Source organism: Xenophilus arseniciresistens, from assembly GCF_028023875.1.
GTDB classification, from domain to species: domain Bacteria; phylum Pseudomonadota; class Gammaproteobacteria; order Burkholderiales; family Burkholderiaceae_C; genus Xenophilus; species Xenophilus arseniciresistens.
In genome coordinates this window covers 111,133-311,413 of record NZ_JAQIPB010000008.1, presented here as the reverse complement: position 1 = coordinate 311,413, position 200,281 = coordinate 111,133, and the positions used below count along the sequence as shown (strand labels likewise).

Below are 200,281 nucleotides of genomic sequence, written 5' to 3'. Positions count from 1 at the left end.
TGCGCGCCCAAACGCTTTATGCCAGTCAGACATTGGGGTGGGTGGCAGGAGCCATCGTCAACGGTCAAAATCCTTCCGCTGGTGCGAGCATTGGAGGGCAAGCCGGACTCAATGCGGCCGAGAACAATTGGTTGACTCACAGGCGCCCCAGCATGTTGGCGCTGTCGGAGCAAGAGCGATAGGACGCCGCTGCAAGTGCTTGCAACAACGGCGAGCGATCTGCGTGCGATACGCGAAATCAGTTGGCGCAAGTTTCTGCAAGTCGTGACACCGCATTGCGAACGGCGTGCGCAGATGGGAGCGGCTCTGCGGCGTGTCGAGCAGAGGTCCAACGGGCGCAAGCCGCTGGCAACCACGTTTTCGTCAACAGCCAGGGAATTGTTTCACTTAATGGCGTTTCTTTTGCAACGGCGGGACCTATAGTTTCGCCATTCGTGAATTCTACTTCTGGCTTAATGGCTCAAAGCACCGCGGATGGGATAGCGCTTGCTGCTCCATTTTCCGTTCCTGGCGGCGCCGCAGCCATTTGGCGATGGCAGACAGGAATTCAACCTGCAACGACTCTGGGAGTTGCTCAGTTGTTGGGAGGTGCCTCAGTGAGCTCGAGTCTGTCTAGCCTGATTTACCTTGGAATAAACAGAGAAGATTCGACGCCCGCTGGTCTCGTTGCCGCGGCTGGAACGGGATTCGTAGGCGCGGGGTTGATGCGAAGATACAGCAATTTTGCATTAGGGTTTCCTCACACAATTTTTCCTGTGAGCGCGAACACCATCGGAACGTCAGCGCTTGGGGCTGTTACAGGTTATGCTACGTTTGGATGGATAAACTCCACAGGAATTACCAATTCAGCTCAGTCGTGGTGGACGACACCAATTTGGGAAAAATGAAAAAATTGATGAAACACCTAATCGCACCCTTCTTAGGGCATGGGCTCGACTCGGAATTGGCAAAAGATTACTGGTGGGGGAAAAATAAACCTTGGGATCCGAGTATAAAAGTGCCACATCGATTGCTGAAGCTAGTTTGGATTTACGTTGCATCAGCGACTGTCCAAGTCGTATTTGTTGGAGTCATGATCTTGCTCTTGTTTGAAGTGAGGAACAAAATTAAAACCGGAGAGCTCGAGATTTTTTCTTCAATGTGGATTCTTGCAAGCTATATATTTCTTGGCATTTACGTAATCGCGATACTTATTGCTTTATTTGAGTACGTGAAAATAATCAAGAAAAAGAACTGATTGGCTGAGGCAGGTCGATTCTCGAACGGAGCAGCGAGCAGTGCGGTGATGGCCCGCCAGATCACCATCGATGCGGCAGCCCTGAGCAACCGCGGTGGCGAGATCATTCAGACGGGCACTCAAGCCACGCGCATCACCGTCGTCGGCGCAGCCGACAACACGGGCGGCAACATCGCCAGCAATGGCCCGATGAACGTGGCCGCAGGCAGCCTGACGAACCACGGCGGCAAGCTTCGCACCACCGGGACTTCGAGCCTTGTCATCAGCACCACCGATGCGCTGGACAACAGCAACCACGGCGAGATCGGGGCCGGTGGCAACACCACCGTCCAGGCCGGCAGCCTTCACAACGATGCCGGCGGCCGCATCACGGCCGTCGGCGACCTTGCGGCCACCGTCGCGGGCGCAGTCAGCAACCAGGGCGGGACCCTGGCGGCGAACAACAACACGACCATCCATGCCGCCAGCCTGAACAACGACGGCGGCACGACTGCGGCGGTCGGCGGCAAGCTCAGCGTCACCACCAGCGGCGCCACCACGAACAGAGGCGGCAGCCTGCAGGCCGGCGGTGCGACCACGCTGGTGTCTGGCGCAGGGCTGGACAACAGCGCAGGCAAGGTCTTTGGTGAGCGCATCGCCATCGACACCCGCGGCCAGCAACTGACCAACGCCCTGGGCACCCTTGCGGCCACCCAGGGCATCCACCTCAAAACGGGCGTGCTGCTCAACGACGCCGGCCTGATCCAGTCCGGCGGCGCGCTCACCCTCGACACGCAGGGTCAGGCGCTGAGCAACACCAACGCCGCGGGCTACGCCAACGGCCAGGGCGGCATCATCAGCGCCGATACCCTGGTGCTGAACGCTGGCGCCGTGACCAATACCGCCGGCTACATCGGCGCCAAGGGCGCCATCACGGCAAACACCCAGCAGTTCTCGAACACGGCCGGCGGGCAGGTCTTCAGCCAGGATGCCCTCAGCGTTGACACGAACGGCGCTGCTTACGACAACACCGGCGGTCAAACCCAGGCCATGGGCGACCTCACCCTGGCTGCCGGCAGCATCCACAACACAAGTGGCCTGATCCGCGCCCTGCAGACGACGACGCTCAGTGCCGCCGACATCCTCAACGCCAGCACCCAGGGCACCGACCAGGGCATCGAAGGCAAGAACGTCGCTCTCAACGTCAGCAGCCTGCACAACGGTGCAGGCGCCATCCGCTCGGACGTCAACACCACCATCACCAGCGGCGGCACGGTCAACAATGCCGATGGCCTGATATCGGCAGGCGACACCCTGGCCATCCTCGATCCCAACCGAGCGAACCCGGCTGCCAAGACCCTGGCGGTCATCAATACGGGCGGGACGCTGGAGGCAGGCAAGGGCGTGCTGCTCGATGCTGCCCGCTTCAGCGGCGATGGAACCCTGGTGTCCAACCAGGACCTGACGGTGGCGCTCTCGCAAGACGTCACCAACAACGCCGAAGTCATTGCCAATGGCAACCTGAGCTACGGCACCACGGGCAAGCTGACCAATAACGGCAAGCTGTTGGCGGGCCAGGCACTCAACGTGAGCGGCAATGAGGTGATCAATGCGGTCCATGCAGAGATGTCGGGAGCCCGCACGACCGTCAAGGCAGGCACGCTCAGCAATCGCGGGCTGATCGACAGCGCCGGTATGACGTTGATCCAGGCCGATGTGCTGGGCAACATCGGGACCGGACGCATTTATGGCGACCAGCTTTCCATCGGTGCCAGGCAGCTCAACAACGATGCAGAAACGGTGGCGGGTGCCACCTCGGCTGCCACCATTGCAGCCCGCGACTTCCTGGACATCGGTGCAACCGAGATCAACAACCGCAACCGGGCACTGATGTTCAGCAGTGGCGATCTGGTGATTGGCGGGGCACTGGACGGCGATCACTACGCAGTGGGTCAAGGCGCGGTGCTGAACAACGAAAGCGCCACCATCGAGTCGCTGGGGGCCATGTCCATCAGCATGAGTGCCATCAACAATGTCGACACGCAATTGCAGATCGGCAAGGTCAGCAGCCAGAGCAACACGTGGAGCTGGTGACGCTGGACGGTAGAAGATGGAGCTACTCGGACACCCTGGGCGATATGAAGACGCGGCTGGTCTATCACACTGACGCCAATGGCAACGTCAGCATCGTCGGCAAGGGGTGGTCGGACTGGTACACCTCCACCTCCAGTGAGAAGGACGTCGCCACCCGGAGCGATCCGGCCCGCATCGTGTCTGGCGGCGACATGACGCTCAACGGCCATGTGCGCAACCGCGACAGCCAGATCATTGCTGGCGGTGCGCTGAACGCGGCCGATGTGGCGAACGAAACCACCCAAGGTCAGAGCACCGTTACCACCAGCGGTGTCATCGTCACGTGGAACCCGAACCGGCCGGGCCACGGGCCGGAAATTCCGCCGCTGGTGCTGGCTCCGGTCACGACGCATACGACGGTGGATGTCGGATCGCTTGTCTATGCCCAGCACGTGAACGCAACGACCGGCTATGCCATGGGCTCGGCCGCAGTGGGCAGCAGCAACCGCGAGGTCGGAAACACCGGCAGCGTGGTTGGCGCAGGAGGCCCAGGCGCGATCATGGAGGTGGCGGCCAAGGTGGGAGCAGTCGTTCAGTCCAAGGCAACGACCATCGATCCGGCTGGCAACATCGTTTTCAACGAGAACGCAGGCGCCAGCACCACGACGCCCGTGGTCGTGCGCACCAGCGCGCAGCAGACAAGCGTTCCCACGGCAAGCCTTTTTGGGATCAACGCGGGCGCTGGCCGCTACCTCGTGGCGACCGATCCGCGCTTCGCCGACTACCGGACCTGGCTGTCCAGCGACTATTTGCTGAACACCCTGGGCCTGGATGCGGATAGCGTCCTCAAGCGGCTGGGCGACGGCTTCTACGAGCAGCGCCTGATCCGCGAGCAGATCGCCCAGCTCACCGGCTATCGATATCTGGCAGGCTTTGGCAGTGACGAAGCCCAGTACACCGCGCTCATGAACGCCGGCGCGACCTTTGCCAAGGCGTACGGCCTGGTGCCGGGCATCGCCTTGACGGCCGAGCAGATGGCCCAGTTGACCAGCGACATCGTCTGGCTGATCGAGCAAAGCGTCACCTTGCCGGACGGCAGCACCCAGCGCGTTCTGGTGCCCCAGGTCTATGTGCGCGTGCGCCCCGGCGACATCGATGGCTCAGGGGCGCTGCTTTCCGCAGAGCGGCTGAACATCGACGGCAAGACGAACACTCTCGTCAATACAGGGGTTCTCGCTGGACGGCAAGTTGTCGACATCAAAGCCAGCACCATCGACAACCTCGGCGGGCGGATCTCGGGCGGCCAAGTCGCACTGGCAGCAGACGTGGACATCAACAACCTCGGCGGGCGCATCGATGCGCGAGAGGGGCTCTCACTGCAAGCCGGGCGGGATATCAACGTGGTCACCACCGTGGCGCACGGCACCGCAGGCAACAGCGTCATTGACCGAGTTGCAGGGCTTTACGTCAGCAACCCAGGGGGTCTGCTCACTGTCAGTGCAGGCAGAGATGCGAATCTCTTCGGTGCCCATATGCGCAACGACGGCGCACACTCGCTCACCGCCATCACGGCCAAGAACGACATCAACATCGGCACCGTGCAGACCTCCTCGCAGATGAGTGCGGCGAGCACCAGCGCCCAGCTGTCGGCCAGCGCAACCCAGGAGCATGGCAGCACGCTCAGCACCCATGGCACCCTGGCCCTCAACGCCACACGCGACATCAATCTGCGTCAGGCCAATGTTGAGGCCACAGGGCTGCTGAGCGCGCAGGCCGGGCGAGACCTCAACATCGGCGACGGGCAATCCACCAGTTCGGGCAGCTATTCGGCCCAATGGACTGATCGCACGGCCTTGAGCCGCACGGCCAACAGCTTTTCCGGCGACTTCAGCAGCAGCACCAGCGTAGGCAGCCAGCTCAGCGGCGGCGTTGTGGCACTCGGGGCCAAGCAGGACATCAACATCGTGGGCTCCACGATCCGCGGCACCGACGGCGTGGCCATTGCCGCGGGGCGCAACCTCACCATCACCGAGGGGCGCAACACCTACGAAGGCAGCATCGGGCTCGAGCGCGACGAACGCGGCATCAGCCTGGGTGGCGTGGCCGCGGGCATGGCGACCGTGGGCGTGCCGCTGGTGCTGCCCTCGGGCCAACACAGCAGCACGCAGATCGCCGTCGGCTCCGACACCAGCGCGGTCAGCACCATCACCAGCAGCCAGGGCGGCGTGCTTCTGAGCGGCCAGAACAACGTCTTGCTGCAAGGCGTGGAGGTTGCCGCCGCCAAGGATGTGTCCATCACAGGCGGCAATGTGCTCATCCAGGGCGCCACCGACACGCAAACGGTCACCGGCTCCACCGGCACACGCAGCCCCTGGTATGACTTCGGCCAGATCGCCGTGCTCACGGACGTGGGTGAGGGCTTCAAGGCACGCGAGAGCACCCAGACGCAGGTCAGCGATTCGACGCTGGTGCGCTCCAGCATCACGGGCGCCAACGTGAGCATCACGGCCACCGACACCCTGGCCCTGGCGGGCGCCCGCATCAACGCCCCAGGCGCCGTGAAGCTGCAAGCCGACACGCTGGTCATGGGCACCCAGGGCACCGAGCACAGCACCCAGACGACCAGCCAGGGGCGGGACCTGGTCTATCAGGTCTCTCGCGATGGGGGTCAGAGCGACCAGCGCACGCACTACAACCAGATCCACGCCGGCAGCCTGAGCATCAACGCCAACCGGGTGCAGGCAGGAATAGGTGCGCGAGACAGCCTGACGCAGTTGGCGCAGCAGCCAGGCATGGGCTGGGTCGATCAACTGAACAAGGACCCGGCCTTGCAAGGCCGGGTGAACTGGCAGCAGGTCGAGGAAGTCCACCGGCAGTGGGACAACGACCGGCAGGGCCTCACGCCCGAGGGGGCTGCGATCCTGACGCTGGTGACGGTGTACTTTGTGGGGCCATGGGCTGAGGTTGGCGGTGCCGCGGCAGGTGAGGCCGTTGCCGTTGGCGCTGGCGAAGGTGTCTATCTATCGGGTGGCGGCACGTTCCTGAGCAGCACGGGCGCCAGCATCTCGGCGGTCGCGGGCGGTGCGGTAGAAGCGGGCATCGCGGCCCTCGCATCGCAGGCGGCGGTGGCGGCAGTGAACAACCAGTTCGACCTGGGGGCGACATTGGAGACACTGGGCTCCAGCGCGAACGTTCGGCAACTGCTCACGGCCGTGGTCACGGGGGGCGTGCTGGCGGGGTTGAACCTCAACCCGGTGGGCCTGCCCACGATCAGCGGCGGTGCGCAGCCATTCTTCACGCAACTGCAGCAGAACCTCACGGCCGCAGCCGCGCGGGCTGTGATCAGCACGGCGATCAATGGAGGCAGCCTGGGGCAGGCGCTGGGCGATGCGATCAAGGGTGCCATTCTGGACACAGCGGCGGCCCAGGCGGCGCATGGCATCGGCAATCTGGTGCAGGATGGCCAGCTCAATGCTTTTACGCAGGCGGTGGCGCACGCCATTGCAGGCTGCGCAGTGGGGGCGGCGCGCGCAGACAGCGCCGAGGGCTGTGCGGCCGGCGCGCTGGGTGCGGCGGTCGGCGAGCTGGCCGCCAGCGCCTATGGCAGGCAGCCCGACACGGTGGCATTCGCTTCCATGATCAGCGGCCTGGCGGTGGCCATCGCGGGCGGGGATGCCGGTCAGATCAACTTGGGCGCGCAGGCTGGGGCCAATGCGGCGGCGAATAACTACATCAGTCACTCTCCATACGCAAATGTTCGAGAGCTTCTGGCAAAAGAAAATGCTCGCCTAACTGCCCAATGTGGCAGCGAATGCACGGTGCAAGAATTTCAAGAAAATGACCTCAAGTTGCAGAAGCTTGAAGGAGCTGCAAATCTTCTTGAATCGCAGCGGCACTCCGCACTTGACGGTGAACAGGCGACTCGTCTAGGGGAAGTCATTTCTGAGTTGTTGCCCCTCTATGGAAATGTTGTAAGCTTGTATGAGGCACTCACAGGCAACACATTAATTACCCAAGCTGACCTTTCCGGGGCTGAGCGATTCTTTGCGGGAATTGGGGCAATAATACCTGGCGCGTCAGTTGGAGCGAAAGCAATTAGAGAGGCAGCAGCAGAGTCAAAAATCATCGCCCAAGAACTTGGCATCCTGCGGGAAGCATCACTTGGACGTGTTACGCGCGCAAGTAATTTTGGCCTTGGCAAAGCGACAGCTGAGCAGGCGGCGCGGCTTGGAGAAGCTTGGGTTGGAGCGGGTTACACCGTAGCGAGTGATGGAAAAACATTGGTTAGCATGGATGGGCTTCGACAGTATCGCCCTCCTGCAAATAAGGTAAGCTCCTTTGCCACAACCGGTATTCAAGCAAATTTTCAAGGGCGCATCCATCCATCTGGACCTTGGACCAGCAATGGTCATTTGAATATTATTCAACCATGATTGAAGTCGAAATAAAAAGCATAATTGCAAATGATTTTGACATCTCCTCTCAATTTCCCGGAAATCCAGAAAATTTTGGATTCTGGATTGAAATGGAGATTGGTCAAAAAAATGCGGCAAGCGCAGATTTGTTTCAGTTGTTTGTTTGCAGTCCAGCGTGGATTCAGGCCCAATTATCCGAAGATCGAGTTTGGTGGCCTCATGCTAGTTTGGTCATCCGCCATTTCAATTATTTTGATTTTCTTGAAACCATGAACAATAAGATTTCTCAAGTCCAAGGAGATAATTGGGAGCAAATTGTGTCTCAATTGCGCCTCTTGGCGAGATGGGAATTTGAAGGGTACATATCGCATCCCGGATGATTGGATAGCGTTCATGCGCCAAGCTTGCAATTGTCATCGGATTCAAGACTTTCGATTTCTTCGATCAAGCGCAGCAGCACGCAGATCGCCGCCCAATCCGACACCAGCGCGGTCAGCACCATCACCAGCAGCCAGGGCGGTGTGCTTCTGAGCGGCCAGAACAACGTCTTGCTGCAAGGCGTGGAGGTTGCCGCCGCCAAGGATGTGTCCATCACAGGCGGCAATGTGGTCATCCAGGGCGCCACCGACACGCAAACGGTCACTGGCTCCACCGGCACACGCAGCCCCTGGTACGACTTCGGCCAGATCGCAGTGCTCACGGACGTGGGTGAGGGCTTCAAGGCACGCGAGAGCACCCAGACGCAGGTCAGCGATTCGACACTGGTGCGCTCCAGCATCACGGGCGCCAACGTCAGCATCACGGCCGCCGACACCTTGGCACTGGCGGGAACGACCCTCAACAGCCCCGGCGCCGTGAGGCTGCAAGCCGACACGCTGGTCATGGGCACCCAGGGCACCGAGCACAGCACCCAGACGACCAGCCAGGGGCGCGACCTGGTCTATCAGGTCTCTCGCGATGGCGGCCAGAGCGACCAGCGCACGCACTACAACCAGATCAATGCGGGCAGCCTGAGCATCAACGCCAACCGGGTCGAAGCTGGGCTCGGTGCGCGAGACAGCCTGACGCAGTTGGCGCAGCAGCCAGGCATGGGCTGGGTCGATCAATTGAACAAGGACCCGGCCTTGCAAGGTCGGGTGAACTGGCAACGGGTCGAAGAAGTCCACCGGCAATGGGACAACGACCGCCAGGGCCTCACGCCCGAGGGGGCGGCGATCCTGACGCTGGTGACGGTGTACTTTGTGGGGCCGTTGGCTCAGGGGGCAGGCGCGGCCGCGGGCGAGGCCGTAGCCGTGGGTGTCGGCGAAGGGGTGTCCCTGGCAGGGGGCGGCGCGTTTCTGACCAGCACGGGCGCCGGCATTTCGGCGGTCGCGGGCGGCGCGGTTGCAGCGGGCATCTCCGCTCTGGCCTCCCAGGCGGCAGTGGCTGCTGTGAACAACCAGTTCGACCTGGGGGCCACGCTGGATCAACTGGGCTCCAGCGACAGCATCAAGAATCTGTTGAGCGCCATCGTGACCGGTGGCGTGCTGGGAGGACTGAACCTCAATCCCACGGGGCTTCCAACCGTTGGCGGCGGCGCCGAGCCTTTCATGTCCCAACTGGGCACCAATCTGCAAGCCGGCGCGGCGCGGGCGTTGATCAACTCAGCCATTCATGGCACCAGCTTGGAGGACAGCCTCAAAGATGGATTGAAGGCTGCGCTGCTCGATACGATGGCGGCACAGGGCGCATTTGCGATTGGCTCGAACTTCGAGCCAGGCAGTGCGATCAATCTGCTGGCTCACGCACTGGCGGGCTGCGCAGTGGGGGCCGCCAGAGCGGAAGGTGATGGGGGTTGCGCGGCGGGTGCTCTGGGTGCATCACTCGGTGAACTCGCCGGCCAATTGTTCGATCCAGATGCCACGGGCCAGAACGGCGCCACCGAGCAGTTCGCCAGCATGATTGGCGGCCTTGGGGCCGCCTTGGCTGGCATGGATGCTGGCCAGATCAACTTGGCGGCGCAAGCTGGGGCCAACGCGGCCGCCAACAACTGGTTGGCCACCCAGCAGCGAGCGCAGATGCGCAGGGAGATGGAGGCTGCGAACTCTGCCCTCGAGAAGCTCAAGATCATGGGCAAATGGGTGGCTGTCAGCGGGATGCAGGATGCATTGACTACCTCAGGCGTTGGCAAAGGCTTGCTGGAGGCGGGCATCAGCGATGTTCAGGGGCTGGCGCAGTTCCTGGCCAATCCGTTGGAAGGGCTCAACGGGCTCATGCGGATCATTGGCAGCCCGGAGGTGCGCCAGCAACTGGGCGATGCAGCATTTGGCGAGCTGGATGCCAAGCTGGAGCGGATGAGAACGGCGCTGGAACTGGGGGGAAGCCAGAACGCCGAGCAGCTAGGCAAGGACTTGGGGAGCTTGATCTGGCAGTTGGGCTCAGTGGCCAGCGGCGTTGGGGCAACAGCCAAGGGCGGGGTGGCCTTGGCCAGTGCCGCTGCCAGCCTGGGAACGCGCACATTGGAAACTGCCGCATTGCAGTTTATGAAGTTTGAGGCCGGCGCGATCAAGGGGTTTAAGAGTGCGGATGAAATCAATGCAATGATGAGCGCCACTGCAGATTGGAGCCCGGCATGGAAGCCGGGTACAACAGTGGCAGAGGCGACTATGAACCCGGGTACAAAAGTGCGAATGGTGGTGGATAAAACCAGTTTCGATGCTCTGAGCACTCCGGGAGCGAATACAAGTAGGGCCTTCGGTGGCTGGGCTACTTTCGATGAAGTACCAAATGCAGCCTACGCCAGAAATCAACTTGCGATCACGACCGACATGAAGCCTTCATCCATGCAGCTCTACGTTATAGAAGTTCAGGTCACTAAACCAATCAATGCTCAGGTCGGTGTTGTAGGAGCTCAAGGCGCGGCAGCGGGCGGAGGCAATCAGTTGCACTTCTTCCTGCCACCAGCTGACCGATCAAGTGTGTTTTCCTATGTCGCAGGAAGTGGGAGGGCATTGTGATGAGCAAACTAGAAGCCTTTACCCGTCACGGCGAGACTGGCGTTGAAGTTCTGGACAAGGACTATCTAAAGTGGCTGGAAACCCATAGCCCATCTGAACTCGGTTCAAAAATAGTAGCTTATAGCTGGATCGTTGATGGGAGAAAATTGATGGCTCAGATTGACATTGCCAATTGCATATGGCAAGAGCTTCCCGATGCAAGTGGTTTTATTTGCATAGAGAGCGAATGGAGGCCGGACAACTGTGTGCTACTGAATGCATATGGTGAGGAGCGCATGCGCCTGACAGTGCCTTGGCAGCTTACGAGAGAATTGAATCCAGAATCAGCCAAGCCCCCCACATCTTTCATGAGAGTGAGTGCGCCATTTATTAATCCAGAGACCAGCTTGAGAGGGGAATTTGGTGTCATTGCATGGGTCGAGCATGCGGGTACCTATTACTTCGAGCTGGACTATCACGCTGGCGAGTTTCTTTGGGGAAGAGAAATTCGAGACTAAAAGAATCGGTGAAACGGCCGAGTCGCTGGCTAGTAGCGCTGACGGTAGAGCCAACTCCGGTTGTTTAAACACGCTGGAGCCCAAGGCAAGTGGACGAGCGGGCAACCATCTCGGGCAGCTGTTTGTCCCGAGGCCCCGGCCTTGCGTGGGACCTCGGGCCGAAGTTGGCGGTGCCGCGGCAGGTGAGGCCGTTGCCGTTGGCGCTGGCGAAGGTGTCTATCTATCGGGTGGCGGCACGTTCCTGAGCAGCACGGGCGCCAGCATCTCGGCGGTCGCGGGCGGTGCGTTAGAGGCGGGCATCGCGGCCCTCGCATCGCAAGCGGCGGTGGCGGCAGTGAACAACCAGTTCGACCTGGGGGCGACATTGGAGACACTGGGCCCCAGCGCGAACGTTCGGCAACTGCTCACGGCCGTGGTCATCAGGCTCGAGCGCGACGAACGCGGCATCAGCCTGGGTGGCGTGGCCGCAGACCCGCCGCTCAGCGAATGATCCGCCCATCCGCCCCGATGGACACCAGCTCGATCGCGCTGGTGGCTTCGCGCGGGCCGGCGCGCAGGTTCAGGCGAAAGCCGCCCACGTCGTAATTGGGCATGCCGGACAGGGCGCGGGCCAGCATGGCGCCGTTGGCGCCGCGGCCGGCACGGCGCAGGCCTTCGCACAGGGCCTTGGCGGCGATGAAGCCTTCCAGGCTCTCATAACCAGCCGTCTGGTCGGACTGCTCGAGCGTGGCCAGGTATTCGCGCACCACGGGCACGGCGCGATTGCCGGGCGAGGGCACCACCTGCGAAACGACCACGCCGCGGATCTGCTTGTCCAGCGCGAAGAACAGCGGGGCGATGCCCACGCTGGAAAAGCTCATGAAGCTGCCCGCATAGCCGGCCTTGCGCATCTTCTGGATGAAGGCGGCCGTGTTCTGGAACAGCGCCGCCTGGATGATGGCCTGGGGCTGGGCGGCCTGCACGGCGGCGACGGCGGCGTCCACCTCGGAGGACTGGGCGGGGATCAGCGCGGTGGCCACCAGCGGCGGCAGCTTCAGCTCCTGCGCGGCGCGCTGCACGGCTTCCAGGCCGGCGCGGCCCAGCGCGTCGTCATCGCCCACCACGGCGATGCGCGCGAGCCCGATGGTGCTGGCGTGCTGCACCATCTTGAAGGCTTCGTCGGCCATGCCCGGGCGCACCATGAAGACGTTCGGGTGCGCGGGCCCGCGCAGCGAGTCCGGTGCGGCAAAGGGGGCGACGAGCACGGCGCCCTGTTGCTGCGCCACCGTGGCGGCGGCCAGCGCGCTGGCCGCACCCGCAAAACCGAAAAGGGCCACGGCGCCGTCTTGCAGCAGGCGCCGGGCGTTGGCGCCCGCGCGGGCGGCCACGTAGCCATCGTCCAGTTGGCGCAGTTCCACGCGCACCGGCGAGTCGGGGCGTTGGTTGAAGGCGTCCACGTAGAGCTTCGCGCCCGCAGCGTAGGCCAGGCCGATCTCGCTGGCCGGGCCGGTCAGCGGCACCGACTGGCCGACCAGCACCGTGGGCCTGTCGCCCGTTTGGGCCTGCGCCCGGAAGGCCGCCAGGGCGGGCAGGGCGGTGGCCACGCCGGCCCATCGGATCAGTCGCCTTCTTTGGACTCGCATGGGGTGATTGACGTTTGGTTACAGTGATGCAATCGTAGCAACACTGATGCCAGGGCGTCATGCTCCCTGCGCCATCACGGGATTGCAAAGGCGCAGCCATCCTTGCGTGCTCCTTTTTTCAAGAAGGAGCCTGCGGCGCAGGCCGGCGCCTTCAGCGCCTCTTCTTGGCGCCGAAGATCCCGCCGAGCACGCCGCGCAGGATTTCCTTGCCCACATTGGTGCCCACCGTGCGCACGGCCGACTTGGCCATGGTCTGCACCAGGCCGTCGCGGCGGCCGCCGCGCGGGCCGGTGCTGCCGAAGAGCAGGTCGTTGAGGAAGTTGTTGCCGCCCTCGGCCGCATCGGCCCCGTTGGCCGGCTTGCCGACGGCCGGAGTGCCCGCGGCGCCGGGCGCGTCGGGCGCAGAGGCCGTGCGGCCCTTGAGCACTTCGTAGGCCGACTCGCGGTCCACGGCCTTCTCGTACACGCCGGCCACCAGCGAGTCCGCGATGAGCTGCTGGCGCTGCTCGGGCGTGATGGGGCCGATCTGGCTGCCCGGCGGCAGCATGTACACGCGTTCGGTGATGCCGGGGCGGCCCTTTTCATCGAGCAGGCTGACCAGCGCCTCGCCCACGGCCAGTTCGGTGATGGCGGCTTCGAGGTCCAGGCCCGGTTTCTGGCGCATGGTCTGGGCCGTGGCCTTGACGGCCTTCTGGTCGCGCGGCGTGAAGGCACGCAGCGCATGCTGCACGCGGTTGCCCAGCTGGGCCAGCACCGAATCGGGAATGTCCAGCGGGTTCTGCGTCACGAAGTAGACGCCCACGCCCTTGGAGCGCACCAGCCGCACCACGAGCTCGATGCGCTCGACCAGCGCCTTGGGCGCCTCGTTGAAGAGCAGGTGGGCCTCGTCGAAGAAGAAGGCCAGCTTGGGCTTCTCGGGGTCGCCGATCTCGGGCAATTGCTCGAACAACTCCGACAGCATCCACAGCAGGAAGGTGGCGTACAGCCGCGGCGAATTCATGAGCTTGTCGGCCGCCAGGATGTTGACCACCCCGCGCCCGCCCTGGGTCTGCATGAAGTCGTTGATGTCGAGCATGGGCTCGCCGAAGAACTTGTCACCGCCCTGCGATTCGATGGCCAGCAGCCCGCGCTGGATGGCGCCCACGCTGGCGGCGCTGATGTTGCCGTACTCGGTGGTGAACTGCTTGGCGTTGTCGCCCACGTGCTGCAGCATGGTGCGCAGGTCTTTGAGGTCCAGCAGCAGCAGGCCGGCGTCGTCGGCGATCTTGAAGACGATGTTGAGCACACCGGCCTGGGTCTCGTTCAGGTCCAGCATGCGCCCCAGCAGCAGCGGGCCCATGTCCGAGACGGTGGCGCGCACCGGGTGACCCTGTTCGCCGAACACGTCCCAAAGCGTCACCGGGCAGGCCAGCGCTTCGGGCGGGGTGATGCCGCGTTCCTTGAGGGTGCTGGCCATCTTGCCGCCGATGCTGCCGGCCTGGCTGATGCCCGTGAGGTCGCCCTTGACGTCGGCCATGAACACGGGCACGCCGATGCCCGAAAGCTTCTCGGCCAGGGCCTGCAGGCTCACGGTCTTGCCGGTGCCGGTGGCGCCGGTGATGAGGCCGTGCCTGTTGGCCAGGCCGGGCATGAGAAAACACTCGATGGCGTCGTGACGGGCAAGCAGCAAAGGGTCGGCCATGGGGGCTCCGTGAAAGGCTGGGAAAGGCAGTCTATCCAAGGCGTAGGACGCCGCGCCGCCGCTGCGCTGCGCCACCTGTAGCCAGGGCCCTCACTTCTATAATCCGCGGCCTTTTCGTGACCTTGTTCAAATCTTCAATCCTCGGGGAGCTCCGCGTGACCACCAACGTGCCATCTGCATCCGCATCCGCCCAGACGCCCCTTGAAAGCGAACTGGCGCAGGTGCTGGTCGAGGCGTTGAATCTCGAAGTCGCGCCGGCCGACATCGACCCCCTGGCTTCGCTGTTCGGCGACGGCCTGGGCCTGGATTCCATCGACATCCTGGAGCTGGCGCTCGAGATCTCGCGCCGCTACGGTTTCCAGCTGCGCTCCGACGACGAGCGCAACAAGCAGATCTTCGAATCGCTGCGCAGCCTGGCCGCCCATGTGGAAGCCAATCGCGCCGCATGAATGACGCGGCCCGCTGAGCGTTTGGCGTTGGGCGTTGCGCGAGACATCGCAAAGCGCTCGACGCCCGGCGCAACACCTTTTCCCCACGCATGGCGGGTGGCGCGCCGCGCCGCCTGGCACTGAGATGAAACTACCCCCGCGCTCCCCCGCTTCGCGAGGTCCGCTGCCCCCCGAGGGGGTGCCTCAGTGCCTTCGGGCGGCCGGGCGCCACTGAGATGTCCGGTTGGCGACTGGCCCTGCTGCTGCTGGGCGGGGTGGCGTATTCGGCCGCCTCTTACTGGATGATGCTGGTGCACCCCGCGCAGCCCTGGGCCGTGCCGGTGCTGCTGGTGCCGCTGTGGCTCACCGGCATCGGGCTGGCGGCCTCGCGCTTCGGGCGCTGGGGCGCGGGTGCGGTGGTGGCGGCGGGCCTAGCCTTCTTCGCGCTGGTCTGGCGCGGCGAGGCGGGTGACCCCAACTGGCTCTACATGGTGCAGCACGTGGGCATCAACGCGCTGCTGGGTGCGTGGTTCGGCAGCACGCTGCGCGCGGGCCAGCTCTCGCTGATCGGCCAGTTCGCGCAGCGCCTGCATCCGCTGACGCCCGACCATCGGCGCTACACAGCCGCCGTCACGCGCGTGTGGACGGGCTACTTCGCCGTCGTGGCGCTGCTCTCGGCGCTGATCTACGGGCTGCGCCCTTTCGCCGAATGGAGCCTGTTCTCCAACCTCATCACGCCGCTGGGCTGCGCGGCGCTCTTCATCGGCGAGCACCTGATGCGCTACCGCCTGCATCCCGAGTTCGAGCGCACGCGCCTGATCGACGCCGTGCGTGCCTTCTATGCCCACCCGGCGCCGGGCAGCGCGGCTCCCGGCGACCAGTCCCCCCGCCCATGAGCACCGCGCCTTCACTGCCCTTGCTGGGCACCCGCGACCTGGACGCGCCCCTGGCCTGGCAGCAGGGCCAGCCCGTCAGCGCGCGCCAGTTCCTGGCCGACGTGCAGGCGCAGGCCGCACGGTTGCCCGAGGCGGGACCGGCCATCAACGTCTGCGCCGACCGCTATGCCTTTTGCGTGGGCCTGGCGGCAGCGCTGCTGCGCGGCCAGCCCAGCCTGCTGCCGCCCGATGCGCGGCCCGACACGCTGGCGCGCGTGGGCGCGGGCCTGCCACAGGCTTATGTGCTGGGCGACGCGCCCATCCCGGGCGTGCCGCTGGCGGTGCAGGTGCCGGCCCGGGCGGGGCAGGGCGATGCACCAGCCGCGGAAAGGATGACGGAAGGGGCCACTGAATCGGCGGTGCCGCTGGTGCCGGCCGAATGCCATGCCCTGAGCCTGCTGACTTCGGGCTCCACCGGCACGCCGCAGCCACATGCCAAGACCTGGCGCACGCTCACGGGCGACGTGGCGGCGGCGGTGCCGCGCCTGTGCGCGCTGCTGGGGCGCGATTCGCTGGCCGGCCTGACGCTGGTGGCCACGGTGCCGGTGCAGCACAGCTACGGCCTCGAATCCACCGCCCTGCTGGCCATGCTGGGCGGCGCCAGCTTCGACAGCGGCCGGCCCTTCTTTCCGGCCGATATCGTGCGCTCGCTCGAGTCGGTGCCGCGTCCGCGCGCGCTCGTGACCACGCCGTTTCACCTGAAGACGCTGCTGCAGTCGGGCCTGGCGCTGCCGCCGGTGGAACTGCTGCTTTCGGCCACGGCACCGCTGTCGCCGCAACTGGCCGCGCAGGCCGAGGCCGCGACGGGCGGGATGCTGCTGGAGATCTACGGCAGCACCGAGACCGGCCAGGTCGCCTGGCGCCAGCCCACGGCCAGCGAGGTGTGGCAGACCTTCGGCGCCATCACCGTGCGGCCGCAGCAGGCCCATGAATCGGAGGACGGCGGCGCCTCGGAGCGCTATGTCTTCGAGGGCGACTTCATACCCGCGCCCACGCCCATGGCCGACGTGCTGGAACTGCTCGACGCGCAGCGCTTCCGCCTCTTCGGCCGCGCCAACGACCTGATCCACGTGGCGGGCCGGCGCAGCTCGCTGGGGCACCTGAACTTCCACCTCAACAGCATCCCGGGCGTGCAGGACGGCGCCTTCTGGATCCCCGATGAAGTGGCCGACGGCGTGGTGCGCCCGGTGGTGTTCGTCGTGGCGCCGCAGCTCTCGGCGGCCGATGTGATCGAGGCCCTGCGCGGGCGCATGGAAGCGGTCTTCGTGCCGCGCCGCGTGCTGCACGTGGCCGCGTTGCCGCGCGAAGGCACGGGCAAGCTCACGGTGCGCGCGCTGCGTGAATTCGCGCTGGCCCAGCTGGGCGGCGCAGCGGCCCCCACGCCAGCGGCTGACGACGACGGCTCGGCCAGCCTGCAATGGACGGTGCCGCTGGACCATCCCAGCTTTGCCGGCCATTTCCCGGGCCAGCCGCTGCTGCCCGGCGCCTTGTTGCTGGCGCAGGTGCAGGAGGCCTGGGCCGGCGTGAGCGCGCTGCGCGCGCGGCTGGGCGACGCGCCCGTGCTGGCCGCGGCCAAGTTCCTGGCGCCGGTGCGCCCGGGGGCGCGCCTGCGCCTCCAGTTGCAGCCCGAGGCCGCACCGTCGCAGGGCCTGCGCTTCGAGCTGTGGGTGCAGCAGGCCGCCGATGGAAAGGGCGCACCCGAGGTGCTGGCGATCAGCGGCCGATGGCTGCCCGGCGCGGGATGAGCGCCGCACCGCCGCCCGAAGGCAGTCGCACCGAAGCGCGGCAGGCCGCCTGGGCCGACGCACCCGAGCGCAGCAACCTGCTGGCGCTGCGCTTCATCGTCGGCATGGCGCTGTGGCTGGGGCGGCCGCTCACCCGGCTGCTGCTGCATCCGATCACGCTGTACTTTTTGCTCTTCTCGCCCAAGCCCAGGCGCAACATCCGGCGCTACCTGCAGCGCGCCATCGGCCCGCAGGCAGGGTGGGGCGACGGCTACCGTCTGCTGCATGCCTTCGCCTCCACGGTGCTGGACCGCGTGTTCTTCCTGCGCGGGCGGCTGGCGCTGTTCGACGTCGGCGTGCGCGGCGAAGCCCACATCGTGGGCCAGCTGGCGCAGGGGCGCGGCGCCTTCCTGGTGGGGGCGCACATGGGCAGCTTCGAGGCACTGAGCGCCTGCCGCCAGCTGCATCGCGCCGACGCCGCGGGTGCGGCCCACGTCGACCAGCCCATGGACCTGCGCCTGGCCATGCTGATGTACCCCGACAACGCGCGGCGCATCAATGCCGTGCTCGACGCCATCAGCATGCCCGCGTGCAAGCCGCACCTGATCGCGCTGGGCCGGCCCGCGGCCATGCTGGAGCTGCGCGACTGGCTGGACGCGGGCCGCATGGCCGGCATGCTGGCCGACCGCAGTCTGGCGCCGGCCGAGGCGGGCGCCTCCGCGCGCGGCGGCACGGTGATGCTGCCCTTCCTGGGCCGCCCGGCGCCTTTCAGCGACGGCCCCTTCCGCCTGGCCGCCATGCTGCGCCGGCCGATGGTCTTCATGGCCGGCATCTACCATGGCGGTGCGCGCTATGAGCTGCTGTTCGAGCCGCTGGCCGATTTCTCTGCGCTGCCGCGCGACGCCGCTGCGCGCGAAGAGGCCATCCAGGAGGCTTTGCGGGCCTATGTGCAGCGGCTGGAAAGCCTGTGCCGGGCCCATCCACACAACTGGTTCAACTTCCATGATTTCTGGCTTGAAGATCCTGCGTCCTGAACGTCTGGCACGCTTGGCACGCCGGGCCCGCGCCGCCGTGCTGGCACTGGCGGCCGGCCCGCTGCTGGCCCTGCCGTCCTGGGCCTTCGGCATCGACGACCTGATGGGCCTGCTGGGCCGCTCCCTGCACGGCGAGGCCCGCTTCACCGAACAGCGTTTCGTCAAGGGCCTGGACGGCCCGCTGGACAGCAGCGGCATCCTGCACTTCACGCCGCCCGACAAGCTGGAGCGCCGCGTGCTCAGTCCGCGCCCCGAATCCATGCGCGTGGATGGCAACGTGATGGTGCTCTCGCGGGCGGGGCGCACCCGCACCGTCACACTCGACAGCATGCCCGAGGCGCTGGGCATGGTGGAGGCGCTGCGCGGCACGCTCAGCGGCAACGCGCCGCAGCTGCAGCGCTACTTCCGCACGCAGGTCAGCGGCGACGCGCAGGCCTGGACCTTGCAGCTGGAGCCGCTGGACCGCGCTCTCGCCGAACAGCTCACGCGCCTGCGCATCAGCGGCAGCCGCGGCGTGGTGCGCGGCGTGGAGATGGACTTCGTCGGGGGTGATCGCTCGGTCATGAAGATCGAGCCGGGGAAGGCCCCCTGAACAGCGGGAGCCGCGCCGCATGACGATGACGCCATCCCCGCGCCCGCCGCGCCGCGCGCTGGTGCTCGTGCTGTGGCTGCTGGCCTTGCTGGCCGGCATCGCCGTCATTGCGCGTTCGCACTTCAGCACCGACCTGTCGGCCTTCCTGCCGGCCAGCCCCGACGCGCGCCAGCAGGTGCTGATCGAGCAGTTGCAAAGCGGCGTGGCCTCGCGCACCTTGTTCATCGGCATCGACGGGGCCGACGGCGCCACGCGCAGCACGATCTCGCGCGAGATGGGCCGGCAGTTGCGCGCGGGCGGCCTGTTCGACCAGGTGCAGAACGGCGACCACAGCGACTGGAAGGACGCGGGCGAATGGGTGTTCGCGCACCGCTACCAGCTCTCGCCCGCGGTCAGGCCCGAGCACTTCACGCCCGAAGGGCTGCGCAACGGCATCCTGGACACGCTCTCGTTGCTGGGCACGCCGGCCGGCAATGCGCTGCGCCCGCTGCTCGAGCGTGACCCCACCGGCGAGGCCGCGCGCATCGCCGAAGGGCTGATTCCGGCCACCGCGCCGCGCACCGAAGGCGGCGTGTGGGTGGCGCGCGAGCGCGAACGCGCCGTGCTGCTGGCCAGCACGCGCGCCGAAGGCGGCGACCTCGACGCGCAGGAGCGCGCCATCGCGGCCATCCACAGCGCTTTTGCGCAGGCCCAGCGGCAGGCAGGCGACAAGGCCGGCACCGCCCGGCTGCTGCTCAGCGGCACGGCCGTGTTCTCGGTGCAAAGCCGCGCGAGCATCGAGAAAGAGGCCATCCATCTGGCCGTGGTCGGCGCCATCGTCATGAGCCTGATCCTGCTGGCGGCCTTCGCCTCGGGCCGCGCGCTGGTGGTGGCGCTGCTGCCCGTGGCCACGGGCGTGGTCGGCGGCACGGCGGCCGTGAGCCTGTGGTTCGGCAACGTCCATGGGCTCACGCTGGCTTTCGGCAGCACCTTGATCGGCGAGACGGTGGACTACGCCATCTACTACCTGATCCAGGCCCGGCAGGTGGGCGCGCAGGGCGAACCTGGCACGGGCTGGCGCCACTGGCTGCGCGTGCACTGGCCCACGGTTCGGCTGGGGCTGCTGACCTCGGTGGTGGGTTTTGCGGCGCTGGTGTTCTCGGGCTTTCCGGGGCTGGCTCAACTGGGCGTGTTTTCCATCGCCGGGCTGGTGGTGGCGGCGCTGGCCACGCGCTTCGTGCTGCCCTCGCTCGCGCCCGACGGCGCCACCGGCCAGGGCCTGCGCCGCCATCTGGCGCGCGCCACCGGCGTCATCGTGCGCACCTTGCCGCGCCTGGCCTGGCCCTTTGCGGCGCTGGGCGTGGCCGCGCTGGTGCTGGTGCTGTGGCAGGGCAACCACCTCTGGCGCGCAGGCCTGGCTTCGATGAGCCCGGTGCCCAAGGCCGCGCAGGAGCTGGACGCCCAGCTGCGCGCCGACATCGGCGCAAGCGAGGCGGCCACGCTGGTCGTGGCCTTCGGCGGCACGGTGGAGCAGGCGCTGCAGCATGCCGAGGCCGCAAGCCTGCGGCTGGATGCGCTGGTCAACGAAGGCAAGTTGCTGGGCTATGACAGCGTGACGCGCTTTTTGCCCAGCCAGCGCACGCAGGCGCAGCGCATGGCCGCGCTGCCCACGGCCGAGGAACTGCGCGCGCGCCTGCCCGAGGCGACGGCCGGCCTGCCGCTGGCGGCCGACCGCCTGGCGCCCTTCGTCGAAGCCGTGCAGGCCGCGCGCGGCCTGGCACCGATCACGCATGAAGAGGTGCGCGCCGGCACCTTGGGACCCATCGCGGGCGCGCTGCTGTTCGAACGCCCGGGCGGCGGCTGGGCCGCGATGCTCTCGCTGCATACGCCGCCCGACTTCCGCCACGCCACCGTCGCCGACGCGCTGGCGGGCCTGCCCGAGGTGGTGGTGGTCGAGGTGGGCGAGGCCCTGGCCGATGTGTACCAGCGCTACCTGCATGAGGCTTTCGTGCAGGTGGGCCTGGGTGCGCTGGCCGTGGTGCTGCTGCTGGCCGCCTGGCTGCGTTCGGCGCGGCGGCTGTTCGCCGTCTGCCTGCCGCTGGTGGTGGCGGTGCTGCTGACCCTGGGCGGCATGGCGCTGCTGGGCATGGCGCTGTCCATCCTGCACCTGGTGGGGCTGCTGCTGGTGGTGGCCGTGGGCTCGAACTACGCGTTGTTCTTCGACGAGCTGCAGCGCACCGGCCATGCCGATGAAGACACGCTGGCCTCGCTGCTGCTGGCGAACCTGACCACGGTGGTGTCCTTCACGCTGATCGCCATCTCCAAGATTCCCGCGCTCTCGGCCATCGGCCAGGTGGTGGCGCCGGGCGCCTTGCTGGCGCTGCTGCTGTCGGCGGCCTTTGCCGGCGGCTGGCGCGGCAGGCGCGGGCTTGCGGGTTGAAGGCTGGCCACGCAGTGGAAGAATGCGCGCCTCGATGACGACGACTTCACCTGTTCTTTCCGCCGCCGCCACGCCCTGGCGCGTGCCGCCCTTCCTGCAGGCCAGCGCGGCCCTTCACGCCGGCGCGCTGGTCGCAGCGGGCGCCGTGCCGGGCGCCTGGCCCTGGGCCCTGGGCGCCGTGGCACTCAACCACGCGGCCATCACGGCGATCGGCCTGACGCCGCGCAGCGACTGGCTGGGCGCCAACGTCACGCGCCTGCCGGCCGCGGCCATCGGGCGCGCGGAGGTGGCCCTGACCATCGACGACGGCCCCGAGCCCGGTGTGACGCCGCAGGTGCTGGACCTGCTGGACGCCGCCGGTCAGCGCGCCACCTTCTTCTGCATTGCGCAGCGCGCACGGGCGCATCCGGCGCTCGCGCGCGAGATCGTGGCGCGCGGCCACAGCATCCAGAACCACACGGCGGTGCACCGGCACAACTTCTCGGTGCTCGGTCCGCGCGGCTATGCGGCCGAAATCGAGCGCGCGCAGCAGATGCTGGCCGACATCACGGGCCAGCGGCCCACCTGCTTTCGCGCCCCGGCGGGCCTGCGCAACCCCTTTCTGGCGCCGGTGCTGCACCGGCTGGGCCTGCAACTCGTGAGCTGGACGCGGCGCGGTTTCGACACCCGCGAGCGCGAGGCTGCGAAGGTGCTGGCGCGGCTCACGCGCGGCCTGGCGGCCGGCGACATCCTGCTGCTGCACGATGGCAATGCCGCGCGCACCGCGCAGGGCGAGCCGGTGGTGCTGGCAGTGCTGCCGCAACTGCTGGCCTGCCTCCAGGCGCAAGAACTGCGCAGCGTCACGCTGCCCGACGGATTGAGATGAACCTACCCCCACGCTCCCCCGCTTCGCGAGGTCCGCTGCCCCCCGAGGGGGCGCCTCAGCGCCTTCGGGCGGCCGGGCGCCACTGAGATGAACCTACCCCCACGCTTCCCCGCTTCGCGAGGTCCGCTGTCCCCCCGAGGGAGCGCCTCAGTGCCTTCGGGCGGCCGGGCGCCACTGAGATGAACGCTCCCCTGAACACCCGCAGCCCCGACCTGGCGTGGCGCGAGCTGCACGAGCAGGCTACGGCGCCGTACAAGGCCTCGGGCAATTTCGGCTGGCACTTCGCGCGCGGCAAGCTGGGGCATGACCCGGCTTTTCGCGGCATCGTCTCGCGCGGGCTGATCGGCAGCGCGCGTGCGCGCATGCTGGACATCGGCTCGGGCCAGAGCCTGTTCGCCAACGTGCTGCACACGGCTGCGCACCTGCAGCGGCAGGGCCGCTGGCCGGCTGAGTGGCCGCCGCTGCCGGCGCCTGCGCAGTACACGGGCATCGAGCTGATGCCGCGCGATGTGGCGCGTGCCCAGGCGGCCGTGGGCCACATCCAGCCCGCGCCGCGGCTGGTCTGCGGCAACATGTGCACGGCCGATCTGCCGGCCTGCGACGTGGTGGTGATCCTCGACGTGCTGCACTACGTGGACCATGCGGCGCAGGAGGCCGTGCTGGCGCGCGTGCGCGAAGCGCTGCTGCGCGGTGCGGCCCAGCGCCCAGCCGATGTGCCGGGCCGGCTGCTGCTGCGCGTGGGCGATGCGGCCAGCCGGCGCGGCTTCGCCATCAGCCAATGGGTGGACCGCACCGTCACACGCATCCGCGGCCACAAGGTCTCGCCCACCTGGGGCCGCACGCTCGACCAGTGGCTGGCCCTGCTGCTGCGCATGGGCTTTGCCGTGCAGCCGATCCCCATGAGCGAAGGCACGCCCTTCGCCAATGTGCTGCTGGTGGCCGACGCGCAGGCGGAGGCCGGCGCATGAGCGCCGCCCGGCCGCCCGAAGGCGCTCGCATCGCAGCGCGTCAGCGCGAAGGTACCCCAGTGAGTGCCACGCTGGACCGCGAAGGCATCGCCGCGCGCATTCCGCACCAGGGCCGCATGTGCCTGCTGGAACGGCTGGAAGCCTGGGATGCGCAGACCATCCACTGCACGAGCAGCACGCACCAGCACGCCGACAACCCGCTGCGCACGGCCAGCGGCCTGCTGGCGCCCTGCGCCATCGAATACGCGGCCCAGGCCATGGCGCTGCACGGCGGGCTGACGGCCGCGCCCGATCAGCCGCCGTCGGCCGGCTACATCGCCAGCACGCGCAACGTGCGCCTGCATCGGCTGAGCCTGCATGACGCACCCACGCCCCTGCACCTGCATGCGCAGCGGCTGTCGGGCGATGCGCAGCAGGTGATGTATGCCTTTCGCGTGACCGACGGCGAAGGCGCCGCGGTGGCCGATGGCCGCGCCGTGGTGGTGCTCAACACGCCGCTTCCCGCGGGCTCCTGATTCTTTAGGTGGACACGACACACATGGCTTTTCTGCAAGGCAAACGCGCACTGGTCACTGGCGCCAGCGGCGCCCTGGGTTCGGCGATTGCCGAGCGGCTCGCGCGCGAGGGCGCCACGGTGCTGCTGCATGCCAGCAGCCGGCCGCAGGCCATCGAGGCGCTGGCCGCGCGCATCACGCAGGCCGGCGGCCAGGCCGAGTGCCATGTGTTCGACCTGGGCGATGACGCCGCCTGCGCGGCAGCGACGGCGCGCATCCTCGAGGGCGGCGCGGTGCAGGTGCTGGTCAACAACGCGGGCGTGCATGACGACGCCGTGCTGCCCGGCATGCGCGCCGAGCAATGGCACCGCGTGATCGACGTGTCGCTCAACGGCTTCTACCGCGTGACGCAGCCTCTGCTGCTGCCCATGCTGCGCACGCGCTGGGGGCGCATCCTCAACATCTCCTCGGTGGCGGCGCTCACCGGCAACCGGGGCCAGGTCAACTATGCGGCGGCCAAGGGCGCGCTCAACAGTGCGACCAAGGCGCTGTCGCTGGAAGTGGCCTCGCGCGGCGTGACGGTCAATGCGATCGCGCCGGGCATCATCGCCTCGCCCATGGCCGACGCGGCCTTCGACGCCGCCATGGTCAAGCAGATGGTGCCGGTGCAGCGTGCCGGCACGCCCGAGGAAGTGGCCGCGCTGGCGGCCTTTCTGGCCGGGCCCGAGGCGGCCTACATCACGGGCCAGGTGATCAGCGTCAATGGCGGGATGATCTGAGCGGCAGCTTTCTGCGCAGCCGCTGCCCGGAAAAGAAAAACGCCCGCGGCTTGCGGGCGTTCTTTTTTGCTGATGCGCAGTCCGGGCCTTCGCCGCAGCGAAGGCCGTTGGCTCAGCGGGCAGCCTGTTGCGTGTAGCCGGTGGCGCCGCCGAACTGGCTCGGAATGCGGCTGTCGGCGAAGGCTTCGGGGTGCAGGTTCTGGTTGGGGGCGTGGGCCGTGGCGATGGCTTCGGCCTGGACCACGGCGCGCGAGACGGCGCCGGTCTGCACGGGCTGCACGCCCATGCTCAGGGTCTCGCCGTAGACGTCGCCAACGCGGGCGGCCTGCACGGCCTGGGCCCGGACTTCTGCGCGGCTGAGCTGGCCCTGGAAGTCCAGGACACCCTGGTATTCCTCAGCCTGGGCGCCCACGGCGGCCATCAGGGACAGAGCGGCAACGGCGATGATCTTCGAGGTCTTCATTTCAAAACTCCTTGCAGTGCGGTTCATGGGAACACGACACGATTTCGACTTTTGGGAACGGACCCGCCTCTTTTGTGGGAGGTCTGGCGGCACCTGCCGCCGGGGTTCGCTTCGGGTCTGCATCAGTGCCGGCCCGTGAGATGAATTGTGGCTGCTGGAGCTAAGTAGAAACCCTTGGTTTTTGAACCTTGGTGTTTCTGAAATGCGAACAATCGACGTGTGATACGCGCCGTGGGCAGGAGGCGAGGGCGCCACGCCAGCACGAAGCCTGCGCCGTCAGGCGAGGGCGCTACGCCCGCAACACCGCAAGCCCATCAAGCCTGAAACGGCGGCAGCCCCCTGACTTTGCGCCACAGCAGCACCGGCAGCCGCAGCACGAATTCGATCATCAGCCGCGTGTGCATCCAGGTCAGCAGCACGTTGTCGCGGCCATAGCGGAAGTGCGAGACGCCGCCTTCCTCGGCCGTGAGGTACTTGACCGGCGCGTCGATGTTCAGCGGCTTCACGCCACGCCAGGCCAGGCGCACCACCGCCTCGGTGTCGAAGTCGAAGCGGCGCATCCACGGTTGCGCACGCATCACGGCGATCAGCGCGCCGATCGGGTACACGCGAAAGCCGTAGAGCGAATCGCCAATGCCCGCGAACAGCGTCTCCAACTGCGTCCAGCCGTTGGAAATGCGCCGGCCGCGCACGCGCAGCAGGGGCGCGCTGGCGTCGAAGACCGGACGGCCCAGCACCATGGTGTCGGGGCGCTGCAGCGACTGCTGCATGAAGGCGGGAATCAGCGAAGCCGGGTGCTGGCCGTCGCTGTCCATGGCCAGCACGTGGCTGAAGCCCTCGGCCTGGGCGGCCTGCAGGCCATGCAGCACGGCCGCGCCCTTGCCCTGGTTGTGCGGCAGCACGAACACGCGCAGGCCGTCATCCTGCGCGGCCTGGGCCGCCAGGCGCTCGCCCGTGCCATCGGTGCTGCCGTCGATCACCACCCACACGGGGTTCCACTGCGCGCGCGCAGCCGCCACGGTGGAGAACAGCCCCTCGCCCGTGTTGTAGCTGGGGATCAGAACGAGGTGGGTGCGTGAGGGTTCGGCGGACATGCAGGCGCGGCCTTGAGGGCGTCATCGCCCTGGCCCGTGGCTTCGATGTGTTGTCTGAAATACCGCTCCAGCATGGCGGTCATGGCGTGGCTGTCGGGCTGCGGCGCAAAACGCTCGCCCAGGCGCAGCGAGAAGACGATGGGCAGCGGCGGCACGCGCCAGATCGGCCAGCCCTTGCCCAGGTAGGGCGAGTCGGTGTCGATGAACACGGTCTGGATCGGCGCCTGCGCCAGCTTGGCGATCAGCGTCACGCCCGGCGTGAAGCTGTTGAGCGGCCATTCCGTGGTGCGCGTGGCCTCGGGGAAGATCACCAGCTGGCCGCCGGCTTTCAGGTCGGCCACGGCCTGCTTGACCATGGCATGGGCCGAGTCGTTGCGGATGTAGCGTGCCAGCCGCGCGCCCGCGCCCAGGAAGATGTTCTTCATGAGCGAGGCCTTCATGATGCAGGCGCTGCGCGGCAGGTGCGCCACCAGCAGCAGCGCATCCAGCATGGTGGGGTGGTTGGCCGCAATGATCAGGCCTTGCTCGGCCTTCAGCGGCGCCAGGCAGCGCGCGTCGATGCGCATCATGCCCACGGCGCTGGCCACCGTCCAGAACAGGCGATAGCCATGGGCGATGCCCGCGCGGCCCACGGCCCGGCCGCGCGCGGCGGGCAGCAGCGGGTGCAGCAGCAGCGCGATGAGGTTCCAGGCCAATGACATCAGGCCCAGGCCCAGCAGCAGCACATACAGCGGCGGCGCCAGCAGCAGCGCCCTGAGGAAGGTCCATGCGCGGCTCATGCGGTGCCCCGGGAAGAGGGGGTGAGCTGGCCGGTTGCGCAGGCCTGGGTCTCGATCTCCACATCGAGTTCGGGCCGGCAGACATCGGCCGCCAGGAACACCGCCGACTGCATGAAGCGCGACTGCGGCCCCAGCGCCTGCGCCAGTTGCTCGCGCACGGCTTGCGCCTGCTGCGCATGGCGCAGGTAGACCACCGGCTCGCTGTCTTCGAGCGCGAAGGGCGCGCTGCACTGCGCGCGCGCGGCCTCGAACACGGCCTGCAGGTTGCGCAGCGTTTCGTTCACCTGGGCCGGCGTGTCGCCCGCGTGCTGCGAGGCATGGCCCACGATGCTGGCCGTGCCCGACACCAGCAGCGCGAGCTGGCCATCGCCCAGCGCCGCCAGCGCGGCGCGCGAGAAGGTGGGCGCGCGCGGCCCGTAGTCGGCCGGGTAGCGCCAGGCCGGCACCTGGCGCGGGTTCTCGATGGCGCGCACCTCGGTGTGGCCGGCCACGAAGCGCAGCGTGAGTCCGTCGCCGCTGCGCAGCCCCAGCGCACAGGCGGCCGGCGCACCTTCGAAGGCACGCTGGCCGGCGTCCAGAAAGGCGCGCTGGCGACCGATGTTGAAGCGGCGATAGCGCTCCATGCCCGCGCCGTCGTCGCCGGTGATGTGCGGCAGGTAGTTCCACAGCCGCAGCAGCGCCGGCTGGCCGTGGCCTTGCAAGGTGGCGAACAGGTCGGCATAGGCGCGCTGCGCCAGGGCTTCGATGCCGGCGTGTGCATCGGCCGCGCCCAGGTCGGCCGCGCCGAAGAGCCATGGGCCGCTGCTGCGCCAGCGCACGCAGCCGGTCTGGCCGGCGCGCGCGGGGGCGCCCGTGGTCCAGAGGTCGGCGCAGTGGCCCGAGTCCAGCAGCGCCGGCGCCGAGAGCGCATGCAGGACGCCGTCGGCCGGCGTGGAGGCGCCGGGCCCGCCATAGTGCAGGCCTCCAAGCAGCTCGGCGCCGGTGCCGGAGCCGCCGAGGAGGCCGGCCGGTTGCCGCTGCACGCGCAGCGGCGTCCATGCCGTCGTTGTGGGAGCTGGATGCAGCGCCGCGTTCACCTTGAAGCGACCCCAAACTGAGTAGCGGCCGCGACAGGCATGCGGATGGCCGGGCGGGCAGGCAAGGGCAGGGCGCGGGCTTGGCGGGGCAGATTCATCGTCGATGGCGTGGGGTGCGCCGCCAGGGCGGAAACGGGGAAATGAGGCAAAGCGGCAGGGGGGCCGAGATGCGGCGAGATTATGGCAAAGGGGTTGTGGCCTCCCGTGTGGGAAAACGGGCTGTTGCACACAGGCGGCAGGCGCGGCTCGCCTAAAATCCGCACTTTCCCCGATAAGAGAGCACAAGCAGCACGCCATGGCCGGACACAGCAAATGGGCAAACATTCAGCATAGGAAAGGCCGGCAGGACGAAAAGCGCGGCAAGATCTGGACGCGCGTGATCCGCGAGATCATGGTCGCCGCGCGCCAGGGCGGCGGCGACCTCAGCGCCAATCCGCGGCTGCGTCTGGCCGTGGACAAGGCCAAGGCGGCCAACATGCCCGCCGACACCATCAAGCGCAACATCGACAAGGCCACGGGCAACCTCGAGGGCGTGACCTACGAGGAAATCCGCTACGAAGGCTATGGCATCGGCGGCGCCGCGATCATCGTGGACACCATGACCGACAACCGCGTGCGCACCGTGGCCGAGGTGCGCCATGCCTTCTCCAAGTACGGCGGCAACATGGGCACCGAAGGCTCGGTGGCCTTCCAGTTCAAGCATTGCGGCCAGATCATCCTGGCCCCGGGCACCAGCGAGGACAAGGTGATGGAAGTCGCCCTCGAAGCGGGCGCCGAAGACGTCGTGACGCACGAGGATGGCGCCATCGAGGTGCTGACCGGGCCGGCCGATTTCGAAGCCGTGAAGAACGCGCTGGAAGCCGCGGGCCTCAAGCCCGAGCTGGCCGAAGTGACCATGCGTGCCGAGAACACCATCGAGCTCAGCGGCGAAGACGCCGCGCGCATGCAGAAGCTGCTGGACGTGATCGAAGACCTGGACGATGTGCAGGATGTGTTCCACAACGCCGAGTTGACGGAGTCTGCATGAAGGTTCTGGTCATTGGCGGCGGTGGCCGCGAGCATGCCCTGGCCTGGCGCCTGTCGCATTCCGAGCGCGTGACGCGCGTGTACGTGGCGCCGGGCAACGGCGGCACGGCGCTGGACAAGCGTTTCGTGCAGGTCGACATCACCGAGCCCGCCGCGCTGCGCGCCTGGGCCCAGCAGGAAAAGATCGCACTGGCCGTGGTCGGCCCCGAGGCGCCACTGGCCGCCGGCGTGGTGGACGAATTCCGCGCGCATGGCCTGCGCATCTTCGGCCCCACCAAGGCGGCCGCGCAGCTCGAAAGCTCCAAGGCCTTCTCCAAGGCCTTCATGAAGCGCCACAAGATCCCGACGGCCGAGTACGAGGCCTTCACCGACCCGGTGGCCGCGCATGCCTACGTGGACGCCAAGGGCGCGCCCATCGTGATCAAGGCCGATGGCCTGGCGGCCGGCAAGGGCGTGGTCGTGGCCACGACGCTGCAGGAGGCGCATGAGGCCATCGACTTCATGCTGGTGGACAACAAGTTCGGCGTTTCCCACAACGAAGGTGGCGCGCGCGTGGTGATCGAGGAATTCCTCGCGGGCGAGGAAGCCTCCTTCATCGTGCTGTGCGACGGCAAGAACGTGACGGCCCTGGCCACCAGCCAGGACCACAAGCGCCTGCTGGACGGCGACGAAGGCCCCAACACGGGTGGCATGGGCGCCTATTCGCCCGCGCCCGTGGTCACGGCCGAAATCCATGGCCGCGTGATGCGCGAGATCATCCTGCCGACCATCCGCGGCATGGAAAAGGACGGCATCCCGTACACCGGCTTCCTGTACGCCGGGCTCATGATCGACACGGACGGCCACGCCAAGACGCTGGAGTTCAACTGCCGCATGGGCGACCCCGAGACCCAGCCGATCATGATGCGACTGAAGTCCGACCTGTTCGAGGTGCTGGGCCATGCCGTGGACGGCACGCTGGACCAGGTCGAGCTGCAATGGGACCGCCGCGTGGCGCTGGGCGTGGTGCTGGCCGCACATGGCTACCCGCTGAACCCGCGCAAGGGCGACGCGATCACGGCCGTGCCGGCCGAAGCGCCCGATGCCATGGTCTTTCACGCCGGCACCACCTTGAAGGACGGCCAGCTGCAGACCAGCGGCGGGCGCGTGCTGTGCGTGACGGCGCTGGCCGACAACGTCAAGCTGGCCCAGCAGCGCGCCTACGAGGTGGCCGCGCAGGTGCGCTTTGACGGCGTGCAGTACCGCAAGGACATCGGCCATCGCGCCGTCGCCGCGCGCGCAGGGCAGGGCGGCTGAATGGCCTTGTCGCCGCCGCAGGTCGCGGCCTGGTTGCGCGGTCTGCAGCAGCAGATCATGGATGCCGTGGAAGCCGCCGACGGGGGCCGCGCCGTGCGCGACGCCTGGGCCAAGGCGCCCGGCGAGCCGCTGCAGGGCGAAGGCCTGACCTGCATCCTCGAAGACGGCGCGCTGTTCGAGCGTGCGGGCTGCGGCTTCTCGCAGGTGCGCGGCAGCCGCCTGCCGCCCTCGGCCACGCAGCACCGGCCCGAGCTGGCCGGCGCGCCCTTCGAGGCCATGGGCGTGTCGCTGGTCTTCCATCCGCGCAACCCTTACGTGCCCACCGTGCACATGAACGTGCGCATGATTGCTGCCTTGCCCGAGGGCCAGGAGCCGGTGTGCTGGTTCGGTGGCGGCATGGACCTGACGCCTTACTACGGCTTCGAGGAAGACGCGGTGCATTTCCACCGCAGCTGCCGCGATGCGCTGGCGCCTTTCGGCGATGCGCTGTATCCGCGCTTCAAGCACTGGTGCGACGAGTACTTCTTCCTCAAGCACCGCAACGAGCAGCGCGGCGTGGGCGGCATCTTCTTCGATGACTTCTCCGAGCTGGGCCTGCAGCGCAGTTTTGCCATGCTGCAGTCGGTGGGCAATGCCTTTTTGCCGGCATACATGCCCATCGTGGAACGCCGCCGCGCCATGCCCTGGGGCGAGCGCGAACGCGCCTTCCAGCTGTACCGGCGCGGCCGCTACGTGGAGTTCAACCTCGTGTGGGATCGCGGCACGCACTTCGGCCTGCAATCGGGCGGACGCACCGAGTCGATCCTGCTGTCGATGCCGCCGCAGGCCAGCTGGGCCTACCAGCGCCAACCCGAGCCCGGCACGCCCGAGGCCCGGCTGTACACCGACTTCCTGCCGCGACGGGACTGGCTTTGAGCCTGGCTGCATCCCCCCCCGCCGACGCCCCCGGGCCCGGCATGCCGCGCGTCGGCATGTTCGGCGGCAGCTTCGATCCGCCACATCTGACCCATGTGGCGCTCGCGCGCGCGGCGCTGGCGCAGGCCGGCCTGCAGTCGCTGCACGTGATGCCGACGGGGCAGGCCTGGCACAAGGCGCGGCAGCCCAGCGCCGCCGCCCATCGCCTGGCCATGGCCAGGCTGGCCTTTGCCGACGTGCCCGGCGTGCAGGTGGACGACCGTGAAACGCGCCGCGAGGGCCCGACCTACACGCTGGACACGCTGCGCGAGCTGCAACGCGAACACCCGGGCGCCCGGCTGGTGCTGCTGATCGGCACCGACCAGGCCGCCGCGCTGCCGAGCTGGCATGGCTGGCAGCAGATCGTGAGCATGGCCACCGTGCTGGTGGCCACGCGTGCGGGCCTGCCATCTTTAGACCCGCGAACGCTGCCCGGCCTGCCGGCTGGCGCTTCGTTCGAGACCCTGGCGCTGTCCCCTGCGGACACCAGCGCCACCGACATCCGTGCCCGTGCGGCCCGTGGGGAGGACATCTCCGCGCTGGTTCCGCCTGCGGTTGCACGCTATATTGACCAACACCAGCTTTACCGCACCGCCTGAATGAGCACTGAAGCCGCCATCAAGAAAGACATCCAGAAACTCCAGCGGGCCATCGTCGATGGCCTGGAGGACGTGAAGGCGCAGGACATCCAGGTCTTCAACACGGAACATCTGTCGCCGCTGTTCGAGCGCGTGATCGTGGCCTCCGGCACCTCCAACCGGCAGACCAAGGCGCTGGCCTCCAGCGTGCGCGAGTCGGTCAAGAACGCTGGTTTCGCCAAGCCCCGCATCGAAGGCGAGGACAACGGCGAATGGATCATCGTGGACTGCGGCGCGGCCGTGGCCCACATCATGCAGCCCAACATCCGCCAGTACTACCACCTGGAAGAGATCTGGGGCGACAAGCCCATCAAGCTCAAGCTGGGTGCGCCGGCGCCCGTGGCGCGCAAGACCTCCAGGCATGTGGCGAGCTCGGCCGACGCCAGCGAACCCAAGGCCGCGCCGCGCAGGAAGCCGGCGGCCAAGAGCGCCGCAGGGGGCGCCGCTGCCCCCGCACGCAAGAAGCCCGCGGCCAAGTCGGCTGCTGCCGGATCGGCCTCGGCGCCGGCCAAGAAGCGCAAGCCGGCGGTGCCCGTGGCAGCCAAGACCGTGAAGGTGGGCAAGCCTGCGACCAAACCCGCCGCCAAGGCGGCAGCCAAGCCAGCGGCCCGCAAGACGGCCGCACGCAAGCCCGCAGCCAAGAAGGCATGAGGCTGCGCGTCGTCGCAGTGGGCCAGCGGGTTCCGGACTGGGCCCAGACGGCCTGGGACGACTACGCCAAGCGCTTTCCGCCCGAGCTCAAGCTGGAGCTGCGCGCGGTCAAGACCGAACCGCGCGGCTCCAAGAGTCTGGAGACGCTTTATGCGGCCGAGCGTGAGCGCATCGAGGCTGCCATCGACCGCAACGGCATGCGCGTGGTCGTGCTCGACGAGCGTGGCACCAACCTGACCACCAAGGCCCTGGCCGCGCGACTGCAGTACTGGCAGGGCGAGGGCGATGACGTGGCGCTGGTCATCGGCGGCCCGGACGGGCTCGATCCTGGCTTCAAGGCCGCCGCGCACGAGCGCATCCGCCTGTCGGACCTGACCCTGCCGCATGCGATGGTGCGCGTGCTGCTGGTCGAGCAGCTCTACCGCGCCTGGTCGCTCAACGCGGGGCATCCTTACCATCGGGAATGAGGTCCGGCGTCGGGCGTTTTTTGCGTCCTGTGTCGAACCCGGTCCTTACGCCCAACGCTCAACGCCCGCCGCTCAACGTGTCTTTCCTCTACCTCGCCTCCCAAAGCCCGCGACGTGCGCAGCTGCTGGACCAGCTGGGCATCGCCCACCAGCCGCTGCTGGCCGATGACAGCGAAGACGCCGAGGCGCTTGAAGCGGTGCTGCCGCGCGAGTCGGCCACGGCCTATGTGCAGCGCGTGACCGCGCTCAAGCTCGATGCCGCCGTGCAGCGGCTCAAGCGCCGCGGCCTGCCCGCGGCGCCCGTGCTGTGCGCCGACACGACAGTGACCCACGGCGGCCGCATCCTCGGCAAGCCGGCCGATGCGGCCGACGCGCGCGCCATGCTGGCGCAGCTTTCGGGCCGCACGCATCGCGTGCTCACGGCCGTGGCCGTGCAGGCGGGGCGGCGCCGGTTTGCGGCGCTGAGCGTGTCGCAGGTGCGCTTTGCCACGCTCACGCGCACGCAGATCGCCGACTACGTGGCCAGCGGCGAGCCCATGGGCAAGGCCGGCGCCTATGCGATCCAGGGACGCGCGGGGGCCTTCGTGGCACACATCGCGGGCAGCCACTCGGGCATCATGGGGCTGCCGACCTTCGAGACCGCGCAACTGCTGCAGCAGGCCGGCTTCAGGCTCTGAGCCTCCCTCCCAAAAAAGAAAGAGCCCGCCCATCATGCAGGACATCCTCATCAACTGGTCGCCCCAGGAAACGCGCGTGGCCGTGGTCGAGCACGGCGCCGTGCAGGAGCTGCACGTGGAACGCACCCTGGAGCGCGGCCTGGTGGGCAATGTCTACCTGGGCAAGGTTTCGCGCGTGCTGCCGGGCATGCAGTCGGCCTTCATCGACATCGGCCTGGAGCGCACGGCCTTTTTGCATGTGGCCGACATCGTGGCGCCGTTCACGCCGGGCTCGCGCGGTGCGGCGCCGGCGGAGCGCGAGGGCCGCAACGGGCCGCAGGTGCCCATCGAGAAGCAGGTCTTCGAGGGCCAGTCGCTGCTGGTGCAGGTGATCAAGGACCCGATCGGGACCAAGGGCGCGCGGCTGTCCACGCAGATCAGCATCGCAGGCCGCATGCTGGTCTTCCTGCCACAGGACCAGCACATCGGCGTGTCGCAGAAGATCCCGCCCGAGCAGCGCGATGCGCTGCGCCGCCGCCTGCTGGCGCTGGCCGAAGCCGCCGCCGCGCAGGAGAGCAGCAACGGCGCCGCCGCACACCATGGCGGCTTCATCCTGCGCACCAACGCCGAAGACGCCAGCGATGCGGAGCTGGGCGAGGACATCGCCTACCTGCGCAAGACCTGGACGCGCATCCGCGAGCAGGCCTCGCGCCTGCCGGCACGCTCGCTGCTGCACCAGGACCTGAGCCTGCTGCAGCGCGTGCTGCGCGACCTGACCACCGAAGAGACCACCGCCATCCGCATCGATTCGCGCGAGCAGCACGAGGCGCTGCGCCGCTTCGGGCAGGAGTTCATGCCGCAGGCCGTGGGCCGGCTGCAGCTCTACACGGGCGAGCGGCCCATCTTCGACCTGTACAACATCGACGAGGACATCACGCGCGCGCTGGGGCGGCGCGTGGACCTGAAGTCCGGCGGCTACCTGGTGATCGACCAGACCGAGGCGCTGACCACGGTGGACGTGAATACGGGCGCCTATGTGGGCGCGCGCAACTTCGACGACACGGTGTTCAAGACCAACCTGGAGGCCGCGCAGGCCATCGCGCGCCAGCTGCGGCTGCGCAACCTGGGCGGCATCGTCATCGTCGACTTCATCGACATGGTGCGCGACGAGCATCGCGAGCAGGTGCTGGCCGAATTCCGCAAGCAGCTCGGGCGCGACCGCGTCAAGACCACGGCCGGCGGCTTCTCGTCGCTCGGGCTGGTGGAGATGACGCGCAAGCGCACGCGCGAATCGCTGGCCCACATGCTGTGCGAGCCCTGCGAGACCTGCGGCGGGCAGGGCATCGTCAAGACGGCCCGCACCGTGGCCTATGACGCGCTGCGCGAGATCCTGCGCGAGGCGCGCCAGTTCACACCCAAGGAATTCCGCATCGTCGCGCCGCCGCAGGTGATCGAGCTGTTCCTCGACGAGGAAAGCCAGCACCTGGCGGGCCTGTCCGATTTCATCGGCAAGCCCATCTCGCTGCAGGCCGAGCCGGCCATGGGGCAGGGGCAGTACGACATCGTGCTGATGTAGGCCGGCCTGTCATCCCTGTCCGACCTGGCGCGCAGCGGGCCCGCGACATACTGCGCGAGTCCTCCACTTTCGCGCGCCTGCGCGCGCCCAGCCATGGAAACGAACCAACTGCATCGCGGCCGGCTCATCGACCACCTTCAGCTCGTGGTGCGAGACCTCAAGGCCAGCCGGGCCTTCTACACGGCGGTGCTCGAAGTGCTGGAGGTGCCCATCGGCGGCACCGCCGACAGCTACTTCTGGGCCGACGAACTCTTTGTCTCTTCCGCCAGCAGCGAGGCGGCACTGGGCGAACTCACGGGGCGCCACCACCTGGCCTTCCAGGCCAAGGACCGCGCGACGGTCGACGCCTTCCATCGCGCCGCGCTGGCGCATGGCGGCCGCGACAACGGCGCCCCGGGCGAGCGGCCCTACCACCCGGGCTACTACGCTGCCTTCGTGCTGGACCCGGACGGGAACAACATCGAAGCCGTCTACCACGGCGAGGCCAAACGCAGCGCGCCCTCGGTGGTGGTGGATTTCTGAGCGCCGCTGCCGCGTTCAGCCCGAGGCTGCTTCCGCGGTCGCGTCGTCATTGACGCGGCCGCCACCCCCGGCATGGCGCTGCAGGCGCGCATACAGGCCGTCCTGCGCCATCAGCTGCGCATGGCTGCCTTGCTCGACGATGTGGCCGTGCTCCATCACCATGATGCGGTCGGCATGCTGGATGGTGGACAGGCGGTGCGCCACGATGAGCGTGGTGCGCCCCTGCATGAGGCGCTGCAGGGCTTCCTGCACCTGACGCTCGGATTCGGCATCGAGCGCCGAGGTGGCCTCATCCAGCAGCAGCACGGGCGCGTCGCGGTACAGCGCGCGCGCAATGGCCAGGCGCTGGCGCTGGCCGCCCGACAGCTGCGTGGCGTTGTGGCCCAGCAGCGTGTCGATGCCCTGCGGCAGGCGTGCCACGTGATCGGCAAGGTTGGCGGCCTGCACGCATTGCGCCACCCGCTCGCGGTCGATGTCCTGGCCCAGCGCCACGTTCGCCGCCAGCGTGTCGTTGAGCATCACCACGTCCTGGCTCACCAGCGCGAATTGCGAACGCAGCGATGAAAGCTGCCACTGGGCCACATCGGTGCCGTCCACCAGCACCTGCCCGGCCGAAGGCAGCACGAAGCGCGGCAGCAGGTTGACCAGCGTGCTCTTGCCCGAGCCCGAGGGGCCGACGAAGGCCACCACCTCCCCGGGCTGGATGGTCAGCGTCACGCCATCGAGTGCGCGCGACTCGCTGTCGCCGCGGTAGTTCACGCGCACGTTGCGCAACTCGATGTGGCCGTTGGCGCGCGGCTGGCTGAAGCCGCCTCCGCTTTCGGTGGGCGTGCGGTCGATCAGGTCCACCCCGCGTTCCAGCGCAGCCAGGCCGCGCGTGATCGGGTTGGCCATGTCGGCCAGCCGGCGAATGGGCGCGATCAGCATCAGCATGGCCGTGATGTAGGCGACGAATCCGCCCACCGTGAGGCCCTGTTCGCCCGACTGCCACAGCGCGATCATCACCACCACCGACAGCGCCACGGCCGCAAAGAGCTGCGTCAGCGGCGTCATCGCTGCCGAGGCGATGGTGGACTTCACGGCCAGGCGGTTGAGGCTGTGGCTCAGCGCCTCGAAGCGCTCGGCCTGGCTGGCCTGGGCGCCATGCAGGCGCACCATGCGATGGGCGAGCACATTCTCTTCCACCACGTAGGCCAGCTCGTCCGTCGCAGCCTGACCCTGCTTCGTCAGGTGGTACAGCCGCTTGGAGAGCAGCTTCATGATCCACGACACGCCGGGCACCAGCACGGCCACCACCAGCGTGAGCTTCCAGTTCAGGTACAGCAGGTAAAAGAGCAGGGCGATCACGGTGAAGCCATCGCGCGAGAGGCTCAGCAGCGCCTGCACCAGCAGCACGCCGCCGGTCTGCACTTCATAGACCACCGTGTTGGAAAGGGCGCTGGCCGACTGCCTGGAGAACAGCGCCAGCTCTGCCGACAGCAGCCGCTCGAAGAGCACGCGGCGCATGCGCTGCATGCCCTCGTTGGCGATGCGCGCCAGCGCGTACTGCGACACGAACTGGGCCACGCCCCGCACCGCGAACAGCAGGATGATGGCGGCCGGCACCATCCAGAGTGCGAGCTGGCCCTTGGTGAAGCCGCGGTCCAGCAGCGGCTTCATCAGCGCGGGCATCAGGGGTTCGGTGAGGGCGGCCAGCATGGCCGTGAACACGCCCAGAACCCACCATTTGCGAGATCCGCCAAACCAGACCATGAGCCGGCCCAGCCGGCGCTTCAGGGGGAGTGGCGCCGACGTTTCAGGGGCGGAAGACTGCATGGCGGCGGATTCTACGAGGCGGTCCCCGGGTGCCTTTGCGGCCCTGGCGCAACGGCTTGTGGTGCGGTCCCCTACAAGCCGTGTCGGCCGAGGCCGCGCTTGTCTTGCATGGTTACCAGGGGTGTGCAAGCAGTGTGTACCATTAGCTTCTTTCCGCGATCCGGAAACTTTTATTCAGGGAAATCCTCCGTACTGCATGAACAAGAAGCCTTCGCTGCCCGCGTTTACTGCGTCCGTCACGATTCCCAGCCGCAGAAGCCTTCTGGCGGCCATGATCGCCTCTCCTGCATTGCCCGTCCTGGCGCAGTTTCGCGTCGAGGTTTCGGGCGTGGGGCTGACGCAGTTGCCCATTGCCCTGGTGCCCTTCAAGGGCGAAGAGGCCTCACCCCAGAAGATCTCGGCCATCGTGCAGGCCGACCTCGAGCGCAGTGGCCAGTTCCGCGGCGTCGATGCTTCCGGCCAGACCCTGGACGAGACCAGCCGGCCCGACCTGAGCCTGTGGCGCCAGCGCACCGCCGATTCCTTGGTGGCCGGCAGCGTCACGCGCCAGGCCGACGGCCGTTACGACGTGCGCTTCCGCCTCTGGGACGTGGTGCGCGGCACCGACCTCGGTGGCCAGAGCTACACGGTGCCGCAGGCCGACCTGCGACTGGCGGCGCACCGCATCGCCGACTACGTGTACGAGAAGCTCACCGGCGAGAAGGGCGTGTTCTCCACACGCGTGGCCTACGTCACGCGCGCCGGTGGCCGCCACACGCTGTGGGTGGCCGATGCCGATGGCGAGAACGCGCAGGCCGCGCTGGCCAGCCCCGAGCCGATCATCTCGCCGGTCTGGTCGCCCAACGGCGGGCAACTGGCCTACGTGTCCTTCGAGGCGCGCAAGCCCATCGTCTATGTGCACACCGTGGCCAGCGGCCAGCGCCGCCTGCTGGCCAACTTCCGCGGCTCCAACAGCGCGCCTGCGTGGGCGCCGGACGGCAATTCGCTGGCCGTCACACTCAGCCGCGATGGCGGCTCGCAGCTGTATTCGATTCCGGCCGGTGGTGGCGAGCCGCGCCGACTGACGCAAAGCGCCAGCATCGACACCGAACCCGTGTTCGCGGCTGATGGCAGCGGCATCTACTTCGTCAGCGACCGCGGGGGCGCGCCCCAGATCTACCGCATGCCGGCCGGCGGCGGCTCTCCTACGCGCGTCACCTTCACCGGCTCCTACAACATTTCGCCCGCGATCAGCCCGGACGGACGGTGGTTGGCCTACATCTCCCGGGTGGGCGGCGCCTTCAAACTCCACGTGATGGAGTTGGCCAGCGGCACCGTGACGGCATTGACGGACACCTCGGCGGACGAAAACCCCAGCTTCGCGCCCAACAGCAAGCTGATCCTCTACGCCACCCAGCTGCAGGGCCGGGAGGCCCTGATGACCACCACGCTCGACGGCAAGATCAAGGCAAGGCTGGCTGGCCGCGCCGGCGATATCCGCGAGCCGGACTGGGGTCCGTTCCAAAAGCAGTAAGTTAGAAATCAGTTCAGTTCGTCAAGATCAACCAACAATCGATTGAGGAGTTCCCAGCATGCTTAAGCGTTCCCTTTGTTCCCTGGCCATCGTGGCACTCATCGCCGGTTGCTCGTCGGGCACCAAGCTCAACGAAGCACCGGTCAGCACCGCTGGCAGTGGCGCGGGCGGCGTGGGCTCCGGCGGCTCGGCCAGCGGCGTGGCCCCGGTCACGATCGACCCGAACGCACAGACCCGCCAAGGCCCGGTCGGTGTGGCGCGTGTTGTGTACTTCGACTTCGACAGCTACACCATCAAGCCCGATTACCAGCAACTGATCGACGGCCATGCGCGCTTCCTGAAGGCCAATCCTTCGCGCAGCATTTCCATCGAAGGCCATACCGACGAGCGCGGCGGCCGCGAATACAACCTGGCACTGGGCCAGAAGCGTTCGGAAGCCGTGCGCCGCGCGCTCACCCTGCTGGGCGTGAGCGACTCGCAGATCGAAGCCGTGAGCTTCGGCAAGGAAAAGCCTGCTGCGCAGGGCGCCGGCGAAGAAGCCTGGGCGCAGAACCGCCGCGCTGAAATCGTCTACCGTTGATGACGACCTTCCAGCAATTTCGTTGGCAAGCGGCGGCTGCGGCCGCCTTTGCGCTGTGCAGCGTGTCGGCACAGGCCGCGCTGTTCGAGGACGGCGAGGCGCGCAAGGCGATCCTGGACCTGCGCCAGCGCGTGGAAACCATCCGCACGCAGGCCGAGGCCAACAACCAGCGCCTGGCCGACGAGAACGGCCAGCTGCGCCGAAGCCTGGTCGAGCTGCAGCAGCAGATCGACGGCTTCCGGGGCGAGCTGGCGCGCATGACCGGCCGCAACGAAGAGCTGACGCGCACGCTGTCGGAGATGCAGCAGCGCCAGACCGACCTCACGACCCGGATGCAGGAAAACGCGCCCACGCAGGTGGAAGTGGATGGCCGCGAGTTCACGGCCGACCCGCGCGAGAAGAGTGACTTCGATGCGGCGCTGGGCGTGTTCCGTGCCGGCCAGTTCGCCCAGGCGCAGACGGCCTTCGCCGACTTCGTCAAGCGCTACCCGAGCAGCGGCTACAGCCCCTCGGCGCTGTTCTGGTTGGGCAACGCGCAGTACGCCACGCGCAACTACAGCGAGGCCATCGCCAACTTCCGCTCCATGCTGTCGGTGGCGCCCAGCCATGCCAAGGCGCCGGAAGCGGTGCTGTCCATCGCCAACTGCCAGATCGAGCTCAAGGACACGCGCGCGGCGCGCCGCACGCTGGAAGACCTGATCAAGGCCTATCCGCAGTCCGAGGCTGCGCAGGCCGGGCGCGAGCGCCTGTCGCGCCTGCGCTGAGGGCACGGCCTTTTTCGTGGCGTTGCCGTCCTCCCTGCCGCCGGATGGGTCCGGCGGCCTTTTGTCTCCAGCCGATCCAGCCCGCCGCTTTGGCGGGCTGGATCGCTTGTATGGTGTGCGGGGTGCCGCGGCCATCCGTGCGGCCCATGTGCTGGTGGTGGGCATCGGCGGCGTCGGCTCGTGGACGGCCGAGGCCTTGGCGCGCAGCGGCGTGCGGGCGCTGACGCTGGTCGATCTGGACCACATCGCCGAATCCAACATCAACCGCCAGATCCACGCGCTGGACCACACAGTCGGCCAGGCCAAGGTGCTGGCCATGCAGGAGCGCATCGCGCACATCCACCCCGATTGCGTGGTGCAGGCCATCGACGATTTCGTCGAGCCCGACAACTGGGCGGCGATCCTGGCGCAGGCCGAAGCGGGCGCAGGGCCGGTGGACGCCGTGATCGACGCCTGCGACCAGATGCGCGCCAAGCTCGCCCTGGCCGCCTGGGCCCGCGGCCAGCGGCGCGCCCAGTTCATCACCGTGGGCGCGGCCGGCGGCAAGCGCCTGGCACACAAGGTCGAGATCGACGACCTGAGCGCCGCCACGCATGATCCGCTGATGGCCCAGCTGCGCCAGCGCCTGCGCAAGCACCATGGTGCGGCACGCGAGGGCAGGAAGATCGGCATCTCCTGCGTCTTCAGCCGCGAAGCCGTGGCGCCGCCCGACCCTTCGTGCCTGATCGGCGAGGGCGGTGACGGCAGTCTCAACTGCCATGGCTATGGCTCGGTGGTCAGTGTCACGGCCACCTTCGGGCAATGCGCGGCGGGATGGGTGCTGGACCGGCTCGCCAATTCTGGAAACATGAAAGGGGCGGCCGGAATCGGTCTCTGAGCTTGCTATACTCGCGGGCTTTGCAGCGCACGGCGCGGCAGAAAAAAGAAAACAAATGGGGGTTCTTCCCCCGCCGGCCTTATCGCTGAGGTAGAGCCGAGGGACGTTAGCTCAGTTGGTAGAGCAGCGGACTTTTAATCCGTTGGTCGCGTGTTCGAGTCACGCACGTCCTACCAGTCATCCAAGGGTCAATGCCATGCGGCATTGGCCCTTTTTGTTGCGCGCTGGCCGGGGGCCGTGGCGGCACAGGCGAAGGCGGGGTGCCCACACGCCCAGCGTTGCGTGCAGCCCATGGTTAACCGTAAGAAATCATTGTTGCTCACTACAATTCGCGCGCATTCCGGATGCGGTTGGCGCGTGGGGCGCCTGCCGCGGCGGATGTGACCGCGCATGCCTTGCGCAGAGCTTTGCAAGGCGGCCCTCAAGGATTTGTTGCCATGTCCCAGAAATTTGCTGTGCCCTTCCGTTTGAAGGCGCTGTCCCGCGCAGGGCTTCTTGCGATGGCCGCGCTTCTGGGGGCTGGCGCCGCAATCGCCAATGACCATGATGCCGTGGACGCGCTGATCCAGGCGCGCAAGTACGACGAGGCGCTGTCGCGTGCCGACAAGTTCCTCTCGGACAAGCCGCGTGATGTGCAGATGCGCTTTCTCAAGGGCGTGGCACAGCTGGAGTCCAACCGCCGCGCCGAGGCGATCGCCACCTTCACGCAGCTGACGCAGGACGCGCCCGAACTGCCCGAGCCCTACAACAACCTGGCCGTGCTGCATGCCTCGCAGGGCCAGTACGACCGCGCGCGCCAGGCGCTGGAATCTGCGCTGCGCACCAACCCCAGTTACGCGACGGCCCAGGAGAACCTGGGTGACGTGTACGCGCGCATGGCGGGCGATGCCTACAGCCAGGCCTTGCAGATGGGCCAGAACAGCCAGGCCGTGGCGCCCAAGCTGGCCGTGATCCGGACCATGTTCCCGAACGCTGGCTCGAACGCCGATGCCTCCAGACTGTCGGCCGCCCCGGCCAAGGGCACGAAGGTCGCGAGTGCGCCGGTCGCAGCACCAGCACCCGCCCCGGCGCCCGCACCTGCCGCCGCACCGGCACGCGCCCCCGCGGCTCCCGTGCCGGCCCCTGCACCGGTTGCTGTGCCTGCGCCCGCTGCAGCCAAGGCTCCCGTGGCCGCACCTGCGCCCGCCAAGGCGCCCGCACCGGCGCCGGCCGCTGCGCCGGCCAAGCCCGCCGCTGCGCCGGCCAAGCCCGCCGCCGAGCCCGCTGCCGCGCCGGCGCCCGCATCGGCTGCAGCGTCTGCGGCACAGACGGCTGAAGTTGAAAAGGCCGTGCGTGCCTGGGCTGCCGCCTGGGCTGCACAGGACATGAAGCGCTACCTGGCCGCGTACGCGAGCGATTTCGATGCTGCCGGCGGCAAGAGCCGCGCGGAATGGGAAGAGGAGCGCCGCCAGCGCATCGTGGGCAAGTCGGACATCAGCGTGGATGTCGAGAACCTCGAGGTCAGCGTGGACGGCAAGACCGCCGTGGCGCGCTTCCTGCAGCGCTACAAGGCCGACAGGCTCAACGTGCGCAGCCGCAAGACGCTGAACCTGCAGCAGCAAGGCGGCGAATGGCTCATCACGCGGGAATCGGTGGGTGGTCGTTAAGCCTTGCTCCTGAATCCATCGTTCCAGGGATTGCCGGCGCTGCGTTCACGCAAGGTGGCGCTGGGGCGCCTGCTGGCCGCCAGCGCGCTCTTTGCCGCCTTGGTGGCCGTGCAGGCGCCGGACGCGGCGGCGTCGGGCGCACAGCCCTCGTCCAAGTCGCGTGCGTCCACCAGCAGCAACGCCGAGGCCCGCACGAAGGTGGGCCAAAAAAAGGCCGCCGTCCGGCCGTCCGCGCGCCAGGCCTCCAGGGCCGGCACCGAAGGAAGAAAGGCGCCTGCCGCCATCGCGCAGCGCACCGCATTCCAGCGTTCCTCTTCCTCCGAACGCAACCCGGGCCGCGTGGCCGCTGCTGCTGCCGCCGTGGGGGCAGGGGGCACGGCATCGGCCGCGGCCCACTCCCCGGGCGCCATGCCCATGCGCGGCGCCGACCGTGCGGAAGCCCGATTGATCGAGGTCTATGGCCTGTGGGGCCGTGGCCAGAGCACGCAGGCGCTGGCCAAGGCGCGCGAGCTGGTGCGGGACCATCCGAATTTCCAGGCCGCGCAGCTCATGTATGCCGATCTGCTGTCGGTGCGTCTGGCGCCGGCGGAGCGCCGCCGCGCGCAGCAGGAGCTTTTTTCGGCCCCTGATGCACGCGCCACGCTGGGCGAACTGCGCAGCGAGCAGCAGCTGCGCCTGCAGGCGCTGCAGCACCGCCCGCCGGCCGGCACGATTCCCTCGCAGTTGCTGGCCGTGCCCAAGGCCAGCCGCTACGCGCTGGCCATCGACGTCTCGCGCTCGCGGCTCTATGTGCTGCGCAACACCGAGCAGGGGCTGGTGCAGGAGCAGGACTTCTACGTCTCCATCGGCAAGTCGGGTGCGGGCAAGGAAGTCGAGGGCGATGCGCGCACGCCGCTGGGCGTCTACCACATCACCAGCAACCTCTCGCCGCGTGGTCTGCGCGACTTCTACGGCGCAGGTGCGCTGCCCATCAACTACCCCAACCCCTTCGACCAGCGCCTGGGCCGCACGGGCAGCGGCATCTGGCTGCATGGCGTGCCGCCCGACCAGTACGCGCGCGCGCCGCTGGCCACTGACGGCTGCGTGGTGCTGGCCGACAACGACCTGCGCCAGCTGATCCGCATCACCGACATCGGCGCCACCGTGGTGGTGATCGCCAGGCAGCTCGACTGGGTGCCGAGCGCGAAGGCGCAGGCCCAGGTGCAGCCGCTGCGCGAGCAGGTGCTGGCCTGGCGCGACGCCCGCGCCCGGGGCGATCTGGCGCGCTGGGAATCCTTCTACATGCCCGATGCCGTGCGCAGCGGCCGACTGGCGCGCCAGCGCCCCAGCCTGCGCGATGAAATGGCCCAGGTGCAGGGCAAGGCGCCCGTGGAGCTGAAGGATCTGTCGGTGCTGCGCTGGAAGGACCAGCAGGAGCTAATGGTGGTGAGCTTCGGCGAAGTGGCGCAGGGCGCGCGCACGGGGGCCACGCGCCGCCAGTACTGGCTGCTGGCGGGCAAGGCCTGGAAGATCTTCCACGAAGAATGGCTGTGACCGCCTGACCCGCAAAACGCGGGTATCAGGGTGTTCTGGTACGCCTATCCGAGAAACATTCTTGGCACATGAAGTAACAACAATTTGTTGTTGATGGCCCACTCATGTATCAGATCGATTCATCAAATTTACAACTTTGTGAATTTTTGCCGTTTTACTGTAGGACCTAAGTATTCATTTAAGAAGTAATAGTGCTTTTGTTCTGATTGCTACCGTGTAGCTCCACTCCTACGATGGCTACGTCAAGACACATTTGTGCGGTGTCTCTGACAAATCTCAACGAAGGAGCGAATCATGGAAAAGCTGGTGGCGTTTTGGCGTGATGAAGAAGGTGCAACGGCGATTGAGTACGGGCTGATCGCGGGATTGATTGCGGTGGGATTGATTGCGGCCTTGACGAGCCTGGAAGGCGGCCTCACTGCATTGTTTGGTCGTATCGTGACTGCTCTCAACGGATTGACAGCTTAATCCGCGCGCAAGCATTGCTGGCACTTTCACTGTGGTTGCTGTGCGTCGCCTGCCTGGATTGGCGCTGGCGGCGGGTTCCCAACACGGTGGTGGTCGCAGGCGCAATGCTTGTGGTTCTGTGCTTGCTATTTGGCGTTCATCCTCTAAGGGTTAGCGCTATTGATGCAGCAATTGCCTTCATTGCTGGTTTCGCGCTGTTGTTGCCGTTCTATGCCCTGAAGCTCATGGGCGCGGCGGATGTGAAATTCGCTGCGGCCCTGGGTCTTTGGCTCGGACCCTGGCCTTTGCTGTCGGTGTGGATTGGCGCCAGCATTCTGGCGGGCCTGCACGGATTGGCATTGTTGGCCTGGCGCCGTTACACGGGCGTGTCGCAAAGCCGAAAAAGAGAAATTCCGTACGCCGCTCATATGGCGGTCGTAGCACTTGGGGGCCTGTTGTGGCAACACAAACTGTTCTGAGCGCAGGGCGGAGGCGCGCGGGCTGCCGCGCCGGGCGACTACGGAGTCTTCGCCCTACTGCTGCCGCCGCGGATACACCGCAACGTTCCCCCGCCTGGCTGCGTGCGTTGTATCCAGATGCAATCGATGTACAGCCGCCTGGTGTCGCAGAGTGCGCAGGCGCGGCCGGCATGACCTGCTTCACCGTGAGCGTGGAATACAACCACGCCGCCTTCCCGCTGCTGCCCCCTCTGCTGGGTCTGCCCGTGCCTGAACGGCTGCGCAGCGAAGCGGTGGTCCAGCTCAGTCCCCTGCAGTTGCTTTGAGGCGAACAGGCCCATGACACGCTTCACCCGCATTGCAGCCATCGTGCTGCTCCTGTTGGCCCTGATCCTCGGTGCCTACGCATGGCTGCTTGGCCGCAAGCCGGCCACACCCGCGCCCACGCCGCAGGCCAGCCAGGCGCCGGCCGCCGCGCCGCAGGCCCAGCACGCCGTGCTGGTCGCCGCCAAGCCGCTGGTGGCTGGCCAGCCCATCGCGCAGGACGACGTGCGCGTGGTGCAGCTGCCGATCCAGCTTTCCGATGGCCTGCGCGATGCCTCGGCCGCCGTGGGCCGCGTGCCCGTGGTGGACTTGGCCGCCAACACGCCGATCACCGAAGCCCAGCTCGTCTCGGGCCTGGCGCTGCGGCTGGAGCCCGGCGAACGCGCGGTGGCCGTCAAGGCCGACGAAGTGATGGGCGTGGGCAACCGCATCCGTCCTGGCGATTTCGTGGACGTGTTCTTCGTGCTCAAGAGCGACAACCGCGAGATCGCGGAAGGCCAGGCCCGCCTGCTGCTGCCGCGCCTGCGCGTGCTGGCCTTCGGCAGCGCGTCGGTGGATGGCGGGCCGGCGGCAGCGCGCAGCGGTGGCGGCGGCTCGCGCGCCAGCAACGACAGCGGCCCGGCGCCGCAGTCACAGCAACGCCAGGAGCAGGCCCGCACCACCGTGCTGGCCGTGCCGGTGGACGAGGTCAACCGCCTGACGCTGGGCGATGCCAATGCACGGCTGGTGCTGGCCCTGCGCCGGCCCGATGACCTGCAACTGCCCGACCCGAATCTGTTCGCGGCCCTGCCCACGGCGCTGCAGCCGCTGCCGCGCAAGGCCGGCGAGCCGCCCCGCGCGCCGCTTGAAGGCCTGGACCGCGCGCAGGCCGGGCTGGCCACCGCCGATCTGGCGCGCGGCGGCACGCCCACGGCCACGCGCACGGCCACCGCCGTTGCGAACACCGTGCGCACCTCGGCGCCGCGTGCCGCTGCCGCCCCCAGCGGCCAGGCGGTGGAAGTGATCCGCGGCGGCCAGCGAGACACCCTGCACTACTGATATGAAACAGCCCCCACGCTTCCCCGCTTCGCGCGGTCCGCTGCCCCCCGAGGGGGCGCGTCAGTGCCTTCGGGCGGCCGGGCGCCACTGACATGAGCCTCGTCCTCGCCATGAACAACATCCATTCCACGCCAGACAGCGGCCGCGCGCCGGGCCTGCATCTGCACCTTGGCGCGATGGGCACGGGCGCGCTGCTGCTGGCCGCACCGGGCGCGCTGCTGGCGCAGGCTGCAGCACCAGCCACGCGCGCCACCACCACCGCGGCAACAGCGGCGCCGGCTGCCAGCGTGCCCTCCGAGATGCAGCGCCGCACGCTGCAGGTGGGTTCCCAGGAAGAGATGGTCTTTGCGGCCGGCGTGGAGCGCATCGCCATTGCCGACGAAGCCGTGGCGGCCGTGGCCATCACGCGCCAGCGCCCGGGCTCGCCCGCCGCGCGGCTGATCCTCACGGGCCGCGCGCCCGGCACCACCACGCTGATGGTGTGGGAGAAGGGGCAGGGCGCCGCCCACCGCTATGAGCTGCAGGTGCAGCGCCGCGCCGCCACGCTGACGGGCCGCTTCGCCGACGCGCAGGCCCATGCGCAGGCGCGCGAGGAGAAGCTGGCGGGCTACGGCGACAAGGCCGTGCTGGCCGATCGCTCGGTGGTCGATGTGCGCAGCCACACGGTGCAGGTCGACGTGAAGGTGGTGGAGTTCAACCGCAGCACGCTCAAGCAGGTGGGGCTGAACATCTTCAGCACGCGGGCCAACTCGCATGGCTTCAGCTTCGGCTCTTTCGGGCCGTCCTCGCTGCGCGAAGCCACCTTCAACGCGAACGGCTCGATCGCGACCGACGCGAACAACCCGCTCGCGCAGGCCTTCGGCCTCTTGTTCAACTTCGGCCGCGCCGGGATCGGCGTGAACCTGGGCTTGCTGGAAGGCAACGGCATGGCCCGCGTGCTGGCGGAACCCACGCTGGTGGCGCTGTCCGGCCAGAGCGCCAACTTCCTGGCCGGTGGCGAACTGCCCATCCCCGTGCCGCAGGGCCTGGGCACGACCTCCATCGAATACAAGCAGTTTGGCATCGGGCTGACCGTCACGCCGACGGTGATGTCCGACGACCGTATCGCGCTCAAGGTCGCGCCGGAGGCCAGCGACCTGGACTACTCCAATGCGCTGAGCATCAACGGCACGGCGGTGCCTGCCATCACCACGCGGCGTGCCGACACGACGGTGGAGCTGGGCGACGGCGAGAGCTTCATCATCGGCGGGCTGGTCAGCCGCACCACCTCCTCGAACGCCGACAAGGTCCCCTTGCTGGGAGACATCCCCGTGCTGGGCAGCTTCTTTAGACACAACAACTTCCAGTCCACGGAAAAGGAACTGGTGATCATCGTCACGCCCCATCTGGTGAAGCCGCTGGCGCGCAACACCGATCTGCAGCCGCACCTGCCGGGCGAGCGCAACGAGCGCCGCAATCCCCAGGTGTGGGGGCAGATCCTCTCGGGCAGCGCGATCTTCCCCGTGCCAGGCTTTTCACCATGAGCACCCGCCCCCTCCTGCGTCCGGTGGAAGACATGCGCGAGCCGGTGGAGCCGCGCCTTGAGGGTGAGGGCGACGACAGCGCGGCGCTGCAGCCCGGCCCGCAGCGCTACCTGCTGCTGTCGCAGGCCGAGCCGCACGTGCAGTGGCTCGAGCGCACGCTGTGGGAGCAGGGCAGGGTGCTGCCGCTGCGCAGCGAAGCGGCCGTCGAGGCGCTGGATGCGCAGATCGCACGCCAGCGGCCGCAGGCCCTGTTCCTGGACTTCTGCACCAGCGGCCCGGCCATGCAGGCCATGCCCAAGGCGCTGGAGCGCCAGTGGCCTGCGCTGCCGGTGATCGGGCTGGGCCGGGCGGGCGATCCCTCTTCCATGCTGGCCGCGCTGCGTGCCGGCGTGCACGACTTCGTGGACATGGATGCCAGCGCCGATGAGGCGCAGGCCGTGCTGGCCGCCGTGCTGGCGCGCCGGCCCGCCCACCGCGCCCATGCGCGCGGGCAGACGGTCGCGCTGCTGGGCGCGCGCAGCGGGCTGGGCGTGAGCACGCTGGCCGCAAGCCTGTCGCTGGTGCTGCAGGGCGCTGCAGGCGGCAAGGCCGCTGCGGCCGAAGCACAGGAAGACGATGAGGTGCCCCAGGGCGTGGCGCTGCTCGACCTGGGCCTGCCGGTGCGCGACAGCCTGCTGTACCTCGACAGCGAAAGCAGCTTCAGCTTCGTCGACGGCGTGCGCAACCTGCGCCGGCTCGACCGCACGCTGGTGCACAGCGCGCTGGCGCGCCATGCCAGCGGCGTCTCGGTGCTGCCGCTGCCGGCCGCCCTCACGCAGATGCGCGAGGTCTCGCATGCCGAATCGGTGTCGCTGATCCAGCGGCTCGACGACTTCTTCAGCTACCGGGTCGTGGACCTGGGCGGCTTTGCGCCGCTGGAATTCATGGCCCAGGTGGCGCGCGCCGCCGACCATGTGTGGGTGGTGTGCGACCAGAGCCTGGGCGGCGTGGTCTCGACGGCCGCCATGCTGCGCGAGCTGGGCACGCGCGCCCTGCCGCCCGAGCGCATGAAGCTGGTCATCAACCAGTTCGACCGGCAGGCCGGCCTGGGTGCGCAGGACATCGCGCAGCGCCTGGGCCTGACGCTGGCCCATGTGGTGCCGGCGCGGCGCGCTGCGCTGCTGGCGGCGGCCAGCCGGGGCGAGATGCTGGTGACCAGCGCCCGCAACGATGTCTACACGCAGGCTGTGCAGGCGATGGCGCGCAGCCTCATGCAGGGGGAGGCGGCCGGCGGCGGCAGCCCAGAAGGCGCGCCGGTTCGCTCGGCCTGGCAGGCCTTGCGCGCGCGGCTGCCTGGCCTGGGCGCCGGGGGGCGCCAGGGCCATGCGGGCTGAACGGAGGACACAGGTGTGAGCACAGAAATCGAGTTCTCCGACGACAGCGAGGTCTTCGTCCATTCGCAGCAGTTCCAGGACATCAAGAACTGGACGCACGAGCACCTGCTCACGCGCATTGAGGAGCTGGGCGCGGAGTTCGGCCGCTGGTCGCGCGCTTCGATCCAGCAGTTCGTCGAGCTGGAGCTGGAAAGCTTCGTGCGGCTGCAGCGCGTGCCCGTCAACGAGCGCGAGACGCAGCTCATCGCCGACGCGCTGACCAAGGAACTGGCCGGCCTGGGCCCGCTGGAAGACCTGCTGGCCGACCCGGCGGTGGAAGACATCCTCATCAACGGCCACCGCAACGTGTACGTGTCGCGGCGCGGCGTGCTGCAGCGCGAATCGCTGCGCTTTGCCGATGACGACCATGTGATCCGCATCGTGCGCCGCATCCTTGCGCCGCTGGGGCGCCGGCTCGACGAGGCCAACCCCATGGTCGATGCGCGGCTGCCGGACGGCGGCCGGCTCAACGTCGTGATCGAGCCGTTGGCCATCGACGGCGTGTCGGTGTCCATCCGCAAGTTCCGCAAGGACCCGCTGACGCCGGCCGAGCTGGTGAAGCTGGGCACCTTCGATCCCGCCATCGCCCAGGTGCTGGAGATGGCGGTGCGCGCGCGCTGCAACGTGCTCGTGAGCGGCGGCACCAGCTCGGGCAAGACCTCCCTGCTCAACGCGCTGGCCACCTTCATCCCCGACACCGAGCGCGTGGTCACCATCGAGGACACGGCCGAGCTGTCGCTGGGCCATTCGCACGTGGTGCGGCTGGAAAGCCGGCCCGGCGGCTTTGATGGAGCGGGCCTGGTGTCGATCCGCGACCTGCTGCGCAACAGCCTGCGCATGCGGCCCGACCGCATCATCGTGGGCGAAGTGCGCGGCGCCGAAGTGATTGAGATGCTGCAGGCCATGAGCACGGGCCACGACGGCTCCATGGGCACCATCCACGCCAGCTCGCCGCGCGAGTGCCTGTACCGGCTCGAGATGCTGGCCGGCTTCGCGGGCTTCCAGGGCAGCGAGGTGAGCCTGCGGCGCCAGATCGCCAACGCCATCGACTTCATCGTGCAGATCGGCCGCCTGCCCAGCGGGCACCGCCGCATCCTGTCGATCTCGGAGGTCACCGGCGTGAACGACAACGTGGTGGCCATGCAGGAGCTGTACCGCCACGAGACCGTGCACGGCCCCGATGGCGAGGACCGCGACCGCTGGGTCTCGCTGGGCATCCAGCCGCACTCGCCAAAAATCGCGCGCCTGCGCCAGAGCCTGCGCGCGGCCGGAGAGCGCCGTGTCTGAGCGCCTGCTGGTGGTGCTGGCGCTGGCGCTGCTGCTGGCGGCGGCCGGGCTCTGGCTTTGGCACCTGTCGGCGCGCGGGCGCGAGCGCGCGGCCGTGGGCGCCCACCTGGAGCGCCAGCTGCGCATGCCGGCCGGCGGCGCGGCCGAAGCCCCGGCGCCGTGGATGCGCGAGCCCGCGCAGTTCCTCGACGAGGCTGCGGGCGCGATGCCGCAGGACGGGCAGGGCGGCGCGCGCGGCCAGGGCCTGGCGGGCATCTCGCTGGCGCTGCCGGGCTGGCTGGCCGGTGCCGTGAAGCCTGCCACCTTGCTGCTGGGCGTGGTGGCGGCGGCCCTGGTCACCATGGGCGCCTCGTTCGCGCTGGGGCCGGTGGCGGCCGTGGCCGCCGCGGTGCTGTGCGCCGTGTTCGGCCTGTTCCTCATCTGGCTGGCCGTGCAGCGCTTCAGGCGCACCCTGGTGCGGCAGCTGCCCACTTTCATCGATGCCATGGTCCGGCTGATCACCATCGGCAACTCCACGCATGCGGCCTTCCAGCTTTCCATCCCCAGCGCGGGCGAACCGCTGCGCGGCTATCTCGAAAAAGCCAGCAGCCTGGTGCGCGGCGGCGTGGAGCTGGACCAGGCGCTGCACCAGATGGCGCGCACCGTGCGCATCGAAGAGATGTACCTGCTGGCCGCCATCCTGGGCCTGGGCGTGCGCTACGGCGGCCGGGCCGACCTGCTGCTCGAGCGCGTGGCCAACTTCATGCGCGACCGTGAACAGGCCGAGCAGGAGCTGACGGCGCTTTCCGCCGAGACCCGGCTCTCGGCCTGGATCCTGGGGCTGCTGCCCGTGGCCGTGGGCCTGGCCATCGTGATGCTCAATGCGGCCTACTTCATGCGCATGTGGCAGGACGACAGCGGCCGCATGATGATCTACGGCGCAGCCGGCCTGCAGGTGGCTGGCGCGCTGATGCTGTACCGGCTGGCGAGGCTGTCATGAGTGCGCAGATGCTCTACGTGGCGAGCGCGGCGCTGGTGGCGGTGGCGCTGCTGCTGGTGGCGGTGTCGCTGATCCTGCGCGAGCTGCAGCGGCACCGCGAACGGGTGGTGGTAGGCCGCGCCATCGCGCGCGGCATCGTGCTGCCTGACGCAGCGCTGCCCGAGCTGCGCGAACCCGGCGATGCGCTGGCGGCCCAGCAGGCCCTGCGCGCCGACAGCGAACTGCCCGCGCACTGGCTGCAAAGCCGCCTGGGACGCGCGCTGGTGGCCGACGAGGACCGGCGCCTGATCGACCAGTGCGGCTGGCCTTCGACGCGCGCGCAACTGATCTTCCTGAGCCTGCGCGCCGGCCTGGCCGTGCTGCTGCCGGTGCTGGTGCTGCTGGCCCGGGAATTCGGCCACTGGCGCGGCTCGCTCATGGTGCCGATGGCCGTGGCCTTCGTGCTGGGCTTTCTGCTGCCCAAGTGGCTGCTGGCGTTCAAGGCCGCGGGCCGGCGCGAGCAGGTGGCGCACGAGCTGCCACTGTTCGTCGATCTGCTGCGCCTGCTGCAGGGCGTCGGCCTGGGGCTGGACCAGTGCCTGCAGATCATGGCCAACGACTTCAGCCATGTGCTGCATGTGCTGGGCCACGAGCTGGAACTGGCCAATCACCAGTACGCGCGGGGCCGCACGCGCGAGCATTCGCTGCACCGCCTGGCCACCACCTTCAACAACGACAACCTTGCGGGCCTGGTGGATCTGCTGGTGCAGATCGACCGCCATGGCGGCGCCGTGCAGGAGCCGCTGCGCCAGTACAGCGAACGCCTGCGCGAGCATCGCCGCGCCGAACTCAAGACGCGCATCGGCAAGACCACCGTGAAGATGACCGCCGTGATGGTCACCACGCTCTTGCCGGCGCTGATCATCGTCACCGCCGGGCCGGGCTTCCTGGCCGTCATCCGTTCACTGGGAGCCCTGGCCCGATGACTGCCATTGCATCCACCGCCATTCCTGCGCTGCGCGCAGCCCTTGCCGTGGCCGGCCTGGCCCTGCTGGCTGCCTGCGGCGCACCCAAGACGCACTACCCGCCTGCGGCCCAGGCCCAGGAACAGCAGCGGGCGGCCGAAGCGGCGCCTGCTGCCGAAGCCGATCCCTCGGCCACCCACCAGCGCCTGATCGAGCAGATGCAGCGCGAGGGGCTGTGGTACGCCTCGCTCGCGCACATCGACGCGCTGGAGCAGCGCGTGGGCGCTTCGTCCGCGGTGCTGCGCCTGCGCGGCGACGCGCTGCGCCAGACCGGCCAGGCCGCCGCCAGCCGGAAGGCCTACGAGGCGCTGATCAAGGCGCCCGATGCCACCGACGCGGCGGCCGGCCTGCATGGCCTGGGTCTGCTGGCGGGCGCCGAAGGCGACTTTGCGCGCGCGGCGCAGTGGATGGAGCAGGCACGCCAGCGCACCCCCACCGACCCCCGCCTGCTGGGTGACCTGGGCTACGCGCATCTGCGCGCGGGGCAGATCGAGGGCGCGCGCGTGCCGTTGATGCAGGCCGCGCAGTTGCGGCCCGCCGACGCGCGCCTGCAGATGAACCTGGCCGCCTGGATGCTGGTTAAGGGGGATGAAGCCCAGGCCAGCCGCATCCTCGATGCGGCCGGTGCCAACGCGGCCACGCGCGAAGCCGTTGCGCAGACCGCACGCCTGGCGCAGCAGGCCCGCGCCGGGGCCACCGCACCGGCGCCCACTGCTGCCGTTGCGGCTGCCGCTGCTGCTGGTGCTGGTGATGCTTCACTGGCCTTGCGCAGCTCGGCCTGGCAGGAAGCGCGCCGCGTGCACATCGGCGTGCGTCGTTCCGACGACGCCACGCCCTGATCCGGATGTTGTTGAAAAAGAAAAGCGAGGAGCTTCCCATGACCCATCGGCCTCTCATGCTCGCGCTGGCGCTGCTGGCCGGCGCGCACGCGCAGGCGCAGCAAGGCGGCGTCGCCCCCGTCACCGTGGATCGCGCCGAGCCCGCATCGCAACAGCGGATGCAGCCCTTGCCCCCGCTGCCGTCGGAAGCTGCTGCGCCCGCCGCGCCGGAACCCGCGGCCGCCCAGCCCACCGAAATGGGCAGCGCGACGCGCCACCTGCTGGCGCTGCAGCGCAGCGGCGCAGCGGCATCTGCCGTGCCGCGCCCGCTGCCCGGCGACGTGGCCCAGCGTAGCCGCGAGCGCTACCTCAAGAGCTTTGAGCACCCCATTCCCGAGCACTTCCAGTCGTCGGTGGGCGGGAAGTCCGGCCAGGGCGCGGGCGGGCGCTGAAGGCTCTTCGCACGAGGAGAAAGTTCATGACCACCAGGCCCATTCGCATGCCCGCCCGCCGCCATCGCCAGCGGGGGGTGTATGCGGTGGAGTACGCGTTGGTCTTTCTGCTCTTCTTCGGCTTGATTTACGCGCTGATCTGCTATTCCCTGCTGTTCACCTACAGGCTTGCTCTTCAGCATGCTGCGGAGGATGGCGCTCGTGCCGCCTTGCGGGTGCGCGTGCCAGATGTCGGTGATCAGATGAACTACCGAAAGAGGGCGGCAGAGTCGATGGTCCTTCGCCGGGTAGGCACATGGCTTCCGGTTGCCCCGGGAATTCGCACCTGTGTGCAGCGCGTCGCGGATCCGGATGACTGTTCATCAGTCGAACCGAGCATCGCAGAGTGTCAGCCTCAAGGCGGATGGCCGGGCACATGCCGCATCCTGGTGCGAGTGCAGGCTGCGGGCTTGTCGCAGGTACTTCCCCCTTTCCCTGGATTCGCCTTGCCGCAAGCCGTGACCGGGCAAGCGAGTGTCCTGCTGGACGGGAGGACCTTGCTATGACGGCTGTGATCGCGACGGGTTCCAGGGGGCATGGGTCTTCGGGGCGAGGAGTGCAGCGGCAGCGCGGCATTGCCGCCATAGAGCTGGCCTTGACCCTGCTCGTTCTGATACCACTGCTGTACGGGTTGGTCACTTTTGGATTCGCGTTGTACGCCCAGCAGGCCCTGTCACGTGCCGTGGAGGATGGGGTGCGTGCCCTTTCGCTTGGCGCGAGCAATGCGGAAGCGAAGCTGGTGGTTCGCGAATCCCTGGCGCGCTCCATGATCGCGCCAGCGGCATACAACGCTAACGCCCAGAGCCGGCGCAGCTGGGTGGATAGCTCATTCACGTTTGAACCCTCGGCCCCCGATGCACTGGACGTCACCTACCGTTTTCGGTCCGACTACATGCAGCTTTTTCCTGCCGTGCTTCCGTACTCTTGGATTCCCAATACCCTGAGCAGCCAGGCTGCTGTCGGGCTCGCGCCGTGAAGGGTCTTGCTTGAGGAGCGTGCCATGACCTATCTGACTCGCATGAACAAGGGGCGTCGAGTGGCAGGCCGTCGCGTGACGCAGCGCGGCTCCGTCGTGGTGAATTTTGCGATCGCGGCATTCGTGATCATCGTTGCCGTGCTGGGAACGGAGATCGGCGTTTACTCCTTCCAGAAAAGGGAACTGCAGAAAGCTGCAGATTTGGCTGCCTTGTCAGGCGCCGTGCGTCTTCAACCGGACAGCTGCGTGGCTGGCGAAGCGATGGCTCGCAGCAATGCTGCTGAGAATCTGGCGCATCTGGCGCATTTGGCACCAGTGACAACGGACGTTGCCTGTGGCCGTTGGGTGCGGCCTGCAGAGGGTGCTCCGGAGACGGAGGATGGGCTTGTCTCGGTGGGGCCGGACGACAACTACGATGCCCTGAGGGTGACACTGACTGCGCTTTACGACTCGATCCTTCCCGCGTTTTCCAATCTCTCTCTTGAAGCAAAGGCGGTCGCCCAGATGGATGGGCCACAGGCTTCGTTTACTGTGGGATCAGGGGTGGCACGGCTCAATGCTGGCGCCTTGAACCAACTGCTGAGTCTTCTGTTGGGAACCAATGTGACGCTGTCGTTGGCCGACTACGAAGGTTTGGCGAATACCAATGTGAACCTGCTTGGATTGGCGAAGGCCCTCGGTTTGGCGGTGGGCACCTACGATGAATTGGCAGCAGCTGATCTCGACGTCGGCGAGCTGCTCTCGGGAACCGTGGGGCTGCTGCCACGCGATAGCGTTGATCCAGCAGTGGGTGTTGCACTCAACGCCTTGAACGTGCTGCTTGACCTTGGCGTGCCGCTCGAGCAACTCTCCTTGGCCGTTCTGAAAACGGCATCCCAGAACGGGTTATTGTCCCTGGACCTTGATACGCGGGACCCTTCGACAGCATTGGACACGGACGTCAGCGTTCTCAACCTGCTGCTGGTTGGGTTGCAGGTAGCCAACGCGTCGGACGATCCCTCGTTTGTATCCGGCGCGATCAATGTTCCGTTGCAGCCTCTTGCCAATGTGGGCGTTCGAGCCAAGGTGATCGAGCCCCCCAGCATTGGCGTAGGTCCACCCGGCTATACCGCCAGCGGGCGTGCACGTACTGCGGCTCATACGGCGGTTGTGCGGGTATATCTCAACACGCAGGTTCTGACGCCAGCGGGAGGGGATAGTCTTCTTGATGTGAATCTTCTTGGACTGGCGCGTGTCAAGCTCGCGGCCCCTGCGGGGCAAGTTGTGAATCTTCCCATCTACGCCGAAGTTGCGCCTGGCGAAGCGGTCCTGGAGTCCGTGTCTTGCCGCGCCAGCCAAAACGGCCACGAGGTGACGCTGGGCGTGACGCCGGGGCTGGCGCATGTGTACTTGGGGCACATTCCGGACGCCTTCGAGAACAGGAGCACGCGCTGGGCGAATCTGCAAAAAGATCGCTTCAAGTTGCTCAATCTCAACCTGGATGCCTCCTTGTTGGGCGTGCCTCTTCTGAACGTACCTGTGAATTTGACTGCAAGGCTGGATTTTTCTGTGCCGCGCAACGGCGCCGTGACCCGTCAGGAAGTTACTTTCGACTATGACCCCGAAGAGCCTCGGTCAACCCAGAACTTGACAGCGTCTGTAGGCTCGCAACGTCATTTGGGTGCGTCCATCGCCGATGCAATCGCTGCGGGTCTGCTCGATGTGGAGCTCGATACCAGCGGGCTTTCGTTGGGAGGGGCGGATCTTGCGCTCCTGTCCAACATCATCGATGGTCTCGGCAATTCACTAGGCGATCTGCTGAATGGCGTCTTGGCCTTGCTCAATCCCGTACTCGCGCCTGTGCTGACACTTCTTGATGGCGTCCTACTGGGACCCTTGCTCGAGGCCCTCGGCTTGCAACTGGGCTACGCAGACGTGCAACTCATGTCTGCAAGCTGCGATGCCAGCGCCAAGCTCGTCCATTGATCTTGGAATGGAAAAGGAGCATGCGCCAAAGGGTCGGATGCGACGTGGCTGAATAAATGAATCCGACAGTGAACTTCGAAGAACTCAACCTCTACGTCTGGGAAGGCTCCGCCGACATTGCCGAGCGCGTGGCGCGATGCATGGCGAGCTTCGAGGCGGAGGTGATCCGCGTCGACGGGCCGCTGCCGGACGGGGCGGCGAGTTCGCGCGCGGCGGTGGCGATCATCAGCGTGTCGGCCATGCAAAGCCCGGCCTTCGCCGTGGCCAGCGAGTCGATGCAAGGCATTCCGGTGATCTGGGTGGCCGGCGCGTCACGCGACCATGGCGCGGCAACCTACCCGCCCGAATACCACCACATCCTGCCCTATGACTTCACGGGCGCGGAACTGCGTGCCATGGTGGCCAAGATGGCCCGGCACCTGCGCACGCGGGAGGCGCGCGTGCAGGCGCCCGACACATTGGTGGCGCAGTCCGAGGCCATGCAGGGCCTGCTGGCCGAAGTGAAGACATTTGCCGACTGCGATCACGCCGTGCTGCTGCGCGGCGATACGGGCGTGGGCAAGGAGCGCGTGGCGCAACTGCTGCATCAGGGCCATGCAGGCTATGGGCAAGGGCCGTTCGTGCCGGTCAACTGCGGCGCGATCCCCGACGGGCTTTTCGAATCGCTGTTCTTCGGCCATGCGAAGGGTTCATTCACGGGCGCGGTGGCGGCGCACCGCGGCTACTTCGAGCAGGCCACGGGCGGCACGCTGTTTCTGGACGAAATTGGCGACCTGCCGCGCTACCAGCAGGTCAAGCTGCTGCGCGTGCTCGAAGATGGCACGGTGACGCGCCTGGGTTCCAGCACGCCGGTGAAGGTGGATTTCCGGCTGGTGGCGGCCAGCAACCGCAACCTGCGCGACATGGTGGCCGCTGGCGACTTCCGCGCCGACTTGTTCTACCGCCTGGCGGTGATCGAGCTGTATGTCCCCAATCTGGAAGAGCGCGGCGATCTGGACAAGGTGGCGCTGTTCAAGTCGATCCTGGGCGAGGTGCTGAACAGCGCGGCCCAAGCGCTGATGTCGGTACCGCACTGGGTGAGTGACGCGGTGGCGTCCATGAACTTCCCGGGCAATGTGCGGCAGTTGCGCAACCTGGCCGAGCGCATTGGCGTGATCGCACGGCAGACCGGCGGCTGGGACCAGGGGCTCATTGAGCGCGCGCTTTCTCAGGCGCGCCAGCAGTCCCCGCTGCGGGCCGATGCAGCGGCGGCGGAGGGGGGCAGCGAACGCCGCAGCTGGAGCGCCAGCGAGCGCAATCGCATCATCGAGGCCCTGGAGGCCAACGACTGGCGCCGCCAGGACGCCGCGCAGGCCCTGGGCATCAGCCGCAAGGTGCTGTGGGAGAAGATGCGCAAGTATCAGATCAGCGACGGTGAACCCAGTATTCCGGCTGAAGGCTGAAACACCGGGCGCGGGCATCGCAGAAGGCTTTCTCAGCGCATCGTCAACCTGGGCGCCACGCTCAAGGCCAGCGGGGAGCCGAACTCACCCGTGCCGCTGCGCGAGCCGCCGCTGCCCTGGGCCAGCGCGCGCGCGGGCTTGCAGCTGCTGCGGCTGGCCGCCATGCACTCCAGGCCCAGCACGCCGTCTTCGTCCAGCAGCGGGCCCGGCGTGCCGCCGAAGATGCGGTCCACCCAGGGGTTGGGCGCATCGGGAAGCACGCGCAGCTCGCCCGTCGCGCGGGCCAGCCGGAACTCGGTGATGCGCTGGTCGAACACGGCGTCGATGTAGTCCTGCAGCAGCGTGTAGTAGTCCAGCTGCGCGTCCAGCACGTTGGGCAGCGTCTCGCGGCCGAACTCCAGCAGGCGCCTGCGGCCGCGGAAGGCTTCGCCCGATTCGCGCACCGCTTCCTTGAGCTGGCGCTCGCGCTCGCGGCCTGATTGCGAACGGCCCCAGGCCGAGTTCGTGGCTTCGAAGAGGTTGCGGCGTGCGCCCTCGAGCTTGGCACGCTGGTTCTCCACTTCCGCCAGGGCCGACTTCACGCGCAGCTGCCGGTCGAAGCCACTGCCGAAGTTCCAGTTCAGCTCCAGCGCCGCGCGCGTGGGCTCCGAAGGCGAGACGCCGCGCGGGTCCTTGGTCTTGACGACCACGGCTTCGACCGTGGGCCAGACGCTGGCTTCCTGCTGGTCCACCAGGGCCTGCGCCTTTTCGACGCGACCGCGCCCTTCGGCCAGTTCGGTGCTGCGGCTTTCGGCGCGGCGCAGCGCCTCGGCCTGGCTCTCGATGGCCCAGTTGGCCGGCGTGGCCAGCACGGGCAGCCGGCGCGGTTCGGGCTCGAAACCGAAGTAGCTCTGGAACTTGGCCAGCGCCTCGTCGCGCTGGGCCGCGAAGTCGGCCTCGCGCGCGGCGATGCTGGCCTGGCGCGCAGCCGCCATGCGCAAATCGTTCTGGCCCGTGGCGCCAAGCTGCACGCGGCGCTGCTCGGCGCGCGAAAGCTCGGCCACCACGCGCGTGGCGCTGCCGGCCAGCTCGCGTTGCAGCTCGAAGCGCTGTAGCTGCAGGTAGGCGGTGATGGCATCAAGCACCACCTTCTGCGAGGTGCTGACGGCCGCTTCCTGCTGCGCCAGGCTGCCGGCTTCGGCCGCGCGCACGCGCGCGCTGATGGCGCCGCCGTCGATCAGGGCCATGCGCGCTTCGGCCGAGATGAGCTGGTAGCTTTGCGAGGAGGCGCCGTCGGCCCCGCTGTTGTAGCTGCCGGTGGCGCTGCCGACCTTGAAGCGCGGGTAGCGGGCCTGGCGCGCGGACTCCACCTCGAAGCCGCTGGTCAGCGCCGCGGCCTGCGCCGACAGCACTTCCGGGTGCTCCTGGGCCAGCAGCTGCAGGGCCTGCTTGATGCGCACCACCTCGCCCGAGATCGTGACCGAAGGCGTGGCCAGCCGATGCGCGGGCGTGAGCGCAGCGGCAGACCCTTGAACGGGTGCGGCGGCCTCGGGCGCCATGGCGGGCTGGGCCTGCGCGCCGGGCGCGAGCTGCAGCGCGGCCAGCAGCAGCGCCGGCACCGCGGTGCTTCGCAAGGCCGTCATCGCCGGGGCAAGGGTGGGGGCAGGTCGGCGCTTGTGGGTCATGGCTCGCGGAAGGCTTCGCGCTGGGTCTTCAGAACCGGGCGCAGCAAATACCAGATGAAGGGGTCGGTGCCCACGATCAGGTCCACCTCGGCTTCCATGCCGGCGGTGATGCGGTTTTCGGGACGGCCCACGTGCGCCTGGGCGGTGTTGACCAGCAGCCGGTAGTAGGGCGGCGCGGTGGGCAGCGTGGTGTCGCGGTCTGCGTCCGCCGCCACCAGCATCACCTTGCCGTCCACGGTGCCGTAGCGCAGGAAGTCGTAGGCCGTGACCTTCACGCGCGCCTTCTGGCCCACGTGCACGAAGCCGCGGTCGTTGGGGCTCAGGCGGGCCTCGACCAGGATCTCGTCTTCCACCGGCACCACTTCCATGATGGCTTCGCCGGGCTTGACCACCCAGCCCGGGCTGGCGCTGCGCAGGCCCTTGACGATGCCGTCCGAAGGCGCGGTGACCACGGTGCGCGAGCGCTGCGTGCGCGCGCGCGCCAGGTCCTCGTTCAGGCTGGCGAGCTGGCGCTCCAGCGCCGCCAGTTCGTCCGAGGCACGGCGGCGAAAGCGCCCCTCGGCCTCGGCCATCTTGGCCTGGGCCTCGCCGATGGCCGCGGTGGCCGAGACCAGGCCCTGGCGCGCCACGGCCAGCTCGGCCCGCACGCCTTCGGCCTGGCGGCGCTTTTCCAGCACTTCCATCTGGCCGATCAGCTTTTCGCTCAGCAATTGCTCGGAGATCTTCAGTTCCGTCTGCATCAGGGCCAGGCGCTCGGTCAGGCCGCTGATCTTGGCGTGCTGCTCCATCTGGCGGCCGCGCGCCTGCTCCAGGCCCGCGACGGTGCCGGCCATCACGCCGCGCTGCTCCAGCGCGCGCGCCTCGTAGGCGCCCATTTCGCCGCGCACCACCGCTTCGTCGGTGCCGGTCTCGAACTGGCCGGACGAGAGCGGCTGGCCCAGGCTTTCGGCCCGCAGGCGCACGCGGGTGGCCTGCTGGGCCGCATGGCGTGCCGTGAGTTCTTCCAGGTTCAGGCTGCTGCCGCCCAGGTCGATCTCGACCAGCGGCGCGCCCTGGCGCACGGGCTGGCCTTCGCGCACCATCACCGATCGCACGATGCCGCCTTCCAGATGCTGGATGGACTTGACGCGGTCGGACGGGATGACGCGGCCCGTGGCCACCACCACGCTTTCCATCGGAAAGCCCAGTGCCACCAGTGCCAGCGCACCCACCACGGCGCCCAGCAGCCAGCGCCTGCGGCGCGGCGAGGGTGCGCCGGAGCCCCCGGGAGCGGGAGGCGGCGGCTGCCCCTGCTGGTCTTGCAGCTGCTGCAGGATCTGTGGGAGATCGTTCTTCATGATGACTCGCTTCGCCTCAGGCGGCACGGGCCGCCACCACGCGCTCGGCCTGTTCGACGTCGGCATGGATCGCGGCTTCTTCGTCTGCGGCGGTGTTCAGGGTGGCGGCGCTGCGCACGCCGAACAGGCGCGGCACCATCAGCGTCGCGCTGCCTTGCTCCACGTCGCCCTTGCCGTTGACGTGATAGACCTGCGTGGCGGCCGAGACGATGCGCAGCGAATGGGTGACCACGATCACGGTGCGCTTGCGGGCCACGGCCAGCAAGGTGCTGAGCAACTGGCGCTCGCTCTGGAAGTCCAGGTCGTTGCTGGGCTCGTCCAGGATCAGCACCGAGGGGTTGCGCAGGAAGGCCAGCGCCAGCGCGAGCTTGCGCCGCTCGCCCACCGAGAGGCCGGTGCCGCCTTCGCCCACCTGCGTGGCATAGCCGCCGGGCAGGCGCGAGATGAACTCATGCGCACCCGACAGGCGGCAGGCGCCGATGATCTGCTCGTCGCTGTGGCCCGGCGCATTGCGGCGCAGGCTGTCCATCAGCTCGCCCGCGAACCAGTAGGCCTCCTGCGGCAGGTAGCTGATCCAGCCGGCCAGGTCGCTGCGGCCGAACTGCGCGAGGTCGTACTCGCCGATCTGCACGCTGCCGCGCGTGGGCGTGTACAGGCCCGCCAGCAGCTTGACCAGCGTGGACTTGCCGGCGCCGTTGCGCCCGACGATGGCATGCAGCCCGCCCACGCCGATGCGCAGGTTCACGTTCTGCAGCACCGGCGGCAGCGCTTCGTGGAAGGAGAAGCTCAGCTCCTCCAGCGTGACCAGGCCCGGCGGCTGGGGCAGGGCGATGTCCTGCTTGGGCTTTTCCACCGGCTCGGCCAGCACGTTCTCCAGCCGCTTGGCGGCCTCGGCGGCAATGGCCAGCGCGCGCCAGTTCGACACCAGGCCGGCCACCGGCTGCAGCGCCTTGATGGCCAGCATGTTGGAAGCGATCAGGCCGCCCACGGTCATCCACTGCTGCATCACGGCCACCGCGCCCACGGTGATGACCACGGTGGAGAAGATGGTCAGCAGCACGGTGGTGCCGTCGCGCGCGCGCTCGATCTCGCCGTTCTTGCGGAAGCTCTCGGCCAGCCAGTGCGTGTAGCTTTCGCGCCAGCGCTCGATGCTGGGGCCGTCGTTGGCCTGCGTCTTGAGCGTCTCGCGCGCATTGCAGATCTCGGCGGTCATGCGCTCCAGGCTGCGGCTGCGCTGCGCTTCTTCCACGCGGCCGGCGCGCACCTCGTCGGCCCACCACCAGGCCAGGAAGGACATCACGCCCAGGAAGGCCACCACCACCGGCAGCACGGGCCAGGCCACGATCGCGATCACGCCCAGCGCGAACAGGGCCATGGGCAGATCGAACAGCGACTGCGCCAGGCCGCCCGTGAGCGTGCCGCGCACCGCGCCCACGTCGCGAAACAGCAGGAACCAGGCCGAGGCGGCCCGCTGCTCCAGCGCGCGCAGCGGGCGCTCCAGCATCGAATGCAGCAGCGCGTTGGAGACCTCGTGGTCGATGGTGGCGCCGGCGTCGCGCAGCAGGCGCGAGCGGCGCGAGCGCAGCCAGAACTCGATGGCCAGGAAGCACAGGATGCCGCTGACCAGCGCCCACAGGGTGGAGGTGGCGTTGCGGTAGATGACGCGGTCGTAGACCTGCAGCAGGAAGATGGACGGCAGCAGGCCCGACAGGCTGATGGGGATGGACCACCAGGCTGCGCGCCGGATCAGCGGATAGGCCGCGCCGAAGGCGCGCTCCAGCGTGCGGCCGTGGGGACTGACATCCGCCGCCGAGTCCGCGGGCGTCACGAGTTGGGTGGGTAACAGGTACTTGAGCATGACGAGACCTCGCGAACGCAGGCGGCAAGGTCCAAATGTTATCTAGCGGTAACAGTTATGTCTCGTCCTGTTTTCCCGCTTAAGTCGTTGTGCTTAATGCACGGTGCCCAGATGGCCCCAGTTGGTGTGCGCAGGCAACACCGGCGCGCTCCAGGGCTCTGGCAAAGGTTCGTCGCGGGGCACCAGGGCTGCCCGCGAAGGGCGCACCACCTGGCTGGCGGCGTCGCGCACGCGGGTCTTGCCCGTGGCTGCCGGTGCGGCTTCGCGCGCCAGCAGCACGGCGTGATAGCCGATCAGGCCCGACAGGTAGTGCTCCACGTCGTCGATGCGCACCCGGAAGGAGTGGTGGCGGATGTAGAAGGCGCCGAGCACGCTGCGCGGCCTGCGGAAGTACATCGCCACCTCGGGGAAGAAGTGGCCATTGAGCAGGTAGTTCGCGCGATGGTCCATGGCCCGTTGGAACTTGGCCATGTCCAGCCCGTCGAGCAGATGGCGCAGCTCGGGCATCGTCGCCAGCCGCTGCAGCATGTGGTGCGCGGCCACCATCAGCTCCAGCAGCGTGGGGAAGGTGGTCTTGCGCTCGAGCACGAAGTCCAGGTAGTCGGCCACGTTCTGCACGCCGAAGCGGAAGTACTTCTCCAGCGGGCGCCAGCGCGTGAGTTCGTTGACGCAGTAGCTCAGCCAGTGGTCATGGGCCTGCCAGTGGTCGTTGGCGATGAAGTGCTCGAAGGCCAACTCGACCATGGCCAGCCAGCGCGCATCGCGCGTCAGCCCATACAGGCGCATCAGGCCGAAGGCGGCCTCGCCGTCGTAGTAGACGGTGCGCACGGCCTGCTTGAGCGACAGGTCGCGCGCGTCCAGCACATGGCTGAAGCGGCCGGTGCGCGTGTCCTGCATGAAGGCCATGCCCAGTGCCAGCTTCTCCAGCAGCGGCAGCCAGCCGCGATGTTGCGTGAGCTCGGTGTACTTCACCAGCGCCAGCAGGCACACGGCGTTGCCGCCGAGCTTGATCTCGTCGGCCACATCGACCAGGAAGGCCACCTGCGTGCCGTCGGGCAGCGTGTAGTCGCGGATCAGCTTGTGGCACAGGTGGGTGATGCCGCGCTCGATGGCGGCCATCAGCGTGGCGTCCGGGTTGAATTCCCAGGCTTCCAGCATCGCGTACAGCGTGCTGGCATGGCGCAGCGTGTTGTAGCTGCCCACGCGGCGGTCGAAGCAGGGGAAGTGCCCGTACACGAACTGGCCGCTCTTTTGCACCTGCCCCGCCAGGTAGGCGGCGGCGCCGTTGACCAGGGTGGCGGTGCTTTCGGGCGTCAGGGCCGGCAGGATGCGGCGCCCTGCGTCGGGACCGGGCCCGCCCAGCAGGTGCACCACGCCGTCGTTCTGGCAGAACACGCCGCGCATGCCCAGCAGATGGACCACGCGCGAGGCATCGAAGTCGGCCGTGGGTTCATGCGCGAAGCGGCGCCAGAGGTAGATCTCGAAGTTGTTGCGGTTGAAGCTGGCCTGCGTCTGCTGCGGCCCGCCATACAGCATGGCGTTGGCATTGAGCTCCTGCTCGGTCAGCACGCGGCCGAACTCCGCGTCCAGTGCCAGGCCGAGCCGGAAGTAGTTGCGCTTGACGCCATCGAGCTGTGCTTCGAAGTCGCTCCAGCGCATGGGCACGGCCTCTTCGACCCAGTCCACGCGCAGCCAGGGCGCCTGCAGCTTGTGCTTCTTGACCAGCGCCAGCGTCTGCTCTGCACCGCTGCGCCAGGCGCTGTCGAAGCTGCCGGCGCACACATGCAACACGTGCGCGCGCTGCGTGCCGTCGCTGACCGAGAACACCAGGGTGAAGGCCGGGTAGGGCGCGCCCAGGGCCCGGCACTGGCTCGCCACCTGCGCGCGGCAGGCCAGCAGCTGGTCAGTCAGGCTGACCGGGGCTGCAGGCTGCGCGGGCGCCCGCGGCGCGGCCGGCTGCGGGGTGGGGAAAAAGGTGAAGACTTCGGCCATCGGGGGACTCCTGGGCGAGGCGGTGGCGCGGGTCAGCGGTAGACGAATTCGACGCGTCGATTGAGCTGGTGCCCGGCTTCGGTCTGCTCCATGGACGCCGGCTTTTCCTTGCCCCAGCTCATGGGTTCGGTCTGCCCGGCGCGCGCGCCGCCGGTGCTGATGAGCCGGTTCACGGCCTCGGCCCGGCGCTGGCCCAGCGCGACGTTGTATTCAGCGCCGCCGCGGTTGTCGGTGTGGCCTTCCAGCCGCACCTGCGCCTGCGGGCGCGTGCGCAGGTAGTCGGCATGGGCCTGCACCACGCTGAGGTACTGGGGCTTGACGTCGTACTTGTCGAAATCGAAATAGACGATGCGCGCCACGCCGGCCGGGCCACGGTCGGCCGGTGCCGGTGCAGGCTGTGCCACCACGGGCGCCACGGCCGAGGGCGACTGGCGCGATTGGTAGTAGTAGGTGGTGTCGTCGCGGCCGTCCTTGGGGGCGGCGCAGCCGACCAGCACGGCCAGCGCAGCCAGGCTGGCAGCGAGGCTGCCGCGGCGCAGCGATGTGATGTTCTTCATGGTTTGAATCCCTTGAGTGGAAGAGGGGCGGAAGTGGCCCGCGGCAGCGGGCCACCTTCACCTCATCAGCCCAGCAGGCCGCCCAGCAGGTTCTTGACCGGGGCCAGCGCACTGCCCACGCCGGCAGCGCCGCCGTCGGTGCTGCTGATGGGGGCCAGCAGGCCGCCGACCAGGCCGTCGTCGCCCAGCAGGCCGCCGACCAGGCCTTCTTCGCCCAGCACGCCGCCCAGCAGGTCGCCGCCGCCGAGCAGGTCGCCGCCCAGCAAGCCGCCGACCAGGCCGTCTTCGCCGACCACCGTGTCGAGCACATTGCCGACCAGGCCGTCCTCGCCCAGCAGGCTGCCCACCAGGTCGTCCTGCACCGGCGTCGAGCCCAGCAGCTCGCCGACCAGACCGTCCTCGCCAAGCACCGTGTCGAGCACGTTGCTCACGAGGCCGTCTTCGCCGACGACGCCACCCAGGAGGTCGCCACCCAGCAGGTCGCCGCCGAGCAGGCCGTCTTCGCCAGCCACCGTGTCGAGCACGTTGCTCACGAGGCCGTCTTCGCCGACGACGCCACCCAGGAGGTCGCCGCCGAGCAGGTCGCCACCCAGCAGATCGCCGCCGAGCAGGCCGCCAACCAGACCGTCTTCGCCAACCACGGTGTCGAGCACGTTACTGACCAAGCCGTCTTCGCCGACAACGCCGCCCAGGAGGTCGCCACCCAGGAGGTCACCGCCCAGCAGGCCACCAACCAGACCGTCTTCGCCCAGCACGCCACCCAGCAGGTCGCCGCCGAGCAGGTCGCCACCCAGCAGGCCGCCGACCAGACCGTCTTCGCCAACCACGGTGTCGAGCACATTGCTGACCAGGCCGTCTTCGCCGACAACGCCGCCCAGCAGGTCGCCACCCAGGAGGTCACCGCCGAGCAGGCCACCAACCAGGCCGTCCTCGCCCAGCACGCCACCCAGCAGGTCGCCACCCAGGAGGTCACCGCCGAGCAGGCCACCAACCAGGCCGTCCTCGCCCAGCACACCGCCCAAGAGGTCGCCACCCAGGAGGTCACCGCCGAGCAGGCCGCCAACCAGGCCGTCCTCGCCGAGCACACCGCCCAACAGGTCGCCACCCAGGAGGTCACCGCCGAGCAGGCCGCCAACCAGGCCGTCTTCGCCAAGCACGCCACCCAGGAGGTCGCCACCCAGGAGGTCACCGCCGAGCAGGCCGCCAACCAGGCCGTCTTCGCCCAGCACGCCGCCCAGCAGGTCGCCACCCAGGAGGTCACCGCCGAGCAAGCCGCCGACCAGACCGTCCTCGCCCAGCACACCGCCCAGGAGGTCGCCGCCGAGCAGGTCGCCACCCAGCAGGCCGCCGACCAGACCGTCCTCGCCGAGCACGCCGCCCAGGAGGTCGCCACCCAGGAGGTCACCGCCGAGCAGGCCGCCGACCAGACCGTCTTCGCCCAGCACACCGCCCAGCAGGTCGCCGCCGAGCAGATCGCCGCCGAGCAGGCCGCCGACCAGACCGTCTTCACCCAGCACGCCGCCCAGCAGGTCACCGCCGAGCAGATCGCCGCCCAGCAGGCCGCCGATCACGCCGTCTTCGCCAAGCAGGCCGCCCAGCAGGCCGTCTTCACCCAGCAGGCCGTCCAGCGTCTCGGCGCCCACCAGGCTGCCCACCAGGTGGGAGACGCCATCGGTCAGGTAGTCGACCTGGGTGTCCACGAGGCCCAGCACGCCGTCCAGCACGCCTTCGCCCAGCAGGGAGTCCGTGACCGGCGACAGCAGACCGCCCACCGTGTCGGTGACGGAGCCCACCAGTTCGTCCGCGCCGTCGAGTGCGTTCGGGTTGTTGGCCTGGAACTCGCCGCCCAGCACTGGTGCCAGCACGTTGCTGACGGTGTCGGTCAGTCCATCCACAAGCTGGCCCACCGGGGCCAGCGTGTCGCCCAGGCCGAGTTCGCCCACCAGCGGGAGCTGGTCCACCACGTCGGGCAGGCCGTTGACCAGTTCGCTGGTCGGCGCCAGCAGGTTGTCGCCTTCGCCGGGAGAGGCGCCGCCGCCGAGCAGATCGCCCAGCAGGCCGCTGACCGCGCCGTTTTCACCCAGCAGCGAGCCGACCACGCCACCCACGGCGCCGTCTTCTGCCAGCAGGCCGCCCAAGGGGCCGTCTTCGCCCAGCAGTTGGCCCACCGCGCCTTCGGGCGCCAGCAGGCTGCCCACTGCGCCGTCAGGCGTCACCAGGCCGCCGACCAGGCCTTCTTCACCCAGCAGGCCTTCCAGCAGTTCGGCCACCGGACTTTCGTTGCCCAGCAGTTGCTCGCCCAGGCCGCCCAGGCCCAGCCCGTCGAGGGCCTGGCCCAGCGGGTTGGAGCTGTCGGTGAGGTTGTCGAGCAGGTTGACCACGGCATCGGTGGCGTAGTCCACCTGCCGGCCCACGCCGCCCAGCACGGCGTCGGTGGCGCCTTCACCCAGCAGGCCGTCCAGCGTGGGGCCCAGGCTGCTGCCCAGACCGGTGCCGATGTTGCCCACGAAGTTGTCGACGGAATCCAGGCTGTTGGGGTCGTTGGGGGTGAACTCGCCACCCACCAGCGGTGCGAGAACGTTGTTGAGCGTGTCGGTCAGTCCGTCGACCACGCCATCCACGGGCGTCAGCGTATCGCCCAGACCCAGCAGATCAGAGAGCGAGTCGGTCGCCGTGTCGGTCACACCATCGGTGGGGTCGAGCAGGCCGTCGGCATCGGCGTCTGCATCGGCGTCTGCATCGGCATCGGCATCGGCGTCAGCGTCAGCATCGGCATCGGCATCGGCATCGGCATCGGCATCGGCATCGGCATCGGCATCGGCATCGGCATCGGCATCGGCATCGGCGTCAGCATCGGCATCGGCATCGGCGTCAGCATCGGCATCGGCATCGGCATCGGCATCGGCATCGGCATCGGCATCGGCATCGGCATCGGCATCGGCATCGGCATCGGCATCGGCATCGGCATCGGCATCAGCGTCAGCGTCAGCATCGGCATCGGCATCGGCATCGGCATCGGCATCAGCGTCAGCATCGGCATCAGCGTCTGCATCGGCATCGGCATCGGCATCGGCATCGGCATCGGCATCGGCATCGGCATCGGCATCGGCATCGGCATCAGCGTCAGCATCGGCATCAGCGTCTGCATCGGCATCGGCATCGGCATCGGCATCGGCATCGGCGTCTGCATCAGCATCAGCGTCTGCATCGGCGTCAGCATCGGCATCCGAGTCATCCGTCGGCACCGGAATGAACAGCGGTGCGCTGCTGTCATCACCGCCGCCGGCAGCGGCGCCCAGCACGGCGCCGCCCAATGCGCCCAGGGCAAAGTCGGCCAGGCCCATGCCGGCGCCTGCCGCCAGGGTCTTCTTCACGGCCAGGGCCGCGGCATCGGCGGCGGCGCCCTCGGGGGTGACCACCAGGTCGCCGGCGGCCAGGTCCACGTCGACCTGCTCCAGGCCGCCGGGCAGCCGGGTGGTGGAAATGGTGGCGTCGGTGCCGCCGGTCAGCACGCCGTTGAGCGGCGCCTTGTTGGCTTCGCCGCCGGCGAAGCTCACGGCGGCCTGGCCGCCATCGGGGACCAGCACGCGGTCACCCGGCATCAGGTTCTGCATGCCCTCGGCCGCAATGCGCGTGCCGCCGCGCACGATCACGACGCCAGGCGTGGCCTGGGACAAGGTGCCCACTGCCGCCGGTGCGGCGCCGAGCGGCGTGACGGCAGCTTGCGCCACCGGAATCACAGAAGCAGAGGAGAGGCTGGCCGGTGCGGCAGCGACCACGGAGCTGGAGGCAATGGTGGAGTCGGTCATGGCGTTGTGTGTGAGTGAACTGAGAACGCCTGACAAATGGCAACATGCGTGCCGCCTCTGGCCCACACAGCGCCACAGACTGTTAAATCGCGCTAAGTAATTGTCAATGCAGTGTTTCTTGGCATTTCCTGCGGTGCAGCACCGTTGTTGGAAATGAAACCTTTAGGCCTCAGTGCCTGAGGACGTTACGCGGGGGCGTAACGTGACGCCGTAACGACAGTCGGCATGGGCCGGCACGCGGGCGAGGCGGCGTGGGGCCTTGGCTTCGCGGTGTCGCGCCTGTCCATCACTGCCCGGGCCATCAGCACCCATGCGATACGGCCGCGCCAAAGGCTGCCGGCCCCGCCTGATCAGGCGCCCGGCGTCTGAGGGGATGAACGCAGGGGCGCGTAGGCCGTTTCGCCGCCCATGCCGGGGTTGGCGAAGCGATAGGCAGGGCCGCCGTCCTGCTGCTTGCTGCGGTACATGGCAGCGTCGGCCGTGCGCAGCAGCGTGCCCAGGTCCGCGCCGTCCATCGGGTAGCGGGCGATGCCCATGCTCAGGCCCACCTTGAGGGCGCGGCCCTCGTAGTCGATGGGTTCGCGCGCCGCGTTGATCAGCTGCGTGGCCAGCGAAGCCAGCGCGTGGTCGGGCCGCTCGCCGCTGATCATCACGGCGAATTCGTCGCCGCCCAGGCGCGCCACCAGATCCTCGGGCCCCAGTTGTGCCTTCACGCGGCTGACCAGCGTCATCAGCACGGCATCGCCTGCCGCATGGCCGTGCCGGTCATTGACGGCCTTGAAGCCGTCCAGATCGAGTGCCAGCAAGGCGAAGGGCCGTTGCTGCTCCAGCCAGCGCTGGGCCGTGCTCTGCAGGCCTGAACGGCTGGCCGCCCCGGTCAGCGCGTCGGTGCCCAGCGCCTCGACCAGTTGCTGCGTGCGCTGGATGAGCGCCTGCTCCGAGCGCAGCACCAGCTTGAGCCGCGAGGCCATGGCCACGGCGAACACCACCAGCTCGCCCACCAGCGCGGCCTGGGTGACGTTCATCTGGCTGGGCGTCCAGGCCAGCCAGCCCCAGCTGGCCACGATGATGGCCGAGATGCCTGCCAGCAGCAGGGCCACGCCCACGCAGTACAGCACGGCCGGCCAGTAGCGCCGGCGCAGGGCAAAGAGGGCGCCGACCAGCAGCACGAGGGTGGAGGCCACCACCGACAGTTGCACCAGCCTGAACATCAGCAGCGGATGCCGGCCCCACAGCGCATACAAGGTGGCCAGCGCCAGCGCCACCAGGATGCCGCGCACCACCAGGTCGAGCCAGGGCGAGTAATGGCGCAGTTGCAGCAGGTGGCGGCCGAACTGCAGCTTGCAAATCACCCACAGCGCCGGCGCGATGGTGTAGGCCACGCCGGCAGCCGCCGGCAGGTCGGCGAAGGGGTAGCGCAGCACATGCCCGTTGAAGCCCGCGATGGCCACCAGCGCCCACACGCACGACAGCAGGTAGTACAGGTACAGCCGCTCGCCAAAGACCAGCAGCAGGATCAGCCCGAACACCATCAGGCCCATCAGCAGCCCGTAGCTCACGCCGTCGAACATGCGCTTGTCCTGCGTGTGCTGCAGATAGTCCACCGGGTCCCACAGGCGCACGTCGTAGATGCGCGCGAAGGTGGATTCGACGCGGAAGTAGACCGTGTGCGGCTGCATGTCGGTCAGCCTGAAGCGCCAGGCCATCTGTTCCGAAGAGAGCGGGCGCGTGCGCCAGGCATGGCGCATGCCGGTGGTGACGGGCTCGGCGGTGGCACGCTGCTGACTGTCGAAGGGGCCGTAGAACTGCAGGTCGTGGGTGGACACGGTGGGCACCACCAGCACCCATTCCCGGCCCACGTCCTCGGGCCGGCTCAGCTGCAGCGTCAGCTTGAACCACAGCACCCGGTCCGCCTCCTGGCCCACCAGCGAGGCATCCACGAAGCGCAGGCGCGACTGCTGCTCGGGGCCGAGGATGTCGGCCAGGCTCAGGCTGCGCGAGTCGTCCTCGAGGTACTGCATCGACGGCGCCAGCCGCAGGCCCTCGGCCGCGGCCTGCTGCAGCAGCACCGGTCGCGCCTGCGGCGCCTGGCTCAGGGCGGCCTGGCCCAGCAGGGCCAGCACAAAGGCGAGCAGCCACCGCAGCGCCCGTTGCGGCCCGAGCTGGCGCGCCAATCGCTTCACCGGATGCTGGCCAGGCGCCGTTCGAATTGGGCCTCGAAGTGAGGCAGCGTCATGGGCTTGCCGAACAGGTAGCCCTGGCACAGGTTGCAGCCGTGGGTCTGCAGGAAGGCCAGCTGGGCGCCGGTTTCCACGCCTTCGGCCACGACTTCCAGATCGAGGTTGCGGGCCATGCCGATGATGGTCTGGATGATCAGCTCGACCTTGGCGTTGATGCCGATGCAGTGCACGAAGAACTTGTCGATCTTCAACTGGTTCAGCGGCAACTGCGCCATGTACGACAGCGACGAGAAGCCGGTGCCGAAGTCGTCCATCGAGAACTGGATGCCGATGGCCGCGAGCGACTTCATCTTGCTGATGGTCTCGTTGACCTTGTCGTGCAGCAGGCTTTCGGTCAGTTCGAGCTTCAGCCGCGTGGGATTTGCGCCCGTACGGATCAGCACGTTGCGCACTTCCTCGGCGAAGTCGTGGCGGCGGAACTGGCGCGCACTCACGTTGACCGACAGGATCAGGTCGGCGTAGCGCGCGTCGCGGCTCCAGCGGTCCAACTGCCTACAGGCTTCCTCGAGTGCCCACAGGCCGATGGGCACGATCAGGCCGGTCTGCTCGGCCACTTCGATGAAGCCCGCGGGCGGCAGCAGCCCGCGCACCGGGTGTTGCCAGCGGATCAGGGCCTCGGCACCCACCACCTGGCCCTGGCCGTTGACCTGGGGCTGGTAATGGAGCACGAACTGGTTGTGCTTGAGCGCTTCGTGCAGCTCGCTGTCCAGCGTCGCGCGGGCCGTGACCGTGGTCTTCATGGCCGGCTCGAAGAAGCGCACCTCGTTGCCGCCCGCATCCTTGGCGTAGTACATCGCAATGTCAGCCTGCTTGAGCAGGTCTTCCAGCGAGCGCTGCTCGCCGCCGAACAGGCAGGCGCCGATGCTGCAGGTGCTGTGGTGGGTGGCGCGCGTGAGCGTGAAGGGCTCGGCGATGCGGCTGAGCACGTGGTCGGCCACGGCGCGGGTCTGCACCAGCGCCAGCGCGTGGTCATGGCTGAGGTTCTCCAGCATGATCACGAACTCGTCGCCGGCCAGCCGGGCCAGCGTGCCCTTTTCGCCCACCACCTGCTGCAGGCGCAGCGCCACCTGGCGCAGCATCTCGTCGCCCACGGTCTGGCCGTAGGCGTCGTTCACGCGCTTGAAGTCGTCCAGGTCCAGGAACAGCAGGGCGCCCTGGCGCGAATGGCGCGCGTTGTTGTCGATGCACACCTGCAGCCGGTGCAGCAGCAGGCGCCGGTTGGGCAGGGTGGTGAGGGTGTCGTAGAAGGCCAGATGCTCGATCTCGCGCGTGGCCGACTTGGCTTCGCTGATGTTGCGCAGGATCACGATGAAGCGCGCATCCGCGCCTTCGCCCACGGGCTTGCGCGACACCGAGATCTCGAACCAGCTGGTGCCTTGCGCCGCACGGCGCTCGAACTGGCGGCCCCGGGAATGCCCCGAGATGTAGGCATCGCGCACGGCCGCCATCACCTCGTTGGCCGCTTCGGCGGGCAGCAGTTCGGTCAGCGTGCGCCCCAGCGGCTGCGCCAGCTGCAGGGCCGAGATGGCGTGGCGCGGAATGTGGGACAGGAAGCAATGGCCGTCCAGCCCCACTTCGAGCATCTGGTCGGGCAGGGCGTCGAGCGTGGCCTGCAGCTGCGCTTTGCCGTGCACGATGTCGGCCAGGTTCTGGCGCTTTTCCGTGATGTCCTGGAAGACGCAGACGGTGCCGCCGTCCGGCGTGGGGCTGCGCACCAGGTGAATGCTCTGGCCGCCCGGCAGGGTCAGGTCGTGTTCGGCCCGCGACTGCGCCAGGTCGGCGGGCGACATGGCCAGCCAGTCGTCTTCCTGCGCGACGGCCACACCGCCTTCCTTGAGTTCCTTGAAGGTCAGGTCGAGCAGCTCGCGGAAAGGCACGCCCACGCCGATGACGGCGCGCGTCCAGGGGAACAGATCCACGAAGCGGTTGTTCCAGGCCAGCACCTTGTTCTGCGCGTCCAGCAGCACGAAGCCGTCGACCATGGATTCAAGCGCCTGGTCCAGTTGCGACTTGGCCCGCAGCAGTTCCGTCCGGTCGCGCTGCTGGCGCCGCAGTTGCAGGTGCACGAAGGCCGCGGCGGCCAGGATCATGACCACGAAGGCCCCGGCCACGGCCATCACCAGATTGCGCTCGCGGCGCCACTCCTGGAGCATGGAGGTGCGCGGGATGCTGGCCGCGATGATGAGGTTGCGTTGCAGGGTGGGGCGGGCCATCACCAGGCCGGTGGCGCCGCTCAGGCGGGCAGGCAGCTCGCGCGCGACGCCGTCGCTGCCGGCCTCGGAAAGCCGCGGTTCGATCACCTTGCCCACGAGGTCGTCGCGCGGCGGCAGGCTGGTCAGCAGCGGGCCCTTGTCGGCTTCGAGCGTGACCTCCAGGCCGCGGATGTCCGCGCCCTGATTGAGGATGGTGCTGAACGAATCCATGCCCACCTCGACCACCACCAGCGCATGGCTCTGGTCGGCCAAGCCCTGCTTGCGGCCGAAGAACAGCACGCGTTGCGTGGTCAGCGCGCTGGTCGCGGGCCCGCTGACCACCAGCGTCGAGTTCGGCGATTGCGACAGCCGGCGGGCAAAGTCCTCGGGCAGCTTGAGGTCGAGTTCGGCGCCCCGGCGGTGCGAGGAGTTGAGCACGCGCAACTGAGGGTCCAGATAGGCCAGGTAGCGCACGCCCACGTTCTGACTGGCGGCGCGCTGGATCAGCAATGTCAGCTGCGGATCCTGCGCCTGCTGCGCCAGTTGGGCCGAGGTCGAGCCCTGCAGCAGCGTTCCCATGCCGGCCACCAGCATGTCGATGCTCAGCAGGCTGCGGTTCAGCGCGGCCTCGGCGCCGGCCAAGTAGCGCTCGGCCTGGCTCTGGTTGTCAGCCAGTGCCGCGCGGCGGCTCTCCAGGCCCATCAACGTGGCCGTGACCAGCACGGCGGCGATGAAGGCCAGGGCCACCACATACACCGTGACCACCGAATGCCGGGCTGCGCGCTTGGCAGTCATGGCCGTCCTCCGGGCCGTGCGCCCAGGGCCGTGCCGATGGTCTGCTCCCACAGCGCCGTGCAATTGGCGCCGCAGCGCTGGATCCAGCGCGGCAGGATCTTCTGGCGGAAGATGTCTTCCAGCTGGCGCCGGTCTGCGGGAGAGGGGTTGACCACGGTCATGCGGCCTGCTGCGCCACCGGGGCATTCGCCCACGCCGGAGTTGCAGGCCACGCCGGCCCAGGTTTCGCGCTCGGCCTCTTTCCAGACCGCGTCTTCCAGCTTGGGGATCTCGTTGTGCACCAGCGTGCGCAGGTCGGCCGGCATGGCCTTCCAGGCGTCGCGGTTGACGCCGAAAACACCCAGTCCCCAATTGATGGGCAAGGCATAGAGATAACTGGTGTAGCGGTGCAGGCCGATCACATGCCCTGACATGCTGCCGGTGATGGCGCAGTCCGTGCTCGCAGAACTGATGTTGGAGATGATATCGGCGAACTCGGTGGTCACCGGCGTGGCTTCGAGCGCATGCACGAAGTCGGCCTGGCTCTGGCCCGACACGCGGATGCGCCGGCCGCGCAGGTCCGACAGCTGCTGCAGGGCATTGCGGCAGAAGATCATCTGCGCCGGGTAGACATAGACGGCCAGAAGCTGGATGTTGAACCGGCGCTCCAGCTCATCGCTCAATGTCGGGCGATAGGCGCTGACCACCCGTCGGAGCGTTGCCATGTCGGGGTTGAGCCCCGCGAGATCAGGGGCCGCGAAGTCCGGCTCGTCCGTGGACACCTGGCTCAGCAGGGCCGTCCCCATCGGGATCACGCCCAGCTTCATGAGGTTGAGCATCTCGGTGCCCGGAACGCCGGCCTTGTTGAAGGGCACGATGCTCGCGCTGTAGCGCCCCTGGCTCAGCCGTGCCAGATCGCTGGCCCAGAAGCGCTCCTCGAGCTTGTACTGGTTGACGCCGGCAAGCCCCCCCACCACCCGCAGCCGCAGCGATGAGGGCTCCTGCGACCATGCGGGCGACAACACGGCGGGCAGGAGCATCGCCAACAGGGCGAGCCGGCACAGGCGCTGGTGCCAGTGCCGCCAACCCTTCGCAACGGGAGTCGTCAAGGATGTCAAGTCAATTGAGCCCGCGGCTCAAGAAGAATATGGATTAAGCAGACCAAAGCTCGCACTCTGTCACGGCTGGGCGCGCAGAGCAATGCAACGGATTGTGTCAGTTGATTCGTCGTCCGGAAGGGGTGTGAAGCCGCGGGCAAAGATTTTTTTGCATTTGAGCCCCGGTCCGGCCCTTTGTCCCGAGGGCAGCACCCAACTGAAGCGCGTTTGCTGTAGTCCAAAGCATTCTTGTTGCGGGCGCGACTTGGTCTGCAAGCAGCAGCGGCCATGGCTTCTGTCGCCACCGGGCAACAGCCGGGCGAGTGGGGCGGCAGTCACTGTCGGCTCATGCGATGGCGCATGGCGCTCGGGGCCGCCTTGCGTGGCCCCAACGAAAAAGGCGCATTGTCGATGTCGACAATGCGCCTTGGATTTTTTGGTGAATCAGCGAGGTTGGCCTCGGCTTGATTTCAGTGTCCTGGCGGAGCAGGCGGGATTCGAACCCGCGGTGGGCTATTAACCCACACACGCTTTCCAGGCGTGCGACTTAAACCACTCATCCACCGCTCCAGGTGAGCCCGCTAGTGTAACCCGGGAATCATGCGTTCTTGCGCGCGACTGAAGAAAGTGTCCAAGAATCGTCACCTGCAGTCCTTACACTTCGCGCCTTTGTCTGCACCCTCGCGAACCGGAGTCCCTGCCCATGAAGTTCCGCTTTCCCATCGTCATCATCGACGAGGATTTCCGCTCCGAGAACACCTCGGGTCTGGGCATCCGTGCCCTGGCGCAGGCCATCGAGACGGAAGGTTTCGAGGTGCTGGGCGTGACCAGCTACGGCGATCTGTCGCAGTTCGCGCAGCAGCAAAGCCGGGCCAGCGCCTTCATCCTGTCCATCGATGACGAGGAGTTCAGCGTCGAGACCGACCCTGGCGAAGTGGAGCCGGCCGTGCACAACCTGCGCAGCTTCATCGGCGAGGTGCGGCGCAAGAACCCCGATGTGCCGATCTACATCTACGGCGAGACCAAGACCAGCCGGCACCTGCCCAACGACATCCTGCGCGAGCTGCACGGCTTCATCCACATGTTCGAGGACACGCCCGAGTTCGTGGCGCGCCACATCATCCGCGAGGCCAAGAGCTACCTCGAGGGCGTGCAGCCGCCGTTCTTCAAGGCGCTGATCGACTACGCGGAAGACGGCTCCTATTCGTGGCACTGCCCGGGGCACTCGGGCGGCGTGGCCTTCCTCAAGAGCCCCATCGGCCAGATGTTCCACCAGTTCTTCGGCGAGAACATGCTGCGCGCCGACGTCTGCAACGCGGTGGAAGAACTGGGCCAGCTGCTGGACCACACGGGCCCGGTGGCCGCCAGCGAGCGCAATGCGGCGCGCATCTTCAATGCCGACCATTGCTTCTTCGTCACCAACGGCACCAGCACCAGCAACAAGATGGTGTGGCACCACACGGTGGCGCCGGGCGACGTGGTGGTGGTGGACCGCAACTGCCACAAGTCCAATCTGCACGCGATCATCATGACCGGCGCGATCCCCGTGTTCATGAAGCCCACGCGCAACCACTTCGGCATCATCGGCCCGATCCCCAAGAGCGAGTTCGAGCCCGAGGCCATCAAGGCCAAGATCCGCGCCAACCCGCTGCTCAAGCACATCGATGCCGACACCGTGAAGCCGCGCATCCTGACGCTGACGCAGTCCACCTACGACGGCGTGGTCTACAACACCGAGACCATCAAGACGATGCTCGACGGCTACGTCGACACGCTGCACTTCGACGAGGCCTGGCTGCCGCATGCGGCCTTCCACCCCTTCTACGGCCCCTACCACGCCATGGGTCGCAAGCGTGCGCGGCCGAAGGAGTCGCTGGTGTTCTCGACCCAGTCCACGCACAAGCTGCTGGCCGGCATCAGCCAGGCCAGCCATGTGCTGGTTCAGGATTCGCAGAACCGCCAGCTGGACCGCGAGCTGTTCAACGAGGCCTACCTGATGCACACCTCGACCAGCCCGCAGTACGCCATCATCGCCAGCTGCGACGTGGCCGCGGCCATGATGGAGCCGCCCGGCGGCACCGCGCTGGTGGAGGAGAGCATCCTCGAGGCGCTGGACTTCCGCCGCGCCATGCGCAAGGTGGAGGAGGAGTTCGGCGCCGACGAATGGTGGTTCAAGGTCTGGGGCCCCGACGAGCTGGTCGATGAAGGCATCGGCCGCGCCGACGACTGGATCATCAAGGCCGACGCCAACGGCAAGGACGGCCATGGCGCGGGCAGCTGGCACGGCTTCGGCAACCTGGCTGACGGCTTCAACATGCTGGACCCGATCAAGTCCACCGTGGTCACGCCTGGCCTGGACCTGGACGGCAAGTTCGCTGAAGTGGGCATCCCGGCCAGCATCGTCACCAAGTTCCTGGCCGAGCATGGCGTGATCGTCGAGAAGACGGGCCTGTACAGCTTCTTCATCATGTTCACCATCGGCATCACCAAGGGCCGCTGGAACTCGCTGCTGACGGCGCTGCAGCAGTTCAAGGACGACTACGCGCGCAACCAGCCGCTGTGGCGCGTGCTGCCCGAGTTCTGCCAGAAGCATCCGGTGTACGAACGCATGGGCCTGCGCGACCTGTGCCAGCGCGTGCACGAGCTGTATGCCAAGTACGACGTGGCCCGCCTGACCACCGAGATGTACCTGTCGGACCTGGAGCCGGCGATGACGCCCAGCGATGCCTTCGCGCACATCGCGCACCGCAAGACCGAGCGCGTGGAAATCGACCAGCTGGAAGGCCGCATCACCACCAGCCTGATCACGCCGTACCCGCCGGGCATTCCGCTGCTGATCCCGGGCGAGGTCTTCAACAAGAAGATCGTGGACTACCTGAAGTTCGCGCGCCAGTTCAACCTGGAGTGCCCGGGCTTCGAGACCGACATCCACGGCCTGGTGGGACGGGTCGATGACGCAGGCGTCAAGCGCTATTACGCAGACTGCGTGAAGGCCTGAGCCCGTGCGGCGGCGCAGGGGCCCGGGGCGTCAGCGCCCCGGCTCGGGCCGCAGCCAGAGCCACACGCCCACGAGCGCCATCGTGGCGCTGCCCAGCCAGGCGCCCCAGCGTGGGCTGAGCCACCACATGATCGCTGCGCAGGCCAGCATGGCCAGCGTGGCGCTCCATTTGGCGCGGCGGCTCACGCGTCCACCGGCCTGCCAGTCGCGGATCATCGGGCCGAAGAGCTGGTGCCGCTCCAGCCAGGCCGCCAGCCGTGGCGAACTGCGGGCCGCGGCCCAGGCCGCCAGCAGCACGAAGGGTGTGGTCGGCAGGCCCGGCAGCACAACGCCCAGCCCCGCCAGCACCAGGGCGAGCACGGCCAGCACCTGCAGCAGCACGCGCTGCAGCCCGCGCGCCACCGTGGGCCGGGGCGGCGGCGGTTCGGCGGGCGCAGGAGCGGGCGGCTGGCTCACAGATCCCGACGCTCGCGCACGAAGCGCGCAAAGCGCGGCAGCCCCGAAGCGTTGAAGCCGTCGTGCCGGTAGGTCACGGTGGCGCCCACGGGCGGCGGATGGCGGCGCTGCGCGTCGCTGAAGCCGCTGCCCAGGCGAAAGCGTTTGCCGTCGGGCATGCGCACATCCAGCGCGCCCAGGCGTCCGGTGTGCTTGCCGCGCCCCGGCACATGCGCGACCACCACGGCCTCTGCGTCCTCGTGCGGCTTGAGCTTGAGCAGATCCTCGTTGCGTTCGGCGCGGTAGAGCGAGGCGCCGCGATGCAGCATCAGGCCTTCACCCCCCAGCTTGACGGTCTTGTCCAGCAGGCCCATCAGCTGATCGTGCGTGCTGGCGCGCTGCTGCGCCACGGGCAGCAACCACGGTGCGGCGGGCAGTGGCAGCAGCCGCCTGAGCGCGGCCAGGCGTTCGTCGAAGGTGCCGGGCTGATCGGGCAGGTCGAAGACCATGAAACGGATGTCGCGCCAGTCCTTGTCGTGCGGCTGCTGGCGGCGCACGGTGGACACCGTGAATTCGAAGCGGCCGCGCCCGGCCCACAGCTCGCCATCCATCGGCTGCGTGGGCCAGCCTGAGGTGAACCAGGCCGGCGCGGCAATGCGCTGCCCGCCGCGCGACCACAGCTGCTGCCCGTCCCAGCGCGCGCGCATGCCGTCGTACTTCTCGCTGACCCACCAGCCGGCCAGTGGCATGCCGGGCCGGTAGACCTGGGCCAGCTGCAGCGCGGGAGCTTCGGCCCTGGCGCACAGGACTGCAAAGCCGGCTGCGCCACCCAGCGCCGCAAGAAGAAGCGCGCGCCGCGACGGAGCCATCGGGTGCCTGCGGGTCAAGGTCAAGGCATGGCCCGCCCTGTCGCGCGCAGCGATGTCAGCCCACCATGTCGGCGGACAGCCCTGCGGTCTGGCTGAAGCCGCCGTCCACATAGGTGATCTCGGCCGTCACGCCGGCAGCCAGATCGCTGAGCATGAAGGCGGCGACATTGCCCACGTCCTCGATGGTGACGTTGCGGCGCAGCGGCGAAGCGCTGGCCACGTAGCCCAGCAGCTTGCCGAAGTCCTTGATGCCGCTGGCGGCCAGCGTCTTGATCGGGCCGGCGCTGATGCCGTTGACGCGGATGCCCTTGCTGCCGAGCGCTTCGGCCATGTAGCGCACGCTGGCTTCCAGGCTGGCCTTGGCCAGGCCCATGGTGTTGTAGTTGGGGATACTGCGCAGCGCGCCCAGGTAGCTCAGCGTCAGCAGCGAGGCCTTGTCGCTCAGGAAGGGCAGGGCCGCCTTGGCCATGCCCGGGAAGCTGTAGGCGCTGATGTCGTGCGCGATGCGGAAGTTCTCGCGCGAGAGGCCGTCGAAGAAATTGCCGGCGATGGCTTCGCGCGGGGCGAAACCGATGGCATGCACGAAGCCGTCGAACTGCGGCCAGGTCTGCGACAGGTCGGCAAACAGGCGCTCGATCTGCGCGTCATCGCCCACGTCGCAGTCGAAGACCAGCTTGGAGTCGAACTCGGCCGCGAACTCGGTGATGCGGTCCTTGAAGCGCTCACCGACGTAGGTGAACGCCAGTTCGGCACCCTGCTGCCGGCAGGCCTTGGCGATGCCGTAGGCGATGGAACGGTTGCTCAGCACCCCGGTGATCAGCAGCTTCTTGCCGGCGAGAAAACCCATGGGAATATCCTTCAATGTATGGCGTGGAAAGTCTGGGGCAGAATTCTCGCATGCGACTTTGCACCGTGGCCCTGGCCGCACTCGTCACCGTTGTGGGTGGAGCCGGCATCCAGGCCCAGGCTGCACATGGCTATGCGCTGTGGGACGACCTGAAGTATCCCGAGGGGTTCACGGCCTTCGACTACGTCAATCCCGCCGCGCCCAAAGGCGGTGAGCTGCGACTGGTCAGCAACCTGCGCTACTCCACCTTCGACAAGTACAACCCGTTCACGCTCAAGGGCTCGCCGCCGGCCTATCTGGCTGACCTGATGTTCGAGACCCTGCTGGTCACGCCGATGGATGAGACGGCCTCGGGCTATGGCCTGCTGGCCGAGGATGTGGAGGTGGCGCCCGACCGCAAGAGCGTGATCTTCAAGCTGCGGCCCCAGGCGCGCTTCCATGACGGCAGCCCGGTGGAAGCCACAGACGTAAAGCACAGTTTCGACACGCTGCGCGGCCCCCTGGCGATGCCCCAGTACGCCACCCTGCTGCATGAGGTGGAGGACGCGCAGGTGCTGGACCGGCGCACGGTGCGCTTTCGATTCAAGCAGCCTAACCGCGAGCTGCCGCTGACCGTGGGCTCGCTGCCCGTCTTCAGCCGCCACTGGGGCGCCAAGGATGGCAAGCCCAAGCCCTTCGACCAGATCGTCACGGACACGCCCATCGTGAGCGGCCCCTACCGCATCGGGCCGGTGCGCTTCGGGCGTGACATCACCTATGTGCGCGACCCCAACTACTGGGGGCGCGAGCTCAATGTCCGCAAGGGTGCCGCCAACTTCGAGCGCATCACCGTGAAGATCTACAAGGACAGCACGGCGCGGCTGGAGGCGCTGAAGGCCGGCGAATTCGACTTCATGAGCTTCTATTCGGCCGGCGATTGGGCGCGGCGCGTGAACGGCCGGCGCTTCGACAGCGGCGAGCTGGTCAAGAAGGAGTTCGCGCACAAGCACCCGGCCGGCTACCAGAGCTACGTGCTCAACACGCGGCGGCCGCAGTTGCAGGATGCGCGCGTGCGCGAGGCGCTGGGTCTGGCGCTGGACTACGAGTGGATGAACCGCCAGCTCTTCTACCGCGGCTATCCGCGTGTGAAAGACCTCTTTGGCAACACCCAGTGCGAGGCCACGGGCCTGCCTTCCGAGGCCGAACAGGCTTTGCTGGCGCCCTGGAGCGGCAAGGTGCCGGATGCGGTGTTCGGACCCATGTACCAGCCGCCCACCACCGAAGGCGAAGGCCGTTCTTTGCGCGACAACCTGCGCCAGGCGCGCGAGCTGCTGAGCCAGGCCGGCTGGACCTACCGCGACGGTGCGCTGCGCAACGCGCAGGGTCAGCCCATGGAACTGACCTATCTGGACAGCCGGGAAGGCGGCATCCGCACCGTCTCGCCCTGGATGCGCAATCTGCAGAAGCTGGGCGTGCGATTGAACTTCCAGTCGGTGGACTTCGCGCTGTACCAGCAGCGCATGGACCAGTTCGACTTCGACGTCATCACCATCAACTTCCAGGGCACGCACAACCCGGGGCAGGAGATGCTGGAATATTTCGGCAGCAAGGCCGCAGGCACCGAAGGCTCGAGCAACTTCCCCGGCGTCAAGAGCCCGGCGGTCGACGACCTGCTGGCACGCATCCTGCGGGCCACGAGCAAGGACGAGCTGCTGCCCGCCTGCCACGCGCTGGACCGCGTGATCATGCATAGCCACTACCTGATCCCCCAATGGACGCTGAGCGGCCATCGCCTGGTCTACAACGCCTGGCGTACCGAGCACAAGAGCCCCATGCCGCCCTATGCGCTGGCCGAGCAGTGGGCCATGTTCACGTGGTGGGCCGGCCGCGGCAAGCCGGGTGGATCGCCTTGATGCCGAAGCGAGACTACTGAACCATGGGCGCGTACATCCTGCGTCGGCTGCTGTTGATGATCCCCACGTTGCTGGGGGTGGTGGTCATCACCTTCGGCATCATCCAGTTCGTGCCTGGCGGGCCAGTGGAGCAGTACCTGATCGAGGCGCGCACGGCCATCGGCGCGGGCGCCGATTCGGGCGGGGGCGTGTACCGGGGCGGGCAGGGCGTGGATCCGCGCCGGCTTGAAGAAATCAAGGCCCTCTACGGCTTCGACAAGCCGCCGATGGAGCGCCTGGTGCAGATGCTGGGGCAGTTTGCGCGCTTCGATCTCGGCCAGAGCTTCTTCCAGAACAAGAGCGTGTGGGCCCTGATCGTCGAAAAGCTCCCCGTCTCGCTGAGCCTGGGTCTGTGGACCTTCTTCATCAGCTACGCGATTGCCGTGCCGCTGGGCGTGGCCAAGGCGGTGCGCGCGGGCACGCGCTTCGACGTCTGGACTTCGGTGCTGGTGCTGGTGGGCTATGCCATCCCCGGCTTCGTGCTGGGGGTGGCGCTGCTGGTGATCTTCGGCGGGCAACTGCAGTGGTTCCCGCTGCGCGGGCTCACCTCCGCCAACTGGGACGAACTGGGTTGGGGCGCGCGCATCGCCGACTACCTCTGGCACATCACCCTGCCGGTCACGGCCATGGTGCTGGGCAGCTTTGCCGTCACGGCCATGCTGACCAAGAACGCCTTTCTCGAAGAGATCCGCAAGCAGTATGTGCTGGTGGCGCGGGCCAAGGGGCTCAAGGAAAAACAGGTGCTGTGGAAGCATGTGTTCCGCAACGCGCTGATCCCCATCGTCACGGGCTTTCCGGCGGCCTTCATCGGCGCCTTCTTCACAGGCTCGCTGCTCATCGAGACCCTGTTCTCGCTCGATGGCCTGGGGCTTCTGAGCTACGAGAGCGTGATCCGCCGCGACTACCCCGTGGTGTTGGGCACGCTTTACTTCTTCACGCTGATCGGGCTTGTGACCAAGCTCGTCAGCGATCTCTGTTACGTCTGGGTCGATCCCCGTGTCAAGTTCGACTGAGTCCCCCGCATTGCCCGCGGCGCGTGCGCAATCACCGGGCCGGCGCGCCTGGCAGCGCTTCAGGCGCAACCGCCTGGGCTACTGGAGCCTGCTGATCTTCAGCGCGCTGGTGCTGCTGAGCCTGTGTGCCGAGCTGCTGTCCAACGACCGGCCATTGATCGTGCGCTATGAAGGGCAGACCTATTTCCCCATCGTGCGCGACTACCCGGAGACGGTCTTCGGCGGCGACTTCGACACGCCCACCGACTACCTGGACCCTTTCATCCAGCAGCGCCTGGCGCAGGAGGGCAACTGGGCCATCTACGCGCCCAACCGCTATGGCGCGCACACCATCAACTATTTCGCGAAGGATCCGGCGCCTGGCCCGCCGTCGCGCCAGAACTGGCTGGGCACCGACGACCGCGGGCGCGATCTGCTCGCACAACTGATTTATGGCTTTCGCGTGAGCGTGCTCTTCGGCCTGGCGCTCGCGGCCATCGGCACCGGGCTGGGCATCGTGGCGGGCGCCATCCAGGGCTACTTCGCCGGCAAGACCGACCTGCTGATGCAGCGCGCCATCGAGATCTGGGGCGCCATGCCCGAGCTTTATTTGCTGATCATCTTCAGCGCCATCTTCGCGCCCAGCGTGGCGCTGCTGCTGATCATCCTGAGCCTGTTCGGCTGGATCGGGCTGGCCGACTACGTGCGGGCCGAGTTCCTGCGCAATCGCCAGATGGACTACGTCCGTGCGGCGCGCGCGCTGGGCGTGGGCAACGTGGCGATCATGTGGCGCCACATCCTGCCCAACAGCATGGTGCCCGTGGTCACCTTTCTGCCCTTTCGCATCAGCGCGGCCATCCTCGCGCTGGCCTCGCTGGACTTCCTGGGCCTGGGCGTGCCGCCGGGCACGCCCTCGCTGGGCGAACTGCTGAACCAGGGCAAGTCCAGCATCGACGCCTGGTGGATCTCGCTGTCCACCTTCGGCGTGCTGGTGCTGACGCTGACCCTGCTCACCTTCATGGGCGACGCGCTGCGCGATGCGCTCGATCCGCGGAAGGTGCAGGCATGAGCGCCGCCTGGCCGCCCGAGGGCACCCCAGTGAGCGCGCTGCTGTCGGTGCGCGACCTGCGCGTGGCCTTCGGCGGCAAGCCCGTGGTGCATGGCATCGACCTGGACATCGCCCCAGGCGAGAAGCTGGCGCTGGTGGGCGAATCGGGCTCGGGCAAGACCATCACCGCGCTGAGCCTGCTGCGGCTGGTGCCTGATGCGCAATTGAGCGGCCAGGCGCGACTGGCCGCTGCGCAGCCCGGTGCGCCCGCGCGTGATCTGCTGCAGTTGCCCGAGCGCGAGATGCGCGGCGTCCGCGGGCGCGAAGTGGCCATGATCTTCCAGGAGCCGATGACGGCGCTGAACCCGCTGTATCCGGTGGGCGAGCAGATCGCCGAAGTGCTGCAGCTGCACGAAGGCCTGCCGGCCCGCGAGGCCCACGCCAAGGCCGTGCAGCTGCTGGCCGACACCGGCGTGCCCGAGCCCGCGCGGCGCGCGCGCGCCTATGCGCATCAACTCTCGGGCGGCCAGCGTCAGCGCGCGATGATCGCGATGGCCCTGGCCTGCCAGCCGCGCCTGCTGTTGGCCGACGAGCCCACCACCGCGCTGGACGTGACCTTGCGCGTGCAGATTCTGGAGCTGCTGGAGCGGCTGCAGCGCAGCCATGGCATGGCGGTGCTGCTGATCACCCACGACCTGAACCTGGTGCGCCGCTTTGCCGACCGCGTAGCCGTGATGGAACAGGGCCAACTGGTGGAGCAGGGGGCGGTGGCCGAAGTCTTCGGCAATCCGCAGCACCCTTACACGCGCAAGCTCATCGACAGCCGGCCGGCGCGCGATGTGCCGCCAGTGCCGCAAGCCAGCAGTGCCGATGGGCCGCTGCTGCAAGGCCAGGCCGTGCGCGTGAGCTACCCGGTGCCGCGGCCGGGCCTGCGCGGCTGGTTCGGCCGCGACGCCTTCGTGGCGGTGCAGGGGGCTGATTTGCAGATCGCCCGCGGCGAAACGCTGGGCGTGGTGGGCGAATCGGGCTCGGGCAAGTCCACCCTGGCCATGGCGGTGCTGGGCCTGCTGCGCTTCGAAGGCGATCTGCGCATCGCCGGCCAGGCCTGGGGCGGCTCGGGCCGGCAGGATCGCGCGCTGCGCCGTGTGGTGCAGGTGGTGTTCCAGGACCCGTTCTCGTCGCTGTCGCCGCGCCGCACGGTGGCAGAGATCGTGGGCGAGGGCCTGCGCGTGCATGCGCCGCAGCAGGGCGCCGCCGCGCACCGTGCGCGCGTGCAGCAGGTGCTGGCCGAGGTGGGGCTGACCGAGGAGCGCTTTCCGGCCCTGCTGCAGCGCTACCCGCATGAGTTCTCCGGCGGGCAGCGCCAGCGCCTGGCCATTGCGCGCGCGCTGGCGGTGCAGCCGCAGTTGCTGGTGCTCGACGAGCCCACCAGCGCGCTCGACGTGACGATCCAGAAGCAGGTGCTGGGCCTGCTGCAGCGCCTGCAGCGCGAACATGGCCTGAGCTACCTGCTGATCACGCACGACATCGAGGTGATCCACGCCATGGCGCATCGTGTGCTGGTGATGAAAGACGGCCAGGTGGTGGAGCAGGGCGATGTGGCGCAGGTGCTGAACGCGCCGGTGCAGCCCTACACCCGGCAGCTCATCGCGGCCGCGATGTCTGGAACTGAATAGAAAACGCTTGTATGTCGACTATCGGAACGGGGTCGGGGCCTGACCCGCGCGGCGCCTGGCGGGCGGCACTGGCCTGCATGGTGGCGCTGGCGGTGGCCATGGGCCTGGGGCGCTTCGCCTTCACGCCCATGCTGCCCGTGATGCTGCACGAGGGCCACATCGACCTCCAGGGCGGCGGCCTGCTGGCCTCGCTCAATTACCTGGGCTACTTCGTGGGCGCGCTGTCGTGCGCGGCCATCCGTCTGCCGGGCGCGGTGATGGTGCGGGCGGGCCTGCTCGCCACTGCGGCGCTGCTGCTGGGCATGGGGCTGCTGCATGGCTTCTCGGCCTGGGGCGTGATCCGCACGGCGGCCGGCGTGGTCAGTGCCTGGACCTTCGTCTTCGCCTCGGGCTGGGGGCTGCGCCGCCTGGCGGAAACCGGCGCGCCGGCGCTGGGCGGCGTGATCTACACCGGCCCCGGCATCGGCATCGTGGCCACGGGCCTGCTGGGAGGGCTGGCCACGCGCTGGGGCGCAGACGCCGCCTGGATCGGTTTCGGCGTGATCGCGCTGGTGCTGATAGCCGTGATCTGGCGCGTCTTCGGCGACGCGGCCGTGCCCTTGGCGGCGGGCGGCCCGCAGCCCGCGCCGACGCCCGTCGCCAGCGCCGAAGCGGCGCGCGATGCCCGCTGGCTGGTCGGCCTCTATGGCCTGGCGGGCTTCGGCTACATCATCACGGCCACCTTCCTGCCCGTGATCGCGCGGCAGGCGCTGCCGGGTTCGCCGTGGCCCGATCTGTTCTGGCCGCTGTTCGGCCTGGCCGTGATCCCCGGGGCGCTGATCGGTGCCCGCGCGCCCTCGCACTGGGACAACCGCCTGCTGCTGGCCCTGGCCTACGGCATGCAGGCCCTGGGCGTGCTGCTGTCGGTGGCCTGGCCCAGCATTGCCGGTTTTGCGCTGGGCAGTCTGCTGCTGGGCCTGCCTTTCACGGCGCTCACGCTGTTCGCGATGCGGGACGCGCGGCGCCTGCGCGGCAACGCGGCGGCCGGGCTGATCGGCTATGCCACGGCTTCCTACGGCATCGGTCAGATCCTGGGCCCGCTTTTTGCCGCACCGCTGGCGCAGCGCACGGGCTCCTTCACGGTGCCGCTGCTGGCGGCGGCCGCCGCGCTGGCGGCCGGCGGGCTGCTTTTCGCATGGGTCTGGCACCGGGCGCGGCGGCAGGCCGCGCCCGTGCAAGCCGCCTGAGAGAAGCAGCACGCAAGCGGCTGCAATCCAGTCACACTTGCCCTATAATCGAGGGCTCACGACCAAGTCGGGCGGGTACCAACCGCCCGTTTTTTTTGGTCGTCTCCCATTTTTCAAGCCCCCTGGTTCAGTGCAACACGACCGGGCGCCTCGCGGGTCAGCTGCGATGGTGCCGGCAGCGCACAGGCCGGGACGGCCCTACGTTCGCAAGGAAGAGCGCCTTCAGGTGGCATTGCAGCAGACTGTCGAAACTACCGTAGCCGGGCTTGGCTACGACCTGGTCGAGATCGAGCGCTCGGCAGGTGGACTGCTGCGCGTCACCATCGACCTGCCCTGGAGCGGGCCGACCCCTGAAGGCCAGCCCGAGGCTTTCGTGACGGTCGAGGATTGCGAAACCGTCACACGCCAGCTGCAGTATGCGCTGGAGGTGGAGAACGTCGACTACAAGCGGCTGGAGGTTTCCTCGCCGGGCATCGATCGCCCGCTGCGCCACGAGCAGGATTTCATCCGCTTCGAGGGCGAGGTGATCGACCTCACGCTCAAGGCCCCGATGGGCGAGGCCGCGGCCGGCCAGGTCAGCGCGAACCGCAAGAAATTCCGCGGCACGCTCGAGCGCGTGACCGATGCCCAGGGCGCCACGGGCTGGCAGATCGTCTGGAGTGACGAGCCTGCGCCCAAGCCGGGCCAGAAGGTGAGCAAGAAACGTGTGGCAGCACCGTTGCAGGCGCTGGGTTTCACGTTGGACGAGCTGCGCGAAGCGCGGCTTGCGCCCATTGTCGATTTCAAGGGGCGCAAGTCCCGAACCGGCACGGCGATGCCGGAGTAATGGAAGGAGCCAGGTGGCATGAATCGCGAAATGTTGATGTTGGTGGACGCGATCTCGCGCGAGAAGAACGTGGAGCGCGACGTGGTTTTCGGGGCCGTGGAGTCGGCGTTGGCCCAGGCCACGAAGAAGCTCTATCAGGGCGAGGTGGACATCCGTGTCGCCATCGACCGCGACAGCGGCGCCTATGAGACCTTCCGTCGCTGGCACGTGGTGCCTGACGAGGCCGGTCTGCAGCTGCCCGACCAGGAAATCCTGCTGTTCGAAGCCAAGGAAGAGGTGCCGGACATCGAGGTCGACGAGTACATCGAAGAGCCTGTGGAGTCGCTGCCCATCGGCCGCATCGGCGCCATGGCGGCCAAGCAGGTCATCCTGCAGAAGATCCGCGATGCCGAGCGCGAGATGCTGCTCAACGACTTCATGTCGCGCGGCGAGAAGATCTTCACCGGCACCGTCAAGCGGCTGGACAAGGGCGACATCATCGTGGAAGCCGGGCGCGTCGAAGGCCGCCTGCGCCGCTCGGAGATGATCCCCAAGGAGAACCTGCGCAACGGCGACCGTGTCCGCGCCATGATCATGGAAGTGGACCTGACCTTGCGCGGCGCGCCGATCATCCTCTCGCGCTCGGCGCCGGAGTTCATGATCGAGCTGTTCCGCAACGAAGTGCCCGAGATCGAACAGGGCCTGCTCGAGATCAAGAGCTGCGCCCGCGACCCGGGCTCGCGTGCCAAGATCGCGGTGCTCTCGCATGACAAGCGCGTGGACCCGATCGGCACCTGCGTGGGCGTGCGTGGCACGCGCGTGAACGCCGTGACCAACGAGTTGGCCGGCGAGCGCGTGGACATCGTGCTGTGGTCCGACGATCCGGCGCAGTTCGTGATCGGCGCGCTGGCTCCGGCCAACGTCAGTTCCATCGTGGTGGACGAGGAAAAGCACGCCATGGACGTGGTCGTGGACGAGGAGAACCTCGCCATCGCCATCGGCCGCGGCGGCCAGAACGTGCGCCTGGCTTCCGACCTCACGGGCTGGAAGATCAACATCATGGATGCGAACGAATCGGCCCAGAAGCAGGCCGAGGAGACCAGCACCATGCGTGCGCTGTTCATGGAGAAGCTGGATGTGGACGAGGAGATCGCCGACATCCTGATCGCCGAGGGCTTCACCAGCCTCGAAGAAGTGGCCTACGTGCCGCTGTCCGAGATGCTGGAGATCGAATCCTTCGACGAAGAGACCGTCAACGAGCTGCGCGCCCGTGCCAAGGACGTGCTGCTGACGCAGGAGATTGCGCGTGAAGAGAGCGTGGAAAGCGTCTCTCAGGACCTGCGCGACCTCGAGGGCCTGACGCCCGAAATCATCGCCAAGCTGGCCGACGCGGGTGTGCATACCCGCGACGACGTGGCCGACCTGGCTGTCGATGAGCTGACCGAGATCACCGGCCAAAACGCCGAAGACGCCAAGGCTCTGATCCTGAAGGCGCGCGAACACTGGTTCACTGGCGCGCAAGAGTGATGTGATGGGAGCCCGAAACAGATATGTCCAGCACCACCGTTGCAGAGTTCGCCCAGGAACTCAAGAAGACACCCGAAACCCTGCTTGAGCAATTGCGCAGCGCAGGGGTTGCCAAATCCGCGCCCAACGACGCTCTCTCCGATGGAGACAAGCAGCAATTGCTGAATCACCTCAAGGCCAGTCATGGCAGCGCCACGCCTGAGCGCAAGAAAATCACGCTGACCAAGAAGTCCACCAGCGAAATCAAGCAGGCGGACGCCATGGGCCGCGCCCGCACGATCCAGGTGGAGGTGCGCAAGAAGCGCACCTTCATCCAGCGCGACGAAGGCCCGGCCGAAGCGCCCGCCGCCGCACCGGCCGCGGCCCCCGCGCCTGCGCCGGCTCCGGCCGTGCCGCAGATCGACCCCGCCGAGCTGGCCCGCCGCGAGGAAGAGGCCCGCCGCGCCGCCGAACTGCTGCGCCGCCAGGAAGAAGACCTGGCCGAGAAGCGCCGCCAGCGCGAAGCCGCCGAAGCTGCGGCCCGTGCCGAGGAAGAGCGCGAAGAGCAGGCCGAGAAGTCCCGCGAAGAGCAGGCCGAGCGCGCCCGCGCAGAAGCGGCAGCGATCAACGCCGCTGCGGCCAAGGCCCGTCAGGCGCCTGCTGCCGAGGCTGCTGCAGCCGCAGCCGCCGAAGCCGAGCAGAAGGCCGCTGCCGAAAAGGCCGCCGCCGACAAGGCTGCTGCCGACAAGGCCCGCGAGGAAGCCAAGGCCAAGGCCGCAGCCGAATCCAAGGCCCGCGCCGACGAGGAAGCCGCCCGCGCCCGCGATCTGGAAGAGCGCCGCCGCAAGGCGCTGGCTGAAGCCGAAGCCATCCGCGAGATGATGAACGCGCCGAAGCGCGTGCTGGTGGCCAAGAAGGAAGAACCGGCTCCGGTCGCCAAGCCGGCCGTCAAGGGCACGCTGCACAAGCCTGCCACGGGCGCATCCGGCACCACGGGCGCCGCACGCCCGGCGGCAGGTGCGCCTGCAGCCGGTGCCGGCAAGGAGATCAAGTCTGCGAAGACTTCGTCCGCCTGGGCCGGTGACCAGGGCAAGAAGAAGGAAATCAAGACGCGCGGCGACGCCTCCGGCGGCGTGGGGCGCGGCAATTGGCGCAGCGGCCCGCGTGGCCGTCGCGGCAACGACCGCCACCAGGACGACCATCAGCAGGCGCAGCCTGTGGAAGCACGCGTCATCGAAGTGCACGTGCCCGAGACCATCACGGTCGCGGAACTCGCGCACAAGATGGCCGTGAAGGCCTCCGAGGTGATCAAGCAGCTCATGAAGCTGGGCCAGATGGCCACGATCAACCAGCCGCTGGATCAGGACACGGCCATGATCCTCGTCGAGGAAATGGGCCACACGGCGGTGGTAGCGGCGCTGGACGATCCGGAAGCCTTCACCGAAGAGGAAGTGCAGGCCGCGTCGGCCGAGGCACTGCCGCGCGCGCCCGTGGTCACCGTCATGGGCCACGTCGACCACGGCAAGACCTCGCTGCTGGACCGCATCCGCACCACCAAGGTGGCCGCGGGCGAAGCCGGTGGCATCACGCAGCACATCGGCGCCTACCACGTCGACACGCCGCGCGGCATGGTGACCTTCCTGGACACCCCTGGTCACGAGGCCTTCACGGCCATGCGTGCCCGTGGCGCCCAGGCCACCGACATCGTGATCCTGGTGGTGGCGGCTGACGACGGCGTCATGCCCCAGACCAAGGAAGCCATCAAGCACGCCAAGGCGGCCAAGGTGCCGATCGTGGTGGCCGTGAACAAGATCGACAAGCCCGAAGCGAACCCCGAGCGCGTGAAGAGCGAGCTGGTGAGCGAAGAGGTGGTGCCGGAAGAGTTCGGCGGCGATTCGCCTTTCGTCGAGGTTTCGGCCAAGACGGGCAAGGGCATCGACGAGCTGCTCGAGCAGGTGCTGCTGCAGGCCGAAGTGCTGGAGCTGAAGGCGCCGGTGGAAGCCTCCGCCAAGGGCCTGGTCATCGAAGCGCAGCTGGACAAGGGCCGCGGCCCGGTCGCCACCGTGCTGGTGCAGTCCGGCACGCTGAAGGTGGGCGACGTGGTGCTGGCCGGTTCGACCTCGGGCCGCGTGCGCGCCATGCTCGACGAAGACGGCAAGCCGACCAAGTCCGCGGGTCCGTCGATCCCGGTCGAAATCCAGGGTCTGACCGAAGTGCCGCAGGCTGGCGACGAGTTCATGGTGATGGCCGACGAGCGCCGTGCCCGCGAAATCGCGACCTACCGCGCCGGCCGCTTCCGCAACACCAAGCTGGCCAAGCAGCAGGCCGCCAAGCTGGAGAACATGTTCGCCGACATGACGGCGGGCGAGGTCAAGACCCTGCCCATCATCATCAAGGCCGACGTGCAGGGTTCGCAGGAAGCGCTGTCGCAGTCGCTGCTCAAGCTGAGCAACGCCGAAGTGAAGGTGCAGATCGTGTACGCCGGCGTGGGCGGCATCAGCGAATCCGACGTGAACCTGGCCATCGCCGCCAAGGGCATCGTGATCGGCTTCAACGTGCGTGCCGACGTGGGAGCGCGCAAGCTGGCCGAAGGCAACGACGTCGATCTCAAGTACTACAGCATCATCTACGACGCCGTGGACGAGCTGAAGACCGCAATGGCCGGCATGCTGGCGCCCGAGAAGCGCGAAGAGATCATCGGCCATGCCGAGATCCGGACCGTGTTCGTGGCCTCCAAGATCGGTACCGTGGCGGGTTCCTACGTGCTCGACGGCGTGGTCACGCGCAACGCGCACTTCCGCCTGCTGCGCGACAACGTGGTCATCTACACGGGCGAGATCGAGTCGGTCAAGCGCATGAAGGACGACGTCAAGGAAGTCCGCGAAGGTTTCGAGTGCGGTATCAAGCTGCGCAACTACAACGACATCCGCGAGGGCGACCAGCTCGAGGTGTTCGAGATCAAGGAAATCGCCAGAACGTTGTGAGTTGGGCGTTGAGCGTTTTGCGTGGGGCCGGTCTTCACGCAAGGCGCCAGACGCTCATCGCGCAACCGCTCCGAGCCTATGGCCAAGAAAAGCACCAAGCCCAACCGCAGCTACCAGGTCGCCGATCAGATCCAGCGTGATCTGACCGAGCTGATCGCGCGCGAGCTCAAGGACCCGCGCGTGGGCATGGTCACCCTGCAGGCCGTGGAAGTGACGCCTGACTACGCGCATGCGAAGGTGTTCTTCAGCCTGCTGGTGGGTGACCCGCAGGAAACGCAGGACGCGCTGAACCAGGCGGCCGGCTTCCTGCGCAACCACCTGTTCAAGCGCCTGCACATCCATACCGTGCCCACGCTGCATTTCCAGTTCGACCGCACCACCGAGCGTGCGGCCGACATGAACGCCTTGATCGCCAAGGCCGTTTCCTCGCGCTCAAAGGACGACGACACGCCATGAGCCCGCCATCCCGTGTCAGGGTGCAGCGGCATCCTGTGCATGGGGTGTTGCTGCTCGACAAGCCGCTGGGCCTGTCCAGCAACCAGGCCTTGCAGAAGGCCAAGTGGCTGCTGCGCGCCGAAAAGGCCGGCCACACCGGCACGCTCGACCCGCTGGCCACCGGCGTGCTGCCGCTGTGCTTCGGCTCGGCCACCAAATTCAGCCAGCTCCACCTTCAGGCTGACAAGTGCTACGAAACAGTGGTGCGGCTCGGTCGCGTCACCTCCACGGGCGACGCCGAAGGCGAGGTGCTGCGCGAGCAGGCCGTGAACTGCACGGCCGGCCAGGTGGTGGAAGTGCTGGACCGCTTCATGGGCCCGATCACGCAGGTGCCGCCCATGCACAGCGCGCTCAAGAAGGACGGCAAGGCGCTGTACGAATACGCCCGTGAAGGCGTGGAGGTCGAACGCGCGCCGCGCGCCGTCGTCATCCATGACCTGGACCTGCTGGACATGGATCTGACCGGCGAGGCGCCGTTCCTGCGCCTGGCCGTGCGCTGCTCCAAGGGCACCTACATCCGCACGCTGGGCGAGGACATCGGCGCCGCGCTGGGCTGCGGGGGCCACCTTGCGGCGCTGCGGCGCACCGAGACCGGGCCCTTCGGCCTGGCGCAATGCCTGACGCTGCAGGCGCTGGAGGCCATGACCGAGGCGCAGCGCCTGGCATGCCTGATGCCGGCCGAGGTGCTGGTGGCCGGCCATGCGCCTGTCACGCTGGGCGCCGACGATGCGGCGCGTTTCCTCTCCGGGCTGCGCCGGCGCGGCGACTGGGCCGATGCGCCGGCCGTGGCCGTCTTCGGCGAACAGCCGCGTGCCTTCCTGGGCACGGCCCATGCCAAGGCCGGCGAACTGATTCCAGGGCGTTTGCTGAGCCCGATCGAAATCCAGCAAACCCTTTTGCAGAACAACCCATCTTCGTCTTTGGAGACCTCCCAGGAGGCACTGACATCATGACCGCCAGACAGATCCGCAACATCGCCATCATTGCCCACGTCGACCATGGCAAGACCACCATGGTGGACCAGCTCCTGCGCCAGTCCGGCACCTTCGCCGACCACGAGAAGGTCGTCGACACGGTGATGGACAACAACGCCATCGAAAAGGAACGGGGCATCACCATCCTGGCCAAGAACTGTGCCGTGAGCTGGAAGGACACCCACATCAACATCGTCGACACCCCCGGCCACGCGGACTTTGGCGGCGAGGTGGAGCGTGCGCTGTCGATGGTCGACGGCGTGGTGCTGCTGATCGATGCGCAGGAAGGCCCGATGCCGCAGACGCGCTTCGTGACCAAGAAGGCGCTGGCCCTGGGCCTGCGTCCGATCCTGGTCGTAAACAAGGTGGACAAGCCCGGCGCCAACCCCGACAAGGTGGTGAACGCCGCCTTCGACCTGTTCGACAAGCTCGGCGCCACCGATGAGCAGCTGGACTTCCCCGTGGTCTACGCCTCGGGCATCAACGGCTGGTCTTCGCTGGAAGAGGGCGCACCGGGCGAGCAGTGGGGCCCCGACATGTCGGCCCTGTTCGACACCATCCTCAAGCACGTGCCCTCGCAAAAGGGTGATCCGAACGCGCCGCTGCAGCTGCAGATCTCCGCGCTGGACTTCTCCACCTTCGTGGGCCGCATCGGCGTGGGCCGCATCAGCCAGGGCACGCTCAAGCCGATGCAGGACGTTCTGGTGGCCGAAGGCCCGGACGGCAAGACCTACAAGGGCCGCATCAACCAGGTGCTGACCTTCCAGGGCCTGGACCGCATGCAGACCACCGAAGCCGGCCCCGGCGACATCGTGCTGATCAACGGCATCGCCGACATCGGCATCGGCGTGACCGTGACCGACCCGGCCAACCCCGCGCCGCTGCCCATGCTCAAGGTGGACGAGCCCACGCTGACCATGAACTTCTGCGTGAACACCAGCCCGCTGGCCGGCCGCGAAGGCAAGTTCGTGACCAGCCGCCAGATCTGGGACCGCCTGCAAAAGGAACTGCAGCACAACGTGGCGCTGCGCGTGAACGAGACCGATGAGGAAGGCGTGTTCGAAGTGATGGGCCGCGGTGAACTGCACCTCACAATCCTGCTGGAGAACATGCGCCGCGAAGGCTATGAAATGGCTGTGTCCAAGCCGCGCGTGGTGTTCAAGACCATCAACGGTGAAAAGCACGAGCCCATCGAAATGGTGACGGCCGACATCGAGGAAGGTCATCAGGGCGGCGTGATGCAGGCCCTGGGCGAGCGCAAGGGCGAGCTGGTCAACATGGAATCGGACGGCCGTGGCCGCGTGCGCCTGGAATACCGCATTCCGGCGCGCGGCCTGATCGGCTTCACCAACGAGTTCCTGAACCTGACGCGCGGCTCCGGCCTCATCAGCAACATTTTTGACTCGTACGAGCCGCACAAGGGCGACATCGGCGGGCGCAAGAACGGCGTGCTGATCTCGATGGACGACGGCGAAATCTTCACCTACGCGCTGGGCAAGCTGGACGACCGCGGCCGCATGTTCGTGAAGGCCAACGACCCCGTGTACGAAGGCATGATCGTGGGCATCCACAGCCGCGACAACGACCTGGTGGTCAACGCCACGCGCACCAAGCAGCTGACCAACTTCCGTGTCTCGGGCAAGGAAGACGCGATCAAGATCACGCCGCCGATCGACCTCACGCTGGAATACGGCGTCGAGTTCATCGAGGACGACGAACTGGTCGAGATCACGCCCAAGAGCATCCGCCTGCGCAAGCGCTACCTCAAGGAGCACGAGCGCAAGCGCGCCAGCCGCGAGGCTTGAAGTGACGCAACACCCCCCAGGCCGCTTCGCGGCTCCCCCTTCTGCTGCGCGAAGGGGACACTCCCACAGGTCTGGAAAAGCCAGGCCCTCGGGTGCCCTGGGGTGGATGAGGGGCCTGCTGGCAGTCTGCGCCAGCGCGGCAGTGAGCCTTGGCGCGCAGGCTCAGGATTTGAATGCCCACGCGGCGGCCGGCGCGCGCTTCGAGGCCTTGCGCAGTGCCGACCCTGCCGCCATGCCGCGCCTGAGCGATCCACAGGCCGCCGAGCTGCTGCACACGCTCGGTGACGTGCAGCGCTTCCTGCCGGCGCGCATGTCGGCGCAGTTGCCTGCGGTGGCCGACACCTGCGGCCGCGTGCGCGACATCGTGATCGCCTACCAGAGCTTCGAGGCGATGCAGGGCGGCCAGCTTTCGCCGCAGCGCCTGCTGGACAACGGCGCCACCTACCAGGACGAACTGGCGCTGCTGCAGCCCTTTGTGGCGCACTGCATCGCGCGCCAGGTGCCGCTGGCCGAAGCCACGCTGCGCCAGATCGATGCGCGCATGCGTGCGCGGCTGCGCCTGGGCGGCCTGCGGCGCGGGCAGGCCACGGTGATGCAGCTCTACGCCAGCCTGGCCACCGCACAGGGCGACGCGCGCATCGCGCCCGCGCAGACCCAGGCTCTGCTTGAGGCACTGGCCGAGACGGCGCCTGTGCACGTGCGCGCCCTGACGCTGGCGGACCGGCGCCACCTGCGCGAAACCGCCGCCGCCCAACTGCGCAGCTCCCCGGGCTCGGCGCCCTGGCTGCGCATCCAGCAGGCCATGGGCGAGACCGAATGCGCCGCGCTGTGCGAACTGGCGTCCACACCTGGGTCTTGAAGAAGCACTGACTTCAGCCGCGCAGGGCGGCCACGGCCTTGCCATCGGGTTAAGATGCGCGCCGCTCCGGGGTGCACATGCGTGCTGAGATTCAAACCCGTGAACTTGACCCGGGTCATGCCGGCGGAAGAAGAGCATTCACCTCCCCGTGAGGCGCCAGGCGCCCTCACATGTGCCCATGGCACACCCGGAGGCGGCCTGCGGAGCATCCTGTCAAAGCCCCAGAAGGACGCTCATGCACAAGCTCGCTGCGCCGGTCGCGGAACTGCTCGATTTCATCGCCATGGACGGCTGCACCGATGCGCAGTTCGATGCGCTCGCGCTGCGGCTGTTCGCCTACCAGTACGCCAACAACATCCCGTTTCGCAGCTTCTGCCAGCGCCGCGGCACCACGCCGCGCAATGTGCAGTCCTGGCGCGACATTCCTGCCGTGCCCATCGATGCCTTCAAGGTGATGGAACTGCGCAGCGCAAGCCCCTCACTGGAGGAGCGCGTGTTCATGACCAGCGGCACCACGCGCGGCGGCACACGGGGCAGACACTTCCATCCGCAATTGCAGGTGTACGACCTGTCGATGCGGCGCCACTTTGCACAACGCTTCATGCGCGGCGCCTCGCGCATGCCCATGGGCATCCTCTTTCCGGACGAGGATGTGATGCCCAATTCCTCGCTGGCCCACTACCTGGCGCTGGCCCTGCGCGAGTTCGGCAGCGAAGGCAGCCGCAACTTCATGACGGCGCAGGGCGTGGACCTTGCCGCGCTCTGGCACACGCTGGAGGCCGCGCAGCGTAGCGGCCAGCCCTACGCGCTGCTGGGTGCCAGCTACAGCTTCGTGCACGTGATGGACGCGATGCAGGCGCAGGGCCTGCGCTTTGCGCTGCCGCCCGGCAGCCGGCTGCTGGACACCGGCGGCTACAAGGGCCAGTCGCGCGAGATGGCGCCCGATGCTTTCTACGACGCGCTCAGCGCCTCCTTTGGCGTGCCGCGCAGCGACTGCATCAACATGTACGGCATGACCGAGCTGAGCACGCAGTTCTACGACGACGGCAACGCGCGCGTGCCCTCGGTCAAGTCGGGCCCGCACTGGATCCGCTCGCGCCTGGTCGATCCGGTGAGCGGTTGCGACGTGCCGGCAGGCGAGCGCGGCATCCTCGCGCATTGCGACCTGGCCAACTACAACGCCGTCACCACCATCCTGACCGAGGACGTGGGCCTGCCGGCCGAAGATGGCCGCGGCTTCCTGCTGCTGGGTCGCGCCGAGGGTGTGGAGGCCAAGGGCTGCTCGATGGCCGTGGAAGCCTTCGTGCGGGCCACGGCGGCCGCATGACGCCGCCGCACTGCCTGCGCGCCGGCTACCTGCCGGGCCTGCCGCCTGAAACCGTGCACTGGCAAGTGCTGCCATTCGAGCGGGCCGGCGAGCGGCTGGAGGTGTCGGTGCCCGTGCTCACGGCGGCGCAGATGAGCGAGCTGGCCGCGCGTGTGCGGCGCGCCAGCGCGCGGCATCTGCGCCCCATGCCCGTGGCAGACATCATTGGCGTGATCGACCGCGCCGTCGCGCGCCTGCTGGATCGCAACGACCCCTGGCGCCGGCAGGCCGAACGCTTCCTGCCCTGGGTCAGCGGCTACGACGCCGAGATGGTTCGGCTGGGCCTGACCGGTTTTCTCAAGACCTTCCGCGCGCCGCAGCTGCGCCGCTTCGTGGCCGAGGATTTCGCCAACCCGCTGCTGCTCGATGGCTTCCAGCCCACGCCAAAGGGCGGTGCCGTGCGCGCCTTTGGCCCGCAACTGCTGCTGCACAGCTGGGCCGGCAATGTGCCGGCGCTGGCCATGTGGAGCTTCGTGGCCGGCCTGCTCGTGAAGGCCGGCAACATCGGCAAGCTGCCCACGGCCGAGCCGCTCTTCGCGGGCTGGCTGGCCCAACTGCTGGCCGAGGAACATCCGCCCTGGGCCGACTGCTTTGCCGTCGTGTGGTGGCGCGGCGCCGGCGAGGACGAGGGCGCCGCCACGCTCTTCGCCGAGGCCGACACCGTGCTGGCCTACGGCGGCAACGCGGCGCTGCAGGCCATCCGCCAGCGCCTGCCCGTGACCACGCGCTTCCTGCCGCATGGTCACAAGCTGGGCTTCGGCCTGGTGGCGGCCGAAGCGCTCGATGCGCTGAAGGCGCCGCCGCTGGCGCGCCTGGCGGCCTGGGACGTGATGCGCTACGACCAGCAGGGCTGCTATTCGCCGCATGTGTTCTACGTGGAGCGCGGCGGGGCCGTGCCGCCGCGCGTCTTTGCCGAGCACCTGGCGGCCGAGCTGGCCAACCTGCAGCGGCGCTTTCCGCGCCGCGCGCTGGACCTGGAGGAGGGCGCGGCCGTCGCGCGCTGGCAGCAGGGCCTGGAATGGCAGGCGCTGGCAACGCCCGCCGGCCTGCCCGCGCCCGCGCTGCTGGGCCTCGAGGCCGCGGCCTGGCGCGTGGCCTATGACGAGGCGCTGCAGCCGCTGGCGCCCACCGCGGCGCAACGCACGGTGCAGGTCGTGGCCGTCGATGCGCTGGCCGATGTGCTGCCGGCCATCGCCGCACAGGCGCCCCACCTGCAGACGGCCGGCGTGGCGGCCCCGCCCGAGCGGCTTTTTGTGCTGGCCGAACAGCTGGGCGCGGCGGGCGTCACGCGCGTCAGCGCCATCGGCGCCATGAGCACGCCCGAGGCCGGCTGGCACCACGACGGACGCTTCAGCCTGCTGGACCTGGTGCGCATGACCGAGATCGAATCATCCGCCGAAGCCGCGGCCGAGCCCTTTGCGCCCTATGCCGACTGAACCCATGCATGGCTTCCTGAACATCGACGGCGTGCGCTACGGCTACCCGGGCCGCGCGCCGGTGGTCGATGGGGTGGATTGGCACATCGAGGAAGGGCAGTTCCATTGCCTGCTAGGTCGCAGCGGCTGCGGCAAGACCACCTTGCTCAAGCTTGCGGCCGGCCTGCTGCAGCCGCAGACGGGCCGGGTCAGCCTGCGCGGCCAGGCGCTGCGCGCGCCCGGGCCGCAGCTGGGCTTCATGTTCCAGGCGCCCACCCTGCTGGAATGGCTCAGCGTGATCGACAACGTGCTGCTGCCGGTGTCGCTGCAGCGCAAACCTGATGCGCAGGACCGCGCGCGGGCGCTGGCCTTGCTCGCGCAGCTGGGGCTGCAGGCGCATGCGCAGCGCCATCCGCGGCAACTCTCGGGCGGCCAGCAAAGCCGCGTGGCCCTGGCGCGCGCGCTGATCCTTTCGCCCGCGCTGCTGCTGCTGGACGAGCCCTTCGCGGCGCTGGACGCGATCACGCGCGCGGAACTGCAGGACGACCTGTTGCAAAGCTGCCGCCAGCGCGGCACCACGGTGCTCTTCGTCACGCATGACATCCAGGAAGCCGTGTACCTGGGCGAGCGCATCGCCGTGATGCGCGCCGGCCGCATCGTGGCCGACATCGCGGTCACGCTGGCGGGGCCCCGCACGCAGGCCATGCGGCATGAGCCGCCGTTCAACCAGGCCTGTGCGCGCGTGCATGCGGCGATGGAGGAGGTGAGGGCATGAGCGCACGCCGGGTCGGCTGGCTGGGCTCCTTGGCCCTGCTGGCGTTGCTGTTGGCCGCATGGGAGGCGGCCGCGCGCCACTCCGGCCTGTCGGCGCTGGTGCTGCCTGCGCCTTCGCTGGTGTGGGCTGCGCTGGCCAACGGCCTGCTCAGCGGCTACTTCTGGCCGCACGTCCGCGCCACCTTGAGCGCGCTGGCGCTGGGGCTGGCCGGCGGCAGCGTGGCGGGCCTGCTGATGGGCATGGCGCTGGCCGAACTGCCCTGGCTGGACCGTGTGCTCAAGCCCTATGTGGTGCTGAGCCAGGTGCTGCCCAAGCTTGCGCTGGCGCCGCTGTTCGTGCTGTGGTTCGGCTTCGGGCTCACATCGACCGCGGTGATCACGGGCCTGATCTGTTTCTTCCCGCTGATGGAGAACACGCTCACGGGCCTGAAGCAGGCCGACGCGCAGCGGCTGCAGCTCTTTCGCATGCTGGGCGCCACGCGCCTGCAGACGCTCTTGCGCCTCAAGCTGCCTGCGGGCCTGCCGGGCATCCTGGCCGGGCTGCGCGTGGCCGTGGTGCTGGCGCTGGTGGGCGCCGTGGTGGGCGAATTCATCGGCGCCAGCCAGGGCCTGGGCGCCGTGATCATCGCCGCGCAGGGAATGATGGACACGGCCTTGATGTTCGCGGCGCTCGCCATCATCGCCGTGATCGGCCTGGCGCTGTACCAGGCCACGCTGTGGCTGGAAGCACGCCTGCTGCGCGCCTATTCGGACCCGCCCTGAGTTCCGCTGTTCCTTCCCTTCTTCATCCTTCACTTCCGGAGACCTGCCTTGCCGCTCTACCGCCTTCCTTCGCGCCGCGCGCTGCTGCGCACGGCCTCTGCTGCGCTGGCCGCCTGCGCGCTGCCATTCGCACCGGCCCATGCCCAGGGCGCGCGCACGCGCTTCACGGTGGCCGGCTGGAGCAAGCCGATCAGCGAGATCACGAACCTGCTGGCGGAGCCCGAGAAGGGCTTCTTCAAGGCCCAGGGCCTGGACCTGGCCTACCTGCCCGGCGCCGGTGGCGGCGACGCGATCCGCAACCTGCTCAGCGGCCAGGCCGACGTGGCCTTCACCGACCCCGGCTCCTTCTTCATGGCGCTGGACAAGGGCGAAAAACTGGTCGCGATCTACGACATCTACCCGCAGAACGTATTCAACGTGGTCTCGCTGAAGTCCGCCAACATCCGCAAGCCGGCAGACCTCAAGGGCAAGCGCATCGGCGTCTACAGCCTGGCCAGCGGCACGCGGCAGAACCTGTTGGTGATGTTGCATCAGGCGGGGCTGAAGGAATCGGACGTCAGCATCGTCGTCACGGGGCTGCTGAACTTCGCGCCGCTGCTGCAGGGGCAGGTCGATGCAACGGCCGCGACCGACACGGGGCTGGCCGTGGGCCGGCGCAAGGGGGTGGGCGAGGTCAACGTGATGCAGGTGGCCGACCATCTGAACGTCTCCAGCGACCTGTTCGTGGTGCGCGCCGAAGCGCTGCAGCAAAAGCGCGAGCTGCTCAAGGCCTTCCTGCGCGGCTATCGCGACAGCGCGGCCTGGATGATCGCCAACCCCGAGGCTGCGGCCGACCTGGCCGTGAAGTACGCCATCGACGGCACGCAGCGCGACATCAACCTCGAGGTGATCCGGCTGCGCAACGCGTCCTCGCTGCCCGCGCGTGCGGGGCAGGGCGCTGTGGCTTCTGCACTGGGCGCCTTCGACCTCGACTCCTTGCAGAAGGCCGCCGACGCCTACCGCGCGCTGGGCCTGGTGCAGCGACCGATCCACATCCGCGACGCGGTGGACACGGGTCTGCTGCCATGAAGTTCAGCAAGCAGATGGTGCTGGTGACCGGCGCCAGCCGCGGCATCGGCGCCGCGATTGCAAAAGCCTTCGCCGCCGAAGGCGCCACGGTGGTCATCAACCACCTGAGCAACGATGCGGCCGCCGCGGAAGTGGTGGCCGCCTGCCGCGCGCTGGGCGGCGATGCCTGGGCCCTCAAGGCCGATGTGGGCGACCCGGGCGCCGTCGCCGCCATGGTCGAATCCATCGTGCAGGAAGCCGGGCGCATCGACGTGGTGGTCAACAACGCGTTCAGGCCCTATGCCTTCGACCCGCAACGCCGCAGCCGCTTCGAGCAGCTGCAGTGGGCGCACTACCAGTCGCAGTTCGAAGGCGCGGTGGGCGGCGCCTTCCACGTCTGCCAGGCCGTGCTGCCGCACTTTCGCCAGCGGGCGCAGGGCGCCATCGTCAATGTGGTCAGCAACCTTGTGGAACACCCCGTGGTGCCCTACCACGACTACACCACGGCCAAGGCTTCGCTGGTGGCCTTCAGCCGCAATCTGGCGGCCGAGCTGGGCCCGCTGGGCATCCGCGTGAACTGCGTGGCGCCGGGCCTGGTCTACCCCACGCAGGCCAGCCAGGGCACGCAGGAGTCCTTCCGCGAAGCGCTGATGGCGGCCACGCCGCTGCGGCGCATCGCCAGGCCCGAAGACGTGGCCGGGCCGGTGCTGTTCCTGGCGTCAGACTGGAGCGGCTTCATCACCGGCCAGACGCTGTTCGTCGACGGCGGGCTGGTGATGCGCTGACCCTGCGGCAACAAGAAAAAAGCCGGCCACGTGGGCCGGCTTGGTCGTCAGCGGAAGGTGCCGATCAGGGGCGTGCGAGCTTCCACACGCCGCCCACGCCGTCACCCGTGCGGTCGCCGGGCTTGGTGTCCTTGGCCCAGTAGTACAGCGGCCAGCCGTTGTAGGCCCACTGTTTGGCGCCGTCGTCGCGTGTGATCACCGTGTAGCCGCCCTTGGGACTGGCGTTGGCCGGCGCCATCAGCGGCGGCCAGTTGGTGGCGCAGTTGCCGTTGCACGCCGACTTGCCGCTGTTGGCTGCGTCTCGGCCGAAGGTGTAGAGCGTGTGGCCCGAGGGGCCGATGAGCACGCCGTCCACGGTGCGGGTGGGGGTGTCGGGGACGGTCTGGGTGGCGCAGCCTGCCACGAGGGTCAGGGCCAGCGCGCAGGACGAGAGCAGCAGCTTCATGAACGGTTCTCCTGTGTGAAGTGTGACGAAGCGGCGGCGAGTTTAGGACGGCGGCCTGGGCCGGCGTGCCAGCGAAGACGCCGTCCTTCGCGGCCTCGCGCAACTTCTTCTCAGCGATGGCGGCTCTTCATGGCGCGCTCGACCTCGCGCTTGCCCTCGCGGTCCTTGATCACGTCGCGCTTGTCGTGCTCGGCCTTGCCCTTGGCCAGCGCGATGTCGCACTTGACCTTGCCGGACTTCCAGTGGAGGTTGATGGGCACCAGCGTGTAGCCCTTCTGCTCCACCTTGCCGGTCAGGCGCCGGATCTCGTCCTTCTTCATCAGCAGCTTCTTGGTGCGGATGGCGTCGGGGTTGACGTGCGTGGAGGCGCTCTTGAGCGGGTTGATCTGGCAGCCGATGAGGAACATTTCGCCGTTGCGCAGCACCACATAGCCGTCGGTCAGCTGCACCTTGCCTTCGCGCAGCGCCTTGACTTCCCAGCCTTCCAGCACGAGCCCGGCCTCGAAGCGTTCCTCGAAGAAATAGTTGAAGGCCGCCTTCTTGTTGTCGGCAATGCGGGCGTTGGTGTTGTCGGGTTTCTTGCTGGCCATACGAGACAAATGGGGACGCATGCCGTCCCTACAATGAGGGCGCACACATCGTGCTGATTCTATGAAGAGTGTCCACAAGTCCGTTCTCATCTGGTACAGCGCCCAGCAGATGTATGCCCTGGTGACCGATGTGGCGAAGTATCCCGAGTTCCTGCCCTGGTGCGACCAGGCCCGCGTGATCGAGGAAGACACCACCGGCATGACGGCCGAAGTCGGCCTGGCCTTTGGCGCCGTGCGCCAGAGCTTCACCACCCGCAACACCCACGTGCCCGGCCGCGAGGTGCACATGAAGCTGGTGAAAGGGCCGTTCTCGCATCTGGATGGTGTGTGGACCTTCACCCCCGTGGGCGAGGAGGGGGCCGAGATCACGGCCTGCCGCATCGAGCTCAAGCTCAACTACGGTTTTGACAACTTCGCCCTGCAGGCCCTGGTCGGGCCGGTGTTCGACAAGGTCGCCTCGACGCTGGTCGAAGCCTTCGTCAAGCGATCCGAGCAGGTCTACGGCGAGCCGTGATCGCCGTCACCCTCAGTTGCGCCGTGGGCGCGCGCGAGGTGTACGAGGAGCAGCTGCAGCTGCCGCCGCGCACCACGCTGGAGGCGGCCGTGCGGCGCAGCGGCCTGGAGACCGCCTGGCCGGGCCTGGACTGGCGCTCGCTCACGCCGGGCATCTGGGGCAGGGTGGCGGACTGGTCGCAGGAGTTGCGCGATGGCGACCGGCTGGAGCTGTGCCGCCCGCTGCTGGTGGACCCCAAGGTGGCGCGCCGCGAGCGCTTTGAGCAGCAGGGCCGCGGGCGTGCCGGCCTTTTTGCGCGCCGGCGCCCGGGCGGCAAGGCCGGTTACTGATTCTTCGCCGGGCCGCAGTCGCTGTTGATGATGGCCTGCAGGCGGCTCTGCTCGGCTGCGCGGGCCTGGTCGTCCATCACTTCGCGCTCGCCGCGCTCGTTCAGTCGCGCCACGCGCATGCCGCTGTCGAAGGTGGCCTTGCCCTGGCGCGCGCGTGAGCAGCTTTCGGCCCGCGCCTTGGCCACGCGCTGCTCCTCGGCCGCGCGCTTGGCCTTTTCCTCCTCCTCGGCCTTGCGGGTCTTTTCCTCGAGCGCCTTGTCGACGCCGGCAGGTTTGACGGGAGGCGGGGCAGCACCGTCAGAAGGTGCTGCGGCGGGTGCTGCCGGCGCCGCCGTGGAGGGCTGGCCTCCGGGTCGGCGCAGGATGTTGCGCTCGGGCACATCGATCGGCGGCGGCTGGTCGCTGAACACCTTCTTGCCCTGGGCATCGACCCATTGCCATTGGGCGTTTGCCACCAGGGGCAGCGCGCAGAAGCCGAGCAGGCAGACAAGGCGTTTGAGGTTCATCGCGCGAGTGTAATGGGCGCTCCGGGGGGGCGAAACAGGGCTTTTTCGGGCCCGGCCGGCGGTGGCCCCACGGGCGGCGGGGCAAGGCCGCGGCGGCAGGCGAATCGCTTGAACCCGTCGCTACAATCCGGCTTTTGGAGCTTTCCCCATGCGCCTTCTCGGCAAAGCGCTCACCTTCGACGATGTGTTGCTGGTGCCCGCCTTCTCCCAGGTCCTGCCCAAGGACACCTCCCTGGCCACCCGGTTCACCCGCAACATCGAACTGAATCTGCCCCTGGTCTCCGCGGCCATGGACACGGTCACCGAGGCTCGGCTGGCCATCACGATCGCCCAGGAGGGCGGCATCGGGATCGTGCACAAGAACCTCACGGCCCAGCAGCAGGCGGCCGAGGTCGCGAAGGTCAAGCGCTACGAATCCGGCGTGCTGCGCGATCCGGTGGTCATCACGCCCGAACACACGGTACTGCAGGTGCTGCAGCTGTCCGAAGAGCTGGGCATTTCGGGCTTCCCTGTGCTCGATGGCGGCAAGGTGGTGGGCATCGTCACCGGCCGCGACCTGCGCTTCGAGACCCGCTACGACGCGCCCGTGACCGAGATCATGACGCCGCGCGCCAAGCTGATCACCGTGCCCGAGGGCACCACGCCCGCGGAAGCCAAGGCGCTGCTGAACAAGCACAAGCTCGAGCGGCTGCTGGTCGTGAACGAGGCCTACGAGCTCAAGGGCCTGATCACGGTCAAGGACATCACCAAGCAGCTCACCTTCCCCAATGCGGCCCGTGATGCGGCCGGCCGCCTGCGCGTGGGCGCTGCCGTGGGTGTGGGCGAGGGCACCGAGGAGCGCGTCGAGGCGCTGGTCAAGGCCGGCGTGGACGCCATCGTGGTCGATACCGCCCACGGCCACAGCAAGGGCGTGATCGACCGCGTGCGCTGGGTCAAGCAGAACTATCCGCAGATCGAGGTGATCGGCGGCAACATCGCCACCGGCGCAGCCGCGCTGGCACTGGTCGAGGCTGGCGCAGACGCGGTCAAGGTCGGCATCGGCCCGGGCTCCATCTGCACCACGCGCATCGTGGCCGGCGTGGGCGTGCCGCAGATCATGGCCGTGGACAACGTGGCCACCGCGCTGCAGGGCACAGGCGTGCCGCTGATCGCCGATGGCGGCATCCGCTACTCGGGCGACATCGCCAAGGCCATCGCGGCCGGCGCCAGCACCGTGATGATGGGCGGCATGTTCGCCGGCACCGAAGAGGCGCCGGGCGAGATCGTGCTGTTCCAGGGCCGCAGCTACAAGAGCTACCGCGGCATGGGCTCCATCGGCGCCATGCAGCAGGGCAGTGCCGACCGCTACTTCCAGGAATCGAGCACGGGCAACCCCAACGCCGACAAGCTGGTGCCCGAAGGCATCGAAGGCCGCGTGCCGTACAAGGGCTCGATGGTCTCCATCGTCTATCAGATGGCGGGCGGCCTGCGCGCGGCCATGGGCTACTGCGGCTGCGCCTCCATCGAAGAGATGAAGAACAAGGCCGAGTTCGTCGAGATCACGGCCGCCGGCATCCGTGAATCGCACGTCCACGACGTGCAGATCACCAAGGAAGCACCGAACTACCGCGCCGAGTAAGCGCCCCATCCAGTCATGCGGGAAGGCCGGTGCTTGCACCGGCCTTGTCGTTCCAGCGAAGCGTTCAGCCAGACACCATGCAACACGACAAGATCCTCATCCTCGACTTCGGCTCGCAGGTCACGCAGCTCATCGCGCGCCGTGTGCGCGAGGCCCATGTGTACAGCGAGGTGCATCCCTGCGACGTGACGAGCGAATGGGTGCGCGAGTACGCCAAGGACGGTTGCCTCAAGGGCGTGATCCTCTCGGGCAGCCATGCCAGCGTGTACGAAGTGGATGACCGTGCCCCTGATGCCGTGTTCGAGCTTGGCGTGCCCGTGCTGGGCATTTGCTACGGCATGCAGACCATGGCGCAGCAGCTGGGCGGCAAGGTGGAAGGATCGCACCAGCGCGAATTCGGCTATGCCGAAGTGCGCGCGCGCGGCCATGTGGACCTGCTCAAGGATATCGCCGACTTCACCACGGCCGAAGGCCACGGCATGCTCAAGGTCTGGATGAGCCATGGCGACAAGGTCACCGAGCTGCCCCCGGGCTTCAAGCTGATGGCCAGCACACCCAGCTGCCCCATTGCCGGCATGGCCGACGAGGCGCGCCATTTCTACGGCGTGCAGTTCCACCCCGAGGTCACGCACACCGTGCAGGGCCAGGCCATGCTCAACCGCTTCGTGCTCGAGATCTGCAAGGCCAGACCCGACTGGGTCATGCGTGACCACATCGAAGAGGCGGTGCAGAAGATCCGCGAGCAGGTGGGCGACGAGGAAGTCATCCTGGGCCTGTCGGGCGGCGTTGATTCTTCCGTGGCTGCGGCGCTGATCCACCGCGCCATCGGCGACCAGCTGACCTGCGTGTTCGTGGACCACGGCCTGCTGCGCCTGAACGAAGGCGACATGGTCATGGAGATGTTCGAAGGCAAGCTGCATGCGAAGGTCATCCGCGTGGACGCCAGCGAACTCTTCCTGGGCAAGCTGGCCGGCGTGAACGACCCCGAAGCCAAGCGCAAGATCATCGGCGGCGAGTTCGTCACTGTGTTCAAACAGGAAGCGGCCAAGCTCAAGGCCGGCGGCCAGGGCCACAAGGGCGCCACCTTCCTGGCCCAGGGCACCATCTACCCCGACGTGATCGAAAGCGGCGGCGCCAAGAGCAAGAAGGCCGTCACCATCAAGAGCCACCACAACGTCGGCGGCCTGCCCGAACAACTGGGTCTCAAGTTGCTGGAGCCACTGCGCGACCTGTTCAAGGACGAGGTGCGCGAACTGGGCGTGGCCCTGGGCCTGCCGCCCGAAATGGTCTACCGCCACCCCTTCCCGGGCCCGGGCCTGGGCGTGCGCATCCTCGGCGAAGTGAAGAAGGAATACGCCGACCTGCTGCGCCGCGCCGACGCCATCTTCATCGAAGAGCTGCGCAACTTCCGCGACGAGGCGTCCGGCAAGACCTGGTACGACCTGACCAGCCAGGCCTTCACGGTCTTCCTGCCGGTCAAGAGCGTGGGCGTGATGGGCGACGGCCGCACCTACGACTACGTGGTGGCCCTGCGCGCCGTGCAGACCAGTGACTTCATGACCGCCGACTGGGCCGAGCTGCCTTACGCGCTGCTCAAGAAGGTGTCGGGGCGGATCATCAACGAGGTGCGCGGCATCAACCGCGTGACCTACGACGTGAGCAGCAAGCCGCCGGCGACCATCGAGTGGGAGTGAAATCAGGTCCTTCGGGGACTATCGCCAGTTATCGAAAATCCGCCGTAACGTATTGATTTACAAGGAAATACGTCGCGGCAGCTATCGGCAGCTATCGCCGGGCAGCGAAACGGATTGACGGTAGAGGTGACGGTAGAAACCGGAGGCCGGATTAAGACCTCCTTGTTTACTATCGAGACCAAATCGGTCTTTGACGGTAAATCACTCCTCTGGAAAGCTTGTTTCATGCGGCTTTCCAGGCATCAGCAGGTCTCCTGACCCCTGACGGTAAAAGCCGTCACGAACAGGAGGAAAAACCTCGATGCTTACCGACACCGCACTGCGCAATTTGAAGCCTAAGTCCTTGACTTATAAGGCTTCTGACCGGGATGGAATGTACGTGACGGTATCGCCCACCGGTACCGTCACCTTCCGCTACGATTACCGTCTCAACGGCCGCCGCGAGACCCTGACCATTGGCCGCTACGGGCCGGCGGGTATTTCGCTGGCGATGGCCCGCGAAAAGCTCCTGGATGCCAAGAAGGCCGTCGCCCAAGGCAAGTCTCCGGCGCATGAAAAACAGCGCGAGAAGCGCCGCCTGACCGCCGCCAAGAACTTTGGCGACATGACCGCCCAATGGCTGGCCGGCGCCAGGATGGCCGACAGCACGCGGGCGATGCGCAAGAGCATCGTCGATCGGGACATCCTGCCGGCCTTCCAGAATCGCCTGCTCAATGAAATCACCGCCGATGACTTGCGCGCCTTGTGCGGCAAGGTGAAGGGGCGCGGGGCCCCAGCCACTGCGGTGCATGTCCGCGACATCGTGAAACAGGTCTATGCCTTCGCCACCCTGCATGGGGAGAAGGTGGACAACCCCGCGGCCGACGTGGGCGCGGCCTCGATCGCGACCTTCGTACCCAAGGACCGTGCCTTGTCGCCGCTGGAGATTCGCCTGATGTCGCGGCAGATGGAGTCGGTGGCCACGTATCCCACCATCCGTCTGGCGCTGCGCATGATCTTGCTGACCCTGGTGCGCAAGAGCGAACTGATCGAGGCCACCTGGGACGAGGTCGATTTCGAGAACGCGACCTGGACCATTCCGAAGCAGCGGATGAAGGGGCGCAACCCGCATGTGGTCTACCTGTCGCGCCAGGCGCTGGACATCCTGGTGGCGCTGCACACCTGCGCGGCCGGATCGAAGTTCGTGCTGCCGTCGCGCTACGACTCAGACCGCTGTATGTCCCACGCGACCCTCAACCGGGTCACGCAGATCGTGGCGCAGCGGGCCAAGGCAGCGGGCCTGCCGCTGGAACCGTTCACTGTCCACGATCTGCGCCGCACGGGCTCGACGCTGCTCAACGAGATCGGGTTCAACCGCGACTGGATCGAGAAGTGCCTTGCGCATGAGGAGGGGCGATCCTCGCGTTCGATCTACAACAAGGCCGAGTATGCCGAGCAGCGGCGCCACATGCTGCAGGAGTGGGCCAGCATGGTCGATGCCTGGATCGACGGGCAGACCTACGTGCCGAAGCTGATGCCAGACAACGTAGTCGTGCCGGTGTTGAGTGCAATGGCCTGAAGTAGTGGCCAGGTTGTCACTTGACAACCTGGCCGATCATTCCCATACTGGAGACTGTTGATGGCCCGTTCCTCTCATCCGAAGAAGGAGGTCGAGGAAGCACTCAAGCATGCCGAAGGGCAGGGTTGGCGCGTGGAAGTCGGCGGCAGCCACGCCTGGGGGCGGATTTACTGTCCGTACAACGACGCGGAGTGTCGTTGCGGCGAGTTCTGTATCACCAGCGTGTGGAGCACGCCCAAGAACCCAGGGAACCACGCGCGCGCCTTGCGGCGCGTCGTGGACAACTGCACGACGCACCGCAAGCAGCAGGAAGAGGCCGCCGACGCCTAGGAATAGCGCGATGGAATACACCTTTACTCTGAAATACCAGCTTGCCGACGATGACCGTGACGCGGATGCGCTGGTCGAGCGCCTGGGCGAAGCCGGCTGCGACGATGCCCTGGTCGGCATCGGGCAGCCAGGGCGGCTTGCGCTGGAGTTCACCCGCGAGGCGGACAGTGCGGACGCGGCGGTGCGCAGCGCGTTGGCCGACGTGCTGCGCGCCGTACCGTTGGCCAGGCTGATCGAGGTCGCGCCGGATTTGGTCGGGCTGACCGATGTGGCCGACATCGTGGGCGTGTCGCGGCAGAACATGCGTAAGCTGATGCTGGCCCATCCGGGCAGCTTCCCGGCGCCGGTGCATGAAGGCAGTGCGTCGATCTGGCATTTGGCGGATGTGTTGGCCTGGCTGCAGGCCAAGGGTAGCTATACGCTGCCCGGCGATGTTCTGGAGGTGGCCTGCGTTGCCTTGCAGGTCAATGTGGCCAAGGAAGGGCGGCGGCTATCGCGTTCGGCTTCCAAGGAGTTGGAAGCTCTTGTTGGATGAGGCTGGCGCCAGCCTCATCCCTGGCCGGAACCCACCCTAACAGGGCGGGATTTTCGTAGGTGGACATCCGGCTTGGTGGCGCCGGCGCGAGGGGCTTGCTTGCGTTCGTCAATCCAGGCCTCGACCTCGGCCAGGTCCCACACCACGCAGCGTGGTGTCAGATTGAAGCGCCGTGGAAACTCACCGCGGCGCTCCATTTCGTAGATCGTCGTTTCGGCCAAGGGGACGACCTGCCGCAGTTCGTGGCGGCGGATGGTGCGGCGGAAGGGCAGAACGCCGTGCTTCGGGAACTGTGGGAGATCGCCGTAGGCGTTCGAGGCTGGCAAGGGGAGGGCTGCGGGTTGCGGGCGCATCCCAGCACCGCTATCTCGGTCGAGTTTTCCTGACTGTTTGTTTTCCATGTCGAACTCCGTGATTGTTCGGCGATGCATGGATTGCCACCGCATGACGATATGGTGGCTTTCATTGGCTATCGCGGAAACTCACAGGAGCGTAGAGAGGCGTGCCAGATACAAATAGACAGACAGCGGGGAGAGCATGAGTCCATGCTGTGCTATTCGATCAGGGCTGAATTGCGCGCTGATTGACTGGCGATCGCGGCTTTCATCTCGGCGACGGAGTATGGTGGATCTCTTCTATGGACGACGTGATGGCATGTTGCGCAGAGCGGTATCAAGTCGTGTATAGGGTTCACCTGATATGCCTCTCCGATGGCTGACAGCGGAGTAACGTGATGGACGTGAATAAGGTCTGCACCTAGTGACCCGTATTTATCCTCATAGTTCAGGCCGCATGCTTGGCAAGTTGACCCATAGTGGGCAAGGCAAAGCTCGCGGGCTGTAGCGTTTCGCTCGTAGACCGTCAACTCGACCGTCTTCGAAGCTCCTTCAGAGAGCGCCGATTCGTATGTGCCGTCGCTGGTTGCTGATGCTTTCACGAGGGATGGGGGGAGCACTCCGTGCACAAACTCGCCCGCGACTCCGGTGACATTCGCTTCCCACACGCCCCATTCACCGATGGTGAGGCTCGACTTTGGCGGGTTCTTGTGAAGACGCGATAGCATCTGCCCAGTTATTGGGTCGCGCCACAACTCCTGCATGTCGGTATTCCGTTCGTGAAGATACCAGGCAGGCCACTCTCCCAATTGGCCTATCCATGACTGGCCTTTCACGTAGCTTCTTTGTGCGAGTTCCAGGCATTCATCCGGTGTGGGGATGGCAATGGATATACGAAAGGGAGGCGGCGGTTGATTTAGCGGAGGAGTGAGATAGACATAGTTTTTTGCCTTCTTCACGAGCGTCCAGCCCCTTCGTGGGAGGATGACGCTCAGTGTTAGGGCGGCGCCGAACCGATAGGTCGATGGTCCATATTTCTTTGGCGCCTTGCCATTCGGGACGACTTCTATTGTCTGGAGTGGCCAGCCCGGCGGCGTGTGGTTGTTCGCGGCGGGTTCATCGAGCTCGAAATTTTTTTCGTCACGCGGCTTCATCCGGCTGTCTCCCTTTGTGATGGCGTTCGATGGACCGTGCGGTTCGCTGGCGGGCACCGCGGTGCTCATTCCAGAGCGCGCAGCTGTCGAGTACGAATCTCATGTCGCAACAGCAAGTTCCTCGACGTTGTCTTCTCCAAAAAGATGTTTCACCGTAGCGAGAGCCGTGTCTGGCATAGTTTGCGTGGCAAGCACAGCGAGCCGCGTCATGGGTCGGGAGATGGACACGTAAAAGAGGTTGCGGGCACGATAGAAGCCCTTTGTATTCTTGCTGTTCAGCGCCTTTGTCTTAACAAGTTCTAGTAACTGTGGCCAGTTGTAGTGGTTCCATCCACCGCCAAGTACAACGAGAACGTTCTCGAACTCAGCGCCTTTGACGCTATGTTGCGTCGCGAAGGAGGTCTGCTTCTCAATGAACTTGACTACCTCGATGACCTCTCGATAGGGAATGTTCCGTAGCTTGCTATACCGTTGGAGTGCGGACGCATCTTCAGGTATTGGGTTGTCGTTAAGTGCTCTCAGTTCTTCGTCACGTCGCAACAGACGATCCGGTGGGGATGGGCGTTTGGTTGCTTTCAAGTGATCGATAACTTGTCCTATCGTACCTTCCGTGCGCAGCTTCTGTAGCGCATCCAGGTCGCGACGCCAGTCGGCTTTGTCTTCATGCTTGGTCATTGCAGGGCCGGAGCCGAACGCCCTGAACATATCGCCGTAGCGAGATGCACCGTAGGCCGCACACATGGGTTCAACGACTTCCGCAAAAAACTTGATCGCTGGATCTTCTTTTTTTGTGAAGAGGTCGGTGCGGCCCTTGAATACCTCAGCAATAGTCGGATATCCCTGTTCTGCAGCCAGAACGTTGTGAGTGAGCATAAGCACTTTCGTCTTGCTCATGTCCCATCCTTCGGCTTTCAGCCGCAGCATCAAGGCTTCTCGAGTGCTTCGTGCCAAATCAGGAAGAAGATCCTCTTTGGAGTGCGTGTCATTGGTACGCTCTCCCTTATAGGCGTTAGTGTGAAAAAACCTGGCTTCACCCTTTGCGTCTGGGTCATGGACTGCCTGATGCAGTTCAGGACGCAGCTTGTTAAGCACATCGACTACGGCGGGCACTGAACGAAAGTTCGAGCCTTTGGCAATCTCTTCAATCGGGTACTCTGCGAGCTCGTATTCACTTCGATAGATGGTTTGCCAATGGTCCCCAAAGAGGCCAACTAGGGGCCCTGTGGCGGGTCGCAAGAAGTTGTCTGTAACCGCCTCCATGAATTGGCGATGGGTATCTTGATACTCATCGACGAAAATCACTGGAAATTGCTGGCTCAAGATGCGTCGAAACTTCTCCTTGCACAGAAGTTTGGCCATCATCTCTGGAATGTCGTCGTGACTTAGCGTGATTCTGTCGGTATCGACGCCGAAGAAACCCAAGTCATAGTCCACCGGCTTTGTACCGACACCTCCGCCTTCTTCGACCTTCTCTTTTCGATCATCCATTTCTGCCACAAGGTCACGCAGAGCCTTCTGAAATTGGCGTAGAAACGCCCAGGAGAATCCGTGGATAGTATCGACAAGAATGGCGGGATGATCCTCAATTTCCTGGGCAATCTCGTTTCGAGCAACCTCAGTGTAGGTGATGCAGGCGACCTTCTGCCCAGCTTGAACCAACGCCGGGCCGCGCTCCGCGATCAGCCGCTTCAGCGCCGCGACCAACGAGTACGTTTTTCCAGCGCCTGCGCCGGCTTCAAGTCTGAAGCTGCGACCTGCATCAAGGGCCTCATTGATCTTTCTCTGGGCCTCCCGTGCCGCGACAAGTGCGGGATTCTCGATAGGCTCGGTCATGCCGGCTCCCCAATGCTTGGCGCTTCTGCGTTCAGTTCCGGCGGAGGAGGGGGCTTGGACAGCCATTCGAGGCCTTCCCGGATATACCGTGGTACGCCCCATTCTTTTTCGCGAATCGCGAACCGCAGAGCCGTATCCGCCTTTGCGAGCCCTTTCGCGATATCCCAGGCCTCAGTAGCCTCGTCCTGCTCCTTTGGCCATTCAAATCGATCGGGATTCGCGAGGACGAGTGCATCTTCATAGCTGCGCGCGCATGTGACTGTCTCAGGTTTTTCTGGAATCTGATAGGCAATGCGGCGGTAGCCGCTTAGCTTCTCCTCAGGAGTCTTGGCAAGAAGCTCGGCGGGTGTGATTTGCCAGCCTTCCTTTTCCTCGGTGTCTACGGGTCGGAACCATTCCTTGATGGCGGCATTCGAGGTCCGCTGTCCTTCAGCCACGGGACATTTCTCCCACGTAGTAATTGCAATTCCTTTCTTGTTTTGCTTCTCCACAGGTCTGGTGGAGTCCAAGTCTGTGACGACCAAGGTCTTCAGCTCAAGGAAATCAAGCAACGGGTAGAAAATGTGCGCGTAGGCTCCGCCGACCTCGACACAGGTCACGTACTGCCTGGCCAGTTTGTGTTTGTCGTCGAGCGACTTGTCGACGAGTTCGCACAGACGCGGCATCAGCAACCGTTCTGTAGTTCCCTCTACCATGATCGCCTTGTCGGCAAAATAGAGGTCACACTTGGTCAGTGTCATGTACTGATGCAAGAAGTCTTGATCGTCGGGGGAAATGGTAGTCATTCCCTTTTTAAAATCTTTGACCTTGGTCTGCCGCGTGCTCGCCTTGTCAGGTGACTCGTTCAGGAAGTAGCGTACTGCCTCGAACGATGCTGCGTTCGCGACATGCGGCGAATGCGTCGTAATGACAAATTGCACTTTCCACGCAGGCTCATCGGGGTAACTGGCAGACAGTTTGCCAATGGCGATGTTCAGTTGGTTGATGAAGACTTCCTGCATCTGGGGATGCAGATGCGCTTCTGGCTCTTCGATAAATAAAAGGTGTGTGACTGGACGGGTCGCTTTTGCGCGGTAGGTCTTGTGGTAACTCTCAAGCTGCAAAAGCATATAGATGAGATTGCGGGTACCCAGGCCGTTGTAGCCTTCGGGTAAATGCACGCCATCAGTGCCTGTGTAGACCACTTTTGTATGGTCCGAAAGAAGTGCCTCAACGTTTAGCGAAGTTTCTGGCCGAAGTTCGGTATCGTTGAGACTCGGGAAGCCCAGTACTTCCATCGTTGGCAGCAGCTTTTTTAGCATCTCGTCGAAATCCCCTTGAACATTCCGTTCAATATCTTCGACGGATGACTTCAGCTTGGCGGCCAGTTCTTGATCTGCCGCCGCAGCCGTTGGAGCCGTGGCCGTCTTGAAGAGAGTGCTGAGTAATTTGCCAATGACATCTGCATCGCCATGCTTTGCATGGTCAAGAGTACGCTGTGCGCGGACAAAGTTGCATTGCACCAGGGCGGCTAGTGCAGCCGTCCCTTCAAAGTCGCGCCGGTTGGTGTTGTCCGTCGGATCAATCGCGCAAACTCGAATGCTGTACGCCTTCGGTAGAGTTTCGCGCAGCGAGCGCAGGAAATGCGCATTTGGCTCGACTCCCTCTGCGGGGGAGGGGACATCGAGCAATGTATGGAGTGTTGCCAATGTGGGTCCATACTCGACGCGTGCAACGGCCCTGGTGGATGCAACATCCAAGTCGATGACGAATGGAGCGAGCGGTCCCAAAATCTGCGCCGCGCTGTCATAGGCAAAGGTTAGAGTAAGAGTAATGGTTGGCAGCGCGGCGAGAACTTCCTCCGGTTTCGCATTCTCTTCCCTTAATTTCCTGGCATTGAAAAACTTGCTGCGTGATACTGCAGAAAAGTCTTCCAATCGGAATCGGGCCCCGGTTTCACCGGTAAAGCGATCAAATATGTCGGTGAGGGAAGTCTTTCCGCTATTGTTTCGGCCCACGATCACCGTGGAATTGGGTTCCAACATGATCTCGACATCTTGAAGAAGTCGAAAACCTTCGACCCTGACTTTCTCAATCCGCATTCTTGCCTCCCCAAGTTGTGTCAATGAGTAAGTGAAGCATATCCGTGATTTGGGTCGCCCGGTCATCTGCCCCTCGTCCACTAACCGGGCAAGGGGCGTCACAAGATGCCCCGTTCACGGTCTCAGCAGATCCGGGAGGCAATCGGCGAAGGCTGGCTGGATCATGCTTACCGGCTTGGCCACGGCTTCGTCGCCGGTAAGGACTGCCATCGTCATGCCGGTCATGGTCACCAGACCGTTCGAACTGCGCAGCACCTGTAGCGCAAGATCAACCGGAAAGCCCTCTGCACTCCGCCTTAGTGGATGAATGCCGCCATGCACGAATGAGTTCATGGCGTGCCAGGTCACTTCCTTGAAGTGCGTCAGCATCTGATGCGCGGCTGCCGGCGCACCTTGTCCCACCCGGTTGCCAATCTGTTCGATCATCTCGCTGGCGCCGGGGAGATTCTTGGCGGCCTGTTCGCTCTCCGGGGTCAGGGGAGCCATGAGCTTATCGATCGCGGCATCGCTGGCGGCATAGAGCAGCCACATTCCCCGTGTCAGGGCCTCGAATTGCAGCCGCATGAGGCTGACGGCCGAGGTGGGTAGTCGCAGCGCCATCAACGCGCGTAGTGCAACCGCATGCTCCTCCGCGACCAGGCACATGCCCAGAGCCACTTCCCCGCGTGGCGAACCGTCGAATTCAGCGTCACCTAGCAGTGCATTCAGCCGTTCATGCAGGGCGTTCGAGCGTTGGAGCATGTGCTGCAAGGGATCGTCGGTGTGGATGGCGGTGTTCTCCTGCATGCCGACATCGTACGGTGACGCCGTCCGCGGGGCGTCCCCGGCCATGGCATGGCCGGTCGTGCTGTCGTGCTGAGCATCGAACCCCCTGCGGGGTTTCGCCCCATTCGGGATTCCATCGTTCCCTCGCTGCACTCGGCTGACGCCTTCGGCCCGGCTCGCTGATCCGGGCCTGCGCGCTGCGCTTGCCTCCAGGGGATCGGCTATGCAGCCCATCCCCGCCGCGCTGGGCTTGGCGCCCCTGGGATACCGCCGAACCGGCCGCGCCGGATGGGCCTTCGCGCCTGCGGCGCTGCGCGCTTCGCTTGCGCGGGGTCGGCGTGAAGAGCGGGCCGTTGCCTGTCCAGCCATCTTTCCTGAATCCGTCACCTTGCTCGCGACTGTAGCCCGCGGCCGGGTGCCGTCAAGGCGCGCCAGGCCGTGTCCTCGCTGCGCTGCGGGCCGCACCTACCTGGCGCTTGCTCCCTTGACGGCACCCGGCCGCGCGCTCCTGACCGTCGCGGGCGATGAACTCAGGAAAGACGGTGGCAACGAGGCCAACCGGGTTCTTCGTGCCGCCCCCACCGGAAGCCCGAAGAGGGCTCTGAATCTAGGAATCCGGTGAGGCTTTTTCAACAGCCAACTTTGTCAGGAGAAATGCCATGCAACTCGCATCCCGTTTCGCACCGCGTTCGCCGGTGCTGCGTTCGGAATCCCCCTTGTCGGATGACCAAATCCGAGCGGTGGTGCCGTCCATCTTCGCGGACGCCCCGCACGAAAGCCGCTCCGAGCGGTACAGCTACATCCCCACGGCGGCGGTGCTGACCGAGCTTCGCAAGGAGGGTTTCCAACCCTTCATGGTGTGTCAGACCCGCGTGCGCGATGAAGGCAAGCGCGAGCACACGAAACACATGCTGCGCCTGCGCCACGCCAACCAGATCAACGCGCGCGAGGCCAACGAAATCATCCTGCTGAACTCGCACGACGGGACGAGCAGCTATCAATTGCTGGCGGGCATGTTCCGCTTCGTTTGCCAAAACGGCCTTGTCTGCGGCGACACCGTGGCCGATGTGCGCGTGCCCCACAAGGGCGATGTGGCCGGGCATGTCATCGAAGGCGCTTATCAGGTGCTGGATGGTTTCGAGCGTGCGCAGGCATCGCGCGAATCCATGCAGGTCATCACCCTGGACGACGGCGAATCGAAAGTGTTCGCCCGCGCCGCGCTGGCCCTCAAGTACGACGACCCGGCCAAGCCCGCGCCCATCTCGGAATCGCAAATCCTGATGCCGCGCCGCTTCGACGACCGCCGCCCCGACCTGTGGAGCGTGTTCAACCGCACGCAGGAGAACCTGACCAAGGGCGGATTGTCTGGCCGCGCCGCCAATGGCCGCAGGCAGCAGACCCGCCCCGTGCAGGGCATCGATTCGGACATTCGCCTGAACCGTGCCCTGTGGCTGCTGGCCGATGGCATGCGTCAGCTCAAGGCCTGACCCCTCACACGAAGGGGCGCGGCCCCTCCATTCCTTGCCTGTATCTCTTTTGATTGGAGTCCCATCATGAACGCCATTACCAACACCGAAGTCCAAGCCGTCAACACCGCAGCGAACGTGCTGCAAGCCGCCGACCCGAGCAAGCACATGATTCTGGTTCCGCTATCGCGGCTGGTGCTGCGCTCCACGGGCCGCAATGTGCGCAAGACCCCGCGCATGTCCATTCCCGAACTGGCCGCATCCATCCAGCGTGTGGGCCTGCTGCAAAACTTGATTGTGATTCCCGCCGCCGATGGCGTGCACTACGAGGTGGTGGCCGGTGGCCGTCGCCTCGCGGCGCTCAAGCTGCTGGCGAAAAAGCACCGCATCGCCAAGGATTGGCAGGTGCCTTGCCTGCAAGTGGCCGATGGCACGGCCCGCACAGCCAGCCTCACCGAGAACGTGCAGCGCGAAGCCATGCACCCGGCTGACCAGTTTGAAGCCTTCGCGGCGCTGGTGGCTGAGGGCCGGCCCATCGAAGACATTGCGGCGGATTTCAGCGTCACGCCGCTGGTGGTGCAGCGTCGCTTAAAGCTGGCGAACGTCTCGCCCCGGCTGATGGACGATTACCGCGCCGATGCCGTCACGCTCGATCAGTTGATGGCTCTGGCCATCACCGACGATCACGCCGCGCAGGAGGCCGCGTTCTACGATGCGCCTCAGTGGCAGCGCAGTCCATCCACGCTGCGCGAGCGCCTGACCGAGCGCGAGATTGGGGCCTCGCATGCGCTGGTGCGCTTCGTCGGGCTGGACGCCTACGAAGCCGAAGGCGGTGGCATCCGCCGCGACCTGTTCGCAGAGGGCGATGCGGGCGTGTACGTGTCCGACACCGTGCTGCTGGACACGCTGGTGCGTGAGAAGCTGACCGGAATTGCCGACACCATCCGCACCGAGGGCTGGGCCTGGGTGGATGCCACCCCCGCCATGACCCATGCCGACCTGCAAGCCTTCCAGCGTGCTCCGAGGGAACGGCGCACGCCGAACAAGCGCGAGGCACAGCGCATCGAGAAGCTGCAAGCCAAGATGCAGGGCATCGGCGAAGCCGTGGATGCCGCGATGGACGCCGACGACGAGGACAAGGCCGAAGCCTTGGAGGAGGAGGGCGAACGCTTGGGCGAGCAGTTGCAGGCGCTGGAAGATGGTTTGCTGGGCTACGGCGCGAACGTCCGCGCCGCCGCCGGCGTCATCGTCACCATCGACCGCAATGGGGAGGCCGTGATTCATCGCGGGCTGCTGCGCGAGGCCGAGGCCAAGGCGTTGCGCACGCTGGAAAAGCTGCGCCAAGGTTGTGCCGATGGTGAAGGTGCGAACGTCGAGGACGGCGAGACAGCAGAAGAAGCCCAAGCTCCCGCCGTGTCCGACCGGCTGGCGCAGCGCCTGAGCGCGCACCGCACCGCCGCGCTGCAAATCGAGGTCGCCCGGCATCCGCAAGCGGCGCTGGCGGCGCTGGTGCATGGCATGGTGCAGAGCGTCTTGCAGGGTCGCTACTACGGGCACGACATGCCGATGGGGGTTCGCCTCACCGTGCAAGACCGGCTGGAAGGCATGGCCCCGGACTGGCCGGAATCACCCGCCGCCCTGGCGCTGCGCGAGATGCAGCAGGCATGGGGCGACAAGCTGCCCGAGGACAGCGCCGCACTGTTCGCCGCGCTGCTGGCGATGGAGCAAGGCGAGCTGGTCCAGTTACTGGCCGTGTGCGTGGCGGGGGCGGTGGACGTGGTAACTCCGCGCGCCACGCTGCACCAGCCCGGCGCGGAGCTGGCGCAGGCCGTGGGCCTCGACATGGCCGCATGGTGGAAGCCGAGCGCGGAAGGCTACTTCAAGCACGTTCCGAAGGCCGCGATCCTGCAAGCCGTGGGCGAGTTCGCGCCGGATCACGTCAACCGGCTGGGCAAGCTCAAGAAGGCTGACATTGCCAGCGAAGCCGAGCGGCTGGCCGGTGGCACGGGCTGGATGCCTGCCATCTTCAAGGCCGAGGGGCCTCAGGAGGCCGCATCGGAGGAAGGCCCGGAAGAAGCCCCCGCCGTGGTGGATGAAGCGGCCGAAGCGTTGGCCGCTTGACGCTCGATACAGACCAACGCCCCGGCCCCGGCCGGGGCGTTGGCTTGCAGGAGCCAGACCCATGCCTACTACCGACACTACGAGCCGCACGCGGATGGCGGCGATCTATGCACCGAGCACGGTGCGCGCCCGCCGCTGGCACGGCGCCGGCGACGTGCGAGGTTACCGTCCGCCCTCAGGCTGGACGGCCCGCGTTGACCTCACGGACGTTCACCCCATCACGGGCCGCGCCCAGGCGCGGGCCGTGTGGTGGATCATCGAGACGAAGGACTGACGCCAGCACCCGGCCCAGGCCGTTTCGGCCTGGGCCGGGTTGATTCAAAAATCCGGGCGCGGCGGTGGCCGCGCCCGGTGTCGAACCCCGAAGGCCAGCCAGAACGCCGCCGCCTTCGCTTTCGATTCGGTTGCGGCGTTGGTGCGTCGCTCGATGGCGACGGCCCGATCACACCTTGATCGGGCCAAACATCCCCGTGTAGATCAGCGTTTCCCAAACCTTCTTGATCCCCTGTCCGGTCTCCTGGCTCACAAACAGCGACGACCTGGCGCCGTGAGGGGCGCCCAGGAAATACGAACGCATTGACTCCCAGGTCTCCGCGACCTGTGACCAGGTCCAGCACGGAACTTCTTTCTCCAAGATCAGGGGCACAGCGATAGCCAGGGGGATCATCTTGTCCATCGGCAACGGCTCTTCCCAGTTGCACTTGACCAAGATTGGGGTGGCCTCCGCGTTGTAGAACTGAACATCCAGCTTCTCTGCCGTGATGTATGCGGCGTGATGGCGGGGAAGGGCGCGAACGGAGTCCAGGATCTCCTTGCCATCGCCGTAGGGGCAGGTAATGAAGCCGTGGGCGAAGTACCGCGTGTGATCGAGGCCCTTGTAGCCGCAGCGATCGCTGGGGGTGGTAACGGGATGGCGGTCATCGTGATTGCGTACCAGCGGGTGCCATGAGGGATATCGGTCAACTACCGGCCCGAGTTCAGTCACGATGTCTTCTAGCGCCCTTTTGCTCCGGAGGCGCTGCGATTCGTCCGCATCCCGAGGGCGGGGGACAAGGTACTTCTCCACCTCTTCGTATCCTGCTTGTGCTGCTTCATCTGCTCGGAACGCCATGATTCACCTCGCTTTGCTGTGTTGTGCGTGAATTTATTGTGTTACGCATGAAATGTCAATATTGTGCGTAAATTGATTGATTCATGGTGGTTGGCGGTTCGTAGTTCGACAACCATGAGCGTGCCGGCGCAACGCGCCGTCGGGCTCTCGGGCTGCGCCCCGTGCCGACTTCGCTGTCACGGCCATTCGGCTTCCATCCCTCACGCCTTCACGCCTGCGGCGCTGCGCGCTTCGCTTGCCTCCGGGGGACAGTCCCGCGGACTCTCCCCGCCGCGCATGGCTTGGCGCCCCTCGATACCGCCGAACCGGCATGCGCCGGATCGGCCGGGCCAGCGCCCCGCTGCGATGGACGGGGCGCTGGCGAACACGCCGGCGCTTGCTGCGGCAGGTTGTGCAAATGCGTGCTGTCCTCAACGCTGGCGGTTCCTGCCCATCACGTCGCGAAGGACGATTGACGCCAGTTCACGTCATCCCCGCCCGGCATCGCCATGGAGTTTCCACGCCACGCCTCAAGATCGGCGCCGCAAGGTGGGGCGGGGGCGTTCTCGCCTGTCGTCGGGGGGTGACCTGGCCCGCGTTAGTGGGCGAGCCGGCGCAGCCTTCGTGCGGGGATGCCGAGCCGGCCCCGTCTCCTTGCGGTGCGGTTCGGCCCAAGGCGTCCTTGTGTTGTTGTGAATCCTGGCGGTGGCGCGGCTGCGCCTCGGGCTTCATGGCTGCAACCGTCCGGCGAAAACAATTTCCCCTCTGCTGCGCAGATTCCTCGCGCGACAAATTCTTTTCGCCTCCCGGCTCTCCACTGCGTTGCGACCGCAAGCGGTGCAGCCCGCCCGCCCCCGCCGGCCGGATCACAACAAGGACGCGATGGGCGCGAACCTTGTTCCACCAAAAGGAGTTTCATTATGGCCAACATCGGCACCTTCACCGCAGACAAAGACGGCTTCACCGGCACACTTCGCACCCTGACGCTCAACGTAAAGGTCAAGCTGGTGCCCAACGACAAGGGCGACAACGAGAAGGCCCCCGACTTCCGCCTGCAGGCCGCCAGCCACGACATCGGCGCGGCGTGGAAGAAGACCAGCGAAGCCGGGCGGGAGTACATCTCCGTGACACTCGACGATCCGTCGTTCCCGGCCACGGTCTACGCCCGCCTGATCGAGGGCGAGAACGGCACGCACGACCTGATCTGGTCACGCAGCAAGCCCTAGGCGGCATGACCGCCGCCCGCAGCGCCCCGCCACACGGCGGGGCGCTGCGCTGTGGGTTCGCCCCCCAACGCGGCAGCAGGTCGTGGCCCATGGCGGGCCGTGTCTTCCTGTTCCTCCTGTCTAGAGGCAGCGTCTGCAGTGGTTGTCTGGGCCTGGCGTGTCGGCGCGGTGCGCCGCCGGGCTTTGCGGGCTGCGCCCCGTGCCGTCTTTGCCGTCACGGCCATTCGGCTCCAATCCCTCACGCCTTCGCGCCTGCGGCGCTGCGCGCTTCGCTTGCCTTCGGGGGAAAGCCCTCCGGGCTATCCCCGCCGCGCAGGCTTGGCGCCCCTGGAATACCGCCGAACCGGCTGAGCCGGATCGGCCTTGCCAGCGCATGCGCACACGCTATGGCGTGCCACCCTTCTTCGTCACCGTCTCCAGTTCCTGCCGCACCTGCGCCAGCAACTGGTCGGCCTGCCGCAGGTCGTCACCGGCATAGGCCAGCGTCAGCAGCGTGAGCGGGTGGACCTCCATGACCTCGCACAGTTCGGCCAGCTTGTTCAGCGTCGGGCTTTTCATGTCCCGCTCCAGGGTGCTCATGTAGGTGCGGCTGGACACGTCGGAGAACGCCTCCTGGCTCAATCCACGCGCTTTCCTGATGGTCTTTAGTGCCTCCGACAATGTATGTTTCGCTGCCAACCCTGGATCTCCCCAAAATCCAAGATGACAGTCGATTGCGCTCTATAGGGCTACAATCTATAGTGTTCATTCATGCCGGCTTGCCGCTTTTGTGCTTTAACGGAAATCCGCATCCACGGCTTCGCACAGAAGCGCAAAGCCGCTTGCGTGTTTTTCCTCCAATCCCCCGATTCGTTTCTGTGCTTTCACGCTTCGGCGGCTTTGTGCGAATGAGGGGGTAACCCGTGGACCGACTCATCACCGAGGACGAGCGCAGGCAACTGCTGGACCACGGCGCGGCACGTGTCGCTGGCCAGGCCATCGACCCGCAGCCGGTCGTGCGGCTCTTCACCCCGGACGCGCACGCCACCTGGCTGCTGGCTTCGCTCAGCCCAGCCGATGGCGACACGGCCTATGGCTTGATCGACCTGGGGATCGGCATGCCGGAGCTGGGCGAGATCAAGCTGTCCGACCTCGCGTCCATCGTCGGGCCGCGGCAGCAGCCCGTGATGCGGGATCGGTATTTCCGGGCGGCGCGCTCCCTGTCGGAGTACACCCGGCTGGCCCAGGAGAACGGTTCCATCTTCGATTGAGCCGTTCGCGCACGGCCAAGCCGTGCGCATTGAGGCTATTTCGGACTTGTTCCAGGCCTGTCAGGCCTTAGTCGGCACTGTTCACCAAATCAGTGACACTCTTGCGAAACCAGCCATGACACAGCGCGCGTCATGGGGCACGGTTGATGGCGCAGGAGGCGCATTTCCTCGCGCGCCACCGTCGCATTCAGACGATTCGCACAACGCACAGTATTGCTTTTCGTCTTGACACGCAAGTTACCAATCTGCCAGCTTATTCACGATTGGATGCTGGTTTGATGTGGTGACGTTTGCGTGTGCCTGTGGCGGCTTTCCTGCGGTTCCAGGGGAGCTTGCGTCATGGCCGAGCCGCACCATCTTGCGCAGTGGTATCCCACTGCGGCGTATCTCTATGTCCTGTGCCTGGACACCCTTGCCCTGGCCTGGGAGTACCTGCGCCGCCATCCCGACTACCAGCTCGACTGGCTACGCCACCATCGCCGGCGACCAATGCATCCGGTCGCACAAAACGCGGCGCATCGCTGGGGCCTGCGCCTGCTGGAAGACCCGGTCCTGGATGCGCGCGACGCGCATCCGGCCTGGCTGCCTGGCCACGATGCCGTGGTGCAGCTCCATCCCGACACCGATCCGCCGCCCGATGCGGCGGCCTTCGCGTTCTGGCACATCCCCGGCCACAAGCAACTGCTGCATGACGGCAAAGGGCTGGCGCTGATCGCCCATAGCCCCGGCCATTGCGCGCGCTTCGCGGTGGCGCCCGGCCTGGAGGACGGCATGGCGGTCGCCTATGCCCGTCGCGGAGGTCGCGGCAGTGCTGCGCCTGCGCGCGACTCGGCATCCATGCATGCAGCAAGGCCCCGGCCACCGCCCGCCGCCTTGCTGGAGTTGCACACCCTGCAGGCGCTCGACGCGACCCTGGCGGGCGCGTCCTTGCGCGAGATGGCCGAAGGTCTGTTCGGTGCCGATGCCGTGGCCACCGACTGGCATGCCGATGGCGACCTGCGCGCCCGCGTGCGCCGCCTGGCGCGCCGGGGCGATGCGCTGATGCGCGGCAGCTATCGCCGCCTAGCACAGCTCCCCCCACTTGAGAAGGGACGTTTTGAAGAGGACGCAAAACGTCCCTGAGCAGCGAAGCTTCGTTTTCTGAGACTGCCTCCATCTGGTTGCGCTGTGTGGCCGGAACTTTGAAAGCTATGGAGGTCCCCCCCATGCGTCCTGCTCCTTTGCGGCCTGCCGCCGCTCCCTCAATCGCTTCGACGGCTGCCGCGCAGCCGCAGCGCTATCTCACCAACGACGAAGCCGCCGACTATCTGCGCCTTTCGCCGCGCACGCTGGAGAAGCAGCGCGTGCTGGGTGGCGGCCCCAAGTTCCGCAAGTTCGGCCGCCGCGTCATGTACGCCGTGGCCGACCTTGACGCCTGGGCCGCCGAGCGCAGCTTCGACAGTACCTCCGATCCCGAGTACGCCGAGCACCATGCGGCGGACAGCCGTGCGCGCTGATCTCTGGCGCGCGGGTGGCCTTCGCCATGTCCAGCGCTCCAGGGGCAGTCAGGCAAGAACGCGAACAGCTCGACCTGTTCCGCGCCTTGCCGGGCGACATGGCGCCGCGCGACAGCCAGGACCTGATGGCCTTTCCGTTCTTCTCGCTGGCGAAGTCGCGGCGCACGGCGCCGATCGACTTCCAAGCCAGCGGCGTAACGATCCGCGTGGAGGGCACGCAAGAGCACGGCATCGCCTCGATCTGGGATGCGGATGTGCTGATCTGGGCGGCCAGCCAGATTGTGGAGGCACGCGACGCGGGCTTGCGCCCGTCGCGGCTGATGCAGGCCACGCCCTACGAGATCCTGCGCTTCATCGGGCGCGGTACGTCGCTGCGCGACTACCACCGCCTCAAGGCGGCCCTGGATCGCCTGCAGTCCACCACGGTGGCCACGTCCATCCGCGAGACCACGGGAAGGCGTCTGCACCGCTTCTCGTGGATCAACGAGTGGAAGGAGCTGGCCGACGTCCGCGGCACGCCGCTGGGCATCGAGCTGATCCTGCCGGACTGGTTCTATGGCGGCGTGCTGGATTCGGCACTGGTGCTGACCATCGATGCGGGGTATTTCCGGCTCACGGGTGGCATCGAGCGCTGGCTGTACCGCCTGGTGCGCAAGCACGGCGGGCGCCAGCCCGGCGGCTGGCAGTTCGACTTCCGTCACCTGCACCGCAAGTCGGGCAGCACGGCCAAGCCCTACGACTTCGCCTGCGACCTGCGCGCGCTGGTGGCGCGGCAGTCGCTGCCCGGCTACGTCCTGGGCATCGAGCGGACGGACGGGGCCGAGCTGCTGACGTTCCGCCCGGTGCGTTCCGTGCCGTAGGCGGCACGGGGATAAACGGTGCGAAGCCTGTGGACGGGCTCGTGCTATCAGGCGTGCCGGGTCTCGTGCTATCAGGCGTGGGACTATCGTGCTATCAGGCGTGTCCATCGCCCGCCAAGCCAATGCTGGCGCGGGTTTCGGCCTCCCTTAACTTCCCTAACTTAAATGCTCTAACTTTTAGTAGAAGCGCTGCGCCACGGTGGACAACCGCCGCGCGGGCAGAAACGCAGCAGCAACAGCCGGGCTTTCCAACGCGGGGACCCAGGCCATGATCGTCGCGCTGCTCAACCAGAAAGGCGGCGTGGGCAAGACCACGCTCGCCACCCACATTGCTGGCGAGCTCGCGATGCGCGGCCAGCACGTTGTGCTGCTGGACGCCGACCCGCAGGGCTCATCGCTGGACTGGACGCAGCGCAGAAGCCAGCAAGGCTTGCCACGGCTGTTCAGCGCCGTGGGCCTCGCTCGCGAAACCCTGCACCAGGAAGCGCCAGAACTCGCCAGGCGGGCAGATCACGTCATCATCGATGGGCCACCACGCATCGCCGCCTTGGCGCGCTCTGCGCTCTTGGCGGCCGAGCGGGTGCTGATCCCGGTGCAGCCCAGTCCCTACGACCTGTGGGCCAGCGCCGAGATGGTGGCGCTGATCCGCGAGGCGCAGGTGTTCCGGCCTGCGCTACGCGCGGCCTTCGTCATCAACCGGCGCGTCAGCACCACGGTGATTGGACGCGAAGCACGGCAATCGCTCGCCGACCAGCCGTTGCCCGCGCTGCGCTCGGAAGTGCACCAGCGTATCGTCTTCGCCGACAGTGTGGCCGCTGGCCGGCTTGCACGCGAGACGGCGCCGGACAGCGCCGCTGCACACGAAGTTACCGCGCTGGTGGACGAACTGCTGCGGTGGTCGACATGAGTAGCCCCGCCAGCAAACGCATGGGCAAGCGCGTCGGCATCGGTGCTCGTCCGCCTGCGAATCCGCACGCCGAGGCGTGGATTCGCCAGGGCGATGCCGATGCGCTCAACAAGGGCGACGTCTTCACCGCGCGCCTGACCCTCGACATCACGCCCGCCATGCGCTCGCGCATCAAGGTCTCGGCCTTCACACAGGGCGTGACGGTGGCCGATCTGCTGCGCGACCTACTGGAGCGGGAGTTTCCAGAACACCGCAGGGAGAACACACCATGACCGCATCCACTGCACCAGTCACCGCGCCTGCCGCTGTCGCGGCCACGGCTGCGCCACAGCCATCATTCATCGCGCCTTGCGGCCAGCCGGCCAGCGCGCCGCTGACGCGCGTGGCGCTGGCCTACATTGAGGCCCGCTTCAAGCTCTACCTGCGCTTCGGCGAACCCGCGCGCACGCACCAGCTCGACCGCTGGCGGCGCAGCGCGGCGTTCCTGCCGGGCGCGCTGTTCTGCCGCATCCGCTGGCAAGCCAACGACTACGGCACAGTGCGCTGGCAGCTCATGGTGATGCAGGCTTGCACACCGCTGGACGGCGCGCAGCGCATCCCCGGCGTGCAGCCAGGCGCGCGCCTGCTGCTGCACGCAGAGGGCGAGGGGCAAGTGCGCGCCGTGCTGGAGCGCATCGACGCCATCGAGGCGCTGGGCATCGCGCCTGTCGCCGTCTCGCCCGCGTACTGGCGCACGCTCGCCAACCGTCTCGCCGCGCGCCTGCCGCTGCCCGAATACACCGCCGAGCGGCACGCCGCCTGGCTGGCTGGGAGAGCGCTGCCATGACAGCCGTTTCCACCACTGGCACCGCGCCGCATCCTCGCTCGCACACTCGCTCACGTCGGGGCACTCGCATCGTGCTAGCTGGCCTCGCCGCTTGCGGCCTCGCTGCGCTGGCCTGGGCATCCTTCGTGCATCCGCTGCCGCGCCTGATCTACAACCCGTCCGACAGCGTGGCGGTCGGCTGGTATCGCGTCAATCCGCTCGAACCACGCACCGGCTCGCTGCCCCGTCCATTGTCCGTGGACACCATCGTCCTGACCCGCTTGCCCGCCAACGCCGCCGCGCTGGCTGCGCAACGCGGCTACCTGCCGACGCGCGTGCCGCTGCTCAAGCGCGTGGGCGCCATCGCGCCGCAGGAGGTGTGTATCGCGGGCGGCAGCGTTCGCATCGACGGCGTGCCTTCGGCCGCCGTGCTGCCCGCCGACCGGCTGGGCCGTCCGCTGCGGTCCTGGCCGCAGTGCAGGCAGCTTCAGCCGGGCGAGCTGTTCCTGCTCAGCGTGACCAATCCGGCGTCGTTCGACAGCCGGTATTTCGGGCCGATCAGCGCATCCGCCGTGATCGGCATCGCGCATCCGGTCTGGCTGGAGAAACGCCCGTGATGGCCACCGACTCGCTGCACGTCACCGTGCATCTTGTCGTGCCATCGGGCGTGTCGTTCCGTTGGCAGACATTGCGGTGCCGGCCATGTCGTCGCGTGTGCAGTGCGGGTGTCAATCCTGCGCATTGGGCACCGCACTTCGCGCTGCCTTCGGCGCAGCCGTCCAACGTGCAGGCGTCTTGCCTCGAACGCGCCGGGCCGATGGCCTTGACCGCGTTCGCCGGGGCGCTGGCTGCCAGCGGCACAACGCCACCGGGTCGCCGCTGCCGGGAGCGCGAGCGGGAGGCAAAGGCGGAAGGCAAGACAAAAGGATGCGGCACCCGGCCGCCCGCAAAGCCAGTCTGCACGTGGGGTTGGCGCGGCACGGAGCGGCTTCGCCGCCGTGCCGCGTGTGGCGCGAGGCACGCGCCGATGCAAGCATGTCCGCGTGCTTCGCACGACTGGACACGCCAGAGCTTGCAGGGAGAACTGGCATGAGCGACAGCCGCGACGCCGATTTCCACGTGCGCCCCAGCGCCCCGAAGAACCGGGGCAAGGGCCAGGGGCAGAGCTTCGTTTCCAAAGTGCTCAAGCAGGCAGGCAAGGCCAGCAGCGGCAAGTCTGCGATGCGTCGTCCTGGCGCGGTGAGTGGCACCGGCCAGCGCCCCGGCTCGCGCCTGGGGCGCGGCCATACGGCGGCACGCTTCGCGGGTGCGAAACTGACGCCCATGTCGCGGCGCGTGACCATCAAGACCTTGCTGGTCAATCACCAGCGGGCCAGCCCGCAGTCGCTCGCCAAGCACCTACGCTACATCGAGCGCGACGGCGTGGGTCGTGACGGCGAGCCGGGCCAAGCCTATGGGTCGCAGACAGACGTGGCCGACCTCGACGCCTTCAAGAAACGCTGCGCCGACGACCGGCACCATTTCCGCTTCATCCTCTCGCCCGAGGACGGCGCGGAGCTGGAAGACCTGCGCACCTACACGCTGCACCTGATGCAGCGCATGGAGGCCGACCTGGGCACGGGCCTCGATTGGGTGGCGGTCAACCACTGGAACACCGACAACCCGCACACACACATCGTTTTGCGCGGACGCGACGATACGGGCAAAGACCTCATCATCGCGGGCGACTACATCGCCGATGGCTTCCGTCACCGCGCCGCCGAGCTGGCGACCGAGTGGCTCGGGCCGCGCACTGAGCTGGAGATCCAGCAGACCTTGCAGCGCGAGGTGGATCAAGAGCGGTGGACGAGCTTGGATCGCACCTTGAAGCGCGAGGCCGGCGACGATGGCCTGGTGCATGTCGAACGGCTCAACGAACCCCGCTTGCAGCGCCAACGCCTACTGCTGATCGGCCGCCTGCAGCGCTTGCAGCGCCTGGGCCTGGCCGACGAGACGCAGCCCGGCACCTGGGCCGTCCATGCCGATGCGGAAAAGACCCTGCGCGCCCTGGGCGAGCGCGGCGACATCATCCGCACCATGCAGCGGGCCATGCGCGGCGAGCCGCGCGAGCTGGCAGTGTTCGAGCCGGGCCAGGATGCGGAGGGAAGTGGCCGAACCGTCCTCGGCCGCGTGGCCGCGAAGGGGCTGGCGGACGAGCTGCGCGACCGGGGCTATCTGGTCATCGACGGCGTGGACGGCAAGGCCCACTACGTCGCGCTCAACGCCCGCGATGAGCTGGCGAACTATCCCACGGGCGCCGTGGTGGAAGCGAAAAGACCGGCCGAGGTGCGCGCGGCCGATAGGAATATTGCTGCGCTGGCGAGCGATGGCCTGTATCGCACCGACCACCACTTGGCGATCGAACAAGGCCGGGCCAATGCTGGACGCGACCCGCAGGAGGTCGTGGCCATCCACGTCCGCAGGCTGGAAGCCCTGCGCCGTGCGGGCCTCGTGGACCGCGTGGCCGATGGGCTATGGAAGGTGCCGGACGACCTGCCCGAGCAGGGCCGCCGCTACGACGCGCAGCGCCTGGGCGGCGTGGCGGTGGAGCTGAAATCGCACCTGCCCATCGAGCGGCAGGCCCGCGTCATTGGGGTCACCTGGCTCGACCAGCAGTTAGTCGGCGTCGGCTCGGGCCTGAGCGACCTGGGCTTTGGTGGCGAGGCCAAGCAGGCGATGCAGCGGCGCGCCGACTTCCTGGCCGAACAGGGACTGGCCGAGCGGCGCGGACAGCGCGTAATCTTGGCGCGCAACCTGCTGGGCACGCTGCGCAACCGGGAACTGGCGCAGGCCGCTAAGGATATCGCCGCCGATACCGGTCTGGAGCATCGCCCGGTGGCTGACGACCGGCGCGTAGCCGGCATCTACCGCCGCAGCGTTGTGCTCGCCAGCGGTCGCTACGCCATGCTTGATGACGGAGTGGGCTTCAGCCTTGTGCCGTGGAAGCCAGTGATCGAACAACGCTTGGGTCAGCAGCTTGTCGCGACGGTGCACGGCGGCGGGGTGTCCTGGGAGATCGGGCGGCAGCGGGGAATGTCAATTAGCTAACAGAGATCACCGGTTCCTGGACGGGTTGATTTGACGTTTCAAGTTCAAGCAGAAACAGGCTGAGCGGACTGCAGGGGTACGGCGCAAAAGCCGCGCACCGAACGGGAGCTCCAGCTTTCCACTCTGAGTCTGACATCTCGCACCGTGCCCTGTGACAGGCGGGTGCAATTCCAGGTAGGAAGACCGATAGGCAATCAGAGCTCCGTTGATTGAACCGCACGCCTAAGCATCCTGACAATTTCCGACTCCTGCGGTTCGATGCGCTCCACAGGTCCGTGAACGCCGATGGCATGGTGTCGCCCATTCCGTGTGTCAGGAAGCAGAGTGGAAACCCCACCGGCGCCGTCGACAATCGAATTCTTCGCAAAGAAGAAGCCCTGCGCTCGGCAAATGGTGATCTTGCGCATGACCTCCGGCAGCGACTGGCGGAAGGGGTCTAGCTGGTGGAACTTGATCCGCCGATGAATTTTCTCGATCTCCCTGTTCGGCATTGTGGACAGGATCATCAATCCACTGGCGGAGCCCGTCAGCGGGCGGATGGTCCCGATCGGCACTTGGTACCAGATCGGAAGTTTGGATGGGATTAGGTAGAGATACTGAGCATACAAATCACTTTGCACGGTGAGTGTCACCGTCTCGCCGAAGCGCTCCGAAAGAGATGTAAGCGCGGTGAGCAAAGTGCCATTGCCAAAGATTGCCTGCTGCACCCAGCCGCCGACATCGGAGAGCTTCATGGTCGGCATGTAGGTTCGGTCCGCCTTGTTGTACTCCAGGTATCCCAGTAGCACCATGGACTTGAGCAGCGCGGATCCGCTTGACGCTGGATATGAGAAGGCTATGCAAACCTCATGGAGTGTGAGGGGTGTTCGCTTGATCTGGAACAGTTCCAGAACTTCGAATATTCGCTTGACGCTCTTGATGGGGGGAAGCATTGAAGACTCCTGGTCGGACATCTGACCGAAGAGTGCCGCGCCTGCAGTTCGGTAGTCGATCGAATGCACCCGGCAACGCCAGATGAACGTGTGAGCTGCGATGGCGTCGAGGCCTTTCTTGGGTTCTTTCCATCTATGTGACGAGCGGACGGCACTCGTTTGTACTGCGCATGATCGCATGCCGATTTGCGTCAGGCGCGGGAAGGTCCGCGAATCCTCTTTTTCACAGATGTGAATATGGCGGCTGAAACGCGCCAAATCATTGGCTGCGGGAGTTCGCGCTGATAAATTTTCTTCTGTGGCGCAGACGCGCCGCACGTTGACATCGCCACTGACTGGTTGGCCTCGCATCCATGCTCGGCCGGCTCAAAATTCAAACGGAGACACTTCATGAAACTCATCGCATACCTTTTCCGAAGTATTGCGTTGGCCGCAGTTGTGGCCGCGCCCACCTTCGCGTACTCAGAATCCGGCTACCCCTCCAAGCCCGTCAAACTCATCGTTCCCTATCCTGCGGGTGGCTCCACCGACGTCGTGGCGCGCAAGCTCGGTCAGGCTATCGCAGACGGATGGAAGCAGCCCGTGATCGTGGACAACCGGGGCGGCGCGTCCGGGATGATCGGCCTGGAGGCTGCCGCGCGCTCAGACAAGGACGGCTACACCATCGTGATGAGCGCGACCGGACCGCAGGCCATCAACGTTGGTTTGTTTCCCAAGATCAACTACGACCCGGTCAAGGACTTTGAGCCAATCCTGCAGACGGCCATCTTTCCGTTGCTGATGGTAGCCCCTGCCAATGCGCCCTATCGCAACGTCATGGAGTTCATCAGCTGGGCAGGTGTCAACAAAGGGACGGTGAATTTCTGTTCCATCGGAACTGGATCTCCGTCGCATCTCGCAGGAGAACTCTTTGCCTCAATGACCAAGCTGCAGATGACCCATGTGCCCTACCGGGGCAGTTCGCCGGCTCTTGTGGATCTTATGGGCGGAATCTGCAACGTGATGTTCGACAGTGCGCTTACGGCAGGCCCTCATGTGCGGTCCGGAAAGCTCAAGCTGCTGGCCGTAGGCACGGATTCCAGAATGACTGCGTTCCCGTCGGTGCCCACTGTCTCCGAATCCGGCGTTCCGGGGTTCACCGCCTACACGTGGACAGCGCTGTTCGCGCCGTCGGGCACGCCCGCCCCCATCGTGGAGAAGATCAGGGTCAATGCTGCCAAGGCCATTGCCTCTCCAGACTTCCGCGCACTTCTGGAAGCACAAGGTGCAATTCCCGGAACAGGTGGCGGCCCCGAACTGGCTGCCTTCCTGAAGTCAGAAATTGAGAAATCCTCAAAGCTCATTAAGGAGCGAGGCATCAAGCCCGAGTGAAGCGAAGCCATGCAGTACTTTCTCGAACCTGAAGAACAACTCGCCGTCGATGAGATCGAAGGCTTCGCGTCAACCCGCCTTGTTCCCCTGCTGGCGTCCCATCGCGATAACGCGATCCCCAAGGCGATGGCGCACGACATTCTTCGCCAACTAAGCGCTTTCGGTATAGGCAGCGGATGGATACCGGAGGAGCACGGCGGAGCGGGGCTGTCCTATTCCATCAGCGGACGCCTGTACGAGGCTCTAGCTCGACACTGTCCCGACGTCGCCGGCATGTGCTTTGTGCATGAAGGCGCTGCTGCGAAGATTCTGCGAGGTGCGACACCCGAAATCCGTGAGCGATACCTCGAGAAGCTGATCGGCGGTCAACTGATCGGATGCTCAGCCGTCACGGAGGCGTCCGGCGGCTCCAACGTTCGCGCGATGAGGACCCGAGCCGAGGATGTCGGAGACAGCTATGTCGTGACCGGCGAGAAGATGTGGATTTCAAATGCGTCGATCGCGGATGTGACCCTATTGACAGCAAAGACGGCGGACGAAGGCTTTGTCATGTTGGTGGTTGATCTCAACGAGGTAAAGGTCGAGCGGCGGGAGATCAAGAAGCTAGGTCTGAATGGATGGTCGCTTGGCGAGCTCAATTTTGTCGACGTCAGGGTACCCAAGCACCACCGCATAGGAGAGGCGCGCGCGGGCCTGCGTGAAACCATGCGGGGATTTGAGCGTGCCCGCTGCTTCGTTTCCACTATCGCGCTGGGCCTTGCCGGCTCCGCGTTGGACCACAGCATTCGCTATGCCCAGGATCGGGAGCAGTTTGGCAAGCCCCTCGGAGCGACTCAGCTTGTGCAGCAGATGCTTGCTGAAATGGCCATTGAGCTTGATGCGGCCAGGCTGCTCGTCTATCGGGCGCTGGCCCTCTTGGACTCGGGTGTCCAGTGCAACAAGGAGGCTGCGATGGCCAAGGTGTTCGCAACCGAAGCGGCCGTTCGAATTACATCCAAGGCCATACAGATCCACGGCGCATTCGGAATCAGCACTGAGTTTCCAGTGGAGCGGCTATTCCGCTGCGCTCGCATGCTCACCATCCCGGACGGCACGACGCAGATCAACCAATTGGTCATCGGGCGGGAACTGCTCGGACTCAACGCATTTTGACGGGGTAATCCGATGAATTTGAAAGCCTTGTTAGAACGACCCGCAATCGATGTTGAGAGTGCAACCCATCCGCTGCCGCTGGCAGCGAGTTTGAACTTCGATGTTTGCGTCGTCGGTGGGGGGCCGGCGGGTGTGAGCGCCGCCTGCGCGGCCGCGCGCATGAATAAGTCCGTGCTACTAGTGGAACGCAATGGATTTCTGGGCGGTGCACTGACGGCGGTGACCCTCGGCAGCATCTGCGGCCTTTATCGCAACGATGGGGATACCTACGTGCAATTGGTTGGGGGCTTTGCCGACCGGTTGATGCAATGCTTGAACAGTTTGGGAAGCCAATACGAGCCGCTGCGCTGGCTGCAGGCTGTCACCTTGCCGTATGACGCATTCGCCATGCGCGCCGCGCTTGATGCGCTTCTGGTGGAATCCGGAGCGCGCCCGATGTTGCATGCCAGTCTGCTGGATGTCGAGGTGCAGGCTGGTCGCCTGAACGGGGTGATCATCCAAACAAGCGCCGGTGCGCTCCGCATGCAAGCTGAGGTCTATGTAGATTGCACGGGCGATGCTGAGCTCGTCGCGCGTGCTGGAGGAGGCTTCGAGGTCGACTTCGAGAACTTGCAGTACCCCACTGCAATGTTCCGGCTAGGCGGGGTGGATCACGCGGCCGCAAAGGCGCTTTCGCGACCGGAACTGCATCGAATCCTGGAACAAGCCGTGGATACCGGGTTCGCGCTTCCGCGAACGGCCGGTGGGATCTTCTTGGACCATGAAGACCATGCACATCTCAACATCACCAAGGTGTCCACATCCACCGGGGCGCCGCCCAACCCTCTCGACTGGTCGGAACTGACTGAAGCGGAAATCGAGGGCAGACGGCAGATCCTCCAATATGCCAAGGCCTTCCGCAAGATGGTCCCGGGCTATTCGAACAGCTACGTATTGGACTGCGGCAGTTCCATCGGCGTACGTGAAAGCCGAAGGATAGAAGGACGTTACCAGTTGACGGCAGAAGATGTGCTCGCTTCGCAGAAATTTGACGATGGCATTGCCCTGTGCAGCTGGCCAATGGAAGAGCATGGTCGTGGCCGGTCCACTAAGTGGATTTGGCTGGATGAGGGTAAGCACTTTGAGATTCCATACCGATGCTTACTTCCTCAGGGGCTGTCCAACGTGCTTGCAGCCGGGCGCTGCATCTCAACAACGCATGAGGCCCAGGCTTCAATTCGCGTGACAGCTCAGTGCTTCGCCACCGGCGAGGCCGCCGGCACCGCAGCAGCGTTGGCCTTGCAGGACGATGTCGCCCCAGCAGAAATATCAATTCAACGCCTGAAGGACGAGCTGCATTTGAGCGGCTCTCTTCCCCATCTGTGACAGGAGTTTCCATGAAACCGCTCAACGGCATCAAAGTCCTCGACTTCACACGTATCTATGCCGGCCCCTTCTGCACCATGCAGCTAGGCGACCTCGGCGCCGATGTCGTGAAGATCGAACCTCCCGGCGGTGATCCGCTTCGGCATCAAGGGCCTCCGTTTTTGGATGAAATGAGCTTGAGCTTCCTGTGCGCCAACAGGAACAAGCGCTCGATCAGCGCGGATCTCAAGAAACCGGAAGATTTGGCTCTCGTGCGCAATCTTGCCGGCGCGGCTGACGTGATCGTGGAGAACTTTCGCCCTGGTGTCATGGAGCGTCTTGGTCTGGGGTATGAAGCGCTTAGCGCCACCAATCCCCGGCTCGTCTTCGCATCGCTATCTGGGCTGGGAGCCACCGGTCCGCAGGCACAGCGCGGCGCGTTCGACATCATCGTCCAGGCCGAGTTCGGCTACATGAGCATCACGGGAGAGAAGGGCGGCAAGGCGATCAAGCAGGGTACGAGCATCTTCGATCTGGCATGTGGCATCTATGGATTTAGCGGCATCATGACCGCGCTGTTTCAGCGAGAGCGCAGCGGAAAGGGCCAGAAGATCGAGACCAGCCTGATGGAAGCGGAAGTAAGCTTTCTGGTGGATGCCGCGATGGAGTATTTTCTTACTGGCAAAAGCCGTGATCGCTGGGGGTCCGAACACTCCAACATCGTTCCCTACAAGGTGTTTTCAACGCAAGATGGCGAGATCGTGATCGGGGCTGGGTATCAGAACCTCTTCGAGGCCTTTGCTCGCGCGATTGGATCGCCGCACTTGATCACCGACCCGCAGTTTGAAACGCACACCAAGCGCATCACGAATCGGGAACAGTTGTACTCCGTACTCGATGAAGTGGTGGCGGGGTGGAAAACGCAGGACCTGTATGAATTGTTGTCGAAGGCTGGCGTGCCTTGCGCGCCCGTCAATGACATGGAGCGCGTCTTCGAGCATCCACAAGTCCTTCATCGAAATATGCGAGTGAGTGTGCCTGACGCTGAGGGAACCCGATTCCCCGCGCTTGGCCCTGCCGTCAAGTACTCCGGCTTCGACATCATGTCAGGCTGGACGGCTCCGCCGCGACCCAATGCGCATGCCTCTGAAGTCGCTCGAGACTGGCTCGCACGAGAGGCTACGGCATGAAGGTCCTGGTCCCAGTCAAACGCGTGGTTGACTACAACGTGAAAGTCCGGGTGAAGTCGGACGGCAAGGGTGTGGACATCGCCAACGTCAAGATGAGCATGAACCCCTTTGACGAGATCGCCGTCGAGGAAGCAGTGCGCCTGAAGGAAAAGGGCATCGTCACCGAAGTCATCGCCGTCTCCTGCGGCGTCGCGCAGTGCCAGGAAACCCTGCGCACCGCCATGGCCATCGGCGCCGACCGCGGCATCCTCGTCGAGACCGCCGAAGAGCTGCAGCCCCTGGCCGTCGCCAAGCTCCTGAAGGCCCTGGTCGACAAGGAACAGCCCCAGCTCGTCATCCTGGGCAAGCAAGCCATCGACGACGACTCCAACCAGACCGGCCAGATGCTCGCCGCCCTCGCCGACCTGCCGCAGGCCACCTTCGCCTCCAAGGTCGAAGTCAATGTCGACAAAGTCAACGTCACCCGCGAAGTGGACGGCGGCTTGGAAACCCTGTCTTTGTCGCTACCCGCAGTCATCACCACCGACCTGCGACTCAATGAGCCGCGCTACGTGACGCTGCCCAACATCATGAAGGCAAAGAAGAAGCAGTTCGATACGGTCACGCCTGCGGATCTGGGCGTTGATGTGGCTCCGCGCCTGAAGACGCTGAAGGTGAGCGAGCCCCCAAAGCGCGGCGCCGGTATCAAGGTGCCCGACGTGGCCACGCTCATCGACAAGCTCAGGAACGAAGCCAAGGTCATCTGAGGACTGCTGGAATTAATACAGGAAACAAGCAACATGACCACACTCGTCATTGCAGAGCACGACAACCAAACCCTCAAGGCGGCGACCCTGAACGTCGTCGCTGCAGCCCGAGAGATCAGCATTTTTTCTGATGGCCAGGTTCATGTGCTGGTTGCAGCCGTCGGCGCGGCTTCTGTAGCGCGTGCAGCTGCAGAGGTTGAAGGAGTCGCGAAGGTCATCTATGTCGATGGTCCCAGCCTGGCTGAAGGTCTTGCGGAGAACCTTGCCGAGCAGGTCCTCGCTGTCGCCGGCGACTACAGCCACATCCTCTTCCCCGCCACTGCCAGCGGCAAGAACACCGCCCCGCGCGTGGCCGCCAAGTTGGATGTAGCGCAGGTCAGCGACATCACAAAGGTGGTGAGCGCTGATACCTTCGAACGTCCGATCTACGCGGGGAACGCCGTTGCCATGGTGCAGTCGAGCGACGCGAAGAAAGTAATCACGGTGCGCACCACGGGCTTCGGCGCGGCGCAGGCTACCGGCGGCAGCGCCTCCATCCAAACCCAGCCTGCGGTGGCGGACAGCGGGAAGAGCGTCTTCGTGAGCCGCGAGGTGAGCAAGAATGACCGCCCAGAGCTCACGGCCGCCAAGATCGTCGTTTCGGGTGGGCGAGCATTGGGCAGCGCAGAGAAGTTCCAGGAAGTGATGATGCCGCTAGCAGACAAGCTGGGCGCAGCCATCGGCGCAAGCCGCGCGGCAGTGGATGCTGGCTATGCTCCCAACGATCTGCAAGTGGGCCAAACCGGCAAGATCGTGGCGCCACAGCTGTACATCGCCGCGGGCATCTCCGGAGCAATCCAGCATCTAGCCGGCATGAAGGACTCCAAGGTGATCGTGGCGATCAACAAGGACTCCGAAGCGCCGATCTTCTCCGTGGCCGACTACGGGCTCGAAGTCGACCTGTTCGCTGCGATACCAGAATTGCTGATGGTGCTTTGACGGCGGCCATGCCCAACCCATTCGCCCAGCCCCAAGCTTCCTGGCCGTCACACCCGCGTAACCGCTTCGGGTTCACGAGAACTCTTCGCCAGAGCCTCTCTGACCGAGGCCGCGCAGTTGCTCTCGGCGCCCGCCCTCAACGGCGATCGAAAAGCGCCGCATGTCTGTGAGAATTTCCATACGGCCGACGCACAAGGATCTCCGCTGCGCCGAGCGCGCCGTTGGCCAGAAAGATCTGATTGAAGAGGCTGTTCTCCGAATGGATGAGCAGGCGATTGATCTGCCGATGGTCCTGCTGCCTCGCCGATCGGCGATGTCGGCGACATCGGCGACCACAGGTTGATGATGCTATGGAGTTACGTCATCTGCGCTGCTTCCTGGCCGTAGCTGAAGAGCTCCACTTTGCCCGTGCGGCCGAGCGTCTACACATCGATCAGTCGCCGCTGTCTCGCACCATCAAGGAGTTGGAGGAAGAGCTCGAGGCGCAACTTTTCACGCGAACCACGCGAAGCACCCGCCTGACCCTTGCCGGGAAGGCATTACTCGAGCGGGTGCCGCGAATCTTCGAAGCATTGGAGCAAGCGCGTGATGGCGTCAAATCCGCCGCCATCGGATTTCAAGGACAGCTGCGCATTGCCTTGTCCGATGGCATCACGCCTTCGCGGATGCCCACGCTTCTCGCGCGGTGCCGAGAGGATGATCCAGAAATAGACATTCGGTTGTTCGAGGTACCGCTGGATCAGCAGATCAAGGGCCTGCACGATGACCTGTATGACGTCGGCTTTTCGATGGCCGAAGATGTGGGTGACGGCATTGTGGCGCGTCGTGCATGGGAAGACGAACTGATGGTGGCCGTTCCGGCTCGCCATCCCGTGCTGGCCCACAAGCATGTTCCGTTGGAGGAAGTGCTGCGCTATCCGTTGGCGCTGTGCGATCCGGCGATCTGCGAAGGCCACGCGCGTCAAGTCGATCGCGTTTTGCACCGATATGAGCAAAGTCCTCTGATCGCGCAGCGCGTGGCCTCCTATGAAGTGATGATGACCCTGGTCTCCGCCGGACTGGCGCTGGGTTTGGCGGGTGCTGCGCACATTGCATCCGGCCGTGGGCCAGGCGTTGTGGCCCGGCGCTTGGCGGGCAAGCCACAGATGCTGACCACCTATCTGCTGCACCGTGACGTGGAGCCATCCGACATGCTGGCTCGGTTCGTCGAACGAGTGGCCTCCATTGATTCGGCGAATGGCTCCAGCGCCGCCGAAGACTCCTGATCCACCTGCTGAAAGGACCGGAACCGTGAACAAGCTGATGTTGCTGATGCTGGCCGCCGCTCTGGCCGCATGCAGCCCCTCCCAGCCTTCAGAAACCGTGGACTTCCTTGTGGCCCATCCCGATCGCCTCAAAGAAGTTCAGCGCTTGTGCAAGGACGACCGTGCGACGGCCGGCGAAGAACTCTGCCGCCGCGCGGCCGAAGCCGCCAACCGACGCTTCTTCGGTGATCGGCCGGAGCAAAAAACCAAGTAGCACCCCTCGCCGTCGCCTCGCCGCGACGAAGTTCTCGCTGTTACCTCATCACGCCGCAGCGCGCTCGCGCTTGCGGCTTTTTTATTGTCTTCGCCACAGCAAGAAGTCTGGCTCATTCGGCCTCAATCCTCGCGACAACGGTCTTTGACTGGAACCTCTCACGGCACTGATCCTGATGCTTGCGGCACATCTCGGTGCCGCGATGGGAGGTCAGTCAATGCAAGGGACGAACGTTCTGTTCGGCCAGATCGCTGTCGTGTTCGGCATCGTGATCATGGGCGTGTGGGGCGCCACACAGCGGACAGCAGCGGCCTTGGGCTACCAGCTACGCCTGGGCTCGCCTTGGTTCGATTTCCTGGGCACGCCGGTTTACCACCCATGGCGCCTGTTCGAGTGGTGGTTCTTCTTCGATGCCTATGCGCCGCGCGTCTTCGACATCGGCGGCGCCATCGCGGGCGGCAGCGGTCTGGGGGCCGTGGTGGTCGCCATCGGCATGTCGATCTGGCGCTCGCGCCAATCCAAGCTGGTCACGACCTACGGTTCTGCGCGCTGGGCCGACGCGGAGGACATTCGCAAGGTGGGACTGTCGAGCCCGGCGGGCGTCTTCCTCGGTCAGCATCATGGTCAGTACCTGAGGCACGAAGGGCCAGAACACGTCCTGACCTTCGCACCCACGCGCTCGGGCAAGGGCGTGGGCCTCGTGGTGCCGACGCTGCTGTCCTGGCCGGCCTCGGCCGTCATCCACGACATCAAGGGCGAGAACTGGCAGATCACCGCGGGGTGGCGTAGCCGCTTCAGCCACTGCCTGCTGTTCAACCCCACCGATAGCAAGTCAGCGGCCTACAACCCGCTGCTGGAGGTCCGGCGCGGTGCGCACGAGGTGCGCGATGTGCAGAACATCGCCGACATCCTGGTCGATCCCGAAGGCGCGCTGGAAAAGCGCAACCACTGGGAGAAGACTTCGCACGCGCTGCTGGTCGGCGCCATCCTGCATGTGCTCTACGCGAGCGAGGACAAGACGCTGCGCGGTGTCGCCAACTTTCTCAGCGACCCCGCGTGTCCCTTCGAGCTGACGCTGCAACGGATGATGACCACGCCGCACCTCGTGAACGAGGAAGGTGGTGGCCCGCATCCCGTGGTGGCATCGGCAGCGCGCGAAGTCCTGAACAAGAGCGACAACGAGCGCTCGGGCGTCCTGTCCACGGCCATGTCGTTCCTCGGTCTGTACCGTGACCCCACGGTGGCCGAGGTCACGTCACGCTGCGACTGGCGCATTGCCGACCTGATCGCGGCCGAGCATCCAGTGTCGCTGTACCTGGTGGTGCCACCCTCGGACATCAGTCGCACCAAGCCGCTGATTCGCCTGATCTTGAACCAGATTGGCCGCCGCCTCACTGAATCGCTCGACGGCTCCGACGGCATTGCCCGTCGCCACAAGCTGCTGCTGATGCTCGACGAGTTCCCGGCGCTCGGCCGGCTCGACTTCTTCGAGACAGCCCTGGCCTTCATGGCGGGTTACGGCATTCGCAGCTTCCTCATCGCGCAGTCGCTCAACCAGATCGACAAGGCGTATGGGCAGAACCATTCGATTCTGGACAACTGCCATGTGCGCGTGACCTTCGCCACCAACGACGAACGCACGGCCAAACGAATTTCCGAGACGCTTGGCACCGCGACCGAGCTGCGCGCGCAGCGCAACTACGCAGGCCATCGGCTTGCGCCGTGGCTTGGGCACCTCATGGTGTCGCGTCAGGAAACGGCTCGGCCGCTGCTCACGCCCGGTGAGGTCATGCAGCTACCGTCCGATGAGGCGGTGGTGATGGTCTCCAGCGTGGCGCCGATCAAGGCCAAGAAGCTGCGCTACTACGCGGACGCCAACCTCAAGCAGCGCGTGCTGGCGCCGCCGGTACTGTCCGCTGCCTCCATTTCTGGCCGCTATGCCGATGCGCCCCCGGCACGCGCGGATGACTGGAGCAGCCTTGCGATTCCCGACGTTCCGCCGACACCGGCCATGGAAGCCGTCGATGACATGGGCAACGCCGACGACGGCGGCCCGCGCCGGCAGCCCGAGCTCACGGAGGCCGTCGCCTACGACCCCGAAGGCATCGCGCCCGCGGCCGACCTCGCGCTGTTCGATGACGACGACCCGCTGCTTCCCCTTCCGCGCCAGCTCGACCCGGCCCTGCAGCGCACGGCCCGGCTGGCATCCCTCGACCCTGACGACGGAATCGATCTATGAGCCAGCACCGCTTGAACCTCTTCATCCAGCCCGAGCACGCCAAGCGCCTGGACGAACTGGCCGCCAAGAAGGGCGTGTCCAAGTCGTCCATCGTCGCGGCTGCCTTGGCATCCTGGCTGTCGCCCGATGCGGCCGACCAGCGCGAAGCTGCGATTGCCAAGCGGCTCGATCGCCTGTCGCGCCAAGCCGAGCGCATGGAGCGCGACCAGAACATCCAGATCGAGACGCTCGCCCTGTTCATCCGCTACTACCTCACGGTGAGCACGCCGGTGCCCGAGGCCCATCAGGAGGCCGCTCGCGCCCAGGGCAAGGCGCGCTTCGAGCAATTCGTCGAACAGCTCGGCCGCCATCTGCTGCGTGGGCGCAGCCTGGTGCGCGACGTGGTGGAGGAACTGAACCCCGTCCCCACGCGCGTGGATGACGCGCAGGAGCGCGCCTTATGAGCGCCGTTGCTTCCTCTTTCGCGGCCAAGTCGCTGGACCGCCGCATCCAGATGCTGCGTACGGCGATGGGGCCGCTGATCGCCGCCGCGCTGGAAGACCCGGACGTGGTGGAGGTCATGCTCAACCCCGACCGGACGCTCTGGATCGACCGGCTTTCAACAGGACGCGCGCCGATGGGCGTGGAGCTGTCCGAAGCCGATGGCGAGCGCATCATCCGGCTGGTTGCAGCACACGTCGGCGCGGAAGTCCACCGCGGCCAGCCGCTCCTGACGGCCGAGCTGCCCGAGACCGGCGAGCGCTTCGAGGGCATCCTGCCGCCCGCTGCACCGGGCCCAGCCTTCGCGTTGCGTAAGCGCGCGGTGGGCGTGATCCCGCTGTCGCGCTACATCGAGGACGCCATGATGACCGCCGAACAGGCGGGCCTGCTGGTGCGCGCCGTGCGCGAGCGCCAGAACATCCTGATCGCCGGCGGCACCAGCACAGGCAAGACCACGCTCGCCAACGCCTTACTCGCCGAGATTGCCGCCACCGGCGACCGCGTGCTGGTGCTCGAAGACACGGTGGAACTGCAATGCGCGGCCCGCGACCACGTACCGCTGCGCACGCGCCAGGGCGTGGTGTCCATGACCGAGCTGGTGCGTTCATCCATGCGCCTGCGGCCGGATCGCGTGGTGGTCGGCGAGGTGCGCGGCGCCGAAGCGCTGGATCTCATCAAGGTCTGGGGCACTGGCCATCCGGGCGGCATCGCCACGATCCATGCCGGCTCCGCCCTGGGCGCACTGCTGCGCCTGGAGCAATTGATTCTCGAAGTGGCGGTGAACCCGCCCCGTGCGCTGATCGCCGAGGCGGTCAACGTGGTGATCCACATCGCCGGGCGTGGGCGCAAGCGCCGCATCGAGAGCATTGCCCGCGTCGTCGGCTTCGACGGCGCGGGCTACCACCTGGCGGATGCGCTTGAGGCGCCGGAGACGCCGTTTCCTGAGCTGCCGCCGGTTTCCCCCGCAGCACCTGCCGCGGCGCCTTCCCCGTCCCTTGACCAACCTGGAGAACTGCCATGACGCAGATGATCGTTCCTGCTTTCCGTACGTCCGCAAATCCTCTAAGCCGGCCCGCGCGGCTGGACGGCCTAGCTCGCCCAGCCCTGCAGGGCCTGATGCTCGCGGCGCTGATGCTGCTGCTCGCGGGAACCGCGCAGGCCGCGGGCTCCTCGATGCCGTGGGAAGGCCCCTTGCAGTCCATCTTGGAGTCAATCCAAGGGCCGGTGGCACGCATCGTGGCCGTCATCATCATCATTGCTACGGGCCTCGCGCTTGCGTTCGGCGACACGTCGGGCGGCTTTCGCAAGCTGATCCAGATTGTGTTCGGCCTGTCCATCGCCTTCGCGGCTTCGAGCTTCTTCCTGTCGTTCTTCAGCTTCTCGGGCGGGGCCGTCGTATGAACGCAAACCACGATGGAGTGCAAGGCTTCGCGCCCGGTTTCGAGGTTCCGCTGCATCGCTCGCTGACGGAGCCGATCCTGCTAGGCGGCGCACCGCGCACCGTGGCGATCGCCAACGGCACCTTGGCCGCCGCCGTCGGGCTCGGCCTGCAACTGTGGATTCCTGGCGTGGTGCTCTGGATCGCCGGCCACTCGCTGGCGGTCTGGGGCGCGCGTGTCGATCCGCAGTTCATGCCGGTCTTCGCTCGCCACATCAAGCACCGGCCGCTGCTGCACGTGTAGGGGGACGCCGCCATGCTGAACCTTGCCGAATACCGCCAGCGGCCCGCGCTGCTGGCCGACTGGCTGCCCTGGGCCGGGCTGGTGGCGCCGGGCGTCGTCTTGAACAAGGACGGCAGCTTCCAGCGCACGGCACGGTTCCGTGGGCCCGATCTCGATAGCGCCACACAGGGCGAGCTGATCGCCACGTCGGCGCGCTTGAACAACGCATTGCGCCGGCTGGGCTCGGGCTGGGCCTTGTTCATCGAGGCCGAGCGCCGGCCGGCAGCGGACTACCCGCACTCGGAGTTTCCTGAGCCGCTGTCCTGGCTGGTGGACGAGGAGCGCCGGGCCGCCTTCGAGGAATCGGGCAATCATTTCGAGAGCGGTTACCACCTGACGTTGCAGTACCTGCCTGCGGAGGAGTCTCGCGCCCGCGCGGCGGGCCTGCTGTACGAGAACAAGCCGACCGAAGGCGTGGACTGGCACGAGCGCCTGACAGCCTTCCAGGCGGAGACGGATCGCATCTTCGACCTGCTCAATGGTGTTATGCCGGAGACCGGATGGCTCGATGACGCGCAGACGTTGACTTACCTGCACGCCACGGTTTCAACGCGGCGCTACCGAGTGGCCGTGCCGGAAGTGCCGTTCCATTTGGACGCACTGCTGGCCGATGCCCCGTTGATCGGTGGCCTAGCGCCGATGCTGGGCGCCCAGCACCTGCGCGTGGCCACAGTGCGGGGCTTCCCGACCTCGACGTGGCCGGGGATTCTGGACGATCTCAATCGCTTGGGCTTTGCATACCGCTGGAGTACGCGCTTTCTGTGCATGGACAAGGCCGAAGCAGAAAAAGAACTGGTGCGGCTGCGCCGCCAATGGTTCGCCAAGCGTAAAAACGTGGTGGCGTTGCTGCGCGAAACCATCTTCCAGCAGGAAAGCCCGTTGGTCGATACCGACGCCAGCAACAAGGCCACCGACGCCGATGCCGCCCTGCAGGAGTTGGGCAGCGACCAGGTGGCTTTCGGCTACGTCACAACCACGGTGACGGTGCTCGACGCCGACCCCGCGGTGGCTGACGAGAAGCTGCGCATGGTGGAGCGCGTGATCCAGGGGCGTGGCTTCGTCACGATCCCCGAAACCTTGAACGCGGTCGATGCGTGGCTCTCGTCTATTCCGGGCCATGCCTACGCCAACGTGCGCCAGCCCATCGTCTCGACGCTGAACCTGGCGCACCTGATGCCGGTGTCCGCCGTGTGGGCCGGGCCGGAGAAGAACGACCACCTCGACGGCCCGCCGCTGATCGTCACGCGCACCGAAGGCGCAACGCCGTTCCGGCTCGTGACGCACATCGGCGACGTGGGCCACACGCTGGTGGCCGGCCCCACGGGCATGGGCAAGTCGGTGCTGCTCGCCACCTTGGCCATGCAGTTCCGGCGCTATCGCGGTTCGCGCATCTTCGCCTTCGACATGGGGCGCTCGATGCGCGCCACGATCCTGGGCCTCGGCGGCGAGCACTACGACCTCGGGCTGGATGGCGAAATCGCTTTCCAGCCCTTGGCGCGGATCGACCGTGAGGGTTACCGCAGTTGGGCCGCCGAATGGGTCGAAGGCCGTTTGCGCCATGAAGGCGTGACCGTCGGACCCGAAGAGAAGGCGGCTGTCTGGTCCGCCCTGGGCAGCCTGGCCGGCGCCCCGCTGGAGCAACGGACGATGACCGGCCTGTCGGTGCTGCTGCAATCGAATGCACTGCGCCAGGCGCTGGCGCCCTATGTGCTGGGCGGCGCGCACGGCAAGCTGCTGGACGCCGACCACGACCGTCTGGGCATGGCCGACGTGCAGTGCTTCGAGATGGAAGAACTGATGCACAGCAAGGCCGCCGTGATGGCCGTGCTGGGCTATCTGTTCGCGCGCTTCGATGAACGCTTCGACGGCGCGCCCACGCTGCTGATCCTCGATGAAGCCTGGCTGTTCCTCGATGACCCGGTGTTTGCTGCGCGTATCCGGCAGTGGCTCAAGACGCTGCGCAAGAAGAACGTGAGCGTCATCTTCGCCACGCAGTCGCTGGCGGACATCAAGGATTCGAGCATCGCGCCGGCGATCATCGAGAGCTGCGCGAGCCGCATCTTCTTGCCCAATCCACAGGCAATCGAGCCGCAGATTCGCACGATCTACGAGGGGTTCGGGCTGAACGCTCGCCAGATCGAGATCGTCGCCTCCGCGCAGCCCAAGCGCGACTACTACTACCAATCCCGTCTCGGCAACCGCCTGTTCGACCTCGACCTGGGGCCGGCGACGCTGGCATTTGTGGGCGCCTCCACGCCGCAGGACCAGCGCGACATCGACGAGGTTCTCGACTGCGTGCTACCGAGCGCTGGCGCGTCAGGCTTCGCGGGGGCCTGGTTGCGCCATCGCGGTCTCGACTGGGCGGCCGACCTGCTGCCCTCGTTCCCTGGCCTTGGGCCGGGTTTTCACCGTACCACCACCCACCGACAGGAGAACCTGCCATGAAAAAGCGACTTCTCGCCGCTGCCTTCGCGACCATGCTTTGCGCCACCGCTGCCCATTCTCAATGGGTCGTGATCGACCCAACGAACCTTGTGCAGAACACGCTCACCGCCGTTCGCACGCTGGAGCAGATCAACAACCAGATCCGCCAGCTCCAGAACGAGGCGCAGATGCTCATCAACCAGGCGCGCAACCTGGCCAGCCTGCCGTCCAGCGTGGTGGGCCAGTTGCGCGCCAACCTGGCGACCACCCAGCGGCTAATAGCGCAGGCAAAGGGGATGGCCTACGACGTGGCGAACATCGACCGGGAGTTCGCTCGCCTATATCCCGAGCAGTATGCCGCCACCGTCAGCGGCAATCAGATGTACCAGGACGCTCAAGCGCGCTGGAAGAACACGCTCAATGGACTGCAGACCACCATGCAGATGCAGGCCCAGGCGTCGCAGAACCTGAGCGATGACGAAGGCGTGCTGGCCGACCTCGTGGGTAAGAGCCAGTCGGCCGTGGGCGCCCTGCAGGCGATGCAGGCCATGAACCAGCTGCTGGCCCTGCAAGCCAAGCAGTCCATCCAGACGCAGCGGCTGCAGATCACGCAGGACCGGGCGGCCTCGCTGGAGCTGGCGCGGCAGGCGGCCGCCGTCGAGCGTGGCCGCGAGGTGGCGCGCCGCTTCGCGGGAACCGGTACACCGTACACGCCGCAGTCCGTGGATTTCTACAGCCGCTGACGGGGTCGGCCATGAACGACGTTTCGGTCATTGACCGCTTCCTCGACACGTTCTCGCGCTACATCGATTCGGGCTTCGGCCTGCTGCAGGGCGAGGTGGCGTTCCTGACTGCGACGTTGATCGTCATCGACATGACGATCGCCGGGCTGTTCTGGGCCATGGGGCACGCCACCGGCCAGGGCGAGGACGTGATCGCCAAGCTGATCCGCAAGGTGCTCTACGTGGGCGCCTTCGCCTACATCATCGGCAACTTCAACATGCTGGCCGGCGTGGTGTTCCGGTCCTTCGCCGGGCTGGGCCTGACGGCCAGCGGCTCGACCCTGAGCATGGGCGACTTCCTGCAGCCCGGACGGCTGGCCAAGACCGGCATCGATGCGGCGGCGCCCATTCTGGACCAGATCCGGGAGATGGCGGGCTTTCCCGAGGTGTTCATCAACGTCGCGCCCATCGTCGTGCTGTTCCTGGCCTGGTTCGTCGTCATCCTGTGCTTCTTCGTACTGGCGGTGCAGCTCTTCGTGACGCTGATCGAGTTCAAGCTGACCACACTCGCGGGCTTTGTGCTGGTGCCGTTCGCGTTGTGGAACAAGACGGCGTTCCTTGCGGAGAAGGTGCTGGGCAATGTGGTGTCTTCGGGCATCAAGGTGCTGGTGCTGGCCGTCATCGTGGGGATCGGGACAGGGCTGTTTGCCCAGTTCCAGGTCCATCCCAGCGAACCGTCAATCGACCATGCATTGGTCATCATGCTGGCCTCACTCTCGTTGCTCGCCTTGGGCATCTTTGGGCCGGGCATTGCCACCGGGCTGGTGTCGGGGGGGCCGCAGCTCGGCGCGGGTGCGATGGCCGGCGCTGCCGTTGGCGCGGCCGGAGCCGCTGTCGCCGTCGGCGCCGCGGCCACGGGCGTGGGCAGCGCGGTGGCCGCCGGTGCCCGCATGGCGCCTGCCGCCCCCAAAGCCGTGGGGAGCGGCGCCCGCACCATGGCCTCGACCGCCAGCAGCGCCAGGTCGGCGTACCAGGCCGGTTCCGCATCGGCCGGTGGCGGGCTCAAGGGTGCTGCCGCCGGCGTGGGCAATGTCGCCAAGACGGGCGCGCAGGCGGCCGGGCAGAAAGTGGTCGATGGCGCGCGCTCGATGAAGGAGCGTGTCGCCGCCGCCTTCCGGCCCGATGACGCCGCATCGGCTTCAGGGGCAGGCGCCACAGCACAAGCCGCGAACGACGCTGACCCCGCGCCCCGATCCACCCAGCAACCCGCCTGGGCCAAGCGCCTGCATCGCCGGCAGCAACTCACCCATGCCGCCACGACCGCCGCCCACACGCTGCGGGGCGGCGATGGGGGCAGCTCCAGCCAAGGCCCGAGCCTGCGGGAACACGGGTGAACACGGATGGCTTTCGATTCCTGAACTTCAAGGAGAACCCTTATGCGATTCAAAAGACCCCAGGTGCGCTACGCCGACACGCCGCAGCCCGCCACGCCGTACCAAGCCGCTGGCCAGGTGTGGGACGAGCGCATCGGCTCGCCGCGCGTGCAAGCGAAGAACTGGCGCTGGATGGCCTTCGGCTGTCTCGCGCTTGCACTGCTGATGGCCGGTGGCCTGGCTTGGCGCTCGGCGCAGTCCATCGTCACGCCTTACGTCGTGGAGGTGGACAACGCGGGCCAGGTGCGCGCGGTCGGCGAAGCCGCCACGCCGTACCGGCCCAGCGACGCCCAGGTGGCCTACCACCTGGGCCGCTTCATCGGCCTGGTGCGCTCGCTGTCCATCGACCCCATCGTGGTGCGGCAGAACTGGCTCGATGCCTACAACTACACCACCGACAAGGGCGCCGTGGTGCTCAACGACTATGCCCGCGCGAACGATCCCTTTGCGCGCATTGGCAAGGAGTCGGTGACGGTGCAGATCGCCAGCGTGACCCGCGCCAGCGACCAGTCGTTCAACCTGCGCTGGACGGAGACGCGCTATGTCAACGGCGCATTGGATCGCACTGAACGCTGGAACGCGGTGCTTTCCATCGTGCAGCAGACCCCGCGCACCGAGCAACGCCTGCGCAAGAACCCCCTGGGCATCTACGTCAACGGACTGTCGTGGAGCCGCGAACTGGAAGGAAACGAAGGAGCAAAACCATGAATGCGCATTTCCGCAAATCCGCCTTGCCGGTGATCCTGCTGGCATCGACCATGCTGTTCTCGGGCTGCGCCACGCAAGGCAAGTCACCGCCGGTGATTTCGCTCGATGAGCCGGTGCAGGCCCAGCCGCTGCCCGAAGCACCGAAGCCGGTGGAGGTGGTCGCGGTACCGCAGCCGCTCGCGCTGCCGTCGCAGTTGAAGCCTCTACCCCAGGCTGACGAGGCCAAGCCCGTGGCGGAACCTGCCGACCAGACGGTGCGGGTCTCGCGCGCCAACGCAGAAGCCCGCGTTGCGCCCACGCGCGAGGGCTATGTCAATGCGATCCAGGTCTGGCCGTTCACCGATGGCGCGCTGTACCAGGTCTATGCGGCCGTGGGCCGCGTGACCGTGGTTGCGCTGCAGCCCGGCGAGGAATTGGTGACGGTCGCCGCCGGCGACACGGTGCGCTGGATCGTGGGCGACACATCAAGCGGCAGCGGCAATGCGCTTCGCGTGAGCGTGATGGTCAAGCCGATCCGCTCAGGGTTGAAGACCAATCTGGTCATCACCACCAGCCGGCGCACCTATCTGCTGGAGCTGACCTCGACCGAGAAGACATGGATGGCGTCGGTGTCCTGGGAGTACCCCAAGGACAAGATGTTGGCTTTGCAACGCCAGGCGCAGGCGGCCAGCGCTGCCGCGCCGGTCGATGCGGGCCTGTCGCTGGAGAAGATCCGTTTCCGCTACGCGGTCAGCGGCAGCAATCCGCCGTGGAAGCCGCTGCGCGCCTTCGATGACGGCGAGAAAGTCTACATCCAGTTTCCGCCGGGCATTGCCCAGGGCGAGCTGCCGCCGCTGTTCGTGATCGGCGCGCAGGGCGACGGGCAGTTGGTGAACTACCGATTCCGCTCGCCGTATTACATCGTGGATCGGCTGTTCGGCGCTGCAGAGCTGCGCCTGGGCGGAGACAAGGGCGACGTGGTGCGGATCGAGCGCACGGACGGGGTTTCGGGTGGCACGCGGAGGAACTGACCATGAGCCAGGACGACATTCCCGACCATGCCGCTTCTTCGGCGGGCAAGGTAGAACCCGAAGCGATGGCGCTGCGCGCCCAGCCGCGTCCGGTCACGCGCCTGAACCGGCGCACGCTGGCCATGCTCACCGGCGGCCTGTCGCTCGCTGTGCTCGGGGCCACGATCTGGTCGTTGCAGCCACATCGGCGCAATGCGGGCGAGCAGACCGAGCTGTACAACGTGGATCGCGTCTCGAAGTCCGAAGGGCTGGACGGCCTGCCGTCCGACTATTCCAAGCTGCCGGCGAAGGTGCCGGAGTTGGGGCCGCCGCTGCCCGGCGACCTCGGCCCGGCCATCGTGAAGTCGCAGCAGCCCGTGACGCCCGCTTATGCGCCGCCGGGCCATGACCCGGAGGATGCGCGACGCAAGGAGGCCGACGCCGCGGCGGCTTCGTCGGTGTTCTTCCGCTCGGGCAACCCAGGCAAGGCCGGCGCGCAGGCCGCAGTACAGGTCGCGGCGGCAGGCTCAGCATCGGCCTTGGCGGGCTTCGACCCGCTCGCCGCCGGGCCGGCCTCGACGGCGGCACAAACGCAACCATCCGCGTCCGACCCGACCGCCGTGCAGAACCGGCAAGACCACAAAGAGGCTTTCCTGAAAGGCGGTTCTACGGAAACACGTAATTCCGGGAATCTGCAAATTCCGGTGTCACCGTATCAGGTGATGGCCGGAACGGTGATCGCTGGCGCGCTGGTGACGGGCATCAAGTCGGACTTGCCGGGCGACGTGATCGCCACGATGACGGAGCCGGTCTACGACACAGCCACGGGCAGGTTCCTGCTGATCCCGCAGGGCTCGCGCATCCTGGGAAAGTACAACAGCCAGGTGAGCTACGGGCAGAGCCGCGTGCAGGTGGTGTGGAATCGCATCATCCTGCCCGACACGTCTTCGCTGAAGCTCGACAACCTGGCGGGCACCGACCCGGCCGGCTATGCCGGTCTGGAGGATGGTGTCGATTGGCATTGGGATCGTGTCTTTGCAGGCGCAGCGTTGACCACGCTGCTGGGTGTGGGCGCCGAGTTGGCCGCGCCGGAGAACCGGCAGGACGGCAATCGCATCGTGATCGCCGGGCGAGACAGCGCCCAGGACAGCATCAATCAGGTGGGGCAGGAGATGACCCGTCGCAACATGAACATCCAGCCGACTCTGACTGAGCGGCCGGGTCTGCCGGTGCGGATCATCGTCAATCGCGATCTCGTGCTGAGTCCCTATCAACCATTGTTCTTCAACCGTGGCACTGCAAAATGAACACCGCGAAGAAGCTGCGGCTGGGGCCGCTACCCAAGACCGAAAGCATCAAGCTGACCTTCGCATGCCCGGCCGGCTTGAAGGCCGACCTCGAGCGCTACGCGGTGCTGCACGCGCAGGCCTACGGCGAGGCAGTGGATGCCGTGTCGCTGATTCCGCACATGCTGGAGGCATTCATTGCGAGAGATCGCGGCTTCCATAGGAAGGCTCGCCCGGCCAGCACTCCTGCCAAGACGGTGGGTGAATTGAAGTAATAGGAATCGAAGTTTTGAACAGCGGCCCGATACCTATTCTCTCGCTCAGGGCATCGAGGCGGCATCCGCCTCTAGTGGATGGTCGGCAGGAGCAGTCAAGTCGAGCCGTTGCCGATTGAGTTCGCAATGCAGGGGCAAGGCGCTGGCGTAAGGGATGGCAGTCAGCGCCGAGGCCGGCGACAACATTTGCTGCGCAGCGAATATCGCACTTGCAGCGAATTTGCAGGCGGGCTGCCGAGCCTGCTCCGCGCTAGACGGGTTTGCCCAGCCAGGCTTTTGTTCGAGCTCGGCAGCGGTCGCGAACGTTGTGTGCCTGTGGCACGCGTCCGGCCCTATGAGTAAAATTGCAGCCAGGCGCCCGCCCAAGCTCTGGACAGCTTGAAAAAGGCCATTGGCAGTCCCCCCCTGAGTACCCTCGCCATCAACCATCCGGAGTACCGGCTGTTCGATAGCGACAAAACGTCCGGCGCTCGAACAGTATTGGAGTATTCCGATGAGCACCTATGTGCGTTCGGCCGCCTACGCGGCCTCTCAAGCGCTTGCTGCGCAAGGCTTGACCGTCAAGCGTTCCCACCTTTCCGAAGTCGTCGCCGCGCTGCTGGGCTATCGCACCTACGCGGCCCTGGTCGTCGAAGACGCAAATCCCAAGCTCGACTACCACCTGGACGATGCCGAGATCGTCGTGCTCAACCTCCCGATGGGGGCGGCGCGCGTCCTTGAACTGGGTCTCGAAGACGGTACGGCGCCGTCGATGGTGATGCCGGCGTGCGTCGTGGCGTTGAAGGCCAGCGCGGATCGGGTCAGTGTCTATGAAGGCGTCGCCGATTTCTACGATTCGCATGCCCGCGAGGCGTTGGCTGAAGCGATCTACAACTCCGACGAACTTGCCAATGTAATGGCTGAAAGCAATGCCGGCTATCCGGACGAGCCTGAAATGGACGTCGAGTGTCCGTCGACCGCGGACTTGTGGGCCGCGACAGACGATTGGACGATCGAGGCCGACGGGGACATGACCGGAGAGTACGACCCGGAAGGTGACCGCATGTTTAACGGGGACACGCTGAACTGCCGCGGGTGGCTGACCTACCGCAAGGCGGGGCGCGCGGGGTTGGTGTTCGTCAAGGCTGGCGGAACTGGCGGTGCCGATCACAGTTGGCGCGACATGGATCGCGAAGCCGAACTGGCGTATGAGCAAAGCCTGGAGGCCAAGCAGGCCGGCTAGCAAGGAAGCCTATACCGGCGGGGCGTTGATCGCGTCGCTGGTGCTTCAAGCACGCAGCGTCACTTGGACGCCAGATGGTTCTTGAGCAGGAACCAGCACATGTTGAGCGCGAAGGAGCGGCCAAGGCGGGTCATCTGATCCTCTGGAATGCCTACGGGGCGATGGGCGCCCGGGCTCAGAAATCCGAATACACCCGCTAGGCCCTTCTCCTCTTCGAGTGTGACCTCGCCGTTCGTGCGCAGGAACGCCAGCACTTCGCCCCATTTCGACGGGTTGTAGGTCACGGGAACCTGCGCACGCGAAGCTATGTCGGCGGCAACGTCCGCAGCCAGCGTCTCCAGCGCGACGCGGGCATTCACCAGCGCCGCGTTGTAGTCGGGCGGAGTCGCACGGAAAGCTTGGGCTGAATCACCGATCTTGGCGATGATCTCCTGCGCGCGGGGCGCTCCCGAGTTCTGCAGCGCCACGATCAGGTCGTCCTCCAGTGGGGCGGCGTCAGCAATCGACGGGTCGATCTGCACAAGCTTCGTGTCTTTGACGATATAGCCGTCCAGCAGCAGGCATTGCGTCAGGTCGTGCATGCGTTCGTTGAATCGGTACTTCGGATTCACCCGCGCTCGCAGGTCGCCCGCGGTGGCCGCGATTTCGGCCAGCACAAGCATTAGGGGGATATCGTCAAGCCCGCGCAGCGTGTTCAAGAGCCCGTACAGCAACTGGCCTGGCGACAACGACAGGTGTTGCACGCCGTACTTGCTGAGCAGCACGATGGAGACCATGGGCTCCTGAAGCTCCAGAAATTGAGCAAGGGAATAGCGAGTCCTCGTTCCGATCATGTCTGGTTCCTTTCATCGGACGTCTCGGCATGGGGCCAGGAGCCGATGTCGCCATGATAACGCTAATTTGCACGATAACAGTCGATGTGTTATCGTGCGGAAATTAAGTTATATGAGATGAGCCTTGCCGACTCTAGCGACCGCCGTTCTGCACTACCTTCAAGAGGTCCTGGGCATTGACGCGCCTGGCGTGAAGCCATGGGCGCGTGCAAACGAACTGCCGTACTTCCTGCGCGACGCCTTCCAATTCAGCGAGCTGGAACTGCTGGGGCACCCCGTCGTCCTCGCGATAGGGCGCAGTGAGGCCAAGCAGTCCCTCAGCGAAGTCCGGACTTGGCTGGACAAGGTCAAGGCCCTGGCCGGTCAGCCGGCGGTCTATGTCACTGATGCCCTGGCATCCTATGACCGTCGGCGCTTGATCGAGCAAAAAGTCCCGTTCATCGTGCCGGGAAACCAACTCTATCTGCCGGACCTGGGTCTGGACCTGCGTGAGTATTTTCGGCAGCGCGCTCCGGCTACAGAGGCGGCACTGAGCCCTTCCGCACAAGCCATGCTGATTACGGCCTTGCTCCGCCAGCCGTGGCAATCCGATTGGCAGCCATCCAAGGTCGCGGTCGCCTTGGGCTACACGCCAATGACACTGTCGCGCGCGGTCAAGGAACTGACTGCGGCCGGGCTGACTACGGCATACACGGTCGGCCGCTCGCGCTGGCTGCGAACGGAACTCCCACCGGAGCAGGTCTGGGATCGTGCGAAGCCCGCTCTGCGAACGCCGGTCAAGCGGACGGTCTGGGTGGCCACCCATGGGGTAGTCACACATCGGCCCAGCCGCATCGCGGGTCTGAGCGCGCTCGCGCGCTATTCCATGCTGACCGAGCCGAAATGGCCGGTGTATGCGTTGACCGCCGCCGACTGGAAGGCTGCGACGGATGCCGGCGTTCGAGAGTTGCTAGAGCCCGAAGCGGGCGCACAAGAATGGCAGGTGTGGAGCTATAGCCCGGCGTTGATGCCAGACGCCACCACGGTGGACCCGCTCTCGCTGACGCTCAGCTTGCAAGAGAACGCCGACGACCGAATCCAGCTCGCACTGGACGAACTGAAAGGGCAACTTCCATGGTGAGAGGTTTGGACATTTTCCAGGAGCGGTTTGCGGCATACGTCGACCAGTACGTCCTGATTGGCGGCACGGCCGCGACCTTGACGATGGAGGAGGCAGGGCTGGAGTTCCGAGCCACCAAAGACCTTGACATTGTCCTGCATGTGGAGGCGCTGACCCCGGCATTTGGCGAGGCCTTTTGGAAATTCGTCGAGGACGGCGGCTACGAAATTCGCCAGGCCAGCGACACCGGAAAACCAATCTTCTATCGGTTCCAGAAGCCTGCTGATGCTCGCTACCCAGCGATGGTCGAGCTGTTCGCGAGAGCCCCCGACGGATTGCAACCGGCCGAAGGCAGTCAGCTGACACCAATACCACTGGATGAAGCCGTCTCCAGCTTGTCCGCCATCTTGCTGGACGAGGTCTACTATGCATTCATCATGGCAGGGCGCCGCGAAGTCGATGGCCTGCCCTGGGTCGGCGAAGACCGCCTGATCCCGCTCAAGGCAATCGCGTGGTTGGAACTGACTGCGCGGAAAGAGCAGGGCGCCAAGGTGGACGCCAAGGACGTGCGCAAGCACCTCAACGACGTGCTGCGACTTTCGCAACTGCTGGCGCCCGCCACGCGCGTTCCGCTCGACAAGAAGATCGGCGGCGATATGACGCGGTTCCTTGTTGCCGTCGCTGCCGACACATCCATCGACCCGAAAGCGCTGCAGCTTGGCAATGTCGCCGTCGGCGAGCTAGTGGCCCGCATCGCCCAGGCATATGAAATTGAACTGCCTCCGCAACCGGCGGTATGACGGAGGAGGAAGTCAACCGGAGCGGGTCCATGGGCAGCCGTGCAACTCTCCGACCGGAACCCACCAAAAAATGAGCAGGAGGAGACATGGCGTTGTTTAAGGCTTGGTGCGCTGGCACCAAGGACAAAAGCAAGAAGAAGACGTTCCGAACGTACTCGGAAAAAGATGGCGGCCGTGCAGCTGTTCTTACGCAACTGGGCGAAGCCGTCAGGACGCACTACGACCAGGCTGACCGGATCGCTGACGATGTCTCTCGCCTCGGGTACGACGGCGCCTCCGAAATTCTGAGGGCACTGCTGCCTCAATCGAAGCGCGCGCGCTCCGGCGATCTCGGCGAAATCCTCGCCTCTGAACTGGTTGAGGAGGAGATGGGCTTTCGTGTTCCCGTTCGGCGGATGCGATTCAAAGATGGACGCGAGGTCGCAATGCGCGGCGACGATTTCATCGGTGTGGGCTATGACCCCGATGACCAGCTCTGGCTGCTAAAGGGCGAGTCGAAAAGCCGCGCGAACCTTGGCAACGTGACGATTGGCGAAGCGCGTGAAGCCCTGAACCGGTACGGCGGCCGCTGCACGCCGGATTCCTTGCTGTTCATCGCAAATCGGCTCCTTGAAAGCGCCGACAAAGATGATGTCGAACTCGGCCGGACAATCCGCGATGAGGTCGGGCTGAAAGCCCTGCGCGCCAATCGCATCGACCACATGCTGTTCACCATGTCCGGAAACGCGCCGGCTGCGAAGCTGCAGAAGGATCTGGAGGAGGCCGGTGACGACCGCAACCAGCACGTCGTCAGCCTTCACATTGAAGATCACCAAGCGTTCATTGCCGAAGTCTACGAGGAGGCAATGAATCTTGGAAACAAGTGATGAACTGCAGGTCTTCCTGACCAAGGCGACGCAAGACGGTGTTTGGGGAAGGCTGCTGGACCGCGGTGCGGCATGGTCGATCATGCGTCAAGCGGGGGTTCTGCCGGAGGATGCACCGCCACTCGGCGAGCAGATTGACATCGATCTGGCAGAACACGGCTTTTCGATCTTGCGTGCGGCGCTGTCACTGCGCGAGCTAGACGGCACATCGGCTCTTTGTCAGCGTGCGTTCGAGCGCGCCGGCAATGCCTTTGAATCGCTGGTTCGCAATGGCGCTCCAGATGCTGAGGAGCGTGGCTTCTACCGCACGATTGCGGGCGCTGCGTACCATCTGGCGGGGTATTCCGCGATCGCCTACTCGCTGTTCGGCGAGCAGCAAGTTTCCGATCTCAATGCCAACGCGGCCGAAGGCGCATTGATCCTGCTGATCCTGCGCGACCTGGATCGGCTCAGAACGTATGTCAAATCCCACCTGCTGGATGAAGACAACGGCGATGCCAGCGTGTCCGTCTTGCTGGAGGATGGGGAGATCGATTCCGACGAGGCGATTTCGATCGTCCTCAACACCGTGGTTTGCCGCGCCCTGGCGTTTTTCGACTTTGCCCTTCAAACAGGCGAGGTGTCGTTGTTGGACACCGCAAAGGAACTGCTAGACACCGCCCTCGACCTTGCAGACGCTGCTGCGTCAGTGTCGCTGTGGTGGATTGTTCGGCTGTGCCGGAACATGCTCGACGATCTGTGGGCGCACTCCTTGCACGAGACTCTTCCAAGCGATCCGCCTGAGGGCGGTGAGGGGCGGTACGTCGAGTTGCGGCGGCTTTTCATCGCGTCGCTGTACGCGCGCAGGAGCGCCGAGCTCGAGTTGTGGCCCTCGCAGCGCGAGGCTGCCAAGCGATCCACCGATGTGTCCGACGATCTGGTCGTTGCCTTGCCGACCAGCGCGGGGAAGACGCGCATCGCAGAGATCGCCGCTCTGATGTGCTTATCAGGTGGCAAGCGCGTGTTGATCGTCACCCCGCTGCGCGCACTTTCGGCGCAGACCGAGCGCACCTTTCGTCAGACATTTTCCCCGCTTGGATTCTCGGTTTCCTCGCTTTACGGTGCGAGTGGCTTATCGGCAGGTGATGAGGATGCGCTGCGCTCGATGGACATCATCATCGCCACTCCGGAAAAACTCGACTTCGCCTTGCGTAATGACGCGTCGCTGATCGATGACATCGGGCTGGTCGTGCTTGATGAAGGCCATCTCATCGGTCCAACCGAGCGAGAGATTCGCTACGAGATCCTGGTGCAGAAGCTGCTGCGCCGGGCGGATGCAGGTGCGCGGCGAATCGTGTGCCTATCGGCAATACTGCCCGACGGTCAGCAGCTTGAAGACCTGACAGCCTGGATTCGCAAAGACGTTGAAGGCGAACCGGTAAGGTCTTCCTGGCGGCCCACGCGGCAGCGGTTCGGTGCGTTGGTCTGGAAGGGCGACGCAGCCACGCTCAACTACGATCTGGAAGATCAGGGGCCTTTTTTGGCGCGATTCGTCGAGCAGATTCCGGCTCGAGCGCCGGAGAAGAAGCCATACCCGCGCAAGACGAAGGATCTGACGTTGTTCGCTGCGTGGAGGTTCGCTCAGCAGGGCAAACGGACACTGATCTTCTCGACGCAGGCCAACTGGGTCGAAGGCTACGGAGAGTCCGCCGTGGAACTACACCGTCGTGGTTATCTGCCGACCTTGCTCGACGACGAAGCCTTGGTCCAACGAGCCCTCGAAGTTGGACAGGAGTGGCTGGGTGACCAGCACCCGGCGGTCGCCTGCCTAAAGCTGGGCGTTGCGGTACACCACGGGCGCCTGCCAAGCCCCTTCCTTCGCGAACTGGAAGCGCTGCTTGCTAAGGGAGTGCTGAAGGTGATCGTGGCGTCGCCGACGCTTTCGCAAGGGTTGAACCTGAACGCAGCCGTGCTTCTGGTCCCGTATCTGGTGCGAGCCGGCAAGGTCATATCAGGCGAGGAGTTCGCCAATGTTGCTGGCCGAGCGGGCAGAGCCTTTGTCGATGTCGAGGGGCTGGTCGTCCATGTGATCCTGGACAAACCAACGTGGCGCCTGACGGAATGGCGAAAGCTCGTTAAATCAGCGAAGGCGCGCACGCTGCAAAGCGGGCTGTATCAGATCATTGCCGAGATCATCGGGCGCCTGGCTCAAGAAGGCGTATTGGAACGTGCCGACGCAATCGAGTACTTGTCGAGTTCGCGGGAGGCGTGGAAGTCTCAGGCGGAGGAGAACTTGCGGCTCGGGATTGCCGACCCGCCCGCAGATGCGGACGACGAGGAAGAGGAGAAGATCGAGGAAGAGCCCATGTCGCATCTGGTCGAGAAGCTCGACGCGACCGTGCTGGGGTTGGTCGAAGCGCTGGACGCGGATAGCGAAGATCTGCCTCGCCTTCTCGATGAGGCATTGCAAGGGTCGCTTTGGGCTCGTCAGATTGGTAGGGAAGATGAAGACGAGCAACAGGCGCACAAGGCCATCCTGGAGGCCCGCGCAAACGTGATCTGGAGTCACACCACGCCTGACGCTCGAAAAGGCCACTATGCGATGGGAGTGGGGCTCGAAGCCGGATTGGCCATTGACGGTATGGCCGATGTGTTGGGCGATTTGCTCGACCAAGCTGACGAGGCGGCATTGCGAGACGATGGTGCTGCGCTTTCCGCCGCCCTTGCGCAACTGGCGGCGCGGTTGCTCGTCATCCGTCCTTTCGTTCCAGACAAGAAGAACACGCTTCCGGCAAACTGGGCTGAGATCTTGGAGGAATGGGTGTCGGGCACGGGCGTGGATGTCATCGGCCCCGAGAACATGCGCATCATTGAAGATGCGTTTGCATACCGTCTGGTTTGGGCGCTCGAAGCACTGAGGACCCGCCGCGTCACGCTGGGCTGGTCGTCGGAAATCGTCTCTGGAGGCGGCGCCGCATCGGTGGAAACCGGCGTACCCCAACTCATGATGTCCATGCTCATACGAGCGGGGTTGCCGTCACGTCGGGCAGCCATGGCGGCGATCCGCACCACGGGCGCCGATTTCTTCACAATCGCCGGAATGCGCGAGTGGCTGGCGAGCGAGGAAATCGAAGACCTGACCAATGCCGAAGGGTTTCCGACACCCGAGACGGCCGTGCTCTGGCAGCGTTTCCGAGACGAAATGCTGAGCGGCGCACAGCAGAAATGGAGCGTTGGAAGCGGAACCCGCGCTTTGTCTCTCCGGGCCGCCGACAAGGCGCCGGCTGCAGGCATCTATCGGATTGAGATCGATGCACCCCACGGCGAGGCGTGGTTGACGTCGCCCGATTTTCGGCGGGTGGCCAAGTTCAAGACCCGCGTGCAAGGCACATGGCACGGTCTGCTGGCTGCGCGACTGAAGGATGGACAGCGCTCGGCCCAGATCGAGCGCTTTGGACCGGGCAAAGTGAAGTGGCCGACCTGATGGCATCCGTGTACCGAGCAGCGGGGTCGCTAAGGCGTCTGAGACCAACCCCTAGCCGATTGCCAATCCTTAAGAACTGGTTCGGGGCGGATGCCGTTACGTCGGCCCTGTAGGTCAACATGGGAAGCGCACCAATACTTATGTCGTTCAAATGCCAATCAGGCGATCAAGAATTGCTCTCCATCGATTTCGACGCCCAGGGATGGGAAGACCTGCGAGCCCGAAACCGCAAGGATCGTACGTTGAAGATGACATGTTGCGGCGCTGACGTGACTCTTCGGCAAACGAAGCTCGGCACACAGTACTTCGCGCATGCCAAAAAAGGAAGCTGTTTGGCGGGTCCGGACCCGGCAGAGGTTCTGCTGGCAAGGGAGATGATCGCCAAGGCTGTGCGGCGGGCGGGTTGGAGTATTTCGGTAGAAGCGGCTGGAACATCGACTGAAGAGGAAGAGTGGACGGTCGATGTGCTGGCAAGCCGAGAGGGCGGAAAGCCGGTGGCGTTCAAGGTTCAATGGGGGCGCTTGCCGTTGGATGAAGTGTCCCGTTACCAAGCCGTGTTCCACGCAGCGGGGATCCGTACGCTGTGGCTCATGCGGCAGCAGAGCATTCCCGTCGAGAAGGCTGCTCCGGCATTCAGGCTAAGCCATGATTTCGACGCCAACATCTGCGTTGTGTCACTGCCGGGGCCTCACTACCATCCAGCTTTCGCGACCGGCAAGAACAGCGATGGTCCGAACTACTGGCGGCAGCACATCGAGCTGGGCCGGTTTGTCGAGGGAGCGTTGGGCGGGAAACTTCGCTTTGCGCCACAGGTTGGCCGTACCTTGCCACTGGACGTCTGCGCCGCGTACACCGAGTGCTGGCGCTGTAAGAAGACGACGGGTCTCGTCATCGACCTGTGCTTCGCGGCCAGCCGGGTGCTTCAAGATGCGGCGGATGTGACGGCCAAGATCTACGATTTCGATGACGAGGGCAGGGGAGCCGCGCTGTTGATGTCTACGTTGCCGGCCGCGCTCCTGGCGCCCCATGGCATTGGTCCGATCAAGCCGCGATACAGCCGAACGGAAGGACAGCCCTATCTATCCAACGGCTGCATCCACTGCGACGCGCTGCAGGGCCGCTTCTTTGACCATGAAGTTGCCTATGACGCTCATCCGATCTTCAGCATCGATGTGCTGTTCGATGACCAGTGGGTCTCGCACCTGGAGGATCGTGAAGCCATCGACAAATGGTGGTTCGACGATCGACCAGGCAAGAGTGCCGCAGAGGACTCTCCGCAGGCTTAGATATTCTTGGCGTCACGCCAGGAAGAGGCTACCGGACTTTGCACTGGCCTGTAGCGGGCTTGACCGGCCGGCGTCTGCTTTTCCAGCTGGAACAGCAGGGAATCCTGCTCCTGCGTCGTCATCCTGTCGAACAGCGCTCGTTCCTCTGCGTTCAGCAGATGACCAAACTTCTCGTAACGGGTGCGCTTGTCGTCTGACGACAGCACGGTGAAACCCGGTGAGGTCGAGAGCACCACCTGGCCGCCTACCCGGATTTCGGAAACCTCGCCGATGTCGATGAAATTTCCGCCAAGCCAGATGTGGGTGGGCGGGAAGAACGACAGCTCGCTGGTCTGCTTGTAGGCCTCCTCAAGGGAGCCGGGGGCGGCCGCGCCCAAGTAGCGGAAGAGTCTGTAGTTCTGCAGGTCGTCCAGCGCCGTGCTGGCCAAATCCTCGGGCGACTGTGTCTCGAAGAGCGTGGTGCCCGTCTCGTCGTCACGGTAGTGGACCAGTCCCCGCCATAGATCTCTGGCCGCGAGGTACCACCCATCGTCGCATTCAGCGTACTCGGAGGTCAGGGAAAGCACTTCCGCGTCCTTGACGTCCATCGCGAAGACAAACCCTTGGGCGAAGGCCTTCTGTGATTCGACCGATGCGGGATGGCGCGCGGCGGCTCGATCCAGAAGATCCTTCAGTGATTCGGGAAGCGGTTTGCTGCGACTCGCGCTGGCTGTCTGTTCAAGGCAGACGGTCACATGCTTCCAGTGCTCGTAGCCATGTTGCTTGGCGACAGCATCCAGCGCGACGGCAAGCGATGTACCCGTTGTTTTACGAAGCGTCTTGGCCAGACGTTTGAGCTTTTCGGCGGCGGTCGCCGTGGTAGCGATGAATTCCATGGTGCGTTCCTTCATGTTGCCGCGGATGTACCCGGTGCTCACTGCCGCGCTCCGCGAAACATGGGAAGCTCAGACGAAGGACTTCACGTCGTCCCGGCGAGCTGGGTGGGCCATGGTGAGCAGCTGGCGTCGACGAACGCACGAGAAAATTCTATCGCATCGTCGATCATAAGGCGCCCCTTACGGGCGGTTACATTCGAGGAGTACGGAGACCCAGTATGTCGAGCTTGATCGTGTTTTTTCCGGATCGACTGCGACAGCGATCGCAGGAAGGTCACAGGCCGTGACGGAGATACCTGTAGCCAGTGACCGACAGAGCGCTGTCCGTTTGCTCGCGTGTATCGACGCGGGAAGCGTGCCAGTCACTGACGAATCATGGGGCGCGGACGTTGTAGCGGTCCTGCGAAGCCAGTCTCGGCTCCAAGCCCTCGATTTTTGGATGCGCAATCCAGACTACCTGGCGAACGAACTGCTCAATGAGTTTGAGAAAACCAGAGACAAGGCCCTGATCCAACTGGTCCAGCAGATATTCGACTCGCGCGAGCCAGATCTGCGCAGGCTGCCCATGATCCGCTACCACTTCGGAGCGTTTGAGCCTCTGGACAATCCACTGGCCATCCTGCGGGCATCCGACTTGATCCGGGTGCAGCGAGAAGGGGTGCCTGGCCAGGTTCGGGAGCATCTTTACTTGCTGACGCGTCGCGGCCGCGCTTCGATGCATGAACTAGCAAGTGCGGCCCCTGAGATCGCTTGGTACAAGGACCGTGCCGCCGTGGTCGCAACGCTCGCAGGCGAGGTCGGAGGCAAAGCGCTCAAAGATCGCCAGTACTTGCAGCAAGAGTATGCGTCTACGGAGCTGAAGCATTTGATCGCGCCAGTCACCGATCGCGTTCGCGATCGTCTGGAGCAGATCCAGAAAGGACTAGCGGCATGACGCAAGGGTGGATTGAGAAAGTTGCCGAGAGTGCAAAAGTCTCCGTTGCAGAGGCGGCGCAGATGCTATCCCATCGCGGCATCCGTCCCGATCGATCGCTACGTCCAGCACGCAGCCTCGTTGTCAGTCGCATTGCATTCACGGGCGAGAAGAAGGGCACTGCCACGGGCAAGATCGCGTTCGACTGGTCAGGGCTGTCGTCGGGCGTGTGGGCTGTGACAAGCCATGCAAATCTGGTCGGTAAGTCCAGCGTGCTCGAAGTCCTACTGTGGTGCTTTCGTGGCGAGCCGAAGAATCTTCAGGATGATGTACGCAGCTGGCTGGATTCGGTAGTCGTAGGCTTCGAGGTCGACGACCAGAGGTATCTCATCGAGTTTGATGTGGTGGACAAGGTGCCTAGCGGTACCCTCTCGCGCCTGCGCCCCGACGGCGTAGCCGATGCGCTCGACCGATTCTCATCCGACCCTGGATTTGCCGCAGCAATGTCGCGATTCATGATGGACACGCTTGACCTTGATCCTGTACCTGCTCGCCAAGGCGATGAAGAGGACAAGCAGACTGTCGTTCACGGATGGACCGCGCTGTCCGGTGCTCTCTATTTCGGTGGGGACCACAAACTTCTTCTGGGCGATGTCCAATGGGGCGGTCTCCCGGCTCGGATGCTTCAGATGTACGTCGGCTTGCCATGGGCAAGCACAGTAATGCAGGCATCAACGGCGAAGAAAGAAGTGGAGCAGGAACTGGCCCGCGCGACGCGTGCAACGTCCGAGATGGCAGCAAACACGGTGCAGGCGAGGGGCCGCATTGAGGGAGAGCTCCGGGCCGCGCGCGAGACACTGCTCAAGGCCGTGGCCGAGCAAGCGACTGCCGCAGAACTGGATCGACTGGCCAGCGAGATCGCCCAACTGTCTGCAACTGCACTCGAGATGGAGCAACGCGTGTCGACGGCAGAGGCCGAGTACAAGGTGCTTAAACAAACGGCGGATGACGATGAGCGAAGCGTGAGAAATCTGCGGGAGAACTTGATCGCAACTTCCTTCTTCAATGGGCTGCAGCCCACCTGCTGCCCGCGATGCGATGCGGCCGTAACCAAGGATCGCGTCAAACGCGAAAGCGCTCAATTCAACTGTTCGCTGTGTTCAGAGCCGATTGCCGAAGAGCAGCTCGATGGCGCAAGCGATGCCATTGGCGACGCTGAACAGCGACGCGACATATCCCAAGCGGCAGCCGAACGCAGCAAGGCTGAGCTACCGTCTTTGCGCGCTCAGTTGAAGCTCACACGTACTTCGCTCCAAACGACACGAGATGCACTTGTCGCGGCAGCACAGAGCGATGCCTTCGTAAAGCGCCGCGACGCGGAATTGGAGGTGGCGCGACTCGAAGGGGCGCTCAAGGAGAGGCAGTCCGAGCCAACCGGTTTCCTTCCGCCTGCTGATGCTGCTCTAGTCGAGGCTGCTTTCACCGAGGCCAGCTCGGCCTTCGAGTCTCAGCGAGGCGATCTTTTGGAGCGTCTGAACGAGGAGATTCTTCGGCTTGGAAAGTCGTTCGGCGTGCTGCGACTGGAAAAAGTAAAGCTGAACTGGGTCGCACAGATGAGACTAGAGAAAGGTGGCCAACCCACCGCATTCAGCAAGCTCACTGCGGGCGAACGACTTCGGCTTCGGATCGCCACCGCCATCGCACTGATTCGAGTGGGGCGCGAGCGTGGAGTTGGACGTCATCCAGGACTGCTCATCGTCGACTCGCCTGGGGCGGAAGAGACCAGCGACAGCGATCTCGCGACGTTGCTTGGCGAATTGACGCAAATCGCCAGCGAAACGCCGGGTCTGCAGATCTTGATCGCCAGCGCCGACGCGCCTGCGGTCGTGTCAGCCCTAGGTAAAGACAGATGTCGCGTTGCCGCTGCAGGAGCGTACCTGTGGTAGTGGACTCGTCAAGCGGAGCGATCCATGTCGGTCATCGCTGAGATTGAGGCGAGGCTCGCCTCAGGCGCCGCCCTCACCGTCGCGCATCTAGGGGGCGCTGCCGCGATTGCTGCAGAAGCCGATGCTTTGGTCAAAGCTCCTTACCTTGACGTGCTCGTCGCACTTGCCTCATCCGCCGAGACGAAAGACGAATCTATTCTGGATGCCTTAGTACTGAGGGGCTTTCGAGAAGGCCGTAACGCGCTTCCATTCCGAGACGCCGCAAATGCCGTTGTGGATAGCGATGCGCTCCGCATGCGGATCAGTAGGGAACTGCAGCCTGTTCTGGTGCAGCGCGTCAATCAACGCCAAGACGTTGCAGACGGACTCGTTGCGGCCTATGCGCTCGAAGCATTGTTTCGTCTCGCGCTGTCGGGTGCCATCAGCAAGTATCAGACGCTTGGATTGATGACGGAGTTGGGCCGAGAAGAAGGCGGTCTCTTTGCAGAGCATGCTGCGAAGCTCACGGGAACGGCATTTCACATCTGGGGCGAACAAGATCTGCTTCACGCGCTTGATCGGCTGCTCGTCAATGAAGATGCAGAAGGCGAGGCAGCGTTTGAGTTGGGCCTCGCCCATCTTGCCCGAGCGCTCGAAGGCGACTCCCTCCCGAAAATACTAGAAGGCCTGGAGACCGCAAAAGTATTCTTCTCGCACGCGCGCCAAGCGGATGAGGATCGTGCTGACGCTGTGGCATATTGCTCATCAATCGATCTGATACGGGGATTTGCAACAGGTGCCGCCGCAGTCGCATTGCGAGCACCCCTGGAATCCTTGATGGCAGCGGTGGCCGACAGGGATCGGCTCCTGCAAATGGGCGTCCTCCCCTCGTGGCTCAAGCCACGTCAGGATCGCGACATTCAGTGGGCAAAATTCCTTCGGACCGTCGAGTTCCTTGCGAATGATTTGGAGCGGCCAAGCTGGCTCAACGCCTGGGCGGTCATGGATCGACTGCTGGACGTTTACGACGCAGACCGGACCGTTTGTGCCGGTACAGGTCTTGATGAATTGCTCAGACCGCGCATCGAAGCCGCGTTTGCCCGTGAACGCGGGCTTCTTAGCCACCTTGACGATCTCCTGTGTGAGCCTGGCTGGTTGGAAACGCATGGCGAGGCCTCTAGGACGCTACGTGCGCGCATCGAGGAACTCGAAAAAGGCGCTGCAACGTCGGGAAAACCAACGGAGGGCGCGCCGTACCCCCAACTCCGGCGCATCCTCCAAGATGATCAACGAGTGGGGGAGATGCCAGCCGACTTCGCCGAACGCTTGGAAGGCTTGCTCGTCGATCGAGCTCGACGAAGCGAACACATCGTTCATCCTGTCGTGCAACGCATACTTTCTGATGTTCGCATCGCCTTTGCCCAATGCTCGGACTACAACGGCGTCATCCGAGATGATTTCGATGAGCTCGTGCTTCAAGTTGTCCTTTTCTGCAAGGATCGCCAAGACGCAGGTCTCAAGGAGCTAGGGGCGCGCGGCGCGTACCTGCGAGATTCAAACGCTACAGAATTTCAGTTCCAGTCCGATCTTCGGGAGTGGCTGTCCGGAAATTTTCTGCGCGGGGATGTGAGAACGGAAGTCGAAGGCGTCGCAACCGGACGCGCCGACGTCTATGTCGGGTTTGGTGCACATCGCTTCGTCATCGAACTCAAACGACATCACGGAATGGTCAACGCGGACGTAGCTCGCCGGTATCTCGGTCAAGCGGGCTCGTACCAGGGGACCAATGTGAAGCTTGGAGTGCTGGGCGTTCTGGAACTCGTGAAGCGTGAGGGGCCACCTGCAAGCCTCGAGGAGTGCATTTGGTATGACGCAATCGTCCCCAGTGGAACACAAGTGGCGCGCCACCATGTTGTGTTTCGCGTTCCCGGCGTACTTAGTTCGCCGTCGGCGTTTTCGGCGAAAGCAGGTAAGGTTGTCAGCGACAGCGTCTCGGACTAGAACCCTGTCACACGACGCGTCGATTGTTGCCGGAAGAGGCACGAGTCTTTCGGTATGCTTGTGCTTGATTGATGATGATGTCGAAAAACGTCGCTTCCCCGCAAATCGCTCCATCTCCCGCGCCAGCAAAAGATCTGCGCTTCTGACGGTAAAAGCGACGGTAGAGACCCATGTCGATCACAGCCAAACCCTTTCACCATGCGGGTTTGGAGGCCTCGTTGATGATGGAGTGGGGGCGCAGGGTGGCTCAGCGCTTGTGGGCGAAGCGCAGCGTAGTGCCATTGAAGGACGTTTAGCTTGCCTATAGCCCTTTCCAAATCTCACTGCCAAAGGCTGTCCAGGCATTCTGCAGTCCATAAGGGCAGCGCTTCCGGAGGGCAATATGCCCCGCACCATCCCGCTGCCGTCCAATAGTACATGGCCACAACGGCTAACCGACGTCAAGTGCCAGCCTGTGGCCGAGTCAAGGCCAAAGGTGCGTCAGGTGTTTTGCCCTTTGCCGCTGGGCAACGCGTCCGAAGGCGCGGCGAACCCGCAGCGCGTGTTCGACTATATGGGTCGGGCCGGCCCCGCAGGGACTGCTGTGCGTAGGTGATTGCTGATTAATTGCGCCGAGATCGGCGAAATACGGGTGTCCTTTGGCTTCGGCTTCCAAGCTGAATTGCGCAGGGCGAACGACAACTAACGCCTTTCCTCTACAATTGAGCGATGGTCAGCTTTCGCGCAATCCTGCTGTGGCTCATGATGCTCGCGGTGCCCTTTCAGGCGTACGCTGCGGCAGCCATGACGCTTTGCGGCCCGGACGCGAATCCGCATGCCGCGGTTAGTACGCTGACTACCGATGACCACCACGTCAGCCATGTAGCCGCCGAGAGCCATCATCATGATGGCCAGTCTGGCGCGCACCATGATGATGGTGGCCCGGACCAGAGCCACAGATGTGGTAACTGTGCCCCGTGCCATGGTGTGGGTCTTACGCCGACCCTTGCTGCAGTCAACAGTCACAGCCCACCACAGGCTGAGCTCGTAGAGCCTCTCTATCCGCCGGCGTCCGTTACGCCGAGCGTTCCCCACAAACCACCTCGCGCGTGATCGTGTCCAGCCCCGGCAGCTTTGCTGCTGGCGTGTGGACGCGCTTGTTTCGTTTTTGATGTTGCTCGCCTTGCGGGGCGATGCCACGCCATTTCGTTCATGAACATCGCGAGGATCACATGTTCACTTTATCGCCGGCCCCTTGGCTGGCTTGCCTGACCACGTTTGTGGCCTTGACCGCAGGAGCGCAGAACTCCCACGGTACAACCCCCGTGCCGAGCCAGACGCCGGCACTACCTTACAACTCCGCCATGGAAGGCTACAAAGCCCTCTCTGACGAAAAGCCGATCCCATGGCGCGCTGCCAATACCACCGTCGAACAACGGGGCGGCTGGCGAGCCTATGCGAAGGAAGCCGCTGGCGAGGATGCCGCTGGGACGCCCAGCGCCGGCCACGGACAGGGTCATGCAATGCCTGCTCCGACGGCCAAGGAGAAGCCATGATCCGGCCGCTTCGTTTGTCGCTCGCTGCCGCAGCCGCAGCCGTCCTGACAGGTTGTGCATCTCTCGGAATTGATGACGCGGTCAAGGAAACCAACGCGTCTGCTGCCGAGTTCACCGGCGGCAAACTGGAACTCAGCACGAGCCGGGATCAGCGCGTCGCCCGCGCATCGTTGTCCGAGGAACTGCTTGGCAAGCCGCTGTCTCAGGACGGTGCGGTTCAATTGGCCCTGGCCAACAGTCCCGCACTCCAGGCGCTCATCGCACAAAGCTGGGCTGACATCGCTGCAGCAAACCAGGCTGGCCGCATCCCGAACCCGGTCTTCAGCTTCGAGCGCGTGCGGCTGGGCGATGAGCTGGAAATCGGTCGACTTCTGTCCTTTGGCTTGGTCGACATCCTGCTGCTGCCCAAGCGCATATCGATTGCACGGAGCCAGGCGGCACAGGCGCAGGTCCAACTCACCAGCACCGTCGTCGACCAGATCACGCAAGTGCGCCAGACCTGGGTGAGGGCCGTTGCGGCTCAGCAGACGCTGCAGTACGCCGAGCAGGTCAAGCAGTCGGCCGAGGCGAGTGCCGAGCTTGCCCGGCGCATGCAGCTCGTGGGCAATTTCAGCAAGCTGCAGCGGGCGCGGCAGCAAGTGTTTTACGCCGACGCGACCACCGAACTGGCTTCTGCGCGGCACACGGCCGTCGCTGCCCGTGAGGAGTTGGTGCGGGCCCTTGGACTGGACAATGCGCAATCGGCCAAGCTCAAGCTGCCCGAACGCTTGCCTGATCTGCCGAAGGCTCCCCGCGAGGCCAAGGCGGTGGCCTCTGCAGCAACCGCGCAGCGCCTGGACGTGCAGCAAGCGCGTGCCCAGCTCGACTTGGCTGGAAAGTCGCAGGGTATCAACCTGCTGTTCACGTACATCGATATCGAGGCCGGGATTCGGCGCGATACCGTGTTCGACAACGCCGAAGGCACGCGGGGCACAGCCCGCGGTTTCGAACTGGACATCCGCTTGCCCTTGTTCGATTGGGGCTCCGCCCAGCGCGAGGCGCTCAACGCCCAGTCTCTCGCCGCGGCCAATCGCTACGACGCCGCTGTACGCGGTGCCACGTCCCAGCTTCGAGAAGGGTACTCCGCCTACCGCACCGCCTACGACATTGCGCGGCACTACCGCGACGAGATCGTCCCGCTGCGCCAGGCCATGGCCGATGAAAACGTGCTGCGCTACAACGGGATGTTGATTGGGGTCTTCGAGTTGCTGGCCGAGGCGCGCGACCAGGTCACCAGCGTAACCCGTGCCATCGAAGCGCAACAGCAATTCTGGCTTGCGGACGCGGCTCTGTCGGCATCCCTTCGAGGGCGCCCCATTGCGGCCGCCGCACCAGCCGCCAGTGGCGGCTCTCAGCCCGCCGCCGCAGCGGCCCATTGAGCCTCATTTCCAAGACACACATGAACAATAGACGCAATTTTCTGAGCGGCGCGGGAGCCATCACTGGCGCCATCGCAGCCGCTTCCGTGAGCAAGGTTGCCATGGCCGCGTTGCCGGAACCGGTCCTGCAAACCCGGCCTGACACCATGCCGCCCCTGACACCATCCACAGGCCGGCCCTACAACCCGGTGGTCACCTTGAACGGCTGGACGCTGCCATGGCGGATGAACAACGGCGTGAAGGAATTCCACCTGGTGGCCGAATCCGTCGTGCGGGAGATGGCCCCGGGCTTCAAGGCCCACCTGTGGGGCTACAACGGCCAGTCGCCAGGTCCGACCATCGAGGTGGTCGAAGGGGACCGGGTGCGAATTTTCGTCACCAACAAGCTGCCCGAACACACCTCCATCCACTGGCACGGGCAACGTCTGCCCAATGGCATGGACGGCGTGTCGGGCCTGACCCAGCCGCCGATCCAGCCGGGCAAGACCTTCGTCTACGAGTTTGTCGCGCGCCGCCCGGGGACCTTCATGTACCACCCGCACGCCGATGAAATGACGCAGATGGCGATGGGAATGATGGGCTTCTGGGTCACCCATCCCAAGGGGAAGCACCCGCTCATCGACGAGGTCGACCGCGATTTCGTGTTCCTGCTCAACGCCTACGACATCGAGCCGGGCAGCGCGACGCCGAAGATCATGACCATGCTGGACTTCAACCTCTGGTCGTGGAACAGCCGCGTTTTCCCGGGCATCGATTCGCTCAACGTGCGGCTCAACGACAAGGTGCGCATTCGCTTCGGCAACCTGACCATGACCAACCACCCGATGCACCTGCACGGGCACGAGTTCCTGGTGACGGGTACCGACGGTGGGCCCACGCCCAAGAGTACGCGCTGGCATGAAGTGACGACCGACGTGGCCGTGGGCCAGATGCGCCAGGTGGAGTTCCTGGCCGACGAAGAAGGCGATTGGGCCTTCCACTGCCACAAGAGCCATCACACGATGAACGCTATGGGGCACGACGTGCCCACGATGATCGGTGTCGATCACAAGGACGTGGTCAAGCAGATCACCAAGCTCGTGCCCGACTACATGGTCATGGGCGAGCGTGGCATGGCCGACATGGGCGAGATGGAGATGCCGCTGCCCGACAACACCGCTCGGATGATGAGCGGCGAAGGGCCGTTCGGCTCCGTCGAGATGGGCGGCATGTTCAGCATGGTGAAGGTGCGCAAGGACCAAAAGCCAGGGGATTACTCCAACCCCGGTTGGTTCAAACACCCCAAGGGCACGGTCGCGTACGAATACGGCGCACCCATGGCAGAGCCTGCCAGATCCAGCGGAGCCGGCCCATCGGCCATGCCGGCGCAAAACATGCCCGCGAAGAACATCGAAGTGCAAGTCCGCAAGCCAGCCAATGGTGGCCACGCAGGCCACTGATCTTTTTTAACCGAGGAACCCCCCATGAAGACACAAACCATCCGTAACGTACTCGCCGCAACCTTGTTCGCTGTTGCCACAAGCGCCGCATTTGCATCTGGCACCCACGCGGGTGGCCATGGCGAGCCAGGCGCGGCCGTTGGCAAACCCGGCGTGGCCGCCAAGGTCACGCGCACGATCAAGGTCGATATGACCGATGCCATGCGCTTCAACCCCGCCACCATCGATGTCCAGCAGAACGAAACCGTCCGCTTCCTCATCACGAACTCGGGCAAGGTTAAGCACGAGCTGGTCCTTGGCACCGAGCAAGAACTCAAGGAGCACTACGAGGTGATGAAGAAGAACCCGGAGATGGAACACGACGATCCCAACATGGTCACCTTGGCCCCGGGCAAGAGCGGCGAAGTCATCTGGCAGTTCACCAAGGCTGGCAAGGTGGACTTCGCGTGCCTGCAGCCCGGCCATTACGACGCGGGCATGAAGGGCGCAGTCACCGTCGCCAAGGCCAAGGGCAAGGCGTCCGCCAAGTAATGGCACCGGACGCGGTGTGTGTCGCACCGTGCCACTCACTCAACATTAGGAAACAAGCCATGACATCCTCTCGAAACACCTGGTTTGCAGCGGCCGTCGCAGCAGCCCTGATATCCATTTCCGGCCTGGCCGGTGCACAACCGACCACCGACCCGGCGAGCGCATCCGCGTCTGCAGGCACGCCGTTTGCCGAGGGAGAGATCAGGAAAGTCGACAAGGAAAACCAGAAGCTCACCATCAAGCACGGTCCGCTCAAGAACCTGGACATGCCCGGCATGACGATGGTGTTTCAGGTTCAGGACCCGGCGGTGCTGGAGAAGGTCCAAGTTGGCGACAAGGTGCAGTTCGTCGCTGACAAGATAGACGGGAAGTTCACCGTCACCAAGCTTGAGGCGGCGCGCTGAAGATTGTCTCTCTGTCCCGGGGCGGCTCTCGGGTCGCCCGTTCCGCCGGTCCTCCGGCTTTTTCGCGTAGGAGAAAACGATGTCACATGAAACTTATGCCGCATGTATCGAAACTTGCAACGCTTGCGCGGCGGCATGCAACCACTGCGCTGCTTCCTGCCTGGCTGAGCAGGACGTGAAGATGATGGCCAAGTGCATCGCGTTGGACATCGACTGTGCGGCGGTCTGCCAGCTTGCCTCGGCGGCGATGGCCCGAGGCAGCGACCATGCGGTTGCCATCTGCCGCCTTTGCGCCGAAATCTGCAAGGCCTGTGGCGATGAGTGTGCCCGGCACGAGGCGCAGCACTGCAAGGACTGCGCCGAGGCCTGCCACCGCTGCGCCGAAGCTTGCCTGGCAATGGTGCATTGATCCGCCCGGCCGCTAACGCGCCTGCGCATCTAACTCGGTACGAAGACAGCAGTCCTCGTGCGTACATGCTGTGTTTGCAAGATCCCTGGTAACCCCGCATGGCCGCCGTTTGCCCTTTGATGTTCTTACGAGGCGATGCTCACGATCACCTTTACCCAGGAGAGCGAAATGGAGGACGGTAGCGATATGAGAATGGGATATGGCCGCTTCGCCGCGATGGTGGCGACATCGACGGTCGTTATGTACGGGCTGATGTATTTGAACACCTACGTCCTAAGCCACGTAGAGTTCAGCCAGACGCGCGCGTGGATGGCCATCGTGATGGGCGCGGCCATGGCGTTCATCATGCTCGGCTTCATGACGAGCATGTACAAAAGCAAGAGAGCCAACATGGCGATCTTTCTCGGCAGCGTAGTAGTTTTCGCCATAGCTCTCTGGCTCGTTCGCAGTCAGGAAACCGTCGATGACGTGAGCTACATGAAGGCGATGGTCCCGCACCATTCAATCGCGATCATGACCAGCGAGAGAGCGCACATCAAAGATCCTGAAGTGCGCAAGCTGGCTGATGGGATCATCGATGCGCAAATTCGTGAGATCACGCAAATGAAGCGACACATCGCCCGGCTGGAGGCTCAGCGCGTGCCCAATGGCGCACCTGATCTTCCGTCCTACAGGGATCGGCACGTGCCGCCGCCGCCTCCAGAAACAGATGAAAGCACCGGCATCGACACGCTTCAGCCGATCCGCTGAGGAGCTCAAGGCCGATTGGCCGAACAAAAGTGCCTAAGAGGTAGCCTCATGGGAGGTTCAGAGGGCGGGCCGCCAACTATGCGGAAGCCGCCCATGCATTGAACTGATGGCCTTATCGGGGGCCGGCTGAGCATCAGTGTCGCCAGCCGGTGGGCCCGATTGCATGGTCCACGGCTTGACCTTCCAACCGTTGGAGGGCTTACCTTGTGAAGCAAGGAGATTTTCCAATGACGCGGACCACAAGCTCGCACGAGCACAACCATTGCTCCATGGAGAAGCCTGACGTGGAGCATCAACACCCGGCCCAAGGCGCGGCTGCGGGTGGGACCATGCACGGTGCGCACCACCACGACGGTCATCACAGCCACAAGCGCACCGCGCCCGTTGCACAAGGTGGTATGGACGCTGAATACACCTGCCCGATGCACCCTCAGATTCGGCAGGTAGGGCCGGGCACTTGCCCCATCTGCGGGATGGCATTGGAGCCCGTCCTGGCTACGGCTGGAGCACAGGAAAGCCCAGAGCTTCGGGACATGACCCGCCGCTTCTGGATCGCATTGGCTCTCACGGCGCCCGTCTTCGTCCTGGAAATGGGCTCGCACCTCGTCAACCTGCATCACTTGGTCGGCCAGCAGACCTCGAACTGGACTCAACTGCTGTTGGCCACGCCGGTCGTGTTGTGGGCGGGCTGGCCGTTCTTCACCCGTGGCTGGGCTTCATTGCGAAGCCGCCATCTCAACATGTTCACCCTGATTGCGCTCGGCACAGGTGCGGCGTGGACCTACAGCCTTGTCGGGACCGTGGCCCCCGGGGTGTTCCCGCCTTCGTTTAGGTCGGGCGACGGCGCAGTACCGATCTACTTCGAGGCGGCCGCCGTCATCACCGTACTTGTCCTGCTCGGCCAGGTTCTTGAGCTACGCGCCCGGGAGAAGACCTCGGGGGCCATCCGCGCCTTGCTCGACCTGGCACCCAAGACGGCGTTGCGGGTCAATGCCGGTGGGCACGACGAAACAGTTCCCTTGGACGCCATCGAAACCGGTGAACTCCTTCGCGTTCGGCCCGGCGACAAGGTGCCAGTCGATGGTGAGTTGGTAGAAGGCAAAGGCACGGTAGACGAGTCGATGGTGACCGGCGAGCCGATGCCAGTTGCGAAGGCGCCAGGTTCCAAGGTCACCGCAGGCACCATGAACCAGACGGGCGGCTTCGTGATGCGCGCGGAGAAGGTAGGCGCAGACACGCTGCTCTCGCAGATCGTCCACATGGTGGCGACCGCGCAGAGAAGCCGCGCGCCGATTCAGCGCATGGCCGACCAGGTCGCAGGCTGGTTCGTTCCCGCCGTGCTTGTAGCCGCTGTCCTCACCTTCGTTGCCTGGATGGCCTGGGGGCCGGCGCCCGCCTTCTCGCATGCACTGATCGCGGCTGTTGCGGTGCTCATCATCGCCTGCCCGTGCGCTTTGGGCCTTGCAACGCCCATGTCGATCATGGTGGGGGTCGGGCGTGGCGCGCAAAGCGGTGTTCTCGTCCGGGATGCCGAGGCACTGGAGCGCATGCAGAAGGTGGACACCTTGGTCGTGGACAAGACCGGGACCCTCACCGAGGGCCGCCCCAAAGTGACCCGGATCGTCACGCTCCCAGGCTTCGACGAATCGGATGTTCTCCAAAAGTTGGCCAGCGTCGAACGAGCGAGCGAACACCCATTGGCGGCCGCCATCGTCGCGAAGGCTCAAGAACGCAGCCTCTCCCTGCTGCCTGTGGTGGACTTTGACTCACCGGTTGGCAAGGGCGTTCTCGGCACCATCGAAGGGACGGCCGTCATCTGCGGCAGCGCGAAATTTCTCGCGGAGCATGGGATTGATACGACCGAACTGAACACCCGGGCAGAACAGGCACGCGCCGAGGCTGCAACAGTCATCTTTGTGGCCGTTGGGGGCCGCCTGGCGGGCTTCGTGGGGATCGCCGACCCCATCAAACTGACCGCAAAGCAGGCCATCCAGGAACTGCGCAGCGCTGGCATGCGGATCGTGATGCTCACCGGTGATGGGCGCACAACCGCCGAAGCTGTGGCACGGGATCTCGGCATCGACGAGGTCATCCCCGAAGTGTTCCCAGAGGACAAGGCGGCGGTCGTGCAACGATTGAAGGGCGAAGGCAGGGTTGTCGCCATGGCCGGCGATGGTGTGAACGACGCCCCAGCCCTGGCCGCCGCCGATGTTGGTATCGCGATGGGCACGGGTACCGATGTGGCCATGGAGAGTTCAGGAATCACCTTGCTCACAGGGGACCTGATGGGCATCGTGCGTGCGCGCGCCCTGTCTAAGGCGACCATGCGCAACATCCGCCAGAACCTCTTCCTCTCGTTTGCTTACAACGTAGCGGGGATTCCGCTCGCTGCCGGCGTTCTTTATCCCGCTTTCGGGCTCCTGCTGTCGCCGGTGGTCGCGGCAGCAGCGATGGCTCTTTCGTCAGTGAGCGTCATCGCGAACTCGCTTCGACTGCGTTCCCAGCAGTTCGGCGGCGAAAGCCAGAAATAGCTTGTTGCGATCAAAATTGCCCGAAGAGCCGCTGCACTACTTGACCGTCTTCAACTCGGTCACGGTCGCCTTGCCCTTGATCATCTCGGCCTGAAACCGCACCTTGTCCCCCACCTTCAGGCCATTCAGCATCTTCTTGTCCGCGACGTCGAAGCCCATCGTCATACCGGGCATGGCCAGGTTCGGGATGTCGCCGTGCTGCAGCACGACGAGGCCTGCCGCAGGATCGAGCTTGCGGACCTCGCCGTCGACCAGTGGCATCGCCGGAGCAGAGGCGGCCGCTGGTTTCGCAGGCATTGACATGCCTTGCGCCGAAGCCTGGGCAGCGGCCGCCTCCAGGATGGCAGCGATCAGGATGTGGTGTACTTTCATCATGGGTCCTTCGTCAGTTGGTTGATGGGTTTTCAGGGCGTTGAGGCCGTGGTGGCCGGGTTCCCCGCAGAGGAGCGGTGATACCTCGCGTCGCGCTTGCGGTGCACCAAATACCACACGGCCGGTATTACCAGCATGCTCAGCAGCGGTGCCGTGACCATGCCTCCGACCATCGGCGCGGCGATGCGGGTCATGATCTCCGAGCCGGTGCCGGTCCCCAGCAGGATGGGCACCAGGCCCGCCATCACGACGGCGACTGTCATCGCCTTGGGCCGTACCCGATGCACTGCGCCCTCGCGGATGGCCGCCAGCAGCGTCTCGTCCGAGTCCGGTTGCCCTTCGGCAAGGCGACGTGCATGGGCGTTCTTCAGGTAGACGAGCATCACCACGCCGAACTCCGCCGCGAGACCTGCGAGCGCGATGAAACCGACCGCCGTCGCGACCGAGATCGAATGCCCCAGCGCCCAGACCAGCCAGAAGCCTCCGACCAGCGAGAACGGCACCGCGGCCATCACGATCGCCGCATCGCTGAACGAGCGGAACAGCAGGTACAGCAGAACGAAGATGACCGCCACCGTCACGGGCACGACCACCTTCAGTCGCTCGGTGGCGCGCTCCAGGTATTCGAACTGGCCGGACCAGGAAACGGCGTAGCCGGCTGGCAATGCCACTTGCTTAGTCACCGCTGCCTGCATATCGGTCACGACCGAACGCAGGTCCCGGCCGCGAACATCGACGTAAACCCAGCCCGACAGGCGAGCGTTCTCGCTGCGCAGCATCGGCGGCCCTTCCTCGATGGAGATGCGCGCCACGTCCTGCAGCAGCACCGTCGCCCCCCTCTCTGTGACGAACGGCAGCTCCCGCAGGCGCTGCAGCGAGTCGCGAATCTCACGCGGGTAGCGCACATTGATGGGGTAGCGCTCGCGGCCCTGGATCACTTCCCCGACGTTGTCGCCGCCGATGGCCGTCGAGACGATGCTCTGTACATCGGCCACGGACAAACCATGGCGCGCTGCGGCAGGCCGGTCCACGTCCACGTCGATATAGCGGCCACCGGTCAGCCGTTCGGCGAGGGCCGAAGACACGCCGGGCACGCTCCTCACCGCCGCCTCGACCTGTGCGGTCAGGCGGTCAATCGTCGCAAGGTCCGCCCCGGCGACTTTGATGCCCACCGGACTCTTGATGCCCGTGGCCAGCATGTCGATGCGGTTGCGGATGGGCGGCACCCATACGTTGGACAGGCCGGGCACCTTGACGACGCGGTCCAGTTCCTCGACCAGCTTGTCCGGCGTCATGCCCGCTCGCCACTGGTCGCGCGGCTTGAACTGGATGGTCGTCTCGAACATCTCCAGCGGTGCGGGGTCCGTCGCCGTGTCCGCGCGTCCGGCCTTGCCGAACACGCGCTCGACCTCTGGCACCGTCTTGATGAGCCTGTCGGTCTGCTGCAGCAATTCCGACGCCTTGGAGATCGACAGGCCCGGCAGCGCCGAGGGCATGTACAGCAGGTCGCCCTCGTCGAGCGCCGGCATGAACTCACCGCCCAGGCGCATGACCGGCACCGCGGTGATCGCCAGCACCAGGGCCGCGATCGCCAGGGTGAGCTTCGGGAACCGGAGCACCAGCTCCAGCGCGGGACGGTAGACAGCGATGAGGAAACGATTGAGCGGGTTCGCCGTCTCCCTCGGAATGCGGCCTCGGACCAGGTAGCCCATCAGGACCGGTACCAGCGTCACCGACAGCCCGGCTGCTGCCGCCATGGCATAGGTCTTCGTGAAGGCCAGTGGCGCAAACAGCCGGCCTTCCTGCGCTTCGAGCGTGAACACCGGCAGGAACGACAGCGTGATGACCAGCAGCGAGAAGAACAGCGCCGGTCCGACCTCGACCGAGGCCTGCGCGATCAGCGCCCAGCGCTCGGACACCGTCGGTTGCCGCTGGTGCTGGTCTTCGAAGTGCTCCAGGTGCTTGTGCGCCGCCTCGACCAGCACCACTGACGCGTCCACCATCGCCCCCAGCGCGATGGCCACGCCCGACAAGCTCAGGATGTTCGCGCTGACACCTTGCCAGTGCATCACGATGAACGCCGTCAGCACACCCACCGGCAGCGTGACGACGGCGACCAGTGCCGAGCGCAGGTGGAACAGGAACACCGCGCAGACGAGCGCTACCACGATGAACTCTTCGGCGAGCTTGTCGCGCAGGTTCAGGACGGCGCGGTCGATGAGCTTGGAGCGGTCGTAGGTCTCGACCACCTCGACGCCCTGCGGCAGGCTCGGCTTCAAGGCAGCCAGCTTGGCCTTGACCGCCTCGATGGTGGTCCTGGCGTTCTTTCCCGAGCGCATGACCACGACACCGCCCACGACTTCGCCTTCACCGTCCAGTTCGGCGATGCCGCGGCGCATCTCCGGGCCGATCTGCACGGTCGCCACATCGCGCAGGAGCACCGGCGTCGTGCCCGAGACGGGCAGCGCAATGGTGCGGAAGTCGTCGAGCGACTTCAGGAAGCCGCGCGAACGGACCATGTACTCCGCCTCAGCCAGCTCGACGACAGAGCCTCCAGCGGCCTGGTTGGCCTTGCCCAGGGCGTCGATCACCGCGCCCTGCGTGACGCCCAGCGCCCGCATGCGGTCGGGGTCCAGAACCACCTGGTACTGCCGCACCATCCCGCCGATGCTGGCGACTTCGGCCACGTCCGGCACCGTCTTCAGCTCGAACTTCAAGAACCAGTCATTGAGCGCACGCAGCTGTCCAAGGTCGTTCTTACCCGTGCGATCGACAAGCGCGTACTCATAGACCCAGCCCACGCCGGTGGCGTCCGGGCCGAGCGCGGCCGTTGCCCCGGTGGGCAACCTGCTTTGCACCTGGCTCAGGTATTCCACGACACGCGACCTGGCCCAGTACGGGTCGGTCTTGTCGTCGAACAGAACGTAGACGAAGGAGTCACCGAAGAACGAGTAGCCACGAACCGTCTTCGCCCCGGGCACGCTGAGCATGGTGGTGGTGAGCGGATAGGTGACCAGGTCCTCGACCACCTGGGGCGGCTTGCCGGGATACGTCGTGCGCACGATGACCTGGGTGTCCGACAGGTCCGGCAACGCGTCGACAGGCGTGTGCCTGACCGACCAGATCCCCGCAGCCACGAGGAACGCCGTGGCGATGAGCACGAGGAACCGGTTGCCGATCGACCAGCGGATGAGGGCAGCGATCACTTGGCAGCTCCAAGGCGCTGCACGGACACCAGCTCATAGTCCATCGAGCCGCCTTGCCTGAACTCGAAGCGAACCATGTCACCCGGCTTGATGTCGGCAAAGGCCTTGCCGGTGGGCTTGCTGAAGCCCATGGTCATTGCGGGCCACTTCAACGAAGCAATAGGGCCGTGGGAGATGGTGATGCCGTCCGCGTCGATGCTTTCGACCTTGCCGTCGCCGGTGTGCACGTTCGCCGGCATCGGTGCCGGCGCGGAGGGGGGGCCTGCAGGTACCGCGGTGACTGCGGTCATCGCGCCCAGCACGGAGCGCAGCCGCGCCTCGGAATCGATGAGGAACTGGCCACTGGCAACGACCCGGTCGCCATCGGCGAGCCCGGTAACCACCTCGACGGTGTCGCCGAGGTCAGCGCCCAACTGGATGTCGCGAGGCTCGAACGCGCCGTTGTCCTTGCGAACGATGGCGACGGTGCGTGTGCCGGTGCGGATCACCGCTTCGGCGGGTACGACCAGGCGAGAAGCCGAAGGCCCGGTGACCTGCAGGCGCAGCAGCATCCCGGGCATCAGCCTGCCCCCCGCGTTGTCGACTTCAAAGCGCGCCTGCAGTGTCCGGGTGCTCGCGCTGACCTGCGGCAGGATCTCTTTGAGCTCGCCGCCAAAGGCTTGGCTGGCATCGGCTTGGAGGACGGCCCGGACCTTCTGGCCGCGCGTCAGGCGTACCGCTTGCGCCTCGGGCACCTCCGCCACCGCCCATACCTTCTCCAGGCCCGCGATGCGAAACAACGTCATGCCCGGAGAGACCGCCACGCCCTCGCGCACACCGAGTTCCGCGATCACGCCGCTGACCGGCGCACTGAGCGTGAAACGCGCCTGCGCCGTGCCGGCTGCTTCGCTCTGGTGGATGAGGGCCTCAGGGATGGACAAGGCGCGCATGCGCTCACGTGCGGCCGCCACCAGGTCTTCCGATGCGCCCGCACGCTGGAGCGCAAGCAGTTCATTCTGCGCTCCCAGCCAGTCCGGCGCGAACAGGGTTGCGAGCGGCTGGCCTTTGCGGACCCGCTCCATGGGCGCGCGCACGGCCAGGCGCTCGACGTAGCCGGCCACACGGGTCTGGACCGCGACACTGAGGCGCTCATCGAATTGCACGGTGCCGACCGCGTCGAAGGACGACGACACGTCCACCCGGCTGACCACCGTGGTACGGATGCCCAGGTTCTGCTGCACCGTCGGGCTGATCTTCACGCCCGAGTCGCTCGCTTCGTCGGCATAGACGGGAACGAGCTGCATGTCCATGAACGGCGATTTGCCGGGCTTGTCGAAGCGCTGGCCCGGCACCATCGGGTCGTGCCAGTACAGCACCTTGCGCTCTGCGGTACCTGATGCCGCCACCCCCGGCGTGGCCGCCATCGGTGCCTCGGTGGCGGTGCCGGTCTGGCGTCCGGCGTAGAAGCTGCCAACGGCCAGCACGGCGGCACCGAGGAGCGAGAGGGCAATTGGCAGAGCGCGCTTCATGGGGCACCTCCCGCCAGGAGAGGCTTGAAGGCCAGTTGGGCCTGCACCTTCGCCAGGTCTCGCTTCAGCGAAAGCAGCTTCCTTTGCGTTTCGACCTCCGCACGACGCGCCTCGAACAGCGTCACCAGGCTGACCTGGTTCGAGCGGTAGCCGGCCAAGGTGACAACAGTGCGCTGCCGGGCGGGAGCCACAACGGCTGCCTGATACCGCTCGACGCGATCGGTTAGCCGTTGGGCGTCGCTGGCCAGCGTGCGAAACTCCGCCGTCGCCGCGCGCGAGGCCTCCGCCAGATTGGCTTCGGCCTTGTCGACCAGCGCCAACTTGGCCGCCGTGTCGCGGTCCTGTCGTTGGGCCGGCGCAACCGGCAAGGGAATGCTCACGCCAACCGACACCATGTCCGAGTAGCCGGTGCGCTGGCCATAGGATACTTCCCACGACCAGTTCGGCTTGCGGTTGGCGGCGGCAACGGCGGCCTCCTGCCTTGCGACCTCGATGTCGCGCTGCGCGGCCAGGACTGCGGGATGGTTGGCGACGTAGGACTCCTCACCCACGTTCGGCAGGCCAACCGGCGCCGCGAGATCATCTGCGGGGACGCCGACCCAACGCTCCAGCGCCACGCGCGCGCCGCGCTCCTGCTGCAACACATCGGCTGAATCGTCCTCTGCGACGCCGCGGGCACTGGTCAGCGCCAGCACTTCCTGGCTGTTGGTGGCGGCCGACCACAGCCGGCCCTTGGCCGCTTCCAGCTCTTCGTGCACATGGTGCTCGGTCTGGGTTGCCAGCTTGAGTGCCTCGCCTGCGAAATACACGTCCAGGTAAGCCAGCGCCGTTTGCGTGCGCACCTGCGCAGCCGTTGCCTGGACCGAGACGCTCTCCCGGTTGACCATCGCGTCTGCGGTGGCCTGGCGCGCTGCGCGCTTGTCGGCCGATACCCATTCCTGGGCGATGCCGATGCGTTTCATCGTCATCGATTCGCGGGTCGTGCTGAAACGGTCCCCGCCGGTGATGGGCAGGTTTTCGACGCCCACACGCAGCATTGGATCGGGCAACTGGCCCGCTGCGCGTGCGGTTTCGGTCGCGCTGGCGACGCCGGCACGTGCGGCATGCGCAGCTTCGGAGCGCTGCACGGCGAGGTCGAGTGCCTGGTCGAGCGTGAGCGGTGCAGCAGCCGCCAGGGCCGGCAGCATGGCGACGGCCAAAAGGGCCGCACGCGGATAGTGGGTGAACATGGGAACTCCGAGAACAAACGGGGTGTTTGCCGGCGAGCGGACGTGCCGCGCCGGCGCCTGTCAGTCGATCGGAGGCGTCAGACTCGAAGTCGGAGCGTGGAGAGAAAGAGGGGGTCTGGAGGCGGGCGGGCCTGCGTATCGGCCGCCAGAGGGGCGGCGAGGGCTTCAGTTGCTTGCAGCACTGGTGGCACCACCAGTACCTGCACGATCGCTGGTAGCGACGGCGCAGGGACTTTGACGGCCTCGAAAGACTGGGCTGCGCCAGCCGAATGCTGATGGCAAAAGACCGGCTGCACCTGGTCCATGCCGTTGCACGGCTCGCCAGCGGCCATCATGGCGGCCATCGCAGCAGTGTCGGCGTCTGCCGGGCAAACGTAGCTCGCCAGTGCCAGCTGCGAGAACAGCAGGGACAGCACCACGAAGAACGTGGTCAGCAAGCGATTGCGGCGGCGCGACATGGGGTAGTACAAGTGTAATCGGGGGGCTCATCTCAAGGAGGTCTCGTGGCCCAAGACAGTAAGGTGCCCCTTTACTCCGCGTAGAAGTGTCCCTTCGAAGCCGGAAACTGGGAGTGACAAGCTTCACCAAGCTCATCAAGCACGGTCGGCAATCGTCCTTTGTCTCGACGAGCGCCAGGCATCGAGCACGAGCACCGCCACTCCCGCACTGATGCCCACGTCGGCGGCATTGAAAGCCGGCCAGTGGTACCCGCCCCAGTGCATATCGATCCAATCCACCACTGCACCGCGCAGCACGCGGTCGATCGCGTTGCCCAGGGCTCCGCCGAGGATCAGGCCGAAAGCCGCGCGCTCCAGCGGCCGCGTCTGCGGCCGCAAGATCATCACGAGAAGGAACAACGAGGCGATGAGTGCGATGGCGAGGAAGAACCAGCGCTGCCACCCGCCGGCCTGGCTCAGGAAGCTGAATGCGGCACCTGGATTCAGCAGATGGACAATGTTGAGGATGGGCAGCCATGGGTGCTGCGCACCGTACGCGACCCACGCGACGATAGCCTGCTTGGTCAGAACGTCCGCAAGCATCACGAACGCGGCCAAGCCGAGCGCGCCCCACGAACTGCGATCAACGCGCATCCTGCGCCTCCGCCGGCTTGTCCCTCAACAGCCGCAACCCGTTGAACACCACCGCCAAGCTCGCACCCATGTCGGCGAGGATCGCCAGCCACAGGCTGGCATGGCCCGTGAAGGCCAGCACCATGAAGACTGCCTTCGTTCCGATCGCGAAAGCGATGTTCGCCTTCAACACGCCAGCGACCCGGCGCGACAGCGCAATGAACTCAGGGAGTTTGCGCAGGTCGTCCTGCATCAACGCCACGTCGGCGGTCTCGATGGCTGTGTCGGTACCGGCCGCCCCCATGGCAAAGCCGATGTCCGACTTCGCAAGCGCCGGCGCGTCATTGACGCCGTCACCGACCATGCCCACCGGCCCTTGCTCTGCGAGCTTTGTGATCGCCTCTAGCTTGTCTTGAGGCAGCAGCTCGCCGCGAGCGTCGGTGATGCCAACCTGTGCAGCAACAGCTTGCGCCGTCTTGCGGTTGTCGCCGGTAAGCATCACTGGCTCGACGCCGAGTCGCTTCAATTCGGCGATCGCCTGCTTGCTGCTCTCTCGCACGGTGTCAGCCACGGCGAGAACGGCCAGCGCCTGGTCGGCCGTGGCCAGCACGACCGCCGTCTTCGCCTGGGCTTCGAGCTGGTCGAGCAGCGCACTTGCACGGTCCGTCATCACACCCAGTTCGGTGGCCAAGCGCTGGTTGCCGATGTAGTAGGTGTGGCCATCGATGTCGCCCTTGACGCCGCGTCCAGCCAAGGCCTCAAAGCCTTGCACGGTTGCGAGCGGGTTGTCGCCGTAGCCATTGACGATGGCCGTGGCCACAGGGTGTTCAGACAAGGCATCGAGGCTCGCAGCGAGCCGCAATACATCCGATTGCGACAGTGAGGTGAGAGGAACCGTGTCGGTCAATGCGGGACGGCCATGGGTCAGTGTGCCGGTCTTGTCGAGTGCCACTGCACGCAGCAACCGGCCCTGTTCGAGGTACAGCCCACCTTTGACCAGGATGCCGCGGCGGGCGGCGGTCGCCAAGCCGCTGACGACGGTGACAGGGGTCGAGATCACCAGGGCACAGGGACAGGCGATGACCAGCATGACGAGCGCCTTGTAGGCCCAGTCGAACCATGCACCGCCAAAGAAGAGCGGCGGGATCACAGCAATGGCGAGGGCCAGCGCGAACACGGCCGGGGTGTAGACGCTGGCAAAGCGGTCGACAAAGCGCTGTGTGGGCGCACGCTGGCCTTGCGCTTCCTGCACCGAACGGGCAATTCGGTCGAGGGTGGTTTCGCCCTTGCGCGAGCGGACCTCGAACTCCAAGGTGCCACGGTCGTTGATCGTTCCGGCAAACACCGTATCGCCCGGGTTTTTTTCCACCGGCATGCTCTCGCCGGTGATAGGCGCCTGGTTAACTGCCGATGCACCCGAGACCACGACGCCATCCAGCGCGATCCGCTCGCCGGGTCGGACGCGAATCTGAGCGCCGAGCACGACTGTTTCGGCCTTGACTTCCTCCCAGCGCCCATCGGGCTGTTTGACCAACGCCGTCTCCGGCGCCAGGTCCATCAGTTTGCGGATGGCGTTGCGCGCCCGATCCAAACTCAGCGCCTCGATCATTTCCGCGATGCCGAACAGCCAAATCACGACCGCCGCCTCGGGCCACTGGCCGATGAGTGCGGCGCCGATGACGGCGATGGTCATCAGCAAGTTCATGTTCAACGACATCGTGCGCAGCGCGATCCAGCCCTTCTTGAGGGTCTCGATGCCGCCCAGCGCGATGGCGACCAACGAAGCGGCCACAACGGGTACCGATGATTCGCCCCAGCCTGAGAAAGCCATCACTTCCGCACCAATCGCAAGCGCTCCAGCAGCCGCCATGCGCAACCATTGGCTCTTAGAGATCCCGCTACCGAACTCTCGGGTCACTGCCGGGGCTGGCTGGCTGCTGTCCTGCAGAACCGGTGACATCCCCACCCGCTCGATGGCCGCAGTGACCGATGCCAAGTCCTGCAGCGAATGGCTCACGGTCAGTTTTCTGCTCATCAGGTCGAACTGCAGCCCGTCCACGCCTGGCATGCCCTCCAGCGCCTTGCGCAGCAGTGCCTCCTCGGTCGGACAGTCCATCTTCTCGATGAGGTAAGTGGCCAGTCCGTTCGGGCTCGGGCCTGCTTCACGCTCCACTGTGGCGTTCATGCCGATATCGCGCAGCGCGGCAAGCACCGGCGCAGGGCCTGCCAGGCGGTGCAGAACTGCCAGGCGCCGGTTCATCAGATCGAAGTCAAGCCTGTCGATCCCGGCCACGTTGCCCAGGCGCTTGCGAATCAGCGCTTCCTCGGTAGGGCAGTCCATGTTGGTGATCAAGAACTGCGTGGCATTGCCAGTGGCGGGCGGCGCAGGCGAAGCTGCGGGCTTGCCGCATGGGCTGCAACCGGCCGTCTCGCGTCTCGGCGATGCCTCTCGTGGCAGATCGCCGAGGTGGGCCTGCATCCCGATCGCCTGAAGCTGCTCCAGCAGCGCATCCGCGGAGGGCAGACTGTGGACGACAGCCAACCGGCGTGCTTTCAGGTCGAACTCGAGCGACATGACGTCGGGGAGCGGTTGCAGGCGGGTTCGAATCGCCGCTTCTTCGTTGCGGCAATCCATGTTCGGGATCGTGAACACGTCGGTCTTTGGTGCACTCTTGCTGCTGCAACCCGACAAACAGGTCGATGCGCAGCGATCTTCAGGTGCTCCAGCGGGTTCGGGTGCTACCGAGGCTTTCATGCCGATCTCGCCCAATGCCTGCAGCAGGTGTTGTGGCGTCTCCGATGTGTGCACCACGGTCAGACGGCGCTGTGGGAGATCGAATGACAGGGACCGGACCACTGAAAGCGCCGCCAACCGCGCGCGGATGGCAGCCTCTTCGTTGCGGCAGTCCATATTGGGGATGTCGAATACTGTGGTGTTGCCGTTGGAACTGCGCACGGCTTCGTCGGCGGCTTCGGAATTGAGGTCGATCTTCATTCATATGCCTTTGGATGTACCGCCATTGAACACCCTGTAGCAGGTGCAGAGTCAAGTGGCATCGGACGGAGACTTTTCGGCGGCCTCGGCCGCTTCGGAGAGGATCTCCCTGCCACCGTTGGCTGCGATCGCCGACACCACGAGGCCAAGAATCAAGTCCGGCAGGTTCGAGCCCCACCACATCACCAAGGCCCCGGACAGCACGATGCCGAGGTTCACGATCGAGTCGTTGCTGGTGAAGATGGCCGACGCCTTGAAGTTGACGTCCTCCCCACGGTGACGCTTCAGCAGGCGCAGGCAGACGATGTTCAACGCTGCATTGACGAAAGCCATAGCCATCATGGCTGGCCCTACGGGCGGTTCGCCGCCAAAAAACCGGCGCAGCACTTCAATCAGCAGCATCACGGCCAAGCCGATCAACAGCCAGCCTGACAGCCTCGCGGCGCGGACTTTGATCGCCGACGCGCGACCAACTGCATAAAGGCTCACGCCATACACCGACGCGTCGGCCAGGTTGTCCAGGGCGGCGCCGATCAGTGCGGTAGAAGAAGCCCACACGCCAACGCCAACCCCGGCCACGCATTGCCCCAGATTAATCAGCAGGACCAGCAACAAGATGCTGCGGTCCTGGGCTTGGCTAGCGTCGAGATGTTGTGCTTCGTCGTCGGCGCAGTTCTCTCCCATCGGCACTCCTTGTTTGATCGACCCGCTCAGCAGCGAGCCTTAACAGCCGAATTACAAACCCTGTACTGGGTAGAGAGTCAAGCGGTGGCCTCTTTGCTCGCTCATTGCATGGGGGAATTGAGCGCGTTGCGTGCGCGAAGGCTTCCAGCGCGCCTGTCTGAGCCCAAATAGACGTTGGCTCTGCTCCATATCACGACTCTGAAGCCGGTTTAGAGTCAAGGCTTTCCCTTTCTTGGAGGCCCCATGAAGATCGGCGAGTTGGCCAAGTCCACAGGGACAAGCATTGAGAGCATCCGTTTCTACGAGCGGGAAGCGCTGTTGCCAGCGCCGCAGCGGTCTGAAAACAACTACCGGGTCTATGCAGAAGAGCACGTTGAACGGCTCACCTTCATCCGGCATTGCCGATCGCTCGATATGGCCCTGGGCGAGATTCGTTCCCTACTGCGCTTCAAAGAAACGCCACAGGAAAACTGTGAGGGGGTCAACGAACTCTTAGATGAGCACATTGGGCACGTCGCCGAACGCATCCGGGAACTGAGACAGCTTGAGAAGCAACTCAAGGTGCTCCGCGCACAGTGCGCCGAATCGAGCGCTGCAGGTTGCTGCGGAATCTTGAACGAACTTTCGACCGAGATGCCTGTGTTCCCCAAGCATGCCGTGCGCAAACATGTCCACGGTACGCATTGACTGCCCGTCAAGGCACCAGGCGGTCGTCTGAGTTGCCCTGAGCATGCACAGGTGGACCGGCCGTCTCTGTCGTCGGCCGGGAGTTGTTCAGCGTCGCAGATCTATCGCCAGCCGCGTCAGCGCAAGGCACGCGACCAAGCCCAGGACCGCCGAGATCCACAGCGCGCCCACGCCCAGCCGCTCCACCGCCAAGCCGAACAGGAACGGTGCGCCGGCCTGCACGATGCGGGCCGGCACCATTAGGAAGCCTTGCCGCTGGCCGTAGCCCTTCGCGCCGAAGAACAGCAGCGGCAGCGTCCCGATGGCGATGGTCAGGATGCCATTGCCCAGGCCGTGCAGCAAGGCGAAGGCCATCGCGGCCGAGCTGCCGAACAGGCCGATGCACAGGGCGCCTAGGGGATGGCCCAGCGTGGCCAGGCGCGCCGACAGCAGCGGGTGCGCACGGCTCAGAAACGCGAACTCGATTAGCCGGCCCGCGACCTGGGCCGGCCCTACCAGCGCCGCGATGCCCACGGCCGCCGCCAGGCTGGCCCCCACGCCCAGCAACAACTTGGGCAGGTGCGCGGCCATGGCCGTGCTGGTGAACCAGGCCACGGCGAAGACGAAGGCCAGCAGGACGGCGGCGCCGCGCTGCTTGTCCGGCGACAGGGCCGCCTGCTGCTCGGGCTTGCCGATGGCATCGCTCGGTGCGTGCGCGGCGCGCTCGGCCGCCGGCAACATGGCATTGAGCGGCAGGCCAATGACCAGGTGCAGACCGGCCCACACGAGGCAGGCCCCACGCCACCCCATGGTGCTCTCCAGCCAGGCCGTCAGCGGCCAGCCAACCGTGCTGGCAAAGCCGGCGAACAGCGTGATGCCGGTGATGGTGCGCCGCGCCTGCTGGCCGTGCAGCCGCACTGCCGTGGCAAACGCGGCTTCGTAGAGGCCGCTGCCCATCGCGAGACCCATGACGGCCCAGGCCGCGAGGACGTGCAGCGGCTGCTGTGCCTGGCTGAGTGCGGCCAGGCCGGCCGCGAACACCACATTGCTGGCGATCAGCACCGGCCGGCCGCCTCGCCGGTCGATCAGGCGGCCGGCGAACGGCCCGATGGCCGCAGACATCAGCAAGGCCACCGAGAAGGCCCCGAACACGGCCGAGCTGGAGGTACCCACGTCCCGGGCGATGGCGTCGGCCAGGATGGCCGGCAGGTAGTACGACGAGGCCCACGCCAGCGTCTGTGCCACGCCCAGCAGCACGGTGGTCGTGGTTCGGCCTTGCACCTGATGCTGGCGGTCAGATGCTGCGCAGGTTGACGCGTTTGGACAGCGCCTCGGCGCTCTCGCGCCGCTCGCTGTAGCGGTCCACCAGGTAGCCGGAGCAATCGCGCGTCAGCAGCGTGAACTTCACCAGTTCCTCCATCACGTCCACCACGCGCTCGTAGTAAGGCGAGGGCTTCATGCGGCCGTCTTCCTCAAACTCGGCGAAGGCCTTGGCCACCGACGACTGGTTGGGGATGGTCAGCATGCGCATCCAGCGGCCCAGCACGCGCAGTTGGTTCACTGCGTTGAAGGATTGCGAGCCGCCCGACACCTCCATGACGGCCAGCGTCTTGCCCTGTGTGGGCCGCACCGATCCGACCGCCAGCGGAATCCAGTCGATCTGCGACTTCATGATGCCGGTCATGGCCCCGTGCCGCTCGGGCGAGCACCAGACCATGCCCTCCGACCACTGCGCCAGCTCGCGCAGCTCCTGCACCTTGGGGTTGTCTTCGGGCGCGCCATCGGGCTGGGGCAGGCCGCGCGGATCGAAGATGCGCGGCTCGGCGCCCATGGCCTGCAGCAGCCGAGCCGCTTCCTCGGTCACGAGCCGGCTGTAAGAGCGCTCACGCACTGAACCGTAGAGCAGCAGGATGCGCGGCGGATGGGTCGCGCGCTCGGCCGGCAGCAGCCGCGCCACGTCGGGCCGGCGGAAGCTGGAGCCATCGATGTTCGGCAGCTCAGGGCTTGGCAATGCGCGCTCCCTTCTCGTCGATGACGGCCTCGCCGTCTTCCTTCGTGAAGGCGCCTTGCTGCGGTTGCGGCAGCAGATCCAGCACGGCTTCGGAAGGCCGGCACAGCCGCGTGCCCAGCAGCGTGACGACGATGGGCCGGTTGATCAGGATAGGTTCCTGCAGCATGAACTCGATCAACTGCGCATCGGTCCATGAAGCGCTGTCCAGGCCCAGCGCGTCGTAGGGCGTGCCCTTCCTGCGCAGCAGCTCGCGCGGCGTGATGCCCATGGCGGCGATGAGCCGTTCCAGCGTGGCCCGGTCGGGCGGCGTCTTCAGGTACTCGATGACCTGTGGTTCCTCGCCGCTGTTGCAGATCATCGCCAGCGTGTTGCGCGACGTGCCGCAGGCGGGGTTGTGGTAGATCGTGATGTTGGGCATGGTCGGTTCCTTGTTGGGCGGTGGACGCGCTCAGGCCAGGCACAAGCGCAGCGCCAAAGCCGCCAGCGTCACCAGCAGCACGGGCAGCGTGAGCACGATGCCCACGCGGAAGTAGTAGCCCCAGGCGATGGTGGTCCCCTTCTTCTGGAGCACGTGCAGCCAGAGTAGCGTGGCCAGACTGCCAATGGGTGTGATCTTGGGACCGAGGTCGCAGCCGATGACGTTGGCGTAAATCATGGCTTCCTTCACCACACCACTTGCCTGCGATGCGTCGATGGACAGTGCGCCGATGAGCACCGTGGGCATGTTGTTCATGACCGAGGACAGCAAGGCCGTGAGCACGCCTGTGCCGATGGCTGCACCCCAGATGCCGCCCTGCGCGAACACATCGAGCAGCCCGGCAATGCGGTCGGTCAGCCCGGCATTGCGCAGGCCGTAGACCACCAGGTACATACCCAGCGAGAACACCACGATCTGCCAGGGCGCCCCGTGCAGCACCTTGCGCGTGCTGATGACGTGGCCGCGGGCCGCGACGGCCAGCAGCACCACGGCGGCCACGGCCGCGACCGCGCTGACCGGCACGCCCAGCGGCTCCAGGCCGAAGAAGCCGACCACCAGCAGGACCAGCACTACCCAGCCGGCCCGGAAGGTGGCCGGATCGCGGATGGCCTGGGCCGGCGCCTTGAGCTGCGCCAGATCGTAGCGCGCCGGCACGCTCCTGCCGAAGTACAGCAGCAGGACCAGCAGGCTGGCCAGCACGGCGGCGATGTTGACCGGCATCATCACGGCCGCGTACTGGTTGAAGCCGATGCCGAAGAAGTCGGCCGAGACGATGTTGACCAGGTTGGACACGACCAGCGGCAGGCTGGCCGTGTCGGCGATGAAGCCGGCTGCCATCACGAAGGCCAGCGTCGCGGCCGGCGAAAAGCCCAGCGCGACCAGCATGGCCATGACGATGGGTGTCAGGATCAGTGCGGCGCCGTCGTTGGCGAACAGCGCGGCCACCGCCGCGCCCAGCAGCACGATGAAGGCGAACAACCGGCGGCCGTTCCCGCCGCCCCAGCGCGCCACGTGCAGCGCGGCCCACTCGAAGAAGCCGGCTTCGTCCAGCAGCAGGCTGATGATGATGACGGCCACGAATGTGGCGGTCGCGTTCCAGACGATGCCCCACACCACGGCGATGTCGGCCAGGTGCACCACGCCGAACACCAGCGCCAGCACAGCGCCGAACGATGCGCTCCAGCCAATGCCCAGACCCCGGGGTTGCCAGATGACCAGCACGAGCGTGAACAGAAAAATCAGGATGGCCGCGAGCATGGCGGAGGCCTTCTATGAGGGAGAACGGGGATGCGGCCCGGCTGGGCCGCGAGAGAGGTCAGACGCGCGAGGGATCAGCGCTTGGCCAGATCGCGTGCGGACTGCTGGATCGTCAGCTTGTCGATGGCTGCGGCGGGCAGGTTGATGAACAGCTCGACGCGCTGCCGGATGGCGTGCAGCGTCTTGCGGAACGCGGCCTGCTTCTCTTCAAGACTGCTATCCACTTCCGACGGGTCCGGGTAGCCCCAATGCGCCGTGGCGGGGTGGCCTGGCCAGACGGGGCACATCTCGCCGGCCGCGTTGTCGCACACGGTGATGATGAGGTCCATGTTCGGTGCGTCGGGCTTGGCGAACTCGTCCCAGTTCTTGCTGCGCAGCCCTTCGGTGGAAATGCCCACGCGCTGCAGCGCTTCCAGCGCGAGCGGGTTGGGCTGCTGGTTCTCGCGCGGGCTGCTGCCAGCGGAGAAGCCGCGGAATCGGTCGCCCGCCATGCCGTTCAGCAAGGCTTCGGCCAGGATGCTGCGGGCCGAGTTATGGGTGCAGAGGAACAGGACGTTCAGCGGCTTGGATGTCGAGGTCATGGGGTAGTCGTGATGAAAGAGAAAAGGGATCAGCAGCAGGCCTTGGCAGGCCCGCAGCACGATGCGGATGCCGGTACGGCCACAGGGGCGCAGCACGCCGCCGCAGCGGCCTTTGCCGGGCCTGGCTTGCCGAACACGGGCACGTTGCCCAGCGTCTGGAAGTGCTCCCAGGCCACGCCCTGCGGGTCCGTGATCCAGTGCTTGTCACTGCGGGCGTAGCAGCAGGTCGTCTGGCCTTCATCGAGCAGCGCCAGGTTGGCCGCCTCGGCCCGGTCTTTGAGGTTCACCAGCTCGGTGGCCTCGTCCGCCTGAAAGCCTAGGTGGTCCACGCCCGGCGTAGCGCCGCGCGTGGAGATGGCGAAGTTCAGGCGCGGGTCTTCCAGCATCCACTTCGCATAGTCGCCCTCGATGCGCGCGGGCTCGGCGGCGAACAGCTTGGAATAGAAGGCGATGCTCTGGCCCAGATCGGTGACGTGCAGGTGAACGTGGAAGCGCTTCATCGTGGTCCTTTCAGCAACGGCAATCCGCCGCCGCGTCGGTGGTCGAGCACGCTGCGCCCTCGCAGCAGTTCTCGGTGAGGTAGCCCAGCAGCTCGTTCATCGTGGTGAACGAAGCCCGATAGATGAGGTTGCGGCCCTGCCGCTCCTGCGTCACCAGGCCGGCATGCGTCAGTTCCTTGAGGTGGAACGACAGCGTGTTGCCGGCCACGTCCAGTTGCTCGGCCAGCGCTCCGGGGGTCAGGCCCTCGGGGCCGGCGACGACCAGGGCGCGGAACAGGCGCAGGCGCAATGCTTGCGCTAGCGCAGCGAGGGATCGGACGGCGTTGGCTTCTTCCATAAATCAATAATACAACAACTGTAGAAATAAAGTCTAAGTTGCAGCTATCAACCGTCAAGTAGGTAGCGGTGAGGATGCTCGCGGGGCTTGGTCCAAAACCGTGATGTGTTGATCGTGTGACCGCACGAGTCCGTGTGTCACCGAGTTCTGGGCAGAAGCTCCAGGGCCCTGAAAGACATGAATATGGCCAAAGGCTGTATGCTGGAGAGGGCTCAGAAGTACCCGTAGCGTGCCGTTGCTCAGCGCTTCATTGCGAAGGACTGACTGACGGTAAAAGCGACGGTATAGAGCTCATCCGACTCCGCCAGATCCCTTTAACCATGCGGGTTAGCGAGGCCTATTGATGATGGAGTGGGAGTAAGCGAGCGCCTGGGGCCGACGCGCGATCAGCCCAGTCCCAGTTGCTCGCCGAAATCGAAGCTCAGTTGGATGGGCTGTCGCACCAGTTGATAGTGGCGCTAAGGGTCGGGCAGTGCGTCGCTGCGAGGAACAGCGATGTGCTGCAGATGTTGGGCCAGGCGGCGTGCGTGCGCACAGCGCCTGTAGGCGTAAGACACCGACACGCGGAGATGGAGGGCAACGGCCTCCATGTGGTCATCGAAGTGGCGCAGCAGTTGAATGTAGGCTGCGGCCTGGGATCCATGGGCCTGCAGCTCCCTCTCCAGCAATTGCTCGGCATCGCGCTCCATCAAGGCATCGAGGACGCTGCGCCCCCCGTCGCTGGTCAGCGTCCGGGCCAGTGGATGTCCATCTTCACTACCATCGCTGCCAGTCCCATGCTCCAGTCGCACGGCATGGCGCACGGTCAGTTCCGTGTAGCGCACCAGGTGCTGGCACAGGTGGGCGAGCAGCCGCTGCTGATGGATCTCGTCTGACAGATCCAGTGGGCCGCTGTCTTCGGCCCGCAAGGTGCACGCCATCAGCCAGGCCTCCTGCACCACGTCTTCGTACTGTTGTTCGCCCGCAGTCTTGTATGCGATGCCGCGCAGTTTCTTCTTGTGTCGGCTGACAAAGCGCTCGAAGGCTTCTCCATCGGGGATCATGGGCAACTCCAGAGGCCGTGCGCGAAAGCCCGATGGATCGTGCGCAAGTTGGATCGCAGTGCCGCATTCGATCTGCAGAATGTGGCGTCTGCTTGACAGCGTGTCGATGCCCGCCGGCTCTTCGCGCACGGAGCCTCCATGAGCCTTGCACACACCCATCTGCAAATAGTCCTCGCCGCGATGGCCGGGCCTGCCGCGCGTCCGCGCGAGGACCAGCTGGCGGCCGTCGCCGCGCTGGTCGAGCAGCGCGACCGCGTGCTCGTCGTGCAGGCCACGGGCTGGGGCAAATCCGCCGTGTACTGGGCTGCGACCTCGGCCCTGCGTGCCAGCGGCGGCGGCCCCACGCTGATCGTCTCGCCGCTGCTCGCGCTGATGCGCGACCAGGTCGATGCCGCGGCCCGTGCCGGCCTGCGCGCGGCCACCATCAATTCGACCAACCTGGACGACTGGGACGCCGTCTTCGCGGACATCGCCGCCGACCGGCTGGACGTGCTGCTGGTCTCGCCCGAACGGCTGGGCAACCCCGGCTTCGCGCAGCGCCTGCCCGCGCTGCTGGCCGGCGCCGCGCTGGTGGTGATCGACGAGGCGCACTGCATCTCCGACTGGGGCTTCGACTTCCGGCCTGACTACCAGCGCTTGTCCAGAACGCTGCTGGGCATCGCGGCCGGCACGCCCGTGCTGGCGACCACCGCCACGGCCAACCAGCGCGTGACCGAGGACATCGCGCGCCAGCTGGGGTCGGACACGCAGACCTTCCGCGGCTCGCTCGCGCGCTCCTCGCTGCGACTGGCCGTCGTGCCGGGGCTGGCCGCGCTCGAGCGACTGGCCTGGGTCGCCGACGCGCTGGACTGCTTCGCCGGCTCGGGCATCGTCTACGCGCTGACGGTGGCCGACACCGAGCGCATCGCCGGCTTCCTGCGTTCCTGCGGCTTCGAGGTCGCGGCCTACCACGGCGGCCTGGACGCCCCCGCGCGCCAGCAGATCGAGGACGCGCTGCGCCGCAATGCGCTCAAGGCCGTGGTCGCCACCTCCGCGCTGGGCATGGGCTACGACAAGCCCGACCTGGCCTTCTGCATCCACGTCGGCTCGCCAGCCTCGCCGGTGGCCTACTACCAGCAGGTCGGCCGCGCCGGCCGCGCGCTCGATGATGCCCTGGCCGTGCTGCTGCCGGCCGAGACCGACGAACGCATCTGGGCCTATTTCGCGACGGCCGGCGTGCCCGACGAGAAACGCGTGGGCCAGATCCTGGCGGCCTTGGCTGATGGCCCGCTGGGTCTGGTGGCGCTGGAGAACGCGACCGGCATCCGGCGCGGCCGGCTTGAAGGCCTGCTCAAGATCCTGGCGGTCGAGGAGGTGGTGCAGCGCGAAGGCCCGGCCTGGGCTTTGACCGGCCAGCCCTGGACCTTCGACGCCGCGCGCTGGCAGGCGCTCGGCCAGGTGCGCGCGCGCGAAGCCGGTCTCATGCGCGCCTTCGCAGCCGGCCAGGGCTGCCTGATGCGCTTTCTGCAGGAGGCACTGGACGACCCTGCACCCAGCGACTGCGGCCGGTGCAGCGTCTGCACGAGCCGCCTGCCCGCACCGGGCGCGCAGCCCGCCGCGCCGCGCGTGGAGGCGGCGCGCCTCTATGCGCGCGGGCAGGACGTGGTCATCGCGCCGCGCAAGCTCTGGCCCGCGGGTGGCACGCGCAAGGGCCGCATCACGGCCTGCGGCGAGGGCCGCGCACTGGCCTTCGCCGACGACCCCGGCTGGGCCGACGCCTTGCTGCCGCTGCTGGCCGCGCCCGATGCGCTGGCCCCGCAGCCCGTGCTGGACGGCGTGGTGGCCGTGCTCGGACGCTGGCGGCGCAGCTGGGGCGCGCGTCCCGTGGCCGTGGTCCCCTTGCCCTCGGCCACGCATCCGCAGTTGCTGCACGCGGTGGCCGCCCATGTGGCGCAAGCGGGCCGGCTGCCGCTGGTCGACGCATTGCAGCTGCGCGGCCCATCGCCGGACCCTGACCTCGCCTCGGCCGCCAAGGTCGCCGCGCTGAACCATGCGCTGGCGCTGCGCTCCGGCGTCGAGGTGCCAGCCGGGCCACTGCTGCTGGTCGGTCTTCGCTACCGCAGCGGCTGGGCCATGACCGTGGCAGCCGCCTTGCTGCGCGAGGCCGGCGCCGCGGACGTGCTGCCGCTGGTGCTGCACCAGGCGCCTTGAATCTCGCTGCGCTGCTGGCTATCACGGCGCAGATCGCACTGGGCTTCAGCTTCACGCCGGGGAGCCTGTAGCGCTGGTCTTGGCAGGGCGGCGGGCAGGCATGAAAAAGGCAGCCCGCAGGCTGCCTTTGTTCCGGATCGCATCGTTCTTTCGCAGGCCGGGGGGCCGTGCGAAAAAAATGCAGTCGCCTTATTCCACCCTGGCCTTGCTGCGCAGTTCCTGCTGGAAGGCCTGCAGCTTTTGCTGCTGCAGTTGGCGCTCCAGTTCGGGCTTGATCTGTTCCAGCGGCGGGAATTCCATCTTGCGTGTGTCGTCCAGGCGGATCACGTGCCAGCCGAAGCTGCTCTTGACGGGCGCGCTGGAGGTTTCGCCCTTCTTGAGCTTGACCATGGCCCCCGAGAACTCGGGCACCAGGTTGGCCGGCGAGGTCCAGTCCAGGTCGCCGCCGTTGGCGCCGGAGCCCGGGTCCTTCGACAGCTTCTTGGCCAGGTCTTCGAACTTGGCGCCCTTGCCGAGGTCGGCGATGACCTTCTTGGCCTGGTCTTCGGTCTCGACCAGGATGTGGCGCACCTTGTACTCGTTGCCGCTGTTGGCTTCGGCCAGCGAGTCATAGGCCTTCTTGAGTTCGGCGTCGGTGACCGGGTTGGTCTTGCGGTAGTCCTCGAAGAGCTGGCGGATCAGCACGGCCTGGCGCGCCAGTTCCATCTGGGCCTTGTAGTCGTCGCTGGCGTCCAGGCCGCGCTTTTGCGCTTCCTGCATGAACACCTCGCGCATCACGACTTCCTCGCGCAGCTGGTCCTGCATCTCGGGCGTCACGGGGCGGCCGGCAGCGGCCAGTTGCTGCGCCAGTTGCTCCATGCGGGCCTTGGGCACGGCTTTGCCATTGACGATGGCGGCGTTCTGGGCCAGGGCCGGCAGCGTGCCCAGCATCATCGCGGCGGTCACGGCAGACAGGACAAACTTGTTCATGAACGGAAACCTCAGATAGGCAAGGGCGTGCGTGCAAGCATGCCGAACAATGATGAAGAAGAAAAAGGGGAGGGAGGCGAGCTGTGTGCCACCGTGGACCGGCGGTCGTGCTGCTCAGAGCGTTTCGATGGCGATGGCGTGAAGGCCACGGGGCACAAAGGACTGAAGAGCATCATACACAAGCCGGTGCCGGGCCACGCGGCTGCAGCCCTCGAAGCGCGGCGAGGCGATGCGCACCCGGAAATGGGTGCCGAAGCCCTCGGCGGAGGCGCCCGCATGGCCGGCGTGCAGGCCGCTCTCGTCGATCACCTCGAGCTGCGTGGGCGCCAGCGCGGCGCGCAGCGTGGCCTCGAGTTCCGCTGTGGTGGGCAGGCTGCTCATGAGGAGGCGGACTCGTCCGTCTTGAGGTGCGGCGCGATGTACAGGCCCTGCGCCACCAGGAAGGCGACCGGGAACACGTAGCCCCAGAGCTTGAAGTCCACCCACGCGTCGGTGCTGAAGTACAGCGCCACATAGGCATTGAGCGCGGCCATGAAGGCGCAGTAACCGACCCAGGCGATGCTCAGGTTGCGCCAGACATTGGACGGCAGCGTGAGCTGCGCGCCCAGCATCATGTGCAGGAAGTTCTTGCGAAAGCCCCACAGCGCCACCGCCATGGCCAGCGACATGGCGCCGTACAGCACCGTGGGCTTCCACTTGATGAAGCGCTCGTCCTGCAGCACCAGCGTGAGCGCGCCGAACAGCAGGATCAGCACCAGCGTGGCCTTCTGCATCGTCTCCAGCTTCTTCTGGGTGGCGTAGGCAATGGCCATCTGCACCACGGTGGCGGCCATCA

At 66.1% G+C, this 200,281-nt stretch carries 179 protein-coding genes, 2 tRNA genes and 1 pseudogene (1 of these 182 cut by a window edge); 130 read left to right on the top strand and 52 right to left on the bottom strand.

Annotation, left to right across the window (positions count from 1 at the left end):
• The first annotated feature begins 41 nt into the window (after nt 1-41).
• From PGB34_RS23130 to PGB34_RS17745, 9 genes and pseudogenes are all read left to right on the top strand, one after another.
• Nucleotides 42-182 (top strand): hypothetical protein, encoded by a 141-nt coding sequence (locus PGB34_RS23130; RefSeq protein ID WP_408647917.1) that lies wholly within the window; start codon nt 42-44, stop codon nt 180-182.
• A 15-nt stretch (nt 183-197) separates the two neighbouring features.
• Nucleotides 198-887 (top strand): annotated as a pseudogene (locus PGB34_RS23125) (DUF6862 domain-containing protein); the annotation flags it as partial.
• Nucleotides 857-1,237: a hypothetical protein gene (locus PGB34_RS17775; protein WP_271429426.1), complete on the top strand. Its 381-nt coding sequence runs from the start codon at nt 857-859 to the stop codon at nt 1,235-1,237. The pseudogene PGB34_RS23125 and the gene PGB34_RS17775, both read left to right, overlap by 31 nt.
• Nucleotides 1,238-1,285: 48 nt before the next feature.
• Nucleotides 1,286-3,310, top strand: coding sequence for a beta strand repeat-containing protein (locus tag PGB34_RS17770; protein WP_271429425.1), 2,025 nt, complete (start codon nt 1,286-1,288; stop codon nt 3,308-3,310).
• Nucleotides 3,298-7,722 carry a DUF637 domain-containing protein gene (locus tag PGB34_RS17765; RefSeq protein ID WP_271429424.1) on the top strand — a complete coding sequence of 1,475 codons (4,425 nt, stop codon included), beginning with the start codon at nt 3,298-3,300 and terminating at the stop codon, nt 7,720-7,722. Before PGB34_RS17770 ends, PGB34_RS17765 begins: the two co-directional genes overlap by 13 nt.
• Nucleotides 7,719-8,084, top strand: coding sequence for an Imm8 family immunity protein (locus PGB34_RS17760; protein ID WP_271429423.1), 366 nt, complete (start codon nt 7,719-7,721; stop codon nt 8,082-8,084). The genes PGB34_RS17765 and PGB34_RS17760 overlap by 4 nt, the downstream gene beginning before the upstream one ends.
• A gap of 24 nt (nt 8,085-8,108) precedes the next feature.
• Nucleotides 8,109-10,700: a DUF637 domain-containing protein gene (locus tag PGB34_RS17755; RefSeq protein WP_271429422.1), complete on the top strand. Its 2,592-nt coding sequence runs from the start codon at nt 8,109-8,111 to the stop codon at nt 10,698-10,700.
• Complete coding sequence (locus PGB34_RS17750; RefSeq protein ID WP_271429421.1) at nt 10,700-11,197, top strand: hypothetical protein; 498 nt, start codon at nt 10,700-10,702, stop codon at nt 11,195-11,197. The genes PGB34_RS17755 and PGB34_RS17750 overlap by 1 nt, the downstream gene beginning before the upstream one ends.
• Entirely contained in the window at nt 11,124-11,687 is a 564-nt protein-coding gene (locus tag PGB34_RS17745) for a DUF637 domain-containing protein (protein WP_271429420.1), read from the top strand. The genes PGB34_RS17750 and PGB34_RS17745 overlap by 74 nt, the downstream gene beginning before the upstream one ends.
• Here PGB34_RS17745 and PGB34_RS17740 read toward each other — a convergent pair.
• Nucleotides 11,677-12,819, bottom strand: coding sequence for an ABC transporter substrate-binding protein (locus PGB34_RS17740; protein WP_271429419.1), 1,143 nt, complete (start codon nt 12,817-12,819; stop codon nt 11,677-11,679). The genes PGB34_RS17745 and PGB34_RS17740 overlap by 11 nt on opposite strands.
• A 151-nt stretch (nt 12,820-12,970) precedes the next feature.
• The gene (locus PGB34_RS17735; protein ID WP_271429418.1) at nt 12,971-14,500 is read right to left on the bottom strand and encodes a helicase HerA-like domain-containing protein; all 1,530 of its coding nucleotides are present in this window, start codon (nt 14,498-14,500) and stop codon (nt 12,971-12,973) included.
• A 155-nt stretch (nt 14,501-14,655) separates the two neighbouring features.
• On the opposite strand from PGB34_RS17735, the gene PGB34_RS17730 reads away from it, so the two are divergent.
• The 10 genes from PGB34_RS17730 (at nt 14,656) to fabG (ending at nt 24,738) form a co-directional block, all read left to right on the top strand.
• Complete coding sequence (locus PGB34_RS17730; RefSeq protein ID WP_271429417.1) at nt 14,656-14,949, top strand: phosphopantetheine-binding protein; 294 nt, start codon at nt 14,656-14,658, stop codon at nt 14,947-14,949.
• A 215-nt stretch (nt 14,950-15,164) separates the two neighbouring features.
• A complete protein-coding gene (locus PGB34_RS17725; RefSeq protein WP_271429416.1) occupies nt 15,165-15,824 on the top strand; it encodes a COG4648 family protein in 660 nt (219 codons plus the stop codon).
• Nucleotides 15,821-17,608 carry an AMP-binding protein gene (locus PGB34_RS17720; RefSeq protein WP_271429415.1) on the top strand — a complete coding sequence of 596 codons (1,788 nt, stop codon included), beginning with the start codon at nt 15,821-15,823 and terminating at the stop codon, nt 17,606-17,608. The genes PGB34_RS17725 and PGB34_RS17720 overlap by 4 nt, the downstream gene beginning before the upstream one ends.
• Nucleotides 17,605-18,621, top strand: coding sequence for an LpxL/LpxP family acyltransferase (locus PGB34_RS17715; RefSeq protein ID WP_271429414.1), 1,017 nt, complete (start codon nt 17,605-17,607; stop codon nt 18,619-18,621). The genes PGB34_RS17720 and PGB34_RS17715 overlap by 4 nt, the downstream gene beginning before the upstream one ends.
• Complete coding sequence (locus PGB34_RS17710; RefSeq protein ID WP_271429413.1) at nt 18,590-19,213, top strand: LolA-related protein; 624 nt, start codon at nt 18,590-18,592, stop codon at nt 19,211-19,213. The genes PGB34_RS17715 and PGB34_RS17710 overlap by 32 nt, the downstream gene beginning before the upstream one ends.
• Nucleotides 19,214-19,232: 19 nt before the next feature.
• Nucleotides 19,233-21,632 (top strand): MMPL family transporter, encoded by a 2,400-nt coding sequence (locus PGB34_RS17705; protein WP_271429412.1) that lies wholly within the window; start codon nt 19,233-19,235, stop codon nt 21,630-21,632.
• A gap of 34 nt (nt 21,633-21,666) precedes the next feature.
• Nucleotides 21,667-22,497: a polysaccharide deacetylase family protein gene (locus PGB34_RS17700; protein ID WP_271429411.1), complete on the top strand. Its 831-nt coding sequence runs from the start codon at nt 21,667-21,669 to the stop codon at nt 22,495-22,497.
• Between the two features lie 179 nt (nt 22,498-22,676).
• Nucleotides 22,677-23,465 carry a class I SAM-dependent methyltransferase gene (locus tag PGB34_RS17695; RefSeq protein ID WP_271429410.1) on the top strand — a complete coding sequence of 263 codons (789 nt, stop codon included), beginning with the start codon at nt 22,677-22,679 and terminating at the stop codon, nt 23,463-23,465.
• The gene (locus tag PGB34_RS17690; RefSeq protein WP_408647912.1) at nt 23,462-23,980 is read left to right on the top strand and encodes a hydroxymyristoyl-ACP dehydratase; all 519 of its coding nucleotides are present in this window, start codon (nt 23,462-23,464) and stop codon (nt 23,978-23,980) included. The genes PGB34_RS17695 and PGB34_RS17690 overlap by 4 nt, the downstream gene beginning before the upstream one ends.
• 23 nt (nt 23,981-24,003) lie before the next feature.
• The gene (gene fabG / locus PGB34_RS17685) at nt 24,004-24,738 is read left to right on the top strand and encodes a 3-oxoacyl-ACP reductase FabG (protein ID WP_271429409.1); all 735 of its coding nucleotides are present in this window, start codon (nt 24,004-24,006) and stop codon (nt 24,736-24,738) included.
• 112 nt (nt 24,739-24,850) lie between these two features.
• On the opposite strand, the gene PGB34_RS17680 is transcribed toward fabG, so the two are convergent.
• The 4 genes from PGB34_RS17680 to PGB34_RS17665 all read right to left on the bottom strand — a co-directional run bounded on the left by PGB34_RS17680 (nt 24,851) and on the right by PGB34_RS17665 (nt 28,096).
• Nucleotides 24,851-25,201 carry a DUF4148 domain-containing protein gene (locus tag PGB34_RS17680; protein WP_271429408.1) on the bottom strand — a complete coding sequence of 117 codons (351 nt, stop codon included), beginning with the start codon at nt 25,199-25,201 and terminating at the stop codon, nt 24,851-24,853.
• 314 nt (nt 25,202-25,515) lie between these two features.
• Nucleotides 25,516-26,295 carry a glycosyltransferase family 2 protein gene (locus PGB34_RS17675; protein ID WP_271429407.1) on the bottom strand — a complete coding sequence of 260 codons (780 nt, stop codon included), beginning with the start codon at nt 26,293-26,295 and terminating at the stop codon, nt 25,516-25,518.
• Entirely contained in the window at nt 26,259-27,074 is an 816-nt protein-coding gene (locus tag PGB34_RS17670; RefSeq protein WP_271429406.1) for a lysophospholipid acyltransferase family protein, read from the bottom strand. Before PGB34_RS17670 ends, PGB34_RS17675 begins: the two co-directional genes overlap by 37 nt.
• Nucleotides 27,071-28,096, bottom strand: a complete 1,026-nt coding sequence (locus PGB34_RS17665; RefSeq protein WP_271429405.1) for a chorismate transformation enzyme, FkbO/Hyg5 family — start codon at nt 28,094-28,096, stop codon at nt 27,071-27,073. Before PGB34_RS17665 ends, PGB34_RS17670 begins: the two co-directional genes overlap by 4 nt.
• A 349-nt stretch (nt 28,097-28,445) precedes the next feature.
• Between PGB34_RS17665 and PGB34_RS17660 the strand changes: the two genes are divergently transcribed.
• The 9 genes from PGB34_RS17660 (at nt 28,446) to PGB34_RS17620 (ending at nt 35,936) form a co-directional block, all read left to right on the top strand.
• The gene (locus PGB34_RS17660) at nt 28,446-29,177 is read left to right on the top strand and encodes a YebC/PmpR family DNA-binding transcriptional regulator (protein ID WP_271429404.1); all 732 of its coding nucleotides are present in this window, start codon (nt 28,446-28,448) and stop codon (nt 29,175-29,177) included.
• Complete coding sequence (gene purD / locus PGB34_RS17655) at nt 29,174-30,472, top strand: phosphoribosylamine--glycine ligase (protein ID WP_271429403.1); 1,299 nt, start codon at nt 29,174-29,176, stop codon at nt 30,470-30,472. Before PGB34_RS17660 ends, purD begins: the two co-directional genes overlap by 4 nt.
• A complete protein-coding gene (gene hemF / locus PGB34_RS17650; RefSeq protein ID WP_271429402.1) occupies nt 30,473-31,387 on the top strand; it encodes an oxygen-dependent coproporphyrinogen oxidase in 915 nt (304 codons plus the stop codon).
• 41 nt (nt 31,388-31,428) lie between these two features.
• Nucleotides 31,429-32,025 carry a nicotinate (nicotinamide) nucleotide adenylyltransferase gene (gene nadD / locus PGB34_RS17645; RefSeq protein WP_271429401.1) on the top strand — a complete coding sequence of 199 codons (597 nt, stop codon included), beginning with the start codon at nt 31,429-31,431 and terminating at the stop codon, nt 32,023-32,025.
• The gene (gene rsfS, locus PGB34_RS17640; RefSeq protein WP_271429400.1) at nt 32,026-32,715 is read left to right on the top strand and encodes a ribosome silencing factor; all 690 of its coding nucleotides are present in this window, start codon (nt 32,026-32,028) and stop codon (nt 32,713-32,715) included.
• Entirely contained in the window at nt 32,712-33,182 is a 471-nt protein-coding gene (rlmH, locus tag PGB34_RS17635; protein WP_271429399.1) for a 23S rRNA (pseudouridine(1915)-N(3))-methyltransferase RlmH, read from the top strand. The genes rsfS and rlmH overlap by 4 nt, the downstream gene beginning before the upstream one ends.
• Nucleotides 33,183-33,259: 77 nt before the next feature.
• A complete protein-coding gene (locus PGB34_RS17630; RefSeq protein WP_271429398.1) occupies nt 33,260-33,859 on the top strand; it encodes a Maf family protein in 600 nt (199 codons plus the stop codon).
• Nucleotides 33,860-33,890: 31 nt separating this feature from the next.
• Nucleotides 33,891-35,414, top strand: coding sequence for a ribonuclease G (gene rng / locus PGB34_RS17625; protein WP_271429435.1), 1,524 nt, complete (start codon nt 33,891-33,893; stop codon nt 35,412-35,414).
• Between the two features lie 93 nt (nt 35,415-35,507).
• The gene (locus PGB34_RS17620) at nt 35,508-35,936 is read left to right on the top strand and encodes a VOC family protein (protein ID WP_271429397.1); all 429 of its coding nucleotides are present in this window, start codon (nt 35,508-35,510) and stop codon (nt 35,934-35,936) included.
• 15 nt (nt 35,937-35,951) lie between these two features.
• Here the strand turns inward: PGB34_RS17620 and msbA are convergent, their stop codons facing one another.
• Nucleotides 35,952-37,751 (bottom strand): lipid A export permease/ATP-binding protein MsbA, encoded by a 1,800-nt coding sequence (gene msbA, locus PGB34_RS17615; protein ID WP_271429396.1) that lies wholly within the window; start codon nt 37,749-37,751, stop codon nt 35,952-35,954.
• A gap of 271 nt (nt 37,752-38,022) precedes the next feature.
• Between msbA and tolB the strand changes: the two genes are divergently transcribed.
• The 22 genes from tolB to PGB34_RS17505 all read left to right on the top strand — a co-directional run bounded on the left by tolB (nt 38,023) and on the right by PGB34_RS17505 (nt 58,828).
• A complete protein-coding gene (gene tolB / locus PGB34_RS17610) occupies nt 38,023-39,264 on the top strand; it encodes a Tol-Pal system beta propeller repeat protein TolB (RefSeq protein ID WP_271429395.1) in 1,242 nt (413 codons plus the stop codon).
• Between the two features lie 58 nt (nt 39,265-39,322).
• A complete protein-coding gene (gene pal, locus PGB34_RS17605) occupies nt 39,323-39,844 on the top strand; it encodes a peptidoglycan-associated lipoprotein Pal (RefSeq protein WP_271429394.1) in 522 nt (173 codons plus the stop codon).
• Nucleotides 39,844-40,608 (top strand): tol-pal system protein YbgF, encoded by a 765-nt coding sequence (gene ybgF, locus PGB34_RS17600; protein ID WP_271429393.1) that lies wholly within the window; start codon nt 39,844-39,846, stop codon nt 40,606-40,608. Before pal ends, ybgF begins: the two co-directional genes overlap by 1 nt.
• A 22-nt stretch (nt 40,609-40,630) precedes the next feature.
• Complete coding sequence (locus tag PGB34_RS17595) at nt 40,631-41,485, top strand: tRNA threonylcarbamoyladenosine dehydratase (protein WP_271429392.1); 855 nt, start codon at nt 40,631-40,633, stop codon at nt 41,483-41,485.
• A gap of 100 nt (nt 41,486-41,585) precedes the next feature.
• Nucleotides 41,586-41,661, top strand: a tRNA-Lys gene (locus PGB34_RS17590).
• A 261-nt stretch (nt 41,662-41,922) separates the two neighbouring features.
• On the top strand, nt 41,923-43,131 hold the full coding sequence (locus tag PGB34_RS17585) for a L,D-transpeptidase Cds6 family protein (RefSeq protein WP_271429391.1): 1,209 nt from the start codon (nt 41,923-41,925) through the stop codon (nt 43,129-43,131).
• Between the two features lie 3 nt (nt 43,132-43,134).
• Nucleotides 43,135-44,664 (top strand): L,D-transpeptidase family protein, encoded by a 1,530-nt coding sequence (locus tag PGB34_RS17580; protein WP_271429390.1) that lies wholly within the window; start codon nt 43,135-43,137, stop codon nt 44,662-44,664.
• A 291-nt stretch (nt 44,665-44,955) separates the two neighbouring features.
• Nucleotides 44,956-45,132 (top strand): Flp family type IVb pilin, encoded by a 177-nt coding sequence (locus tag PGB34_RS17575; RefSeq protein WP_408647916.1) that lies wholly within the window; start codon nt 44,956-44,958, stop codon nt 45,130-45,132.
• Between the two features lie 14 nt (nt 45,133-45,146).
• Nucleotides 45,147-45,590 (top strand): prepilin peptidase, encoded by a 444-nt coding sequence (locus PGB34_RS17570; RefSeq protein ID WP_271429388.1) that lies wholly within the window; start codon nt 45,147-45,149, stop codon nt 45,588-45,590.
• 170 nt (nt 45,591-45,760) lie between these two features.
• Nucleotides 45,761-45,895 (top strand): hypothetical protein, encoded by a 135-nt coding sequence (locus tag PGB34_RS17565; protein WP_271429387.1) that lies wholly within the window; start codon nt 45,761-45,763, stop codon nt 45,893-45,895.
• 13 nt (nt 45,896-45,908) lie between these two features.
• Nucleotides 45,909-46,931, top strand: coding sequence for a Flp pilus assembly protein CpaB (gene cpaB / locus PGB34_RS17560; protein WP_271429386.1), 1,023 nt, complete (start codon nt 45,909-45,911; stop codon nt 46,929-46,931).
• A 176-nt stretch (nt 46,932-47,107) separates the two neighbouring features.
• A complete protein-coding gene (locus PGB34_RS17555) occupies nt 47,108-48,454 on the top strand; it encodes a type II and III secretion system protein family protein (protein ID WP_408647915.1) in 1,347 nt (448 codons plus the stop codon).
• Nucleotides 48,451-49,827, top strand: a complete 1,377-nt coding sequence (locus PGB34_RS17550; RefSeq protein WP_271429384.1) for an AAA family ATPase — start codon at nt 48,451-48,453, stop codon at nt 49,825-49,827. The genes PGB34_RS17555 and PGB34_RS17550 overlap by 4 nt, the downstream gene beginning before the upstream one ends.
• A 15-nt stretch (nt 49,828-49,842) precedes the next feature.
• Entirely contained in the window at nt 49,843-51,153 is a 1,311-nt protein-coding gene (locus tag PGB34_RS17545; protein ID WP_271429383.1) for a CpaF family protein, read from the top strand.
• Nucleotides 51,146-52,132 carry a type II secretion system F family protein gene (locus tag PGB34_RS17540; RefSeq protein WP_271429382.1) on the top strand — a complete coding sequence of 329 codons (987 nt, stop codon included), beginning with the start codon at nt 51,146-51,148 and terminating at the stop codon, nt 52,130-52,132. The genes PGB34_RS17545 and PGB34_RS17540 overlap by 8 nt, the downstream gene beginning before the upstream one ends.
• Nucleotides 52,129-53,097 carry a type II secretion system F family protein gene (locus tag PGB34_RS17535; RefSeq protein ID WP_271429381.1) on the top strand — a complete coding sequence of 323 codons (969 nt, stop codon included), beginning with the start codon at nt 52,129-52,131 and terminating at the stop codon, nt 53,095-53,097. The genes PGB34_RS17540 and PGB34_RS17535 overlap by 4 nt, the downstream gene beginning before the upstream one ends.
• On the top strand, nt 53,094-53,975 hold the full coding sequence (locus PGB34_RS17530; protein ID WP_271429380.1) for a tetratricopeptide repeat protein: 882 nt from the start codon (nt 53,094-53,096) through the stop codon (nt 53,973-53,975). The genes PGB34_RS17535 and PGB34_RS17530 overlap by 4 nt, the downstream gene beginning before the upstream one ends.
• Nucleotides 53,976-54,013: 38 nt before the next feature.
• Nucleotides 54,014-54,406, top strand: coding sequence for a DUF3613 domain-containing protein (locus PGB34_RS17525; RefSeq protein WP_271429379.1), 393 nt, complete (start codon nt 54,014-54,016; stop codon nt 54,404-54,406).
• Nucleotides 54,407-54,432: 26 nt separating this feature from the next.
• Nucleotides 54,433-54,951: a TadE/TadG family type IV pilus assembly protein gene (locus PGB34_RS17520; protein ID WP_271429378.1), complete on the top strand. Its 519-nt coding sequence runs from the start codon at nt 54,433-54,435 to the stop codon at nt 54,949-54,951.
• Nucleotides 54,948-55,421 carry a TadE/TadG family type IV pilus assembly protein gene (locus PGB34_RS17515; protein ID WP_271429377.1) on the top strand — a complete coding sequence of 158 codons (474 nt, stop codon included), beginning with the start codon at nt 54,948-54,950 and terminating at the stop codon, nt 55,419-55,421. Before PGB34_RS17520 ends, PGB34_RS17515 begins: the two co-directional genes overlap by 4 nt.
• Before the next feature lie 24 nt (nt 55,422-55,445).
• Nucleotides 55,446-57,386 carry a pilus assembly protein TadG-related protein gene (locus tag PGB34_RS17510; protein ID WP_271429376.1) on the top strand — a complete coding sequence of 647 codons (1,941 nt, stop codon included), beginning with the start codon at nt 55,446-55,448 and terminating at the stop codon, nt 57,384-57,386.
• A gap of 56 nt (nt 57,387-57,442) precedes the next feature.
• Nucleotides 57,443-58,828: a sigma 54-interacting transcriptional regulator gene (locus tag PGB34_RS17505; protein WP_271429375.1), complete on the top strand. Its 1,386-nt coding sequence runs from the start codon at nt 57,443-57,445 to the stop codon at nt 58,826-58,828.
• Nucleotides 58,829-58,860: 32 nt separating this feature from the next.
• Here PGB34_RS17505 and PGB34_RS17500 read toward each other — a convergent pair whose 3' ends face one another.
• The 10 genes from PGB34_RS17500 to PGB34_RS17455 all read right to left on the bottom strand — a co-directional run bounded on the left by PGB34_RS17500 (nt 58,861) and on the right by PGB34_RS17455 (nt 76,918).
• Entirely contained in the window at nt 58,861-60,450 is a 1,590-nt protein-coding gene (locus tag PGB34_RS17500) for a TolC family protein (protein WP_271429374.1), read from the bottom strand.
• Nucleotides 60,451-60,488: 38 nt separating this feature from the next.
• Nucleotides 60,489-61,829 (bottom strand): HlyD family type I secretion periplasmic adaptor subunit, encoded by a 1,341-nt coding sequence (locus PGB34_RS17495; protein WP_271429373.1) that lies wholly within the window; start codon nt 61,827-61,829, stop codon nt 60,489-60,491.
• Nucleotides 61,830-61,845: 16 nt separating this feature from the next.
• A complete protein-coding gene (locus tag PGB34_RS17490; protein WP_271429372.1) occupies nt 61,846-63,687 on the bottom strand; it encodes a peptidase domain-containing ABC transporter in 1,842 nt (613 codons plus the stop codon).
• Nucleotides 63,688-63,780: 93 nt separating this feature from the next.
• Nucleotides 63,781-65,679 (bottom strand): hypothetical protein, encoded by a 1,899-nt coding sequence (locus tag PGB34_RS17485; RefSeq protein ID WP_271429371.1) that lies wholly within the window; start codon nt 65,677-65,679, stop codon nt 63,781-63,783.
• Nucleotides 65,680-65,711: 32 nt separating this feature from the next.
• Nucleotides 65,712-66,236 (bottom strand): OmpA family protein, encoded by a 525-nt coding sequence (locus PGB34_RS17480; protein WP_271429370.1) that lies wholly within the window; start codon nt 66,234-66,236, stop codon nt 65,712-65,714.
• A gap of 65 nt (nt 66,237-66,301) precedes the next feature.
• Nucleotides 66,302-70,045, bottom strand: coding sequence for a hypothetical protein (locus PGB34_RS17475; protein ID WP_271429369.1), 3,744 nt, complete (start codon nt 70,043-70,045; stop codon nt 66,302-66,304).
• A gap of 350 nt (nt 70,046-70,395) precedes the next feature.
• On the bottom strand, nt 70,396-72,228 hold the full coding sequence (locus PGB34_RS17470; RefSeq protein WP_271429368.1) for a diguanylate cyclase: 1,833 nt from the start codon (nt 72,226-72,228) through the stop codon (nt 70,396-70,398).
• Nucleotides 72,225-75,272, bottom strand: a complete 3,048-nt coding sequence (locus PGB34_RS17465; RefSeq protein ID WP_271429367.1) for a bifunctional diguanylate cyclase/phosphodiesterase — start codon at nt 75,270-75,272, stop codon at nt 72,225-72,227. The genes PGB34_RS17470 and PGB34_RS17465 overlap by 4 nt, the downstream gene beginning before the upstream one ends.
• On the bottom strand, nt 75,269-76,291 hold the full coding sequence (locus PGB34_RS17460; protein ID WP_271429366.1) for a TRAP transporter substrate-binding protein: 1,023 nt from the start codon (nt 76,289-76,291) through the stop codon (nt 75,269-75,271). Before PGB34_RS17460 ends, PGB34_RS17465 begins: the two co-directional genes overlap by 4 nt.
• 536 nt (nt 76,292-76,827) lie before the next feature.
• Nucleotides 76,828-76,918: transfer RNA gene (locus PGB34_RS17455), tRNA-Ser, on the bottom strand.
• Between the two features lie 133 nt (nt 76,919-77,051).
• On the opposite strand from PGB34_RS17455, the gene PGB34_RS17450 reads away from it, so the two are divergent.
• A complete protein-coding gene (locus tag PGB34_RS17450; protein ID WP_271429365.1) occupies nt 77,052-79,346 on the top strand; it encodes an arginine/lysine/ornithine decarboxylase in 2,295 nt (764 codons plus the stop codon).
• A gap of 30 nt (nt 79,347-79,376) precedes the next feature.
• Here PGB34_RS17450 and PGB34_RS17445 read toward each other — a convergent pair whose 3' ends face one another.
• Genes PGB34_RS17445 through fabI form a run of 3 tightly spaced genes read right to left on the bottom strand, consistent with a single transcriptional unit; the run spans nt 79,377 to nt 81,497 of the window.
• The gene (locus PGB34_RS17445; RefSeq protein ID WP_271429364.1) at nt 79,377-79,802 is read right to left on the bottom strand and encodes a YbaN family protein; all 426 of its coding nucleotides are present in this window, start codon (nt 79,800-79,802) and stop codon (nt 79,377-79,379) included.
• A complete protein-coding gene (locus PGB34_RS17440) occupies nt 79,799-80,650 on the bottom strand; it encodes a DNA ligase (RefSeq protein ID WP_271429363.1) in 852 nt (283 codons plus the stop codon). The genes PGB34_RS17445 and PGB34_RS17440 overlap by 4 nt, the downstream gene beginning before the upstream one ends.
• Before the next feature lie 55 nt (nt 80,651-80,705).
• A complete protein-coding gene (fabI, locus tag PGB34_RS17435) occupies nt 80,706-81,497 on the bottom strand; it encodes an enoyl-ACP reductase FabI (RefSeq protein WP_271429362.1) in 792 nt (263 codons plus the stop codon).
• Nucleotides 81,498-81,547: 50 nt separating this feature from the next.
• Here fabI and PGB34_RS17430 point away from each other — a divergent pair, with 50 nt between their 5' ends.
• From PGB34_RS17430 to PGB34_RS17345, 18 genes are all read left to right on the top strand, one after another.
• Entirely contained in the window at nt 81,548-83,389 is a 1,842-nt protein-coding gene (locus PGB34_RS17430) for an extracellular solute-binding protein (protein ID WP_271429361.1), read from the top strand.
• 23 nt (nt 83,390-83,412) lie between these two features.
• On the top strand, nt 83,413-84,441 hold the full coding sequence (locus PGB34_RS17425; RefSeq protein ID WP_271429360.1) for a microcin C ABC transporter permease YejB: 1,029 nt from the start codon (nt 83,413-83,415) through the stop codon (nt 84,439-84,441).
• On the top strand, nt 84,425-85,489 hold the full coding sequence (locus tag PGB34_RS17420) for an ABC transporter permease (RefSeq protein WP_271429359.1): 1,065 nt from the start codon (nt 84,425-84,427) through the stop codon (nt 85,487-85,489). The genes PGB34_RS17425 and PGB34_RS17420 overlap by 17 nt, the downstream gene beginning before the upstream one ends.
• On the top strand, nt 85,486-87,144 hold the full coding sequence (locus PGB34_RS17415; protein ID WP_271429358.1) for an ABC transporter ATP-binding protein: 1,659 nt from the start codon (nt 85,486-85,488) through the stop codon (nt 87,142-87,144). Before PGB34_RS17420 ends, PGB34_RS17415 begins: the two co-directional genes overlap by 4 nt.
• A gap of 11 nt (nt 87,145-87,155) precedes the next feature.
• Complete coding sequence (locus PGB34_RS17410) at nt 87,156-88,370, top strand: YbfB/YjiJ family MFS transporter (RefSeq protein WP_271429357.1); 1,215 nt, start codon at nt 87,156-87,158, stop codon at nt 88,368-88,370.
• Nucleotides 88,371-88,596: 226 nt separating this feature from the next.
• Nucleotides 88,597-89,196 (top strand): ribosome maturation factor RimP, encoded by a 600-nt coding sequence (gene rimP / locus PGB34_RS17405; protein WP_271429356.1) that lies wholly within the window; start codon nt 88,597-88,599, stop codon nt 89,194-89,196.
• A gap of 18 nt (nt 89,197-89,214) precedes the next feature.
• Nucleotides 89,215-90,702, top strand: a complete 1,488-nt coding sequence (nusA, locus tag PGB34_RS17400; RefSeq protein ID WP_271429355.1) for a transcription termination factor NusA — start codon at nt 89,215-89,217, stop codon at nt 90,700-90,702.
• A gap of 23 nt (nt 90,703-90,725) precedes the next feature.
• On the top strand, nt 90,726-93,665 hold the full coding sequence (gene infB / locus PGB34_RS17395; protein ID WP_271429354.1) for a translation initiation factor IF-2: 2,940 nt from the start codon (nt 90,726-90,728) through the stop codon (nt 93,663-93,665).
• Between the two features lie 78 nt (nt 93,666-93,743).
• Nucleotides 93,744-94,121, top strand: a complete 378-nt coding sequence (gene rbfA, locus PGB34_RS17390) for a 30S ribosome-binding factor RbfA (protein ID WP_271429353.1) — start codon at nt 93,744-93,746, stop codon at nt 94,119-94,121.
• Nucleotides 94,118-95,113 carry a tRNA pseudouridine(55) synthase TruB gene (gene truB / locus PGB34_RS17385; RefSeq protein ID WP_271429352.1) on the top strand — a complete coding sequence of 332 codons (996 nt, stop codon included), beginning with the start codon at nt 94,118-94,120 and terminating at the stop codon, nt 95,111-95,113. Before rbfA ends, truB begins: the two co-directional genes overlap by 4 nt.
• The gene (gene typA / locus PGB34_RS17380) at nt 95,110-96,939 is read left to right on the top strand and encodes a translational GTPase TypA (protein WP_271429351.1); all 1,830 of its coding nucleotides are present in this window, start codon (nt 95,110-95,112) and stop codon (nt 96,937-96,939) included. The genes truB and typA overlap by 4 nt, the downstream gene beginning before the upstream one ends.
• A gap of 169 nt (nt 96,940-97,108) precedes the next feature.
• Entirely contained in the window at nt 97,109-97,798 is a 690-nt protein-coding gene (locus PGB34_RS17375; protein ID WP_271429350.1) for a hypothetical protein, read from the top strand.
• 235 nt (nt 97,799-98,033) lie between these two features.
• Nucleotides 98,034-99,125, top strand: coding sequence for a LuxE/PaaK family acyltransferase (locus tag PGB34_RS17370; protein ID WP_271429349.1), 1,092 nt, complete (start codon nt 98,034-98,036; stop codon nt 99,123-99,125).
• Nucleotides 99,122-100,600, top strand: a complete 1,479-nt coding sequence (locus PGB34_RS17365; protein WP_271429348.1) for an acyl-CoA reductase — start codon at nt 99,122-99,124, stop codon at nt 100,598-100,600. Before PGB34_RS17370 ends, PGB34_RS17365 begins: the two co-directional genes overlap by 4 nt.
• Before the next feature lie 4 nt (nt 100,601-100,604).
• The gene (locus tag PGB34_RS17360; RefSeq protein WP_271429347.1) at nt 100,605-101,354 is read left to right on the top strand and encodes an ABC transporter ATP-binding protein; all 750 of its coding nucleotides are present in this window, start codon (nt 100,605-100,607) and stop codon (nt 101,352-101,354) included.
• Entirely contained in the window at nt 101,351-102,115 is a 765-nt protein-coding gene (locus PGB34_RS17355; protein WP_271429346.1) for an ABC transporter permease, read from the top strand. The genes PGB34_RS17360 and PGB34_RS17355 overlap by 4 nt, the downstream gene beginning before the upstream one ends.
• A 48-nt stretch (nt 102,116-102,163) precedes the next feature.
• Nucleotides 102,164-103,183, top strand: a complete 1,020-nt coding sequence (locus tag PGB34_RS17350) for an ABC transporter substrate-binding protein (protein WP_271429345.1) — start codon at nt 102,164-102,166, stop codon at nt 103,181-103,183.
• Nucleotides 103,180-103,947 (top strand): 3-oxoacyl-ACP reductase, encoded by a 768-nt coding sequence (locus tag PGB34_RS17345; protein ID WP_271429344.1) that lies wholly within the window; start codon nt 103,180-103,182, stop codon nt 103,945-103,947. Before PGB34_RS17350 ends, PGB34_RS17345 begins: the two co-directional genes overlap by 4 nt.
• 64 nt (nt 103,948-104,011) lie before the next feature.
• Here the strand turns inward: PGB34_RS17345 and PGB34_RS17340 are convergent, their stop codons facing one another.
• Both PGB34_RS17340 and smpB read right to left on the bottom strand, forming a co-directional pair.
• Nucleotides 104,012-104,392, bottom strand: a complete 381-nt coding sequence (locus PGB34_RS17340; RefSeq protein WP_271429343.1) for a COG4315 family predicted lipoprotein — start codon at nt 104,390-104,392, stop codon at nt 104,012-104,014.
• A 110-nt stretch (nt 104,393-104,502) separates the two neighbouring features.
• On the bottom strand, nt 104,503-104,982 hold the full coding sequence (gene smpB / locus PGB34_RS17335; RefSeq protein WP_271429342.1) for an SsrA-binding protein SmpB: 480 nt from the start codon (nt 104,980-104,982) through the stop codon (nt 104,503-104,505).
• A gap of 61 nt (nt 104,983-105,043) precedes the next feature.
• On the opposite strand from smpB, the gene PGB34_RS17330 reads away from it, so the two are divergent.
• Nucleotides 105,044-105,496 (top strand): type II toxin-antitoxin system RatA family toxin, encoded by a 453-nt coding sequence (locus PGB34_RS17330; protein ID WP_271429341.1) that lies wholly within the window; start codon nt 105,044-105,046, stop codon nt 105,494-105,496.
• Nucleotides 105,493-105,825 carry an RnfH family protein gene (locus PGB34_RS17325; protein WP_271429340.1) on the top strand — a complete coding sequence of 111 codons (333 nt, stop codon included), beginning with the start codon at nt 105,493-105,495 and terminating at the stop codon, nt 105,823-105,825. The genes PGB34_RS17330 and PGB34_RS17325 overlap by 4 nt, the downstream gene beginning before the upstream one ends.
• On the opposite strand, the gene PGB34_RS17320 is transcribed toward PGB34_RS17325, so the two are convergent.
• Complete coding sequence (locus PGB34_RS17320; RefSeq protein ID WP_271429339.1) at nt 105,819-106,331, bottom strand: DUF4124 domain-containing protein; 513 nt, start codon at nt 106,329-106,331, stop codon at nt 105,819-105,821. The genes PGB34_RS17325 and PGB34_RS17320 overlap by 7 nt on opposite strands.
• Before the next feature lie 148 nt (nt 106,332-106,479).
• Here PGB34_RS17320 and guaB point away from each other — a divergent pair, with 148 nt between their 5' ends.
• The 5 genes from guaB to PGB34_RS17295 all read left to right on the top strand — a co-directional run bounded on the left by guaB (nt 106,480) and on the right by PGB34_RS17295 (nt 112,066).
• Nucleotides 106,480-107,949, top strand: a complete 1,470-nt coding sequence (gene guaB / locus PGB34_RS17315) for an IMP dehydrogenase (RefSeq protein WP_271429338.1) — start codon at nt 106,480-106,482, stop codon at nt 107,947-107,949.
• 77 nt (nt 107,950-108,026) lie between these two features.
• Entirely contained in the window at nt 108,027-109,643 is a 1,617-nt protein-coding gene (gene guaA, locus PGB34_RS17310) for a glutamine-hydrolyzing GMP synthase (protein WP_271429337.1), read from the top strand.
• A 301-nt stretch (nt 109,644-109,944) separates the two neighbouring features.
• The gene (locus PGB34_RS17305; protein ID WP_271429336.1) at nt 109,945-111,201 is read left to right on the top strand and encodes a tyrosine-type recombinase/integrase; all 1,257 of its coding nucleotides are present in this window, start codon (nt 109,945-109,947) and stop codon (nt 111,199-111,201) included.
• A gap of 60 nt (nt 111,202-111,261) precedes the next feature.
• Nucleotides 111,262-111,531 (top strand): hypothetical protein, encoded by a 270-nt coding sequence (locus tag PGB34_RS17300; RefSeq protein WP_271429335.1) that lies wholly within the window; start codon nt 111,262-111,264, stop codon nt 111,529-111,531.
• 10 nt (nt 111,532-111,541) lie between these two features.
• Entirely contained in the window at nt 111,542-112,066 is a 525-nt protein-coding gene (locus tag PGB34_RS17295) for a helix-turn-helix transcriptional regulator (protein WP_271429334.1), read from the top strand.
• Between the two features lie 14 nt (nt 112,067-112,080).
• Here the strand turns inward: PGB34_RS17295 and PGB34_RS17290 are convergent, their stop codons facing one another.
• From PGB34_RS17290 to PGB34_RS17270, 5 genes are all read right to left on the bottom strand, one after another.
• Entirely contained in the window at nt 112,081-112,419 is a 339-nt protein-coding gene (locus tag PGB34_RS17290; protein ID WP_271429434.1) for a helix-turn-helix transcriptional regulator, read from the bottom strand.
• A 200-nt stretch (nt 112,420-112,619) separates the two neighbouring features.
• Complete coding sequence (locus PGB34_RS17285) at nt 112,620-113,555, bottom strand: HNH endonuclease (RefSeq protein WP_271429333.1); 936 nt, start codon at nt 113,553-113,555, stop codon at nt 112,620-112,622.
• A gap of 99 nt (nt 113,556-113,654) precedes the next feature.
• Nucleotides 113,655-115,388 (bottom strand): UvrD-helicase domain-containing protein, encoded by a 1,734-nt coding sequence (locus PGB34_RS17280; protein ID WP_271429332.1) that lies wholly within the window; start codon nt 115,386-115,388, stop codon nt 113,655-113,657.
• A complete protein-coding gene (locus PGB34_RS17275; protein WP_271429331.1) occupies nt 115,385-117,469 on the bottom strand; it encodes an ATP-dependent nuclease in 2,085 nt (694 codons plus the stop codon). The genes PGB34_RS17280 and PGB34_RS17275 overlap by 4 nt, the downstream gene beginning before the upstream one ends.
• 114 nt (nt 117,470-117,583) lie before the next feature.
• The gene (locus PGB34_RS17270; protein WP_271429330.1) at nt 117,584-118,255 is read right to left on the bottom strand and encodes a DUF6988 family protein; all 672 of its coding nucleotides are present in this window, start codon (nt 118,253-118,255) and stop codon (nt 117,584-117,586) included.
• A 638-nt stretch (nt 118,256-118,893) separates the two neighbouring features.
• Here PGB34_RS17270 and PGB34_RS17265 point away from each other — a divergent pair.
• The 3 genes from PGB34_RS17265 (at nt 118,894) to PGB34_RS17255 (ending at nt 122,095) form a co-directional block, all read left to right on the top strand.
• Nucleotides 118,894-119,721 carry a DUF932 domain-containing protein gene (locus PGB34_RS17265; protein ID WP_271429329.1) on the top strand — a complete coding sequence of 276 codons (828 nt, stop codon included), beginning with the start codon at nt 118,894-118,896 and terminating at the stop codon, nt 119,719-119,721.
• A gap of 66 nt (nt 119,722-119,787) precedes the next feature.
• The gene (locus PGB34_RS17260; RefSeq protein ID WP_271429328.1) at nt 119,788-121,821 is read left to right on the top strand and encodes a ParB/RepB/Spo0J family partition protein; all 2,034 of its coding nucleotides are present in this window, start codon (nt 119,788-119,790) and stop codon (nt 121,819-121,821) included.
• A 61-nt stretch (nt 121,822-121,882) separates the two neighbouring features.
• Complete coding sequence (locus PGB34_RS17255; protein WP_271429327.1) at nt 121,883-122,095, top strand: hypothetical protein; 213 nt, start codon at nt 121,883-121,885, stop codon at nt 122,093-122,095.
• Nucleotides 122,096-122,263: 168 nt separating this feature from the next.
• Here the strand turns inward: PGB34_RS17255 and PGB34_RS17250 are convergent, their stop codons facing one another.
• On the bottom strand, nt 122,264-122,887 hold the full coding sequence (locus tag PGB34_RS17250) for a hypothetical protein (RefSeq protein ID WP_271429326.1): 624 nt from the start codon (nt 122,885-122,887) through the stop codon (nt 122,264-122,266).
• Between the two features lie 944 nt (nt 122,888-123,831).
• Between PGB34_RS17250 and PGB34_RS17245 the strand changes: the two genes are divergently transcribed.
• Nucleotides 123,832-124,137, top strand: a complete 306-nt coding sequence (locus PGB34_RS17245) for a DUF736 domain-containing protein (protein WP_271429325.1) — start codon at nt 123,832-123,834, stop codon at nt 124,135-124,137.
• Nucleotides 124,138-124,521: 384 nt separating this feature from the next.
• Here the strand turns inward: PGB34_RS17245 and PGB34_RS17240 are convergent, their stop codons facing one another.
• Nucleotides 124,522-124,815, bottom strand: coding sequence for a helix-turn-helix domain-containing protein (locus PGB34_RS17240; protein WP_076841609.1), 294 nt, complete (start codon nt 124,813-124,815; stop codon nt 124,522-124,524).
• A gap of 224 nt (nt 124,816-125,039) precedes the next feature.
• On the opposite strand from PGB34_RS17240, the gene PGB34_RS17235 reads away from it, so the two are divergent.
• From PGB34_RS17235 to PGB34_RS17195, 9 genes are all read left to right on the top strand, one after another.
• Entirely contained in the window at nt 125,040-125,387 is a 348-nt protein-coding gene (locus PGB34_RS17235) for a DUF2958 domain-containing protein (protein WP_271429324.1), read from the top strand.
• A 339-nt stretch (nt 125,388-125,726) separates the two neighbouring features.
• A complete protein-coding gene (locus PGB34_RS17230) occupies nt 125,727-126,509 on the top strand; it encodes a DUF7011 domain-containing protein (protein WP_271429323.1) in 783 nt (260 codons plus the stop codon).
• A gap of 83 nt (nt 126,510-126,592) precedes the next feature.
• The gene (locus PGB34_RS17225) at nt 126,593-126,883 is read left to right on the top strand and encodes a helix-turn-helix transcriptional regulator (protein ID WP_271429322.1); all 291 of its coding nucleotides are present in this window, start codon (nt 126,593-126,595) and stop codon (nt 126,881-126,883) included.
• Between the two features lie 26 nt (nt 126,884-126,909).
• Entirely contained in the window at nt 126,910-127,743 is an 834-nt protein-coding gene (locus PGB34_RS17220) for a replication initiator protein A (RefSeq protein ID WP_271429321.1), read from the top strand.
• Between the two features lie 268 nt (nt 127,744-128,011).
• Nucleotides 128,012-128,650, top strand: a complete 639-nt coding sequence (gene parA / locus PGB34_RS17215) for a ParA family partition ATPase (RefSeq protein ID WP_271429320.1) — start codon at nt 128,012-128,014, stop codon at nt 128,648-128,650.
• Nucleotides 128,647-128,922, top strand: a complete 276-nt coding sequence (locus tag PGB34_RS17210) for a chromosome partitioning protein ParB (protein ID WP_271429319.1) — start codon at nt 128,647-128,649, stop codon at nt 128,920-128,922. The genes parA and PGB34_RS17210 overlap by 4 nt, the downstream gene beginning before the upstream one ends.
• Nucleotides 128,919-129,476 carry a DUF2840 domain-containing protein gene (locus PGB34_RS17205; protein WP_271429318.1) on the top strand — a complete coding sequence of 186 codons (558 nt, stop codon included), beginning with the start codon at nt 128,919-128,921 and terminating at the stop codon, nt 129,474-129,476. Before PGB34_RS17210 ends, PGB34_RS17205 begins: the two co-directional genes overlap by 4 nt.
• Entirely contained in the window at nt 129,473-130,072 is a 600-nt protein-coding gene (locus tag PGB34_RS17200) for a S26 family signal peptidase (RefSeq protein ID WP_271429317.1), read from the top strand. Before PGB34_RS17205 ends, PGB34_RS17200 begins: the two co-directional genes overlap by 4 nt.
• 472 nt (nt 130,073-130,544) lie before the next feature.
• Complete coding sequence (locus tag PGB34_RS17195; protein ID WP_271429316.1) at nt 130,545-132,542, top strand: relaxase/mobilization nuclease domain-containing protein; 1,998 nt, start codon at nt 130,545-130,547, stop codon at nt 132,540-132,542.
• 194 nt (nt 132,543-132,736) lie between these two features.
• Here the strand turns inward: PGB34_RS17195 and PGB34_RS17190 are convergent, their stop codons facing one another.
• The gene (locus tag PGB34_RS17190; RefSeq protein WP_271429315.1) at nt 132,737-133,825 is read right to left on the bottom strand and encodes an IclR family transcriptional regulator; all 1,089 of its coding nucleotides are present in this window, start codon (nt 133,823-133,825) and stop codon (nt 132,737-132,739) included.
• 39 nt (nt 133,826-133,864) lie between these two features.
• Here PGB34_RS17190 and PGB34_RS17185 point away from each other — a divergent pair, with 39 nt between their 5' ends.
• The 22 genes from PGB34_RS17185 to PGB34_RS17080 all read left to right on the top strand — a co-directional run bounded on the left by PGB34_RS17185 (nt 133,865) and on the right by PGB34_RS17080 (nt 155,272).
• Nucleotides 133,865-134,845: a Bug family tripartite tricarboxylate transporter substrate binding protein gene (locus PGB34_RS17185; RefSeq protein WP_271429314.1), complete on the top strand. Its 981-nt coding sequence runs from the start codon at nt 133,865-133,867 to the stop codon at nt 134,843-134,845.
• Between the two features lie 9 nt (nt 134,846-134,854).
• Nucleotides 134,855-135,997, top strand: a complete 1,143-nt coding sequence (locus PGB34_RS17180) for an acyl-CoA dehydrogenase family protein (RefSeq protein WP_271429313.1) — start codon at nt 134,855-134,857, stop codon at nt 135,995-135,997.
• A gap of 12 nt (nt 135,998-136,009) precedes the next feature.
• On the top strand, nt 136,010-137,362 hold the full coding sequence (locus PGB34_RS17175; protein ID WP_271429312.1) for an FAD-dependent oxidoreductase: 1,353 nt from the start codon (nt 136,010-136,012) through the stop codon (nt 137,360-137,362).
• Nucleotides 137,363-137,373: 11 nt separating this feature from the next.
• Complete coding sequence (locus tag PGB34_RS17170) at nt 137,374-138,531, top strand: CaiB/BaiF CoA transferase family protein (protein WP_271429311.1); 1,158 nt, start codon at nt 137,374-137,376, stop codon at nt 138,529-138,531.
• Nucleotides 138,528-139,277, top strand: coding sequence for an electron transfer flavoprotein subunit beta/FixA family protein (locus PGB34_RS17165; protein ID WP_271429310.1), 750 nt, complete (start codon nt 138,528-138,530; stop codon nt 139,275-139,277). The genes PGB34_RS17170 and PGB34_RS17165 overlap by 4 nt, the downstream gene beginning before the upstream one ends.
• Nucleotides 139,278-139,310: 33 nt before the next feature.
• Complete coding sequence (locus PGB34_RS17160) at nt 139,311-140,255, top strand: electron transfer flavoprotein subunit alpha/FixB family protein (RefSeq protein ID WP_271429309.1); 945 nt, start codon at nt 139,311-139,313, stop codon at nt 140,253-140,255.
• A 160-nt stretch (nt 140,256-140,415) separates the two neighbouring features.
• Nucleotides 140,416-140,598 (top strand): hypothetical protein, encoded by a 183-nt coding sequence (locus PGB34_RS17155; RefSeq protein WP_271429308.1) that lies wholly within the window; start codon nt 140,416-140,418, stop codon nt 140,596-140,598.
• A 7-nt stretch (nt 140,599-140,605) separates the two neighbouring features.
• Nucleotides 140,606-141,520, top strand: a complete 915-nt coding sequence (locus PGB34_RS17150; protein WP_271429307.1) for a LysR family transcriptional regulator — start codon at nt 140,606-140,608, stop codon at nt 141,518-141,520.
• Between the two features lie 25 nt (nt 141,521-141,545).
• On the top strand, nt 141,546-141,773 hold the full coding sequence (locus PGB34_RS17145; protein ID WP_271429306.1) for an EexN family lipoprotein: 228 nt from the start codon (nt 141,546-141,548) through the stop codon (nt 141,771-141,773).
• A 217-nt stretch (nt 141,774-141,990) separates the two neighbouring features.
• Nucleotides 141,991-144,012, top strand: a complete 2,022-nt coding sequence (locus PGB34_RS17140; RefSeq protein WP_271429305.1) for a conjugal transfer protein TraG — start codon at nt 141,991-141,993, stop codon at nt 144,010-144,012.
• Nucleotides 144,009-144,455 (top strand): CopG family transcriptional regulator, encoded by a 447-nt coding sequence (locus tag PGB34_RS17135; protein WP_271429304.1) that lies wholly within the window; start codon nt 144,009-144,011, stop codon nt 144,453-144,455. The genes PGB34_RS17140 and PGB34_RS17135 overlap by 4 nt, the downstream gene beginning before the upstream one ends.
• Nucleotides 144,452-145,513, top strand: coding sequence for a P-type conjugative transfer ATPase TrbB (gene trbB / locus PGB34_RS17130; RefSeq protein ID WP_271429303.1), 1,062 nt, complete (start codon nt 144,452-144,454; stop codon nt 145,511-145,513). Before PGB34_RS17135 ends, trbB begins: the two co-directional genes overlap by 4 nt.
• The gene (locus PGB34_RS17125; RefSeq protein WP_271429302.1) at nt 145,510-145,893 is read left to right on the top strand and encodes a TrbC/VirB2 family protein; all 384 of its coding nucleotides are present in this window, start codon (nt 145,510-145,512) and stop codon (nt 145,891-145,893) included. The genes trbB and PGB34_RS17125 overlap by 4 nt, the downstream gene beginning before the upstream one ends.
• Nucleotides 145,890-146,174 carry a VirB3 family type IV secretion system protein gene (locus PGB34_RS17120; RefSeq protein WP_271429301.1) on the top strand — a complete coding sequence of 95 codons (285 nt, stop codon included), beginning with the start codon at nt 145,890-145,892 and terminating at the stop codon, nt 146,172-146,174. Before PGB34_RS17125 ends, PGB34_RS17120 begins: the two co-directional genes overlap by 4 nt.
• A gap of 12 nt (nt 146,175-146,186) precedes the next feature.
• Entirely contained in the window at nt 146,187-148,658 is a 2,472-nt protein-coding gene (trbE, locus tag PGB34_RS17115) for a conjugal transfer protein TrbE (protein ID WP_271429300.1), read from the top strand.
• Nucleotides 148,655-149,380 carry a P-type conjugative transfer protein TrbJ gene (trbJ, locus tag PGB34_RS17110; RefSeq protein ID WP_271429299.1) on the top strand — a complete coding sequence of 242 codons (726 nt, stop codon included), beginning with the start codon at nt 148,655-148,657 and terminating at the stop codon, nt 149,378-149,380. Before trbE ends, trbJ begins: the two co-directional genes overlap by 4 nt.
• An 11-nt stretch (nt 149,381-149,391) precedes the next feature.
• Entirely contained in the window at nt 149,392-150,753 is a 1,362-nt protein-coding gene (trbL, locus tag PGB34_RS17105; RefSeq protein WP_271429298.1) for a P-type conjugative transfer protein TrbL, read from the top strand.
• A 42-nt stretch (nt 150,754-150,795) separates the two neighbouring features.
• Complete coding sequence (gene trbF, locus PGB34_RS17100; RefSeq protein WP_271429297.1) at nt 150,796-151,500, top strand: conjugal transfer protein TrbF; 705 nt, start codon at nt 150,796-150,798, stop codon at nt 151,498-151,500.
• Entirely contained in the window at nt 151,497-152,510 is a 1,014-nt protein-coding gene (gene trbG / locus PGB34_RS17095; RefSeq protein ID WP_271429296.1) for a P-type conjugative transfer protein TrbG, read from the top strand. The genes trbF and trbG overlap by 4 nt, the downstream gene beginning before the upstream one ends.
• Nucleotides 152,511-152,512: 2 nt before the next feature.
• Entirely contained in the window at nt 152,513-153,796 is a 1,284-nt protein-coding gene (locus PGB34_RS17090; RefSeq protein ID WP_271429295.1) for a TrbI/VirB10 family protein, read from the top strand.
• Nucleotides 153,793-154,050 carry a DUF2274 domain-containing protein gene (locus PGB34_RS17085; protein WP_271429294.1) on the top strand — a complete coding sequence of 86 codons (258 nt, stop codon included), beginning with the start codon at nt 153,793-153,795 and terminating at the stop codon, nt 154,048-154,050. Before PGB34_RS17090 ends, PGB34_RS17085 begins: the two co-directional genes overlap by 4 nt.
• A 493-nt stretch (nt 154,051-154,543) precedes the next feature.
• A complete protein-coding gene (locus PGB34_RS17080) occupies nt 154,544-155,272 on the top strand; it encodes a hypothetical protein (protein ID WP_271429293.1) in 729 nt (242 codons plus the stop codon).
• A gap of 59 nt (nt 155,273-155,331) precedes the next feature.
• Here PGB34_RS17080 and PGB34_RS17075 read toward each other — a convergent pair whose 3' ends face one another.
• Nucleotides 155,332-156,048, bottom strand: coding sequence for a hypothetical protein (locus PGB34_RS17075; protein WP_271429292.1), 717 nt, complete (start codon nt 156,046-156,048; stop codon nt 155,332-155,334).
• A gap of 181 nt (nt 156,049-156,229) precedes the next feature.
• Here PGB34_RS17075 and PGB34_RS17070 point away from each other — a divergent pair, with 181 nt between their 5' ends.
• The 5 genes from PGB34_RS17070 (at nt 156,230) to PGB34_RS17050 (ending at nt 163,619) form a co-directional block, all read left to right on the top strand.
• Nucleotides 156,230-157,225 (top strand): hypothetical protein, encoded by a 996-nt coding sequence (locus tag PGB34_RS17070; RefSeq protein ID WP_271429291.1) that lies wholly within the window; start codon nt 156,230-156,232, stop codon nt 157,223-157,225.
• A gap of 5 nt (nt 157,226-157,230) precedes the next feature.
• Nucleotides 157,231-158,004, top strand: coding sequence for a hypothetical protein (locus PGB34_RS17065; RefSeq protein WP_271429290.1), 774 nt, complete (start codon nt 157,231-157,233; stop codon nt 158,002-158,004).
• Between the two features lie 86 nt (nt 158,005-158,090).
• A complete protein-coding gene (locus tag PGB34_RS17060; protein WP_271429289.1) occupies nt 158,091-158,870 on the top strand; it encodes a Hachiman antiphage defense system protein HamA in 780 nt (259 codons plus the stop codon).
• Nucleotides 158,857-162,333 (top strand): DEAD/DEAH box helicase, encoded by a 3,477-nt coding sequence (locus PGB34_RS17055; RefSeq protein WP_271429288.1) that lies wholly within the window; start codon nt 158,857-158,859, stop codon nt 162,331-162,333. Before PGB34_RS17060 ends, PGB34_RS17055 begins: the two co-directional genes overlap by 14 nt.
• Nucleotides 162,334-162,506: 173 nt before the next feature.
• The gene (locus PGB34_RS17050) at nt 162,507-163,619 is read left to right on the top strand and encodes a competence protein CoiA family protein (RefSeq protein ID WP_271429287.1); all 1,113 of its coding nucleotides are present in this window, start codon (nt 162,507-162,509) and stop codon (nt 163,617-163,619) included.
• On the opposite strand, the gene PGB34_RS17045 is transcribed toward PGB34_RS17050, so the two are convergent.
• On the bottom strand, nt 163,616-164,494 hold the full coding sequence (locus tag PGB34_RS17045) for a hypothetical protein (protein WP_271429286.1): 879 nt from the start codon (nt 164,492-164,494) through the stop codon (nt 163,616-163,618). The genes PGB34_RS17050 and PGB34_RS17045 overlap by 4 nt on opposite strands.
• Nucleotides 164,495-164,933: 439 nt before the next feature.
• Between PGB34_RS17045 and PGB34_RS17040 the strand changes: the two genes are divergently transcribed.
• The 12 genes from PGB34_RS17040 (at nt 164,934) to PGB34_RS16985 (ending at nt 178,350) form a co-directional block, all read left to right on the top strand.
• A complete protein-coding gene (locus PGB34_RS17040; RefSeq protein ID WP_271429285.1) occupies nt 164,934-165,428 on the top strand; it encodes a hypothetical protein in 495 nt (164 codons plus the stop codon).
• The gene (locus PGB34_RS17035) at nt 165,425-167,353 is read left to right on the top strand and encodes a coiled-coil domain-containing protein (RefSeq protein ID WP_271429284.1); all 1,929 of its coding nucleotides are present in this window, start codon (nt 165,425-165,427) and stop codon (nt 167,351-167,353) included. The genes PGB34_RS17040 and PGB34_RS17035 overlap by 4 nt, the downstream gene beginning before the upstream one ends.
• A gap of 24 nt (nt 167,354-167,377) precedes the next feature.
• On the top strand, nt 167,378-169,333 hold the full coding sequence (locus PGB34_RS17030; protein WP_271429283.1) for a hypothetical protein: 1,956 nt from the start codon (nt 167,378-167,380) through the stop codon (nt 169,331-169,333).
• Between the two features lie 708 nt (nt 169,334-170,041).
• Nucleotides 170,042-170,425 (top strand): DUF2946 family protein, encoded by a 384-nt coding sequence (locus tag PGB34_RS23120; RefSeq protein ID WP_373305385.1) that lies wholly within the window; start codon nt 170,042-170,044, stop codon nt 170,423-170,425.
• 251 nt (nt 170,426-170,676) lie between these two features.
• Complete coding sequence (locus PGB34_RS17020) at nt 170,677-170,868, top strand: hypothetical protein (protein WP_271429282.1); 192 nt, start codon at nt 170,677-170,679, stop codon at nt 170,866-170,868.
• Nucleotides 170,865-172,286, top strand: coding sequence for a TolC family protein (locus PGB34_RS17015; RefSeq protein ID WP_106846733.1), 1,422 nt, complete (start codon nt 170,865-170,867; stop codon nt 172,284-172,286). Before PGB34_RS17020 ends, PGB34_RS17015 begins: the two co-directional genes overlap by 4 nt.
• Before the next feature lie 20 nt (nt 172,287-172,306).
• On the top strand, nt 172,307-173,725 hold the full coding sequence (locus PGB34_RS17010; protein ID WP_106846732.1) for a multicopper oxidase family protein: 1,419 nt from the start codon (nt 172,307-172,309) through the stop codon (nt 173,723-173,725).
• A 24-nt stretch (nt 173,726-173,749) separates the two neighbouring features.
• Nucleotides 173,750-174,256: a cupredoxin domain-containing protein gene (locus PGB34_RS17005; RefSeq protein ID WP_106846731.1), complete on the top strand. Its 507-nt coding sequence runs from the start codon at nt 173,750-173,752 to the stop codon at nt 174,254-174,256.
• A 59-nt stretch (nt 174,257-174,315) separates the two neighbouring features.
• Complete coding sequence (locus PGB34_RS17000; protein WP_106846730.1) at nt 174,316-174,660, top strand: copper-binding protein; 345 nt, start codon at nt 174,316-174,318, stop codon at nt 174,658-174,660.
• 79 nt (nt 174,661-174,739) lie between these two features.
• Nucleotides 174,740-175,069 (top strand): four-helix bundle copper-binding protein, encoded by a 330-nt coding sequence (locus tag PGB34_RS16995; protein WP_106846729.1) that lies wholly within the window; start codon nt 174,740-174,742, stop codon nt 175,067-175,069.
• Between the two features lie 135 nt (nt 175,070-175,204).
• Nucleotides 175,205-175,819, top strand: a complete 615-nt coding sequence (locus PGB34_RS16990) for a DUF305 domain-containing protein (protein WP_227001331.1) — start codon at nt 175,205-175,207, stop codon at nt 175,817-175,819.
• Nucleotides 175,820-176,088: 269 nt separating this feature from the next.
• The gene (locus PGB34_RS16985) at nt 176,089-178,350 is read left to right on the top strand and encodes a copper-transporting P-type ATPase (protein WP_189688536.1); all 2,262 of its coding nucleotides are present in this window, start codon (nt 176,089-176,091) and stop codon (nt 178,348-178,350) included.
• Between the two features lie 36 nt (nt 178,351-178,386).
• Here PGB34_RS16985 and PGB34_RS16980 read toward each other — a convergent pair whose 3' ends face one another.
• The 8 genes from PGB34_RS16980 to PGB34_RS16945 all read right to left on the bottom strand — a co-directional run bounded on the left by PGB34_RS16980 (nt 178,387) and on the right by PGB34_RS16945 (nt 189,414).
• The gene (locus tag PGB34_RS16980) at nt 178,387-178,725 is read right to left on the bottom strand and encodes a copper-binding protein (protein ID WP_271429281.1); all 339 of its coding nucleotides are present in this window, start codon (nt 178,723-178,725) and stop codon (nt 178,387-178,389) included.
• A gap of 29 nt (nt 178,726-178,754) precedes the next feature.
• Complete coding sequence (locus PGB34_RS16975) at nt 178,755-181,928, bottom strand: efflux RND transporter permease subunit (RefSeq protein WP_106846728.1); 3,174 nt, start codon at nt 181,926-181,928, stop codon at nt 178,755-178,757.
• On the bottom strand, nt 181,925-183,436 hold the full coding sequence (locus tag PGB34_RS16970) for an efflux RND transporter periplasmic adaptor subunit (protein WP_106846727.1): 1,512 nt from the start codon (nt 183,434-183,436) through the stop codon (nt 181,925-181,927). The genes PGB34_RS16975 and PGB34_RS16970 overlap by 4 nt, the downstream gene beginning before the upstream one ends.
• Nucleotides 183,433-184,665, bottom strand: a complete 1,233-nt coding sequence (locus tag PGB34_RS16965) for a TolC family protein (protein ID WP_106846726.1) — start codon at nt 184,663-184,665, stop codon at nt 183,433-183,435. The genes PGB34_RS16970 and PGB34_RS16965 overlap by 4 nt, the downstream gene beginning before the upstream one ends.
• Before the next feature lie 77 nt (nt 184,666-184,742).
• On the bottom strand, nt 184,743-185,135 hold the full coding sequence (locus tag PGB34_RS16960; protein WP_319424419.1) for a hypothetical protein: 393 nt from the start codon (nt 185,133-185,135) through the stop codon (nt 184,743-184,745).
• A gap of 123 nt (nt 185,136-185,258) precedes the next feature.
• Complete coding sequence (lspA, locus tag PGB34_RS16955; protein ID WP_106846724.1) at nt 185,259-185,756, bottom strand: signal peptidase II; 498 nt, start codon at nt 185,754-185,756, stop codon at nt 185,259-185,261.
• Nucleotides 185,746-188,730: a heavy metal translocating P-type ATPase gene (locus PGB34_RS16950; protein ID WP_106846723.1), complete on the bottom strand. Its 2,985-nt coding sequence runs from the start codon at nt 188,728-188,730 to the stop codon at nt 185,746-185,748. Before PGB34_RS16950 ends, lspA begins: the two co-directional genes overlap by 11 nt.
• Nucleotides 188,731-188,781: 51 nt before the next feature.
• Complete coding sequence (locus PGB34_RS16945) at nt 188,782-189,414, bottom strand: cation transporter (RefSeq protein ID WP_106846722.1); 633 nt, start codon at nt 189,412-189,414, stop codon at nt 188,782-188,784.
• Between the two features lie 243 nt (nt 189,415-189,657).
• On the opposite strand from PGB34_RS16945, the gene cadR reads away from it, so the two are divergent.
• Nucleotides 189,658-190,101, top strand: coding sequence for a Cd(II)/Pb(II)-responsive transcriptional regulator (gene cadR / locus PGB34_RS16940; RefSeq protein ID WP_106846721.1), 444 nt, complete (start codon nt 189,658-189,660; stop codon nt 190,099-190,101).
• Nucleotides 190,102-190,188: 87 nt separating this feature from the next.
• Here the strand turns inward: cadR and PGB34_RS16935 are convergent, their stop codons facing one another.
• The 8 genes from PGB34_RS16935 to PGB34_RS16900 all read right to left on the bottom strand — a co-directional run bounded on the left by PGB34_RS16935 (nt 190,189) and on the right by PGB34_RS16900 (nt 196,416).
• Nucleotides 190,189-191,361: an MFS transporter gene (locus PGB34_RS16935; RefSeq protein ID WP_106846720.1), complete on the bottom strand. Its 1,173-nt coding sequence runs from the start codon at nt 191,359-191,361 to the stop codon at nt 190,189-190,191.
• 13 nt (nt 191,362-191,374) lie between these two features.
• Nucleotides 191,375-192,091, bottom strand: a complete 717-nt coding sequence (gene arsH / locus PGB34_RS16930; RefSeq protein ID WP_271429280.1) for an arsenical resistance protein ArsH — start codon at nt 192,089-192,091, stop codon at nt 191,375-191,377.
• Nucleotides 192,078-192,509, bottom strand: coding sequence for an arsenate reductase (glutaredoxin) (gene arsC / locus PGB34_RS16925; protein ID WP_106846718.1), 432 nt, complete (start codon nt 192,507-192,509; stop codon nt 192,078-192,080). The genes arsH and arsC overlap by 14 nt, the downstream gene beginning before the upstream one ends.
• Before the next feature lie 30 nt (nt 192,510-192,539).
• Entirely contained in the window at nt 192,540-193,826 is a 1,287-nt protein-coding gene (locus PGB34_RS16920; protein ID WP_106846717.1) for an arsenic transporter, read from the bottom strand.
• A gap of 74 nt (nt 193,827-193,900) precedes the next feature.
• The gene (locus PGB34_RS16915; RefSeq protein ID WP_106847642.1) at nt 193,901-194,407 is read right to left on the bottom strand and encodes an arsenate reductase ArsC; all 507 of its coding nucleotides are present in this window, start codon (nt 194,405-194,407) and stop codon (nt 193,901-193,903) included.
• A 29-nt stretch (nt 194,408-194,436) separates the two neighbouring features.
• Nucleotides 194,437-194,907, bottom strand: coding sequence for an ArsI/CadI family heavy metal resistance metalloenzyme (locus tag PGB34_RS16910; protein WP_106846716.1), 471 nt, complete (start codon nt 194,905-194,907; stop codon nt 194,437-194,439).
• Between the two features lie 10 nt (nt 194,908-194,917).
• Nucleotides 194,918-195,244, bottom strand: a complete 327-nt coding sequence (locus PGB34_RS16905) for an ArsR/SmtB family transcription factor (RefSeq protein ID WP_106846715.1) — start codon at nt 195,242-195,244, stop codon at nt 194,918-194,920.
• A 458-nt stretch (nt 195,245-195,702) separates the two neighbouring features.
• Nucleotides 195,703-196,416: an RNA polymerase sigma factor gene (locus PGB34_RS16900; RefSeq protein ID WP_271429279.1), complete on the bottom strand. Its 714-nt coding sequence runs from the start codon at nt 196,414-196,416 to the stop codon at nt 195,703-195,705.
• Between the two features lie 9 nt (nt 196,417-196,425).
• Between PGB34_RS16900 and PGB34_RS16895 the strand changes: the two genes are divergently transcribed.
• Nucleotides 196,426-198,477: a RecQ family ATP-dependent DNA helicase gene (locus PGB34_RS16895; protein ID WP_271429278.1), complete on the top strand. Its 2,052-nt coding sequence runs from the start codon at nt 196,426-196,428 to the stop codon at nt 198,475-198,477.
• A gap of 189 nt (nt 198,478-198,666) precedes the next feature.
• Here the strand turns inward: PGB34_RS16895 and PGB34_RS16890 are convergent, their stop codons facing one another.
• From PGB34_RS16890 to PGB34_RS16880, 3 genes are all read right to left on the bottom strand, one after another.
• A complete protein-coding gene (locus tag PGB34_RS16890) occupies nt 198,667-199,446 on the bottom strand; it encodes a peptidylprolyl isomerase (protein WP_271429277.1) in 780 nt (259 codons plus the stop codon).
• A 114-nt stretch (nt 199,447-199,560) separates the two neighbouring features.
• Nucleotides 199,561-199,827, bottom strand: coding sequence for a BolA family protein (locus PGB34_RS16885; RefSeq protein WP_271429276.1), 267 nt, complete (start codon nt 199,825-199,827; stop codon nt 199,561-199,563).
• Nucleotides 199,824-200,281, bottom strand: partial view of a septation protein A gene (locus tag PGB34_RS16880; protein WP_271429275.1) — the 3' portion only. Its footprint extends 85 nt past the window's final position; the window shows 458 of its 543 coding nt (coding positions 86-543); its start codon lies off the right edge, out of view; its stop codon occupies nt 199,824-199,826. Before PGB34_RS16880 ends, PGB34_RS16885 begins: the two co-directional genes overlap by 4 nt.

Excerpts from the sequence above, each read along its gene's own strand:
- PGB34_RS17770 (WP_271429425.1), top strand. The coding sequence starts at position 1,286 with ATGGCCCGCCAGATCACCATCGATGCGGCAGCCCTGAGCAACCGCGGT.
- PGB34_RS17760 (WP_271429423.1), top strand. The coding sequence starts at position 7,719 with ATGATTGAAGTCGAAATAAAAAGCATAATTGCAAATGATTTTGACATC.
- PGB34_RS17750 (WP_271429421.1), top strand. The coding sequence starts at position 10,700 with ATGAGCAAACTAGAAGCCTTTACCCGTCACGGCGAGACTGGCGTTGAA.
- PGB34_RS17745 (WP_271429420.1), top strand. The coding sequence starts at position 11,124 with ATGCGGGTACCTATTACTTCGAGCTGGACTATCACGCTGGCGAGTTTC.
- PGB34_RS17740 (WP_271429419.1), bottom strand. The coding sequence starts at position 12,819 with ATGCGAGTCCAAAGAAGGCGACTGATCCGATGGGCCGGCGTGGCCACC.
- PGB34_RS17735 (WP_271429418.1), bottom strand. The coding sequence starts at position 14,500 with ATGGCCGACCCTTTGCTGCTTGCCCGTCACGACGCCATCGAGTGTTTT.
- PGB34_RS17725 (WP_271429416.1), top strand. The coding sequence starts at position 15,165 with ATGTCCGGTTGGCGACTGGCCCTGCTGCTGCTGGGCGGGGTGGCGTAT.
- PGB34_RS17720 (WP_271429415.1), top strand. The coding sequence starts at position 15,821 with ATGAGCACCGCGCCTTCACTGCCCTTGCTGGGCACCCGCGACCTGGAC.
- PGB34_RS17715 (WP_271429414.1), top strand. The coding sequence starts at position 17,605 with ATGAGCGCCGCACCGCCGCCCGAAGGCAGTCGCACCGAAGCGCGGCAG.
- PGB34_RS17710 (WP_271429413.1), top strand. The coding sequence starts at position 18,590 with ATGATTTCTGGCTTGAAGATCCTGCGTCCTGAACGTCTGGCACGCTTG.
- PGB34_RS17705 (WP_271429412.1), top strand. The coding sequence starts at position 19,233 with ATGACGATGACGCCATCCCCGCGCCCGCCGCGCCGCGCGCTGGTGCTC.
- PGB34_RS17700 (WP_271429411.1), top strand. The coding sequence starts at position 21,667 with ATGACGACGACTTCACCTGTTCTTTCCGCCGCCGCCACGCCCTGGCGC.
- PGB34_RS17695 (WP_271429410.1), top strand. The coding sequence starts at position 22,677 with ATGAACGCTCCCCTGAACACCCGCAGCCCCGACCTGGCGTGGCGCGAG.
- PGB34_RS17690 (WP_408647912.1), top strand. The coding sequence starts at position 23,462 with ATGAGCGCCGCCCGGCCGCCCGAAGGCGCTCGCATCGCAGCGCGTCAG.
- fabG (WP_271429409.1), top strand. The coding sequence starts at position 24,004 with ATGGCTTTTCTGCAAGGCAAACGCGCACTGGTCACTGGCGCCAGCGGC.
- PGB34_RS17680 (WP_271429408.1), bottom strand. The coding sequence starts at position 25,201 with ATGAAGACCTCGAAGATCATCGCCGTTGCCGCTCTGTCCCTGATGGCC.
- PGB34_RS17675 (WP_271429407.1), bottom strand. The coding sequence starts at position 26,295 with ATGTCCGCCGAACCCTCACGCACCCACCTCGTTCTGATCCCCAGCTAC.
- PGB34_RS17670 (WP_271429406.1), bottom strand. The coding sequence starts at position 27,074 with ATGAGCCGCGCATGGACCTTCCTCAGGGCGCTGCTGCTGGCGCCGCCG.
- PGB34_RS17660 (WP_271429404.1), top strand. The coding sequence starts at position 28,446 with ATGGCCGGACACAGCAAATGGGCAAACATTCAGCATAGGAAAGGCCGG.
- purD (WP_271429403.1), top strand. The coding sequence starts at position 29,174 with ATGAAGGTTCTGGTCATTGGCGGCGGTGGCCGCGAGCATGCCCTGGCC.
- hemF (WP_271429402.1), top strand. The coding sequence starts at position 30,473 with ATGGCCTTGTCGCCGCCGCAGGTCGCGGCCTGGTTGCGCGGTCTGCAG.
- nadD (WP_271429401.1), top strand. The coding sequence starts at position 31,429 with ATGCCGCGCGTCGGCATGTTCGGCGGCAGCTTCGATCCGCCACATCTG.
- rsfS (WP_271429400.1), top strand. The coding sequence starts at position 32,026 with ATGAGCACTGAAGCCGCCATCAAGAAAGACATCCAGAAACTCCAGCGG.
- rlmH (WP_271429399.1), top strand. The coding sequence starts at position 32,712 with ATGAGGCTGCGCGTCGTCGCAGTGGGCCAGCGGGTTCCGGACTGGGCC.
- PGB34_RS17620 (WP_271429397.1), top strand. The coding sequence starts at position 35,508 with ATGGAAACGAACCAACTGCATCGCGGCCGGCTCATCGACCACCTTCAG.
- msbA (WP_271429396.1), bottom strand. The coding sequence starts at position 37,751 with ATGCAGTCTTCCGCCCCTGAAACGTCGGCGCCACTCCCCCTGAAGCGC.
- tolB (WP_271429395.1), top strand. The coding sequence starts at position 38,023 with ATGATCGCCTCTCCTGCATTGCCCGTCCTGGCGCAGTTTCGCGTCGAG.
- pal (WP_271429394.1), top strand. The coding sequence starts at position 39,323 with ATGCTTAAGCGTTCCCTTTGTTCCCTGGCCATCGTGGCACTCATCGCC.
- ybgF (WP_271429393.1), top strand. The coding sequence starts at position 39,844 with ATGACGACCTTCCAGCAATTTCGTTGGCAAGCGGCGGCTGCGGCCGCC.
- PGB34_RS17585 (WP_271429391.1), top strand. The coding sequence starts at position 41,923 with ATGTCCCAGAAATTTGCTGTGCCCTTCCGTTTGAAGGCGCTGTCCCGC.
- PGB34_RS17565 (WP_271429387.1), top strand. The coding sequence starts at position 45,761 with ATGACCTGCTTCACCGTGAGCGTGGAATACAACCACGCCGCCTTCCCG.
- cpaB (WP_271429386.1), top strand. The coding sequence starts at position 45,909 with ATGACACGCTTCACCCGCATTGCAGCCATCGTGCTGCTCCTGTTGGCC.
- PGB34_RS17555 (WP_408647915.1), top strand. The coding sequence starts at position 47,108 with ATGGGCACGGGCGCGCTGCTGCTGGCCGCACCGGGCGCGCTGCTGGCG.
- PGB34_RS17550 (WP_271429384.1), top strand. The coding sequence starts at position 48,451 with ATGAGCACCCGCCCCCTCCTGCGTCCGGTGGAAGACATGCGCGAGCCG.
- PGB34_RS17535 (WP_271429381.1), top strand. The coding sequence starts at position 52,129 with ATGAGTGCGCAGATGCTCTACGTGGCGAGCGCGGCGCTGGTGGCGGTG.
- PGB34_RS17530 (WP_271429380.1), top strand. The coding sequence starts at position 53,094 with ATGACTGCCATTGCATCCACCGCCATTCCTGCGCTGCGCGCAGCCCTT.
- PGB34_RS17525 (WP_271429379.1), top strand. The coding sequence starts at position 54,014 with ATGACCCATCGGCCTCTCATGCTCGCGCTGGCGCTGCTGGCCGGCGCG.
- PGB34_RS17520 (WP_271429378.1), top strand. The coding sequence starts at position 54,433 with ATGACCACCAGGCCCATTCGCATGCCCGCCCGCCGCCATCGCCAGCGG.
- PGB34_RS17515 (WP_271429377.1), top strand. The coding sequence starts at position 54,948 with ATGACGGCTGTGATCGCGACGGGTTCCAGGGGGCATGGGTCTTCGGGG.
- PGB34_RS17510 (WP_271429376.1), top strand. The coding sequence starts at position 55,446 with ATGACCTATCTGACTCGCATGAACAAGGGGCGTCGAGTGGCAGGCCGT.
- PGB34_RS17505 (WP_271429375.1), top strand. The coding sequence starts at position 57,443 with ATGAATCCGACAGTGAACTTCGAAGAACTCAACCTCTACGTCTGGGAA.
- PGB34_RS17500 (WP_271429374.1), bottom strand. The coding sequence starts at position 60,450 with ATGACGGCCTTGCGAAGCACCGCGGTGCCGGCGCTGCTGCTGGCCGCG.
- PGB34_RS17495 (WP_271429373.1), bottom strand. The coding sequence starts at position 61,829 with ATGAAGAACGATCTCCCACAGATCCTGCAGCAGCTGCAAGACCAGCAG.
- PGB34_RS17490 (WP_271429372.1), bottom strand. The coding sequence starts at position 63,687 with ATGCTCAAGTACCTGTTACCCACCCAACTCGTGACGCCCGCGGACTCG.
- PGB34_RS17485 (WP_271429371.1), bottom strand. The coding sequence starts at position 65,679 with ATGGCCGAAGTCTTCACCTTTTTCCCCACCCCGCAGCCGGCCGCGCCG.
- PGB34_RS17480 (WP_271429370.1), bottom strand. The coding sequence starts at position 66,236 with ATGAAGAACATCACATCGCTGCGCCGCGGCAGCCTCGCTGCCAGCCTG.
- PGB34_RS17475 (WP_271429369.1), bottom strand. The coding sequence starts at position 70,045 with ATGACCGACTCCACCATTGCCTCCAGCTCCGTGGTCGCTGCCGCACCG.
- PGB34_RS17465 (WP_271429367.1), bottom strand. The coding sequence starts at position 75,272 with ATGACTGCCAAGCGCGCAGCCCGGCATTCGGTGGTCACGGTGTATGTG.
- PGB34_RS17460 (WP_271429366.1), bottom strand. The coding sequence starts at position 76,291 with ATGCTCCTGCCCGCCGTGTTGTCGCCCGCATGGTCGCAGGAGCCCTCA.
- PGB34_RS17450 (WP_271429365.1), top strand. The coding sequence starts at position 77,052 with ATGAAGTTCCGCTTTCCCATCGTCATCATCGACGAGGATTTCCGCTCC.
- PGB34_RS17440 (WP_271429363.1), bottom strand. The coding sequence starts at position 80,650 with ATGGCTCCGTCGCGGCGCGCGCTTCTTCTTGCGGCGCTGGGTGGCGCA.
- fabI (WP_271429362.1), bottom strand. The coding sequence starts at position 81,497 with ATGGGTTTTCTCGCCGGCAAGAAGCTGCTGATCACCGGGGTGCTGAGC.
- PGB34_RS17430 (WP_271429361.1), top strand. The coding sequence starts at position 81,548 with ATGCGACTTTGCACCGTGGCCCTGGCCGCACTCGTCACCGTTGTGGGT.
- PGB34_RS17425 (WP_271429360.1), top strand. The coding sequence starts at position 83,413 with ATGGGCGCGTACATCCTGCGTCGGCTGCTGTTGATGATCCCCACGTTG.
- PGB34_RS17415 (WP_271429358.1), top strand. The coding sequence starts at position 85,486 with ATGAGCGCCGCCTGGCCGCCCGAGGGCACCCCAGTGAGCGCGCTGCTG.
- PGB34_RS17410 (WP_271429357.1), top strand. The coding sequence starts at position 87,156 with ATGTCGACTATCGGAACGGGGTCGGGGCCTGACCCGCGCGGCGCCTGG.
- nusA (WP_271429355.1), top strand. The coding sequence starts at position 89,215 with ATGAATCGCGAAATGTTGATGTTGGTGGACGCGATCTCGCGCGAGAAG.
- infB (WP_271429354.1), top strand. The coding sequence starts at position 90,726 with ATGTCCAGCACCACCGTTGCAGAGTTCGCCCAGGAACTCAAGAAGACA.
- rbfA (WP_271429353.1), top strand. The coding sequence starts at position 93,744 with ATGGCCAAGAAAAGCACCAAGCCCAACCGCAGCTACCAGGTCGCCGAT.
- truB (WP_271429352.1), top strand. The coding sequence starts at position 94,118 with ATGAGCCCGCCATCCCGTGTCAGGGTGCAGCGGCATCCTGTGCATGGG.
- typA (WP_271429351.1), top strand. The coding sequence starts at position 95,110 with ATGACCGCCAGACAGATCCGCAACATCGCCATCATTGCCCACGTCGAC.
- PGB34_RS17370 (WP_271429349.1), top strand. The coding sequence starts at position 98,034 with ATGCACAAGCTCGCTGCGCCGGTCGCGGAACTGCTCGATTTCATCGCC.
- PGB34_RS17365 (WP_271429348.1), top strand. The coding sequence starts at position 99,122 with ATGACGCCGCCGCACTGCCTGCGCGCCGGCTACCTGCCGGGCCTGCCG.
- PGB34_RS17360 (WP_271429347.1), top strand. The coding sequence starts at position 100,605 with ATGCATGGCTTCCTGAACATCGACGGCGTGCGCTACGGCTACCCGGGC.
- PGB34_RS17355 (WP_271429346.1), top strand. The coding sequence starts at position 101,351 with ATGAGCGCACGCCGGGTCGGCTGGCTGGGCTCCTTGGCCCTGCTGGCG.
- PGB34_RS17345 (WP_271429344.1), top strand. The coding sequence starts at position 103,180 with ATGAAGTTCAGCAAGCAGATGGTGCTGGTGACCGGCGCCAGCCGCGGC.
- PGB34_RS17340 (WP_271429343.1), bottom strand. The coding sequence starts at position 104,392 with ATGAAGCTGCTGCTCTCGTCCTGCGCGCTGGCCCTGACCCTCGTGGCA.
- smpB (WP_271429342.1), bottom strand. The coding sequence starts at position 104,982 with ATGGCCAGCAAGAAACCCGACAACACCAACGCCCGCATTGCCGACAAC.
- PGB34_RS17330 (WP_271429341.1), top strand. The coding sequence starts at position 105,044 with ATGAAGAGTGTCCACAAGTCCGTTCTCATCTGGTACAGCGCCCAGCAG.
- PGB34_RS17320 (WP_271429339.1), bottom strand. The coding sequence starts at position 106,331 with ATGAACCTCAAACGCCTTGTCTGCCTGCTCGGCTTCTGCGCGCTGCCC.
- guaB (WP_271429338.1), top strand. The coding sequence starts at position 106,480 with ATGCGCCTTCTCGGCAAAGCGCTCACCTTCGACGATGTGTTGCTGGTG.
- guaA (WP_271429337.1), top strand. The coding sequence starts at position 108,027 with ATGCAACACGACAAGATCCTCATCCTCGACTTCGGCTCGCAGGTCACG.
- PGB34_RS17305 (WP_271429336.1), top strand. The coding sequence starts at position 109,945 with ATGCTTACCGACACCGCACTGCGCAATTTGAAGCCTAAGTCCTTGACT.
- PGB34_RS17300 (WP_271429335.1), top strand. The coding sequence starts at position 111,262 with ATGGCCCGTTCCTCTCATCCGAAGAAGGAGGTCGAGGAAGCACTCAAG.
- PGB34_RS17295 (WP_271429334.1), top strand. The coding sequence starts at position 111,542 with ATGGAATACACCTTTACTCTGAAATACCAGCTTGCCGACGATGACCGT.
- PGB34_RS17290 (WP_271429434.1), bottom strand. The coding sequence starts at position 112,419 with ATGCGCCCGCAACCCGCAGCCCTCCCCTTGCCAGCCTCGAACGCCTAC.
- PGB34_RS17285 (WP_271429333.1), bottom strand. The coding sequence starts at position 113,555 with ATGAAGCCGCGTGACGAAAAAAATTTCGAGCTCGATGAACCCGCCGCG.
- PGB34_RS17280 (WP_271429332.1), bottom strand. The coding sequence starts at position 115,388 with ATGACCGAGCCTATCGAGAATCCCGCACTTGTCGCGGCACGGGAGGCC.
- PGB34_RS17275 (WP_271429331.1), bottom strand. The coding sequence starts at position 117,469 with ATGCGGATTGAGAAAGTCAGGGTCGAAGGTTTTCGACTTCTTCAAGAT.
- PGB34_RS17270 (WP_271429330.1), bottom strand. The coding sequence starts at position 118,255 with ATGCAGGAGAACACCGCCATCCACACCGACGATCCCTTGCAGCACATG.
- PGB34_RS17265 (WP_271429329.1), top strand. The coding sequence starts at position 118,894 with ATGCAACTCGCATCCCGTTTCGCACCGCGTTCGCCGGTGCTGCGTTCG.
- PGB34_RS17260 (WP_271429328.1), top strand. The coding sequence starts at position 119,788 with ATGAACGCCATTACCAACACCGAAGTCCAAGCCGTCAACACCGCAGCG.
- PGB34_RS17255 (WP_271429327.1), top strand. The coding sequence starts at position 121,883 with ATGCCTACTACCGACACTACGAGCCGCACGCGGATGGCGGCGATCTAT.
- PGB34_RS17245 (WP_271429325.1), top strand. The coding sequence starts at position 123,832 with ATGGCCAACATCGGCACCTTCACCGCAGACAAAGACGGCTTCACCGGC.
- PGB34_RS17230 (WP_271429323.1), top strand. The coding sequence starts at position 125,727 with ATGGCCGAGCCGCACCATCTTGCGCAGTGGTATCCCACTGCGGCGTAT.
- PGB34_RS17225 (WP_271429322.1), top strand. The coding sequence starts at position 126,593 with ATGCGTCCTGCTCCTTTGCGGCCTGCCGCCGCTCCCTCAATCGCTTCG.
- PGB34_RS17220 (WP_271429321.1), top strand. The coding sequence starts at position 126,910 with ATGTCCAGCGCTCCAGGGGCAGTCAGGCAAGAACGCGAACAGCTCGAC.
- parA (WP_271429320.1), top strand. The coding sequence starts at position 128,012 with ATGATCGTCGCGCTGCTCAACCAGAAAGGCGGCGTGGGCAAGACCACG.
- PGB34_RS17210 (WP_271429319.1), top strand. The coding sequence starts at position 128,647 with ATGAGTAGCCCCGCCAGCAAACGCATGGGCAAGCGCGTCGGCATCGGT.
- PGB34_RS17205 (WP_271429318.1), top strand. The coding sequence starts at position 128,919 with ATGACCGCATCCACTGCACCAGTCACCGCGCCTGCCGCTGTCGCGGCC.
- PGB34_RS17200 (WP_271429317.1), top strand. The coding sequence starts at position 129,473 with ATGACAGCCGTTTCCACCACTGGCACCGCGCCGCATCCTCGCTCGCAC.
- PGB34_RS17195 (WP_271429316.1), top strand. The coding sequence starts at position 130,545 with ATGAGCGACAGCCGCGACGCCGATTTCCACGTGCGCCCCAGCGCCCCG.
- PGB34_RS17190 (WP_271429315.1), bottom strand. The coding sequence starts at position 133,825 with ATGCGAGGCCAACCAGTCAGTGGCGATGTCAACGTGCGGCGCGTCTGC.
- PGB34_RS17185 (WP_271429314.1), top strand. The coding sequence starts at position 133,865 with ATGAAACTCATCGCATACCTTTTCCGAAGTATTGCGTTGGCCGCAGTT.
- PGB34_RS17180 (WP_271429313.1), top strand. The coding sequence starts at position 134,855 with ATGCAGTACTTTCTCGAACCTGAAGAACAACTCGCCGTCGATGAGATC.
- PGB34_RS17175 (WP_271429312.1), top strand. The coding sequence starts at position 136,010 with ATGAATTTGAAAGCCTTGTTAGAACGACCCGCAATCGATGTTGAGAGT.
- PGB34_RS17170 (WP_271429311.1), top strand. The coding sequence starts at position 137,374 with ATGAAACCGCTCAACGGCATCAAAGTCCTCGACTTCACACGTATCTAT.
- PGB34_RS17165 (WP_271429310.1), top strand. The coding sequence starts at position 138,528 with ATGAAGGTCCTGGTCCCAGTCAAACGCGTGGTTGACTACAACGTGAAA.
- PGB34_RS17160 (WP_271429309.1), top strand. The coding sequence starts at position 139,311 with ATGACCACACTCGTCATTGCAGAGCACGACAACCAAACCCTCAAGGCG.
- PGB34_RS17155 (WP_271429308.1), top strand. The coding sequence starts at position 140,416 with ATGTCTGTGAGAATTTCCATACGGCCGACGCACAAGGATCTCCGCTGC.
- PGB34_RS17150 (WP_271429307.1), top strand. The coding sequence starts at position 140,606 with ATGGAGTTACGTCATCTGCGCTGCTTCCTGGCCGTAGCTGAAGAGCTC.
- PGB34_RS17140 (WP_271429305.1), top strand. The coding sequence starts at position 141,991 with ATGCAAGGGACGAACGTTCTGTTCGGCCAGATCGCTGTCGTGTTCGGC.
- PGB34_RS17135 (WP_271429304.1), top strand. The coding sequence starts at position 144,009 with ATGAGCCAGCACCGCTTGAACCTCTTCATCCAGCCCGAGCACGCCAAG.
- trbB (WP_271429303.1), top strand. The coding sequence starts at position 144,452 with ATGAGCGCCGTTGCTTCCTCTTTCGCGGCCAAGTCGCTGGACCGCCGC.
- PGB34_RS17125 (WP_271429302.1), top strand. The coding sequence starts at position 145,510 with ATGACGCAGATGATCGTTCCTGCTTTCCGTACGTCCGCAAATCCTCTA.
- PGB34_RS17120 (WP_271429301.1), top strand. The coding sequence starts at position 145,890 with ATGAACGCAAACCACGATGGAGTGCAAGGCTTCGCGCCCGGTTTCGAG.
- trbE (WP_271429300.1), top strand. The coding sequence starts at position 146,187 with ATGCTGAACCTTGCCGAATACCGCCAGCGGCCCGCGCTGCTGGCCGAC.
- trbJ (WP_271429299.1), top strand. The coding sequence starts at position 148,655 with ATGAAAAAGCGACTTCTCGCCGCTGCCTTCGCGACCATGCTTTGCGCC.
- trbL (WP_271429298.1), top strand. The coding sequence starts at position 149,392 with ATGAACGACGTTTCGGTCATTGACCGCTTCCTCGACACGTTCTCGCGC.
- trbF (WP_271429297.1), top strand. The coding sequence starts at position 150,796 with ATGCGATTCAAAAGACCCCAGGTGCGCTACGCCGACACGCCGCAGCCC.
- trbG (WP_271429296.1), top strand. The coding sequence starts at position 151,497 with ATGAATGCGCATTTCCGCAAATCCGCCTTGCCGGTGATCCTGCTGGCA.
- PGB34_RS17090 (WP_271429295.1), top strand. The coding sequence starts at position 152,513 with ATGAGCCAGGACGACATTCCCGACCATGCCGCTTCTTCGGCGGGCAAG.
- PGB34_RS17085 (WP_271429294.1), top strand. The coding sequence starts at position 153,793 with ATGAACACCGCGAAGAAGCTGCGGCTGGGGCCGCTACCCAAGACCGAA.
- PGB34_RS17080 (WP_271429293.1), top strand. The coding sequence starts at position 154,544 with ATGAGCACCTATGTGCGTTCGGCCGCCTACGCGGCCTCTCAAGCGCTT.
- PGB34_RS17075 (WP_271429292.1), bottom strand. The coding sequence starts at position 156,048 with ATGGTCTCCATCGTGCTGCTCAGCAAGTACGGCGTGCAACACCTGTCG.
- PGB34_RS17060 (WP_271429289.1), top strand. The coding sequence starts at position 158,091 with ATGGCGTTGTTTAAGGCTTGGTGCGCTGGCACCAAGGACAAAAGCAAG.
- PGB34_RS17045 (WP_271429286.1), bottom strand. The coding sequence starts at position 164,494 with ATGGAATTCATCGCTACCACGGCGACCGCCGCCGAAAAGCTCAAACGT.
- PGB34_RS17040 (WP_271429285.1), top strand. The coding sequence starts at position 164,934 with ATGCGCAATCCAGACTACCTGGCGAACGAACTGCTCAATGAGTTTGAG.
- PGB34_RS17035 (WP_271429284.1), top strand. The coding sequence starts at position 165,425 with ATGACGCAAGGGTGGATTGAGAAAGTTGCCGAGAGTGCAAAAGTCTCC.
- PGB34_RS17030 (WP_271429283.1), top strand. The coding sequence starts at position 167,378 with ATGTCGGTCATCGCTGAGATTGAGGCGAGGCTCGCCTCAGGCGCCGCC.
- PGB34_RS23120 (WP_373305385.1), top strand. The coding sequence starts at position 170,042 with ATGGTCAGCTTTCGCGCAATCCTGCTGTGGCTCATGATGCTCGCGGTG.
- PGB34_RS17020 (WP_271429282.1), top strand. The coding sequence starts at position 170,677 with ATGGAAGGCTACAAAGCCCTCTCTGACGAAAAGCCGATCCCATGGCGC.
- PGB34_RS17015 (WP_106846733.1), top strand. The coding sequence starts at position 170,865 with ATGATCCGGCCGCTTCGTTTGTCGCTCGCTGCCGCAGCCGCAGCCGTC.
- PGB34_RS17010 (WP_106846732.1), top strand. The coding sequence starts at position 172,307 with ATGAACAATAGACGCAATTTTCTGAGCGGCGCGGGAGCCATCACTGGC.
- PGB34_RS17005 (WP_106846731.1), top strand. The coding sequence starts at position 173,750 with ATGAAGACACAAACCATCCGTAACGTACTCGCCGCAACCTTGTTCGCT.
- PGB34_RS17000 (WP_106846730.1), top strand. The coding sequence starts at position 174,316 with ATGACATCCTCTCGAAACACCTGGTTTGCAGCGGCCGTCGCAGCAGCC.
- PGB34_RS16995 (WP_106846729.1), top strand. The coding sequence starts at position 174,740 with ATGTCACATGAAACTTATGCCGCATGTATCGAAACTTGCAACGCTTGC.
- PGB34_RS16990 (WP_227001331.1), top strand. The coding sequence starts at position 175,205 with ATGCTCACGATCACCTTTACCCAGGAGAGCGAAATGGAGGACGGTAGC.
- PGB34_RS16985 (WP_189688536.1), top strand. The coding sequence starts at position 176,089 with ATGGAGAAGCCTGACGTGGAGCATCAACACCCGGCCCAAGGCGCGGCT.
- PGB34_RS16980 (WP_271429281.1), bottom strand. The coding sequence starts at position 178,725 with ATGATGAAAGTACACCACATCCTGATCGCTGCCATCCTGGAGGCGGCC.
- PGB34_RS16970 (WP_106846727.1), bottom strand. The coding sequence starts at position 183,436 with ATGAAGCGCGCTCTGCCAATTGCCCTCTCGCTCCTCGGTGCCGCCGTG.
- PGB34_RS16965 (WP_106846726.1), bottom strand. The coding sequence starts at position 184,665 with ATGTTCACCCACTATCCGCGTGCGGCCCTTTTGGCCGTCGCCATGCTG.
- lspA (WP_106846724.1), bottom strand. The coding sequence starts at position 185,756 with ATGCGCGTTGATCGCAGTTCGTGGGGCGCGCTCGGCTTGGCCGCGTTC.
- PGB34_RS16950 (WP_106846723.1), bottom strand. The coding sequence starts at position 188,730 with ATGAAGATCGACCTCAATTCCGAAGCCGCCGACGAAGCCGTGCGCAGT.
- PGB34_RS16945 (WP_106846722.1), bottom strand. The coding sequence starts at position 189,414 with ATGGGAGAGAACTGCGCCGACGACGAAGCACAACATCTCGACGCTAGC.
- cadR (WP_106846721.1), top strand. The coding sequence starts at position 189,658 with ATGAAGATCGGCGAGTTGGCCAAGTCCACAGGGACAAGCATTGAGAGC.
- arsC (WP_106846718.1), bottom strand. The coding sequence starts at position 192,509 with ATGCCCAACATCACGATCTACCACAACCCCGCCTGCGGCACGTCGCGC.
- PGB34_RS16920 (WP_106846717.1), bottom strand. The coding sequence starts at position 193,826 with ATGCTCGCGGCCATCCTGATTTTTCTGTTCACGCTCGTGCTGGTCATC.
- PGB34_RS16915 (WP_106847642.1), bottom strand. The coding sequence starts at position 194,407 with ATGACCTCGACATCCAAGCCGCTGAACGTCCTGTTCCTCTGCACCCAT.
- PGB34_RS16910 (WP_106846716.1), bottom strand. The coding sequence starts at position 194,907 with ATGAAGCGCTTCCACGTTCACCTGCACGTCACCGATCTGGGCCAGAGC.
- PGB34_RS16905 (WP_106846715.1), bottom strand. The coding sequence starts at position 195,244 with ATGGAAGAAGCCAACGCCGTCCGATCCCTCGCTGCGCTAGCGCAAGCA.
- PGB34_RS16895 (WP_271429278.1), top strand. The coding sequence starts at position 196,426 with ATGAGCCTTGCACACACCCATCTGCAAATAGTCCTCGCCGCGATGGCC.
- PGB34_RS16890 (WP_271429277.1), bottom strand. The coding sequence starts at position 199,446 with ATGAACAAGTTTGTCCTGTCTGCCGTGACCGCCGCGATGATGCTGGGC.
- PGB34_RS16885 (WP_271429276.1), bottom strand. The coding sequence starts at position 199,827 with ATGAGCAGCCTGCCCACCACAGCGGAACTCGAGGCCACGCTGCGCGCC.